Source organism: Ralstonia psammae (genome assembly GCF_958405935.1).
Lineage (GTDB): Bacteria > Pseudomonadota > Gammaproteobacteria > Burkholderiales > Burkholderiaceae > Ralstonia > Ralstonia psammae.
Map to the genome: position 1 here is coordinate 113,231 of NZ_CATZBU010000002.1, position 226,956 is coordinate 340,186.

General features: G+C 63.2%; 210 protein-coding genes, 6 tRNA genes, 1 other RNA gene and 1 pseudogene (2 of these 218 only partly in view). 62 read left to right on the plus strand and 156 right to left on the minus strand.

The genetic code is table 11. The annotated features are described in order from the left end of the window. The 22 genes and pseudogenes from cysW to R2N16_RS04270 all read right to left on the minus strand — a co-directional run. Positions 1-278 carry the start of a sulfate ABC transporter permease subunit CysW gene (gene cysW, locus R2N16_RS04165; protein WP_316664304.1) on the minus strand. It extends 700 nt beyond the left edge of the window, so the window shows 278 of its 978 coding nt (coding positions 1-278); it begins with the start codon at positions 276-278; its stop codon lies off the left edge, out of view. 1 nt (position 279) lies between these two features. Continuing rightward, positions 280-1,194: a sulfate ABC transporter permease subunit CysT gene (cysT, locus tag R2N16_RS04170; protein WP_316664305.1), complete on the minus strand. Its 915-nt coding sequence runs from the start codon at positions 1,192-1,194 to the stop codon at positions 280-282. A 117-nt stretch (positions 1,195-1,311) separates the two neighbouring features. Further along, a complete protein-coding gene (locus R2N16_RS04175) occupies positions 1,312-1,986 on the minus strand; it encodes an RBBP9/YdeN family alpha/beta hydrolase (RefSeq protein ID WP_316664306.1) in 675 nt (224 codons plus the stop codon). 10 nt (positions 1,987-1,996) lie between these two features. Next, positions 1,997-2,884: an EAL domain-containing protein gene (locus R2N16_RS04180; protein ID WP_316664307.1), complete on the minus strand. Its 888-nt coding sequence runs from the start codon at positions 2,882-2,884 to the stop codon at positions 1,997-1,999. A gap of 89 nt (positions 2,885-2,973) precedes the next feature. Then, complete coding sequence (locus tag R2N16_RS04185; protein WP_004626558.1) at positions 2,974-3,189, minus strand: TOBE domain-containing protein; 216 nt, start codon at positions 3,187-3,189, stop codon at positions 2,974-2,976. Between the two features lie 70 nt (positions 3,190-3,259). Next, positions 3,260-4,099 carry an ATP-binding cassette domain-containing protein gene (locus R2N16_RS04190; protein WP_316664308.1) on the minus strand — a complete coding sequence of 280 codons (840 nt, stop codon included), beginning with the start codon at positions 4,097-4,099 and terminating at the stop codon, positions 3,260-3,262. Between the two features lie 19 nt (positions 4,100-4,118). Further along, positions 4,119-4,925 carry an aliphatic sulfonate ABC transporter permease SsuC gene (gene ssuC / locus R2N16_RS04195; protein WP_316664309.1) on the minus strand — a complete coding sequence of 269 codons (807 nt, stop codon included), beginning with the start codon at positions 4,923-4,925 and terminating at the stop codon, positions 4,119-4,121. 18 nt (positions 4,926-4,943) lie between these two features. Further along, a complete protein-coding gene (gene ssuD, locus R2N16_RS04200) occupies positions 4,944-6,107 on the minus strand; it encodes an FMNH2-dependent alkanesulfonate monooxygenase (protein WP_316664310.1) in 1,164 nt (387 codons plus the stop codon). Between the two features lie 34 nt (positions 6,108-6,141). Next, a complete protein-coding gene (locus R2N16_RS04205; RefSeq protein ID WP_316664311.1) occupies positions 6,142-7,164 on the minus strand; it encodes an aliphatic sulfonate ABC transporter substrate-binding protein in 1,023 nt (340 codons plus the stop codon). A gap of 5 nt (positions 7,165-7,169) precedes the next feature. Continuing rightward, positions 7,170-8,174, minus strand: a complete 1,005-nt coding sequence (locus R2N16_RS04210; protein ID WP_316664312.1) for a sulfonate ABC transporter substrate-binding protein — start codon at positions 8,172-8,174, stop codon at positions 7,170-7,172. A 117-nt stretch (positions 8,175-8,291) separates the two neighbouring features. Then, positions 8,292-8,915, minus strand: coding sequence for an NADPH-dependent FMN reductase (gene ssuE / locus R2N16_RS04215; RefSeq protein WP_316664313.1), 624 nt, complete (start codon positions 8,913-8,915; stop codon positions 8,292-8,294). A gap of 30 nt (positions 8,916-8,945) precedes the next feature. After that, positions 8,946-9,956: a sulfate ABC transporter substrate-binding protein gene (locus tag R2N16_RS04220; RefSeq protein WP_316664314.1), complete on the minus strand. Its 1,011-nt coding sequence runs from the start codon at positions 9,954-9,956 to the stop codon at positions 8,946-8,948. 1,184 nt (positions 9,957-11,140) lie between these two features. After that, complete coding sequence (clpB, locus tag R2N16_RS04225) at positions 11,141-13,729, minus strand: ATP-dependent chaperone ClpB (protein WP_316664315.1); 2,589 nt, start codon at positions 13,727-13,729, stop codon at positions 11,141-11,143. 151 nt (positions 13,730-13,880) lie between these two features. Continuing rightward, on the minus strand, positions 13,881-16,058 hold the full coding sequence (locus R2N16_RS04230) for a 3-hydroxybutyrate oligomer hydrolase family protein (protein ID WP_316664316.1): 2,178 nt from the start codon (positions 16,056-16,058) through the stop codon (positions 13,881-13,883). Between the two features lie 143 nt (positions 16,059-16,201). After that, positions 16,202-16,582 carry a fluoride efflux transporter CrcB gene (gene crcB, locus R2N16_RS04235; RefSeq protein WP_316664317.1) on the minus strand — a complete coding sequence of 127 codons (381 nt, stop codon included), beginning with the start codon at positions 16,580-16,582 and terminating at the stop codon, positions 16,202-16,204. Between the two features lie 15 nt (positions 16,583-16,597). Continuing rightward, entirely contained in the window at positions 16,598-17,119 is a 522-nt protein-coding gene (gene moaE, locus R2N16_RS04240; protein ID WP_316664318.1) for a molybdopterin synthase catalytic subunit MoaE, read from the minus strand. 16 nt (positions 17,120-17,135) lie between these two features. Further along, the gene (moaD, locus tag R2N16_RS04245; protein ID WP_232042652.1) at positions 17,136-17,393 is read right to left on the minus strand and encodes a molybdopterin converting factor subunit 1; all 258 of its coding nucleotides are present in this window, start codon (positions 17,391-17,393) and stop codon (positions 17,136-17,138) included. A 12-nt stretch (positions 17,394-17,405) separates the two neighbouring features. Next, positions 17,406-18,665 carry a molybdopterin molybdotransferase MoeA gene (locus tag R2N16_RS04250; protein WP_316664319.1) on the minus strand — a complete coding sequence of 420 codons (1,260 nt, stop codon included), beginning with the start codon at positions 18,663-18,665 and terminating at the stop codon, positions 17,406-17,408. Between the two features lie 81 nt (positions 18,666-18,746). Beyond that, the gene (locus R2N16_RS04255) at positions 18,747-19,364 is read right to left on the minus strand and encodes a uracil-DNA glycosylase family protein (protein WP_316664320.1); all 618 of its coding nucleotides are present in this window, start codon (positions 19,362-19,364) and stop codon (positions 18,747-18,749) included. A gap of 125 nt (positions 19,365-19,489) precedes the next feature. Continuing rightward, positions 19,490-20,935: a threonine synthase gene (gene thrC / locus R2N16_RS04260; RefSeq protein WP_316664321.1), complete on the minus strand. Its 1,446-nt coding sequence runs from the start codon at positions 20,933-20,935 to the stop codon at positions 19,490-19,492. A gap of 15 nt (positions 20,936-20,950) precedes the next feature. Continuing rightward, a complete protein-coding gene (locus R2N16_RS04265; protein ID WP_316664322.1) occupies positions 20,951-22,270 on the minus strand; it encodes a homoserine dehydrogenase in 1,320 nt (439 codons plus the stop codon). A 100-nt stretch (positions 22,271-22,370) separates the two neighbouring features. Beyond that, positions 22,371-23,887 (minus strand): annotated as a pseudogene (locus R2N16_RS04270) (pyridoxal phosphate-dependent aminotransferase). A 22-nt stretch (positions 23,888-23,909) separates the two neighbouring features. Here R2N16_RS04270 and R2N16_RS04280 point away from each other — a divergent pair. The 12 genes from R2N16_RS04280 (at position 23,910) to R2N16_RS04335 (ending at position 35,766) form a co-directional block, all read left to right on the plus strand. Further along, on the plus strand, positions 23,910-24,290 hold the full coding sequence (locus R2N16_RS04280) for an Mth938-like domain-containing protein (protein ID WP_316664325.1): 381 nt from the start codon (positions 23,910-23,912) through the stop codon (positions 24,288-24,290). 4 nt (positions 24,291-24,294) lie between these two features. Then, complete coding sequence (locus R2N16_RS04285) at positions 24,295-25,965, plus strand: glycosyltransferase family 39 protein (RefSeq protein ID WP_316664838.1); 1,671 nt, start codon at positions 24,295-24,297, stop codon at positions 25,963-25,965. A 126-nt stretch (positions 25,966-26,091) separates the two neighbouring features. Then, positions 26,092-26,463: an SMR family transporter gene (locus R2N16_RS04290; RefSeq protein ID WP_124380948.1), complete on the plus strand. Its 372-nt coding sequence runs from the start codon at positions 26,092-26,094 to the stop codon at positions 26,461-26,463. Between the two features lie 39 nt (positions 26,464-26,502). Further along, positions 26,503-27,663: a DegT/DnrJ/EryC1/StrS family aminotransferase gene (locus tag R2N16_RS04295; protein ID WP_316664326.1), complete on the plus strand. Its 1,161-nt coding sequence runs from the start codon at positions 26,503-26,505 to the stop codon at positions 27,661-27,663. 7 nt (positions 27,664-27,670) lie between these two features. Further along, entirely contained in the window at positions 27,671-28,666 is a 996-nt protein-coding gene (locus tag R2N16_RS04300) for a glycosyltransferase (RefSeq protein WP_316664327.1), read from the plus strand. Positions 28,667-28,674: 8 nt separating this feature from the next. Next, entirely contained in the window at positions 28,675-29,604 is a 930-nt protein-coding gene (locus R2N16_RS04305; RefSeq protein ID WP_428984093.1) for a formyltransferase, read from the plus strand. 16 nt (positions 29,605-29,620) lie between these two features. Further along, on the plus strand, positions 29,621-30,685 hold the full coding sequence (locus R2N16_RS04310) for a bifunctional UDP-4-keto-pentose/UDP-xylose synthase (RefSeq protein ID WP_316664329.1): 1,065 nt from the start codon (positions 29,621-29,623) through the stop codon (positions 30,683-30,685). Positions 30,686-30,707: 22 nt separating this feature from the next. Continuing rightward, positions 30,708-31,601, plus strand: a complete 894-nt coding sequence (locus R2N16_RS04315) for a 4-deoxy-4-formamido-L-arabinose-phosphoundecaprenol deformylase (protein ID WP_316664330.1) — start codon at positions 30,708-30,710, stop codon at positions 31,599-31,601. Between the two features lie 94 nt (positions 31,602-31,695). Then, the gene (locus R2N16_RS04320; protein ID WP_316664331.1) at positions 31,696-32,160 is read left to right on the plus strand and encodes a peroxiredoxin; all 465 of its coding nucleotides are present in this window, start codon (positions 31,696-31,698) and stop codon (positions 32,158-32,160) included. A gap of 442 nt (positions 32,161-32,602) precedes the next feature. Continuing rightward, positions 32,603-34,330, plus strand: coding sequence for a PhoH family protein (locus R2N16_RS04325; protein ID WP_316664332.1), 1,728 nt, complete (start codon positions 32,603-32,605; stop codon positions 34,328-34,330). A gap of 119 nt (positions 34,331-34,449) precedes the next feature. Beyond that, on the plus strand, positions 34,450-34,875 hold the full coding sequence (locus tag R2N16_RS04330) for a hypothetical protein (protein ID WP_316664840.1): 426 nt from the start codon (positions 34,450-34,452) through the stop codon (positions 34,873-34,875). A gap of 141 nt (positions 34,876-35,016) precedes the next feature. Beyond that, positions 35,017-35,766, plus strand: coding sequence for a C40 family peptidase (locus R2N16_RS04335; RefSeq protein WP_316664333.1), 750 nt, complete (start codon positions 35,017-35,019; stop codon positions 35,764-35,766). Positions 35,767-35,844: 78 nt separating this feature from the next. Here the strand turns inward: R2N16_RS04335 and R2N16_RS04340 are convergent, their stop codons facing one another. From R2N16_RS04340 to R2N16_RS04380, 9 genes are all read right to left on the minus strand, one after another. After that, a complete protein-coding gene (locus R2N16_RS04340) occupies positions 35,845-36,855 on the minus strand; it encodes an inorganic phosphate transporter (protein WP_316664334.1) in 1,011 nt (336 codons plus the stop codon). A 14-nt stretch (positions 36,856-36,869) separates the two neighbouring features. Further along, positions 36,870-37,496, minus strand: coding sequence for a DUF47 domain-containing protein (locus R2N16_RS04345; protein WP_316664335.1), 627 nt, complete (start codon positions 37,494-37,496; stop codon positions 36,870-36,872). Positions 37,497-37,644: 148 nt separating this feature from the next. Next, a complete protein-coding gene (locus R2N16_RS04350) occupies positions 37,645-39,033 on the minus strand; it encodes a replicative DNA helicase (protein WP_027677550.1) in 1,389 nt (462 codons plus the stop codon). Positions 39,034-39,174: 141 nt separating this feature from the next. Next, entirely contained in the window at positions 39,175-39,627 is a 453-nt protein-coding gene (rplI, locus tag R2N16_RS04355) for a 50S ribosomal protein L9 (RefSeq protein WP_316664336.1), read from the minus strand. Positions 39,628-39,651: 24 nt separating this feature from the next. Further along, positions 39,652-39,930, minus strand: coding sequence for a 30S ribosomal protein S18 (gene rpsR / locus R2N16_RS04360; protein WP_037022304.1), 279 nt, complete (start codon positions 39,928-39,930; stop codon positions 39,652-39,654). Between the two features lie 12 nt (positions 39,931-39,942). Next, positions 39,943-40,269: a primosomal replication protein N gene (gene priB / locus R2N16_RS04365; RefSeq protein WP_316664337.1), complete on the minus strand. Its 327-nt coding sequence runs from the start codon at positions 40,267-40,269 to the stop codon at positions 39,943-39,945. A 41-nt stretch (positions 40,270-40,310) separates the two neighbouring features. Then, positions 40,311-40,679, minus strand: a complete 369-nt coding sequence (rpsF, locus tag R2N16_RS04370; RefSeq protein ID WP_024975889.1) for a 30S ribosomal protein S6 — start codon at positions 40,677-40,679, stop codon at positions 40,311-40,313. Positions 40,680-40,772: 93 nt separating this feature from the next. Continuing rightward, the gene (locus R2N16_RS04375) at positions 40,773-41,765 is read right to left on the minus strand and encodes an asparaginase (RefSeq protein WP_316664338.1); all 993 of its coding nucleotides are present in this window, start codon (positions 41,763-41,765) and stop codon (positions 40,773-40,775) included. 139 nt (positions 41,766-41,904) lie between these two features. Next, positions 41,905-42,681 carry a ferredoxin--NADP reductase gene (locus R2N16_RS04380; protein WP_048932200.1) on the minus strand — a complete coding sequence of 259 codons (777 nt, stop codon included), beginning with the start codon at positions 42,679-42,681 and terminating at the stop codon, positions 41,905-41,907. Positions 42,682-42,934: 253 nt separating this feature from the next. Between R2N16_RS04380 and lexA the strand changes: the two genes are divergently transcribed. Both lexA and R2N16_RS04390 read left to right on the plus strand, forming a co-directional pair. Next, complete coding sequence (lexA, locus tag R2N16_RS04385; RefSeq protein WP_065857764.1) at positions 42,935-43,585, plus strand: transcriptional repressor LexA; 651 nt, start codon at positions 42,935-42,937, stop codon at positions 43,583-43,585. A gap of 120 nt (positions 43,586-43,705) precedes the next feature. Next, on the plus strand, positions 43,706-43,891 hold the full coding sequence (locus tag R2N16_RS04390; protein ID WP_004626476.1) for a hypothetical protein: 186 nt from the start codon (positions 43,706-43,708) through the stop codon (positions 43,889-43,891). Between the two features lie 345 nt (positions 43,892-44,236). On the opposite strand, the gene R2N16_RS04395 is transcribed toward R2N16_RS04390, so the two are convergent. Then, positions 44,237-44,548 (minus strand): cupin domain-containing protein, encoded by a 312-nt coding sequence (locus R2N16_RS04395; RefSeq protein ID WP_004626475.1) that lies wholly within the window; start codon positions 44,546-44,548, stop codon positions 44,237-44,239. Positions 44,549-44,564: 16 nt separating this feature from the next. Next, positions 44,565-46,295 carry a dipeptidase gene (locus R2N16_RS04400; protein WP_316664339.1) on the minus strand — a complete coding sequence of 577 codons (1,731 nt, stop codon included), beginning with the start codon at positions 46,293-46,295 and terminating at the stop codon, positions 44,565-44,567. A gap of 131 nt (positions 46,296-46,426) precedes the next feature. Between R2N16_RS04400 and R2N16_RS04405 the strand changes: the two genes are divergently transcribed. Together R2N16_RS04405 and R2N16_RS04410 are read left to right on the plus strand one after the other, a co-directional pair. Next, on the plus strand, positions 46,427-46,822 hold the full coding sequence (locus tag R2N16_RS04405) for a nuclear transport factor 2 family protein (RefSeq protein ID WP_316664340.1): 396 nt from the start codon (positions 46,427-46,429) through the stop codon (positions 46,820-46,822). A 90-nt stretch (positions 46,823-46,912) separates the two neighbouring features. Next, positions 46,913-46,988 (plus strand) — tRNA-His (locus R2N16_RS04410). A 72-nt stretch (positions 46,989-47,060) separates the two neighbouring features. Here the strand turns inward: R2N16_RS04410 and dusA are convergent. Continuing rightward, entirely contained in the window at positions 47,061-48,095 is a 1,035-nt protein-coding gene (gene dusA / locus R2N16_RS04415) for a tRNA dihydrouridine(20/20a) synthase DusA (RefSeq protein ID WP_316664341.1), read from the minus strand. 44 nt (positions 48,096-48,139) lie between these two features. Next, positions 48,140-49,249 (minus strand): enoyl-CoA hydratase/isomerase family protein, encoded by a 1,110-nt coding sequence (locus tag R2N16_RS04420; protein ID WP_316664343.1) that lies wholly within the window; start codon positions 49,247-49,249, stop codon positions 48,140-48,142. Positions 49,250-49,395: 146 nt separating this feature from the next. Between R2N16_RS04420 and R2N16_RS04425 the strand changes: the two genes are divergently transcribed. Then, complete coding sequence (locus R2N16_RS04425; RefSeq protein ID WP_316664344.1) at positions 49,396-50,301, plus strand: sterol desaturase family protein; 906 nt, start codon at positions 49,396-49,398, stop codon at positions 50,299-50,301. Between the two features lie 203 nt (positions 50,302-50,504). On the opposite strand, the gene typA is transcribed toward R2N16_RS04425, so the two are convergent. Then, positions 50,505-52,325 (minus strand): translational GTPase TypA, encoded by a 1,821-nt coding sequence (gene typA / locus R2N16_RS04430; RefSeq protein WP_316664345.1) that lies wholly within the window; start codon positions 52,323-52,325, stop codon positions 50,505-50,507. 250 nt (positions 52,326-52,575) lie between these two features. On the opposite strand from typA, the gene R2N16_RS04435 reads away from it, so the two are divergent. The 4 genes from R2N16_RS04435 to R2N16_RS04450 all read left to right on the plus strand — a co-directional run bounded on the left by R2N16_RS04435 (position 52,576) and on the right by R2N16_RS04450 (position 57,608). Beyond that, positions 52,576-53,097, plus strand: coding sequence for a MarR family winged helix-turn-helix transcriptional regulator (locus tag R2N16_RS04435; protein WP_316664346.1), 522 nt, complete (start codon positions 52,576-52,578; stop codon positions 53,095-53,097). Between the two features lie 75 nt (positions 53,098-53,172). Then, positions 53,173-54,702 (plus strand): AdeC/AdeK/OprM family multidrug efflux complex outer membrane factor, encoded by a 1,530-nt coding sequence (locus R2N16_RS04440; protein WP_316664347.1) that lies wholly within the window; start codon positions 53,173-53,175, stop codon positions 54,700-54,702. Positions 54,703-54,758: 56 nt separating this feature from the next. After that, positions 54,759-56,048, plus strand: a complete 1,290-nt coding sequence (locus R2N16_RS04445; RefSeq protein WP_316664348.1) for an HlyD family secretion protein — start codon at positions 54,759-54,761, stop codon at positions 56,046-56,048. A gap of 3 nt (positions 56,049-56,051) precedes the next feature. Further along, positions 56,052-57,608, plus strand: a complete 1,557-nt coding sequence (locus tag R2N16_RS04450) for a DHA2 family efflux MFS transporter permease subunit (RefSeq protein ID WP_316664349.1) — start codon at positions 56,052-56,054, stop codon at positions 57,606-57,608. Between the two features lie 66 nt (positions 57,609-57,674). Here the strand turns inward: R2N16_RS04450 and truB are convergent, their stop codons facing one another. From truB to R2N16_RS04490, 8 genes are all read right to left on the minus strand, one after another. Further along, entirely contained in the window at positions 57,675-58,631 is a 957-nt protein-coding gene (gene truB, locus R2N16_RS04455) for a tRNA pseudouridine(55) synthase TruB (protein WP_316664350.1), read from the minus strand. A 1-nt stretch (position 58,632) separates the two neighbouring features. Then, positions 58,633-59,004, minus strand: a complete 372-nt coding sequence (gene rbfA, locus R2N16_RS04460; RefSeq protein WP_252692698.1) for a 30S ribosome-binding factor RbfA — start codon at positions 59,002-59,004, stop codon at positions 58,633-58,635. Between the two features lie 123 nt (positions 59,005-59,127). Next, the gene (gene infB, locus R2N16_RS04465) at positions 59,128-62,022 is read right to left on the minus strand and encodes a translation initiation factor IF-2 (RefSeq protein WP_316664351.1); all 2,895 of its coding nucleotides are present in this window, start codon (positions 62,020-62,022) and stop codon (positions 59,128-59,130) included. Between the two features lie 62 nt (positions 62,023-62,084). Then, positions 62,085-63,560, minus strand: a complete 1,476-nt coding sequence (nusA, locus tag R2N16_RS04470) for a transcription termination factor NusA (protein WP_316664352.1) — start codon at positions 63,558-63,560, stop codon at positions 62,085-62,087. After that, on the minus strand, positions 63,557-64,045 hold the full coding sequence (rimP, locus tag R2N16_RS04475) for a ribosome maturation factor RimP (protein ID WP_316664353.1): 489 nt from the start codon (positions 64,043-64,045) through the stop codon (positions 63,557-63,559). The genes nusA and rimP overlap by 4 nt, the downstream gene beginning before the upstream one ends. A gap of 206 nt (positions 64,046-64,251) precedes the next feature. After that, positions 64,252-66,036, minus strand: coding sequence for a pseudouridine synthase (locus R2N16_RS04480; protein WP_316664841.1), 1,785 nt, complete (start codon positions 66,034-66,036; stop codon positions 64,252-64,254). Between the two features lie 90 nt (positions 66,037-66,126). Further along, positions 66,127-66,978 (minus strand): SMC-Scp complex subunit ScpB, encoded by an 852-nt coding sequence (scpB, locus tag R2N16_RS04485; protein WP_316664354.1) that lies wholly within the window; start codon positions 66,976-66,978, stop codon positions 66,127-66,129. A gap of 487 nt (positions 66,979-67,465) precedes the next feature. After that, entirely contained in the window at positions 67,466-68,209 is a 744-nt protein-coding gene (locus R2N16_RS04490) for a sulfite exporter TauE/SafE family protein (protein ID WP_316664355.1), read from the minus strand. A 182-nt stretch (positions 68,210-68,391) separates the two neighbouring features. Between R2N16_RS04490 and fnr the strand changes: the two genes are divergently transcribed. Further along, the gene (gene fnr, locus R2N16_RS04495) at positions 68,392-69,120 is read left to right on the plus strand and encodes a fumarate/nitrate reduction transcriptional regulator Fnr (RefSeq protein ID WP_316664356.1); all 729 of its coding nucleotides are present in this window, start codon (positions 68,392-68,394) and stop codon (positions 69,118-69,120) included. Positions 69,121-69,141: 21 nt separating this feature from the next. Here the strand turns inward: fnr and R2N16_RS04500 are convergent, their stop codons facing one another. From R2N16_RS04500 to R2N16_RS04540, 9 genes are all read right to left on the minus strand, one after another. Then, positions 69,142-69,396, minus strand: a complete 255-nt coding sequence (locus R2N16_RS04500; RefSeq protein WP_316664357.1) for a hypothetical protein — start codon at positions 69,394-69,396, stop codon at positions 69,142-69,144. After that, positions 69,393-69,620 carry a FixH family protein gene (locus R2N16_RS04505; protein WP_316664358.1) on the minus strand — a complete coding sequence of 76 codons (228 nt, stop codon included), beginning with the start codon at positions 69,618-69,620 and terminating at the stop codon, positions 69,393-69,395. Before R2N16_RS04505 ends, R2N16_RS04500 begins: the two co-directional genes overlap by 4 nt. 26 nt (positions 69,621-69,646) lie before the next feature. Beyond that, on the minus strand, positions 69,647-71,110 hold the full coding sequence (gene ccoG, locus R2N16_RS04510; RefSeq protein ID WP_316664359.1) for a cytochrome c oxidase accessory protein CcoG: 1,464 nt from the start codon (positions 71,108-71,110) through the stop codon (positions 69,647-69,649). Further along, on the minus strand, positions 71,107-72,030 hold the full coding sequence (gene ccoP / locus R2N16_RS04515; RefSeq protein ID WP_316664360.1) for a cytochrome-c oxidase, cbb3-type subunit III: 924 nt from the start codon (positions 72,028-72,030) through the stop codon (positions 71,107-71,109). Before ccoP ends, ccoG begins: the two co-directional genes overlap by 4 nt. Positions 72,031-72,042: 12 nt before the next feature. Beyond that, complete coding sequence (locus tag R2N16_RS04520; protein ID WP_316664361.1) at positions 72,043-72,225, minus strand: cbb3-type cytochrome oxidase subunit 3; 183 nt, start codon at positions 72,223-72,225, stop codon at positions 72,043-72,045. 3 nt (positions 72,226-72,228) lie between these two features. Beyond that, the gene (gene ccoO / locus R2N16_RS04525) at positions 72,229-72,912 is read right to left on the minus strand and encodes a cytochrome-c oxidase, cbb3-type subunit II (RefSeq protein WP_316664362.1); all 684 of its coding nucleotides are present in this window, start codon (positions 72,910-72,912) and stop codon (positions 72,229-72,231) included. Between the two features lie 10 nt (positions 72,913-72,922). Beyond that, on the minus strand, positions 72,923-74,380 hold the full coding sequence (gene ccoN, locus R2N16_RS04530; protein ID WP_316664363.1) for a cytochrome-c oxidase, cbb3-type subunit I: 1,458 nt from the start codon (positions 74,378-74,380) through the stop codon (positions 72,923-72,925). Positions 74,381-74,475: 95 nt separating this feature from the next. Next, positions 74,476-74,655: a cbb3-type cytochrome oxidase assembly protein CcoS gene (ccoS, locus tag R2N16_RS04535; protein WP_316664364.1), complete on the minus strand. Its 180-nt coding sequence runs from the start codon at positions 74,653-74,655 to the stop codon at positions 74,476-74,478. A 9-nt stretch (positions 74,656-74,664) separates the two neighbouring features. Beyond that, on the minus strand, positions 74,665-77,208 hold the full coding sequence (locus R2N16_RS04540) for a heavy metal translocating P-type ATPase (RefSeq protein WP_316664365.1): 2,544 nt from the start codon (positions 77,206-77,208) through the stop codon (positions 74,665-74,667). A 177-nt stretch (positions 77,209-77,385) separates the two neighbouring features. On the opposite strand from R2N16_RS04540, the gene R2N16_RS04545 reads away from it, so the two are divergent. Next, complete coding sequence (locus tag R2N16_RS04545) at positions 77,386-78,228, plus strand: 2-phosphosulfolactate phosphatase (protein WP_316664366.1); 843 nt, start codon at positions 77,386-77,388, stop codon at positions 78,226-78,228. A gap of 34 nt (positions 78,229-78,262) precedes the next feature. On the opposite strand, the gene zapE is transcribed toward R2N16_RS04545, so the two are convergent. From zapE to ugpB, 9 genes are all read right to left on the minus strand, one after another. Next, complete coding sequence (zapE, locus tag R2N16_RS04550; RefSeq protein ID WP_316664367.1) at positions 78,263-79,360, minus strand: cell division protein ZapE; 1,098 nt, start codon at positions 79,358-79,360, stop codon at positions 78,263-78,265. 101 nt (positions 79,361-79,461) lie between these two features. Then, positions 79,462-80,898, minus strand: a complete 1,437-nt coding sequence (lpdA, locus tag R2N16_RS04555) for a dihydrolipoyl dehydrogenase (RefSeq protein ID WP_316664368.1) — start codon at positions 80,896-80,898, stop codon at positions 79,462-79,464. Between the two features lie 67 nt (positions 80,899-80,965). Further along, complete coding sequence (gene odhB / locus R2N16_RS04560) at positions 80,966-82,222, minus strand: 2-oxoglutarate dehydrogenase complex dihydrolipoyllysine-residue succinyltransferase (protein ID WP_316664369.1); 1,257 nt, start codon at positions 82,220-82,222, stop codon at positions 80,966-80,968. 134 nt (positions 82,223-82,356) lie between these two features. After that, positions 82,357-85,221, minus strand: a complete 2,865-nt coding sequence (locus R2N16_RS04565) for a 2-oxoglutarate dehydrogenase E1 component (protein ID WP_316664370.1) — start codon at positions 85,219-85,221, stop codon at positions 82,357-82,359. A 291-nt stretch (positions 85,222-85,512) separates the two neighbouring features. Then, complete coding sequence (ugpQ, locus tag R2N16_RS04570) at positions 85,513-86,265, minus strand: glycerophosphodiester phosphodiesterase (protein WP_316664371.1); 753 nt, start codon at positions 86,263-86,265, stop codon at positions 85,513-85,515. Continuing rightward, complete coding sequence (locus R2N16_RS04575) at positions 86,262-87,359, minus strand: sn-glycerol-3-phosphate import ATP-binding protein UgpC (protein ID WP_316664372.1); 1,098 nt, start codon at positions 87,357-87,359, stop codon at positions 86,262-86,264. Before R2N16_RS04575 ends, ugpQ begins: the two co-directional genes overlap by 4 nt. Before the next feature lie 10 nt (positions 87,360-87,369). Further along, positions 87,370-88,218 (minus strand): sn-glycerol-3-phosphate ABC transporter permease UgpE, encoded by an 849-nt coding sequence (gene ugpE / locus R2N16_RS04580; RefSeq protein ID WP_316664373.1) that lies wholly within the window; start codon positions 88,216-88,218, stop codon positions 87,370-87,372. A 19-nt stretch (positions 88,219-88,237) separates the two neighbouring features. Then, complete coding sequence (gene ugpA, locus R2N16_RS04585; protein WP_316664374.1) at positions 88,238-89,119, minus strand: sn-glycerol-3-phosphate ABC transporter permease UgpA; 882 nt, start codon at positions 89,117-89,119, stop codon at positions 88,238-88,240. Between the two features lie 76 nt (positions 89,120-89,195). After that, the gene (gene ugpB / locus R2N16_RS04590; RefSeq protein ID WP_316664842.1) at positions 89,196-90,512 is read right to left on the minus strand and encodes a sn-glycerol-3-phosphate ABC transporter substrate-binding protein UgpB; all 1,317 of its coding nucleotides are present in this window, start codon (positions 90,510-90,512) and stop codon (positions 89,196-89,198) included. A gap of 197 nt (positions 90,513-90,709) precedes the next feature. Here ugpB and R2N16_RS04595 point away from each other — a divergent pair, with 197 nt between their 5' ends. Next, positions 90,710-91,603: an HAD-IIB family hydrolase gene (locus R2N16_RS04595; protein ID WP_316664375.1), complete on the plus strand. Its 894-nt coding sequence runs from the start codon at positions 90,710-90,712 to the stop codon at positions 91,601-91,603. A 166-nt stretch (positions 91,604-91,769) separates the two neighbouring features. Then, the gene (locus tag R2N16_RS04600) at positions 91,770-92,099 is read left to right on the plus strand and encodes a hypothetical protein (RefSeq protein WP_316664376.1); all 330 of its coding nucleotides are present in this window, start codon (positions 91,770-91,772) and stop codon (positions 92,097-92,099) included. Between the two features lie 115 nt (positions 92,100-92,214). On the opposite strand, the gene ntrC is transcribed toward R2N16_RS04600, so the two are convergent. The 4 genes from ntrC to R2N16_RS04620 all read right to left on the minus strand — a co-directional run bounded on the left by ntrC (position 92,215) and on the right by R2N16_RS04620 (position 97,095). After that, positions 92,215-93,723: a nitrogen regulation protein NR(I) gene (ntrC, locus tag R2N16_RS04605; RefSeq protein ID WP_316664377.1), complete on the minus strand. Its 1,509-nt coding sequence runs from the start codon at positions 93,721-93,723 to the stop codon at positions 92,215-92,217. A 63-nt stretch (positions 93,724-93,786) separates the two neighbouring features. Then, entirely contained in the window at positions 93,787-94,989 is a 1,203-nt protein-coding gene (gene glnL, locus R2N16_RS04610) for a nitrogen regulation protein NR(II) (RefSeq protein ID WP_316664378.1), read from the minus strand. Between the two features lie 7 nt (positions 94,990-94,996). Beyond that, entirely contained in the window at positions 94,997-95,521 is a 525-nt protein-coding gene (locus R2N16_RS04615; protein WP_009238382.1) for a hypothetical protein, read from the minus strand. 158 nt (positions 95,522-95,679) lie between these two features. Continuing rightward, on the minus strand, positions 95,680-97,095 hold the full coding sequence (locus R2N16_RS04620; RefSeq protein ID WP_027677605.1) for a 3-hydroxylaminophenol mutase: 1,416 nt from the start codon (positions 97,093-97,095) through the stop codon (positions 95,680-95,682). 460 nt (positions 97,096-97,555) lie between these two features. On the opposite strand from R2N16_RS04620, the gene R2N16_RS04625 reads away from it, so the two are divergent. Beyond that, positions 97,556-98,032 (plus strand): rhodanese-like domain-containing protein, encoded by a 477-nt coding sequence (locus R2N16_RS04625; RefSeq protein ID WP_316664379.1) that lies wholly within the window; start codon positions 97,556-97,558, stop codon positions 98,030-98,032. A 16-nt stretch (positions 98,033-98,048) separates the two neighbouring features. Here the strand turns inward: R2N16_RS04625 and R2N16_RS04630 are convergent, their stop codons facing one another. The 6 genes from R2N16_RS04630 to hrpA all read right to left on the minus strand — a co-directional run bounded on the left by R2N16_RS04630 (position 98,049) and on the right by hrpA (position 106,755). Further along, positions 98,049-98,867 carry a competence/damage-inducible protein A gene (locus R2N16_RS04630; RefSeq protein WP_316664380.1) on the minus strand — a complete coding sequence of 273 codons (819 nt, stop codon included), beginning with the start codon at positions 98,865-98,867 and terminating at the stop codon, positions 98,049-98,051. Positions 98,868-98,888: 21 nt separating this feature from the next. Beyond that, the gene (locus tag R2N16_RS04635) at positions 98,889-99,746 is read right to left on the minus strand and encodes an EI24 domain-containing protein (protein WP_316664381.1); all 858 of its coding nucleotides are present in this window, start codon (positions 99,744-99,746) and stop codon (positions 98,889-98,891) included. Positions 99,747-99,824: 78 nt separating this feature from the next. After that, the gene (locus R2N16_RS04640) at positions 99,825-100,799 is read right to left on the minus strand and encodes a sterol desaturase family protein (protein ID WP_316664382.1); all 975 of its coding nucleotides are present in this window, start codon (positions 100,797-100,799) and stop codon (positions 99,825-99,827) included. Position 100,800: 1 nt separating this feature from the next. Beyond that, positions 100,801-101,631, minus strand: coding sequence for a polysaccharide deacetylase family protein (locus R2N16_RS04645; protein WP_316664383.1), 831 nt, complete (start codon positions 101,629-101,631; stop codon positions 100,801-100,803). An 11-nt stretch (positions 101,632-101,642) separates the two neighbouring features. Beyond that, positions 101,643-102,638: a YVTN family beta-propeller repeat protein gene (locus tag R2N16_RS04650; protein ID WP_316664384.1), complete on the minus strand. Its 996-nt coding sequence runs from the start codon at positions 102,636-102,638 to the stop codon at positions 101,643-101,645. Positions 102,639-102,753: 115 nt separating this feature from the next. Further along, positions 102,754-106,755 (minus strand): ATP-dependent RNA helicase HrpA, encoded by a 4,002-nt coding sequence (gene hrpA / locus R2N16_RS04655; RefSeq protein ID WP_316664385.1) that lies wholly within the window; start codon positions 106,753-106,755, stop codon positions 102,754-102,756. Positions 106,756-106,826: 71 nt separating this feature from the next. On the opposite strand from hrpA, the gene argA reads away from it, so the two are divergent. Next, positions 106,827-108,224, plus strand: a complete 1,398-nt coding sequence (argA, locus tag R2N16_RS04660) for an amino-acid N-acetyltransferase (RefSeq protein WP_428984086.1) — start codon at positions 106,827-106,829, stop codon at positions 108,222-108,224. A 107-nt stretch (positions 108,225-108,331) separates the two neighbouring features. Continuing rightward, positions 108,332-108,607: an oxidative damage protection protein gene (locus R2N16_RS04665; protein ID WP_004626344.1), complete on the plus strand. Its 276-nt coding sequence runs from the start codon at positions 108,332-108,334 to the stop codon at positions 108,605-108,607. A gap of 138 nt (positions 108,608-108,745) precedes the next feature. Here R2N16_RS04665 and rpiA read toward each other — a convergent pair whose 3' ends face one another. Then, the gene (rpiA, locus tag R2N16_RS04670; protein WP_316664386.1) at positions 108,746-109,432 is read right to left on the minus strand and encodes a ribose-5-phosphate isomerase RpiA; all 687 of its coding nucleotides are present in this window, start codon (positions 109,430-109,432) and stop codon (positions 108,746-108,748) included. Positions 109,433-109,582: 150 nt separating this feature from the next. On the opposite strand from rpiA, the gene tal reads away from it, so the two are divergent. Further along, positions 109,583-110,542: a transaldolase gene (tal, locus tag R2N16_RS04675; protein WP_316664387.1), complete on the plus strand. Its 960-nt coding sequence runs from the start codon at positions 109,583-109,585 to the stop codon at positions 110,540-110,542. Positions 110,543-110,557: 15 nt separating this feature from the next. Here the strand turns inward: tal and R2N16_RS04680 are convergent, their stop codons facing one another. Genes R2N16_RS04680 through rnr form a run of 3 tightly spaced genes read right to left on the minus strand, consistent with a single transcriptional unit; the run spans position 110,558 to position 114,693 of the window. Beyond that, positions 110,558-111,307, minus strand: coding sequence for an SIR2 family NAD-dependent protein deacylase (locus tag R2N16_RS04680; protein ID WP_316664388.1), 750 nt, complete (start codon positions 111,305-111,307; stop codon positions 110,558-110,560). Continuing rightward, complete coding sequence (gene rlmB / locus R2N16_RS04685) at positions 111,307-112,059, minus strand: 23S rRNA (guanosine(2251)-2'-O)-methyltransferase RlmB (protein WP_012761781.1); 753 nt, start codon at positions 112,057-112,059, stop codon at positions 111,307-111,309. The genes R2N16_RS04680 and rlmB overlap by 1 nt, the downstream gene beginning before the upstream one ends. Positions 112,060-112,098: 39 nt before the next feature. Continuing rightward, positions 112,099-114,693 carry a ribonuclease R gene (gene rnr, locus R2N16_RS04690; protein ID WP_316664389.1) on the minus strand — a complete coding sequence of 865 codons (2,595 nt, stop codon included), beginning with the start codon at positions 114,691-114,693 and terminating at the stop codon, positions 112,099-112,101. A gap of 70 nt (positions 114,694-114,763) precedes the next feature. Here rnr and R2N16_RS04695 point away from each other — a divergent pair. After that, positions 114,764-114,848, plus strand: a tRNA-Leu gene (locus R2N16_RS04695). Between the two features lie 370 nt (positions 114,849-115,218). On the opposite strand, the gene R2N16_RS04700 is transcribed toward R2N16_RS04695, so the two are convergent. The 17 genes from R2N16_RS04700 to ndk all read right to left on the minus strand — a co-directional run bounded on the left by R2N16_RS04700 (position 115,219) and on the right by ndk (position 132,788). After that, the gene (locus tag R2N16_RS04700; RefSeq protein WP_316664390.1) at positions 115,219-115,791 is read right to left on the minus strand and encodes a phosphoribosyltransferase; all 573 of its coding nucleotides are present in this window, start codon (positions 115,789-115,791) and stop codon (positions 115,219-115,221) included. Between the two features lie 116 nt (positions 115,792-115,907). Beyond that, a complete protein-coding gene (locus tag R2N16_RS04705) occupies positions 115,908-117,248 on the minus strand; it encodes an adenylosuccinate synthase (RefSeq protein WP_316664391.1) in 1,341 nt (446 codons plus the stop codon). 95 nt (positions 117,249-117,343) lie between these two features. After that, positions 117,344-118,507, minus strand: a complete 1,164-nt coding sequence (locus tag R2N16_RS04710) for an ATP phosphoribosyltransferase regulatory subunit (protein ID WP_316664392.1) — start codon at positions 118,505-118,507, stop codon at positions 117,344-117,346. Between the two features lie 57 nt (positions 118,508-118,564). Then, entirely contained in the window at positions 118,565-118,765 is a 201-nt protein-coding gene (locus tag R2N16_RS04715) for a DUF2065 domain-containing protein (protein ID WP_316664393.1), read from the minus strand. A gap of 76 nt (positions 118,766-118,841) precedes the next feature. After that, a complete protein-coding gene (hflC, locus tag R2N16_RS04720) occupies positions 118,842-119,756 on the minus strand; it encodes a protease modulator HflC (RefSeq protein WP_316664394.1) in 915 nt (304 codons plus the stop codon). Positions 119,757-119,768: 12 nt separating this feature from the next. After that, positions 119,769-121,145 carry an FtsH protease activity modulator HflK gene (hflK, locus tag R2N16_RS04725; RefSeq protein ID WP_316664395.1) on the minus strand — a complete coding sequence of 459 codons (1,377 nt, stop codon included), beginning with the start codon at positions 121,143-121,145 and terminating at the stop codon, positions 119,769-119,771. A gap of 55 nt (positions 121,146-121,200) precedes the next feature. Further along, positions 121,201-122,454 carry a GTPase HflX gene (hflX, locus tag R2N16_RS04730; RefSeq protein ID WP_316664396.1) on the minus strand — a complete coding sequence of 418 codons (1,254 nt, stop codon included), beginning with the start codon at positions 122,452-122,454 and terminating at the stop codon, positions 121,201-121,203. 73 nt (positions 122,455-122,527) lie between these two features. Then, positions 122,528-122,767: an RNA chaperone Hfq gene (hfq, locus tag R2N16_RS04735; RefSeq protein ID WP_004626316.1), complete on the minus strand. Its 240-nt coding sequence runs from the start codon at positions 122,765-122,767 to the stop codon at positions 122,528-122,530. A 300-nt stretch (positions 122,768-123,067) separates the two neighbouring features. Beyond that, a complete protein-coding gene (der, locus tag R2N16_RS04740) occupies positions 123,068-124,411 on the minus strand; it encodes a ribosome biogenesis GTPase Der (RefSeq protein ID WP_316664397.1) in 1,344 nt (447 codons plus the stop codon). 195 nt (positions 124,412-124,606) lie between these two features. Continuing rightward, positions 124,607-125,785 (minus strand): outer membrane protein assembly factor BamB, encoded by a 1,179-nt coding sequence (bamB, locus tag R2N16_RS04745; RefSeq protein WP_316664398.1) that lies wholly within the window; start codon positions 125,783-125,785, stop codon positions 124,607-124,609. Between the two features lie 48 nt (positions 125,786-125,833). Continuing rightward, complete coding sequence (locus tag R2N16_RS04750) at positions 125,834-126,469, minus strand: YfgM family protein (RefSeq protein WP_260802647.1); 636 nt, start codon at positions 126,467-126,469, stop codon at positions 125,834-125,836. A gap of 65 nt (positions 126,470-126,534) precedes the next feature. Next, on the minus strand, positions 126,535-127,857 hold the full coding sequence (gene hisS / locus R2N16_RS04755) for a histidine--tRNA ligase (RefSeq protein WP_316664399.1): 1,323 nt from the start codon (positions 127,855-127,857) through the stop codon (positions 126,535-126,537). A gap of 97 nt (positions 127,858-127,954) precedes the next feature. Beyond that, positions 127,955-129,241: a flavodoxin-dependent (E)-4-hydroxy-3-methylbut-2-enyl-diphosphate synthase gene (gene ispG / locus R2N16_RS04760; protein WP_316664400.1), complete on the minus strand. Its 1,287-nt coding sequence runs from the start codon at positions 129,239-129,241 to the stop codon at positions 127,955-127,957. Positions 129,242-129,292: 51 nt separating this feature from the next. Beyond that, positions 129,293-130,381 (minus strand): RodZ domain-containing protein, encoded by a 1,089-nt coding sequence (locus R2N16_RS04765; protein WP_316664401.1) that lies wholly within the window; start codon positions 130,379-130,381, stop codon positions 129,293-129,295. After that, on the minus strand, positions 130,374-131,171 hold the full coding sequence (gene pilW, locus R2N16_RS04770; protein ID WP_316664402.1) for a type IV pilus biogenesis/stability protein PilW: 798 nt from the start codon (positions 131,169-131,171) through the stop codon (positions 130,374-130,376). The genes R2N16_RS04765 and pilW overlap by 8 nt, the downstream gene beginning before the upstream one ends. After that, entirely contained in the window at positions 131,168-132,319 is a 1,152-nt protein-coding gene (rlmN, locus tag R2N16_RS04775) for a dual-specificity RNA methyltransferase RlmN (RefSeq protein WP_092971462.1), read from the minus strand. The genes pilW and rlmN overlap by 4 nt, the downstream gene beginning before the upstream one ends. Before the next feature lie 43 nt (positions 132,320-132,362). Further along, positions 132,363-132,788, minus strand: a complete 426-nt coding sequence (gene ndk, locus R2N16_RS04780) for a nucleoside-diphosphate kinase (RefSeq protein ID WP_045204261.1) — start codon at positions 132,786-132,788, stop codon at positions 132,363-132,365. A gap of 369 nt (positions 132,789-133,157) precedes the next feature. Between ndk and R2N16_RS04785 the strand changes: the two genes are divergently transcribed. Further along, complete coding sequence (locus R2N16_RS04785; RefSeq protein WP_024975969.1) at positions 133,158-133,859, plus strand: Bax inhibitor-1/YccA family protein; 702 nt, start codon at positions 133,158-133,160, stop codon at positions 133,857-133,859. Positions 133,860-133,956: 97 nt separating this feature from the next. On the opposite strand, the gene rlmD is transcribed toward R2N16_RS04785, so the two are convergent. Next, entirely contained in the window at positions 133,957-135,309 is a 1,353-nt protein-coding gene (rlmD, locus tag R2N16_RS04790; RefSeq protein ID WP_316664844.1) for a 23S rRNA (uracil(1939)-C(5))-methyltransferase RlmD, read from the minus strand. A 160-nt stretch (positions 135,310-135,469) separates the two neighbouring features. Here rlmD and R2N16_RS04795 point away from each other — a divergent pair, with 160 nt between their 5' ends. Continuing rightward, a complete protein-coding gene (locus tag R2N16_RS04795) occupies positions 135,470-136,333 on the plus strand; it encodes an endonuclease/exonuclease/phosphatase family protein (protein WP_316664403.1) in 864 nt (287 codons plus the stop codon). A 35-nt stretch (positions 136,334-136,368) separates the two neighbouring features. Here the strand turns inward: R2N16_RS04795 and rpoS are convergent, their stop codons facing one another. Genes rpoS through surE form a run of 4 tightly spaced genes read right to left on the minus strand, consistent with a single transcriptional unit; the run spans position 136,369 to position 140,058 of the window. Continuing rightward, the gene (gene rpoS / locus R2N16_RS04800) at positions 136,369-137,505 is read right to left on the minus strand and encodes an RNA polymerase sigma factor RpoS (protein ID WP_316664404.1); all 1,137 of its coding nucleotides are present in this window, start codon (positions 137,503-137,505) and stop codon (positions 136,369-136,371) included. Between the two features lie 8 nt (positions 137,506-137,513). After that, entirely contained in the window at positions 137,514-138,341 is an 828-nt protein-coding gene (locus tag R2N16_RS04805; protein ID WP_316664405.1) for a peptidoglycan DD-metalloendopeptidase family protein, read from the minus strand. A gap of 1 nt (position 138,342) precedes the next feature. Next, positions 138,343-139,287: a protein-L-isoaspartate(D-aspartate) O-methyltransferase gene (locus R2N16_RS04810; protein WP_316664406.1), complete on the minus strand. Its 945-nt coding sequence runs from the start codon at positions 139,285-139,287 to the stop codon at positions 138,343-138,345. A gap of 15 nt (positions 139,288-139,302) precedes the next feature. Further along, complete coding sequence (gene surE, locus R2N16_RS04815; RefSeq protein WP_316664407.1) at positions 139,303-140,058, minus strand: 5'/3'-nucleotidase SurE; 756 nt, start codon at positions 140,056-140,058, stop codon at positions 139,303-139,305. 210 nt (positions 140,059-140,268) lie between these two features. On the opposite strand from surE, the gene R2N16_RS04820 reads away from it, so the two are divergent. Further along, positions 140,269-141,243, plus strand: coding sequence for an NADPH:quinone oxidoreductase family protein (locus tag R2N16_RS04820; protein ID WP_316664845.1), 975 nt, complete (start codon positions 140,269-140,271; stop codon positions 141,241-141,243). Between the two features lie 75 nt (positions 141,244-141,318). On the opposite strand, the gene R2N16_RS04825 is transcribed toward R2N16_RS04820, so the two are convergent. The 7 genes from R2N16_RS04825 to R2N16_RS04855 form a co-directional block, all read right to left on the minus strand. Continuing rightward, positions 141,319-142,425 carry an alkene reductase gene (locus R2N16_RS04825; protein ID WP_316664408.1) on the minus strand — a complete coding sequence of 369 codons (1,107 nt, stop codon included), beginning with the start codon at positions 142,423-142,425 and terminating at the stop codon, positions 141,319-141,321. 98 nt (positions 142,426-142,523) lie between these two features. Then, positions 142,524-143,153: a TetR/AcrR family transcriptional regulator gene (locus R2N16_RS04830; protein ID WP_316664409.1), complete on the minus strand. Its 630-nt coding sequence runs from the start codon at positions 143,151-143,153 to the stop codon at positions 142,524-142,526. Positions 143,154-143,244: 91 nt separating this feature from the next. Beyond that, positions 143,245-144,033: an ABC transporter permease gene (locus R2N16_RS04835; protein WP_316664410.1), complete on the minus strand. Its 789-nt coding sequence runs from the start codon at positions 144,031-144,033 to the stop codon at positions 143,245-143,247. Between the two features lie 24 nt (positions 144,034-144,057). Beyond that, positions 144,058-144,870 carry an ABC transporter ATP-binding protein gene (locus R2N16_RS04840; RefSeq protein ID WP_316664411.1) on the minus strand — a complete coding sequence of 271 codons (813 nt, stop codon included), beginning with the start codon at positions 144,868-144,870 and terminating at the stop codon, positions 144,058-144,060. Between the two features lie 64 nt (positions 144,871-144,934). Further along, positions 144,935-145,984 carry an ABC transporter substrate-binding protein gene (locus R2N16_RS04845; protein WP_316664412.1) on the minus strand — a complete coding sequence of 350 codons (1,050 nt, stop codon included), beginning with the start codon at positions 145,982-145,984 and terminating at the stop codon, positions 144,935-144,937. Positions 145,985-146,073: 89 nt separating this feature from the next. After that, the gene (locus tag R2N16_RS04850; RefSeq protein WP_316664413.1) at positions 146,074-147,282 is read right to left on the minus strand and encodes a CaiB/BaiF CoA transferase family protein; all 1,209 of its coding nucleotides are present in this window, start codon (positions 147,280-147,282) and stop codon (positions 146,074-146,076) included. A 22-nt stretch (positions 147,283-147,304) separates the two neighbouring features. Next, positions 147,305-148,219, minus strand: coding sequence for a LysR substrate-binding domain-containing protein (locus R2N16_RS04855; protein ID WP_316664414.1), 915 nt, complete (start codon positions 148,217-148,219; stop codon positions 147,305-147,307). 164 nt (positions 148,220-148,383) lie between these two features. On the opposite strand from R2N16_RS04855, the gene R2N16_RS04860 reads away from it, so the two are divergent. Beyond that, complete coding sequence (locus R2N16_RS04860) at positions 148,384-149,742, plus strand: carbohydrate porin (RefSeq protein WP_316664415.1); 1,359 nt, start codon at positions 148,384-148,386, stop codon at positions 149,740-149,742. 17 nt (positions 149,743-149,759) lie between these two features. On the opposite strand, the gene recR is transcribed toward R2N16_RS04860, so the two are convergent. From recR to R2N16_RS04880, 4 genes are all read right to left on the minus strand, one after another. Next, the gene (gene recR, locus R2N16_RS04865; RefSeq protein ID WP_316664416.1) at positions 149,760-150,380 is read right to left on the minus strand and encodes a recombination mediator RecR; all 621 of its coding nucleotides are present in this window, start codon (positions 150,378-150,380) and stop codon (positions 149,760-149,762) included. Next, on the minus strand, positions 150,380-150,679 hold the full coding sequence (locus tag R2N16_RS04870; protein ID WP_316664417.1) for an antibiotic biosynthesis monooxygenase family protein: 300 nt from the start codon (positions 150,677-150,679) through the stop codon (positions 150,380-150,382). Before R2N16_RS04870 ends, recR begins: the two co-directional genes overlap by 1 nt. Positions 150,680-150,702: 23 nt before the next feature. Next, the gene (locus tag R2N16_RS04875; protein ID WP_004626260.1) at positions 150,703-151,050 is read right to left on the minus strand and encodes a YbaB/EbfC family nucleoid-associated protein; all 348 of its coding nucleotides are present in this window, start codon (positions 151,048-151,050) and stop codon (positions 150,703-150,705) included. 85 nt (positions 151,051-151,135) lie between these two features. Beyond that, positions 151,136-153,322, minus strand: coding sequence for a DNA polymerase III subunit gamma/tau (locus R2N16_RS04880; RefSeq protein WP_316664418.1), 2,187 nt, complete (start codon positions 153,320-153,322; stop codon positions 151,136-151,138). A gap of 126 nt (positions 153,323-153,448) precedes the next feature. Here R2N16_RS04880 and ffs point away from each other — a divergent pair. After that, positions 153,449-153,547, plus strand: an RNA gene (ffs, locus tag R2N16_RS04885) — signal recognition particle sRNA small type. A 53-nt stretch (positions 153,548-153,600) separates the two neighbouring features. Here the strand turns inward: ffs and R2N16_RS04890 are convergent. Then, positions 153,601-157,122, minus strand: coding sequence for a UvrD-helicase domain-containing protein (locus R2N16_RS04890; protein ID WP_316664419.1), 3,522 nt, complete (start codon positions 157,120-157,122; stop codon positions 153,601-153,603). Further along, on the minus strand, positions 157,119-159,962 hold the full coding sequence (locus tag R2N16_RS04895; RefSeq protein ID WP_316664420.1) for a PD-(D/E)XK nuclease family protein: 2,844 nt from the start codon (positions 159,960-159,962) through the stop codon (positions 157,119-157,121). The genes R2N16_RS04890 and R2N16_RS04895 overlap by 4 nt, the downstream gene beginning before the upstream one ends. 217 nt (positions 159,963-160,179) lie before the next feature. On the opposite strand from R2N16_RS04895, the gene trxA reads away from it, so the two are divergent. From trxA to R2N16_RS04940, 9 genes are all read left to right on the plus strand, one after another. Continuing rightward, positions 160,180-160,506 (plus strand): thioredoxin TrxA, encoded by a 327-nt coding sequence (gene trxA / locus R2N16_RS04900; RefSeq protein ID WP_004626253.1) that lies wholly within the window; start codon positions 160,180-160,182, stop codon positions 160,504-160,506. Between the two features lie 189 nt (positions 160,507-160,695). After that, positions 160,696-161,958, plus strand: a complete 1,263-nt coding sequence (rho, locus tag R2N16_RS04905; protein ID WP_316664421.1) for a transcription termination factor Rho — start codon at positions 160,696-160,698, stop codon at positions 161,956-161,958. Positions 161,959-162,226: 268 nt separating this feature from the next. Continuing rightward, a complete protein-coding gene (locus R2N16_RS04910; protein ID WP_316664422.1) occupies positions 162,227-163,600 on the plus strand; it encodes a sigma-54 dependent transcriptional regulator in 1,374 nt (457 codons plus the stop codon). Between the two features lie 1,159 nt (positions 163,601-164,759). Then, positions 164,760-165,428: a LuxR C-terminal-related transcriptional regulator gene (locus R2N16_RS04915; RefSeq protein WP_316664423.1), complete on the plus strand. Its 669-nt coding sequence runs from the start codon at positions 164,760-164,762 to the stop codon at positions 165,426-165,428. 61 nt (positions 165,429-165,489) lie between these two features. Then, positions 165,490-166,356, plus strand: a complete 867-nt coding sequence (locus tag R2N16_RS04920; RefSeq protein ID WP_316664424.1) for a M90 family metallopeptidase — start codon at positions 165,490-165,492, stop codon at positions 166,354-166,356. Next, positions 166,353-166,910: a hypothetical protein gene (locus R2N16_RS04925; protein WP_316664425.1), complete on the plus strand. Its 558-nt coding sequence runs from the start codon at positions 166,353-166,355 to the stop codon at positions 166,908-166,910. The genes R2N16_RS04920 and R2N16_RS04925 overlap by 4 nt, the downstream gene beginning before the upstream one ends. Positions 166,911-167,113: 203 nt before the next feature. Continuing rightward, complete coding sequence (locus R2N16_RS04930; protein WP_124380838.1) at positions 167,114-167,374, plus strand: type B 50S ribosomal protein L31; 261 nt, start codon at positions 167,114-167,116, stop codon at positions 167,372-167,374. A 183-nt stretch (positions 167,375-167,557) separates the two neighbouring features. Then, complete coding sequence (locus R2N16_RS04935; RefSeq protein ID WP_316664426.1) at positions 167,558-169,348, plus strand: ArnT family glycosyltransferase; 1,791 nt, start codon at positions 167,558-167,560, stop codon at positions 169,346-169,348. Between the two features lie 18 nt (positions 169,349-169,366). After that, positions 169,367-170,713: an MATE family efflux transporter gene (locus tag R2N16_RS04940; protein ID WP_316664427.1), complete on the plus strand. Its 1,347-nt coding sequence runs from the start codon at positions 169,367-169,369 to the stop codon at positions 170,711-170,713. Between the two features lie 104 nt (positions 170,714-170,817). Here the strand turns inward: R2N16_RS04940 and R2N16_RS04945 are convergent. The 4 genes from R2N16_RS04945 to gltX form a co-directional block, all read right to left on the minus strand. Then, positions 170,818-170,894, minus strand: a tRNA-Asp gene (locus R2N16_RS04945). 64 nt (positions 170,895-170,958) lie between these two features. Continuing rightward, positions 170,959-171,034, minus strand: a tRNA-Glu gene (locus R2N16_RS04950). Positions 171,035-171,153: 119 nt separating this feature from the next. Then, positions 171,154-171,229: transfer RNA gene (locus R2N16_RS04955), tRNA-Ala, on the minus strand. Between the two features lie 125 nt (positions 171,230-171,354). After that, entirely contained in the window at positions 171,355-172,752 is a 1,398-nt protein-coding gene (gene gltX, locus R2N16_RS04960; RefSeq protein ID WP_316664428.1) for a glutamate--tRNA ligase, read from the minus strand. Between the two features lie 206 nt (positions 172,753-172,958). On the opposite strand from gltX, the gene R2N16_RS04965 reads away from it, so the two are divergent. Next, positions 172,959-173,915: a patatin-like phospholipase family protein gene (locus R2N16_RS04965; protein ID WP_316664429.1), complete on the plus strand. Its 957-nt coding sequence runs from the start codon at positions 172,959-172,961 to the stop codon at positions 173,913-173,915. A gap of 64 nt (positions 173,916-173,979) precedes the next feature. On the opposite strand, the gene R2N16_RS04970 is transcribed toward R2N16_RS04965, so the two are convergent. The 5 genes from R2N16_RS04970 to R2N16_RS04990 all read right to left on the minus strand — a co-directional run bounded on the left by R2N16_RS04970 (position 173,980) and on the right by R2N16_RS04990 (position 180,615). After that, the gene (locus tag R2N16_RS04970; RefSeq protein ID WP_316664430.1) at positions 173,980-174,627 is read right to left on the minus strand and encodes a C40 family peptidase; all 648 of its coding nucleotides are present in this window, start codon (positions 174,625-174,627) and stop codon (positions 173,980-173,982) included. Positions 174,628-174,868: 241 nt separating this feature from the next. Then, the gene (locus tag R2N16_RS04975) at positions 174,869-176,524 is read right to left on the minus strand and encodes an ABC transporter ATP-binding protein (RefSeq protein ID WP_316664431.1); all 1,656 of its coding nucleotides are present in this window, start codon (positions 176,522-176,524) and stop codon (positions 174,869-174,871) included. Then, positions 176,521-177,645, minus strand: a complete 1,125-nt coding sequence (locus R2N16_RS04980; RefSeq protein WP_316664432.1) for an ABC transporter permease — start codon at positions 177,643-177,645, stop codon at positions 176,521-176,523. The genes R2N16_RS04975 and R2N16_RS04980 overlap by 4 nt, the downstream gene beginning before the upstream one ends. A gap of 14 nt (positions 177,646-177,659) precedes the next feature. Continuing rightward, entirely contained in the window at positions 177,660-178,712 is a 1,053-nt protein-coding gene (locus R2N16_RS04985) for a microcin C ABC transporter permease YejB (RefSeq protein WP_316664433.1), read from the minus strand. A 16-nt stretch (positions 178,713-178,728) separates the two neighbouring features. Beyond that, positions 178,729-180,615 (minus strand): extracellular solute-binding protein, encoded by a 1,887-nt coding sequence (locus R2N16_RS04990; RefSeq protein ID WP_316664434.1) that lies wholly within the window; start codon positions 180,613-180,615, stop codon positions 178,729-178,731. Between the two features lie 309 nt (positions 180,616-180,924). Here R2N16_RS04990 and fabI point away from each other — a divergent pair, with 309 nt between their 5' ends. Further along, positions 180,925-181,719: an enoyl-ACP reductase FabI gene (gene fabI, locus R2N16_RS04995; RefSeq protein WP_316664435.1), complete on the plus strand. Its 795-nt coding sequence runs from the start codon at positions 180,925-180,927 to the stop codon at positions 181,717-181,719. Between the two features lie 192 nt (positions 181,720-181,911). Here the strand turns inward: fabI and R2N16_RS05000 are convergent. The 6 genes from R2N16_RS05000 to cysS all read right to left on the minus strand — a co-directional run bounded on the left by R2N16_RS05000 (position 181,912) and on the right by cysS (position 188,204). Then, positions 181,912-182,005: transfer RNA gene (locus R2N16_RS05000), tRNA-Ser, on the minus strand. A 149-nt stretch (positions 182,006-182,154) separates the two neighbouring features. Continuing rightward, positions 182,155-183,405 (minus strand): aspartate kinase, encoded by a 1,251-nt coding sequence (locus R2N16_RS05005; RefSeq protein ID WP_316664436.1) that lies wholly within the window; start codon positions 183,403-183,405, stop codon positions 182,155-182,157. Positions 183,406-183,501: 96 nt separating this feature from the next. Beyond that, complete coding sequence (tilS, locus tag R2N16_RS05010; RefSeq protein WP_316664437.1) at positions 183,502-184,920, minus strand: tRNA lysidine(34) synthetase TilS; 1,419 nt, start codon at positions 184,918-184,920, stop codon at positions 183,502-183,504. After that, positions 184,889-185,857, minus strand: a complete 969-nt coding sequence (locus tag R2N16_RS05015) for an acetyl-CoA carboxylase carboxyltransferase subunit alpha (protein ID WP_316664439.1) — start codon at positions 185,855-185,857, stop codon at positions 184,889-184,891. The genes tilS and R2N16_RS05015 overlap by 32 nt, the downstream gene beginning before the upstream one ends. An 86-nt stretch (positions 185,858-185,943) precedes the next feature. Then, positions 185,944-186,828 carry a DNA-3-methyladenine glycosylase family protein gene (locus R2N16_RS05020; RefSeq protein WP_316664441.1) on the minus strand — a complete coding sequence of 295 codons (885 nt, stop codon included), beginning with the start codon at positions 186,826-186,828 and terminating at the stop codon, positions 185,944-185,946. Beyond that, positions 186,813-188,204, minus strand: coding sequence for a cysteine--tRNA ligase (gene cysS, locus R2N16_RS05025; RefSeq protein WP_316664442.1), 1,392 nt, complete (start codon positions 188,202-188,204; stop codon positions 186,813-186,815). The genes R2N16_RS05020 and cysS overlap by 16 nt, the downstream gene beginning before the upstream one ends. Positions 188,205-188,457: 253 nt before the next feature. Here cysS and R2N16_RS05030 point away from each other — a divergent pair, with 253 nt between their 5' ends. The 4 genes from R2N16_RS05030 to R2N16_RS05045 are packed head-to-tail and all read left to right on the plus strand — an operon-like array spanning position 188,458 to position 191,093. After that, positions 188,458-189,108 (plus strand): tetratricopeptide repeat protein, encoded by a 651-nt coding sequence (locus tag R2N16_RS05030; protein WP_316664443.1) that lies wholly within the window; start codon positions 188,458-188,460, stop codon positions 189,106-189,108. 52 nt (positions 189,109-189,160) lie between these two features. Further along, positions 189,161-189,742 (plus strand): peptidylprolyl isomerase, encoded by a 582-nt coding sequence (locus tag R2N16_RS05035; RefSeq protein ID WP_316664445.1) that lies wholly within the window; start codon positions 189,161-189,163, stop codon positions 189,740-189,742. Positions 189,743-189,771: 29 nt separating this feature from the next. After that, positions 189,772-190,278 (plus strand): peptidylprolyl isomerase, encoded by a 507-nt coding sequence (locus tag R2N16_RS05040; protein WP_316664446.1) that lies wholly within the window; start codon positions 189,772-189,774, stop codon positions 190,276-190,278. Beyond that, positions 190,275-191,093: a UDP-2,3-diacylglucosamine diphosphatase gene (locus R2N16_RS05045; RefSeq protein ID WP_316664448.1), complete on the plus strand. Its 819-nt coding sequence runs from the start codon at positions 190,275-190,277 to the stop codon at positions 191,091-191,093. Before R2N16_RS05040 ends, R2N16_RS05045 begins: the two co-directional genes overlap by 4 nt. Before the next feature lie 19 nt (positions 191,094-191,112). Here R2N16_RS05045 and cysE read toward each other — a convergent pair whose 3' ends face one another. Then, positions 191,113-191,859: a serine O-acetyltransferase gene (gene cysE / locus R2N16_RS05050; RefSeq protein WP_428984087.1), complete on the minus strand. Its 747-nt coding sequence runs from the start codon at positions 191,857-191,859 to the stop codon at positions 191,113-191,115. A gap of 148 nt (positions 191,860-192,007) precedes the next feature. Beyond that, a complete protein-coding gene (locus R2N16_RS05055) occupies positions 192,008-192,892 on the minus strand; it encodes an RNA methyltransferase (protein ID WP_428984088.1) in 885 nt (294 codons plus the stop codon). A gap of 134 nt (positions 192,893-193,026) precedes the next feature. On the opposite strand from R2N16_RS05055, the gene R2N16_RS05060 reads away from it, so the two are divergent. Next, a complete protein-coding gene (locus tag R2N16_RS05060) occupies positions 193,027-193,839 on the plus strand; it encodes an inositol monophosphatase family protein (RefSeq protein ID WP_012435285.1) in 813 nt (270 codons plus the stop codon). Positions 193,840-193,906: 67 nt separating this feature from the next. Here R2N16_RS05060 and R2N16_RS05065 read toward each other — a convergent pair whose 3' ends face one another. Beyond that, on the minus strand, positions 193,907-194,365 hold the full coding sequence (locus R2N16_RS05065) for a DUF2846 domain-containing protein (protein WP_024976013.1): 459 nt from the start codon (positions 194,363-194,365) through the stop codon (positions 193,907-193,909). After that, a complete protein-coding gene (locus tag R2N16_RS05070; protein ID WP_428984089.1) occupies positions 194,362-194,757 on the minus strand; it encodes a hypothetical protein in 396 nt (131 codons plus the stop codon). The genes R2N16_RS05065 and R2N16_RS05070 overlap by 4 nt, the downstream gene beginning before the upstream one ends. Before the next feature lie 333 nt (positions 194,758-195,090). Between R2N16_RS05070 and R2N16_RS05075 the strand changes: the two genes are divergently transcribed. Together R2N16_RS05075 and R2N16_RS05080 are read left to right on the plus strand one after the other, a co-directional pair. Next, the gene (locus R2N16_RS05075) at positions 195,091-195,795 is read left to right on the plus strand and encodes a glutamine amidotransferase (protein WP_316664454.1); all 705 of its coding nucleotides are present in this window, start codon (positions 195,091-195,093) and stop codon (positions 195,793-195,795) included. After that, complete coding sequence (locus R2N16_RS05080) at positions 195,792-196,496, plus strand: MOSC domain-containing protein (RefSeq protein ID WP_316664455.1); 705 nt, start codon at positions 195,792-195,794, stop codon at positions 196,494-196,496. Before R2N16_RS05075 ends, R2N16_RS05080 begins: the two co-directional genes overlap by 4 nt. A 12-nt stretch (positions 196,497-196,508) precedes the next feature. Here R2N16_RS05080 and R2N16_RS05085 read toward each other — a convergent pair whose 3' ends face one another. Further along, the gene (locus tag R2N16_RS05085; RefSeq protein ID WP_316664456.1) at positions 196,509-198,326 is read right to left on the minus strand and encodes a methyl-accepting chemotaxis protein; all 1,818 of its coding nucleotides are present in this window, start codon (positions 198,324-198,326) and stop codon (positions 196,509-196,511) included. Between the two features lie 74 nt (positions 198,327-198,400). After that, positions 198,401-200,254: a methyl-accepting chemotaxis protein gene (locus R2N16_RS05090; protein WP_316664457.1), complete on the minus strand. Its 1,854-nt coding sequence runs from the start codon at positions 200,252-200,254 to the stop codon at positions 198,401-198,403. A 237-nt stretch (positions 200,255-200,491) separates the two neighbouring features. Between R2N16_RS05090 and R2N16_RS05095 the strand changes: the two genes are divergently transcribed. From R2N16_RS05095 to R2N16_RS05115, 5 genes are all read left to right on the plus strand, one after another. Beyond that, positions 200,492-201,388, plus strand: coding sequence for a LysR family transcriptional regulator (locus tag R2N16_RS05095; protein WP_316664458.1), 897 nt, complete (start codon positions 200,492-200,494; stop codon positions 201,386-201,388). Between the two features lie 379 nt (positions 201,389-201,767). Further along, positions 201,768-202,553 carry a phosphoribosyltransferase gene (locus tag R2N16_RS05100; RefSeq protein WP_316664459.1) on the plus strand — a complete coding sequence of 262 codons (786 nt, stop codon included), beginning with the start codon at positions 201,768-201,770 and terminating at the stop codon, positions 202,551-202,553. A gap of 377 nt (positions 202,554-202,930) precedes the next feature. Continuing rightward, on the plus strand, positions 202,931-203,269 hold the full coding sequence (locus R2N16_RS05105) for a hypothetical protein (RefSeq protein ID WP_316664461.1): 339 nt from the start codon (positions 202,931-202,933) through the stop codon (positions 203,267-203,269). Between the two features lie 10 nt (positions 203,270-203,279). Beyond that, on the plus strand, positions 203,280-203,573 hold the full coding sequence (locus R2N16_RS05110; protein ID WP_316664462.1) for a hypothetical protein: 294 nt from the start codon (positions 203,280-203,282) through the stop codon (positions 203,571-203,573). Positions 203,574-203,622: 49 nt separating this feature from the next. Then, entirely contained in the window at positions 203,623-204,561 is a 939-nt protein-coding gene (locus R2N16_RS05115) for an SOS response-associated peptidase family protein (RefSeq protein ID WP_316664463.1), read from the plus strand. Here R2N16_RS05115 and R2N16_RS05120 read toward each other — a convergent pair. Genes R2N16_RS05120 through R2N16_RS05145 form a run of 6 tightly spaced genes read right to left on the minus strand, consistent with a single transcriptional unit; the run spans position 204,556 to position 209,109 of the window. Next, positions 204,556-204,789, minus strand: a complete 234-nt coding sequence (locus tag R2N16_RS05120) for a hypothetical protein (protein WP_316664464.1) — start codon at positions 204,787-204,789, stop codon at positions 204,556-204,558. The two genes, R2N16_RS05115 and R2N16_RS05120, sit on opposite strands and share 6 nt — an antisense overlap. Positions 204,790-204,815: 26 nt before the next feature. Next, a complete protein-coding gene (locus R2N16_RS05125) occupies positions 204,816-205,025 on the minus strand; it encodes a hypothetical protein (RefSeq protein ID WP_316664465.1) in 210 nt (69 codons plus the stop codon). A 51-nt stretch (positions 205,026-205,076) separates the two neighbouring features. Continuing rightward, a complete protein-coding gene (locus tag R2N16_RS05130; RefSeq protein ID WP_316664466.1) occupies positions 205,077-205,499 on the minus strand; it encodes a hypothetical protein in 423 nt (140 codons plus the stop codon). After that, positions 205,496-206,020, minus strand: a complete 525-nt coding sequence (locus R2N16_RS05135; protein ID WP_316664468.1) for a DUF6714 family protein — start codon at positions 206,018-206,020, stop codon at positions 205,496-205,498. The genes R2N16_RS05130 and R2N16_RS05135 overlap by 4 nt, the downstream gene beginning before the upstream one ends. Before the next feature lie 19 nt (positions 206,021-206,039). After that, a complete protein-coding gene (locus tag R2N16_RS05140) occupies positions 206,040-206,531 on the minus strand; it encodes a hypothetical protein (RefSeq protein WP_316664469.1) in 492 nt (163 codons plus the stop codon). Next, entirely contained in the window at positions 206,521-209,109 is a 2,589-nt protein-coding gene (locus R2N16_RS05145; protein ID WP_316664470.1) for an RHS repeat protein, read from the minus strand. Before R2N16_RS05145 ends, R2N16_RS05140 begins: the two co-directional genes overlap by 11 nt. A 170-nt stretch (positions 209,110-209,279) precedes the next feature. Between R2N16_RS05145 and R2N16_RS05150 the strand changes: the two genes are divergently transcribed. After that, positions 209,280-209,681: a type II toxin-antitoxin system HicB family antitoxin gene (locus tag R2N16_RS05150; RefSeq protein ID WP_316664472.1), complete on the plus strand. Its 402-nt coding sequence runs from the start codon at positions 209,280-209,282 to the stop codon at positions 209,679-209,681. A gap of 30 nt (positions 209,682-209,711) precedes the next feature. On the opposite strand, the gene R2N16_RS05155 is transcribed toward R2N16_RS05150, so the two are convergent. The 3 genes from R2N16_RS05155 to R2N16_RS05165 all read right to left on the minus strand — a co-directional run bounded on the left by R2N16_RS05155 (position 209,712) and on the right by R2N16_RS05165 (position 212,582). Then, entirely contained in the window at positions 209,712-210,215 is a 504-nt protein-coding gene (locus R2N16_RS05155) for a hypothetical protein (RefSeq protein WP_316664473.1), read from the minus strand. 1,396 nt (positions 210,216-211,611) lie between these two features. Further along, a complete protein-coding gene (locus R2N16_RS05160) occupies positions 211,612-212,049 on the minus strand; it encodes a T6SS immunity protein Tdi1 domain-containing protein (protein ID WP_316664474.1) in 438 nt (145 codons plus the stop codon). Between the two features lie 83 nt (positions 212,050-212,132). Then, the gene (locus R2N16_RS05165) at positions 212,133-212,582 is read right to left on the minus strand and encodes a pentapeptide repeat-containing protein (protein ID WP_316664476.1); all 450 of its coding nucleotides are present in this window, start codon (positions 212,580-212,582) and stop codon (positions 212,133-212,135) included. A gap of 418 nt (positions 212,583-213,000) precedes the next feature. Between R2N16_RS05165 and R2N16_RS05170 the strand changes: the two genes are divergently transcribed. After that, complete coding sequence (locus tag R2N16_RS05170; RefSeq protein WP_316664477.1) at positions 213,001-213,663, plus strand: BRO-N domain-containing protein; 663 nt, start codon at positions 213,001-213,003, stop codon at positions 213,661-213,663. Between the two features lie 684 nt (positions 213,664-214,347). After that, complete coding sequence (locus R2N16_RS05175; protein ID WP_316664478.1) at positions 214,348-214,995, plus strand: BRO-N domain-containing protein; 648 nt, start codon at positions 214,348-214,350, stop codon at positions 214,993-214,995. 160 nt (positions 214,996-215,155) lie between these two features. Here the strand turns inward: R2N16_RS05175 and R2N16_RS05180 are convergent, their stop codons facing one another. From R2N16_RS05180 to R2N16_RS05190, 3 genes are all read right to left on the minus strand, one after another. Next, entirely contained in the window at positions 215,156-215,488 is a 333-nt protein-coding gene (locus tag R2N16_RS05180; RefSeq protein WP_316664480.1) for a barstar family protein, read from the minus strand. Between the two features lie 624 nt (positions 215,489-216,112). Then, entirely contained in the window at positions 216,113-216,484 is a 372-nt protein-coding gene (locus R2N16_RS05185) for a hypothetical protein (protein ID WP_316664481.1), read from the minus strand. A gap of 183 nt (positions 216,485-216,667) precedes the next feature. Beyond that, complete coding sequence (locus R2N16_RS05190; RefSeq protein WP_316664483.1) at positions 216,668-217,165, minus strand: hypothetical protein; 498 nt, start codon at positions 217,163-217,165, stop codon at positions 216,668-216,670. A gap of 491 nt (positions 217,166-217,656) precedes the next feature. Between R2N16_RS05190 and R2N16_RS05195 the strand changes: the two genes are divergently transcribed. Continuing rightward, complete coding sequence (locus R2N16_RS05195) at positions 217,657-218,295, plus strand: BRO-N domain-containing protein (RefSeq protein ID WP_316664484.1); 639 nt, start codon at positions 217,657-217,659, stop codon at positions 218,293-218,295. A 211-nt stretch (positions 218,296-218,506) separates the two neighbouring features. Here the strand turns inward: R2N16_RS05195 and R2N16_RS05200 are convergent, their stop codons facing one another. The 12 genes from R2N16_RS05200 to R2N16_RS05255 form a co-directional block, all read right to left on the minus strand. Then, on the minus strand, positions 218,507-218,806 hold the full coding sequence (locus R2N16_RS05200) for a hypothetical protein (RefSeq protein WP_316664485.1): 300 nt from the start codon (positions 218,804-218,806) through the stop codon (positions 218,507-218,509). A gap of 54 nt (positions 218,807-218,860) precedes the next feature. Then, complete coding sequence (locus R2N16_RS05205) at positions 218,861-219,565, minus strand: immunity protein Imm33 domain-containing protein (protein WP_316664486.1); 705 nt, start codon at positions 219,563-219,565, stop codon at positions 218,861-218,863. Positions 219,566-219,713: 148 nt separating this feature from the next. Continuing rightward, a complete protein-coding gene (locus R2N16_RS05210; RefSeq protein ID WP_316664487.1) occupies positions 219,714-220,235 on the minus strand; it encodes a lysis system i-spanin subunit Rz in 522 nt (173 codons plus the stop codon). Positions 220,236-220,499: 264 nt separating this feature from the next. Then, positions 220,500-220,844 (minus strand): hypothetical protein, encoded by a 345-nt coding sequence (locus R2N16_RS05215; RefSeq protein WP_104565767.1) that lies wholly within the window; start codon positions 220,842-220,844, stop codon positions 220,500-220,502. Further along, the gene (locus R2N16_RS05220; RefSeq protein WP_316664490.1) at positions 220,845-221,483 is read right to left on the minus strand and encodes a glycoside hydrolase family 19 protein; all 639 of its coding nucleotides are present in this window, start codon (positions 221,481-221,483) and stop codon (positions 220,845-220,847) included. It abuts the gene before it with no gap. Positions 221,484-221,554: 71 nt separating this feature from the next. Beyond that, positions 221,555-222,622 carry a phage late control D family protein gene (locus tag R2N16_RS05225; RefSeq protein ID WP_316664491.1) on the minus strand — a complete coding sequence of 356 codons (1,068 nt, stop codon included), beginning with the start codon at positions 222,620-222,622 and terminating at the stop codon, positions 221,555-221,557. A 3-nt stretch (positions 222,623-222,625) separates the two neighbouring features. Then, a complete protein-coding gene (locus R2N16_RS05230) occupies positions 222,626-222,832 on the minus strand; it encodes a tail protein X (protein ID WP_316664493.1) in 207 nt (68 codons plus the stop codon). After that, the gene (locus R2N16_RS05235) at positions 222,807-223,685 is read right to left on the minus strand and encodes a phage tail protein (RefSeq protein WP_316664495.1); all 879 of its coding nucleotides are present in this window, start codon (positions 223,683-223,685) and stop codon (positions 222,807-222,809) included. Before R2N16_RS05235 ends, R2N16_RS05230 begins: the two co-directional genes overlap by 26 nt. A gap of 11 nt (positions 223,686-223,696) precedes the next feature. Beyond that, on the minus strand, positions 223,697-226,009 hold the full coding sequence (locus tag R2N16_RS05240; protein ID WP_316664496.1) for a phage tail tape measure protein: 2,313 nt from the start codon (positions 226,007-226,009) through the stop codon (positions 223,697-223,699). 83 nt (positions 226,010-226,092) lie between these two features. Further along, a complete protein-coding gene (locus tag R2N16_RS05245) occupies positions 226,093-226,413 on the minus strand; it encodes a phage tail assembly protein (protein WP_316664498.1) in 321 nt (106 codons plus the stop codon). A gap of 23 nt (positions 226,414-226,436) precedes the next feature. Further along, complete coding sequence (locus tag R2N16_RS05250) at positions 226,437-226,940, minus strand: phage major tail tube protein (protein ID WP_260780027.1); 504 nt, start codon at positions 226,938-226,940, stop codon at positions 226,437-226,439. A gap of 12 nt (positions 226,941-226,952) precedes the next feature. Continuing rightward, positions 226,953-226,956, minus strand: partial view of a phage tail sheath subtilisin-like domain-containing protein gene (locus tag R2N16_RS05255; protein ID WP_316664500.1) — the 3' end only. 1,160 nt of this gene lie beyond the right edge of the window; the window shows 4 of its 1,164 coding nt (coding positions 1,161-1,164); its start codon lies beyond the right edge, outside the window — the gene reads right to left on this strand; its stop codon occupies positions 226,953-226,955.

Sequence of the window (226,956 nt, forward strand, 5' to 3'; positions counted from 1 at the left end):
CCAAACACCACGTTCAGCGGCACGGCAATCGCCGCGACGGTCAGCGTCAGATAGATCGCCGAAAGCGCATCGGGCTCGATCAGCGCTTCGAGATACACGTCGATACCCTTCTTGAACGCCTCGTAAAACACGCTGGCCAGCGGCACGAACAGGAACAGCGCCAGGAACAGGAACGATACGAGGATCAGCGTTGCGCGCACCCAGGCGGATTCTGCGGTGGCACCACGACGGCCAGCAGCCGGCGCCTGGCCGAGTTGACGGGAAACGGTACCGGCCATGTCAGGCTCCTGCTGCCGCATTGGCGGTCAAGGGTTCGGGGGCACGTTCGATGGCGTCATTGCGATTGCCCCGGCGGCGCGTCCAGGCCTGCAGCAGGTTGATCACCAGCAGCAGCGTGAACGAGATACCGAGCATGACGACGGCAATGGCCGTGGCGCCCGCGTAATCGAACTGCTCAAGCTTGGAATAGATCATCAGCGGCGTGATCTCGGAGACCATCGGCATGTTGCCGGCGATGAAGATGACCGAGCCGTACTCGCCCGTTGCACGTGCAAAGGCCAGCGCAAAGCCCGTCAGCAGCGCGGGCAGCAAGGTCGGCAGAATCACGCGAACGAACGTCTGCCAGCGCGTGGCACCCAGGCTGGCGGCCGCCTCTTCCAGCTCGGTTTCCAGGTCTTCGAGCACAGGCTGCACTGTGCGCACCACGAACGGCAGGCCAATGAACGTGAGCGCCACCACGATGCCCAGCGGCGTGAACGCGACCTTCAGCCCCAGCGGCTCCAGCCACGAGCCAATCCAGCCGTTGGGCGCATACAAGGCGGTCAACGCAATGCCGGCCACGGCCGTCGGCAACGCAAACGGCAGATCTACCAACGCATCGATCAACCGCTTGCCCGGAAAGCGGTAGCGCACCAGCACCCACGCCACGATCAGCCCGAACACGAGGTTGATGACGGCGGCGATCAGCGAAGCGCCAAAGGTCAGCTTGTACGACGCGACCACGCGCGGTGCGGTAACGGTCGTCCAGAACGCATCCCACGTCATGGTGAACGTCTTGAGGACGGTCGCCGACAGCGGGATCAGGACGATCAGCGCGAGGTACAGGAGCGAAAAGCCCAGCGCCAGCCCGAAGCCGGGAAGCACGTTGGCGGGCTTGGCACCCTTGGAGGAAGAAAACGCAGAAGACAGGCTCATCAGCGCACCGATAAAAATAGCCGCAGAGCAAAATACTGCGGCGGTTATGCAGATGAACCGATTGTGGCGAACTGTTCTTATGACTAAAACGAATATTTGCGCATGTGCATCATCGTTTTAGATATAAGGGGTGCTCGGTAAGACATCCCACTGCGCTTGCCAGTCGGCGCCATCGCGAGTGGTGTCTTGTGCACTTGCGCGGCCGATCAGGCGGTCGAGCAAGGCCAAGCCGGCCTCCCAATCCCCGAGGTTGGAATCGGCGTTGATATGGCCAGCCTCGCCGGCATCAATGAACTCGGTGCCCCAGCGGGCGCCCCAATCGATGGCGTTGCTTTGCGGCATCCACGGGTCGTTGCGGCTGGCGACGAGTGTGGCCGGGAACGGCAAGGCGCGCTGCGGGAGCAGATCGCGCACGCCAAATTTGTCCGGATCGGCCGGCGCGACGAGCAGCACCGCCGCTACCGCCTCCTTTGTCTGCGCCGCCCAGTGCAGCGACGCCAGGCAGCCAAAGCTATGCGCCACCAAAATCACGCGGCGCCTGGCGCGCCCCGGCGCACGCTCGGCCAGTGCCGCATGCACCGCTTCGCCCACACGGGCAGACCAGCGCGGCAGGTCGGGCGTTGACCAATCGGTCTGCTCAACGCGGCGCCATTGCGCAAACCGCTGCTCCCAACGCGTCTGCCAGTGCCCGGGGCCGCTGCCATGCAAACCAGGAACGGTCAGGATGACGGCATCGGCCGGCCACTGCCAGGCCTGTGCTTCCGATGCGGTTGCGAGTGCGCTGCGTGCCATGGTGTTGTGTTCATTGCGTCAGAGAAATGCCGGCGCACTGCTGCTGTTGCGCCAGCGGCGCCTGCGCCATCGGTATCACGAGTGGCGTGGGTACAGCCTCCGGCTCGGGCTCGGGCTCGGCTCCGGGCAGGATGCTGCCCTGCACATACGCGATACCGGCTGCACGGGCCAGTTCCAGATCGCTCGGGCGTTCGCAACGTCGCAACGCCAGCGTCACGCCCAGTTCACGTGCGGAATCGGCCAGCGACACCACATGCCGTGTATGCCAATCGCGCCGGGCATCGAGCTTCAGGTACGCCGGTTTGGCATGCACGAGCAGCGCGCCCGCTTCCGCCGGGTCCGATGCCTGCACCGCCACGGCAAAACCGTTGCGCCGGTAGTTGTCCACCACGAACAGGAGCAACCCCAGATCGTCATTGGCCGTGGACGGCACCTGGATGACGAACTGATCGGGATGCAGCCCCAGCGCCGTCACGGCACGATGGAATGCCTTGCCGTGGTCCGCAGCCACCGCGGCCAGCAAGCGGCCATGCACATTGACGACCAGCCGCCGCGCATCGGTGCGGGCAAAGTAGTTGAGCGTATGCACCAGCCGGCACAGGCGGTCCAGTTCCACCAGCGTGCTGTCATCCGACGCCAGCGAAAACACCTTCCACGGGTTCAGGCCCAGATCGCCGTCGCGCGTCCACGTGCGCATCAGCGCTTCGTGCCCGGCGGGCGCAAGCGAGCCATCGGCAGCAAGCTGCCAGACCGGCTCAAACAGGCTGGTGAGCGCGCAGTGGAAGAACTGACCCTGCACGCGGCCGGCGGCATCACGCCACAACTGGCGATCCGGCGCGGGAGTGCTCGGCAGCGTGCCGAGAAATTGTGCGACTGCAGTGGTGTGCATGAGACTCATGGGATTGGGCTCCTTGTTGGGTCGCCGCCTCTTCCCCGAGAGCCTGTTCGGCCTTTAAACGGAAGTGCGCTTAAGGGCCGAACAGGCTCTTACAGTTTGGCGATCGAAACTTCCGTCGCCTTCACCAGCGCAACCACTTCACTGCCGATCTTCAGGCCGAGGCTGTCGACCGAGCGCGTCGTGATGACCGAGGTGACGATGCCAGCCGGTGTCTCCACGTCGATCTCCGAGAGCACGTCGCCCCGGATGATCTCCTTGATCTGCCCGCGAAACTGGTTGCGTACGTTAATCGCTTGGATACTCATGATGTTCCTTCTTAGATGAGAACGGCACTAGGTGCCAATGAATGTTTTCAGGAGAGCGGGTTTCGCTTGCTTACACCGCCCACCGCACGGCGGTGGCCGACACGTCAAAGGGTGATGCCCACGCCGTGTGCGAACGCACATCGGTCACTTCATTCGGATCAATCTTGCGCTGCATGACGCGGTTGAGGATGGCCTCTTCCAGGCGCGCAAATGCGGGCGAACCACGATGACGCGGACGCGGCAGATCGATGCGTTCATCCAGCGCAATGCGGCCGTCTTCGATCAGCACCACACGGTCAGCCAACGCCACCGCCTCGGCCACGTCGTGCGTGACAAGCACGGCGGTAAAGCCCAGGCGCTGCCACAGGCCTTCGATGAGGTTCTGCATGTCGATGCGGGTGAGCGCGTCAAGCGCACCCAGCGGTTCGTCGAGCAGCAGCAGGCGCGGCCGATGCACCAGCGCACGCGCCAGAGCCACACGCTGGCGCTGGCCGCCCGACAGGCGCGCCGGCCATTCCCCTGCCCGCTCGGCCAGGCCCACTTGCGCGAGCACTTCAGCGGCTTGCGCACGCTGTGTTTTCGGCAAGCCGAGCGCGACGTTGTCGAGCACCTTCTTCCACGGCAACAGACGGGCGTCCTGGAACATCACGCGGGCATCGTCGTGCAGGCCGTCTTCGGCTTCGCCGTCACGACGCAGGTGGCCATCGTCAATGCCTTCCAGCCCCGCAATCAACCGCAGCAGCGTGCTCTTGCCGCAGCCGCTGCGCCCGACGATGACGACGAACTCGCCCGGTGCGATGTCCAGATCGATGCCATGCAGCACTTCACGATCGCCGTAGCGTTTGACGACGTGTTCGATGTGCAAGGCGGTGCCGGCCAGCGCGGCGTGTTCCGTAGCGTTGCTTTGCATGCGTCTCTCCAAATCAGCCTCAGGCGGCCACTTGATAACCGGGGTGCCAGCGCAGCCAGTAACGTTCCAACCCACGCGACAACCAATCCGCCAGCTTGCCCAGCAGCGCGTAGAGCAGGATGCCCAGCAGCACCACGTCAGTCTGCAGGAACTCGCGCGCGTTCATCGTCATGTAACCGATGCCGGCCTGCGCCGAAACCGTCTCTGCAACGATCAGCGTCACCCACATCAACCCCAGCGAGAACCGCACGCCCACCAGGATCTGCGGCAGCGCACCGGGCAGGATCACCTCGCGATACAGCTGCGCACGCGACAGGCCGTAGCTGCGTGCCATCTCCACCAGCGCCGGATCAACCGACCGGATGCCGTGATACGTATTCAGGTAGATCGGGAAGAACACGCCCAGCGACACAAGAAACAATTTGGCCGATTCATCGATGCCGAACCACAGGATCACGAGCGGAATCAACGCCAGCACGGGGATGTTGCGAACCATCTGCAACGTGGTGTCGAGCAATGTCTCAGCCGTGCGGAACGTGCCGGTCAGCAGCCCCAGCGCCAGTCCCAACGAACCCCCGATGGCAAAGCCCAGCAGCGCACGCCACGTGCTGACAGCCACGTGCGTCCACAGCTCGCCCGAGCGTGCCAGCGCAACGGCGGATTTCGCCACGTCCAGCGGCGCCGGCAGGATGCGGTTGGACAGCCAGCCCCATTGGGCAGACGCTTGCCAAAGCACCAGCAGCACGAGCGGCACGATCCAGGGCGCCAAGCGTTGCTGGGCGGTACGCAGGAAGGTGTTTGCTTTCGGCTTCGATTTGGATGCCATTGCCGTGCTCCTCTCGTCTCAGCTTGCGGCCACGCGGGGCACGATGCCCGTGGCAATCACTTCGCCAAACGGCCCGTTGAGCACGTTGCCCGGCAGCTTGTCGCGCACCGAGCGCGGCAGCAGCGGGAACACCAGCTCGGCAAAGCGATACGCCTCTTCCAGATGCGGATAACCGGAGAGCACAAAGGTATCGATGCCCAGCTCGGCGTATTCCTGCATGCGCGCGGCCACGGTTTGCGGGTCCCCCACCAGCGCCGTGCCGGCACCGCCGCGCACCAGGCCCACGCCGGCCCACAAGTTCGGGCTGATCTCCAGATCGGCGCGCGTGCGTTTGACGCCGTTGGCGTGCAACGCGGCCATGCGCTGCTGGCCGGCCGAATCCATCTTGCGGAAGGCCGCTTGTGCGCGGGCAACGGTGTCGTCGTCGAGCTTGCTGATGAGCTTGTCGGCGGCCGCCCACGCTTCATCCTCCGTCTCGCGCACGATCACGTGCAGGCGGATGCCAAAGCGCACGGTGCGGCCATGCTTGGCAGCACGCGCACGCACGTCGGCCAGTTTCTCGGCCACGGCAGCAGGCGGTTCGCCCCAGGTGAGATACGTGTCGACCTGCTCCGCCGCCAGCGCGTGCGCCGCTTCCGACGACCCACCGAAATACACCGGCGGATGCGGCCGCTGCACGGGCGGATACAGCACCTTCGCGCCCTTCACGCTGAGGTGCTTGCCGGTGTAGTCCAGCGCAGCGCCTTCGTGGCTCGCAGCCAGCGTTTCGCGCCAGATGCGGATGAACTCTTCCGATGCCTCATAGCGCTGCGCGTGGTCCAGGAACAGGCCATCGCCGGCCAGCTCCGCCGGATCACCACCCGTGACGAGATTCACCAGCAGACGCCCGTTCGACAAACGGTCGTACGTGGCGGCCATGCGTGCGGCCAGCGTCGGTGCCATCAGCCCGGGGCGCACCGCCACCAGAAAACGCAGGCGCTTCGTCACCGGAATCAGGCTCGCGGCGACGATCCACGGGTCTTCGCACGAGCGGCCCGTGGGAATGAGCACACCCTCGTAGCCCAGCGTATCGGCGGCCACGGCCACCTGCTGCAGATAGGTGTGATCGACCTGGCGTGCGCCCTCGGCGGTGCCGAGATAACGGCTGTCGCCGTGGGTCGGGATGAACCAGAAGACTTGCATGACAGCTCCTTGGACTGTGTTTTTCCTGATCAGCTCAAGCGCGGGCAATTGCCAGTTGCGCCGGGGTCGGGTGCCAGACCAGTTCGATCGGCTTGACGGGGCGCGGAATCAGCCCCAGCCCGTGAAAGGCATCGGCCACGCGCTGCTGCTCCGCAACCGCTTCCGGCGTGACGGGCCGCACGGGCGAAGGCGGCCGCCGCGACAGAAACAGGTGCACCGTCGCCAGCGACAGCCCGGAGAAATCCGCAATGCGCTGCGCGGCCTCTTTGCGGCTCTCCTGCACGAGCCTGTCCGCGCGCGAAAGCTCCGCGAAGATCGCGGCGACGGTGTCGCCGTGCTTCTCGGTAAATGCGGTCGGTGCGAAGTAGAACGAGTTGTTGGACGACAGCGTGCGCCCGGTGGCCAGAACGCGCGGCTTGATCGCCAGTTCGGTGGCGGCGTAGTACGGGTCCCAGATGCCCCAGGCGTCGACGCTGCCGCGCTCGAAGGCTGCGCGCGCATCCGCCGGTGTCAGATACACGGGCTGGATGTCGGCAAAGCGCAAGCCGCCCTTCTGCAGGCCCCGCACGATCAGGAAATGCGCACTGGAGCCTTTCTGCAGCGCCACGCGCTTGCCCTTGAGGTCCGCCAGCGTCCTCAGCGGCGAGTCCTGCTGCACCAGGATGGCCGAGCTGTCCGGCTTGGGCGGCTCCACGCCCACGTAGCGCAAGTCCTTGCCGGCCGCCTGCGCGAACACCGGCGGCGTATCGCCGGTGATGGCCAGATCGAGGCTGCCTGCGGACAGCGCTTCGAGCTGCTGCGGCCCGGCGGGAAACTCCAGCCAACTGATCTTGGTGCCCGGAAAGCGCTGTTCCAGCGCGCGATTCTCTTTGACGATGACGAGGTTGACCGCGCTCTTCTGAAAACCGATGCGCAATTGCGCAGGCGGTGTCACCTGGGGCAGGCCAGCCGGAGCCGTTCCAGCATTGGCGGCATGCGCGACCGGGCCGAGCGTGGCCAGCGATGCGCCCGCCACAGAGGCGCTCAGCAGGCGGCGGCGTTGAATATCGATGGTCATGGCGATCAGCGAGCCGCTTGTTGCGTCGTCGGTTGCGCGTTCGGCTTCCAGACGGAATCTGCCACCTTCACCGGACGCGGAATCAGCTTGAGCGCGTGAAACGTATCGGCAATGCGCTGCTGATCGGCCAGTGCTTCCGGCCCGACCGGCTGGATGCCGTAGGCAATGCGCGAAACCGAGCGCGCCACCACGGCCGGCTCCAGACCGAGCTGCGGGCCGAGGATGGTCGTGACCTCCTTCGGGTTGGCAACGGCCCAGGTGTCCGTCTTCTTCAGTTCATCGAGCACGACGTTCAGCACATCGGGCCGTGCGCCCGCATAGCCCTTGGAGGCCAGGAAATACTGCGAGTTGTTGACCACGCCCGTGCCATCGGCCAGCACGCGGGCGCCGAGCTGCTGTTCGGCGGCGGCAAAGAACGGGTCCCAGATCACCCAGGCGTCGATAGCACCGCGCTCAAAGGCGGCACGCGCATCGGCGGGTGTCAGGTAGACGGGCTGGATGTCGCCGTAGGGCACGTTGGCCTTTTCCAGCAGCTTCACGAGCAGGTAGTGCACGTTCGAGCCCTTGTTGAAGGCCACCCGCTTGCCTTTGAGATCGGCCACGCTATTGAGCGGCGAGTTCTTCGGCACGATGATCGCCTCGCCGGCCGGCGCGGGTGGTTGATTGCCCACGTAGACGAGATGCGCCCCGGCCGCCAGCGCGAAGATCGTCGGCGCTTCACCCGTGGTGCCGAAATCAATGGCGCCCACGTTCAGGCCCTCGAGCAACTGCGGGCCGGCGGGAAACTCCGTCCACTTCACCTCGATGCCCTGCGCGGCAAGGCGCTTTTCCAGCGTGCCGCGTGCCTTGAGCACTGTCAGCGTGCCGTACTTCTGATAACCGATGCGGAGTTGCTTGGCGGCGGTCGGGGGCGGTGCATCGCTGTTGGCAAATGCGGCGGGTGCGCCGAGCGTGGCAAGCAGCGTGGCGGCGATGGTCAAAGTCCTGCGCAGTGGTGAGTGGATGTTCATGGCAAGTTCGGTCGATGCGGGGTGTATGGGCGGCATGCGCCGCGCGCAGAGGCTGCGCGGCATCACGACAAGAGCACATGTGGAAACGCGGAGAGCGGGCGATGCGCGCTCAGCGCATCAGGCCAGACATCGCATGGGTTCCGCGCCAGCAGCCTGCAGGGTGGCACGCACCGCGCTGCGACTGGAAACGATCACCTGCGCTACGGCCGGGTGGCGGGCCAGCGCAAGCGCCTGATGCACACGCTCCACGCCGTCGTCGAGGCGCTGTTGCAGCGAGGGGTCAACCGTCACGCCGTCATCCGCCACAACGATCTGCGAATCGACGGCGAAGATGCCCGGCAGGATCGAGCGCGCCGCCAGCGCCGTCAGCACCGGGCGCAATGCGTAATCGATGGCCAGCGTGTGGGCCAGGCTGCCGCCGGTGGCAATCGGCAGCACGACCTTGTCGCGCAGCCCGCTCTGCGGCAGCAGATCGAGAAACGTCTTGAGCAGCCCGCTGTAGGCCGCCTTGTAGACCGGGGTGGCAAGGATCACCACGCCGGCCGCCTCGACCCGTGCCACCGCATCGGCAATGGCGGGGTCGGACACCTGCGCACCCAGCAGCGCATCAGCCGGCAGGCTGCGCAGGTCCAGGTGATCCGCCCGCTCGCCGGCGCGTTCGAGCTGCGCGCGCACGTGGCCCAGCAGGCGCGCAGACCGCGACTGCGCCGAAGGGCTGCCGGAGATGGTGAGAATTTGCATGATGCGGATCACCCGATGTCGTGGCTCGGCTTACTTGCTGCCGGGTTGATAGAGTTGGTCAAACTGCCCGCCGTCGGCAAAGTGCGTCTTCTGTGCCTTCTGCCAGCCGCCGAACGTGTCGTCGATGGTCACGAGCTTCACCTTCGGGAATTCGGCCTCGTGCTTCTTGGCCACGGCCGGATCGGTCGGGCGATAGAAGTTCTTCGCGCCGATCTCCTGGCCCTGCGGCGTGTACAGGAATTTCAGATAGGCCTCCGCGGCTTTGCGCGTGCCCTTCTTGTCGGCCACCTTGTCGACCACCGCCACGGGCGGCTCGGCCAGGATGGAGATGGACGGCACCACCACGTCGAACTTGTCCTTGCCTTCCACGCGCGAGGCCAGCAGCGCTTCGTCTTCCCACGCGATCAGCACATCGCCGATACCGCGCTCAGTGAAGGTGGTGGTCGCACCGCGTGCGCCCGAATCGAGCACCGGAACGTTCTTGTAGAGTTTCTGCACGAAGTCGCGGGCCGCGCCATCTGAGCCGCCCGGCTGCTTGAGTGCATAGGCCCACGCGGCCAGGTAGTTCCAGCGCGCGCCGCCGGACGTCTTGGGGTTGGGCGTGATGACGGCAATGCCCGGCTTGACCAAGTCGTTCCAGTCCTTGATGCCCTTCGGGTTGCCCTTGCGCACCAGGAACACGATGGTGGAGGTGTACGGCGAGGCGTTGTGCGGCAGGCGTTTCTGCCAGTCCTTGCCGGTCAGGCCCTTCTCGGCGATCGCGTCGATGTCGTAGCCCAGCGCCAGCGTCACCACATCGGCATCCAGCCCGTCGATCACGGACCGCGCCTGCTTGCCCGAACCGCCATGCGAGGCGCGCAGGGTAATGTCCTCACCCGTTTCGGCCTTCCACTTCTTGGCGAATTCAGTGTTGATTTCCTTGTACAGCTCGCGCGTCGGGTCGTACGACACGTTCAGCAGCGTCGTTGCCGCATGCGCACCTACGGTTCCCCCCGCCACGATGGCAGCCGCGATGGTGTTGAAGACAAACTTGCGAATCATCTTGCCCGCTCCGTTCTGATCTTGATGGATTTGGAATAGGAGCAAGACTACCGAGCGGGCCTTCTACGGGGAACGAATGGTTTCAGGGAATGTTCATTGGTTTTTGCATAAAGGCGGGGATTGGGGCTGCGCGGATGCGGGGCAAAGGGCTTTGGGCGGGCGGGCGAGCGTGGTGCTTGAGGGTCAAACCCTGGGCGTTGGGTGTTGGAGAACCGAGCTTGGGCCTTGGACAGCGGGACTCCGTGGGTTTTGGGTGGAGGCCGGGCCTTGGAGAGACGTTGGGTCGACTGTTTTTGGGTGGAGCTTGGGGGTTGGAGGGTGGAGCTTGAGGGTTTTTGGGTGACGCTTGAGTGTTGGAGGGTAGAGATTGAGGGTTTTAGGGTGGAGTTCCAGTCTCGGACGGTGGAGCTCGAGGGTTTTTGGGTGGACTTCCAGTCTTGGATGGTGGGGCTCGAGGGTTTTAGGGTCGAGTTCGGGTGTTGGAGGGCGAATTGCCCCGGCCCCAGGGAGTGTCAGTATTTCCGTGTTCAAGGGGGCTTCCTTGGCCCGGGCGTTTTTTTGTTGGTGGTGCATCTGTTGTTTCACCCCCTGCCGGGGGCGACTCACTTTCTTTGTCTTGCCAAAGAAAGTAAGCAAAGAAAGGCGCGCCCGATGCGGCGACCCCTCCTTGAATTTCTGTCGCAAGGAGGGAGGGGAGGCAAACTCGCTGCGCTCAGACAGCCTCCCCTCTTTTTCCTCCTTGCAACAGAAATTCAAGGCGCCGCATAGGGCAGGGAGAGGCCAAACCGTCGATCACCCGTGCAGCAGGAGCCACCAACACAACGCGAAGCAAAGCGAGCAACGACAGCAAAAAACGAGTGCCAGCCAGGCCAGCACACCGTCGGTTTGGCCTTTGACGTTCCTGCCCTTGATGGCGCCTTGGATTTTTGTTGCGGGGAGGATCAAGAAGGGAGGCCTGTCTGAGCGAAGCGAGTTTGCCTCCCTTCCCTCCCCGCGACAAAAATCCAAGGGGAAGTCGCCATCTCGGGCGCGCCTTTCTTTGCTTACTTTCTTTGGCAAGACAAAGAAAGTGAGTCGCCCCCGGGCAGGGGGTGAAACAACAGATGCACCACCAACAAAAAAAACAGAGCAAAAAAAAACCGCTCTGGAAAACCAGAGCGGTTCTTTGAAGCCCAAAAACAACTTCAGTGCACAACCCGATCAAACGAGAACTGCCCATCCCGATAATCCACCGGCACCACATCCTTCGGCGCAAACTTGCCCTCCAGGATCATCCGTGCCACCGGATTCTCAAGCTGCTGCTGGATCGCCCGCTTCAACGGCCGCGCCCCGAACACCGGGTCGTAACCCGCAGATGCCAGCTTGGCCACGGCCTCGTCGGTGATCTCCAGCGCCAAGTCCATCTGCGCCAGACGCGCAGCCAGTCGCTTGAGCTGGATCCGCGCGATCGATTCGATGTTGCGTTGGTCCAGTGCGTGGAACACCACCACCTCGTCGATCCGGTTCAGAAACTCGGGGCGGAAATGCGTCTTCACTTCCTGCCACACCGCGCCCTTGATCACGTCCGCCGGTTCCGTCGCCATCTGCTGGATGAGCTGCGAACCGAGGTTGGACGTCATCACGATCACCGTGTTCTTGAAGTCCACCGTGCGGCCCTGGCCATCGGTCAGGCGGCCGTCGTCCAGCACCTGCAGCAGCACGTTGAAGACGTCCGGGTGAGCCTTCTCTACTTCATCGAGCAGCACCACGCTGTACGGCTTGCGACGCACGGCTTCGGTCAGGTAACCGCCCTCTTCGTAGCCGACATAGCCCGGAGGCGCACCGATCAGGCGGCTCACGGAATGCTTCTCCATGAACTCGCTCATGTCGATGCGGATCAGGTGGTCTTCGGAGTCGAACAGGAAGCCGGCCAGCGCCTTGCACAGCTCCGTCTTGCCGACGCCCGTCGGGCCCAGAAACAGGAACGAGCCGTACGGCTTGTTCTCGTCCGCAATGCCGGCGCGTGAGCGGCGGATGGCGTCGGACACCAGGCGCACGGCCTCGTCCTGGCCAACCACGCGCTCGTGCAGGCGGTCTTCCATCTTGAGCAGCTTCTCACGCTCGCCGGTCATCATCTTCGACACAGGGATGCCCGTGGAGCGGCTCACGACCTCGGCGATTTCCTCGGCACCCACCTGCGTGCGCAGCAACCTGTTCGGCTGCTTCTGGCCGGCGGTCTCGGCATCGGTCGCGGCCTTGAGCTTGCCCTCCAGCTCGGGCAGCTTGCCGTATTGCAGTTCGGCCACCTTGTCGAGCTTGCCTTCACGCTGCAGTCGGTTGATCTCGAGCTTGATCTTGTCGATCTCTTCCTTGAGCGCGGCCGCACCCTGCGCGGCGCCCTTCTCCGCCTTCCAGATCTCGTCCAGGTCGGCGTATTCCTTCTGCAGCCGCTCGATCTCCTGTTCGATCAGCTCAAGGCGCTTCTGCGAGGCTTCGTCGGTTTCCTTCTTGACGGCTTCGCGTTCGATCTTGAGCTGGATCAGGCGGCGGTCGAGCTTGTCCATCGCCTCGGGCTTCGAGTCGATTTCCATCTTGATGCGCGCAGCCGCTTCGTCGATCAGGTCGATGGCCTTGTCGGGCAGGAAGCGGTCGGTGATGTAGCGGTGGCTGAGTTCAGCCGCGGCCACGATCGCCGGGTCGGTGATCTCCACGCCGTGGTGCAGTTCGTATTTCTCCTGCAGGCCTCGCAGGATGGCGATGGTCGCTTCCACGCTCGGCTCGTCCACCAGCACCTTCTGGAAGCGGCGCTCGAGCGCGGCGTCCTTCTCGATGTACTTGCGGTATTCGTCGAGCGTGGTCGCACCGATGCAATGCAGCTCGCCGCGCGCAAGCGCCGGCTTGAGCATGTTGCCGGCATCCATCGCGCCTTCGGCCTTGCCCGCGCCCACCATGGTGTGGATCTCGTCAATGAAGAGGATGGTCTGGCCCTCTTCCTTCGCGATGTCGTTGAGCACGGCCTTCAGGCGCTCCTCGAACTCGCCGCGATACTTGGCGCCGGCGAGCAGGCCTGCCATGTCGAGCACCAGCACGCGCTTGTTCTTCAGGCTCTCGGGCACCTCACCGTTGACGATGCGCTGCGCCAGGCCCTCCACGATGGCCGTCTTGCCCACGCCCGGCTCACCGATCAGCACCGGGTTGTTCTTGGTGCGGCGCTGCAGGATCTGGATGGCACGGCGGATCTCGTCATCGCGGCCGATGACGGGATCGAGCTTGCCGATGCGCGCACGCTCGGTGAGGTCGATCGTGTACTTCTTAAGCGCCTCGCGCTGGCTCTCGGCCTCGGCGCTGCCGACGGTCTGGCCGCCGCGCACGGCATCGATGGCGGCTTCGAGCGTCTTGCGCGCCAGACCGTGCTCGCGCGCGATGCGGCCGGCCTCGCCCTTGTCGTCGGCCACGGCCAACAGGAACAGCTCGCTCGCGATGAACTCGTCCCCGCGCTTGATGCCCTCTTTTTCGGTCTGCTGCAGCAGGCTGCCCAGGTCACGGCCGACCTGCACCTGTTCGCCGCCCTGCACCTGCGGCAGGCGCTTGATGGCGTTGTCGAGCGCAACCTCGAGCCCCTTGGCGTTGACACCGGCGCGCGACAGCAGGTTCTTGGTGGCCCCATCAGGCTGGCGCAGCATGGCAAGCAACAGGTGGACGGGTTCGATGTACGGATTGTCGTTACCCAGCGCCAGGCTCTGCGCGTCGGCCAGCGCTTCCTGGAAGCGGGTAGTCAGTTTGTCCAAACGCATTAAAAACCCCTTGCGGAAAATGTTTCACTTGTTCCGAAAGATAGGGAGCGTCGGTGGCATTTCAAGCGCGCAAACACAGCTTTCGATGCAGCTTTGTGCCAGATCAAGCGGCCGCGCACCCTCGCGGGCACGTGGCCGCCTGAAATCCGCATCAGTTCGGCACCGAGACGGTCGTCACGCCGCCCGATACGGTTACCGAGATGCGGTCACCCGCCGCCGGGGTGGCCGTGAAGTTCGGCACATTGGCCGCGCTGATGGCGGGCGCGGCACCGGGTGTACCGCCGCGCGGTGTCGTACGCACCACCTGCGACGGCGGCAGCGGCGTGCCGCTCTTCAGGTACGCATACATCGCATCGAGGGCGCGTTGCTCATACAGCACCAACGGCACGAACAGCGTGTCGTAACCCGGAACGAGGTCGATGAAGCCGTCGAAATGCTGCGCGTTCATCACTTCGATATACGACAGCTTGCTGGACCCCCCTTCCACCTTGGCATTCAGCCCCAGGTATGGGCGCGAGCCGTGATTGACGGGCAGCAGCGCATCGTTGCGGCCCTGCACGATCAACGCCGGCTTGCCCTGCAGATTGCCGGTGCGCAGGGTCTGGCCGATGCCCGTCTGCAGCGATTGCGAAGCGGCATCGGCACCGCTCAGCAGGTTGCGCAGGCAGAGCGCGCCATCCAGGTTGGCGGCCTGCGTGCCGGTCGAATCCACCGACTGGTTGCTGCGTGTCGGCCCGCCCTGCGCGTTGTTGTTGACGAGTTGCACGCCGGAGGTGGGCGGAATGCCGTTGCCAAGCGCCGCCATCTGCGCAAGCGCCGTGGCGTTCACCGCCGTCGGATGGAACGAGGCGTCGGTTGCCGCGAAGCTCAGTCCGCACAGGTTGTCGGTCACGCTGGCGCGCGACAGTGCGTTGCCGAAAGTGGTTGCCACCGACGGGTCGATCTCGTAGAACGACATCGACGCGTGCACCAGGTCCGACTCGGGCTCCCAGCCATAGGCGCGCATCTTCTGCAGGGCTTCGTCCGCCTGTGCGGCCGCCGTGGTGGACGTCAGCAGCCCGGCCGCTTTGAGCGCAGCGCAACGGTTGGCCTGTACGCCTGCCGGGAACGTCGTCAGGCTCGTAAAGAACGCCTGCGCCGGTGCGGTGGCAACGCCCGCAGACGACGCCGCGCACAGCCGGAACACATTGGCGTAGCTCACGTAGTCGAACAGCGGCTTGCCGGTGGTCGGCAGCGGCGTACCGCCACGCGCGACCTGCACGCCGGTATTGGCCGGCAGGTTCAGGCCCGGCTCGCCGACTGCAACGCCGTCGATCCATCCGCCTGTGTCCTGCTCGGCCGCCGCGATGGCCGCGCCGCCGCCGTTGGAGATGCTCGACGCGATGACGATGGTGTTGTTCGGCCGCACCGGCAACGCGCTGCCAACGAGCGCACCGTTGACCCCAGCGATCTTGTCGTTGATCGCCCAGAAGGCGAACTGCACGGCCTGCAGCGTGAACAGGCCCCAATCCTTCTCGGGGTTGCGCTGCGAATGCGCGTGCTTGAACGCCAGCCTGTTCGGCGTGGCGGTGTTGAACGCGGCCAGCTGGCTGCTGGTGAGCGGTGCAGCAAAGTGCGCGTTGGAGCCGGCTGCGCTGCGCGTGGTGCGCGTGCCGTCCTGCAGAGCAACGGTGTCGGTGGCCAGATCATGCGGGCCGGCGCCCGTGCCCTTGTCGGTATAGGCGACGGCGCACTTGCGCTTGAGGCCCCACTCGCCGGTGGAAATCGCGCCGTAGACTCCACGCGAGCCTGACGAGGTGGCGGTGATGATGCAGGGGTTGTTGACGTCGAAGCTGTCCGGAATCTGCACGAGCAGCACGACGTTCTGCTGGCCAGTGCCGTCGTCGGAATACGTCACGTATTCGCTCCCGGCGATCATGCCGGAGCCCTGCGTGACGTTGCCGCTGGCATCGACATTCGGGCCGTAAAGCGTGCCGTAGCCGCCTTTGGCTGCCGTGTCGACCAGTGCGCGGTAGTTGGCGTAGATCGCCAGGCGGCGCAACTCGGCTGCCGTGGGCGCTGCTGCGTTGGCAATGGTCGGTGCGGTGGCCGAAGCCAGGCCGCTTGCGCCAAGGCCGGCGGTCAGCAGGTCGTCTGATACGCCGTCGTAACGGTTGATGGTCACCTTGCCGGCAAAGGCCGGCTTGGTATTGCCCGGCACGCTGTTGCCATCATTGCCGCCGCCGCAGGCACTCAGCACGCCGCAGCCAGCCAGGACCACGGCCCCGGCCGCGATGAGGTTGCTTGCCCAGACGTGCCGTCGCGGGCGCGCCGTTCGGGTTGGTTTCATTGCGTCTCCTTCTCGCTATGGATGGAACAACACAAAGCAACCTGGGCGGCCTTCGATACTGCACGTCCTACGCCACCGCAGGCACTACCAGTATGTGAACGCAGCTTCTCATTCGCAACGCATTTGCAAGATCGACCTTGCGATCAACTGAACGTGCGCACCGTCCAGAGACCGAGCATGGTGAGGAACAGCGAGCCACCCAGATGCGCCACGATATGCAGCACGCCCATCAGGTGGTCACCTGCCAGGATGTTGGCGACAACCTCACTGGAAAACGTCGAGAACGTCGTCAGCCCGCCCAGAAAACCGGTAATGACCAGCAAACGCCATTCTGGTGGCAGCCCTGTGTGCGTGTCGAAAAAGCCTACAGCAACGCCGATCAGATAGCCCCCCACCAGATTGGCTGCCAGCGTGCCGTACGGCAAGGCCGGATTGATGGCATTCCACAAGACGGCGAACATCCAGCGCAACCAGGCTCCCAGCGCAGCCCCCACCCCTACTGCCAGAATGCCCATGCCGCTCATGCGGTCGCGTCCTTGTTATTCGTAGTCGTTGGGTTGCGCCGACGCGCCGGGCTGATCGGCCGTGCTTGTCGCGGCGTTGCTCGTGGCAATGCCCCATCGGGCGAGCGCCTTATCGTCCGTGACACGCGCATCGACCCAGCGCGCGCCTTCGGGCGTCTGCTCCTTCTTCCAGAAGGGCGCCTCGCTCTTGAGGTAATCCATGATGAATTCGCACGCGGCAAAGGATTCGCCACGGTGCTTGGAAGCCACCGCCACCAGCACGATCTGGTCTTGCGGCATCAGCTTGCCAACGCGGTGGATGACAAGGGCATCGATCAGTTCCCAGCGTTGCATGGCAGCGCTCACGATGTCGGCGAGCGCTTTTTCTGTCATGCCAGGATAGTGCTCCAGCTCCATCTCCGACACACCCGTGCCGTCGTTGATGTCTCGCACGGTGCCGATGAAGCTGGCCACCGCCCCGATGTTCGGGCGACCGGCACGGAGCGCTGCAATCTCGGCGCCGAGGTCAAAGTCGGCTTCCTGCACGCGGACGGACATGGGCGCTCTCCTGTGCTCAGCCACCGGTAACGGGCGGGAAGAAAGCGACTTCGCAGCCATCGTGCACGGCGGTATCGGCCGGCACGATCTGATGGTCTACCGCCATACGCAGCGCACGGCCTTCGGCCAGCGTTTCGCCCCAGACGGGACCGCGCTGCGCCAGCCAGCGGCGCACATCGCCTACGGTGCGCACCGCATCCGGCACGACCACCTGCTCTTGCGAGGTTCCCAGTTGTTCACGCACGCTGGCAAAAAACCGAAGCTCGATCTGCATGGCCATTGCTCCTTACACCAGACCCGCGAACGGCAGGAAGCTGACAACATCGCCCTGCGCGATCGGCTGGTTGGGCGGGTTGTCGATCAGGCCATCGCCCCACACGGTGGAGGTCAGCACGCCCGAGCTTTGATTCGGAAACAGGTCCAGCCCTCCGTTGGCATTGATGCGAGCACGCAGGAACTCGTTGCGGCGATCGCCCTTGGGCAGCGCAAAGTCGGCGCGCATCGGGATGCGCTTCGGGGCCACGTCCGTCACGCCTTGCAGGCGCAGGATGAACGGCCGCACGAAGAGCAGGAAGGTGACAAAGCTCGACACCGGGTTGCCCGGCAAGCCAATGAAGAAGGCGGTCGGGCCGCCCACCATGCCTTCGGGTCGGCGCACCTCGCCAAAGGCCAGCGGCTTGCCTGGCTTGATGGCGATCTGCCACATGTTCAGACGCCCTTCGGCTTCCACAGCGGGCTTGATGTGGTCTTCCTCGCCCACCGAAACGCCGCCGGAGGTGATGATGAGGTCGTGCTCCTCGGCCGCTTCGCGCAGGGTGTCGCGCGTGGCCTGCAGCGTGTCGGGCACGATGCCGAAATCGGTGATGTCGCAGCCGAGGTTTTCCAGCAGCGCGCGCAGCGTGAAGCGGTTGGAGTTGTAGATGGCACCGGGCTTGAGTGGCTCGCCGGGCATGGCAAGCTCGTCCCCGGTAAAGAACACGGCCACGCGCGGACGACGCACCACGTGCAGATTGGCGCAGCCGACCGATGCGGCCAGGCCCAGTTGCTGTGGACCGAGGCGCGTGCCGCGCGGCAGGATCTCGGCGCCGTCGGCGATGTCCTCGCCGGCGCAGCGGATCCACTCACCGGATTCCGGCACGTGGTCGATGGTGACGGTGCCGCTGTCCGCGTCGGCCTTGCATTGTTCCTGCATGACCACCGCATCGGCGCCCGGCGGGATCAGCGCGCCGGTAAAGATACGCGCGGCCTCGCCCGCATGAAGCGGCTGGCCGACGTAGCCGGCGGGAATGCGCTGCGCCACCTTCAGGCGTGTGCCCGGCGCGGTGATGTCGGCGGCGCGCACGGCGTAACCATCCATCTGCGTGTTGTCGGCCGGCGGCACGTTCAAGCTGCTGCGCACGGCCTGCGCGAGGACGCGCCCGTTGGCGTGCAACGTCGACACGGTTTCTGTCTCGTGCAAAGCGCGCACTGCAGCAAGCAATTGCGACAGCGCCGCATCGAGCGTCAGCAAGGACGGTTTGACGGCGGGAGCATCGTTGGCGGACATGCGGGAATGGGAAAGCGAAATCGAAAGGGAGATTTCGATTGTATCGGTTCCAGGCCGATGCCATGCATCAGCCCCGGCGTATCAAGCGAATGCGCCGGCCAGGGCAACCCGCAGTGCCGGCACGATGTGCGTGTCAAACCACGGGTTGTGTTTGAACCAGGCCAGATTGCGCGGGCTCGGATGCGGCAGCGGAAACAGCACGCGGCCGTCAGCGTCCTGCACGGGCCCATTGCGCACCACGTCGGTCAGCGACCAATTGCGCGGCACGTCGAGGTAGTTGCGCTGGGCATAGGTGCCCACCAGCAGCGCCAGCCTCACATCAGGCATCGCGGTCAGCAGCAGCCGATGCCATTTGGGTGCGCATTCCGGGCGCGGCGGCAAATCGCCGTTCGCGCCGGTGCCGGGAAAGCAGAAACCCATCGGGACCACGGCGATGCGCCTGTCAGCGTAGAAATCGTCGTACGAAATCTGCAGCCACTGGCGTAGGCGGTCGCCGGAGCGGTCGTTCCAGGGGATGCCGGTTTCGTGAACGATGCGGCCCGGCGCCTGCCCGATGATCAGGACACGCGCGCGGCGGTCCGCCACGACAACCGGGCGAGGCTCGTGCGCCAATGCGCCCTTGCACTCGCGGCAGGCGCGGATGTCGTGCAGGCAGCGCGCGAACGCTGCTCCGGCTACGTCATCCGGCGCGGCTTCCATCTTTCAGAACCTGTTCATGATCCGTAGCAGGCGGCCCGAGATTGGCGCGAGAAGCGCAGCCGTACATGGGTACGGCGAGCATCGCAGCGTCAAGATCGGGACGCGCTGTAGGACCATGGATCGGTTCAAAGGCCGGTGTGCTGGGCGATGTAGCCCTTGATACGGTCAACGTCCGCCGGCATGACTTCAAAGCGCTGCGGCAGCGATTCGATATCAGCGTAGCCGGCCGGACGCTCCGGCTCGCGATCCAGCGCTTCGCGAATGGTGTCGCCAAACTTGGCCGGCAGCGCCGTTTCCAGCACCACCATCGGCACGCCCGGCGTCAGGTTCTCGCGCGCCACCTTCACCCCGTCGGCGGTGTGGGTGTCGATCATCGTGCCGTAGGTGGCGAACACGTCGCGAATCGTATCGACGCGGTCTTCGTGCGAGCTGCGGCCCGAGACAAAGCCGAACTCGGCAATGCGGTCGAACTCCGGCTTGCCCGTCATCGAGAAACCGCCCTTCTCGTCCACGTCGCGGAAGAGCTGCGCGAGGCGCGCCGGATCACGATCCAGCAGGTCGAACACGAAGCGCTCGAAGTTCGACGCCTTGCTGATGTCCATGCTCGGGCTCGACGTGTGGTACGTCTGCGCAGCCGAACGCACGCGGTACGTGCCCGTGCGGAAGAACTCGTCGAGCACGTCGTTCTCGTTGGTGGCAACGACCAGCTTGTCGATCGGCAGCCCCATCATCCGCGCGATGTGGCCGGCGCAAACATTGCCGAAGTTGCCGGACGGCACGCAGAACGACACCTTGTCGCCGATCTTCGGGGCGGCCAGCAGGTAGCCCTTGAAGTAGTAGACGACCTGAGCGACGACCCGCGCCCAGTTGATCGAGTTGACCGTGCCGATCTTCTGGCGAGCCTTGTAGTCGAGATCATTCGACACCGCCTTGACAATGTCCTGCGCGTCGTCGAACACGCCTTCGATGGCGATGTTGAAGATGTTCTTGTCTTGCAGGCTGAACATCTGCGCGGTCTGGAACGCGCTCATCTTGCGGTGCGGGCTCAGCATGAACACGCGCACGCCGCGCTTGCCGCGCATGGCGTATTCGGCTGCGCTGCCCGTGTCGCCGGAAGTGGCGCCCAGGATGTTCAGCTCGGCGTGCTCACGGTCGAGCGCGTATTCGAACAGGTTGCCCAGCAACTGCATCGCCATGTCCTTGAAGGCCAGCGTCGGGCCGTTGGACAGGCACAGCAGCGACAGCGACGTGCCGCCTTCCTCGCCCAGCTTGTGCAGCGGCGTGATGTCGGCGGTGTTGTCGCCGGCACGCGCGTTGCAGTACACCTCGGGCGTGTAGGTGCGGCGGGTCAGTGCGCGCAGGTCATCCTCGGGAATATCGGTGGCGAACTTGCGCAGGACTTCAAACGCAAGGTCTGCGTACGGCAGGTCGCGCCAGCGGGTCAGCTCCTCAACGCTGACATGCGGGTACTGCTCAGGCAGGTACAGGCCGCCGTCCGGCGCCAGGCCACCCAGCAGGATGCGGGAGAAGCTCTGCAGCTCTGCGTGGCCGCGGGTCGATCGATATTGCATGCTCATGTCCTGCGCTTAGTTCAGTTCTTCCATGCGGATCCGCGTGACCTTCGACAGCACGGTCGGGAGCGCTTCGATGGCGGCGATGGCGGCGTTCACGCGTTTCTCCACCGTCACGTGCGACAGCATGATGATGTCGGTCTGCGGCTCGCCTTCGCGCGATTCCTTCTGCAGCATGGCATCGATCGAGATGCCACCTTCGGCCAGGATGCGCGTGATGTCGGCGAGCACGCCGGTTTCATCCGCCACGCGCATGCGCAGGTAGTAGCTGGAGCGCACCTCATCGATCGGCAGTACGGGCGTATCGGACAGCGCATCTGGCTGGAACGCCAGGTGCGGCACGCGGTGTTCCGGGTCTGCCGTGTGCAGGCGCGTCACGTCAACCAGATCGGCGACAACGGCCGAAGCAGTCGGCTCGGCGCCGGCGCCCTTGCCGTAATACAGCGTCGGGCCTACGGCATCGCCGTTCACGACCACGGCATTCATCGCGCCCTCGACGTTGGCGATCAGGCGCTTGGCCGGCACCAGCGTGGGATGCACGCGCAGTTCGATGCCTGCCTCGGCACGGCGCGTAATGCCCAGCAGCTTGATGCGGTAGCCGAGTTCTTCTGCGTAGCGAATGTCGACGGCTTCCAGCTTGGTGATGCCTTCCACATACGCGCGCTCGAACTGCACCGGCACGCCAAAGGCGATGGCGCTCATGAGCGTGAGCTTGTGCGCGGCGTCAAAGCCCTCGATGTCGAACGTCGGATCGGCTTCGGCGTAGCCCAGGCGCTGGGCTTCCTTGAGCACCGTATCGAAGTCCAGACCCTTGTCGCGCATCTCGGTCAGGATGAAGTTCGTGGTGCCGTTGATGATGCCGGCGATCCACTCGATGCGGTTGGCCGTCAGGCCCTCGCGCAGTGCCTTGATGATGGGAATGCCGCCGGCCACAGCGGCCTCGAACGCCACCATCACGCCCTTGTCCTGTGCGGCCTTGAAGATCTCGTTGCCATGCACGGCCAGCAGCGCCTTGTTGGCGGTGACAACGTGCTTGCCGTTGGCGATGGCGCGCAGCACCAGCTCACGCGTCAGGTCATAGCCGCCGATCAGCTCCACGACGATGTCGATCTCGGGCGAATCCACAACCGCAAACGGGTCGTTCACCACCGGCACGGTCGCGCCGGCTTCCTGGACGATGGCGCGGGCGCGCTCGAGATTGCGCACGGCAATCATGGCGACTTCAATGCCGCGACCCGCGCGACGGCGGATTTCTTCCTGGTTCCGTTGCAGAACCTTGAGGGTACCGCCACCGACGGTACCGAGCCCGAGCAGGCCGATCTTGATGGGATTCATGAGACGAGTCGTAAAGAAACGAAAAAGCGGAGAGGCAAAAAACACACAGGGCAGACACCTCGGTCTGCCCCGCAGTTACTGATCTGGCGGAAGACCGATTTTATGCGGCCCGGATGCCAGTACCGTGACGCTGACGGTACCGCTCCAGGAAGCGCGAAATTCGGCCAATGGCTTCACGAAGATCATCTTCGTGCGGCAGGAAGACGATGCGGAAGTGGTCCGGCGAGTGCCAGTTGAAGCCCGTGCCCTGCACCAGCAGCACACGCTCTTCTTCCAGCAACTGGCGGATGAAGGTCTGGTCGTCTTCGATGGGATACACCGCCGGGTCCAGGCGGGGGAACATGTACAACGCAGCCTTGGGCTTCACGCAGGTCACGCCGGGAATCGCCGTGATCAACTCGTGCGCTAGGTCACGCTGACGGCGCATGCGGCCGCCCGGTGCCACCAGGTCTTTAATGCTCTGGTAGCCGCCCAGCGCGGTCTGGATCGCCCACTGCCCCGGCACGTTGGCGCACAGACGCATCGACGACAGCATGTTCAGGCCTTCGATGTAGTCCTTGGCCGGGCGCTTGTCGCCAGACACGACCATCCAGCCCGCGCGGTAACCGCACGAGCGATAGCTCTTCGACAGACTGTTGAACGTCACCGTCAGTACGTCTTCCGACAGCGAACCGATCGCGGTGTGCTTGTGGTCGTCGAACAGAACCTTGTCGTACACCTCATCGGCGAAGATCACCAGGCCGTGTTCGCGCGCAATGGCAACGATGCCCAGCAGCAGTTCGTCCGAATACAGCGCGCCGGTCGGGTTGTTCGGGTTGATGACGACGATACCCTTGGTGTTGGGCGTGATCTTGGCGCGAATGTCGTCCAGGTCCGGCATCCAGCCGTTGGCTTCGTCGCAGATGTAGTGCACCGGCGTGCCGCCCGAGAGGCTCGTCACTGCCGTCCACAGCGGGTAATCGGGCGCCGGCAGCAGCAGTTCGTCACCGGCGTCGAGCAGCGCATTGGTGGCCAGCGAAATCAGCTCCGACGCGCCATTGCCCAGATAGATGTCGTCCAGCGTGACGTTCTTGATGCCCTGCTCCTGCGTGTAGTGCATCACCGCCTTGCGCGCCGCGAAGATGCCCTTGGAATCCGAATACGCTGCCGAATTCGGCAGGTTGCGGATCATGTCCTGCTGGATCTCTTCGGGGGCATCGAAACCGAACACGGCCAGGTTGCCGATATTCAGCTTGATGATCTTGTGGCCCTCTTCTTCCATCTGCTTGGCCTTCTCGAGCACGGGGCCGCGAATGTCATAGCAGACGTTGTTGAGCTTGGCGGATTTCTGGATCGTTTTCACGGGCAAGGCGGCGATTGGCGACGTTGAACGGGCTGTGGAACTACGGGCATTCTGTGGCGCAGCAAAGCGGCGACGATAACGCCACACAGCGGCAGGCGCCGCTTCGCTATTCCTTGCCGGGCATCGTTTATGGCGCGGCGGGCGAAGGAGAGAAAAAGATATAATTTAGCCCATTATGACAGACTTAGGCAGGCATTTTTGCAACGCAGCGAAACCTGCCGGAAGTCTGAAACCTAGCGCCCTTGCCAGCGTGCAGCCCTATGCGCCGCAGGCATGGCGCCCGATGGGATTCCCGCCTTGAAGCTCCATTCATCCGATTCGTCGACCGTCCTCAATACCGTTACCGGCTATGGCGACGGCTATATCGAAATCAACAAGGTGCGCTACGCGCACTCCGTGCTGGTGATGCCCGAGGGTGCCGTGGTGCCATGGGATGTGTCGCGCTTTGAAGACCTGGCGCCCGAGCACTTCGCCCGCCTGCTCGAACTGGGCGCCGAAGTGGTGATCTTCGGGACCGGCAACAAGTTGCGCTTCCCGCACCCGCGACTGACGGTGCCGCTCACCGAAAAGCGCATCGGCGTGGACGCCATGGACCTGCAGGCCGCCGGCCGCACGTACAACATCCTGATGCTGGAAGGCCGCAAGGTGGCCGCCGCCCTGCTGATCGAGCGTGCCTGACCGCATGCCGATCGACCGCACGAACCCCGCGCCCAGCTTGCCCTGGCGCAATGCCTCTTTGTGGCTGCTGGCCGCCGCGCTTGTGGCCGTCTGGCTCGGCACACTGGGCTACCGCCACCTGATCCCCACCGACGAAGGCCGCTACGCCGAAATCGCGCGCGAGATGCTCTCCTCCGGCGACTGGGTGACCATCCGCTACAACGCCCTGAAGTATTTCGAGAAACCGCCGCTGCAGATGTGGGGCACCGCACTTGCCTACACGCTGTTCGGCATCGGCGACTGGCAGGCGCGGTTGTTCACCGCGCTTTCCGGCATCGTCGGCATTGTTTTTACGATGCTGGCGGCGGCGCGCTGGTGGGGCAAGCGGACAGCCGTCCTCAGCGGGCTGGTACTGGTGAGCGCGCCTCTGTGGAACGTAGGCTCGCACTTCAATTCGCTCGACATGGGCGTGGCCGGCTGCATGACGATGGCGCTGGGCGCGCTGTTGCTCGCGCAGCATCCGGATGCCACGCGGGCTCAACAACGCGGCTGGATGTGGGCCTGCTGGGCGTCGATGGCGTTGGCGGTACTGAGCAAGGGCCTGATCGGCGTGGTGCTGCCGGGCTTTGTGCTGGTGGTCTACACGCTGGTCGCGCGCGACTGGGCTCTGTGGAAACGCCTGCATCTCGTCAGCGGTCTGGTTGTCTTCTTTGCCGTGGGCGCGCCGTGGTTCGTATTGATCTCGATGCGCAACCCGGAATTCGCGTGGTTCTTCTTCGTGCACGAGCATTTCCAGCGCTTCACGTCGACCGTGCACAATCGCAACGCGCCGCTCTGGTACTTCGTGCCATTGCTGGTGGCTGGTTTCCTGCCGTGGCTGGCGCAATTGCCCGGTGCCGCACGCCTGGCCGTCACCCGTGGCGAAACCGCCAGCAATGGCTTTCGCCCCACGCTGCTGCTCGGCCTGTGGGCCATCCTGATCTTCGCGTTTTTCAGCATTTCCGACTCGAAGCTGCCGGGGTATATCTTCCCGGTCATCCCGGCGCTGGCGGTTCTGGCGGCCCTGGTGCTGGAGCGCACCAGCCAGCACGCATGGCGCTGGCAACTCAGAGCCTTTCTGGCGCTCGCGCTGATCGGCCTCGCGGCCAGCGGTTATGTGGCGACAATGTCGTCGGACATGTACGCGAATGCGGTGTTTTCCCGCTTTGCGATGTTCCTGGCCGTGGCGTTCGTGGCAGGAGCGGGGTTCACGTGGCTCGCGCTTCGCTTGGCGGAAAGGCGCTTCGAGAGCGTGCTTGCATTTGCGTGCGCGTGGTTCCTGACGTTTACCGTCGCGATGCTCGGCCACGAAGCGTTCGGGCGCTCGATGTCGGGTATCGATCTCGTGCCTGCCGTCAAGCCGTGGCTCAAGCCGGACGTGCCGTTCTATGCGGTGGAGCGTCTGGACCATACAATGCCGTTTTACCTCAGCAGACCCACCATCATGGTGCAGGAACCGGATGAACTGGCCTTCGGCGTCGAACAGGAGCCGGCCAAGTGGGTTCCGACCACCGAAGCGTTCGTGGCCCGCTGGAAGGCTGGCGGCCAGGCCGTCGCCATGATGGGGCCGGGCACCTATGACCGGCTGACAGCCCAGGGCGTACCGATGATCGTGATCGCCCGCGATGCCCGCCGCGTGATCGTCCGGCGCAACTAGGTTTCACCGCCACGGATTGTCGAAAGGGGCGTGCAAGCGGAATTGTCGTAACATGCGCCCCGGCGGCGGGATTGAGAACATCCGCACGGGGAAACCGCCGCAGTCTGCCAAACATCAAAAGAACACATGAATCTGGTCACTTTCGGGCTGATCCTGACGGGCGTCATGCTCAATGCCTGCGCTCAACTGCTGCTCAAGGCGGGCGTCAACAACATTGGCCGCTTTGCGTTTTCGGCCGACAACATCCTGCCGATCGGCATCAAGCTTGCAACGCAGTGGCCCATCATCGGCGGCCTGTCGTGCTACGTCATCTCGGTGGTGGTGTGGATTCTCGGGCTGTCGCGCGTGGATGTGACCATCGCGTATCCGATGCTCTCGCTGGGCTACGTGGTCAACGCCTTCCTGGCGTGGTATCTGTTTGGCGAAGTGCTGTCGCTGCAGCGCCTGATCGGCATCGCGATCATCCTCGTCGGCGTGCTTGTGCTGGCTCGTTCGTGAGCCGATGTGTCCACACCAGCACTCAACCTCATTCAAGTCATGACGCAAACCACCGCCACTGCCGAACTTCCGTTCCTGCCCTTCGTGCGCCCGACCATTGACGAAGCGACCATCGCCGCCGTGGCCGATGTGCTGCGCTCGGGCTGGATCACTTCGGGCCCCAAGGTTGCCGCATTCGAAGCCGCGCTGTCGGAATATTTCGGCGGCCGCATCGTTCGCACCTTCGCCAACGGCACGGCGACGATGGAGGTCGCGCTGCGCATCGCTGGCATCGGCCCTGGCGATGAGGTCATTACCACGCCGATCTCGTGGGTCGCCACGTCCAACGTGGTCCTGACGGTCGGTGCCAAACCCGTCTTCGCCGACATCGACCCGGTTACGCGCAATATCGATCTGGACAAGGTCGAGGCCGCCATCACGCCGCGTACCAAGGCCATCATTCCGGTCTATCTGTCGGGGTTGCCCGTCGACATGGATCGTTTGTACGACATCGCCCGCCGCCACAAGCTGCGCGTGGTGGAAGACGCCGCGCAGGCCATTGGTTCGCGCTGGGGCGAAAAGCGCATCGGCCAGATTGGCGACCTGGTCAGCTTCAGCTTCCAGGCCAACAAGAACATCACCACCATCGAGGGCGGCGCCCTGGTGCTGAACACGCCCGAAGAAGCCGTGCTGGCTGAGAAATATCGCTTGCAAGGCGTCGTGCGCACAGGCTTTGATGGCATGGAAGTCGACCTGGTAGGCGGCAAGTTCAACCTGACCGACGTGAATGCGGCGATCGGCCTGGGGCAATTCGCACAGCTTGAAGCCGTGACCGCACGCCGTGCCGCGCTGGCCCGCCGCTACTTTGCCGGCATGCGCGCGGCCGACATCGAGTCGTTCGGCGTCGAGCTGCCGGTGGAAGACTTCACGCACACCAACTGGCACATGTTCCAGATCGTGCTGCCGCTGGATCGACTGAAGGTGGATCGGGCCGGCTTCATGGCTGGCCTGAAGGCGCTGGGCATCGGCGCGGGCGTGCACTATCCGCCCATCCACCTCTTCAAGCTCTATCGCGAACTCGGCTGGAAGCCGGGCATGTTCCCGGTGGCCGAGCGCATTGGCCGTGCCATTGTTACGCTGCCGATGTTTGCCGGCATGGAAGATTCCGATGTGGATCGCGTGGTCAGCGCGGTCCGCCAACTTTGCGCCCAGTACCAATAATCCAATAATGAAGACACCCGCTCTCTCGGTCGTCATTCCTGTTTACAACGAAGAAGAGGGGCTCGCTGCGCTGTTTGCGCGCCTGTATCCCGCACTCGACGCACTCGGCATTTCGTATGAAGTCGTGTTCGTCAACGACGGCAGCCGCGACCGCTCCGCAGCCATGCTGGCCGAGCAATTCCGCGCGCGCCCGGACAGCACGCGCGTCGTGCTATTCAACGGCAACTACGGCCAGCACATGGCCATTCTGGCCGGCTTCGAACATGCGCGCGGCGAGCGCGTCGTCACGCTCGATGCCGACCTGCAGAACCCGCCGGAAGAAATCGGCCGCCTGGTCGAAAAGCTCGACGAAGGCTATGACTACGTCGGTACCATCCGCCGCGTCCGCCAAGACAGCTGGTTCCGCCGCACCGCGTCGCGCGCGATGAATTCGCTGCGCGAGCGCATCACGCACATCAAGATGACCGACCAGGGCTGCATGCTGCGTGCCTACAGCCGGACCATCGTCGACACCATCAACCGCTGCCGCGAAGTCAACACCTTCATCCCGGCACTGGCCTACACGTTCAGCAAGAACCCGACCGAAATCGAAGTCGACCACGAAGAGCGCTTCGCGGGCGAGTCGAAGTACTCGCTGTACAAGCTCGTGCGCCTGAATTTCGACCTGGTGACGGGCTTCTCGGTGGTGCCGCTGCAATGGTTCTCGGCGATCGGGATGCTGCTGTCGCTGGGCTCGGCGGTGCTGTTCATCCTGCTGGTGGTGCGGCGCTTCATCCTGGGCGCGGAAGTCCAGGGTGTGTTCACGCTGTTCGCCATCACGTTTTTCCTGATGGGCGTGCTGCTGTTCGGTATCGGCCTGCTGGGCGAATACATTGGCCGCATCTATCAACAGGTGCGCGAGCGCCCGCGCTATCTGGTGCAGGGTGTGCTGGAGGAGGCGTCGCACCTGCATGAAGCCGGTGCTGCCGATCTGAAGACGGCCTCGCAGCGGGGTATTGCATGAGTTCCGACATCAAGCGGCGCGCCGTCGTTTTCGCGTATCACAACGTCGGCGTGCGTTGCCTGCGCGTGCTGGCCGCGCACGGCATTCAGGTCGAACTCGTTGTCACGCACGAGGACAACGCCGCTGAGAACATCTGGTTCGGCAGCGTGCGCGCCACGGCACAGGAACTGGGCATCCCCTACATCACACCGGACAACGCAAACGGTGACGACCTGCACGCCCGGATCGCCGCCATCGCCCCGGATTTCATCTTCTCTTTCTATTACCGGCACATGATCCCGATGCGCCTGTTGAGCCTCGCCAAATTCGGCGCGTTCAACATGCACGGCTCGCTGCTGCCCAAGTACCGCGGCCGCGTGCCCATCAACTGGGCGGTGCTGCACGGCGAAACCGAAACCGGCGCCACGCTGCACGAAATGGTCGAAAAACCGGATGCCGGCTATATCGTCGACCAGACCATCGTCCCGATCCTGCCCGACGACACGGCGCACGAAGTGTTTGAAAAGGCCACGGTGGCTGCCGAACAGACCCTCTGGCGTGCGCTTCCCGCCATGATTGCCGGGCAGATTCCGCAGCACCCGAACGTGCTCGCCAACGGCAGCTATTTCGGCGGCCGCAAGCCCGAAGACGGCCGGGTCGACTGGTCCAAACCGACCCAGCAGGTCTATAACCTGATCCGGGCAGTCGCCCCGCCCTACCCGGGTGCCTTCACGGACGCCGGCAGCGAGCGCTACATCGTCGCGCGAGCCCGTCTGGCGCACCAAAACTTTACGAATTTGCCGCCGGGCTTGCACGTCGTGGATAATGCGATGTTCGGCGTGTGCGGCGATGGGGGAGCCATCGCCATTCACGAGCTCTGGCGCGTCGAGCCCCAAGCTGCCGGCGGAACGTCTGTCGTGACCGCGCAGCAGCTCGCCAGCCAGCTCGCCCTCTCCTGATCTTGAGTTTGCCTTCATGAAAAAAGTACTGATCCTCGGCGTCAACGGCTTCATCGGCCACCACCTGTCCAAGCGCATCCTGGAGACCACCGATTGGGAGGTCTACGGCATGGACATGCAGACCGAGCGTCTGGGCGACCTGATCAACCACCCCCGCATGCACTTCTTCGAGGGTGACATCACCATCAACAAGGAGTGGGTCGAGTATCACGTGAAGAAGTGCGACGTGATCCTGCCGCTGGTGGCCATCGCCACGCCGTCGACCTACGTCAAAGACCCGCTGCGCGTGTTCGAGCTGGACTTTGAAGCCAACCTGCCGATCGTTCGCTCGGCTGCCAAGTACGGCAAGCACCTGGTCTTCCCGTCGACCTCCGAGGTCTACGGCATGTGCAGCGATTCGGAGTTCGATCCGGAGGCCTCGCCCCTGATCTACGGCCCGATCAACAAGCCGCGCTGGATCTACGCATGCTCGAAGCAGCTGATGGACCGCGTGATCTGGGGCTACGGCATGGAAGGTCTGAACTTCACGCTGTTCCGTCCGTTCAACTGGATCGGCCCGGGCCTGGACTCGATCTACACCCCGAAGGAAGGTTCGTCGCGCGTGGTGACGCAGTTCCTCGGCCACATCGTGCGCGGCGAGAACATCAAGCTCGTCGACGGCGGCAGCCAGAAGCGCGCCTTCACGTATATCGATGACGGCATCGACGCGCTGGTGCGCATCATCGCCAACAAGAACGGCGTGGCCTCGGGCAAGATCTACAACATCGGCAACCCGTCGAACAACTACTCGGTGCGCGAACTGGCCAACATGATGTTGGAACAAGCCGCCAACATCGATGAGTACAAGGACACGGCCAAACAGGTCCAGCTGGTGGAAACGACCTCCGGCGCCTACTACGGCAACGGCTACCAGGACGTGCAGAACCGCGTGCCGAAGATCGCCAACACCATGGAAGACCTCGGCTGGAAGCCGACCACCGTGATGAAGGACGCGCTGGCGAATATCTTCGAAGCGTATCGCACGCACGTGGCCGAAGCCCGCAGCCTGGTCGAAGACGGCAACGGCAACAGCAACAAGTAAAAGCAACACCCCGCGCAGGTTCATGGCCCTCATCGTCCTCAAGATCGACGTCGACACCCTGCGCGGCACCCGCGAAGGCGTGCCCAACCTCGCGCGCATGTTGCGCGAGCACGAGGCGGGCGCGACCTTCCTCTTCAGCCTCGGCCCGGATCACACCGGCTGGGCGCTGCGCCGGGCCTTCCGCCCCGGTTTCCTGAAAAAGGTTTCCCGCACGTCGGTCGTCGAGCATTACGGCTTTCGTACGCTGATGTACGGCGTGCTGCTGCCGGGCCCCGACATCGGCCGCAAAGCCGCTGCCGAAATGCGTGCCATTGCCGAGAGCGGTTTCGAGACCGGCATCCACACGTGGGACCACGTGCTCTGGCAAGACAACGTCCGCCAGCGCGATGCCGGCTGGACCGCTCGCCAGATGACCGCTGCCCACGCGCGTTTCGTCCAGGTGTTCGGCAAGCCGCCCGTTACACACGGCGCCGCCGGCTGGCAGATGAACGACCACGCCTTCCGTCAGATCGACAACTGGGGCATGGCCTACGCCTCCGACGGCCGGGGCACGCATCCGTACATCCCGAGCGTTGACGGCAAAGCGCTGAACCACGTGCAATTGCCGACCACGCTACCCACGCTGGACGAACTGATCGGCGTGGGAGACATCACCCTCGACAACGTGGCCCGTCATATCCTGAAGATGACCGAGTCCGACCGCGATCAGGTATTTACCTTGCATGCAGAACTTGAAGGGCAGAAACTCGCCCCGATCTTCCGCGAGTTGCTGCGAGGCTGGCGCGCGCAGGGCCATCGACTGGGGTCGATGGGCGATTACTACGCGACACTCGATCGCGGTACCCTGCCCGTGCAGCCCGTCACGTGGGGCGAAGTTGCCGGCCGCAGCGGCAGCCTGATCGTTCAGCCGGCCTGATCCTTCGGATCTCCGGTTTGGCGGCGGGCGCGGTACCTCAGCTTTGCCCGTCCACGAGCTTCCCGTCTCTTCCCGCGGTTTTCCGGAACACACCATGCCCGTCACGCTCGACCAGCCTCTTCCCGATTTCTCCGCACCGGCCACCAGCGGCATGACGTTCTCGCCGGCATCGCAGCGCGGCAAGATCGTCGTGCTGTATTTCTATCCGAAGGACAACACGCCCGGCTGCACCACCGAGGCGATGAACTTCCGCGACCAGTACGACGCCTTTGAAGCCGCCGGCGCCGTGGTGTTCGGCATCTCGCGCGACAGCTTGAAATCGCACGAGAACTTCAAGGCGAAACTGGAGATGCCGTTCGAGCTGATCTCCGACGCCGACGAAGCCGTCTGCACCATCTTTGACACGATCAAGATGAAGAAGATGTACGGCAAGGACGTGCGCGGCATCGAACGCAGCACATTCCTGATCGACAGCAAGGGCGTGCTGCGCAAGGAATGGCGCGGCGTGAAAGTGCCCAACCATGTGGACGATGTTCTGACGGCGGTGCGCGCACTGTAACCGTACGTATAGCCAATCGTCCGGAAAGCGCCGTGCAGGACATTTCGCGTCGTCCGTCGTGACCAGTTTGCGCGGCACCACACGTCACATGTGACCGATTGCAAATCACAAAAGCTTCCGATACAGTCGGAACCGATGAGTACGAAATCCGGATGCCATTCCGATAGCCCACGACGGTACCGGCGGCCAAGTTGGCCTGATACCGCTTCTGCGTTTTTCCCGGCAAGCAGGCTGGGCAGAACGTCCGAATCGTGCAGCTTGTCGTGGCGTTCATCCAGGCCGCCCAACCTCTCGCAGGTCATGGCGGCTTTTTTGTGGCCGTCGTCCGTGCATCAAATCCTGCGACGCGCTCATCCGTTTTCCCACGTTTTCCGCCAGCATCGCCTCGCCATGTGCGTGGGCGGTGGTTCGTCGTTGTTCCACCCAGAGAGGTAATCGAAGCATGCCGCTGCCGACCATGCCCACCCAGCCAGCCCAATTGCTTGACCCGGCTGAATTCAAGCCTTTCGGCAAAGCCGGAAAGCCGAAGGCGGGTCAGGAACCTCGGAAACCGGTGCCAGCGCTCGAGCGCGAGGCGTTGTCAGAAACCGGCCGTGCGCAACCCAAACGCAATGCAGCCAGCATGGCCCGCGCCCGCTCTGGCGAGGCGTCCCCCATGGCGAAAGAGAGCGCACGCGAGCACGCCGGCATCCTCGCCAAGGCCGTTGATAACGTGAGCGCGACCGGCAAATCGACAGAAACCGCCGCCCGCCGCCGCCCCCGCCGCGATGAAGGCCCGACCAAGCTGTTCGTGCTCGACACCAACGTGCTGATGCACGATCCGACATCGCTCTTCCGTTTTGAAGAGCACGACGTCTATCTGCCAATGATGACGTTGGAAGAGTTGGACAACCACAAGAAGGGCATGAGCGAAGTCGCGCGCAATGCCCGCACGGTCAGCCGCACGCTCGATCAGCTTGTGGCCGGCACCGATGGCGTCATGGACGACGGCCTGCCGCTCGCCAAGCTCGGCAACCGCGATGCACAAGGGCGCCTGTTCTTCCAGACGCGCCTGAACGACATCAAGCTGCCCGATGGCTTGCCGCAGGGCAAGGCCGACAACCAGATCCTGGGCGTCGTGGCCGCGTTGCAACAGCAGCGCCCAGATCGGTCGGTCGTGCTGGTGTCCAAAGACATCAACATGCGGATCAAGGCGCGCGCCCTCGGCCTGCCGGCGGAGGACTATTTCAACGACCGCGTGCTGGAAGACACCGACCTGCTCTACAGCGGCATCATGGCCCTGCCGGCGGACTTCTGGCAGAAGCACGGCAAGAACATCGAGAGCTGGCAGGACCCCAAGACCGGCACGACGTTCTACCGCTTGTCCGGCCCGCTGGTGCCGTCGTTCCTGGTCAACCAGTTTGTCTTCCTGGAGCCGAATGACGGCAGCCTGCCGCTCTATGCGCAGGTCAAGGAGCTGAACGGCAAGACCGCCGTGCTGCAGACGCTCAAGGACTACACGCACCAGAAGAACAACGTCTGGGGCGTGACCGCGCGCAACCGCGAGCAGAACTTCGCGTTGAACCTGCTGATGCATCCGGAAGTCGACTTCGTTTCGCTGCTCGGTCAGGCCGGCACGGGCAAGACGCTGCTGGCGCTGGCGGCAGGCCTTGAGCAGGTGCTGGATCAGAAGCTCTACAACGAGATCATCATCACGCGCGCCACGGTGCCCGTGGGTGAAGACATCGGCTTCCTGCCCGGCACGGAAGAAGAAAAGATGCAGCCGTGGATGGGCGCCTTCGACGATAACCTCGAGGTACTGCAAAAGTCTGACGACAACGCCGGCGAATGGGGCCGCGCGGCCACGCAGGAGCTGATCCGTTCGCGCATCAAGGTCAAGAGCATGAACTTCATGCGCGGCCGCACCTTCGTCAACAAGTTCCTGATCATCGACGAGGCGCAAAACCTGACGCCCAAGCAGATGAAGACGCTGGTCACGCGGGCGGGCCCGGGCACCAAGATCGTGTGCCTGGGGAACATCGCACAGATCGACACGCCGTATTTGACGGAAGGTTCGTCGGGCCTGACTTACGTGGTGGATCGCTTCAAGGGATGGAGTCACAGCGGGCACATCACGCTGGCGCGCGGTGAGCGCTCGCGACTCGCAGATCACGCGTCCGACGTGCTATAGAAATCACATCGCGGCAAAGTCGTCTGCCGCAAACCGTTGTGCCATCAGGCCGCGCTGTTGCGCGGCCTTTTTCTTGCTGCATATGGGCCATCTCTCCCTTTGACTCATGGAGGCCAATGATGCCCATGCAGAAAAACCTGAAGACCCGATCGTGCGTGACCCTGACGTCGGCCGCGCTGGCGATGGTGCTGTCCGCCGGTGCTTCCATTGCGCTCGCCGACGACCTCACGGCAAAGACCGTCGGCCAGATCAGCTACGTCTGCGGCGGCATTGCCCAGGACGAGCAGCAGGCGCTGAACAGTGAAGCGCGCAACTACAACCTGTCTCTGCTGTTTACGCAAGGCGCGCGTGGCGAGTATCTGGCCGACGTCGACGTGCAACTCACGCGACACGGCAAGGAGGTCGCAAGCTTCCGCGCCGATGGCCCGCGCTGTCTGATCAAGGCTCCGCCGGCCAGCTATAACGTCATCGCCACGTACCAGGGCGTCACCAAGCGCGCAACGGTGCACACTGGCAGCACGCGCAGCGTCCAACTGCGCTGGTAAAACTGCCCGCAAAACGCGACGCCATCGGGGCAAAATCCGCGGAGCGGCGCCCCGCTTGGCGTTGCGCCTCGCCAACACGCGGTTTGGCTTTCTGAGGCGGCACGCATAGCATGCTCGCTATCCGGACTCTCCTGATGGCGCATGCTCACGCGGCACAGCTTTCCTCACGGCAATACGCGACTGGCAGGCGCTGCCCTGCTGGCGTTGGTGTGCCTGCTGTCTGCCTGCTCCTCCACGCCTACCCGCTCCACAGCCTCGCGCGACGCGAGCCTGCGCACACGCGGCACCCCCATTCACGATCCGAGCGCGGGTCTGGAGGAAATCTCCATCGAAGCCATGGCGCTGGTCGGCACGCCCTACCGCTACGGCGGCAATACGCCCGACAGCGGCTTCGATTGCAGCGGCCTCGTGCGCTATGTCGTGCAGCGCGCCGCGTCTGTGAACCTGCCGCGTACCGCCGCTGAAATGGGCCGGCGCGGCACGTCACTGGATCGCCGCGATGTTGCATCGGGCGACCTCGTCTTCTTTAACACGACCGGTCAGCCGAATTCGCACGTGGGCATCTACGTGGGTCAGAACCGGTTTGTCCATGCGCCGGCCACGGGAGGTACGGTGCGCCTGGAAGATATGACCAAATCGTACTGGGCAAGCCGCTACATGGGTGCGCGCCGCGTCGTGGCCGTAGGCAACCTGCCTGACGCACCAGCATCGACCATCGCACCAATTACGCCGGCGCCTGCCAGCCCCGCTCACCCGATCGACGATGATCCGCTGGGTGCCCTCGCCCGCACACGCGATGCTCAGGCCGACAGCCTGATGTCAACGCGCGTACCGCCGGCTGCGATCCCACCTGCGGATGACGACCCCATCGCGCGCTTCGCCACGCAATAGCGCATCGCTTGCTCCAATGCAAAACGCCCACCGGTTTTGGTGGGCGTTTTGTTTTTGTGGAGTCGATCTAGGGTCGGCTTACAGCACGTGTCGGCCGATCCACCAGGCGATGGCTGCCATGAACGCCGACGCGGGAATCGTCAACACCCACGCCCACACGATGTTGCCTGCCACGCCCCAGCGCACTGCCGAAGCCTTCTGCGCCGCACCCACGCCGACGATGGCCCCCGTGATGGTATGCGTTGTCGACACCGGCACGCCCAACGCCGACGCCAAGAACAGCGTCATGGCCCCACCGGTTTCAGCGCAGAAACCGCCTACCGGCTTGAGCTTGGTGATCTTCTGGCCCATCGTGCGCACGATCCGCCAGCCGCCCAGCAGTGTCCCCAGACCGATCGCCACATAGCAGCAGACGATGACCCAGATCGGCGGTTCAGTTGCGGTGGCCGAAGCGTAGCCGCCTGCAATCAGCAGCATCCAGATGATGCCGATGGTTTTCTGCGCATCGTTGCCGCCGTGGCCCAGGCTGTACAGCGAGGCCGAGAGCAGTTGCAAGCGCCGGAACCATCGGTCCACCTTGGATGGCGGCGTTCGGAAGAACAGCCAGGACACGGCCACCATCAAGAGCGAACCCAGGATAAAGCCCAGCAACGGCGAAATCAGGATGAACGCCACGGTCTTGAGCAAGCCACTGGCCACCAGCGAGCCCGTGCCAGACTTGGCCACGGCCGCGCCCACCAAGCCACCGATCAGCGCGTGCGACGAGCTGGACGGAATGCCGTAGTACCACGTGATGATGTTCCACGCGATGGCGCCGAGCAACGCCCCGAAGATGACGTAGTGATCGACGATGGACGGATCGATCGTGTCCCGCCCCACCGTCGTTGCCACCTTGAGGTGGAAGATGAAAATGGCGATCACGTTGCAGGCTGCAGCCATCGCCACTGCCTGTTGCGGCTTGAGCACGCCGGTCGACACCACCGTAGCGATGGAGTTGGCCGCATCGTGGAAGCCATTCATGAAGTCGAACACGATGGCCAGCGCCACCAACAGAACGACCACCCAGAGACTGATCTGAAGCGTATGCATGGGGCGTCGTCTCGTCAGGCGTTTTCGAGCACGATGCCTTCGATGATGTTGGCGACATCCTCGCAACGATCGGTGACGCTCTCCAGTTGCTCGTAGATCGCCTTGAGCTTGATCAGCAGCTTGATGTCATTCTCGGTGCGGAACAGCTTGGCCATGGCGGCGCGCATTACACGGTCTGCCTCCGACTCAAGGCGGTCGATTTCGTGAGCGATGGTCAGGATCTGGCGGCCGTTGTTCATGTCGCTGAGCAGCGCCACGGCCTTGCGGACCTCCTCGCAGCAAGCCACGCAGATGCTTGCGAGCTGGCGAGATTCGTCCGTCACGTTGGTCACGTCGTACAGCGAAATGGTGAGCGACACGTCTTCCATCAGGTCGAGGATGTCGTCCATCGTCGTGATCAGCTTGTGGATCTCGTCGCGATCGAGCGGGGTGATGAAGGTCTTGTGCAGCAACTCGATCGTGTCATGCGTGATGCGATCGGCTTTCTTTTCAAAGTTCTGCACATTGCGTGCATGCATTTCAGCATTGGGCAAGTCATTGACCAGCTCCTTGAGTGCATGGGCCGCCTTGACGGCGCACTCGGCGTGCTGATTGAAGTATTCAAAAAACTTGCCTTCGGTGGGCATGAAGCGACCGAACATGATGATCCTTGGGAACGGGAAAAGCAGGAGTCGTAAAAACAACGCCGGACGGGATCACCGCCGGCGCTGTCATTAAAACGCAATATTTTACCGGAACCGGCCTCGCGACATGCGTGGCACGTTGTGGCGGGCCGACACGTATTGCGTGTTACGTGTCGTTGTCAAAGAAGGCATTGCCCCCGGTGAAGTTATCAAACTTCGTGTATTCACCCAGGAACGTAAGACGAACAGTGCCAATCGGGCCGTTACGCTGCTTACCGATGATGATTTCAGCGGTACCCTTGTCCGGGGAATCGGGGTTGTAGACCTGATCACGATAGATGAACAGGATGACGTCGGCATCCTGTTCGATAGCGCCGGATTCGCGCAAGTCCGACATCACCGGACGCTTGTTCGGCCGCTGTTCAAGGCTTCGGTTCAACTGCGACAGCGCGATCACGGGGCAGTTGAGTTCCTTCGCCAGGCCCTTGAGCGAGCGCGAGATTTCCGAAATTTCGGTCGCGCGGTTCTCACCGCCGCCCGAGCCCGACATCAGCTGCAGGTAATCGATGACGATCAGGCCGAGCTGCCCGCACTGCCGTGCAAGCCGGCGAGAACGCGCACGCAATTCCATCGGATTCAACGCGGGCGTCTCGTCAATGAAGAGCTGCGCGTCGTTCATCTTCTGGATGGCATGCGTCAGACGCGGCCAATCCTCATCGAGCAAGCGACCGGTACGCAGGCGGTGCTGGTCCAATCGACCGACCGAGCCCAACATACGCATGGCGAGCTGCGTGCCTGCCATTTCCATCGAGAACACGGCGACCGGCAGGCCTTGCTCCACCGCAACGTGTTCGCCGATGTTCAGCGAGAACGCCGTCTTACCCATCGAAGGGCGACCCGCCACGATGATCAGATCGCCGCCCTGCATACCGCTGGTCATGCGGTCGAGATCAACGAAGCCCGTTGGCACACCTGTGATGTCGCTCTGGTTATCGCGGTGGTACAGCTCGTCGATGCGCTCGACCACCTGCGTGAGCAGCGGTTGGATTTCCAGGAAGCCCTTCTGCCCGCGCGAACCCTCTTCGGCAATCGCGAACACCTTGGATTCGGCCTCGTCCAGCAACTGACGCACGTCGCGCCCTTGCGGGTTGAAGGCACCGGCCGAAATCTCGTCTGCGATCGTCACGAGTTGGCGCAGCACGCCGCGATCGCGAACGATTTCCGCATAACGCCGGATGTTCGCGGCGCTCGGCGTGTTCTGCGCCAGCGCGTTCAGGTAGGCCAGCCCCCCCACCTCTTCCGCCTTGCCAGCGGCCTGCAACTGCTCGTACACCGTGATCACGTCAGCCGGCTTGGCCTGCGAGATCAGTTTGCCGATATTGTGGAAGATCAGCCGGTGGTCGTAGCGGTAGAAATCGTGCTCGTTGATGAAATCGGCAATGCGATCCCAAGCGGCGTTATCCAGCAGCAACCCGCCGAGCACCGACTGTTCGGCCTCGATGGAATGCGGGGGCACCTTGAGGGAATCGAGCTGGGGATCGGAGGGCGCGTTCATGGCGGGATTATAACGGCGCTGCTCAGTCTTCAATCTGAACCCCTGATACAAAGGACAACAAAAAAGGCAGAGACTTTCGTCCCTGCCTTCTTGACTCGCGCCAGCCGGCTATCCGGGTGTCGCGAGGTGCTGCGTACGGTCTTAGACGGTCTCGCCTTGCACCGACACGTTCACGTCAACTGCCACATCAGTGTGCAGCGACACGACAACCGCGTGGTCGCCCGTGGTCTTCAGCGGGCCGTTCGGCAGACGCACTTGCGCCTTCTCAACCTTGAAGCCTTGTGCAACCAGTGCGTCGGCGATGTCGTGGTTGGTGACGGAGCCGAACAGACGGCCATCCACACCAGCCTTCTGCGACAGTTGCAGCGTCAGGCCGTTCAGCTTCTCGCCTTCGGCTTGTGCCGCAGCCAGCTTTTCAGCGGCCAGCTTTTCCAGCTCAGCGCGGCGGGCTTCGAATTCCTTGATGGCGGAATCCGTAGCGCGGCGGGCTTGCTTGTTCGGGATCAGGAAGTTACGAGCGTAACCGTCCTTCACGCGCACCACGTCGCCCAGGTTGCCCAGGTTGACGACCTTCTCGAGCAGAATAATTTGCATTGTGAGTTCTCCTTATCCCGCTGATTAGTGCTTGTGCTGATCGGTGTACGGCATCAGCGCGAGGAAACGTGCACGCTTGATGGCCGTGTCCAGCTGGCGCTGATAGATCGCGCGCGTGCCGGTCAGGCGGGCCGGGGTGATCTTGCCGTTCTCGCCGATGAAATCCTTGAGCGTGTCCAGATCCTTGTAGTCGATCTGCTCGACGCCAGCCACGGTGAAGCGGCAGAACTTCTTACGCTTGAACAACGGGTTTTGCTGCTGGAAGCGCTTCTTGTTCTTCGCGTCGCGCTGCTTCTTGTTCATGAATGCCATGATTCAATCCTTTACGAATACGTTACATCCGGAGATGTGAAAGACCAGTGCCTTACTACTGCGGTGCTTGCGAGCCAGGAATCCAACGCAATCCAGGACAGTGCCCGGAGCGATGCGATCCAGAACGGAAGCCATCTTGCCGGCTGCCAGTGCTTCCATCGAGAACTCGATTTGTCGCACTGTCTGCGCTTCGACCGCCTGCCCGCTGTATGTCAGCAGACAATTGACGATCGGCACGCCGGCTGGGGTGTATCGCATCACCTCGCGCTCGACCAGAGTGGCGACGAGCTGCAGGCGGTTGATGGCGTTGTTCCCGAGGGTTTCGTTCATGCTGGTGATGCGCGATCAGGCTTGCGCAGCACCGCGCGGCATCAGGCGGCCTGTTCGGTCTGAGCGGCGGCCTTCTTGGCCTCTTCGCGTGCGACTTCCTTCATCATCGGCGACGGCGCCGTTTCAGCCTTCTTGGTCTGAACGATGAGGTGACGCAGCACGGCGTCGTTGAACTTGAACGCGTGCTCGAGCTCAGCCAGGGTGTCCTTGCCGCACTCGATGTTCAGGCACACGTAGTGAGCCTTCGCGAGCTTCTGGATCATGTAGGCCAGTTGACGACGGCCCCAGTCCTCGACGCGGTGCACTTGGCCGCCTTGCGTGGTGACCGTGCTCTTGTAGCGCTCGATCATCGCGGGCACTTGCTCGCTCTGGTCCGGATGGACGATGAATACGATTTCGTAATGACGCATTGACGCTCCTTGTGGATTAAGCCGCCCGGGCGTCACACTCCGGTGCAGCAAGGTTGGTTAGCCTGCCATTATACGCAGGCTCTGACGATTTTTTCAATATCGATCAATGACTTGCTGCAGAGAGGCAACTTCTGCCTGGGCGCGCCCCGAGGCCAGAAGCAACGTCAGCAGCACACGCGCTTTATATGGGTTCAGCGTGCCGCTCGACGCCCAGCCCTCTGCGCCAGCCTGCGCGGGCACCACGCCAGCGCCGGTACGCGTGGAACGCAGTACGAAAACGCCCTGTTGACTCGCCCGGGTCAGTGCCGCTTCCAGATTGGTGTGGATGGAGCCCGCGCCGGTTGCGGCAATCACCAGCCCCTTCACGCCAGCAGCAACCAGCGCATCGACCATGCGCGCGTCAGGCTGCGCATAGCTCGATACGACCTCAACCCATGGCCACGTGCCCGCTGGCGGCATCGGCAGCACATCCGCTGCGGCCAAACGCGGCGCCGCGCGCTGAAACTGCACTTGCGCATCGAGCACGAAACCCAGCGGCCCCATATCCGGGGAGACAAACGCCTCGACCGCGTAAGTGTGGCCCTTCTGCACATCGCGCGCGGCATGCACGCGCTGGTTGAGCGCTACCAGCACACCACGCCCGCGCGCAGAGGGACTGGCCGCCAGCCGTACCGCGTTCAGCAAATTCAGCGGGCCATCCGCCGAGAGCGACGTCGACGGCCGCATCGCCGCCGTCATGACGATCGGCGTATCAGTCTGCTGCGTCAGGTGCAGCAGCATCGCGGTTTCTTCCAGCGTGTCGGTGCCATGCGTGATGACCACCCCGTCCACACGCTCGACGTCGATCCAGTGACGGATGCGCGCTACCAGCTTCTCCCATACGTCGAACGTCAGGTCCTTGCTGTCGATCTGTGCAACCTGCTCGGCGCGCACGTTGGCGAGGCGCTCCAAACCGAGCTTGCTGGCAGCGAGCAGTTGATCGATGGGGACGGCGCCAGCGCGATAGCGCGCGGCGGAGCCCGCGTCGTCAGCGGAGCCGGCGATTGTGCCGCCGGTGGCGAGGATGGCGATGGTAGGCAAAGACATCGTTGCAGACATGCGTGGTGGGCAAGGCGCGCATTGTATCCGCCCGCCCCGCCTTTGCCGACGCGGGATTGCCCTGGGCCGCCCGGCAAAAACAAAACGCCGGCACACAGGCCGGCGTTTGCAGCAGAAACAGTGCAGATTACTTTTCGACGAAGGCGCGCTCGATCACGTAGTCACCGGCTTCGCCCATGCGCGGCGAGATCTTGAAGCCCCGGGCATCGAGCAGCTTGCACGTGTCTTCCAGCATGGCCGGGCTGCCGCAGATCATGGCACGATCAACAGCCGGGTCCATCGGAGGCAGACCGATGTCGGCAGACAGCTTGCCGTTGTCGACGAGGTCAGTCAGGCGACCCATATTGCGGAACGGCTCGCGCGTGACGGTCGGATAGTAGATCAGCTTCTCGCGCACCTGGTCGCCGAAGAACTCGTTATTCGGCAGCTCGCTGGTGATGAAATCGGCATAGGCCAACTCGCTCACCTGGCGCACGCCGTGCAGCAGCACGACTTTCTCGAAGCGCTCGTAGGTATCCGGGTCCTGGATGATGCTCATGAACGGCGCGAGGCCGGTGCCGGTACCAAACAGATAGAGGTTCTTGCCGGGCAGCAGGTCATCCAGCACGAGCGTGCCGACCGGCTTCTTGCTCACCAGCAGCTTGTCGCCCACCTTCAGATGTTGCAGGCGCGACGTCAGCGGACCGTTCTGCACCTTGATGCTGAAGAACTCGAGGTGCTCTTCGTAGTTCGGGCTGGCGATGCTGTAGGCGCGCATCAGCGGCTTGCCCTCGACCTCCAGTCCGATCATGACGAAGTGGCCGTTATGGAAACGCAGCGCCTGGTCGCGTGTGGTCTTGAAGCTGAACAGCGAGTCGTTCCAGTGATGGACGCTCAGAACGGTCTCTTGATTGAAAGCGGACATGGTGACGTTCGGGCCGGCCCAACGAGGCTCCATCGGGCTATGTGGCGATGCAAAAATCGGTCAAGGCCTTGATTTTATGCGATTCCCTGCGGCCGCGCCTGCATGGATTGCGCATAAGCTTCTAACCAGTCGCATGGGTTTTGACGCCGGTCATACGGACCGGGCGCTCGCGCAACAGATCACAACAAAATCACTTGCGCTTCCCGCGTCACTGTATAAAATCACAGCACCTGTTCAAATATACAGTACGCCAATGGCCACCCTCACCCCCCGTCAACAGCAGATTTACGACCTGATCCGCCAGACGATCCAACGCACGGGCTTCCCGCCAACGCGCGCCGAGATTGCCGCTGAGTTCGGGTTCTCGTCGCCCAACGCGGCCGAGGAACACCTGCGCGCGCTGGCACGCAAGGGCGTGATCGAACTGACGCCGGGCGCCTCGCGTGGCATTCGGCTGCGGGCGGCAGGCGACACGGCGCAGCACCAGTTCTCGCTGCCGTCGATGGGGTTGATGCAATTGACGTTGCCGCTGGTGGGCCGCGTGGCTGCCGGTAGTCCGATCCTGGCTGCAGAGCACATCGATCGCCAGTATCAGGTTGATCCGTCGCTATTTTCTGCGCAGCCCGATTTTCTGCTGAAGGTGCGCGGCATGAGCATGCGCGACGCCGGCATTCTGGATGGCGATCTGCTGGCCGTGCAGCGCGCTGCCGAAGCCACCAACGGCAAGATCGTCGTGGCTCGACTGGGCGACGACGTCACGGTCAAGCGCTTCCAGCGCAAGGGCCGCCATATCGAACTGATTGCCGAGAACCCTGATTTTGAACCGATCCACGTGGATCTGGATCGCGATGAGTTTCACCTGGAGGGCTTGGCCGTCGGTCTGATCCGGCCTGCTGCTCCGTAAGTTCTCTGGCGCATTTCAGCGCCAAATCTTTGCTGTTTGATCCAACCTGGAGGTGAGCCATCGGCTCGCCAGGGCGGAGTCTTGCCTCTCGCTTTTCCACCCGAACTCACGAGGTCTGCCATGCGACTCGGATCGATGTCTTCCCGCCGCCGCCCGGTACAGCCGGTGCCCTTCCGCCAAACCCAGGGCGTGCGTATCTATCAGGGGGAGCAGCGCCGCACGATGGTCGGCAGCATGGCCGCCATCTGCCGCATGCTGGATGCGATTCCGGCCGCCTCACGTACCGCTGGCGCCGAAAGCTGCTGAGGGGACGAAAGGCGATGAAGGGCTGTGAATCGCGCTGCCGCGGCCGATCAGGGCATACCCCAATGCTGCCGCCGCAACTGATTTCATACACTTGCCGTGCCCTGAGGACAGGGCTTTCTTCAACTGATTTTCGGCCCGCCGTTTGAGCGGGCTGTTTTTTTGTGCTCGCAAGTTGCTGCAGCGGCACATTCGACGATGTTCCGTCCGCAAAACAGACGTTTACCCGGATTTTGTTTGGCGTAAGTGACAGTAGTATTGCCAGTGCCCTCAGGGGCAATGAGATCGCTGAATTCGAAGCCCGCACATTGCGGGCTTTTTTTTGCGCCGCAACCCACCTGCGAGCCGCTAAACGCTCCCCGCTTTCTCGACGACGAGAATGCGTGCCTCGCCGCGCGGATGCGCGACATGCTCGCAGCCGATACCGGCGAAGAAGATATCGCCTGGCTCCAGCGTCGCGACTTTCTCCTCGCCGGCTTCCCGATAGTGCATGTCGACCGTGCCGTCGAGCACCACGAACACCTCCTCGCCGTCGTTGACATGCCAGCGATAAGGCTGGTCAGTCCAATGCAGGCGCGTGGTAATACCGCTCATGTTGGCAATATCGAGCGCGCCCCAGGCACGCTCAGCGGTAAACGACTTGGCGCGGATGATGTTCATGGCGATCGTGCGGCGGTTACTGCATCGACTGCAGATTGCCAATGCGCACCAGCATCTCGGTGAACATCTGCATATCGAGATCGAGGTCCGGCACTTCCTTGTACTCGTTGGCGTTGTGCGCGGTGTACTTCTTGCCGGGCATGGCGGGGCCGAAGTTGATGGCGTTCGGCATCAGCTTGGCGGTCGTACTGCCGGCTGTCGGCACGGGCTTGGCATCGAGGCCAGTGGTGTCGCCGTAGATGTTAAGCAGCGTCGACAGCCACGCGCCCTTCGGATCGCGCGCCATCCAGTTGCCCTGGTCGTGGTTGATCTCGAGGGCGACATGGTTGGCGTTGGCCCATGCGTTGATCTTGCCGGCGATCTCACCGCGCAGCGCGTCGGGCGTTTTGCCGCGCGGCATGCGCACGTTGGCGGTCACCTCCACGCGGCCATTCTTGTCGCCGATCACGGTGGGCGAAATGGTGAGCGGGCCCATGAAGTCGTCCTTGTAGGCGAGACCCATGGTATTGCCGAGGTAGTCGGTGCCGTAGAGGTCGGTCAGATAGCGCACAGCGTGGGCGTAGGCGTTCTCTGCCAGACCAAGATCGGCCGCGCGCAGGAACAGCGCCAGGCGCGGCAGCGGGTTGACGCCCTCTTCCGGACGCGAGCCGTGCGCCGACGTGCCGGAGACCTTCACAACGATGCTGTCCGCGGTGCGCGTGATATCGATCGAGAATTTGCCCTGAGCCGCCAAGCGATTCACGAACGCATCGCGCTTGGCTTCGAGCGCGGCGGCCGCCACGCCCAGATCTCCGCCCTTGAGCGTGGCGGTGGCTGTCTGCGGGATGGAGCTGGCCGACGCCGCGCCCGTCATCGAAACGATGGCCGTATGCGAAGCGTCGCCAGCCTGCGCAGGGAAAAACACCTTCAGTGCGCCCGTGCCTTTCTCTGCGACGACGGCCGGGTACTTGCTGTCGAGCACGATGTTGTACGCGGGCAATTGCGTGTGCTCGCGGTAGTACTTCATGCCGTCGCCGCCGGTTTCTTCGGTGGTTTCGATCATCAGACGGATCGTGCGCGCGAGCGGCACGCCGCTGTCCTTGACCGTCTTCATAGCGTACATCGCGGCTGCAATCGAGCCCTTGTCGTCAATCGTACCCCGGCCGTAAAGCAGGTTGCCGACGCGCGTGACCTTGAACGGATCGAGCTTGGTACCGTCGCCGAGCACCCACTCCTCCGCTTTTGCGGGTACGACGTCGGCGTGTGTCAGGATGCCGAATTCGTCCGAGCCGCTGCCGGGCAGTGTGACTTCAAATACGCGGTTGTCGACGTTGCGGTATTTCAGGCCGAAGTCGTGGGCCATGCCCTCGATCAGCTTGCCAAACGCAACGATGGCGGGGTTTTCGTACTGCGGAATTTTGTCGTCGCGCACCGTTGGCAGCGCGACCATCTTCTCGATGGAACCGATCACGGCCTGCTGGTTGTGCAAGCGGTTGTACAGACCCAGCAGGCGCCCGATGTTGACGAGGTCATCGCCGGTGAGCACGGCTTTCTTCTGGTACGCGGCGACACTGCCAGCGACTTGCGGATCCGCTTTCGCAGCGGCAGCGAGAAAGCTGTTCAGGTCAGCCGATGCCTTGGATTGTTCGGCGGCGAGCAACGCATCGAGTTGCGGTTTTTGGAGCGTGGCGGCGAAGGCGCCGGTACCACAAGCCAGCGACAGTGCGATCGTCAGCGAAGACAGACCAATACGGGCAGTGCGTTGCATCGAAGTGGTTTCCGGAAAAGGCGAAGGCGCCATCATAGGGGCGAAGCGCAAGCCACGCATTGTGCAGTGCGAAAAACGCTAAGCCACGCCGGCTGCGCTGTATGCTTGAGCTTTCCCAGGAGGCTTGCCGCATGGAACCGTCTCTGGACACCGCCCCCGGTCTGCTCAACGTGCTGGAAGAACTGCGCCGGCGCGAACCCATCTTCCATCGCCCCGAATTCGGCACGCGCCGCGAAGACTTTGAACGCATGACCACGGAAGACTTCTGGGAAACCGGTGCCTCGGGGCAGCGCTATAGCCGCAGCTACGTGCTCGGCGTTCTCGATGCCCGGCACGGCCATATCGGCGAGGATTTCTGGCAAACGCGCGATTTCCGCTGCCAGGAGATTGCGCCGGACAACTACTTGCTGACGTACACGCTGGTGCAATCGAACCGGACGACCCGTCGGGCGACGTTGTGGCGGCGGACGGCGGATGGCTGGAAGGTGGTGTATCACCAGGGGACGATCGTGGCGGAGGCGCGTTGAACTCCGTTGCGAAACCCTCTAGGCAAGGCCAAAGAATGTTTGTATAATCGCTGTTTCCTTGAACGGCAACTCGCCGATCAAGTAACAACGGTGGCTGTAGCTCAGTTGGTAGAGTCCCAGATTGTGATTCTGGTTGTCGTGGGTTCGAATCCCATCAGTCACCCCAAGTTTCAAGAAAAAGCCCGCATTCGCGGGCTTTTTTTCATTCGGCGGTCGGGGCAGCGCCCCTTTACCTCGATCAAACCGCCACAGCCTCCTCGTTCGATTCTTCACCGCGCCGCAGGTGGGTCCGCGCCTCATCGAACAGTGCGTGGGCATCGGCCAGCGTCTTGACGCGGCCCAGCGCCTTGGAATCTGACAGCACGCGCCGCCAGCCGCGCGCGCCCGCCACGCCGCGATACAGCCCCAGCATGTGGCGCACCGCCGCACCAGCGTAACCACCGCGCTCTACCCAGCGGCCGACGTAGCCGATCATCGCGTCTTCCACTTCCGCGCGCGTGGGCGCCTCGGTGCCCGCGCCGTAGTACCGGGCATCGAACGCAGCCATCAGATGCGGATGGTGATACGCCTCGCGGCCGATCATGACGCCATCAATGTGCGCGAGATGCGTGTCGATCTGCTCCAGCGTCTGCACCCCACCGTTGAGCAGGATTTCCAGATGCGGGAAATCGCGCTTGAGCTGGTAGACGACTTCGTAGCGCAGCGGCGGAATCTCGCGATTTTCCTTCGGGCTCAGGCCTTTCAGGATGGCGTTGCGCGCATGGACGATAAAGGTCTCGCAACCCGCCTCGGCGATCGTGCCAACGAAATCGCGCACGAAATCGTAGGTCTCGATGGCGTCGATGCCGATGCGGTGCTTGACCGTGACCGGAATCGACACCGCGTCGCGCATCGCCTTGACGCCTTGGGCAACGAGCTTGGGCTCGGCCATCAGGCAGGCGCCGAACGCTCCTCGTTGCACGCGCTCCGACGGGCATCCGCAATTGAGGTTGATCTCTTTGTAGCCCCATTGCTGGCCGAGGCGCGCGGCCTGGGCCAGATCATCGGGTTCGCTGCCGCCGAGCTGGAGCGCCACCGGGTGCTCGACTTCGTCGAAATCGAGGTGGCGCGGAACGTCGCCGTGCAGCAGCGCGCCGGTGGTCACCATTTCCGTGTAGAGCCAGGTGTGGCGCGATATCTGGCGATGGAAGTACCGGCAGTGGCGGTCCGTCCAGTCCATCATGGGCGCGACGGACAGGCGGCGTGGGTTCGGCGTAGGGTGTTCAGCAGTCACAGCACAATCAACGATTCAAAATCCAGGCGCGCAGTTTACCGGTTCTAGTCCGACAGCCCCAGCAGCGGGTGCTGCTCCCGGCGCCAAGGCGAAACAAAAAACGCGGCCACGTCATCGTCACGTACGGCGTCGATGCTGGCGTGTTTCCACTTGGGTGCGTGGTCCTTGTCGACCGCGAGTGCGCGAATGCCTTCGATACCATCGCCGTCGGCAAACACGTGCGTCATCATGTCCAGCTCGCGGCGTAGCTCATCGGCCAACGTGGTGTAGCGGCCGCGGCGGATCAGTTCCAGCGTCACCGCCATCATCAACGGCGAGCGCTTGGCCATGTGCGCGGCGGTCTGCGCGGCCCATTCGGCATCAGTGCTGCCGGCCAGATCGGCAAAGATGCCTTGCACGGTGCCCTGGCTGAAGCAAGCGTCGATGGCCTCGCGGTGGGGCGCGATGATGGCCTTGGCATCATCGGGCGCAGATGCAGCTTCGGTAAAGGATGCGGTGATCTGCTCCGCGCTGCCCCAGTTGCCGTCGCGAAGGCGCTGGACGATGGCCGCCGCCGCCTCGGTGGTGACATGGCAATCAGCAAGACCGACCGACAACGCATCCGCCGCTTCGATCATCTGCCCCGTCACCCCCAGGTATTCGCCCACATGGCCCGGCACGCGCGCCAGGAACCAGCCACCACCCACGTCCGGAAACAGGCCGATGTTGGTTTCGGGCATGGCCATCTTCGTGCGCTCGGTCACCACGCGCAGCGATGCACCTTGCGAGATCCCCATGCCGCCGCCCATCACCACGCCGTCCATCAGCGCGATGTAGGGCTTGGCATAGCTGAAGATCAGGTGGTTGAGGCGGTATTCCTCGGTGAAGAAGGTGATGAGTTGCGGGTCACCGGCCGTGGCCGCGCGGTGAAAGAAACGGATGTCGCCGCCCGCGCACAGGGCCTTGCCGCCCTCGCCGCGAAGGATGACGGCGTGGACTTCCGGATCGTGCTGCCAGGCCAGCAGCGCATGCGACATCGCGCGGATCATCTCCAGCGACAGCGCATTGAGCGCCTGCGGCCGGTTCAGCGTCAGCCAACCGATGCCGCCGCGTACTTCGGCGATCACGTTGGGTTGAACTTCAGCCTGGGGCGCGATGGAAACGGTGGATTGCATGTCTCGGATAGTGTTGTGGGATGAACGGCTGGCACTGTACACGACAGCGTATTTAAGCGAGGAAGGGCTCTAGCCTGCCCCCTTTCGCGGCGCGGGTGTTGGGCGTATATCTGGCGCTTGGAGACAACACACATCACAACAATTCAATGACCCCTGCCAACGTCGCCCCGGGCGCGTCCAGTTTCGACCCAGGCCTGATCCTGCTGGCCTTTGCGCCGGTCTTCCTGCTGACCATCGGCGCGGAGGCGTGGTACTGGCGCAAGCGCGATCCGTCCGTCTACAGCTTGAAGGACACCGTTTCAAACGCCTGCCTCGCGCTCATGCACCAGGCATCGGATGCGTTCTTCCTGTGGCTGATGATCAAGACGGTGTACGGGTGGACGTACAGCCACGGCCTGCGCGCGGTGCCCGAGACATGGTGGTCGTTCGTTCTGCTCCTGCTGCTGCAGGACTTTCTGTACTACTTCTTCCACCGTGCCAGCCATCGCGTGCGCTGGATGTGGGCCTCGCATGTGACGCACCATTCGTCGGAAGGAATGAATTTTTCGACGGCGTTCCGCCAGAGCCTGACCTATCCGATCTCTGGCATGTGGCTGTTCTGGATTCCGCTTGCGTGGATCGGCTTTACGCCGGATTCGGTGATCCTCGCCGTGGGCCTGAACCTGGCATTCCAGTTCTTCGTGCATACGCGGCTGGGTGCGCTGGATTCGCGCTACGCGGGCCTCTGGCGCTGGCTGGGGCAGTACGTGAATACACCGTCGGTGCATCGCGTGCACCACGCCAAGAATCCGCAGTACATCGACCGCAACTACGCTGGCGTGCTGACCATCTGGGACCGCATGTTCGGCAGCTTCGTACCGGAGGAGGACGCGCCCGTCTTCGGCATCACGCGGCAAATCCACACACACAACCCCATCACCCTCACCTTCCACGAATGGCGCGACATGTGGGCAGACGCGTTCCGCGATCGGGATATCCGCTACCTGTGGAAACCGCCCGAGTGGCGCAGCCCGCGCGCTGCTGTCACGGCCGAGGCGATGCCGCTCACATGAACGGTGGCCCGAAGCGCGTGGCGACGCGTATCGATCATGGCCGCAACCAAGTACCTGAGTATCGGACTGGAAGACCCGCAAGACCTGATCGACGATCTGGCGCAAGCCTTCGCGCGCATTCAGGCATAACGCCCTCGTCATCGCCGGACGAAAAAAAACGCCCCGGAACCTCGGGGCGTTTTTCTTGGCAGATCGACTGGCGATCAGACCGCTTCTTCGCGCGATGCGCGCTTGCGCTCGTGTTCCTTCAGGTGGCGCTTGCGCAGGCGGATGCTCTTCGGCGTGACTTCCACCAGCTCGTCGTCGGCGATGAATTCCACTGCGTATTCCAGCGACATCTGGATCGGCGGCACCAGGCGCACGGCTTCGTCGGTACCCGAGGCGCGCACGTTGGTCAGCTGCTTGCCCTTGATCGGGTTCACGACCAGGTCATTGTCGCGGCTGTGGATGCCGATAATCATGCCTTCGTACAGCGCGTCACCCGGCGACACGAACATGCGGCCGCGATCCTGCAGCTTCCACAGTGCGTAGGCCACGGCAGCGCCGTCGTCCTGCGAGATCAGCACACCGTTGTGGCGCTCGCCCAGGTCGCCTTCCTTGACCGGGGAGTAGTCGTCGAAGATGTGGCTGATCAGGCCCGTACCGCGCGTCAGCGTGAGGAATTCCCCCTGGAAGCCAATCAGGCCACGGGCCGGAATACGGTATTCCAGACGCGTGCGGCCCTTGCCGTCCGACGCCATGTCGAGCAGTTCGCCCTTGCGGCGACCCAGTTCTTCCATCACGCCGCCCTGGTGGCCGTCTTCCACGTCCACGGTCAAGCGCTCGAACGGCTCGCACTTCACGCCGTCAATTTCCTTGAACACCACGCGCGGGCGCGACACGGCCAGCTCGTAGCCTTCACGACGCATGTTTTCCACCAGAATCGTCAGGTGCAGTTCGCCACGGCCCGACACTTCGAAGATCGTGTCGTCGCCGGTCTCCTTCACGCGCAGGGCCACGTTGGACTTCAGTTCACGGTCCAGACGGTCGCGCAGCTGACGGCTCGTCACAAACTTGCCTTCACGGCCGGCCAGCGGCGAGGTGTTGACGCAGAAGTTCATCGTCAGCGTCGGCTCGTCCACCTTCAGCATCGGCAGCGCTTCCTGGGCGTCCGGCGCACACACGGTGCAGCCGATGCCCAGTTCTTCAATACCGTTGATCAGCACGATGTCGCCGGCTTCGGCTTCCTGCACCAATTCGCGCTCCAGGCCGCGGAATTTCAGCACCTGGTTGATACGGCCCTTGATCGGGTTGCCTTCCGGGCCGAACTTGACCACCACGTCCTGCAGGGGACGCACGCGGCCACGCGTGATGCGGCCCACACCGATCTTGCCGACGTAGCTGGAGTAGTCCAGCGAGATGATCTGCAGTTGGAACGGACCGTTCGGGTCGTCGTTACGCTGCGGCACCTTGTCGAGAATCGTCTCGAACAGCGGCTTCATGTCGCCTTCGCGAACGTCGTCGGTCAGGCCGGCGTAGCCGTTCAGGCCCGAGGCGTACACCACCGGGAAGTCGAGCTGGTCGTCGTTGGCGCCCAGCTTGTCGAACAGGTCGAAGGTCTGGTTGATCACCCACTCCGGACGCGCGCCCGGGCGGTCCACCTTGTTGATCACGACGATCGGCTTCAGGCCCAGAGCCAGCGCCTTGCGCGTCACAAAACGCGTTTGCGGCATCGGGCCTTCCACGGCGTCCACCAGCAGCAGCACGCCGTCGACCATCGACAGCACACGCTCCACTTCACCGCCGAAGTCCGCGTGTCCCGGCGTGTCGACGATGTTGATGTGCGTGCCGTTGTATTCGACCGCGCAGTTCTTGGCCAGGATCGTGATGCCGCGCTCTTTTTCGATGTCGTTCGAATCCATCACGCGCTCGGCGATCTGCTCGTTCTCGCGGAACGTGCCGGCTTGACGAAGGAGCTGGTCGACCAGGGTGGTTTTGCCGTGGTCAACGTGGGCAATGATGGCGATGTTGCGAAGCGCGCGCATGGGATGTGAACTCGAAAAGGCGTGACACGAGCCCGGGACAGCACCCAAATTCAGCTCGCGGAATAACCTGACATTCTAGCATGCTGCGATGCGCAAGAGATGACACTGCTTGACGAATCGATAAAGGAATGCCGCACGAGCAATCTATAGATCACCCATTATTTCTAAAACTGGAATCACACATTCAGTACCTTGCCGTTTGCTGCGCCAATTCGTATATTTGTCCGGACAATGATTGTGCATACATAAGATGTCCGAACAGACAAGACCCGCCACCGATGTCGCTGCTGCCGGAACGCTCTTCCGGGTGGAGGACTACCGCATGTGCGAAAGCGTTGGCTACCTCGTCGGCCGCGCCAAAACAGCGCTATCGATGGCCATCGAGCAGGAAGTTGCCGCGATGGATGTGACGCATTCCCAGGCCAGTTGCCTGGTGCTGCTCGCCAACGGCCGCTGCCAGACCGCCACCGATCTCGGCCGCGAACTGAACACCGACATCGGTTCCCTCACCCGCATGCTCAGCCGCATGGAAAAACGCGGCCTGATCGAGCGCGTACGCAGCGAGTCCGACCGCCGCGTCGTGCATCTGGAGGTGACCGAAGCCGGCCGTGACTTGGCCGACCGCATGCCGGCCATCTATACGCATGTGCTGAACCGGTTCTTTGCTGGCTTCACGCCGGGCGATGTCGATACGCTGCGCGGGCTGCTCAAGCGCATTCTCGACAACGGCGCCGCCACGGAAGGCAACCGCATGCGCCCCGCCGATCACTGACGCCACTCTGTCCGAACTGCATCCGCAGCAACGAACGCCTCTCGCTCTCCCCGATCGCTTGATACATCAAACAACATGAACGCCTTGAACTCCGCCCCCCCGGCACTTTCGCCCCTAAGCCGCGCCGGCAGCGCGCACGCGCGATGGCCGGCGCGCCTAGGCGTGGCGCTTTCTGCCGTGACGCTGGCTGTGCTGGCCGGTTGCGCCAACCTCGGCAATTCACACAGCACGCAGACGCTGACAACGCCGGGGCAACTGGCGAGCGCGCAATCGTTGCCGTCGCAAGGCGGTCAGTGGCCGTCGCAGAACTGGGTCGACCAGTTCAACGATCCCCAACTGCGCGCGCTGGTGGATGAGGCCATCAAAGACAACCCGAACCTGCAAGTCGCCTTTGCCCGCGTGCGCGCTTCGCGTGCGATGGCCGATGTGGTACGCGGCAATCTGTATCCAAGCGTCGGGCTCGATGCCGACATGACGCGCCAGCGCCTGTCGGAGTACGACATGTTTGAAGGCACGCCGCTGGCCGGCCACTGGTTCACCGAATCGAAGATCCAGCTTGGCGTGAGCTACGACCTGGATTTCTGGGGCAAGAATCGCTCCGCATTGGAAGCTGCGTTGTCAGACGACAAATCGATGGAAGCGGAAAGCCAGGCTTCGCGGCTGATGCTGTCGACCACGGTGGCACGCACCTACGCCAAGCTGGCTGCGCTCTATGCGCAGCGCGACGTGGCCGAACGTTCCATCGCGCAGCGCAAGGATTTGACCAACCTTGCAGGCCAGCGCCTGCGTGCCGGTCTGGATACGCAAGTCGAAACCACGCAGGCCCGCGCCAACGTGGCCGCCGCGCAAACGGAACTTGAGCAAGCTGACGAGCAGATCACGCTGGCACGCAACCAGTTGGCCGCGCTGCTGGGCAAGGGCCCGGACCGCGGCTTGACAATTGCACGCCCGACGCTCCTTGCACAGGCCGCGCCCAAGCTGCCGAACAACCTGACCATCGACCTGATCGGCCGCCGCCCGGATCTCGTGGCTGCACGCTGGCGCGTGGAAGCCGCGTCGAAGGATATTGACGTGGCCAAGGCCCAGTTCCTGCCGGACCTCAGTCTGACTGCATTCCTGGGGCTGGCTTCGATTGCGCCGGAGAACCTTCTACTTGGCGCATCACGCCAGCTCGGTATCGGCCCGGCACTCAAACTGCCGATCTTCCAGGGTGGCAAGCTGCGCGCCAACCTCCGTGGCAAGTACGCCAACTATGACGCCGCGGTCGCCAGCTACAACCAGACGCTGACCGAAGCCCTGCACGACACCGCTGACCAGATCACCACGCTGCACAGCATCGATTCGCAGATCACGATCCAGCGCACTGCCCTGACCGAAGCTGAGCGTGCCTACAGCCTGGCCCGCACGCGCTACAGCGCCGGCCTTGGCACACAACTGGTCGTGCTGAATGCCGAGACGACCGTGCTGCAGCAACGCAAGCTCGCGACCGACCTGCAGGCACGCCGACTCGACGCGCAGATGGCCCTGATCAAGGCCCTCGGCGGCGGCTATACGGCAGAAGACCTGCCCGGCGCCAAGCCCGAGGCCGCTGCATCGCACAGCTGACCTCTAATGAATTGAACTGAACCGACCGTTCCAACGCATTCTTTCGAGCCAACATCATGAGTGACAACAAGCCCCAAGCCGCACCGTCCGCTGCCCCCGCCCCCGCAGCCCCCGCGGCAACGCCCACCGGCAACGGCAATGCCAACGGAAAGCGCAAACGCATGCTGACCACGCTGGCCGCGGCGCTGGTGGTTGCGGGCGTCGGCTACGGCCTCTACTGGGGCCTGTACGGCCGCTGGTTCGAGTCGACCGACGATGCATACGTGCAAGGCAACGTGGTCCAGGTGACGCCGCAGGTAGCGGGCACCGTGGTCGCCATTCGCGCCGATGACACGCAGCTCGTCACCTCCGGCCAGCCCGTGATCGAGCTGGACCGTGCGGACGCACGCGTCGCGCTGGAGCAGGCCGAAGCCGCGCTCGCGCAGACGGTGCGCCAGGTGCGCACGCTGTACTCGAACACCGGCGCGTTCACCGCCACACTGGCCATGCGCGAGAGTGATCTCGCGAAGGCCAAGGACGACCTGGCCCGCCGCAAGCAGATCGCCGGTACGGGCGCCGTGTCGCAGGAAGAAATCTCGCACGCACAAACCGCTGTGCAGGCTGCGCAGTCTGCTCTGGAAGCCGCCAAGGAACAGCTGCAGGGCAACCGCGTGCTGACCGAACAGACCACGTTGGAGCGTCACCCGAACGTGCTGCAGGCTGCCGCCAAGGTCCGAGAGGCTTACCTCGCCTATGCGCGTACCAGCCTGCCAGCATCGGTCACGGGCTATGTGGCCAAGCGCTCTGTGCAGGTCGGCCAGCGCGTCGCCCCGGGCACGCCGCTGATGGCGATCGTGCCGCTGGATCAGCTCTGGGTGGACGCCAACTTCAAGGAAGTCCAGGTGCGCCACATGCGCGTGGGCCAGCCGGTTGAACTGGTGGCCGACGTATATGGCAGCAGCGTGACGTACCACGGCAAGGTGGCCGGTTTCTCGGCGGGTACGGGCTCGGCGTTCTCGTTGCTGCCGGCACAGAACGCCACGGGCAACTGGATCAAGGTGGTGCAACGCCTGCCAGTGCGCGTTGCGCTCGACCCGAAGGAACTGAAGGACCACCCGCTGCGCGTCGGTCTGTCGATGGAAGCCAAGGTCGACATCCATGACGAAGGCGGCCAGAGCCTGGCTACCGCGCCGGCTGCTTCGCCGCTACAAACGACGGTATACGACCAGGCCGGCAAGGACGCCGATCAGGTCATCGCCAGCATCATCACCGCCAACGCCGGTCGCGGCGGTGCCACGGCACCGGCCGTTACCAACGTGCCGGCCGCATCGGCCCCGCGCGCTTCGCAACCCGCACCCAAGGTCTGACGCATGGCAACTGCCGCGCCCAAGCCGCTACAGCCACTGACCGGCGCCAAACTGGCGATCGGTACGGTGGCCCTGTCGCTGGCCACCTTCATGAACGTGCTGGACTCGTCCATCGCCAACGTGTCGATCCCGGCAATTTCGGGCGACCTGGGCGTGGCCCCCAACCAGGGCACGTGGGTCATCACCTCGTTTGCGGTGGCCAACGCCATCTCGGTGCCGCTCACGGGGTGGCTGACGCAGCGTTTCGGGCAAGTACGCCTGTTCGTCACGTCCATCATGCTGTTCGTGCTGTCGTCGTGGGCGTGCGGGCTGGCGCCGAACATGGGCATGCTGATCGCCGCCCGGATCATCCAGGGCGCCGTGGCAGGCCCGATGATTCCGCTGTCGCAATCATTGCTGCTGTCGACATATCCGCCCGCCAAAAGCTCAATGGCATTGGCGCTATGGGGGATGACCACGCTGGTCGCGCCCATCATGGGGCCGATCTTCGGTGGCTGGATTTCAGACAACATGAGTTGGCCGTGGATCTTCTACATCAACATCCCGGTGGGTATCCTGGCCGCCTACGCGACGTGGGTTATCTATAAGGACCGTGAATCGCCCACCCGCGTGCTGCCGATCGACAAGATCGGCCTGGCGCTACTGATCCTGTGGGTAGGCTCGCTTCAGTTGATGCTTGATCGCGGCAAGGAACTCGACTGGTTCAATTCGACCGAGGTGGTGGTGCTGACGGTCGTCGCCATCGTGAGCTTCGCGTTCTTCCTGGTGTGGGAGCTGACCGAAGATCACCCCGTGGTGGACCTGACGCTGTTCAAGGGCCGCAACTTCAGCGCGGGTGTCGTCGCCATCTCGGTAGCGTACGGGCTGTTCTTCGGCAACCTGGTGATCCTGCCGCTGTGGCTGCAGACCATCGTCGGCTACACCGCCACGGATGCGGGCCTGATCATGGCGCCGGTGGGCATCTTCGCCATCATCCTTTCGCCCATCATCGGCAAGAACCTGCCGAAGATGGACGCGCGCTGGGTGGCGACCGCGGCATTCATTACCTTCGCGCTGGTGTTCTGGATGCGCTCGCACTTTACCGTGCAAGTGGATACGTGGACGCTGATGATCCCGACGCTGATCCAGGGCGCGGCCATGGCGATGTTCTTCATCCCGCTCACGTCGATCATCCTGTCGGGCCTGCCGCCCGAGCGGATTCCGGCGGCATCGGGTCTGTCGAACTTCGTGCGGATCATGTTCGGCGGCATTGGTGCATCGATCTCGACCACGGTGTGGGACAACCGCTCTGCCCTGCACCACGCACAACTGGTCGAGCACGTGAATCCATACAACCCGGCCTATGCGGCGTCGATCAACCAGTACACACAACTGGGCATGCCCAACCTGCAGGCCAACGGCGTGATCGAACGCGGGATCTCACAGCAAGCCGCAATGTTGGGCGCCAACGATATCTTTTGGATTTCGGCAGTGCTGTTTATCGTGCTGATCGTCTTCATTTGGTTGACCAAGCCGGCGAAGTCGGCGGCCGGTGCGGAAGCGGCAGCGGGTGCGCACTGATCCAACATCGCGCAAACAAAAAAGCCACGCAGCTACGCGTGGCTTTTTTGTTGTCGGTCGATCAGCTCAAAGATGCACGAGCCGTTCCGGCCGCAGTACACCGTCTTGCCAAGCGGCCACACCGAGCAGCGATGCGGTGGCATCCGCCACAATCGCGTCACTCACGCCGTACACGCGCACCTGATCTGCGTTCGGTAACGCCAACCGCAACGGCAAGCGCTGACCATGCAGGAAGCGGCGGCTCTCTTCTGCATCCAGCTCCACGCGCGGCAGCGTCTGCAACAGCGCGTCGACTGGCGCCAGCAATGCGGCGCGTGCATCGTCGGCGGCTGCGTCCAACGACTCCAGTGTCACGGCGCCATTCAGCGTCAGGTTTCCCACCTGCGTACGACGCAGCGCAACCAGATGGCCGCCGCAGCCCAGCGCCTCGCCGATGTCTTCACCCAACGTCCGGATGTAGGTGCCCTTGCTGCATGACACGCGCAACGTGATCGTCGGCTCGGCCGATTCCAGATCCGTCGCCAGCACGTCAATCGCGTGGATCGTTACCCGACGCGCAGCGCGTTCCACCGTTTGTCCCGCGCGCGCGTACTCGTACAGGGGTTTGCCGTCTTTCTTCAGCGCAGAGTGCATCGGCGGCACCTGGTCGATCTCGCCGACAAAGCGCGCGATGGCTGCCTGCAGTTGGTCCTGCGTGACCGAGACCGGGCGCTCGCTCAGCACCTCGCCTTCTGCGTCTGCGGTACGCGTCTTGATACCAAGACGCACGACGGTTTCGTACGTCTTGTCCGCATCGAGCAAATCCTGCGAAAACTTGGTCGCCTCGCCAAAGCACAGCGGCAGCAAGCCCGTAGCGAGCGGGTCGAGCGTGCCGGTATGCCCCGCCTTCTTGGCCCACAGCAGGCGCTTGGCGCGGATCAGCGCATCGTTGCTCGACCAGCCGATCGGCTTGTCCAGCAGCAGCACGCCGTGCACATCTCGGCGTGGCGGCTTCTGTGGCTTGGGCACATGTTGCTCGGCCATTTCAATCGTCTTTGGCACGCGTGGCGTTGGCCTCATCGATCAGGCGCGACATCTCGATACCGCGCTCGACCGAACCGTCAAAGTGGAAATGCAGTGTCGGCACCGTGTGGATATGCAGGCGCTTGAACAACAGTGAATGCAGGTAGCCCGCCTTCTCGTTCAGGATGGCACCGGCGACTTCCGGCTCGGCGCCCAGCACCGTGAAATAGATCTTGGCGTGTGCGTAGTCCGGCGTGAGCGCAACGGATTGCAGTGTCACCAGGCCCATCGCCGGGTTCTTGATTTCGCGCTGGATCAATTCGGCCAGGTCACGCTGGATCTGATCGGCGATGCGCACGTTGCGGCCAGCGGCCGATCCCGATTTCTTCGGCATAGTGTGTTCCTCACATGGGCGCCGCCAGCGCACGCCGGCCAGCCCAAAAAGACAAAACGGTGGCGCGGGACGCGCCCGGGCCACCGTCGCAAAGTCGAGCCGGACACCGGTCCGGCCAACGTATTACAGCGTACGCGCCACCTCGGTGATCTCGTAGATCTCGAGCTGATCGCCTTCCTGAACGTCGTTGAAGTTCTTGATCGACAGGCCGCACTCGAAGCCTTGCTTCACTTCCTTCACATCGTCCTTGAAGCGCTTAAGCGAATCGAGTTCGCCCGAGAAGATGACCACGTTCGCACGCAGCACCCGCACCAGCGAATTGCGCTTGACGAAACCGTCCAGCACCATACAGCCGGCCACTGCGCCAACCTTCGGCACGTGGAAGACCTGGCGCACCTCGACAAGGCCCGTCGTCTCTTCGCGCTTTTCGGGCGACAGCATGCCCGACATCGCTGCCTTCACCTCATCCACAGCGTCATAGATGATGTTGTAGTAACGGATGTCGATGCCCTGATGCTCGGCCAGCTTGCGTGCGCCCGCATCGGCCCGCGTGTTGAAGCCGATGATGACGGCCTTCGACGCGGTTGCCAGGTTGACGTCCGACTCGGTGATACCACCCACGGCGGCGTGCACGACCTGTACACGCACTTCGTCCGTCGACAGCTTCTGCAGCGAGTGCACCAATGCTTCCTGCGAACCCTGAACGTCGGCCTTGATGATCAGCGGCAGCGACTTCACGTCGCCTTCGCTCATCTGTTCCAGCATGTTTTCCAGCTTGGCAGCCTGTTGGCGCGCCAGCTTCACATCGCGGAACTTGCCTTGGCGGAAGAGCGCGATTTCGCGCGCCTTGCGCTCGTCCGGCAGCACCAGCACTTCTTCGCCGGCACCCGGCACTTCCGACAGACCCTGGATTTCCACCGGGATCGACGGACCCGCTTCCTTGGCCGGCTTGCCGTTTTCGTCCAGCATGGCGCGCACGCGGCCATAGGCCGTGCCCGCGAGCACCACGTCGCCGCGCTTGAGGGTACCGCTCTGTACCAGCACCGTAGCGATCGGACCCTTGCCCTTGTCCAACTGCGCTTCCACCACCAGACCCTTGGCCGGCGCGTTGACCGGCGCCTTCAGTTCCAGCACCTCGGCTTGCAGCAGCACGTTTTCCAGCAGGCTGTCGATACCTTCGCCAGTCTTGGCAGACACCGGCACGAACGGCACATCACCGCCGTACTCTTCCGGAATCACGCTCTCAGCCACCAGCTCCTGCTTGACGCGGTCGGGGTTGGCTTCGGGCTTGTCGACCTTCGTGATCGCCACCACGATGGGCACCTCGGCCGCCTTCGCGTGGGCGATGGCTTCCTTCGTCTGCGGCATGACGCCGTCGTCGGCAGCCACCACCAGAATCACGATGTCGGTTGCCTTGGCACCACGTGCACGCATGGCCGTGAAGGCCTCGTGGCCTGGGGTATCCAGGAAGGTGATGACGCCGCGATCGGTCTCGACGTGATACGCGCCGATGTGCTGCGTGATGCCGCCGGCTTCGCCCGCCGCAACCTTGGCACGACGGATGTAGTCCAGCAGCGAGGTCTTGCCGTGGTCGACGTGACCCATGACGGTCACGACCGGCGGACGGGTTTCGGCCTCGGCATTCGTCGGCTCTTCCACACCGCCAATCAGCAGCGCTTCCGGATCGTCCAGCTTGGCTGCGACCGCCTGGTGGCCCATTTCTTCGACCACGATCATCGCGGTCTCCTGGTCCAGCACCTGGTTGATCGTGACCATCTGGCCGAGCTTCATCATCTGCTTGATGACTTCGGCGGCCTTGACCGACATCTTGTGAGCCAGATCGGCCACAGAGATGGTTTCCGGCACGTGCACTTCACGCACGACCGGCTCGGTCGGTGCCTGGAAGGCATTGCGGTTGTCGTCGCCATGGCGATTGCGGCCGCCCTTGGAGCCGGAGCGCCAGCCGTCGGCGCCGCCGCCGGTGTCGCCGCGCGTCTTCAGACCGCCACGCTTGCCGGACCGGTTGTCGTCTTGCCAGCCGGACTTGCCACGGCCGCCCTTCTTGTCGCCCGACGGTGAACTCGGTGCCGCAGCGGCAGGCGCCGGAGCAGCCGGCTTCTTGGCAGCCGCAGCCGGGCGTGCTTCGCCAGCCGGCTTGACCGGCTTGTGCAGCGTGCCCAATTGCTCAGCCTTCTTGACCTCTTCAGCCTTGCGCTCTGCGGGCGTCTTCAACACGCGAGCCGGGGCGCTCATCATCTCGCGGATGGCGCGGGCTTCCGCTTCGGCAGCTTCGCGGCGCTTGCGCGCGGCGTCTTCCTCGGCCTTGATCTTGTCAGCAGCAACGCGCGCTTCGTCAGCAGCCTTCTGCGCGGCCTCGCGCTCGCTTGCCAGACGTGCGGCGTCTTCCTCGGCCTTGCGGCGCGGGACTTCATCCGACGCTTCTGCGGCAGCGCGGGCTGCAACGGCTTCCTCTTCCGCCTTCTTGGCGGCGAGTTCAGCTTGGCGCTTCTGCTCGGCTTCGGCGGCTTCCTGGCGGGCGCGGCGCTCAGCTTCTTCGCGCTCCATCGCTTCCTGGCGCGCCTTCAGTTCGGCTTCCTGACGAGCCAGCAACTCCGCCTGGTGGCGTTGTTCTTCCTCGCGACGCGCAGCTTCCTCGGCATCGACCACCGGAGCAGCCTCTGCAGCTTCCGATTCAGCCTGTGCCGCGTTCGGCTCATCACGCTTGACCAGCACGCGCTTCTTCTTGACTTCCACTTGCACGGTACGCGTCTTGCCGGTGGCATCCGCTTGGCGGATTTCGCTGGTTTCGCGTTTGGTGATCGTGATCTTCTTGCGCGCGCCATCCTCGGCGCTGCCGTGTGCTCGCTTGAGATAGTCGAGCAGACGAGTCTTGTCCGATTCGGTGATGACGTCTTCCGGCGTCGCCTTTTGCACGCCCGCGGCCTGCAATTGTTCCAGCAGCGCGGATGCGCTACGGTTCAATTCGCCAGCGAGTTGGGCAACTGTTGTGCTTGCCATTCAAACCCTTTCGATGCTCGGTTTCAGTGAGGATTGCGATAAACGATCAACGCTTATACGACTCACGAAAACCAGTGTTCACGCGCCTTCATGATCAGCGCCTTGGCTTGTTCTTCGTCGACGCCGGTCATCTCGACCAATTCGTCCACGGCCAGCTCGGCCAAGTCGTCACGCGTCTGGATGTTCCCCTCGGCCAGCTTGCCGATCAGCTCCGGGGTCAGCCCCTCGAGGTCGCGCAGGTCCTGCGACACCTTCTCGACCTTTTCTTCCTTCGCCAGCTCCATCGTCAGCAGCACGTCGCGAGCGCGGTTGCGCAGCTCGTTGACGGTGTCTTCGTCGAACGCTTCGATTTCCAGCATTTCCTGCAGCGGCACGTACGCCACTTCCTCGAGCGAGCTGAAGCCCTCTTCGATCAGGATGTCAGCAACCTCTTCGTCCACGTCAAGCTTCGCCATAAACAACTGGCGAACGACGGAGCTTTCTTCAGCCTGCTTCTGCGCAGACTCTGTCGGCGTCATGATGTTGATCTGCCAGCCGGTCAACTCCGACGCCAAGCGAACGTTCTGGCCGCTACGGCCGATCGCCACGGCGAGGTTTTCCTCGTCGACCACCACGTCCATGCTGTGCTTTTCCTCGTCCACGACGATGGACTGCACCTGCGCGGGCGCCAGCGCACCGATCACAAACTGCGCTGGGTCTTCCGACCACAGCACGATGTCTACAGCTTCGCCGCCAACTTCGTTACGCACGGCGGTCACACGGGTGCCACGCACGCCGACGCAGGTACCAATTGGGTCGATGCGCTTGTCGTGTGCAACGACCGCAATTTTCGCACGCACGCCCGGGTCGCGCGCGGCGGCCTTGATTTCCAGCAGGCCTTGTTCCATTTCCGGCACTTCGTTTTCGAAGAGCTTGATCAGGAACTCGGGGCAGGTGCGGGAAAGCTCGATCTGCGGGCCGCGTGCAGTGCGGTCGACATTCAGGATATACGCGCGGACACGGTCGCCCGTGCGCAGGTTTTCCTTCGGGATCATCTGATCGCGGGCCAGCAGCGCCTCGACGCGGCCCGTTTCAACGATCAGGCCCTTCTTGTCGGCGCGCTTGATCGTGCCGGTCATGACCTTTTCGCCACGATCCAGGTAGTCGTTCAGGATCTGCTCGCGCTCGGCATCGCGGATGCGCTGCAGGATCACCTGCTTGGCAGCCTGCGCGCCGATGCGGCCGAACTCGACCGATTCGATCTGCTCTTCAACGAAATCGTCGACCTCGATGTCAGCGTCCTGCTCTTTGGCTTCGAACAGCAGAATCTGCTTGTCCGGCTCCTGCAGGCCTGCATCGTCGGGAACGACGAGCCAGCGACGGAAGGTTTCGTGTTCGCCCGACTCACGGTCGATCGCCACGCGCACATCCACGTCTTCTTCAAAGCGCTTCTTGGTCGCCGAAGCCAATGCGGCCTCCAGCGCCCCGAACACCACATCCTTGTCGACGTTTTTTTCGCGCGCAAGCGCATCGACGAGCAACAGAACTTCGCGGCTCATTGCTTGTTCCCTTTGTTTCGATTTCCTTTGAAGTCCAGCACGGGCACCAGCCGGGCGCGGTCGAGTTCCGACAGCGTGAATTCCAGCAGCGCGGGGCCTTCCTTGCCCTCAAACTCGAGGCCGATTCGTTCCTGGCCTGGCTCGCCCGTCGGAGCCTGAATGATTCCCGTGAAATTCTTTTGCCCACCCACTGGCAAGCGCAGCGTCACCTTGACCTCGAGGCCGGCGAAGCGCGCGAAGTCGGCCAGCGTGCGCAGCGGGCGGTCCAGCCCCGGCGACGACACTTCCAGCCGTTCGTAGTTGACGTTTTCAACCTCGAACACGCGCGTGAGCTGATGACTCACTTTTTCGCAATCTTCAATGACGATGCCGTTCTCTGCCTGATCGATATACACGCGCAGCAGCCCGGCGGGTGCGCGCTCCACTTCCACCAGCTCGTAACCCATGGCGGTGAGGGTTTTCTCAATCAGATCAGTCAGATGCACGTTTTTCCTGAAGAATTTCCCGGTATGGCCAACCTGCCGAAGCAAAAAAAAATGGGCGCAACGCCCATATCATTCGCCCATCTTCTGCAGGATGACTTTTGATCAGACTCACATTGTAATACGCATCGACGCAAAACGCAAAAATTGCCCCGAAGCCGCCACAAAACGGGGCGTTGCGACGAATGCCGCACGCAACGCCCGCATTTTTAGCGCTTACCGCCGCGCTTGCCACCACCGCGCGGCGCCTTGTTGCCATTCGGCATGCCACCACCACTCTTTCCAGGGCGCTTGTTGCCGGGTGTGCGATTGCCATCACGCATCCCACCGCCTGCCCCCGCACCACCCCGGCCATTCGCACGGTCGCCCATACGGCTGCGCGCTGTCAGCGTGGTCGGGCCGCCCACATTGATGTAGCCCATGGACGTTTGCATCGGATCCGGCTGACGCGGGTTGGGCTGACGGCGTTGCACGGGTTGCGCGCGATTGCCGTTCTCAACACCCATACCACGTGACTGGAAGTTTGCTTCTCCGGCAAAACCGGACGACATCGGCCCCATCAGCACCGGCGCAGGCCCACGGCGACGATTGCCCTGACGGTCTTGCCCACCGCCAGAACTGGCCGTCGGCACCTTCATGCCCAGTGTGCCCATCAGCGTACGCACATCCTCGGCCGAAACTTCCTGCCAGCGGCCGCGCTTAAGACCGCGCGGCAGCACGAAGCTGCCATAGCGCGTACGGATCAGGCGCGACACGGTCAAGTTGACTGCCTCGAACATGCGGCGGACTTCGCGGTTCCGCCCCTCGGTCAGCGCGACGTGGTACCAGTGGTTGACACCTTCGCCGCCGCCATCGACGCAGCGCAGGAAGTTGGCTTCGCCGTCCTGCAGCGAGATACCGTGCAGCAGCTTCTGACGGTCGGTTTCGGCCAGCTCACCCAGCGTGCGCACTGCGTATTCACGCTCCACGCCATAGCGCGGGTGCATGAAACGGTTGGCGATATCGCCTGAGGTCGTGAAGATCAGCAGGCCTTCGGTATTGAAATCGAGGCGGCCGACCGCGACCCACTTGCCGGTCTTCATGCGCGGCAATGCATCGAATACGGTCGGACGGCCTTCCGGATCGGACTGGCTGACGATTTCACCGGACGGCTTGTGATACAGCAGCACGCGCGGTGGCTTGTTCGGCAGCTTGCGCTGGATCAGCTTGCCGTTCACGCGTACCTGGTCGGTAGCGAGAATGCGTTGGCCAATGTGGGCCGGCAGACCATTCACGGAGACGCGACCCTGCAAGATCAGGTCTTCCATGTCACGGCGCGAGCCAAGGCCGGCATCAGCCAATATCTTGTGCAGCTTGGGCGCATCGTCGTCGGAGGTCAGCTCACGCACCTTGGGGGGCTGCGACGCGCCGCCGGCGTCGGCCTCTGTGTCGTACGCGCCGGAAATCACGTACTGGAAGACGTCTTCGGAGCCCTTGCCACCCTTCAGCGCCTTGCCCCCGCGACTCGGGTTCTGGCCGCCGGCCTTGCCTTGCGGTTTTCCGTTGCGGTTCTGCTGCTTGCCCCGACCGCCGGCACTCTTGCCGCCAGCGCCTTCCGTACGTTCGGTGCGCTCGGTGCGTTCCGCCGGCTGGCCCTCGCCTTGGCGACGACGGTTCTTGCCGAAACGGCCACGCGGGCCACGTCGCTCACCCTGGCCTTCTGCTGGCGCCTGTTCTGTCGGCGCAGCACCTTCTGCTGCAACTACCGCCGGCTCGGCCGCCGCCTCTTTGGGCTTGCGTGCCCGTGGTGCGCGGCTCTTGCGCGGTTGCGCAGGCTGGCCGGCGTCTGCACCACCTGCATCAGCGGCTTCGCCTTCAGGGCGACCGTCCTGCTGCTGGCGGCGCGAAGCCACGAGGTTGCGCAAGCCGCGGCGCAATCCCTTGCGACGAGGCGCGGCCTCAGTCCCATCACCGCCGTCTTGTCGCGGCGGCTGAGCTTCGGCATCGGCCGGCATACGTGTATCCATGGAATCTGGCTGGGTGTTCACAACGTCTTTCAAATCTAGGGGTTCAGACCATGCGCCAACTGCGCGGCCGGCATAGCGTTACGAATGCTCATTGGCGGGAGCCGCAGGCGGCTCGACCGGTGTTTTGTACTCATCTTCGGACGCAACGTGAGCCACACTCACCGCTTGCGACTCGGTTTCCAGGGCCGGCTCGTCTCCCGCCGCCACCTCAGGCTGCGCTTGCGTTTCAGCGACCACGTCAACGGAAGCTTCAGCAACGGGCGATTCCGCCGTTTCCGTCGTTTCCGCCACTGAAACCTCTGCGCTCTCGGCACCTTCCGGCGCGTCGTTGACCAGCGCAGTCAACTCTTCCATCGCAATTGCACCGCCCTCGAATTCGATGGCGCCCTGCTCCAGCAGGCTTGCCTGCACCTGGGCGCGAGCATCTTCGAGCGGTGGCAGCTCGTCCAGCGAGCGCAAGCCAAGGTCGTCGAGAAACTGCTTGGTCGTCGCATACAGCGCCGGGCGGCCCGGCACGTCACGATGCCCAATGACTTCGATCCAGCCACGGTCTTCAATCTGCTTGATGACCTGCGTGTTGACCGTAACGCCGCGAATGTCTTCGATATCGCCGCGGGTGACCGGCTGGCGATAAGCGATGATCGCCAGCGTTTCCATCACGGCGCGCGAGTACTTGGGCGGCTTTTCCGGATGCAGGCGGTCGAGATACATGCGCATCTCGGGGCGGCTCTGCAGGCGCCAGCCGGACGCCAGCGCAACCAGTTCGACACCGCGATTCAGCCAGTCCTGGCGCAGCTCTTCGAGCAGCACTCGGATGGTGTCCGCGGAAACATCTTCGTCGAACAGCTTGCGCAAGTCATTGACTCGCAACGGGTCCTGCGCGCAGATCAGCGCGGTTTCGAGGACGATTTTCGCCTCTTGGGTATTCATCGGGTTGAGCGGCTCGTCATTGCTCGCGCGCGGCCAGTCGCCATCACGCTTGAGGTTTGTCGTCCCGCCGCGAAGCACGCGGCATTTCTGAATGCTGTTGCCCGCCCGGGCCCGGCGCGTAAAGGCCAATGGATTCAATTGAACCCTGCACCGAAACGCAATGGCTATGCCCGCAAAGTAGGGCCGGAGGAGCGAGTTGATCCGGTGCCGGTCAGGCACCACAAGGGCAATTTCTTCCGCCGCCATGGGGACGGATACTGCGCCGGACGACTACCAACGAAGAATGGCAGCCCGCCCGAATCGACTGTCCAGGGTGACTTTACCGCTGGATGGCATCGCTTGGCGCCGCGCTTGGGATTGTTGATTTGCGCGGGTGGCGAATCGAATTGTTGTCGATTGTAGGGCAATTTCCCGCGGGGCCGCAACCGGGAAGATGTCCTAGCCTCTCGTCCCAGGCCGGATGGCAATTTGCGCGTGCTTTAAACGCCTACAGCACCAGACAGAAGCCATGTGCGTTGAGCATCTCTGGAAGCCAGATTGCGTGCGCCAGCCCCCAGACCCCGAACATGGCGATGACAACGCCCGCCGCACCTCGCACCCACCGCTGGCGCGACAGTCTGCGCAGCCACCCGGCCAGGCCAGACATCATCAGCAGGTTGGGCAGCGTACCCGCACCAAAGGCGAGCATGACCACGGCCCCCGAGGCAGCGTTGCCTGCCAACAACGCCACAGCCAATGCGCCGTAGACCATGCCGCACGGCACCAGCCCCCACGCCATACCCGTGATATACCGGCGCAGCAACGGCGGCTGACGTTGCAGCCTGCCGCCCAGCGTGGCGGCCACTCGAGACAGGCCACCCGCGACGCGGCCGAGCCAGCGCTCAAGCCACACACTGCGCCACGCATCTCCGGCAGACCGCACAAGCAGCAAAACCCCGTAGGCGAGCAGCAACGCACTGGCGAAGGCAAACAAGCCGCGTTGAATCGGCAGCCATTGCTGGCGCCAGACGGTCGCGCCCATCGCACCCATGATTGCGCCAAGCAGCGCGTAGGTGGTCAGCCGCCCCGCATGCATGACGACCTGCTCAAACCAGAGCCTGCGACGCGACACGATCCGTACCGCCACGCCCCCACGTTCGGCCGCGAGTGCAATACCACCGCACATCGCCAGACAATGCACACCGCCTAGCAATGCAATCAGAAAAACGCTGAGCAGCGCCGCGGCACTCATCTTTCTGACGCTCCTTTGATATGGGCCAAAGTTTTCGTTTTACTGTTGCGAACTAAGCGTAATCGGCGCGATTTGCCGCATCGGAAATGTCCGATGACAAGAAGGTCGCCGTTATAATAAGCGTGAGTTGCACCACAAGAATTACTCATTTCACTTTCACGAAATTCAGCCGCCCCCGCCCCGTGCTCACTCGAATCGCACTTACCGATCAAGCCTCGCGTTGCTCCACCTGTGTACTCGGGCAAATCTGCCTGCCGGTGGGAATGAACTCGGACGACGTGCGCAAAATGGACGATTTGGTCGGCGAGCGCATCCGCATTAAGAAGGGGCAATCGCTCTACTCCCTGGGTGAGCCGCTGGAAGCGGTTTACGGCATTCGTTTCGGCACGCTCAAAACCCACCTGACGCTTGAAGACGGTCGCCACCAGATCACGGGGTTCCACCTGCCGGGTGAAATCGTCGGGCTCGATGGCATTGGCGATATGCGCCACGTGTCGGACGCTACCGCGCTGGAAGATACGGAAGTCTGCGTGGTGCGCTACGACGAGTTGCAACACCTTTCGCGCCGGCTGCCTTCGCTGCAGCATCAGTTCCTGCGCATCATGAGCAAGGAAATCTCGCAGGATCATCTGATGTTGCTCACGCTGGGTTCCATGCGTGCGGAGGAGCGCCTCGCTGCGTTCCTGCTCAACCTCTCGAAGCGTTCGGCCCAGCGCGGATATTCCTCCACCGAATTTGTGCTGCGCATGAGCCGCGAAGAACTTGGCAGCTATCTGGGTCTCAAGCTCGAAACCGTCAGCCGCCTGTTCTCGCGCTTTGCCGAAGCGGGCCTCATTCAGATCCGCCAACGGCACGTCAAGCTGATCGACCTGGCCGGCCTGCGCCAGGTCATGAGCGGTCAGGCCACCTAAGCTGCTTTCCATGGCGCCCGCTCACACGAGCGGGTGTTCATGCGCTTCGAGTTTGCCGATGCCCGGCGACACATAGAGCGTCAGCGCGCTCGACAATCCGCACAGCAACCAGAACAAAAAGAACGACATGGTGTAGACCGCCTGGGCCGACACCGTGATCTGTTCGCCGAAGAAGCGCAGGTCGGCGGGGTCCACCACCGCAAAGACCACCAGCTCAGCCAGCGCGGCCGACAGAAATGCCGGCCACAGAATCCACATCAGCAGTCGACGCTTCATCGGGCCTCCGCGTGGATGGCATGCGCCGGTGCGACGGCCGTCTTTTCGACGACTAAACCGCGCCGCACGACGTTGTCGTGAATAACGGCATCGGGATGTGACATGGCCAGCCAGATGGTGACGCCACAGCCGATCATGGCGACGAACGGCCCGGCCATCAGCAGCCACGGCCAGGGCTCGCGCCACCAGGGACGGACCGGTGCGGAAGATTGCGTTGCGTGCATCGTTGCCTCCTGTTGGGGATGCCGCGTCAGCGCGGCACGATGAAGCTCGACGGTTCGCGCAGTACGAGGCTGTCGCTACCGCTGTCTGCATGGATGACGAAGCGGATCTTGTGCGAGCCTGGGGCGGCGTCGTCGGCCGGCCGGCGTACACGCACGGGCAGCAGCCGGTTGGCCGCCGGCGGCAGTTCCAGTGTGGTCGACTCACCGCGACCGCCCTGCACGTCCAGTTCCGGCATGCCCTCTGCGGTGATGGTCACGCGCACGGGGTGCTCGGACGCGTTCATCAGCTGCAGGCGATAAACGTTCTCGATCTTGCCGCCTTCCACTTCACGCGCCAGTGCACCGCGATCGCGAATCACGTCAACCTTGAGAGGCTGACGCATCGCCAATGCCACGATGAAGCCGGCGATGAGGACCAGCATGATCCCGGTATAGATCAGCACGCGCGGGCGCAGCAGATGCCGAAGGGCTTCCTTCGGACTGAGCCGATCACGCATCGCCCGCTCCGACGTATAGCGGATCAGACCGCGCGGGTAGCGCATCTTGTCCATGACCTGATCGCAGGCGTCAATGCAGGCGCCGCAACCAATGCATTCGTATTGCAGCCCTTGGCGGATGTCGATGCCGGTCGGGCACACCTGTACACAGATGCTGCAATCGACACAGGAACCGAGACCCTGTGCTTCGAAATCGGCGTTGCGCGAACGGCTGCCGCGCGGCTCGCCGCGCTGGGTGTCATAAGTGACGACGTAGGTATCGGGATCGACCATCACGCTCTGGAAACGAGCGTAGGGACACATGTAGCGGCACACTTGCTCGCGCATGAAACCGGCGTTGCCCCATGTCGCGAATGCGTAGAAGAGCATCCAGAACGTCTGCCAAGGGCCGAGCGACAGCGTCCAGGTCTCCATGCCCAGGTCGCGGATCGGCGTGAAGAAGCCGACGAAAGTGAAGCCCGTCCACAGCGCGATCAGCACCCAGGCTGAATGCTTGGTGGCCTTGAGACGCAGCTTGCGCAGGCTCCAACGCTCACCGTCGAGCCGGATGCGGGCAAAGCGGTCGCCTTCGACATGCCGCTCGATCCACATGAAGATTTCGGTGTAGACCGTCTGAGGGCAGGCATAGCCGCAAAAGAGCCGCCCCGCCACCGCCGTAAACAGGAACAGCGCCAGCGCCGAAAGCACCAGCAGCACCGTCAGATAAATGACATCCTGTGGCCACAACACGAGGCCAAAGAGGTAGAACTTGCGCGCACCCAGGTCGAACAGCACGGCTTGGCGACCGTTCCACTGGAACCACGGCAAGCCATAGAAGATGGCTTGCGTGGCCAGCACCAGCCAGACGCGCCAACGCGCAAAGGCGCCGGTCACGGCGCGCGGATAGATCTTGCGCCGGACCTCATAGAGCATCTGCTCGGTCGGTGCGTCCTCGGCGCCCGCCGCCGCAGTAGCGGGCGTCATCGGGCGCCAGGCTGGCTCGTTGTTGCTCATTGCGCGTGACTCGTGTTGCTGTTCGACAGACCCCAGACATAAGCTGCCAGCATCCGGATCTTCTCCGGCGAGAGCAGGTTCTCGTGTGCCGGCATCGTGTTGTCCCGGCCCTTGAGGATGGTCTCGACGATGGTCGCTTCCGAGCTGCCATACAGCCAGACGCGGTCCGTCAGGTTAGGTGCGCCGAGCGCCTGGTTGCCCTTGCCGGTTGCCATGTGGCAGGCCGCGCAGACCGACTTGAAGGTCGGTTCGCCGCGTGCTGCCTTGATCGGGTCGTAAGACAGGCCCGACAGCGAGCGCACGTAGTTGGCCACGTTGACAGCCTGATTGCCGTCCACCACCGCCGCCAGCGACGGCATGACGCCGTGACGCCCCTTGGTGATGGTGGTCAGGATCGTCTCGGGCTCTCCGCCGTACAACCAGTCGTTGTCGGTCAGATTCGGAAAGCCCTTCGAGCCGCCGGCGTCCGAGCCATGGCACTGCGCACAGTTGTTCATGAACAGGCGCTGGCCGATCTCATGGGCCTGCGGGTCCGCGGCGATCTGCTTGATGTCCGTGCCGGCATAGCGCTCATAGAGCGGGCGGACCTGCGCGTCGGCCGCCGCACGCTGCGAGGCCAGCTCGCCGCGCGTGGAGAAACCAAGCACCCCGCCGTATGCGCCCAAGCCCGGGTAGAGGATCAGGTACCCCAAAGCAAAGATGCACGACAGCAGGAACATCCACATCCACCAGCGCGGCAGCGGATTGTTCAGTTCGCGCAAATCGCCATCCCAGACGTGACCGGTATCTTCACCGGCGCTGTGCCCGGGAGCCACTTGAATACGCCGCTGGGAGAACAGCAGCCAGATGCACCACACGATGCCGACCAAGGCGATCGCTGCGATGTAATACCCCCAGAAATCCGAAATGAAGTCGCTCATGATTCTGTGTCCTTATTGATGCGGGCGCGACGCATCTGCGCGCATACCAGCGACCTCGGTCTCATCGGGCAGCAGGAACGGCAGCATGGCCGACTCCGCATTGGCAGCGCGACGATGCGCGGAGAATGCCCACCAGGTGATGCCGACGAACAGCACGAGAAAAACGGCAGTCGCGATTGCACTCAGCATGGCCATGGCTTACTCCTTGGCGGCAACGGTGGCAGGCGCAGCAGCAGGGCCGACAGCCATGTCCCGGACGTTGCGCAGTTCCACACCGAGGCCTTGCAGATAGGCGACCACAGCGTCTTCTTCCGTCTTACCGGCGAGCTGCTCGCGCGCACCGGCGATCTGTGCATCCGTGTACGGCACACCGAGCTGGCGCAGCACGTGCATCTTCTTTTCGATGTCGCTGTTGTCCAGCGGCGTCTTCGACAGCCATGCATATGACGGCATATTCGATTCGGGCACCACTTCACGCGGGTCGCGCAAGTGAATGCGGTGCCAGTCATCCGAGTAGCGTTGCCCCACGCGCGCCAGGTCCGGACCCGTGCGCTTGGAACCCCACAGGAACGGATGATCGAAGACCGACTCACCTGCCAGCGAATAGTGGCCGTAGCGTTCGGTTTCGGCGCGAAGCGTACGCACCTGTTGCGAGTGGCAGCCGACACAGCCTTCGCGGATGTAGATGTCGCGGCCCGCGAGACGCAGCGGCGAATACGGCGCAATGCCGTTGACGGGCTCAGTGGTCGAATGCTGGAAGAACAGCGGCAGGATCTGCACCAGCCCTGCAATGCTGACCACCACGAGCGTCAGCACGATCAGGAACCCGATGTTCTTTTCCAGCGTCTCGTGCGAGAAAAAGCGATTGGATTGGTTGCTCATGTTCGTCTCCTCACTGTGCCGCGACCATCGGGGCCTGGGCTGGTTGAGGAATGGGCGCGTCAATGGCCTTGCTGCCCTGGACAGTTTTGAACACGTTGAATGCCATCAGCAGCATGCCGCCCAGGAAGCACAGGCCACCCAGCAAGCGAATCACATAGAACGGATACGTTGCCTTGACGGCCTCGACAAAGCTGTAGGTCAGCGTGCCGTCGGCCTCGGTGGCGCGCCACATCAGGCCTTGCATCACACCGGCAACCCACATGGCGGCGATGTAGAGCACCACGCCGATAGTCGCCACCCAGAAGTGCACCTCGATCAGGCGCGTGCTGTACATCTTCTGCTGGCCGAACAGGCGCGGGATCATGTAGTACATCGAACCGATGGTGATCATCGCCACCCAGCCCAGGGCGCCGGAGTGCACGTGGCCGATCGTCCAGTCCGAGTAGTGCGACAGCGCATTCACGGTCTTGATGGACATCATCGAGCCCTCGAACGTTGCCATGCCGTAGAACGACAGCGCCACCACGAGGAACTTCAGGATCGGGTCGGTGCGCAGTTTGTGCCAGGCACCCGAGAGGGTCATGATCCCGTTGATCATGCCGCCCCACGACGGCGCAAGCAGGATCAGCGAAAACACCATGCCGAGCGACTGGGCCCAGTCGGGCAGCGCGGTGTATTGCAGGTGGTGCGGACCCGCCCACATGTAGGTGAAGTTCAGCGCCCAGAAGTGCACGATCGACAGGCGATACGAATAGATCGGGCGTTCGGCCTGCTTGGGCACGAAGTAATACATCATGCCCAGGAAGCTGGTGGTCAGGAAGAAGCCCACTGCGTTGTGGCCATACCACCATTGCACCATTGCGTCCTGCACGCCGGCATAAGCCGAGTACGACTTCCACATCGACACCGGCAACTCAGCGTTGTTGACGATATGCAGCAGCGCGATCGTGATGATGTAGGCGCCGAAGAACCAGTTGGCCACGTAGATGTGCCGGGTCTTGCGCTTGACGATGGTGCCGAAGAAGACGATCGCGTAGGCCACCCACACCACGGTGATCAGGATGTCGATCGGCCATTCGAGTTCGGCGTATTCCTTCGAGCTTGTGTAGCCCAGCGGCAGGGTGATCGCGGCCGCCACGATCACGGCCTGCCAGCCCCAGAACGTGAAGGCGGCAAGCTTGTCGGACAGCAGGCGCACCTGGCAGGTACGCTGCACGATGTAGTAAGACGTCGCAAACAGCGCGCTGCCGCCAAACGCAAAGATGACGGCATTCGTGTGCAGCGGACGCAGCCGGCCGTAGGTCAGCCAAGGCACCCCGAAATTCAGTTGCGGCCAGATCAACTGGGCCGCGATCAGCGCACCGACCGCCATACCGACGATGCCCCAGACGATCGTCATGATCGAGAACTGGCGAACAACGCGGTAGTTGAAGGTCTGGATGGGCTGCAATGCGCTGGACGATTGCATGCTTGCTCCCCGAGAGTGTTGGTTTGATAGGGTCATGTTAAGAATCGGGCGACATTCGAGCCTTGACGTGCATCAAGGCACCCTAGGCAACGTGGTCAAGTAGTTCCGTCCCGCGACATTGCGTCGCGCACAGGGGTATCAGGGTCGAGCAGAATCGATTCAGCAGGCGCCTTGAGATCGTCGTACTGACCCGAGCCGACAGCCCACCACAGCACCCCGACAATCGCCATCACCAACATCAGCGACAGCGGAATCAGCAGGAACAGCGTTTCCATTTCGGCTCCTCAGGCGGCGCGTGACAAACGCCACGCATTGAGCGCCACCAGCAACGACGACACCGACATGCCGATGCCTGCCTCCAGCGGCGACAGCCACCCCAGCGTGGCGAGCGGAATGCTGATCGCGTTGTAGGCGAAAGCCCAGCCGAGGTTCTGGCGCACCACGCGCAATGTGCGGCGGCCAATCGACACGGCCTCGCTGATGGCAAGCAGGCGCGGCTCGGTGAGGATGGCGTCGGCGCCCGCCTGGGCCAGCGGCGCACCCGACCCAATGGCGATGGAAACCTGCGCCTGTGCAAGCAACGGCGCATCGTTGATGCCGTCGCCGACGGCCAGCACGCGAGCGCCGTCCGCCTGCAGCTTGCGTACATAGGCGCGCTTTTCTTCGGGGCTGACGCCGCCCACGGCGCGGTCGATGCCAAGGCGGTTGGCCCACCAGTGCACGGTCTCAGACGCATCGCCGGAAACGAGATGCAAGCGCAAACCCTGCGCACGCAACGCACTCAGGCACGCAGGCGCATCGGCACGCGGCGTATCGGCCAGGGTAAAGCGCGCGAGCGGTTGGCCATCGCGGCCAAGCCAGACCGATGTGCATGCGGCCGCCGGCGGCACCTCCTCCATCGGCGTTTCCGTGCCGTACCGAATGGAAGCGACAGACTGATTTGCGTAGTGCATGGCCGCGAACGACTGCGTGCCCAACCGCATCAACTGGTGGTCGGTCATGGCATACACGCCCTGCCCCGGCACGTTGGTCACGCGCCCCAACGCGGGCAACGGCAACGCATTTGTGGTGGCGGCGCGTAACGACTGAGCGATCGGATGATTCTCGGCTTGCTCCATCGCGCATGCCAATGCGAGACAGTGCTCAGCATCCACATCGGCGAAGGTCTCGATGCTCAGCAGGCGCAAACGCCCCTCGGTGAGCGTACCGGTCTTGTCGAGCAGCACATCTGTAACGGCCGCCAGGCTTTCGATGGCATGCCCCCGCGTGACCAGCACGCCGCGCCGTGCCAGCGCACCGCTGGCTGCGGCCAGCGCAGACGGCGTGGCCAACGACAGCGCGCATGGGCAACTCACCACCAGCACCGCCACGGTGACGGCAAACACGCGTGTCGGATCGACCCACCACCACGCGATGGCCGTCAGCAGGGCCCAACCGAGCAGCACAGCCACAAAGCGTCCAGCCACACGATCGGCGAGTTCAGCCATGCGAGGCTTGTCAGTCAAGGCGCGTTCAAGCAGATCGACGATGGCGGCAAGGCGCGTCTGTGTGCCCACGCGGTTCACACGCACGCGAATGGCGCTGACCACGTTGTAGCTGCCTGCCAGCACGGTCGCACCCACGTCGCGCGGGCGCGGCACACTCTCACCGGAGAGAAGCGATTCGTCGATCTCAGTAATGCCGTGTTCAATGGTGCCGTCTGCGGGCAGGACTTCACCGGCGCGCACTTCCACGCAATCGCCTTGCTGCAGGGTGGCAACAGGGATGGTTTCGAGCGCGCCGCTTTCGACATTGATACGCCGGCAGATGGCCGGCAACTGACGCACCAACGCTTCGGCGCCGGAAGCTGCGCTCTGCCGCGCACGCAGTTCGAGATAACGCGCTGCAAGCAGGAACGCGACGAACATCGTTACTGAATCGAAATACGTTTCGCCATGGCCGCGCAGGGTGGCGAATACGCTGGCAATGAACGCTGCGCCGATCCCCAGCGCCACGGGCACGTCCATGCCAACGTGCGCATGCCGGACTTGCCGCCACGCGTTGACGAAAATCGGTCGCGCAGAAATCAACACCACCGGCACGGTCAACACCAGGCTGGCCCACTGCATCAGGCGGGTCTGGCTCGCGGGGATGTCGCTGCCGTGCAGGTACACCGGCCACGCGTACATCATCACTTGCATCATCCCGAGCATCGCCAGGCCTAAGCGGATCAGCAGGCTGCGGCGTTCACGCGCCTCGGCTGTGCGGCGGGCAGACGGCTGGTCCGGCCAGGCTTCATATCCGACGTCGGCAATGGCGGCAAACACCGTGGACAGCCGCATCGCCCCAGCATCTCCCACGATGCGCACACGTTCCGTGGCGTAATTGACGGTGGCCTCGCGCACGCCCGGCACGCGTGATAGCGCGCGCTCGATCAGCCAGACGCACGCGGCGCAACGCATGCCGCTGATGGCGAGGGAGAGTTCTTCCGCGCCATCAGCACGTGTACGCATGAAGCGCTCACGCATGACGGGCAGATCGTAGGTGGCCCAAACGGCTTCGGCTTCGTTGCGGCGGTCACCTTCGATGGGCTTGGCGAAGGCGATTGGACCGTCATAGACGTGGCCCATGCCAGAGGCGTGCAGCGTTTGAGCAACGGCTTGGCAGCCGGCGCAGCAAAATGCCCGAGACCGACCACCGATGTCAGCACGGAGCGCGGTGGTGCCGTCCAGGGGCGATGCGCAGTGATAGCAGGTGACGTGCGACGCGCCTGCCCCGCTCGGGCCAATAGGCGAGCCTGTGCCGGCAACCGGCGCGGTTGGATGGGTGGGGGCGAATGTCGTCGTCATTATGAGGACGATGCTAGCCAGCATCTCCGGGCTCGCCCTTGATACGCATCAAGCACGGCGCAATCAGAATCACCGGAAGATGCGGTCCTCAGCGCACTCCAGGGGTCCCCTGCCCTCCCATAAAAAATTTGGCCGCCTATAGTGGATAGCTGAACCAGGCAAACAGGAGGGCGCGACATGGCAACCGAATTCAGCCTGTACAACATCCACTGTGAATGGGGCGAGCACGGAGCATCCGCGCTGGCGCCACATTGCGACGCCGTCATCGTGGTGGACGTGCTGTCCTTCTGCACCTGTGTGGATGTGGCCGTGGCGCGCGGGGCACGCATCTATCCGTACCCGTGGCGCGACGCGAGCGCTGAAACCTTCGCGCGCCGGGCCGGTGCCATGCTGGCAGGCTACAACCGCAGCCAAGCGGGATATACGCTCTCGCCGACATCGCTGCGTGAATTGCCCCTCGGCAGTAGCCTGGTCCTGCCCTCGCCCAATGGCGCAACGCTGGCACTCGCCACCGGATCGACGCCGACGTTTGCAGGTTGCCTGCGCAACGCGCGCGCGGTGGCAGAAGCCGCATCGCGGCTGGGCCGCCGCGTGGCCGTAGTGGCGTCAGGAGAACGCTGGGCCGACGGCAGTCTGCGCCCCGCACTGGAAGACTGGCTAGCCGCCGGCGCCATCGTGCACCACCTGTCGGAAACGGTGGCGGGCTTCCTGCCGCAAGCGTTGTCGCCCGAAGCACTGGCCGCCCGCGCGATCTATCGCGAGGCGTCGCAGACCGGCATGATGAAAGCGTGGCTGCTCGATTCCGTGTCGGGCCGCGAGCTGTGCGAACGCGGCTTTACCGAAGACGTGACCATGGCCTCGCAAACCGATGTGAGCAACGTCGCGCCGATGTTGGTGGAAGGCGCGTTCCGCAACGTCAACCGCAAGACCGAGCGCCTGCCGCAGGACTTCTTTGGCGCAAACCTGCGGCCCTCACAGGCACCGCCATCACACCGCAACCCGCCCCCGACGTCGCACTAGGCACTGGGCACGGGGCACTAGGCAATAGGCGAAATCACGTCAGTGACGTGTCCACTTCGCGGCGAGGTGCCTCGAGGTACTCGCGCGACTGCATCTCGACGATGCGCGATACGGTGCGCTGGAATTCGTTGGCCATCTGGCCTTCGGTGTACAGCTCGTCCGCCGGCACCTCCGCCGACATCAGCAGCTTCACCTTGTGGTCATAAAACACGTCGATCAGCCAGGTGAAGCGGCGCGCCTCGGACGCCATGCGCGGCGTCATCTTCGGCACATCAGCCAGGACAACAGTGTGAAAGCGCGAGGCGATTTCCAGGTAATCGTTCTGTGAGCGCGGGCCACCGCACAGCGTGGCGAAATCGAACCACACCGCGCCTCCAGCCTTGCGGGCTGCGCGAATCTCACGATGCTCGATGCGCAGCACCGGCGATTCGTCCGGCACTTCCGCCACTGCCGCAAACGCATCGCGCAACGCCGAGTTGGCCTTGGCGCCCAACGGCGTGTAGTACGCCTGCACCTGCTCCATCGCACGCTTGCGGTAATCGACGCCTGCGTCGACGTTCAGGACGTCAAGCTTCTCCTGCAGCAGCGCAATGGCCGGCAGCACGCGGTCGCGGTGCAGACCGTCCGGATACAGCAAGTCGGGCCGGTAGTTGGACGTCATCACAAACTGCACACCGTTGGCAAACAGCTGATCGAGCAAGCGGTGCAGGATCATCGCGTCGGCAACATCGCTGACGTGGAATTCGTCAAAGCAGATCAAGCGGTAGCGCTTGGCGATGCGGCGGGCCAGCTCGTCCAGCGGATCAGCGCGACCGCGCAGCTCTTCCAGCTGGCGATGCACTTCGCGCATGAACTCGTGAAAGTGCAGACGCGTCTTGCGCACCAGTGGCACGCAGCTATAGAACGCATCCATCAGGAATGACTTGCCGCGCCCCACTCCGCCCCACATGTAGACGCCACGGGGCAAATCGGGGCGCACGAGCATCTTGCGCAGCGCATTCGAACGGCGGCCCTTGTAGACAACCCATTCGTCGTAGCACCGCTGCAGGCGATCGACGGCACGTTGTTGCGCTTCGTCGGGCCGGTAGCCACGCGCCTTCAATTCCTGTAGGTAGGTTTCCTGGACGTTCATCTGCTTGATGTGCTTGGGGCACTGTTTGCGGGCCCAAATGGACTGATGCCCGGCAATCTTGTGGATTCACCGGGCATCATGCTCGCCTTGCGGCTTGCGATTTACATATTGAGCTGACGCTTGTCGACGGCCAGCGCGGCTTCGCGCATCACTTCCGACATCGACGGGTGCGGGTGGCAGATGCGGCCGATGTCTTCAGCTGCAGCCTTAAACTCCATCGCCACCACGGCTTCGGCAACCAGGTCCGATGCGTTGGCAGCGACGATGTGCACGCCCAGGATTTCATCGGTCTTCGCATCGGCGATGACCTTCACGAAACCGTCAGATGCGCCCATGCCCAGCGCACGGCCGTTAGCCATGAACGGGAACTGGCCAGCCTTGGTCTCGCGGCCTTCGGCCTTGAGCTGCTGTTCCGTCTTGCCTACCCATGCGATTTCCGGGTACGTGTAGATGACCCACGGAATGCAGTTGTAGTCGATGTGCGGCTTCTGGCCGACGATGCGCTCGGCCACGGCCACGCCTTCATCTTCTGCCTTGTGCGCCAGCATCGGCCCACGCACCACGTCGCCGATCGCCCACAGGTTCGGCAGCTTGGTCGCGCAGTGCTCGTCGACCTCGATAAAGCCACGCTGATCCGCCGCCAGGCCGATCGCTTCCAGGCCCAGGTTGTCGGTGTTCGGCACGCGGCCGATCGACACGATGAGCTTGTCGCACTCCAGAACTTGTGCGGCGCCGGCAGCGTCGGTGTAGTTCACCTTCACGCCCTTGGCCGACGACTCGATCTCACCGACCTTCACGCCGACGTTGATCTTCAGGCCCTGCTTGGTCAGCAGCTTGTTGGCTTCCTTGGCAACGGATTCGTCAGCCGCACCGAGGAAGCTCGGCAGCGCTTCCAGAATCGTCACTTCGGCACCCAGACGGCGCCACACCGAGCCCAGCTCCAGGCCGATCACGCCGGCGCCGATCACGCCCAGCTTCTTCGGCACTTCGCCAAACTTCAGTGCGCCTTCGTTGTCGGCAATGGTCACATTGTCGACTTTCACGCCCGGCAGATGGCGAGCCTTCGAGCCCGTGGCAATGATCACGTGCTTGGCGGTCACGACTTCCGTGCCGGCCTTGCCCGCGATCTCGACCTGATAGCCCGCGTCGGTCTTGCCGACGAACTTGCCGTGACCCTTGAGCAACGTCACCTTGTTCTTGCGGAACAGGAACTCGATGCCCTTCGTCATCTTGCCGACGATGTCGTCCTTGCGCTTGAGCATCTTGGCCACGTCGACCTTGACGCCGTCCACCGTGATGCCGTGGTCGGCCAGATGGTGGTTCACGTTCTCGAACTCTTCCGACGAGGCCAGCAGGGCCTTCGAAGGAATGCAGCCCACGTTCAGGCAGGTGCCGCCCAGGCGCGGCTCGCCCTTCGGATCGTCGTAGGCGTTGTCTTCGCAGCAGGCCACGTTCAGGCCCAACTGGCCAGCGCGGATGGCGGCGATGTAGCCACCGGGGCCGGCGCCGATCACCAGCACGTCAAATTCTTTGCTCATGGAGAAATCCTCGATTCGGACGCTGCCGCGCACAGCGGGCAGCGTCTCGTGTCATCAACGCAGTCGATTACAGGTCCAGCAGCAGGCGGGCCGGATCTTCCAGCGCTTCCTTCATGGCGACCAGGCCCAGCACGGCTTCGCGGCCGTCAATGATGCGGTGGTCGTAGGACATGGCCAGGTAGTTCATCGGGCGAACGACAACTTGGCCGTTTTCCACCACGGCGCGGTCCTTCGTGGCGTGCACGCCCAGGATGGCCGATTGCGGCGGGTTGATGATCGGGGTCGACAGCATCGAGCCGAACGTGCCGCCGTTCGAGATCGAGAACGTGCCGCCGGTCAGGTCGTCCAGCGTCAGCTTGCCGTCCTTGGCTTTCTGGCCGAACTCGGCAATCTTCTTCTCGATATCTGCCAGGCTCATCTGGTCGGCATTGCGCAGGATAGGCACCACCAGGCCGCGCGGCGAGCCGACAGCGATACCGATGTCGAAGTAGCCGTGGTAGACGATGTCGTTGCCGTCAACCGACGCGTTGATCACGGGGTACTTCTTCAGCGCATGAACAGCCGCCTTCACGAAGAACGACATGAAGCCCAGCTTGACGCCGTGGGTCTTCTCGAACTGGTCCTTGAACTTGGCGCGCAAGTCCATCACCGGCTTCATGTTGACTTCGTTGAAGGTGGTGAGGATGGCGTTGGTCGATTGCGACTGCACCAGGCGCTCGGCGATACGGGCACGCAGGCGGCTCATCGGCACGCGCTCTTCGGGGCGATCGCCCAGGGCGGCGAAGTCCACCGGTGCGGCGACTTGCTGCAGCGCCGGACGTGCGGCTTGCGGAGCAGCAGCGGCTGCAGGCTTGGCGCCACCAGCCACGGCACCCAGCACGTCACCCTTGGTGATGCGGCCATCGCGGCCCGTGCCGGCCACTTGGCCAGCCGACAGGTTGTTCTCAGCCATGAGCTTGGCAGCCGACGGCATGGCCACGCCACCCGCAGCAGCTGCGGCGGCCGGAGCGGCAGCGGCAGGCGCCGGAGCAGCGGCTGCGGGAGCCGGAGCAGCAGCCACCGGTGCAGCGGCGCCTGCCTTGCCTTCGGTGTCGATCTTGGCCAGCAGCTGTTCCGACGTGACGGTTGCGCCGTCCGCCACCAGCACTTCAGCAAGCACGCCAGCCGACGGGGCCGGCACTTCCAGCACGACCTTGTCGGTCTCGACTTCGATCAGGATTTCGTCCTGGGCCACGGCTTCGCCGGGCTTTTTCTTCCAGGAGATCAGCGTGCCTTCTTCAACGGACTCGGAGAACTGCGGGACCTTGACTTCAACGATAGCCATTTCGGTGGTTCCTTGGATTCATGTGCGCGTGCTCCGCTTGTTCGGGAGCCGCGCTAATTCGATATAGGGTGGAATTCGGGAGCGAGGATGCGTCAAGGCGACAGCCGAAGCTGCCGCCTTGGTGCAGATGTCGCTTACTTGTTCAGCACAAAGCCCTTGAGCTTGCCAAACGCAGCATCGATCAGCGCCTTCTGCTGCTCGTTGTGCTTTGCGTAGTAGCCCACGGCCGGCGATGCCGATGCCGGGCGGCCTGCGTAGCCCAGCTTCTGACCCTCGGTCATGTTCTCGAGGATGTAGTGCTGCACGAAGAACCAGGCGCCCTGGTTCTGCGGCTCGTCCTGGCACCACACCACTTCGGCAAGGTTCGGATACTTCTTCAGCTCGGCTGCGAACGCCTTGTGCGGGAACGGATAGAGCTGTTCCACACGGATGATGGCCGTGTCAGTCAGGCCACGTTCCTTACGGGCGTTGACCAGGTCGTAGTAGACCTTGCCCGAGCAGGCCACGACGCGCTTGACCTTGGCGGCGTTCAGATCTTCGGCCGTATCGGCGATCACCGTCTCGAAATGGCCCTTGGCCAGATCCGACAATGGCGACACAGCGTCCTTGCTGCGCAGCAGCGACTTCGGCGTCAGGATAATCAGCGGCTTGCGGAACATCCGGATCATCTGGCGGCGCAGCAGGTGGAAGATCTGCGCCGGCGTGGTCGGTTGCACCACTTGCATGTTGTGGTCTGCGCAGAGCTGCAGGTAACGCTCCAGGCGTGCCGAGCTGTGCTCCGGACCTTGGCCCTCGTAGCCGTGCGGCAGCATCAGCGTCAGACCGGAGGCGCGGCCCCACTTCACTTCGCCCGACGAGATGAACTGGTCGATCACCACCTGTGCACCGTTGGCGAAGTCACCGAACTGGGCTTCCCAGATCACCAGGGTGTTCGGCTCAGCCGACGAGTAGCCGTACTCGAAGCCCATCACGGCCTCTTCCGACAGCACCGAGTCGATCACGGTAAAGGGAGCCTGGCTCTCCGACACGTTCTGCAGCGGGATGTAGCTGCCAGCGTCCCAGCGCTCGCGGTTCTGATCGTGCAGCACGGCGTGGCGGTGCGTGAACGTACCGCGGCCAGCATCCTGACCGGTGATACGCACCGGGTAGCCCGAGGCCACCAGCGAGGCGAAGGCCAGGTGCTCGCCCATGCCCCAGTCCAGCGACAGCTCGCCCTTGCCCATCTTGGCGCGGTTGTTGACGACGTTCTCAACCAGCGGGTGCAGCTTGAAGTGATCGGGGATGGCGGTAATACGCTCGGCCAGACGCTTGAGTTCGGCCATTGGCACAGCGGTATCGGCAGCATCCGTCCACTTGCGGTTCAGGAACGGCAGCCAATCCACTGCGAACTTGTTCTTGAAGTTCGACAGAACCGGATCAACCGTGTGCTTGCCCGCATCCATGGCAGCGCGGAATTCCTGCACCAGAGCGTCCGGCTCTTCGGCCTGCAGCGTCTTCTGCGTGACGAGCTTGTCTGCGTAGAGCTTGCGCGTGCCCGGGTGCGTGCCGATCTTCTTGTACATCAGCGGCTGCGTCATCGCCGGCGTGTCTTGCTCGTTGTGACCGAGCTTGCGGAAGCAGATGATGTCGACCGCGATGTCCTTCTGGAACTCCGTACGGAAGTCCACGGCCAGTTGCATGGCCAGCACGACAGCTTCCGGATCGTCGCCATTCACGTGCAGCACCGGCGCTTCGATCATCTTGACCACGTCGGTACAGTACAGCGTCGAGCGCGAGTCGCGCGGGTCCGACGTCGTGAAGCCGATCTGGTTGTTGATGACGATGTGGATCGTGCCGCCCGTGCCGTAACCACGCGTTTGCGCGAGGTTCAGCGTTTCCATCACAACGCCTTGGCCTGCGAAGGCTGCGTCACCGTGCACTTGCACAGCCAGCACTTGCGCGCCGTGCTTGTCGTCGCGGCGCTCCTGGCGCGCCTTGACCGAACCTTCCACGACCGGGTTGACGATTTCCAGGTGCGACGGGTTGAACGCCAGCGACAGGTGGACGGGGCCGCCCGGCGTGGTCACGTCGCTCGAGAAGCCCTTGTGGTACTTCACGTCGCCGGCCGGCAGGTCGTCCACGTGCTTGCCTTCGAATTCGGCAAACAGGTCGGCGGGCATCTTGCCCAGCGTGTTGACCAGCACGTTCAGACGGCCGCGGTGGGCCATGCCGATCACGATTTCCTGCACGCCCTTGGCGCCGGAATGCTGGATCAGTTCGTCCATGGCCGCGATGAAGCTCTCGCCGCCTTCGAGCGAGAAACGCTTCTGACCGACGTACTTGGTATGCAGGAAGCGCTCGAGGCCTTCAGCGGCCGTCAGGCGTTCCAGGATGTGCTTTTTCTTTTCAGCCGAGAACGTCGGCTTGGAGCGGATGGTTTCCAGACGCTCCTGCCACCAGCGCTTTTGCGCCTGGTCGCTGATGTACATGAATTCGGCGCCGATCGAGCCGCAGTACGTTTCGCGCAGGTTGTTGACCAGCTCGCGCAGGCTCATCGATTCCTTGCCGAAGTACGTGTTGCTGGCATTGAAGATGATGTCCTGATCGGCTTCGGTGAAACCGTAGAAAGCCGGGTCCAGATCCGGCACCGGCGGGCGCTCCTGACGCTTGAGCGGGTCAAGATCAGCCCAACGTAGGCCCACATTGCGATACGCGGCAATCAGCTGCGTGGCGGACACGCGCTTGCGACCCATGTCGGAGTCGGCAGACGCGACAATCGTCTTGATCGGGCCGGACTTGGCGCGCTCAGCGAACGACGTGACGATGGGGGCGTGGGGGATATCCCGGGCGTTGGAACCGTCGACGGCGGGGACGTTCTGCAGCGCATCGAAATACGCGCGCAGTGCCTCGCTAACGGACGTGGGATCTTGAAGGTAGGCTTCGTACTGATCTTCGACGTAGGCGGCGTTACCGCCGGACAGGTACGAAGTGTCCAGGTACTGCTTATACAGCTCTGTCATGGGGCGCTCACTTTTCTCCGGGTCTGCCGGAGTTCAGCGGGTTCATCAACCTTCCGCGACACGGCTTGACCGGTTAGCGGATCGCAAACTAAATCGCCTGAAATCACCTGGTCGGACCGGATCGCGCATGGCAGAAAGGAGGTACCGAGACAGCTTTTACAGACAAGTTGTGCGGGAAGGACCTAAGTCTTCACGGAGCGGAAGCATAGCATGTTTATAACGAATATTCCGATTCTTTGACGTGACAAACGACCGTTGTTATGCCACGTCAAAGCCATGCTTTCATCACATTCAAGCGGGCGAAATACGATCCACCCAATCGGTAATCAAGCCGTCCAGTCCCGCGCTCCAGAGCAACTGCGCGCGATCCAGGTCGTTGACCGTATAGCAGCAGACACGAAAGCCTGCGGCGTGTGCCTCGTCAATGATCTCGGGCGTCAGTTCGCGATGGTTGGCATCGAGCGCCACGCAATCCAATGCGCGCAGGCGGTCGAGCCAATCGGCGGGCAGCTTGTCGAGCAGCAAGGCGCGTGGCAATTCCGGCGCCGCCTCGCGTGCGGCAGCCAGCGCATCTTCGGAAAACGACGACAGCAGCGGCGGCACGTCGGCGCCGGCCCACAGCGTGCGGGCGTCCAGTGCGACAGCCGCGCCCGTGCGCCACTCCGCGCCCGGCACCGGTTTGATCTCGATATTGGCGAGGAAGTTGTTGGCGCGCAGGTAGCGCGCGATGCCTGCCAGCGTCGGCACCGGCTCTCCAGCGTAGGCTGGGCTGTGCCAACTGCCTGCGTCCAGTTGCGCGATCTGGCCGAGCGTGAGTGCATCGAGGCGGCCGGCGCCATTGGTAGTGCGATCCAGCGTGGCATCGTGCAACAGGACCGGCGCGCCGTCGCCGGAGAGCTTCACGTCGAATTCGAACATGCGGTAGCCGAACGACGCGCCATGGCGAAAGGCCGCCAGCGTGTTCTCTGGCGCCAGCTTGCCCGCGCCACGGTGGGCAATGGCACGCGGATACGGCCAGGCCGGCAAGGCGCGTGCGCCGATCATGCCAGGACCTCGATGCGGCGCGTGGTCTGCGGGTCGAACCAGTGCAGGTGCTCGGCCGAGGCGGTGATGGGCAGCTTGTCGCCTGCCTTGACGCCGGCGTGAGGCTCAAGGCGCACCACGACCGGATGGCCGGCCAGCGCACCGTACGCGAAGGCATCCGCACCGAGGGCCTCGACAACGCGCACGTCGATAAAGGCGATGGCCTGGTCAGCCGAACATGGCTCGATGTGTTCGGGGCGCAAACCCATCAGCGCGCGTTCGGGCAGGTGAAGGCCCATCGGCAGGTGGCCGAGCGTAGCGGCAGCATCGCCCTCCTTCGCGCCGTCCACTCGGATCTGCGTGCCGCCACCGGCATTGCGTGACACTGGCACGAGGTTCATCGGCGGCGAGCCGATGAAGCCCGCCACGAACGTGCTGGCCGGACGCGAGTACACCTCCAGCGGCGTACCAATCTGTTCGACCCGACCGCCGTTGAGCACCATCATGCGATCGGCCAATGTCATCGCTTCGACCTGATCATGCGTGACGTACAGGCTGGTCGTGCGCAGACGGCGGTGCAGATCCTTCAGCTCCAGGCGCATCTGCACGCGCAGCTTGGCATCCAGGTTGGAGAGCGGCTCGTCGAACAGGAACACCGCCGGCTCACGTACGATCGCGCGGCCCATGGCCACACGCTGGCGTTGCCCGCCCGAGAGCTGGCGCGGCTTGCGATCCAGCAGCTTGCCGAGTTCAAGAATGCCAGCAGCCTGTTGCACACGCGCTTGAATATCGCTCTTGGGCAAGCCGCGAATCTTCAGGCCGTAGGCCATGTTGTCGAACACGCTCATGTGCGGATACAGCGCGTAGTTCTGGAACACCATCGCGATATCGCGCTCGGCCGGTTCCAGCTCGTTGACGACGCGGTCGCCAATCCAGACTTCGCCGCCGGTGATGGGCTCCAGGCCCGCCACCATGCGCAGCAGCGTGGACTTGCCGCAACCCGAGGGGCCGACGATCACGATGAATTCCCCGTCGCCGATTTCCATGTCGATGCCGTGCACGACCTGGAGGTTGGCGTAGTGCTTCTGGACGTTGCGTAGCGAAAGTTTTGCCATCTTGCTTCTTTTACTTTTCGGTTTCGACGAGGCCCTTCACGAACCACCGCTGCATGCCGATCACGATTGCCGCGGGCGGCAACATGGCCAGCATCACGGTGGCCATCAGCAGGTTCCAGTCGGTGGCGGAATCGCCGGAGCGGGAGATCATCTGCGTCACGCCCAGCACAATGGGGGTCATGTTCTTTTCGGTCGTGATCAAGAGCGGCCAGAGGTACTGGTTCCAGCCGTAGATGAACTGGATCACGAACAGTGCAGCGATGCTGGTGCGCGAGAGCGGCAGGACCACGTCCCAAAAGAACTTGAGCGGGCCAGCGCCATCGATGCGCGCGGCTTCGGCCAACTCATCTGGAATGGTCAGGAAGAACTGCCGGAACAGGAACGTAGCCGTGGCCGACGCGATGATCGGAATCGTCAGGCCTGCGTAGGTGTTCAGCATGCCAAGATCTGACACGACCTTGTACGTGGGCAGAATCCGCACTTCCACCGGCAGCATCAACGTGACGAAGATGAGCCAGAAGAACGTCTTGCGCAGCGGAAAGCGGAAATAGACGATCGCGAAGGCCGAAATGATGGAGATCGAGATCTTCCCGAGCGAGATGCCCAGCGCCATGATCAGGCTGTTCATGAGCATGGTGCCGACCGGCGTAGCCGAGTTGCCCATGCCCGACGTGAGCACCGTGCGGTAGTTCTCGATGAGGTGCGGTCCGGGGATCAGCGTCATCGGTGCCTGCAGCACGTCTTCGGCCGTCAATGACGACGCGACAAACACGACGTACACCGGAAACGCCACGACGATCACACCGAGAATCAGCACGACGTGGGTGAGGAAGTCCAGGAATGGACGGCGTTCAATCATGGTGCGTATGCCCTCCCTTTCAGTATTGGACTTTGCGTTCAACGTAACGGAACTGGACGATCGTCAGCACGATCACCAAGCCCATGAGGATCACCGACTGAGCAGCCGATCCACCGATATCGAGCCCGCGCACGCCGTCCTGGTAGACCTTGAACACCAGCGTCTCCGTCGCCTTGAACGGCCCACCCTGCGTGACCGAATCGATAATGGCGAAGGTGTCGAAGAACGCGTACACGACGTTCACTACCATCAGGAAGAACGTGGTGGGCGACAGCAGCGGAAAAACGATCGACCAGAAACGCCTCCACGGCCCGGCGCCGTCAATGGCCGCCGCTTCAATCAGCGACTTCGGAATGCTTTGCAGCCCCGCCAGGAAGAAGAGGAAGTTGTAGCTGATCTGCTTCCACGCCGCGATGATCACGACCAGCGTCAGCGCCTGCCCGCCGTTGAGCACGAAGTTCCAGTCCACGCCCATCTTGCGGATCACGAACGACACGATGCCCAGCGACGGGTTGAAGAGGAAGCTCCACAGCACGCCCGCTACGGCCGGCGCAACGGCATACGGCCAGATCAGCAGGGTCTTGTAGAACGTGGCACCACGCAGCGCGCGATCGGCAAAGTACGCCAGCGCCAGCGAGGTACCCAGACCCACCAGCGCGACGCCAATGGCGAATACGGCCGTGGTCTGGAACGACCCGAGGTAGGTCGGATCGTTGAAGAGATCACGAAAGTTCTCCAGCCCCACGAATTCGAGGTTGATACCGAAGGCATCCTGGCGCAGCAGCGACTGATACAGCGCCTGCCCCGCGGGCCAGAAGAAGAACACCAGAGTGATGACGATCTGCGGGGCGACCAGCAAATACGGCAGCCAGCGCGATCGAAAAACGACGCGTTTTTCCATGCGACATTCCAAAAACGCACCGCCGGCCGGTGCGAGTGCACGAGGCCGGCGGTTTAGACGAGCGCCGACTCGGCGCTTATTCCTTGACGGTCTTCTCGAAGCGGACGAGCAGCTCGTTGCCGCGTGACACTGCCGTGTCCAGCGCATCCTTCGGCGTCTTCTTGCCGGCCCAGACGGCCTCCAGCTCTTCGTCGATCACCTGACGGATCTGCGGGAAGTTGCCCAGACGAATGCCGCGCGACTTGTCAGTCGTCTTGACGATCATCTGCTTGACGGCCACGTCGGCACCCGGGTTCTTCTCATAGAAGCCCGACTTCTTGGTCAGCTCATACGCTTCCAGCGTAACGGGCAGATAGCCCGTCGACTGGTGCCAGTCCGCCTGTACTTCCGGACGCGACAGGAACGTGAAGAACCTCGCCACGCCCTTGTACTCCTCAGCCTTGTGGCCGCCCATCACCCACAGCGAAGCACCACCGATGATCGTATTCTGCGGGGCACCCGGCACGCCAGCTTCGTACGGCAGCGGAGCCGGGCTGAAGTTGAACTTGGCGTTCTTGCGGATGTTCGCCAGCGCCGCCGACGAACCCGTGTGCATGGCGCACTCACCCGCGATGAACTTCGCCTTCGGCTCGTCCTTGCGGCCGGCGTAGGTGAAGTAGCCCTTCTTCTCCATGTCGAGCAGGTTCTCGATGTGCTTGATCTGCACCGGGCCGTTGAAGTTCAAGCGAGCCTTTGCACCGCCAAAGCCGTTGTTCTCTGTGGCGAACGACACGTTGTGCCAAGCCGAGAAGCTCTCCAGATGCACCCACGACTGCCAGTCGGTCGTGTAGCCGCACGACACACCGGCAGCCTTCAGCTTGGCCGCATCGACAGCCACTTCCTGCCACGTTGCGGGCGGCTTGTTCGGGTCAAGGCCGGCCTTCTTGAAGGCGTCCTTGTTGTAATACATGATCGTCGTCGAGCTGTTGAACGGGAACGACAGCATCTCGCCCTTGTTCGACGTGTAGTAACCCGCAACGGCTGGCACATAGGCCTTCGGGTCGAACTTCTCGCCGGCGTCCTTCATGATCTTGGCCACCGGCACGATGGCGCCCTTGGCGTTCATCATCGTCGCGGTACCGACTTCGAACACCTGCAGGATGGCCGGAGCATTGCCGGCACGGAAGGCTGCGATGCCCGCGGCCAGCGATTCATCGTACTGGCCCTTGTAGACCGGCACGATTTTGTAGTCGGACTGGCTGGCGTTGAACTTGGTGGCGATCTCGTTCACCTTGTCGTTCAAGGCGCCTTCCATCGAATGCCACCATTGGATTTCCGTCACTGCGTACGCGCCTTGCGCAAACGTACACGCGGCCAGTACTGCTGCCGCCCCCGCAATCTTCTTGATCGACATCATTTCTCCTTGTTTCGACCCGGCGGGCTCCCTCGCTCCGCCCACGGTGCGCCGACTGTATATGCACGGTCGGTCATTTTTATGACAGCGGGATGTTACTTGGCTTTCTGTCACAAAGAAATCGGGAAATCCCTCCAAGGTTTGGCTTGCAACGGCCGTTAGAATGGATTGAAGACACTCTCTATTGCACCCGCAGCATGCTCGCCCCGCCCACCACTCCTGCCGCTCCGGACTCGCCTGAAACCACGCCCGCCATCGCCGAGCGACGTGTTCCGATGGCGCTGCATCAGCTCTCGGATGATGCACTGCGCAATATCACAGGCGTCTTCACCGACGTGGACGGTACCCTCACCACGCGCGGCAAGCTGCCCGCCCAGACCTATTCGGCTCTGGAGCGCTTGCATCGTGCCGGCATCAAAGTCGTGCCGGTCACAGGCCGTTCGATTGCCTGGTGCGAAGTCATTGCGCGACTGTGGCCCGTTGATGCCGTGATCGGCGAAAACGGCGCGTTTGCCATGCGCGTCGATTCGCGCGGGCATCTGGCTACCGATTTTGTCGACGACGCGCAAACGCGCGCTCGCAACCTGGAGCGCATCCGTGAAGTGGGGGCGGAGATTCGACGTGCGGTGCCGGGTTCGGCGTTGGCCACGGATCAGGCCTGGCACGCGGCGGATCTTGCGGTCGACCACGCCGAGCAAGTCCCGCCGCTGCCGCAGCACGCCGTGCAGCACATCGTCGACATCATGCGCACGCACGGCATGCATGCCACTGTCAGTTCGATCCACGTCAACGGCTGGTTCGGCAAGCACGACAAGCTGAGCGCCAGCGTGTCGCTCGCGCGCCGCGCATTCGGCATCGACTTGCATGCCGAGCGCGAACGCTGGGTGTTCGTGGGCGACTCCGCCAACGATGCGGCAATGTTCGAGTTCTTCCCCCTCTCGGTGGGCGTGGCCAATGTGCTGGACGTGATCGATACGCTGCCCGTGCCGCCCGCTTACATCACGGAGGCCGAAGGCGGCGGCGGCTTCGCCGAAGCAGCCGCACGCATTCTCGAAGCGCGCTCCCCGGCCCTGCCTGCCCCGCGCGCCTGACGCGGCATCCTCGCAGCGCACACGAGCCGAAGTTCCAGCGTCGTTTGCCGCACACGGCACGCCGCTTGCGCCGAAATTGGGCGTTGCACTGCTTTGCACCATGTGACGGCCTCATAACGGTGCATGCGGCGCCAACGCCTTTTCACGCAACCGACAGGAGCCCTCCATGCAAACAGAGAAACTGCGCCAGCGTTTTGAACATGCGGAAAGCACCATCGCCGAACTGGCCCGGACCTGCGCCGCGCACAAGGACGTGCCTGATTTGCTGAAGCAATCGATCCAGCAACTGGACGACCAAGCCCGTCAATGTCACTCGCGCCTGGAAGGCGCCGAAGACCAGCAAACCTTCGTCGAGGCCATCGACAAGCTCGAAGCCTGCTCCGACCGCGCGAAGATGGCCTGCCAGAACGCTACCGGCAAGGTAGACCAGTCCGTGGAATCTGCCGTGATGCGCGCGCACGAAGAGCTGTCACAGCTCAAGCACCAGCTGCACTAAGCGCGACGCGCATTCGCGGGACAAAAAAAAGGGCGGACTCCCTTATCGGAAATCCGCCCAATCCCAATCGCCAAGCTCGACGATATTCGGTTGTGCTGGCCTTGCTGACGGCGCGTCAGTCGAAGCCAAGCTCCTGCAATTTGCGTGTGATGGTGTTGCGGCCAATGCCCAGACGCGTTGCCGCCTCGACACGGCGCCCGCGCGTGACACCAAGCGCAGCCTCCAGAATCGCCTTTTCGAAGCGACGCGTGAGCGCGTCCATGACGTCAGGCTGGCCCGCCTCGAGCATCGCCTTGGCCTCGCCCGCGAGCGCGCGCTCCCAGCCTGCGGCGATCGATGCGCCCACCGAAGTCGTCGACAGCAACGTATCGACCGACGGCGCAACACCATACGGCTCGCCACCATGCGAAGGCTCGCCGATGAAGGCCGGCCGTGCAGCGGCGTCGCCCATGGCCGGCAGCATCTGCGCGCTACCACGCACCAGGTCGGCGGGCAGATCCTTGCTTTCGATGGTCTGCGCCGGCGCCATCACGGTGAGCCAGTTGCAGAGGTTTTCCAATTGCCGCACGTTGCCCGGGAACGGCAGCGTGGCAATGTGCGCCAGCGCATCGTCCGACATGCGCTTGGGCTCCACGCCCAGCTCCTTGGCGCTCTTCTGCAGGAAATGGCGCGCCAGCAGCGTGATGTCTTCCGGGCGTTCGCGCAGCGCCGGCAAGCGCAGACGGATTACGTTCAGGCGGTGGAACAAGTCCTCGCGGAACAGACCGTCCTTGACGCGCGTTTCAAGATTCTGGTGCGTGGCCGCAATGACGCGCACGTTGGCCTTGAGCGGGTTATGACCGCCCACGCGATAGAAGTGCCCGTCCGACAGCACGCGCAGCAACCGCGTCTGCAGATCAAACGGCATGTCGCCGATTTCATCGAGGAACAGCGTGCCGCCCTCGGCTTGCTCAAAGCGGCCGCGGCGCATGGTCTGTGCGCCCGTGAAGGCGCCACGCTCATGGCCGAACAGCTCGGATTCCAGCAAATCTTTCGGAATCGCCGCCGTATTCAGCGCGATGAACGGGCCGCTCGCACGGGGGCTGTGCTTATGCAGCGCCCGGGCCACCAGCTCTTTACCCGAGCCGGATTCACCGGTGATCAGGACGGTCACGTTCGACTGCGACAGCCGCCCAATCGCGCGGAACACGTCCTGCATGGCCGGCGCCTGCCCGAGAATCTCAGGCGCGTCGCTCAGGCGATCGTCGATTTCCTCCTCGCGCAGGCTCTCTTCCAGCGCGCGGCGGATCAGCTCGACGGCGCGATCCACGTCGAATGGCTTGGCGAGGTATTCAAATGCGCCGCCCTGGAACGCCGCCACGGCGCTGTCCAAGTCCGAATACGCGGTCATGATGATGACCGGCAGTCCCGGATGTTTGGCCTTGATGGCCTGCAGCAAATCCAGCCCCGAGCCGCCCGGCATGCGCACGTCGGAAATCAGGACTTGCGGCGTCTCGTCATCCAGCGCATTGAGCGCATCGCGCGCGTTGGTGAAGCTGCGCGACAGCAAGCTCTCGCGTGCCAGCGCTTTTTCAAGGACCCAGCGGATGGATTGATCGTCGTCGACTATCCAGATTGGCTTCATGTGTTGGTTCGTCTGCTTGACTTCGTATCTCGACACTGTGGCCTGGTACCTCGAGCGCTGCACTCAATGCAGCGGCACGAGGATGCGGAAATCCGTCTGGCCCGGCCTGCTCTCGCATTCAATCAGGCCATCGTGCTGCTGCACGAAGGTCTGCGCGAGTGTCAGGCCCAGCCCACTGCCCCCCTCCCTTCCTGACACCAGCGGGAAGAAGATGCGTTCGCGGATGTCTTCGGGGATACCAGGACCGTTGTCCACTACATGCAAGTCCAATGCCAGCTTGTAAAGACGTTTTGCAATCGTAACTTTGCGTGCGACGCGCGTGCGCAGAATGATTTCGCCGTTGCCCTGCGCAATGCGAGGACCCAGCGCATGTGCCGCGTTGTGAACGATGTTGAGCACCGCCTGGATGAGCTGTTCCTTGTCGCCGCGAAACTCCGGCAGGCTCGCGTCGTAGTCGCGCACGATCTGCAGGCCCTGCGGAAACTCCGCCAGCACCACGGAGCGCACGCGCTCCAGCACCTCGTGGATGTTCACATCGCCAACGATATGTGGATGCCGGTGCGGCTCCAGCAGGCGGTCGACCAGTGTCTGCAGCCGGTCGGATTCCTTGATGATGACCTGCGTGTACTCGCGCAGCGAGCGCTCTGGCAGTTCGAACTCCAGCAACTGCGCCGCGCCGCGGATGCCGCCCAACGGGTTCTTGATCTCGTGAGCGAGGTTGCGGATCAGCTCCTTGTTGGCGGAGGTCAGGTCGAGCAGACGCTCTTCGCGCTCGCTGCGGATTTTCTGCTCGTTGGGCAGCAGCTCAAGCAGCACCGAGCCGGGTGCAAAGTCGAGAGCGCCCACCACGGCGTGCGCGTGCAGCGGCTCATGACTCACACGGTCGAGCGACACGTCGCGCCGCTTGGCATCGAACTGGCGTGTGGCCACGGTGGCGATCATCTCGCCCAGCTCAGACGGATCGGCAAACAGCTCGTAAAGCGACATCTCCACCAACTGGCGGCGGGACACGGCCAGTGCTGCTTCAGCGGCGGGATTGGCGTAGAAGATCGTCAACGCCGGATGGCGGACGAAGAGGATGGGATTGGGCACCGCGTCGAGCCCAGGGAACGATGGCGGTGCACCATGTGAAAACGGAATCAGCGGTGGACCGTCGATGGGCTCGCCTACGGATACCCCCAGCGCGGCGGCGGAGGCTGACGGCGCAGATGGCGTCGTCTGTTCCTGTTCATCGCGGCGTGCCGCTTTGCGGATCAGTCGACGCATGGTTCATCTACTCCTTGAGATTGCCCAGCTCCCGGCGGATGGAATCGACATTGGCCTGGCTGCGTTCGATGTCGCCCTTCAACTGCGCGGTGCGGTCCAGATACTTCTGATAGTTACGTTCGTTGCCCTGGCGCTCGGGCTGACCGTTGTTGTATTCGGCCTTCAACGCCTGGAGCTTGCGCTCCTCGTCTGCAAGCTCGGCCTCCAGCACCTGGCGGCGTTCGCCGTCACGCGCCTTCTGCGTGGCGTTGTCCACGCGAGGGAAGCCACCGCCCGCATTGTTTTGTGCCGGAGCGGGAGCGGCCCCTGCACTGCGCGGGCTGCGCGTGCCGGGCACAGTCACCACATCGGGCAGCGTCAGCTTCTTGCAGCCTTTCACGTTGCCACTGTTGCGGTACTCCGGCACGCCGTTCGGGCCGGTGCACAGATAGACGTCATCGGCGTACGCGGGTGCCTGCACGGACAGCGTGGCAAACACCGCCGCAGCCGCGGCAAGCAGTCCGGATGCGATGCGTGGGGAAGGACGGAACATGAATGGAACCTGGCGGATACGTCGATCGGGCGCCGGAGTCCGGCGGACGCTCATTCTAGCCACAAAACTCCGCTTCATAAAAAGGAAGGGCGACCTGCGCCGCCCCTCCTCTCACAACCGTCTCTTCGCCCCGACACATCGCCCGGGGCGCTCGCAAATTACAGCGAGTAGTACATCTCGAACTCGAGCGGGTGCGTCGTCATGCGGAAGCGCGTGACTTCTTCCATCTTCAGCTCGATGTAGGCGTCGAGCATGGCGTTGGAGAACACACCGCCACGGGTCAGGAACTCACGATCCTTGTCCAGGTACTCGAGTGCCTGATCCAGGCTCGAGCACACGGTCGGGATCTTTGCATCTTCTTCCGGCGGCAGGTCGTACAGGTTCTTGTCGGCAGCTTCGCCCGGGTGGATCTTGTTCTGCACGCCATCCAGACCAGCCATCAGCAGCGCCGAGAAGCCCAGGTACGGGTTCATCAGCGGATCCGGGAAGCGCGTTTCGATGCGACGGCCCTTCGGGTTCGCCACGTACGGAATACGGATCGAAGCCGAACGGTTACGCGCCGAGTAAGCCAGCTTGACCGGAGCTTCGAAGCCCGGCACCAGACGCTTGTACGAGTTCGTACCCGGGTTGGTCAGGGCGTTCAGTGCGCGAGCGTGCTTGATGATGCCGCCGATGTAGTACAGCGCGAATTCCGACAGACCAGCGTAGCCGTTGCCTGCGAACAGGTTCTGGCCATCCTTCCACACGGATTGGTGGACGTGCATGCCCGAACCGTTGTCGCCCACGACCGGCTTCGGCATGAACGTGGCCGTCTTGCCGTAGGTGTGTGCGACGTTCTGGATCACGTACTTTTGCAGTTGGGTCCAGTCGGCGCGTTGCACCAGCGTGCTGAACTTCGTGCCGATTTCGTTCTGGCCTTGGCCTGCCACTTCGTGGTGATGCACTTCAACCGGAATGCCCAGCGATTCCAGGATCAAGCACATTTCCGAGCGCATGTCTTGGAACGTGTCGATCGGGGCAACCGGGAAGTAGCCGCCCTTCTTGCCCGGACGGTGGCCCGAGTTGCCGTGTTCGAAGTCCTTGCCCGACGACCACGGAGCTTCTTCGGAATGGATCTTCACGAAGCAACCCTGCATGTCGATGTTCCAGGTCACGCCGTCGAAGATGAAGAATTCGGGTTCCGGACCAAAGTACGCGGTATCGCCCAGGCCGGTGCTCTTCAGGTAGGCTTCAGCGCGCTTGGCGATCGAGCGCGGGTCGCGGTCGTAGCCCTTGCCGTCCGAGGGCTCGACCACGTCGCAGGTCAGCACCAGGGTCGGCTCTTCGTAGAACGGGTCGATGTGTGCGGTGTTTGCATCCGGCACCAGCAGCATGTCCGACGCTTCGATGCCCTTCCAGCCGGCGATCGACGAGCCGTCGAATGCGTGGCCGCTTTCGAACTTGTCTTCGTCGAAATGCGAAACGGGGACCGAGACGTGCTGCTCCTTACCCTTGGTATCGGTGAAGCGGAAATCGACGAACTTGACGTCGTTTTCCTTCACGAGCTTCATCACGTCTGCAATGCTTTGGGACATGCCATTCTCCTGGTAGCGCAATAACGCAAATCATTGTGAGCCGGTTGTGTGACGGATCGCTGCGACCGCCCTCACTCCGTAACATCTTCTTTCCAGCAAGGTCGTCCGACACGAACGGACGCCCCCGAAAAAGACCGCGGGAATCTTAGCAGAAACTATGCCAATTCCGGGCCGACAACGGGCAGGCACTCCCGCAAACAGTGCAGCACCGCGCCAGCCCATGTCTGACACGGTGCGCGCGCCTGGCAGATCGGCCTGCCCGCATCCCGCCGAAGCCCCCGCTGATGGGGTTGACGCTGTTCGACCAGCATAGCCAACGCACGACAAAGGTGCATAAAAATCCATCGAGCACCGTTTTCGTGCGCCAAAGCCAAAAACGCACCATTGCGGGGATTTTCGCCCGCGCCATGTAACGGCGGCGCTAGAATGATTCTTTACCTTTTCGACCGCTCCGATCGCCATGACTGCCACCACGCTCACCCGCGAGTCTCTGCTCGAGGCTGCCGCCGCCCGTCGCGAGGCTGACCAACTGCCGTACTTCGGCGCGCTGTCGCCGCAAGAGGCTGCCGCACTGTTGGCCGCCGACCCGCAGGCGCGACTGGTGGACGTGCGCACGCGCGCTGAACTCGACTGGGTTGGCACACCGGACATTCCGCCGGGCCAGTTCGTGCATGTGGAGTGGAATCAGTATCCGGGCGGCGTGCGCAACGCCAACTTCCTGAGCGCGCTGGAAGCCGCCGTGCCGAAGGACGTGCCAGTGCTGTTCCTGTGCCGCAGCGCCGCGCGCTCCAAGCATGCCGCCGCAGCAGCCGCGCAGGCGGGCTACGCAGCAGCAATGGATGTGCTGGAAGGTTTTGAGGGTGCCAAAGACACCGAAGGTCATCGCAAGACCATGGAGGGCTGGTGCTTCCGTGGCCTGCCCTGGCACGGTGCCTGAGGCCCGCTGCTGACCGTTAGGACGCCGCGGCGGCGTCCGCCTCGAAAATCTCACCGCCCAGCGCCAACGCGCCCTCTCGCAGCACCACGTAGGCGCCCGCCACAGCTTCCGGTGAGCCCTTGACGCCCAGGTCGATGTGCGAGCGGGCATAGCGCTCGCCGCGCGCTGCATCGCCCACACTTGGCAAACTGAAGACTTTCACGCCATCGAACTCGGCTTCGATGCGCTCCATCAGCGGTGTGAGCCGCGACTCCGGCAGGCCGAACACCAGGAACGAGCGCTCCTCGCGCGGCGCGCAGTGGAATTGATCGGCGTAATAGGTGTCGAGCACCCATTCCATCATCGGCCACGCCATCACCGGAAAACCCGGCATGAAATGGTGATGCGCCACCGAAAAACCGGGGATGCGGTTGTAGCTGTTCGGGATGATGCGCGCGCCCTGCGGAAACTCGCCCATCTTGAAGCGGTGCTGGTTTTCGGGCGTGGACACATCGGCCTTGATCGGATCACCATTGGCCGACTCGGCAATGCGCAACGTGATCTGCTCGCGCGCTTCCGGATGCAGCTCCAATGGCACGCCCAGCGCAGCCGCGGCACATTGGCGCGTATGGTCATCGGGCGTGGCGCCGATGCCGCCAGTACAGAACACCACGTCATCACTGGCGAACGTACGCTTGAGTAGGCTGGTGATGCGCGTGGGCTGGTCACCGACGTACTCGGCCCACTCCAACGCCAGACCGCGCTCGCCGAGCACTTCGATCAGCTTGCGCAGGTGCTTGTCTTCGCGGCGGCCGGAGAGAATCTCGTCGCCGATGATGATCATGCCGAAAGCCATGTCAGTCCTGATGGTTCATGATTATTCGCGAGGCAGCTCGATGGTGGTGACCTCGATCACGCTGGCCTCAACCATGCGCGCAGGCGGTGCTTCTGCGCGCAGGCGCGTGAGCGCGCGCAAGCAGAAATGGCCGAACCACAGCGCCGAGAAAATGAAGATCAGCACATACAGCCAGATGACGGCAATGGCGATGATCGGGAACAGCACAATTGTCACCACCGATGACACCCACAGCAGTGTCGGCGCCGAGCCCAGCATGCCAACGGCCACGCCGATGCCCAGGAGCGGCAGCCGGTAGCGCTGCATGATCGCGCGGCGCTCTTCGGCTGTGGCGTGGTCAGCCAGTGCGTCGTACGTCATCAACCGGTACGTGAGCCACCCCCACAGCAGCGGCGGAATCAGTGCGAAGAACGGAGGAATCAGCCACAACGGCAGCGTGACGATGGCCACCAGGATGACCACCAGCGTGCATAGCAGCGCATGCGTCAGGCTGCCCAGCACCGAGCCGCCCTTGCGACGCTCAAGCTGCGGATAGCTGCGGTCAAGAAAGCGCATGACCACCGGCACCGATGCCACGCTCACCAGCACCAGAATCGACACGACAATCACCGGCACCAGCAAGGTGATCACCAGCAACGGCGCAATGGCTGACCACAACCCCGCCATGCCGATGGCGTTGAGGCCGCTCTTGATCCAGCCCATGAAGGCCCAGCCTTCCACGGCGTTGCGGGCCATGCCGTTCATGGCATCCCAGCCGAAATACAGTACCCCTCCCCAGACCACCACAGCCACGACGAAAGGCAGCACCGTCAGGAACAGCATGCGCGGATGCAGTTGCGAAAGCAGCGCGCGGCCGAATGAGCGAATCAGGTCGTTCATGCAGAAATCGAGAAATCAGGGAGCGGACAGCCTAGCACAGCGTGCGGACATGACGCGGGCGCCGCCACCGTCCGGGCTTTACGCGCGGCCGAACAGGCGCTTGAGGCCAAGCCACTGCTGATGCAGCACGCCGCGCCCGTAGTCGCGCGAGCGCCCTTGCGGCGCGGGAAGTTGATCGCGGATACCGGTGGCGTGGTACTCGGGCGAGAAGACGGCGGTGCCGAACAGCATGTCCCACCACGGGAACAGCACGCCAAAATTGCATCCACCCAGCACACCAGGCTTGCCCGGCACCTCATGCCCCAGCCCAATGGCGTGATGCAGCCGATGGAAGCGCGGCGAGATCAGCAGCCGGTCGCCCAGCCAGCCGAAATGCAGCCGCACGTTGGCATGCTGCAGGCTTTGCAGCAATTGCGAAATGGCGACCAACAGCACGTACTGCGAGGGTTCCACCCCGATGACCAGCGCCGCAATGGCAAACACCGCACCGCGCAGCACATCGTCGAGGATGTGGTTGCGATCATCGGACCACAGCGTCATCTGCTGCTGGCTGTGGTGCAGCGAATGCAGATTCCACCACCAGTGGAACCTGTGTGACAGACGGTGATACCAGTAATCGAGCAAATCGAACAACACCAGATAGATCAGAAAGCTGACGATGGCAACGGACGTCACACCCGGCCACCAGTCCTCCACGTTCAGATGCGCCCAGCCCCAGAAACGCAGCTTGCCGTCGAGGTTGTCAATCAGCGGCTGCAGCGTGAAGAACAGCAGCAACGGGAAGAAACCCAGGCGATGGAACAGCGTGTAGAAGATGTCGGCACGCACAGCCTTGCGATCCTGCATCGGCTCCACCGGCCGCCAGCGCTCCAGCGGGCGGAAGATCAGCAGCAGCACCGCGATCTGCACCAGCCCCATCAGCAGCCATTCGGTGCCGGGGTACGCATCTTCGACGTAACCACCCAAGCCGATGGCATAGGTGACCGGCATCACGAGGTGCTGAAACAGCACATCCTGCGCTTGCGTGAAAGTGTCGGCGATCCAGTCGAACATGTCAGCGGGCTGCCGTGTGTGCTGGGTGGGCAGCAAACCAGGCCTGGTACTGCGGATGGTCGCGCAGCGTGGCGAAACAGAAACCCTTGCGCTCCAGGCCGGTGATCAGCGGTTCCAGGTCAGCCGGCGCCCACGGATCCTTGCGCGACCAGATGCCCAGATGCGCCATGGTGATATCGCCATCACGCAAGCTGGACAGCGCCTTCTGCAACAACGCGTCGTTCGGATAACGCTCGGACGGCAACTCATCACCCAGGAAACCGGCGGGCGCCCAGGCCACGTGGGCAAACCCGCATTGCTTCGCCCAGGCCTCGGTCGTCGCCGAAAGGTGACCACCCGGCGCGCGCCACAGTGGGTCCATCGGCTGACCGGTCATGGACTTGAAACGCTCGGCGCTGTGTTTCAGTTCCGCACAAAATTCGGGCTCGCCCCAGACAACATTGCGGCCACCCTGCTCGCCAAACTGCGGGCGGAAGCGGACCTTGCCCGCACCCGCCTCGCCCTTGTAGTAGACGTGATCGAAGGTGTGCGTACCGAAGGCGTGGCCGTCGGCAGCGAGCGATTTCCAATACGGCGCCCAGCCCTCATCCAGCGTGCTGTCGCCGTGGATGGTCTTCTCGTTGGCGAGGAAGAAGGTGGCGTGGATGCGATGGCGGCGCAGTGTATCGGCAATCAACTGCGCCTGGCTCATACTGCCGGTGTCGAATGTGAGGTAGACAGTGCCTTTGCACGCACCGGCATTTACGCCACCGGGCGCCGCCGTGGCCAACGCGCATAGCCCCAGCGCCGCCGTGGCAGCCGCAAAGCGCAACATCGACAGGCCGGATTTCATCGTGGTGACGCTCAAATCAGCGGAGCGCGGGTGCGGAAGTAAATGCCGTGCGGCGAGCGCCCGACCTTGATCTCTTCCACCACCTTGCGGCTTGCAACGTCGACGATCGCCACGCGCTTGGCCCAGCGGCAAGTCACCCACAGCTGCTTGCCGTCAGCGGTCAATTCCATGTCATCGGGGCCGGGCGGCAGGCCGGTGATCTCGCCCACCTTGGCCAGCGTTTGCTGATCGATGATGCTGATCGTGCCCGACACACGGTTCGACAGGAACAGGTGGCGCTTGTCGCCCAGGGCGCGGAAATTGTGCGCGCCCTTGCCGGTCTGGATGCGCTTGACGCTGGTGCGGTTGTGCCAGTCGATCACCTCAACGTAATCCGCACCGGTCATGCCCACCAACAGGTATTTCTGATCGGTCGTGACCCACACACCGGCCGGGGCGGAGCCAATGGTCATGCGCCACATCACGGTCTGCGTGGGCAGGTCGATGGCCATCACCTCGTTGGAATCCTGCAGGGTGATGAACGCAATCTTGCTGTCGGCGGTAAAGGCAATGTGGCTCGGCGTCTTGGCCGCCGGCACTTGCTTCGCAATGGTCAGCGCATGGCCATCCCACCGGTAAATATCAACGCGGTCCAGACGGTTCCCGGTGGTCAGGAACCACTTCTGGTCGGGCGAGAAGCCGATCTGGTACGGATCGTCGATGCGCGGCACGCGCTGCTGAATCTTGCCGGTCACTGGGTCGAGGAACACCAGATCGTTGCCCACCGCGTTGGCAACGATCAACGATTTTTCGTCCGGCGTGGCGATCAGATGGTGCGGCTCCTTGCCGATCGGGAAAGTCTCCAGCACCTTGCGGCTGTCTTTGTCGATCAATGAGACGCTTGCGTCGCCCGAGTTGAGCACGGTGACGACTTCAGCACGCGCCGCATGCGCAGCCATCAGAGCAGTGGCCGACAGGACAAGCGTGGAAAACCAACGGGAGGCAAACGAGGCGCGCAAGGCAGACATAACGAGAAGATTCAGCAACTTAGCCAACCATTTTAACGCTCGCATTTACACCATCGCTGACACAAATCAAAAAAAGAAAGCGGGAACTTTCCCCGCCCTCAACAAGGCACGGCAACTAACGCTGCATCGATTCCCACACCTTCTGCAGCCGCTTGACCGACATCGGCACCGGCGTGCGCAATTCCTGTGCAAAGAGGGCGATGCGCAACTCCTCCAGCATCCAGCGGAATTCCTCCATGCGCGGGTCATTGCCGCCTTGCCCTTGCACGCGCAGCGCCTTTTCCGCACGTTGGTATTGCTGGATGAGCGGCGCCATCTCCTGCATGCGCTGCGTATCGCGCGTCAGGTCAGCCTTGAGTTTGTCGATGCGCAGCGCGATGCCCTTCAGGTAACGCGGGAAGTGCGCCAACTGCGCATACGGCGTCGCCTCGATAAAGCGTTTGTGCATCAGCGTCTTGAGCTGCGCGTCGATATCGGCGGTGGCGGCGGCAAACGGCTTGGCGATCTGCAGCTTGCGCGGCAGTTGCGCATATTCGGCCAGGATCGCGCCGACCAGCCGCGCAATTTCCTGCGCCAGCAACGTCAGGCGCGCGCGGCTTTCGTCCTTGCGGGCGCCGAAGCTGGCGTCATCGGTGGGCAGCGGGTCTTGCAGGCAGGCGCGCTCCAGCGTGGCATCCAGAATCTGGTCGCGCAGATCGTCCTGCGTGCCCAGGTTCATGAACTGGATCGCCATCTGCGACAGGCCCGGGATGTTCTTTTCCAGGTACTTCAACGGTTCGCGCAGCTGGATCGCAAACAACCGCCGCAAGCCCAGGCGATGGATGCGGGTGGCTTCCGCCGGGTCGTCAAAGACTTCCACATCGCAGTGGTCACCGGCATCGACGAGTGCCGGATAGCCGAACAGCGTCTGGCTGCCTTTGCGGACTTCCAGCAGCTCTGGCAACTCGCCGAAATTCCAGGTGGTCAGGCCCGAGTACAGCGCGGCGTTGGCCGGAGCTTCCGACTTGCCGCCCTTTCCAGCCTTGCCGGGCTTGCCGACCTCGTTCTGCGCGCCAGCCACCGCAGCATCCTGCGCGGCGATCGACTGGAAGGTCTGCTGCGCGCGACCGCCGAGTTCGGCGCGCAACTGGGCAAGATTGCGACCCATGTCGAGCTGACGGCCGTGCTCGTCGATCACCTTGAAATTCATGAAGTGATGCGCGGGCAGCGTTTCAAGCTTGAAGTCGGCACGCTTAAGCGCGATACCGGTCTGCTCGCGCACGTCGGCAATCAAGCGGTCGAGCAGGTCCCCTTCCCCAAGCCGCACGCGCGCAACGAATCCGGCGGCGTAGTCAGGCAGCGGCACGCAGTGGCGGCGCAGCTTCTGCGGCAGGCTCTTCAGAAGCAGATGCACCTTTTCCTTGAGCATGCCGGGCACCAGCCATTCGGCGCGCTGCGCGGGCACCTGGTTGAGCGCATACAGCGGCACTGTGAGCGTCACACCGTCGCGCGGGCTGCCGGGCTCGAAGTGGTACGTCAGGCCCATGTCGATGCCCGCAATCGGCAGCATCTTCGGGAACAGGTCGGTCGTGATGCCGGCCGCCTCGTGCCGCATCAGGTCGTCGCGATTCAGGTACAGCAGCTTCTGGCCGCTTTTGCCGCTTGCGTTGGCGGCTTCGGCATACCAGCGCTCGAACGACACGGTGTTGTAGATGTCAGCCGGGATCTGGCTGTCGTAAAACGCGTAGATCAGCTCGTCGTCCACCAGCACATCTTGCCGGCGTGACTTGTGTTCGAGGTTTTCGATCTCCCGCACCAGGCGCTGGTTATGTGCGAAGAACGGCAGGCGCGTTTCGAATTCGCCATCGACCAGTGCGCGGCGGATGAACATCTCGCGCGCTTCCTTCGGCTGCATCGGCCCGAAGTGCACGCGGCGTTGCTGATAGACCGGCAGGCCGTACAGCGTGCCGCGCTCGAAGGCCATCACCTGCCCGGCCTTCTTTTCCCAGTGGGGATCGCTCCACGACACCTTCAACAGATGCGCGCCCACCTTCTCCACCCATTCCGGCTCAATGCGTGCCAGCGTGCGGCCGAACAGGCGGCTGGTTTCGATCAGTTCGCCACCCACGACCCATTTGCCCGCCTTGCGCGCAATGACCGACCCCGGCCACAGGAAGAACTTGATCCCGCGCGCGCCGAGGTATTCGCGGCCTTTCCCGTCCGCCTCCTCGATGCGCACACCGATGTTGCCGAGCAAGCCCGTCAGCAACGCCAGATGCAGCTGCTCATACGTCGGATCGGATTCGTTGAGCTTCCAGCCCTGCTCAGCCACCGTGGTGTGCAGTTGCGAATGCACATCGCGCCACTCTCGCAGCCGCACATGCGACAGGAAGTGCGAGCGGCACTGCTCCTGCAACTGCTTGTTCGATTTTTTGTGCGCGACAGCCTCTTCAAACCACTTCCACAGCTTCACCCAGCCAAGGAATTCCGATTTCTCATCGGCAAACTGGCGATGCGCCTGGTCAGCCTGCTGCTGCAACTCCTGCGGGCGCTCGCGCGGGTCTTGCACGGACAAGGCACTCGCGATGATGAGCATCTCGCGCAGGCACTGGTGATCGCGGCCGGCCAGGATCATCCGCGCCACGCGTGGGTCCAACGGCAAGCGGGCCACCTGCTTGCCCAGCGGGGTCAGCGCGTTCTCGTCATCGACAGCCCCGAGTTCTTGCAGGAGCTGGTAGCCGTCGGCAATCGCACGGCCCAGCGGCGGTTCGATGAAGGGGAACTGCTCAACGTCCGTCAGCCGCAGCGCCTTCATGCGCAGGATGACCGCCGCCAGCGACGAGCGCAGGATTTCCGGGTCGGTAAAACGCGGTCGCGCAATGAAATCCGCCTCTTCATACAGGCGAATGCACACGCCATCAGCCACCCGCCCGCAACGACCGGCACGTTGGTTGGCCGCGGCCTGTGACACCGGCTCGATCTGCAGTTGCTCGACCTTGTTGCGATACGAATAGCGCTTGACGCGCGCCAGCCCCGTATCGACCACGTAGCGAATGCCGGGCACCGTCAGCGAGGTCTCAGCCACGTTGGTCGCCAGCACAATGCGCCGCGCGTTGGACGGCCGAAACACACGTTCCTGCTCCTGCACCGACAGACGTGCAAACAGCGGCAGGATCTCGGTATGCGCCGGGTGGTGCTTGCGCAGCGCCTCGGCCGCCTCGCGAATCTCCCGCTCGCCCGGCAGGAAGATCAGCACGTCGCCCGAGCCTTCGCGGGCGAGTTCATCCACCGCCTCGACGAGCGCTTCGTAAAGATCACGCTCCTTGTCCTTCTCATCGCGCTGAATCGGGCGGTAACGCACCTCGACCGGATACAACCGGCCGCTGACCTCAATGACGGGCGCCGGCCCCTTTGGGCCAGCGAAGTGCTCGGCAAACCGCTGCGCGTCGATGGTCGCCGAGGTAATGATCACCTTCAGGTCTGGCCGGCGCGGCAGAAGCTGCTTGAGATAGCCGATCAGGAAATCGATGTTGAGGCTGCGTTCGTGCGCCTCGTCGATGATGATCGTGTCGTAGGCGCGCAGCAGCGGATCGTTCTGCGTCTCGGCCAGCAGGATGCCATCGGTCATCAGCTTGACCGACGCACCGGCCGACAACGTGTCGTTGAAGCGCACCTGGAAACCCACGTGCTCGCCCACCGGCGTCCCGATTTCCTGCGCGATGCGCTTGGCCGTCGACGTCGCGGCAATCCGGCGCGGCTGCGTATGGCCGATCAGCCCGGTACCGCCCGCGCCGATGCCTCGCCCGATCGACAGGCAGATCTTCGGCAACTGTGTGGTCTTGCCCGAGCCAGTCTCGCCCGAGACGATCACCACCTGGTTTGCGGCGATGGCCTGGGCGATCTCGTCGCGCCTGGCCGACACGGGCAGCGCTTCAGGAAACGTGATCTGGGGGACGCGATTGGCACGTGCACGGCGGGCCTCCAGCGCTGCGGCGAGCTCTTCCGGCGTAGGCTTCTGGCGGCGCAGCGGACGACCATTGCCGCCGGGCTTGCGCTCGGGCGGCGGCGTGTCTTGCGGCGATTTTGGGTTGGGGGCCGCCGGGCGTGGCCGGGGCGGCTGGGCGTGGGAATCTGACATCGGGCGGGATTATAATCCGCGCATCTTTCCCACGCCGGCCCGCGCCCCGTGCCGTTTCTCCTCCTCCGCCCGTGACCGCTCGCTCCCCTGCCCCCGCCTCCGGTGTTTCGCTGGTGGCGCACACGCCCGCCCCTGTGGACGTCGCCCCGATTCCGCCCACGCCCGAACAGCAGCAGTTCGTGGACTGGCTGCGCGAGGTGGCGCCTTACATTCACGCCTTCCGCGACAAGACCTTCGTGATCGGCTTTGGCGGTGAACTGGTCAAGGCCGACATGCTAGGCGCGCTGGTCAACGACGTCGCCCTGTTGCACGCGATGGGCATGCGCATCGTGCTGGTGCATGGCTCGCGCCCGCAGGTGGAAGAACAGCTCGCCCTGCGCAACGTGAAAACCCAGTTCGTGGAGGGCGTACGCGTGACGGACGGCGCCGCGCTGGAATCGGCCAAGGAAGCCTCTGGCGAACTGCGCCTGGATATCGAAGCCGCCTTCAGCCAGGGCCTGCCCAATACACCGATGGCCGGCGCGCGCATGTCGGTCGTATCCGGCAACTTCGTGACGGCGCGCCCGGTGGGCATCGTCAACGGCGTGGACTTCCAGCACACGGGGCTGGTGCGCAAGATCGATGCGGAGTCGATCCAGCACTCGCTGTCCAACCGCAAGATCGTGCTGCTCTCGCCGCTGGGCTTCTCGCCCACGGGCCAGGCGTTCAACCTCTCGATGGAAGACGTGGCCACCAACACCGCCACGGCGCTTAAAGCCGACAAGCTCATCTTCATCACGGAGCTGCCAGGCATCATGGACCGCGTGGGCAAGCTGCAGCAGGATCTATCGATGGAAATGGCCATCGAGCGCCTGCGCGACGGCAGCCTGTCGCACGACACAGCCTATTACCTGCAGCACATCGTCAAGGCGATGCGCGGAGGTGTACGCCGGGCGCACGTGATCCCGTTCGCGCTGGACGGCAGCATCCTGCTGGAGCTGTTTCTGCATGATGGCGTGGGCACCATGGTGTCGCACACTGATCTGGAGTACCTGCGCGAGGCCACGCTGGACGACGTGGGCGGTATCGTCTCGCTCATCGAACCGCTGGAAGCCGACGGCACGCTAGTGCCGCGCGAGCGCCGGCTGCTGGAGCGCGACATCGCCAACTTCTCGGTCATCGAGCACGACGGCATCATCTTTGGCTGCGTGGCGCTGTATCCGTATCCAAAGGACGGCATGGCCGAAATGGCGTGCCTGATCGTCTCTCCCGACAGCCAGGGCACGGGCGACGGCGAACGCCTGCTCAAGCACACCGAAGTGCGCGCCCGTGCACTGGGCCTCAAACGCCTATTCGTGCTCACCACGCGTACGGAGCACTGGTTCCTCAAGCGCGGCTTCGTGCGGGCCAGCGTGGACGATCTGCCGGAAGACCGCCGCAAGCTGTACAACTGGCAGCGGCGCTCGATGGTGCTGATGAAGAAGCTCTAAACCCTTGGCGCGCGTCGTGGAATCCGAGCCCGGCGGCGCGCGGCCTTTACAATAGCGGCACCTGCGTCGCGCTAGAGCGGCGCTCCCGCCACACAAGAGGAATCCCCATGGCCCGCATGGTCCACTGCGTCAAGCTCAACAAGGAAGCCGAAGGTCTCGACTTCCCGCCCCTGCCCGGCGAGCTGGGCAAGAAACTCTGGCAAAGCGTCTCGAAGGAAGCGTGGGCCGGCTGGCTCAAGCACCAGACCATGCTGATCAACGAAAACCGGCTGAACATGGCCGATTCGCGCGCACGCCAGTACCTGCTCAAGCAGACCGAGAAGTACTTCTTTGGTGATGGTGCAGACGAAGCCGCCGGCTATGTGCCGCCGCCCTCGGCCTGATCTGCCGCTATCAACAAAAAGCCGTTCAGCGCAAACTGAACGGCTTTTTGTTTGGGCAACGCCAATGCACCGTGCGCAACCGGCGCAAAAAAACTGCCCATTTGCATGGGCAGCTTTTTGACGGTGCGCGTACAGCAATCAGAAATCGCGACGCTGCACACCCGCCTCGGTACCCAGCAGCAGCACGTTGGCGCCGCGCTTGGCAAACAGGCCGACCGTCACCACGCCCGGAATATCGTTGACCAACGATTCCAAGCCCTTCGGATCGGCAATGCGCAGGCCCACCACGTCGAGAATCACGTTGCCGTTATCGGTCTTGTAGATCTGGCCTTCCTTGGTCATGCGCAAGCGCGGCTGACCGCCCAGCGCAGCAAGTTGGCGCGCCACGGCCGCACGTGCCATGGGCACCACTTCCACTGGCAACGGGAAGGCCCCCATCGTCTCAACGAGCTTGCTGCCATCGGCGATGCAGACAAACACGCTGGCGACCGAGGCAACGATTTTCTCGCGCGTAAGCGCACCGCCGCCGCCCTTGATCATGGCGCCCGAAGCGTCGATCTCGTCAGCGCCGTCCACGTACACGGGAATGGCATCAACTTCGTTCAGATCAAGCACATTGAAACCATGGCCCTGCAGGCGGCGCGTTGAAGCCTCGGAGCTGGACACCGCGCCGGCAAAGCGTGCCTTGTGCGGCGCCATCGCGTCGATGAACAGGTTGGCCGTGGAGCCGGTGCCGACACCCAGCACGGCGCCCTCGGGCACGTTGGCCAATACGTAATCTGCTGCGGCCTGCGCCACCAGCGCCTTCAGTTCATCCTGCGTCATCGCAAAAACTCGGTCGGGATCGGAAAACCCGGTAGTGTACCGGATCAATACGACGGCCCTCGGCCGGCTGGCGGAGCCAAACCTGCGGAGTACAATCGATTCATCCTTCCACCTCCAGCGCAACGCTGGAACGTACTTCGGACGCGCTTCATGACTCAGCTCGATCAACTCAAGCAGTTCACCACCGTCGTCGCCGACACGGGCGATTTCCAGGCCATGCGCGCCTACGCACCGCACGATGCAACGACCAACCCGTCGCTGATCCTCAAGGCCGTCCAGAAAGCCGAATACCGCCCGCTGCTGGAACAAGCCGTGCGCGATGCACGCAGCACCAGTGTGGAAGACATCATCGATGCCGTGCTCGTGGCGTTCGGCTGCGAGATCCTGTCGATCATCCCGGGCCGCGTGTCGACCGAAGTCGATGCACGCCTGTCGTTCGACACCGAGGCGACGGTCGCCAAGGCCAAGCATTTGATTGCGCTGTACGAAGCGCGGGGCGTAGCGCGCGAGCGCGTGCTGATCAAGATCGCGTCGACGTGGGAAGGCATCCGCGCGGCAGACCAGCTTCGCGCCGAGGGCATCCGCTGCAATATGACGCTGCTGTTCTCGCTGGCCCAGGCCGTGGCGTGCGCGGAAGCGGGCGTGCAACTCATCTCGCCCTTCGTCGGTCGCATCTACGACTGGTACAAGAAGGATGCCGGCGCCAACTGGGACCCGGTCGCCCAAGGCGGCGCGAACGACCCCGGCGTGCAGTCCGTCCTGCGCATCTACAACTACTACAAAAAGTTCGACTATCCGACCGAGGTGATGGGCGCGAGCTTCCGCAACATCTCGCAGATCGTCGAACTGGCTGGCTGCGACCTCCTTACCATCAGCCCGGATCTGCTCGCCCAACTGCAGCAATCCGACGCGCCGGTCGAGCGCAAGCTCTCTCCGGACAACGCCAACGCCGCCAACATCGTTCGCCTGCCCGCCGACGAGAGATCGTTCCGCTGGCACATGAACGCGGACGCAATGGCCACCGAAAAGCTGGCCGAAGGCATTCGCCTGTTTGCGGCGGATGCGATCAAGTTGGAAGCGTTGATTGAGCCGCTGCGCGCAGCGGCGTAAGAAGAACGCCGCGCCTTAACCCAGCATGGCGGGTAGGCACACGCCCGCCGGCTGGTGGATCACCAGGTCGGCCGTTGCATCCAGCGCGCTCGGCTCCGGGTTCACCACGATCACCTTGGCGCGGTGGTCCTTTGCCAACCCCGGCAGACCGGCCGCCGGATACACCATGCCGGACGTGCCCACCACCAAGCATAGGTCACACGTGTTGGCCGCCTCTTCTGCGCGGTAGTTCGCCACTAGCGGCAGTGGCTCGCCAAACCACACCACGCCTGGACGCAGCATCGCGCCACACGTTGCACAACGCGGCGGCCTGCCCGGCTCGGCCGTGGCGATATCGCATTTACCGCAGCCACCCAACCACTTGTTGGCAAACAGGTTGCCGTGCAGCTCGATTACGCCTTCGCTGCCGGCGCGCTGATGCAAGCCGTCGACGTTCTGCGTGACGAGCGTCACTGTCTTGCGCTTGGCCAACGCAGCAATCGCCAGATGCGCAGGATTCGGCTGCGCCTGCAACACGCGCTCGCGGCGCTCCTGATACCAATCCCACACCATGCGCGGGTGCTTGCGGTACGCGGCCTCGGTGGCCATGTCTTCAGGGTTGAAGCGCGACCACAAGCCGGTCAGCGCATCACGGAACGTAGGCACACCGGATTCGGCCGAGACGCCCGCACCCGTGAGCACCATGATGTGCTGGGCGGCTTGGACCCAGGCACGGGCCTGGACCAATGCAGCCGCATCGGATGCGGCCGTGGGTTCGGTGCTCATTACTTCTTGGCGGGTGCCGCCGCGCGTTGGCGCACAGCTTCAAACAGGCACACGCCGCTGGCGACCGACACGTTCAGGCTTTCCACGCTGCCGGCCATCGGGATGCTCACCAGCGCATCGCACGTTTCACGCGTGAGGCGGCGCATGCCTTCGCCTTCTGCGCCCATCACGATGGCGATGGGGCCCTTAAAGTCTGCCTGGTAGAGATCCTGCTCGGCTTCGTCAGCCGTGCCGATCACCCACACGCCGCGCTCCTGCAACTCACGCAGCGTGCGCGCCAGGTTGGTCACGGTGATGTACGGGACGGTCTCGGCCGCGCCGCTGGCCACCTTGGCGACCGTTGTGTTGATCCCAACGCTGCGGTCCTTCGGCGCAATCACGGCGTGCGCGCCGGCGGCATCCGCCACGCGCAGGCAAGCGCCGAGGTTGTGCGGATCGGTCACACCGTCGAGCACCAGCAGCAACGGCGTACCTTCGATGCCGTCGAGCAGTTCATCAAGATTGAGCGCCAGCGACAGCGATTCCGCCTTGGCAACCACGCCCTGGTGGCGGTCGGTGCCGGCAATGCCGCGCAGACGGTCGGCGTCAGCGGGAATAAGGCGCACGCCCGCTGCTTCCGCCGCTTTCAGAAAATCCTGCATGCGGCGGTCGCGGCGGTTGGCCTCGAAGTAGATTTCGTCGATCGACTTTGCGCCGTGGCGCAGTCGGGCGGTGACGGCATGAAAGCCGATGAGGAGCTTGGATTTAGACATGGCGCGATTGTACCCGTCTGCCCTCGCTCCTCGGCCGCTTTAACGCCCCTTGGTCTTGCGCGGGGCCTTGCCGGCTGCCTTGCGCGGCGCAGTGGTCTTGGCGCCACCCTTGGGCTTCACGCCACGCGCCGCCTGCTTCTTGCGCGCCGGCTTGGCGTGCGCATGGCCCGGGGGCAGTGCGCGGTTGCCCGGCTCGAACACCGGCTGTTCTTCGATGACGCGATCGAGCGTCTCGTCAAACGACTCCTCCGGCTTGGCCGTACCGCCCAGCAATGCTGCCAACTGGCGCGGCTTCTTGCGACCAACCGCCGGCGCTGGCGACGCCCCGGCAGGCTGACGCGTGGCGGGGGCTTCGGGCGTGCCCGTCACCTTGGCCGGGCGCAGTGCCTTGGTCGAGGGCTCCTGGATCAGGCGGAAATCCATCTTCCGCGCATCCAGATCCACGCGCAGCAACTGCACGCGCACGCGGTCGGTCAGGCGATAACGGATGCCCGTGCGCTCGCCGCGCAGCTCGTTGCGCGCTTCGTCGTATTGGAAGTAATCGCTGCCCAGCTCAGTCACGTGTACCAGGCCTTCCACATACAGCTCGTCGAGCTGCACGAAGATGCCGAAAGAGGTGACCGCGCTGACGGTACCCGAGAACTCGTTGCCGAGCTTGTCGCGCATGAAGTAGCACTTGAGCCAGGCTTCGACGTCGCGCGAGGCTTCGTCGGCGCGGCGCTCGTTGGCCGAGCAGTGCACGCCCAGCTCATGCCAGATCGCCTCGGCCTTGGCCTTGTTAACGACGGCTGCAGGCACGCCTTTCTCGGCTTCCGCTTGCAGACGACGCGCCTTAGGCGACAGCGCACTGTTCAACTGCACGCCCGGTGCCAGCGCCGGCACATAGCGCGTGCGATGCAGGATCGCCTTGATGGAGCGATGCACCAGCAAGTCCGGGTAGCGGCGGATCGGGCTCGTGAAGTGCGCATACGCCGGATACGCCAGGCCAAAGTGGCCGATGTTGTCCGGACTGTAGACCGCTTGCTGCATCGAGCGCAGCAGCATGGTCTGCAGCATTGGTGCGTCTGGGCGCGCGGCCACCTTTTCCATCAGTTCGGCGTAATCGGCCGCCTGCGGCTTGTCACCGCCGCCAAGCGTCAGGCCGCTGGTTTTCAGGAAGGCCCGCAGGGCCTGCAGCTTTTCTTCGGTCGGGCCCGCATGGACGCGGTACAGCGCCGAGTGCTTGTACTTCTCCAGCATCTCGGCCGCGCAGACGTTGGCCGTCAGCATGCACTCCTCGATCAACCGGTGCGCGTCGTTGCGGGTGCGCGGCAGAATCTGCTCGATCTTGCCCTGCGCGTTGCAAACGATGTACGTCTCGGTGGTGTCGAAGTCGATCGCACCACGCTCGCGGCGTGCCTTGAGCAGCGTCTGATACAGCTCGTACAGGTCTTGCAGATGCGGCACCAGCGGCGCCCGCTTGGCAGCTTCCGGGCCCTTCACATTCGACAGGATCGCCCAGACCTCGTTGTAGGTGAGACGCGCCTTCGAGTGCATCACCGCCGGATAGAACTGATAAGCCTTGATCTCGCCCTTGGCCGTGATCACCGCATCGCAGACCATGCACAGACGATCCACCTCCGGGTTCAGTGAGCACAAGCCGTTGGAAAGCTTCTCCGGCAGCATCGGGATCACGCGGCGCGGGAAATAGACCGAAGTCGCGCGATCAATGGCGTCCGCATCCAACGGATGCCCCGGCCGCACGTAATGCGACACGTCGGCAATGGCTACGATCAGGCGCCAGCCCTTGCTGCGACCGATCTTGACGGGCTCTGCGTAGACAGCGTCATCGAAGTCGCGCGCATCTTCACCGTCGATGGTGACGAGCGACACATCGCGCAAGTCGATGCGGCCTGCCAGATCGGCATCGCGGACCACGTCGGGCAGCGCTTCCGCCTCGCGTTGCGTCGGCTCAGAAAACTCGTGCGGCACACCGTACTTGCGCACCGCGATTTCGATCTCCATGCCGGGGTCGTCAATCTCACCCAGCACTTCGACCACGCGGCCAATCGGTTGCACGTAGCGGTCCGGATATTCCAGGATCTCAACGCTCACCACTTGGCCGACCTTGGCCTTGCCCTGCCCCTTCGGCGCGATCAGGATGTCGCGGCCGAGGCGCTTATCTTCAGGCGCCACGACCAGCGTGCCGCTTTCCGAAAGCAACCGGCCGATGACGCGCTTGTTGGCCCGCTGCAGAATCTCGACGATCTGCCCTTCCGAGCGCCCGCGGCGGTCGTAGCCGACGGCGCGCACCAGAGCGCGGTCGCCGTGCATGGCCTTCTGCATCTCGCGCTCGGGCAGGAAGATATCGGGCTCGCCGTCATCACGCACGAAAAAGCCGAAGCCGTCGCGATGGCCGATCACGCGGCCCTCGATGAAATTGGGCTGGTGCGCCAGTTCGTAGTGCCCTTTGCGGTTGAGTTCGATCTGACCATCCCGCTCCATGGCGGTCAGACGCTTGATAAAGCCGTCATGCTCCTTGCGCGTGACCGACAGCGCCTTGGCAATGTCGGTGGCAGGCAGCGGAGACCCCGACGTGCGTAGCACACCGAGGATTTCCTCGCGGCTCGGGATCGGATAAGTCGGTTGATTCAATTTTTTCTTCTAGAGTGTTGACAGGATCGCTGGACCCCGTAATAATTACAGCTTAGGTACACGCACACCTGCCCAGGTGGCGGAATTGGTAGACGCACTAGTTTCAGGTACTAGCGGGTAACTCCGTGGAGGTTCGAGTCCTCTCCTGGGCACCAGAGTTTAGGAACGGCGCAACGCAAGTTGCGCCGTTTTTCTTTTCCGCGGACGGATTGTTGTTGTTCAGTAGCTGACGCGACATTCCGCGAAGGGCGACGTGCATTGTGTCTTGGCTATCGCGCCAGGGCCGAGCCAGGATCACCGGCCTCACCTGCCCCAACGCTGGGTGGGCTCGAAGCCAGTGCATCCAGACAGACACACCTCGCTTCGATCAACCGCGCAGCTCGCATTGGGCAACTTCTGCAAAGCCAATCCGTACGCGGGTTTCGGGCCAATGTTGCACCCGTGGCATCAGGTTACCGAAGTGGCACGCACGACGCAAGCCGCACACGCCACTCCATTCGCGCCTCGACGCAATCGACCAACGCCTTAAACGCCTGGCGCTTCACCGTTGCCGGCCGAGCGCGACTTGCCGCGCTTGATCCACGCCGCCAGGTTATGCGGGCGCAGCGTATCGTATTCCTCGAATGGCTGATGGATCCAGGGGTTGGTCGGCAGAAACTGAACGGCATAGTCAGGCTTGATCTTCGAGCAACCCTTATGCCAGAGCACCGCGGTACGCACGTCGGTGACGGCAGGATAGCGCTCCTTCAGGTGACGCCCAACACGCTCCAGCGTGATGCCCGAATCCACCAGATCATCCACCAGCAGCACGCGGCCCGACAGCTCGCCACGGGTCATCGTGATGTATTGCGCGATATCGAGATCGCCTTGCTGCGTGCCCGCGGCTTCGCGATAGCTGCTGGTTGCCAGGATGGCCAACGGCAGGTCGTAGATACGCGAAAGCTGATCGCCAACACGCAAGCCGCCGCGCGCCAGGCACAGAATCTTGTCAAACTTCCAGCCCGACTCGTGCACGATGAGCGCCAAGCGCGCGATCAGGCCGTGGTAGTCATCCCAAGACACCCACAGGTGCGAGTCGTCGTTGATCGGCTGGTTCATGGTGTTCCTCTTCGTATCGGAAATGCGGCGTAAGTTGCCGCTAGCATGTTCTAGGAAAAACGGCGCTCCATGCAAATTCGCCCGGCGAATCACCGGGCGAATCCGAGAGCGGAACGTCAGTCCTTGTATGGATGACGCAGCAGGATGGTCTCGTCGCGGTCAGGGCCCGTGGAGATCATGGCGATCGGAATACCCGCCACTTCTTCGACGCGCTTCAGGTAAGCCTGAGCGGTCTCGGGCAGCGCATCCCACTCCTTCAGGCCGAAGGTCGAGGTATTCCAGCCCGGGAATTCTTCGTAGATCGGCTGGCAACGCGACACAGCATCGGAGCCGCGCGGCAGAATGTCGATTTTCTTGCCGTCGAGCATGTAGCCAACGCACAGCTTGAGGGTTTCCAGGCCATCCAGCACATCGAGCTTGGTCATGCACAGGCCCGACACGCCGTTGATCTGGATCGCACGACGCAGCGCCGCGGCATCCAGCCAGCCCGTACGGCGCGGCCGGCCCGTGACGGAGCCGAATTCCTTGCCGACATTGGCCAGGCGCACGCCGATCGGGTCTTGGCGAGCGGGGTTGTCTGCGTCATACAGCTCGCTCGGGAACGGGCCGGAACCCACGCGCGTGCAATACGCCTTGGTGATGCCAAGGATGTAATGCAGTTGGCCCGGGCCGACGCCCGCACCCGCGGAGGCATTGCCCGCCACGCAGTTGCTCGACGTGACGAACGGATAGGTGCCGTGATCAATATCGAGCAGCGTGCCTTGCGCGCCCTCGAACATCAGGTTCTTGCCGGCGGCGTTGGCGGCAAACAGTTCGGCCGACACGTCCGTCACCATCGGGGCGAGGCGGTCTGCGTACGACAGCATCTCGTCCAGCGTTTGCTGGAAGTCCAGCGCCGGGTGATTCAGGTACTGCGTCAGAACAAAGTTGTGGAAGTCCAGGTTCTCGCGCAGACGCTCGGCAAAGTAAGCCGGGTCGAACAGGTCCTGCACGCGCAGCGCGCGGCGGGCCACCTTGTCTTCGTACGCGGGGCCGATACCGCGGCCAGTGGTGCCGATCTTGGCGGCGCCGCGCTTGGCTTCGCGCGCCTTGTCGATGGCCACGTGGTACGGCAGGATCAGGTTGGTCGCTTCCGAAATGCGCAGGCGGTTCTGCACCTGCACGCCGGCCGATTCCAACTCGTCGATTTCCTTGAACAGGGCCTCAGGCGACAGCACAACGCCGTTGCCGATGTAGCACGCGACGCCGTCGCGCATGATGCCCGACGGAATCAGACGCAGAATCGTCTTCTTGCCGCCGATGATGAGGGTATGGCCTGCGTTATGTCCGCCCTGGAAACGAACCACGCCTTGCGCATGATCGGTCAGCCAATCGACGATTTTCCCTTTACCTTCGTCACCCCATTGGGTGCCGATGACGACGACGTTGCGTCCTTGGCTCACTGCTGGTGCGGACATGTTGAATCTGCAGATGGGTTAAAAACGTATTCTACCCTTGTTGCCAGGGTCTTCCCTGAAATTACCGGGTATTCACACAACGTTATGCAACGGCTTCAGATGGAAGCGTTACGGGGCTTGACGATCCAGCGACCGCTCTCTTCCACGAGCTGGCGGTCGTAGGCGAACTCCTCCAGATCTTCCGGGTGGCCCGGCAGCGACTGGATGACGATTTCGCCTGCGGCGCGCAGCGCGGCAATCGCCTCGCGCAGCTTGGCATCACCAGACCACGGTGCATGGATGGCCGCGGCGCGCGCCTCCACCGGCGAGATGCCCGCAACTTCGCGCAGGTCCAGCGAAAAGCCGGTCGCCGGGCGGGCACGGCCGAAAGCCTCGCCGACCTTGTCATATCGGCCGCCACGCGCCACAGCATTCGGCACGCCGGCCACATAGGCAGTGAACATCACACCGCTGTGGTAGTGGTAGCCGCGCAGATCAGCCAAGTCGATGTTGACGGTCGCGCCGCCGGCACGCTCGGCCAGCGTAGCCAAATCGTCCAGCGCCCGGCCGATGGCGGGCAACGCTGGCAACTGCTTACGCGCACGGCTCAGCACATCGACACCGCCGTACAGTGCCGGCAGCAGATTGATGGCGTCGCGCTGCGCTGCCGGCAGATCGGCCGTGATCGCACGCAGAGCGGGCACATCCTTGGCGGCGAGCGCCGTGAAGAGGTCATCCTGAATGCGTGCGGCAACCGGCGACTGCTCCAGCAGCGCCGCCACCACGCCGACGTGGCAGAGGTCCAGGCGCACATCCGCCAGGCCAGCGGCCGACAGCGCGGCGAGCATCAACTCCTGGATCTCCAGATCGGCTTCCAGACCGGCATGGCCATAGATTTCGGCACCGATCTGCAGCGGCTCGCGCGTGACGTGGAATCCACTCGGACGCGTATGCAACACCGAACCCGCATAGCAGAGGCGCGTCACGCCGGCGCGATTGAGCAAATGGGCGTCGATACGAGCGACTTGCGGCGTGATGTCAGCGCGCAGGCCGATGGTGCGGCCCGAGAGTTGATCGACCAGCTTGAACGTCTTCAGGTCCAGATCGTGGCCGGTGCCCGAGAGCAGCGACTCGATGTACTCCAGCATCGGCGGCATGACCAGTTCGTAGCCGTAGGTGCGGAACAGGTCGAGCATGCGGCGGCGCAACTCTTCAATCTTGCGCGCCTCGGAAGGCAGCACATCAGCAATGGATTCAGGCAGCAGCCAATTGGTCGGCATGGCGGTCTCGCTCGGAGTCTTGGTACGGCAGAAATTCGTAAAAACGCAGGCAGTGCGCTAGCGATGCAGCAGCCGCAGGAGGATCAGCCCAATCGCCATCGACACCAGCCCGATCACGCGAAGCTTTTCGTCGGGCAGCTCGGTCAGCGTCTGGAAGGCTCGTCGCCAGGCCTGCGGCGCCACGAACGGCAGGATGCCCTCGAATACGAGCACCAGCGCGCACGCTGCCAGCAAAACGTTAGGGAGTGACTCTTCCATGGGACGCGGTTGGCGAACGAACAAAACCCCGGCAAGCCGGGGTCTGTCCGCCTCAAATGATCAGCGACGCATTGTACTAGCGATGGCGCCCCGTCTGGGCAGCCGGTGCTGCCGCGGAGCTACCGCCATTCGGGCTGCGCATGTATTTGAAGAAATCGCTGTTCGGCTGCAACACCATCACGTCCTTCCGATCGCGGAACGATGCGCGATAGGCCTCCATGGAGCGCCAGAATGCAGCGAACTGTGGATCACGGCCGAACGCTTCGGCGTAAATGTCGGCGGCGCGGGCGTCGCCTTCGCCCTTGATCTTCTGCGCATCGCGGTAGGCGTCGGCCAAGACGACTTCGCGCTGACGATCGGCATCGGCACGGATTTTTTCGCCCTCTGCAGCCCCCGTCGAACGCAGCTCGTTGGCCACGCGTTTGCGCTCGGCCTCCATGCGGCGATAGACCGATTCCGTCACGCTGGCCAGCAGATCCACACGCTTGAGGCGCACGTCGATGATGTCTACGCCGACCGACTTGCCATACTCCTGCACGCCCTTGAGGATGCTCTGCATCACGGCTTCACGATCCGTCGATACCACGTCGGAAACCGTGCGGCGAGCAAACTCGTCGCGTGCGATGGAGTTGATCTTCTGCGTCATGCTGTCCTGCGCGAGGCGGCTATCGCCCTTGAAGCTCACGTAGAACAGACGCGGATCAGACACCCGCCACTTCACAAACCAGTCGACCAGCAGGTTTTTCTTCTCTGCCGTGATGAAACGATCGGCGCCGGCCACATCGATGGTCTGCAGGCGCTTATCCATGAACACTACGTTCTGCAGCGGCGGGGGAAGCTTGAAATGCAGCCCCGGCTCCTTGATCACCTGCTTGATCTCACCAAAGGCGAACACCACGGCGTACTGCCGCTGGTCCACCACGAACACCACCGACGAGAACACCGCCAGGGCAATGACAAGCGCCACAAAGGCAGAAATCAGACGATTCATAGTGCCCTCCTGTTAGCGCGAATCGCGGTCACGGTTGCGCAGTGCTTCGCGCGAGCGCGAGTCCGCGTCATTGGCCGGTGACGGATTGGAGGGAGTCGGCACACCCTGCGCAGAACCACTGTCCTGCGGAGAGGCGCCAGGTGCGACGGCCGGACGCGACGTGTCGCCTTGGGTTTGCGCGATCAGCTTGTCCAGCGGCAAATACAACAGGCTGCCATTACTCTGGTCGACCATCACCTTGGTCGAGTTGGCGTAAATGTCCTGCATGGTTTCCAGATAGATGCGGTCGCGGGTGACCTGCGGCGCCTTCGCGTATTCGCGTTGCACCGAGGCAAAGCGAGCCGCATCGCCTTCCGCGCGCGCAGTGACGCGCGCCTTGTAGCCTTGCGCCTCTTCGCCCAGGCGGGCGGCCGTGCCCTTGGCGCGCGGCACCACGTCGTTGGCGTAAGCCTGACCTTCGGAAATGGCACGCTCGCGGTCCTGCCCAGCCTTGGTCACGTCATCGAACGCAGCCTGCACCTGCTCGGGCGGCTGCACGCTCTGCACGTTGACGCTAAGGATTCGGATGCCAGTCTTGTACGCCGACAAGATGCGTTGAATCGATTCGGCCAGGTTGCGCCCCACGGCATCGCGACCTTCATACAGCACCGCATCCATCTTGTTGCGGCCGACGATCTCGCGCACCGAGGTCTCAGCCGCCTGCGTCACAAGCTCTTCATCGCCGCCGCGGTCCGTCCGGTTGTAGAACAGGTAGTCGACCGGATTGGCAATGTTGTATTGAACCGAGAAGCGCACGTCGACGATGTTCTCGTCCTGCGTGAGCATCGACGAGTCTTTCAGGTTCGTGTCCTTGATCTGGGTCGTACGACCAATTTCAAGCGTGCGCACACCCGACAGGTTCACGATCTCGTGTGATTCGATCGGATACGGCAGGCGCCAGTTGATACCCGGCGTTGCCAGATACTTGAAGCGGCCGAACTGCAGGATCACGCCAGTCTGGCCTTCCTGCACGATGAAGAAACCGCTGGCCAGCCACAGGCCAACGAGCACCCCCAGCAGTACGCCGACACCCAGGCCAGAACCACCACGGCCGTTACCCGGACGCAGCGGCGTAGGGCCGTCATTACCGTTACCACTGTCCTTGCGGCCGAACAGGCTGTTCAGGCGGCGATTGAAGTCGCGCCACAACTCGTCAAGGTCGGGGGGGCCGTCCTGAGGCGGTTTGCTTTGACGCTTCGGCTCGTCTTTGTCTTCGCGCTCGGCGTTGTTGTCATCGCCGCGACCCCAGCGCGGATCGTTCAGCGAAAGCAGCACACGCAAGCGGTGCCACAAACCTCCCGCCGGACGCGGCGAGGCCATGGAAGAAGACTGGGTCGAAATCTCGGGCATGAGCGATCGGGCTTGTCCTGATTGTCTGACTGTGAAGGAGTGACGGGGCATTCTATCAGCCCTCTTCGTCACCTTTGGCGGAAGAACCGCTGCTCGGCAAGCTTTGCGACAGTTCGTCACGGTGTGCCGGTAGCGAATCCCGGCGGGTATCGAAGCGCGGATCGAAATCGCCGCCATGCGACGCGGGGTGCTCACGCAAGCGGATCGCGGTCTCAACCAGCGCCTCGCGCAGCAGATCGAGCCCGGTACCTTCGATCGCGGAAACAAACACGCGCCGCACGGCGCCGGTTTCGTCTCGCTCGATGCGCGGGCCAGCCGCACGCAGCTCTTGCGCCGCGTCGATCTTGTTCATCACCAGAATCTGCGGGATGCCGCTGGCGTTGATTTCGTCCAGCACGCGATCGACCTGTTCCATCTGCTCGTGCTTGACGGTGCTGGCGGCGTCCACGACATGCAGCAGCACGTCGGCGTGCACGGTCTCTTCCAGCGTGGCGCGGAAAGCGGCCACCAGCTGCGTCGGCAAATCGCGGATGAAGCCGACCGTATCCGACAGCACCACATTGCCCAGCCCTTCCAGGTACAACCGGCGTGAGGTCGTATCCAGTGTGGCGAACAACTGGTTGGCAGCGTAGGCGCGTGCCTTGGTCAGCGCATTGAACAACGTCGATTTGCCGGCGTTGGTATAGCCGACCAGGGAGACGGAAAACGCGTCGTTGCGGCTGCGCGAACGGCGTTGCGTGTCATGCTGGCGCTGCAGTTTGTCCAACTCGGACGATAGACGCTTGGCGCGCTCATCCAGCATCCGGCGGTCCAGTTCGAGCTGACGCTCGCCGGGGCCGCCGCGCAGGCCCACCCCGCCCTTCTGCCGCTCCAAGTGGCTCCACGCCCGCACCAGGCGTGCCGCCTGGTACCGCACGCGCGCAAGTTCCACCTGCACCTTGCCGACATGGCTTTGTGCGCGCTGGCTGAAGATATCGAGGATGAGGCCAGTCCGATCTACCACGTGGCGCCCAAAAAAGCGCTCGAGGTTACGCTGCTGAGCGGGGCTCAGCGCGTGGTTGAAGATGACGATTTCCGCGTCCTCCTCGTCTGCGGCAATCTTTACCTCTTCCGCCTTGCCCGCGCCGATGAACAGCGCTGCATCAGGCCTTGAACGCTTGCCTGTGACCGCGCGCACCGGTTCAGAACCGGCCGTCGAGGCCAGCAGCGCCAGTTCACTCAGACTTTCCTGGAAATCATGTTTGCCGAAATCGACGGCGACCAAAATGGCGCGCGTGGACTCCGAGCTGGAGGTGGGATGGGATGCCAAACGGGGAAATAGGAAGGGGAAAAACGGGATGGGTGCGTCCCGCCGCGCGGACGGCGGCGGGAGCGAGGCAGAATCAGGCGTCAGGCGCTTCGTCCACGCGGAAATTCACGGCACGGGCCGGCACCACGGTGGAGATCGCATGCTTGTACACCATCTGCGTCACGGTGTTACGCAGGAGCACGACGTATTGGTCGAACGACTCGATGTTGCCTTGCAGCTTGATACCGTTGACGAGGTAGATCGACACCGGCACATGCTCCTTACGCAGCGCATTCAGAAACGGGTCTTGTAGCAATTGCCCTTTGTTGCTCATGGCACACTCCAGATTTATAGGTTTAGTGATGGGTTATGGGGCTAGGAAGCCCGGGTTCAAGCAGGCGACGCAAAAAAAGTTCGTCAAAAGAGTCGGCCAGACGCGTCCAAATGACGCCGATGGCGCCTGGATTTGCAGACACCAAGCGCCATGTCTCGAGAATTTAGCCTTAGAAATCAGGGAAAGCAAACGGAAAACCGATGACCCCGCCATATGAAATAGCTCGGCCTTTTTGGTGATCCCCCGTTCGAATGCCCCCGCGTCACACGTTCCCGCCGTCGAGCACCGCCCGTGCGACGCTCAATCGTTCGATTGGGCGTACGGGTTTTTGTTCGTGCGAAATTCGATCCGCAGCGGTGTGCCCTTCAGTTGGAAGGCTTCTCGGAAACGCCCTTCCAGGAAGCGGCGATAGGTCTCGGGAATATTCGATAGCGCATTGCCGTGAATCACCACGATCGGCGGGTTGGAACCGCCCTGGTGCGCGTAGCGCAGCTTCGGACGCGAGACGCCTGCGCGACGCGGCTGCTGATACTCGACCGCCTCCATCAGCACGCGCGTGAGCTTGGGCGTCGGCAGCTTGACCATCGCGGCGGCATAAGCGGCGTCGACGGACTTCATCAGCGCGCCAATGCCCGTGCGCTCCTTGGCGGAGATGTAATGCACATTGGCAAACGACAGGAACTGCAGCTTGCGCTCCATATCGTGCTTGATTCGATCGCGAGCGTGCCCCGTAAGGCCATCCCACTTGTTCACGCCGATCACCAGTGCGCGGCCTGACTCGACGATGAAGCCGGCGATATGCGCGTCCTGGTCAGAAATATCTTGCTGCGCATCGAGAATCAGCACAACCACGTTGGCGTCGGCAATCGACTGCAGGGTCTTCACCACCGAGAACTTCTCGATTGCTTCGAACACCTTGCCACGCTTGCGCAAGCCGGCCGTATCGATGAGCGTGTACGGCTTGCCGTTGCGTTCGAAATCCACGTAGATGGCATCGCGCGTGGTGCCCGGCATATCGAATGCGATCACGCGCTCCTCGCCGATCAGAGCGTTCACCAGCGTCGACTTGCCGACGTTCGGACGGCCAACGATGGCGATGCGGGTGCCGTGATCGTGCCCGTCGGCTGCCTCGGCAAGCTCTGGGCGCTCGGCAAATGCCAGATCCAGCGCCTCTGCCACCAAGTCGTTGACCCCATCGCCATGGGCGGCTGAGATGGCAGCCGGGTCGCCCAAACCAAGCTCATAAAAGTCGCTGGCGACGGCGGTGTAGCGCATGCCTTCCGCCTTGTTGACGGCCAGGAGGATGCGGCGCCCGGTCTTGCGCAGGTAGTCGGCGATCACGCGATCCTGTGGCGCGAGCCCCAGACGACCATCGACGATGAAGATCACGACATCAGCTTCGACCACGGCTTGGCGCGTCTGCTTGGCCATCTCTGCAACGATGCCTTCCTTGGCAACGGGTTCGAAGCCGCCGGTATCGATGGCGATGAACGGACGGTCGCCCACGCGGCCTTCGCCGTAGTGGCGATCGCGCGTCAGGCCGGGAATATCCGCAACCAACGCGTCACGCGAGCGCGTCAGACGGTTGAAGAGGGTCGATTTGCCGACATTCGGCCGCCCTACGAGGGCAATGACTGGTTTCATGCTTGTGTGCCGCACGCGAATGGCGTCACGGCAAATTCTGGTTGTTGCAACTGCGGTTGGCATCTGCATGGCTGAATGCCTGATGACACAGATGCAAGACGCCCGCGGAGTACGCGGGCGCAAGTTCAAGACGGCGATGCCGCCCCGATGTGATGCGTGTGCCGCCGCAGACCACTCGGGCCACGGCGGCGAATGTTACTTCGGCAGATAGCCGTAGACACCGCCACCGCGGGTCTGCACGACCAGCGTCTGGCCGACCACCACCGGTGCTGCTCCAATGGCGCTGCTGTCGGTCTTCACGCGGGCAACGAACTTGCCATCATCGCGCGACAGGAAATGCAGCCAACCTTCGGAATCACCCACGATGACCGCGCGGCCAAACGCCAGCGGTGTGCCGAGGTCGCGCCACAGCAGCGCGTCGTTCTTCCAGAGGTCGGCGCCGTTTTGTGCGTTAAAGCCGTAGACCACCGACTTTTCGTCAGCGGCGAACAGCCCGTCGTCATCCTGCGTCACACCGGTCGGCGACGAGAAATCACGTCCCCAGCGCGGTGCGCCGGTGCTCATATCAAAACACGCCACGCGACCCTGGAAGCTGGCTGCACAGACTTGCGAACCGTTGATCGACGGTGCACCGGTCACGTCGTTCAGGCGCTCGATTTCCGATACACCGCGCGGATAGGACACGGCAGCTTCCCAGCGCAGCGCGCCATTGCTGGCCGACAGCGCACCCAGCTTGCCACCGGCGAAACCGAGGACGATGTTATCGCCGGCAAAAATCATCGGCAGACTGCTGCGAAGGTTCAGCGCAGACGGAGACCGCTGGTAGATCCACTTACGTTCGCCATTGCTGGGGTCCAGACCCAGGACACGGCCATCCGTCGTGCGGACGATCACGAATCCCTGACCCACCAGCGGCGCCGTCAGGACTTCACCGTTGACGGCGACCTTCCACTTCTGTGCGCCCTTTTCGTCGAACGCGATGACCGCGCCCTTCTCACCCGCCACTGCCGTCAGCGTGCCATCACTGCCGGGGCCGGAGGTCAGGTCCACATCCGCCTTGCCTTGCCAGACCGTGCGACCCGTGGCGCCATCCAGCGCGGTCACGGTCCCGCCGGCGGCCGACACGTAGACGTTGTTGCCTGCCACTGCCGGCTGCATCACGTAGCGGCCGCTCTTGCCGACGCTCACGCTCCACACCTGGCGCACGGCCAGCACTTGCTGAACCTCCTTCAGCTTGGCCGGCTCATGCTTGTTCTTGCTGCTGAACAGCGAGCAACCGCCAAGGACAGCCGTCGCCGCCAGTGCCAGCACTGCCACGCGTGCTACCTGTGCAACGCCGCGCGCGACACCACCCTGCTCAAGTGCGTGAATCATGAAATCGGAATCCTCTTGTTATGCGTTGATTTGCACGGGGTACGCCAATCAGGCGCCGCCCAGGGCATCCAGCTTGAACTGCACGATCTGGCGCGCCGAAGCGTCAGCCGGACCAAACTTTTCCAACGCCAGCTTGTAGGCAGCGCGGGCGTCTTCGTTCTTGTTCTGCGCGGCCAGCAGATCACCGCGACGATCGGCGTACAGACCCGCGAACGCCGGCGCAACGTCGCCGGAGACTAGCGCGATGCCCTGATCGTAGGCTTTCTCGTCGAGCAGAAGGCCCGCCAGGCGCAGCTTGGCGAGCGCCTTGTACTCATCGTCGCGCGCATGGTCAACGGTCCATTGCAGCTGCGCCTTGGCGCCAGCCGCATCGTTGGCTTCGTACAGCGCCTTGGCCGCAGCCAGTGCGGTCATCTGCGCGTAGGCCGTGCCGCCGAACTTGTCTTCCATGTCCGTGGCGGCGCGCTTGATCTTCTCAGCGTCCTTGCCATCCACGGCCTTCTGTACCTGCTCGTACAGCACGGACGCTTCACCCGCCTGCTTGCGCTGCCAGTTCTTCCAGCCGAACCAACCCGCCACAGCCAGCAGCACCACGATGGCGATCCACGTGATCACGTTGCCGTTATCACGCCACCAGTGCTTGAGGCTCTCTATTTGTTCCTGTTCTTCGAGATCGTAGGCCATGCTTTGCAGAGCTTGAATATTGGAAGTGAATCGCGGTCGTTCGCTGCCGAAATCAACAGCCGCGGTTAATCGTTATTGGCCACCATGGCATCGATCAGGCGGTCGACCAATTGGTCCGACGGCACGGTCTGCTGGGCGTCCGCAGTCGGATCGCCACGCAGCGGCTTGATCTGCGCAACACCTTGGGTGACTTCATCGTCGCCAATGATAACCGCATAGGATGCGCCACTTGCGTCAGCGCGCTTGAACTGCGACTTGAAACTACCGTTGCGCCCTTCCGGCGAGGCGTGGAGGATGACGTCGAGACCGGCGTCGCGCAGTCGTTCTGCTGCGACCAGCGCCTGCACCTGCGCCTCATCGCCCTGATGGACGATGTAGACGTCGCAGCCTTGCGCTTCGGGCTCGAGCTTTTCTTCACGCAACAGTTCGATGATGCGCTCCACGCCCATCGCCCAGCCGCATGCCGGGGCCGGCTTGCCGCCGATCTGCTCGATCAGCGGGTCGTAGCGGCCGCCGCCGGCCACGGTGCCTTGCGCGCCCAGCTTGTCGGTCGTCCACTCGAAGACGGTGAGATTGTAGTAATCCAGCCCGCGCACCAGACGCGGGTTGATGGTGAACGGAATGTTGTTCGCCTTGAGCAGCTTCTGCACGCCTTCAAAGTGCGCGCGCGATTCGTCGCCCAGATAGTCGATCAGTTTCGGCGCGCCGGCAGCCATTTCCTGCAGCGCTGGGTTTTTGGTGTCGAGCACGCGTAGCGGGTTGGTGTACAGGCGGCGCTTGCCATCCTCATCCAGAATGTCCTGGAAACCTTCCAGATATTTGATGAGATCGGCGCGGTGCGCAGCGCGCTCCTCCGCCTGACCAAGCGAGTTCAACTCCAGCTTCAGGCCAACCAGGCCGAGGTCGTCCCACAGGCGCTGGCACATCAGGATGACTTCGGCGTCAATGTCCGGGCCAGCAAAGCCCAGCGCTTCCACGCCCACTTGATGGAACTGGCGATAACGACCACGCTGCGGACGCTCGTGGCGGAACATCGGACCGGTGTACCACAGGCGCTTCGGGCCGTCGTACAGCAGGTTGTGCTCGATCACGGCGCGCACGGCGGCAGCGGTGCCTTCGGGGCGCATGGTCAGCTGTTCGCCGTTCAACGCATCGGTGAAGGTGTACATCTCCTTCTCGACGATGTCAGTCACCTCGCCGATGCCACGCACAAACAATTGCGTCTGTTCAACGATCGGTGTGCGGATCTGCTGGTAACCATAGGCGCGCAACATGCTGCGCACGGCATTATCAAAATGCTCCCACAGCGGGGCGTCAGTTGGCAGCAGGTCGTTCATGCCTTTGACGCCGGCGATCTTCTGCACGCGTTGTTTTTGTGTATCGCTCATGATGTCACGTTGAAAGCCGACCTCTCGCATCTACCTCCATGCGGGGCCGGCCGGTCGTTTCGTGCTTCAGCTTCGGGTGCCGAAGCCTGATGCCGTTTTAGACCGCCGCCAGGGCCTGTGCGCCGTAATGCGTGCGCACGTACTCGTCGACGATCGTCTGGAATTCTTCTGTGATGCGCTCGCCGCGCAGCGTTTTCACCTTCACGCCGTCAACGAACACCGGCGCCGCCGGCGATTCGCCCGTGCCTGGCAGCGAAATGCCGATGTTGGCGTGCTTGCTTTCCCCAGGGCCGTTAACGATACAGCCCATCACGGCCACATTCATCTCTTCGACGCCGGGGTACTGCGCCTTCCACACCGGCATCTGCTCGCGCAGGTACGACTGGATGCGCGCGGCCAGTTCCTGGAACACCGTGCTGGTCGTGCGTCCGCAACCCGGGCACGCGATGACCATTGGCGTGAAATTGCGCAGGCCCATGGTCTGCAGAATCTCTTGCGCGACGATGACTTCCTTTTCGCGCGGCGCACCCGGCTCCGGCGTGAGCGAAATGCGGATCGTGTCGCCAATGCCTTCCTGCAGCAGCACCGACAGCGCCGCCGTGGAAGCGACAATGCCCTTGCTGCCCATGCCGGCCTCGGTCAGGCCCAGGTGCAGCGCGTAATTGCAACGACGCGCCAGTTCGCGGTAAACAGCAATCAAATCCTGCACCGCCGAGACCTTGCACGACAGGATGATCTGGCTGCCCGGCAAACCCAGCTCTTCAGCCTTCTGTGCGGACTGGATCGCCGAGGTGATCAGCGCCTCGACCATCACCGCGCGGGCATCCCACGGTGTTGCACGTTGCGCGTTCTCGTCCATGATGCGCGCAAGCAGATCCTGATCGAGGCTGCCCCAGTTAACACCGATACGCACCGGCTTGTCGTAGCGGCAGGCGATCTCGATCATCTGCGCGAACTGCGTGTCGCGCTTGGCGCCCTGCCCGACGTTGCCCGGGTTGATCCGGTACTTGGACAGCGCCTGCGCGCACTCCGGATAGTCCTGCAGCAGCTTGTGGCCGTTGTAGTGGAAATCGCCGACCAGCGGCACATCCACGCCCATGCGGTCGAGCTGCTCGCGAATGGCCGGCACCGCAGCGGCGGCGGCTGGGGTGTCCACCGTGATGCGCACCAACTCGGAGCCGGCGCGCGCCAGCTCCTTCACCTGGATTGCGGTACCGATGGCGTCCGACGTGTCGGTATTCGTCATCGATTGCACGCAGACCGGCGCGTCGCCGCCGACGTGGACTACGCGATCACCCCAGCGGATTTCCGCGGCGCGCGAGTTCCGGCGCGGCAGCGGGCCGACCAAGGCTGGAGCGCAATCAAGAGGCGTGGTGATTTCCATGATCAGACAAGGCGCGCCGCCTATCAGGCACCGCGCCATTTACAAAACGGTTCAGGGCAACGTGGCCCGTGCCACGCGATTGCGGGCGTACTTCTGAAGATCGACAGACGCGCCACCCACGGCCAGCGATTCAACCGCTTCTGCATTACCGAAGACGACTTTGAACGGCGGCGTGCCGGTCAGATCGCGCGCGTCACCTTCCTTGGAAATGCCGCTGGCAAGCGTCTTGCCGGTTTTGTCCTTGATCTCGTACCAGGACGAACCGGAGAAGCGCACCGAGACCGTGCCGCCGCCAACCGCCGATTCAGCCGGCTTGGCGGCTTCCGTCGGCTGAGCGGCAACCGGAGCATCGACGTTGATGAGCGCCGGCTTGGCGCCTGTAGCGGCTACCGCGGGCGCCGGAACAGCACCGTTGTCCGAGCGCGGCAACGTAGACGGCGGCGCCAACGGCGCAGTCACCACGCCCGAGGCCGGAGCTGCCGGCGTAACAGGCGTCAACGGTGTCGGCATCGAAGCGGCCGGCGTTTCTGCCGGAGCCTGCTCAGGTGCTGGAGCCGCTTTTGCAGGCGCGGTTTGCTCGGCAGCCGGTGCTTCCTTCGCGGTGGATTCGGTGTTCTGCGTGGCTGCCGTTTGTGTGGCAAACCACTGCTTCAGACGATCCATACCGGCCAGCACTCCGGCCGCCACGATCACCGCAACCAGCACGCCGATCAGCCAGCGGCCACTGCCACCCCGACGCTTGGCAAAGCTCGGCTTGTCGGAGAACGATTCACCCAATCCGCCCTCGGGACGCAAGCCGATGTTGGTGACCGGCGCACGCGCGTTCAACCGCGCAAGCTGGTCATCGACATCGACCTGCAGGACACGCGCATAGGCGCGGATGAGGCCCTTGGTGAACGTCATGTCGGGCAATGCACTGACATCTGCCGATTCCACCGCCGACAACTTGCCCGGCGCCACTTTCAGGCGCGTGGCCAGATCGTCGACCGTCAGACGCTGACGCTCACGGCCGGCACGCAGGCGTTCGGCAATCTCGCGCAGCGCATCGTCGCGCTCCGGCGATGTGGCGGCAGGCGGATTCGAGGCAGGCGCGGCGCCGTGAGAGAGGTCGGCAGCGCTTGCCACGTCGCGGTCAGTCATCCCAGGCTCCTCGTTCTAGTGCCGCCTCTTCGGGCGCATTGGGGAAGCGACGCTGCAATTGCGCGCTCCATGCGTTCTGCTGCGAAGTGTCGCCGAGGCGGCGCGCGATGCGAGCGCCCAGCCACAGGCTTTCTGCCGTCGGATTGCCGCGGCCATTCACACGTTCGACAAACGGCATGGCACGCGAATATTCGCGGCGTTTGTAGTACAGCTGCGCCAACGTAAGGTTGGTCAGCGAATTGTTTGCGTCAATGTAGGTGGCGCGCGTCAGGCTCTTCTCCGCGCCATCCAGATCACCCTGGCGCATCTGGCAGACGCCGAGGTTCGTCCACGGTTTGGCGGGGCTGCCGGCGGCCGGCGCCTCGATAGCCTGGCGCAACATCGCCATACCTTGATCTGGCTTGCCGCCTTGCGAGCACAGGAACCAGCCGTAATTGTTCAGCAGGTCACCATCTTGCGGGGTCGCGGCCAGAGCGCTGCGGAAACTCTCGTCGGCCTGTTCGCGTTGGCCGAGGTTCATGTAAGCCAGCGCGCGGATGTGATACGCATTCGGCACGTTCGGATCGATTGCGATGGCGTTCTTGATTTCCTCAAGCGCTGTCGCATTCTGGCCGGCTTCCAAATATTGCGTCGCGAGTTGCAATCGGATCGCAGCCCGACGACCGGCGTCGGCCTTCTGATCGGGGGCGGTCGTGACTTCTCGTGTCTGTGTCTGGACCGGCGGCGACAATGCGCACCCGGCGGCTGCCAGCGTAAAGACCAGACTGACAGCAGTCGACCAACGCTTCATGCGGTACCCATGCGGTGAGTGGAGTCGGCCCCGACCACCGGGATCTCGACGATCTTGCCAAACTTGCCGCGCTCGGCGAGGCGCGTGCGATCTTTGACCTCGCCGGCGAGCTGACCGCAGGCCGCATCGATGTCGTCGCCCCGCGTCTTGCGGATGGTCGTGACAATGCCGGCATCCAGCAGCACTTGCGAGAAGCGGCGGATCTGCTCATTGTTCGAGCGCTTCAACCCCGATTCCGGGAACGGGTTGAACGGGATCAGGTTGAACTTGCACGGCACGTCGGCCACGACGCGCAGCAGTTCACGGGCATGTTCGACGGTGTCGTTGACACCATCCAGCATGCAGTATTCAAAGGTGATGAAATCGCGCGGCGCGAACTCAAGATAGCGGCGGCAGGCAGCCATCAGTTCGGCCAGCGGGTACTTCTTGTTGAGCGGCACGAGCACGTCGCGCAGCGCATCGTTGGACGCATGCAGCGACACAGCGAGTGCCACGGGCACATCGCGTGCAAGGCGGTCCATCATCGGCACCACGCCGGAGGTGGATACCGTGACGCGACGGCGCGAAAGGCCATATGCGTTGTCATCAAGCATCAGGGCCAGAGCCGGCACCACGGCGTCGTAGTTTAGCAGCGGCTCGCCCATGCCCATCATCACCACGTTCGTGATGACGCGGTCGTCCTTCGGGCCGCGGCCGAGCTGCTTGCGCATGGCGAATTCGGCCATCCACAGCTGACCGATGATCTCGCCGGTGCTGAGATTGCGCGAGAAACCCTGCTTGCCGGTCGAACAGAACCGGCAGTTGACGGCACACCCCGCCTGAGACGATACGCACAACGTGCCACGCGTCTCTTCGGGGATGTAGACCGTCTCGACGGCATTGCCTTGCCCCACGTCGACCAGCCACTTGCGCGTGCCGTCCGACGAAAGGTGATCGGTAATAACCGCCGGTGCCTGGATGTTGGCGCGGGTCGCGAGCTTTTCGCGCAGCGACTTGGCGAGATCGGTCATCTCGCCAAAATCGGACGCCCCCGACTGGTGAATCCAGCGCTGCAACTGCTTGGCGCGAAACGACTTCTCACCCAGGCTCTCGCAGTACGCGAGAAGGCCCTGTGCGTCGAAATCGAGGAGATTCACCACATCGCTCATGACTTGCAACCCAAAACCACCAATTCCAGTCTAGTGTTGACGCTTAGCGGCTGTAAATGTTCAGGCCGGGGAAGAAGAAAGCCACTTCCACAGCAGCCGTTTCAGCAGCGTCCGAACCGTGCACGGCGTTGGCATCGATGCTGTCAGCGAAGTCGGCGCGGATCGTGCCCTTCTCAGCCTTTTTCGGGTCGGTTGCACCCATCAGGTCACGGTTCTTGGCGATAGCGTTTTCGCCTTCCAGCGCCTGCACCATCACCGGGCCCGAGATCATGAAATCCACCAGATCTTTGAAGAACGGGCGCTCTTTGTGCACAGCGTAGAACTGCTCGGCTTCTGCGCGCGACAGGTGGATCATCTTGGCTGCGACGACCTTCAGGCCTGCACCTTCGAAGCGGGCGTAGATCTGGCCGATGACATTCTTGGCCACGGCATCCGGTTTGATAATCGACAAAGTGCGTTCGAGCGCCATCAAAAACTCCAAAAAATGAAGGTGTTACGTGAAAGATAAACGTTAGATTCTAACACGGGAGGCGGACGGATTGGATGTCAAGCGGTGCAACCCTCAACCGCGCATACCGGCAGAGCCAGATGACGCAGCGAGCACTTCATACTGAACACCCTCGCATGTCGATGAACACGCCTTAGCATCCCCTTATTGAGGGCACGAAAAGCCACCTGCGAAGGGCATTTTCCGTCGCGATTGCCCACCAGCGACCGGAACCGCGTGGCATGCTGCCCCTCCAAGTAAGGACGATGCGGCTTGCAAAAGCCGGCTTCGGATGCCACATTCGCAGTGTCGTCGCATTGTCTGCAATGTCATTCACCCCAAGGAGTTCGCATGGACAACCAACTCAACACGTACGGTTTTGGCGCTTCCGGCACCGCCGGCGCGTTGGCCGTCCGCAACCGCGTGCTGCGCAATACCTATTGGCTGCTCGCGCTTTCCATGATCCCCACCATCCTCGGTGCCTGGATCGGTGTCGCCACCGGTTTCAATCTGATGGGGCGCAACCCGCTGATGGGTTTCGTCATCTTCATGGCAGTGGCCTTTGGCTTCTTCTACGCCATTGAGCGCTTCAAGAACAGCGGCTTGGGCGTAGCGCTGCTGCTCGGCTTCACGTTCTTCATGGGGCTGATGCTGTCGCGGCTGATCGGCATGATCCTGGGCTTCTCGAACGGCGCGTCGCTCATCATGACGGCGTTCGGCGGGACGGCGATCATCTTCGGTGTGATGGCGACGGTGGCCACGGTCAGCAAGCGTGATTTCTCGGGCCTGGGCAAATGGCTGTTCATGGGCGTGCTGGTGCTGATCGTTGGCTCGGTGGCCAACATCTGGCTGCAACTGCCGGCGATGATGCTGACGATCTCGGTGCTGGCCATCGCGATCTTCTCGGCCTATATCCTGTTCGACGTGCAGCGGATCGTGAACGGCGGCGAGACCAACTACGTAACTGCCACCCTGGCGATCTACCTGGACGTCTACAACATCTTCACGAACCTGCTGGCGATCCTGGGGATCTTCGGCGGGAATCGTAACTGAGCGAAACTCGACCCGCTAAGCGCTAGCAATAGCGCGAAAATAAAACCGGCGCATATGGCGCCGGTTTTTCTTTGTGTGCGAGATACGCGATGAACAATCAGTCGCGCTCGAATACCGCCATCGATTCGACGTGGGACGTGTGCGGGAACATGTTCACCACGCCCGCACCGGCCAGCCGGTAACCCGCTTCATGAACAAGCAAACCCGCATCGCGCGCCAGCGTCGCCGGATTGCATGACACGTAGACGATACGCTTGGGCAGCAAATCGGCCGCCTCACCGCCACGCTGCGACAACTCGGCCAGCGCCTTGGACACGGCCAGCGCACCTTCGCGCGGCGGATCGATCAGCCAACGGTCAAACTTGCCCAGCGCGGCAATATCATCAGCCGACACTTCGAACAGATTGCGGCAAGCGAATGTCGTCTTCGCGTCCAGGCCGTTGTGCTGGGCGTTGGCAAGCGCACGTGTCGTCAGCGCCTCACTGCCTTCGATCCCCATGACCTCGCGGGCGCGCGTTGCCATCGGCAGCGTAAAGTTGCCGATACCGCAGAACAGGTCTAGCAAGCGATCGCCCGGTTGCGCGTCGAGCAGCTTCAGCGCGCGTGACATCAGCGCCCGGTTGATCTGGTGATTGACCTGCGTGAAGTCCGTCGGCTTGAACGGCATCGTGATGCCGAACTCGGGCAGTGTGTACGTCAACGTGCGATCGAGCGGATGGAACGGATAGACCGTATCCGGCCCCTTGGGCTGCAACCAGAACTGGACGTTGTGATGATCGGCGAAAGCGCGCAGCTCAGCCTCGTCCTCGGCAGTGATTGGCTCTAGGTTGCGCAATACCAGCGCGGTCACGTCGTGGCCGACAGCCAGCTCGATCTGCGGCATACGCTGCACGATCGACAGGCGCCCCACCAACTCGCGCAGTGGCACCAGCAGCGCCGACACGTGCGGCGGCAACACCTCGCACGACGTCATGTCCGCCACATAGCTGCTCTTGCGCTCGTGAAAGCCCACCAGCACGCCACCTTTGGCTGCAACATGGCGCACGGTCAAACGCGCGCGATAGCGGTAGCCCCAATCCGGGCCGGCTATCGGCCGGAACACCACGTCTGGACGCAACTTGGCCAGATGCCACAGATCGTCTTCCAGCACGCGCTGCTTGATCGCAACCTGCGCGCGTGAATCCAGATGCTGCATCGAGCAGCCACCGCACACCCCAAAGAACTTGCATTGCGGCGTCACGCGTGAAGCGGACTGGCGCAGAATGCCCGCAACACTCGCTTGCTCGTACGATGGCTTCACGCGGTGACTGCGGTACATCACCCGCTCACCCGGCAATGCACCTTCCACGAAGACGACCTTCCCAGGCGTGCCATCCTCGTTGGTCAAACGGCCGATGCCGCGCGCTTCGCCGTCGAGCGAGACGATGTCCAACGGGCCGGCCACGGACATCTCGGGCTTACGGCGCCCACGGGGCTTGGCCGGCGGCGTGTCCGGCGCAACCGTTGCTGGAGTAGGAGAGGAAGGCGTGACGTTGGGTGCAGCTTGAGACACGGGCGAGCCTGGGCAAATTGGGGACAAGGGCGGCATTGTAAGACACCGGAGGACCAGCATGGGCACCGTCATCCTGACGTGGAATATCCAGTGGGGCCGTGGCGCCGACGGGCACGTCAGCCTCGCGCGCCAACTCGCGCAAGCACGTGAGATGGCCGAATTCGATGTGCTGTGCCTGCAGGAAGTCACCTCCGGCTTCGGCGATCTGCCGGGCCAACCGGGCACCGACCAATGGAGCGAACTCGCCGACACGCTCGGCAGCGAGTACGCGGTGATCGGCGGATTCGCATTGGAGCGCCACAACGGCACGCATGTGCAGCGCTTCGGCAACGCGATTGCGACTCGCCTGCCCGTGCATTACATCCTGCGCCACGCATTGCCCTGTCCGCCCGATACCACACCGCACATGCCGCGCATGGCCATTGAGGCGATCGTGCAGGCGCCGTTTGGCGCGTTACGCGTCGTCACCACACATCTGGAGTACTACTCCGAGCTTCAACGTGTGGCGCAAATCGATGCACTGCGCGCAATCCACGCAGAAGGTTGCGCGCGTGCGAATCAACCATCCCTGCTTGGTACAGAGCCCGAAGCCGGCCCTTTCCGTCCGCTTGCGCAGACCGCAGCAACCATTGTCTGCGGGGATTTCAATTGCAAGCCGGATTCCACGCCCAAGCGCTTGGCCACCGCGCCCTTCACTCGGGAACCCTCTTTGCATGATGCGTGGGAGATTGCACACGGCGCGACGCCGCAGCCGTCGACTTTCGGTGTGCACGACCGCACGGGCTGGACAGAGCCGGCCTACGCGTGCGATTTCATGCTGATCAGCGAACCGCTGAAACCGCGCGTGCTGCGCCTAGAAGTCAACAACGCCACACAGGCATCGGATCATCAACCGATGCTGCTGGAGCTGCGGAACGACTGAAAAAGGAGAAAGACAGACAAAATGGCAGCGAGGCCTTACAGCACTGCGTCTTTGCGTACACCCTGCGAGGCGAAATGGCGCTTGAGCTTGACCAGTGCTTCCTGCTGAATCTGGCGCACGCGTTCGCGTGTCAAACCCATCTCGGCGGCCAGCTCTTCCAGGGTCGCGGGCTCGATGTAGTTAAGGCCAAAGCGGCGCTCCACCACATAGCGATGCTTGTCAGACAATCGCGCGAGCCACGACTTCATCAGCAGCGACAACTCGCGATGTGCCACTTCCTGATCTGGCGAGGCGCCATGCTCGTCCGACAGGAAATCGAGCAGGCTCGTGCCCGGATCAAGATCGAACGGTGTATCCAGTGAAGTCGTGTGCTCGTTGAGTGAGAGCACATCCTGCACTTCCTCTGTGGTCTTGCCGAGCAGGTGGGCGATGTCTTCGAGGCTTGCGTCGCGGCCGTCCACGCCGCTCTTTTCCAGATGACGCTTGGCGCGCAGCACCTGGTTGAGTTCGCGAATCACGTGCACCGGCAAACGCACCGTGCGCGCCTGATTCATGATCGCGCGCTCGATGCTCTGACGGATCCACCACGTTGCATACGTGGAGAAGCGGAACCCGCGTTCCGGATCGAACTTTTCGATCGCATGCATCAGACCAAGGTTGCCCTCTTCGATCAGATCGAGCAGCGGCACCCCTCGGTTCAGATAGCCCTTGGCAATGCTCACGACCAAGCGGAGGTTGCGCTCGATCATGACCTGGCGCGCGGCAAACTCACCCGCCTTGGCCAGCGTCGAGAAATGCAGTTCCTCGGCTGGCGTCAGAAGCGGCTTGATGCTGATGCGATTGAGATAGTGCTGAACGGTGTCGGCGGCCAGTTCGGCCTGCAGCACCTTGCGGAAGTCTTCCTCAGGTGCGGCCTCCTCGGCCTCTTCAGCCTCTTCCTCTTCCTCATCGGGCTCGTCGGCACTGTCGGACGTGTCGTTGAGATCGGCGGAATCGGAGGCAGGAATGTCATCAACCAATGCGTCGACGACTTCGATCTCTTCGGCAGGAGGCTGTGCCGCGCCGCGCGCACGCCGCCCGGCGCGCCCATTCGGGGTGCGCTGGCCCTCTACAGCAGCGTCGATGTTGTCATCGGCGGGGGTGACGGGCGTGGCGGCTTTCTGGCGCGGCATGCATTCCTCTATTGAGGCGGCAAGTAGCGCATCGGATCGACCGGCTTACCGTTGCGGCGCACTTCAAAATGAAGCTTCACGCGATCCGCATCGGTACTGCCCATTTCGGCGATCTTTTGCCCTTTCTTGACCGTGGATTGCTCGGTGACCAGAACCTTGTCGTTGTTGCCGTAGGCGGTCAGGAACGTGTCGTTGTGTTTGATGATGACAAGATTCCCGTACCCACGCAAGGGTCCAACGTGGATCACTTTTCCGTCGTCGGCAGCGACCACCGCGTCACCACGTTTGCCACCGATGTCGATGCCCTTGTTGCTCTTGTCATCGAAACGGTTGATGAGCGAGCCGCGTGCCGGCCAGGCCAGCGAAATTGCGCTGTCAGTTGCCCCGGCAGGAGCGCTGGACGACACTGCGGGCGCCGGCGTTGCCGGGGTGGAATCGACCGGCTGCGTAGTCGTGTTAGCCGGGCGAACCGGCGTGACGACGGCCCCAGTGCTGCTGACCTCCGCATTCGGCGGAACAACACGCAATAGTTGATCGACTTCGATCTGGTTAGGGTTGGCGATGTTGTTCCAGGCAACCAAGTCTCGCGGTGCCTGGCCATTACGCAAGGCGATGCTGTACAAGGTATCACCCCGCTTGACCCGATAGTAGCCGGGAGGTGGCGGCTCTTGCGACACGGTGCCCGCGCTGCCGGCACGCGAGGTGCGGTCGAGAACGGGGGCCTGATTGCCGGAGGATGCGCAAGCCGCCAGTAGTGCGGCCGACACCATCGCCACGGCGAGCCGGCCTGCGCGTGCGGGGCTTGGACGGTTCATGGAGCTCCGGGAAATGAACATGCTAAACAGTTCCTGATTTTAACGGGACAAAGAAAACGCCTTCAAGCGCGGTACTGTGAAACTGGAAGCGGCTACGGCGCTCGATGAGAACGAGCTGCTGCGCCGGGCCGCTGTTGCGGTCGGTGGACACGGGAGCGATCAGGCGGCCGCCGACGGTAAGCTGGTCGAGCAGCGCCTGCGGCACCTCCAGCCCCGCCGCCGCCAGAATGATGGCGTCGAACGGCGCGGCCTTCGGCAGCCCCAGCATGCCGTCGCCGTAGTGCAGACGGATGTTTGGCACGCGGAGTGGCCGCAAGTTCGCTTTGGCTTTTTCATGCAGCGGGCGGACGCGCTCGATCGAGTACACCTCGTCGGCGAGTTGCGCCAGAACAGCGGCTTGGTAGCCGCAGCCGGTACCTATTTCCAGCACGCGAGCGAGCGGCATGCCGGTGCGGCCGGACCGTCCGCTCAACAACAACTCGATCATCCGCCCGACCACTGACGGCTTCGAGATCGTTTGCTGATGTCCGATCGGCAATGCGGAATCTTCATACGCCTGCGAGGCCAGGCCGGCATCGACAAACAGATGGCGCGGTACCGTGCCGATTGCAGCGAGCACACGCTTATCACTCACGCCGCCGGCTTGCACACGGCCAACCAACGCCTGACGCGCACGGTCCGACGCCATGCCGCCGGCCGCCGCATGCGCCGCCGCTGTGCGTGCCTGTACCGCGCTCGCAGCAACGGCGCCGACTGCAGCGTCGACACCCGCCACGCGCTGCGGCGCAGCTGCGGGAGCGGATGCGGGCGACGCGCGTTCGACGGATGCCGCACGCACCGGCGTGGGGCGTGACACGGCACTCACCCCAGACGAGATGCGCGTTTCACGCTGGCGTTCCACGGGCTTGCGCTCGACCACTGCATCGAGCGTCAACGGAAAGCGCCGGTCGCGCGGGCGTTCAGACATGAGCCACCGTGGCGATCATGGCGTTTGCCAGCGGCGCACGGTGCGCAGTTGAGCCGTATCGGTCAGATCGAGCTGCAGCGGTGTCAGCGAGACGAAGCCATGCGCGACGGCATGGAAATCGGTGCCCTCGCTGGCATCTTTCGCATCGCCGGCGGCACCGACCCAGAAGATCGGCTCGCCGCGCGGATTGGCCTGGCGGATCACCGGCTGCGATTGGTGCCGCTTGCCCAGACGCGTCGCGCGCCAACCGGCCAGCTCTGCGTATGGCAGATTCGGGATATTGACGTTGAGCAGGACCGGGCCGTCCAGCGGATCGGACAGATAGCGCTCGACCACCTCGCGGGCCACACGCTCTGCGGCATCGAGATGCGTCCAGCCTTTGTCGGCCTGCGAGAACGCAATCGACGGAATACCGAACAGATAGCCCTCGATGGCAGCGGCGACGGTGCCGGAATACAGCACGTCTTCGCCCATGTTCTGGCCCTGGTTGATACCGGAGACGACCAGATCGGGCTTCTCTTCGATCATGCCGGTGAGCGCAATGTGCACGCAATCCGTTGGCGTGCCGTTGACGAAGCGAAAGCCCTTCTGGGCACCATCGCTCGCTTCGAACACCGAAAGCGGACGCTGCAGCGTGAGCGAGTTCGACGCGCCGCTATGGTTCTGCTCCGGTGCGACCACCGTCACGCGCCCCAGGGGGCTCAGCGCACGATGCAGCGCCGCGAGCCCGGGCGCGAGGTATCCGTCGTCGTTGGCAATGAGAATATGCATGGCGCGGATTGTAACCGAGCAACGTTCGCGAATCGTGCTCGCGCATACGTTCTGCACCCTTACAAAAATGCATCGACAAGCTGTGCGATTCATCGCATCGGGTTAAATCGAACGACCGTGCTTTTATTCGGTTACACTGCCAGACGAGATCGCGTGTAATACACGCGAGATGGCGAACAATCCAACGCAAGACTGTTGAGGAGACACATGATGAAAGCCGTCGTCTGCAAGACCTGGGGCCCGCCCGAATCGCTGGTGATCGAAACGCTGCCGGACCTTTTGCCCGGTGCCGGCGAAGTCGTGATCGACGTGAAGGCTGCGGGGGTGAATTTTCCGGACGTGCTGATCATCCAGAACAAGTACCAGTTCAAGCCGGAGCTGCCGTTTACGCCCGGCTCGGAAGTCGCGGGCGTAGTCAACGCGGTAGGCGAAGGCGTGTCGCACCTGAAGGCCGGCGACCATGTGATCGCCTTCCTTGGCCAGGGCGCGTTTGCTTCACAGGTCAAAGCGTCGGCCAAGGTGGTCATGCCGATGCCGCCGGGCATGGCGTTCGACACCGCCGCTGCATTCACCCTCACGTACGGCACATCGCACCACGCGGTGGTCGATCGCGGGCAACTGAAGGCCGGCGAGACCATGCTGGTGCTTGGCGCGGCCGGCGGCGTCGGGCTGGCAGCCATCGAGATCGGCAAGGCGATTGGCGCACGCGTGATCGCTGCAGCCTCGAGCGATGAGAAGCTGGCGGTCTGTAAAGACCACGGTGCCGATGCGCTCATCAACTATTCGACCGAAGACCTGCGCGAGCGCATCAAGGAACTGACCGACGGCAAGGGCCCGGACGTGATCTATGACCCGGTCGGCGGCATCTATGCGGAACCGGCGTTCCGCTCAATTGCCTGGCGTGGCCGTTACCTCGTGGTCGGATTTGCCAACGGCGAGATCCCCAAGATGCCGCTGAACCTGGCGCTGCTGAAAGGCGCGTCGCTGGTCGGCGTGTTCTGGGGTGAATTCGCACGCCGCGAGCCGAAGGCGAACCTGGCGAACATGATGCAGATGCTCGGCTGGATGCAGGAAGGCAAGATCCGCCCGCATATCTCGGCGCGCTATCCGTTGGAGCAGACGACGCAAGCGCTGCTGGACATGGCGGCGCGCAAGGTCACGGGCAAGGTGGTGATCCAGCCTTAAGAAACTTAAGCACTGGACAAAAAAAGCCGCGCAGGTTGATCGCCTACGCGGCTTTTCTCTTTGGTGCAGCCGCTATCAGGCCGCTTCTTCCAGCGTCGGATAGTCGGTGTAGCCCTTCTCCTGGCCGCCGTAGAACGTTGCGCGATCAGGCTTGTTGAGCGATGCGCCGGCACGGAAGCGTGCGACCAGATCCGGGTTGGCGATGAACGGCCGACCGAAAGCAACGGCATCCGCCAAACCGGAGGCGATCATCTGTTCGCCCTCTTCCGCTGTGTATTGGCCGCACACGATGAGCGTGCCCTTGAAAGCGTCGCGCAGTTGGCGGCGGAAGTCGTTGGTCAGCTCAGGGCCACCCGCCCAATCCGGCTCAGCGATGTGCAGGTAGGCGATGCCACGCTTGGTCAGCTCGCGGGCCAGGTACAACGCGCTTTCTTCGGCTTGTGCATCGGCAATGTCATGCGCGACGAAGTGCGGCGACAGGCGGATGCCGACGCGGTCTGCGCCGATCTCGGCGATGGCAGTGTCGACCACCTCCAGAATCAGCCGGGCACGATTCTCCAGGGAACCGCCGTATTGGTCGGTGCGCTGGTTGCTGTTGGTCGACAGGAATTGGTGCAGCAGATAGCCGTTGGCGGCGTGGATTTCAACGAAGTCGAAACCAGCGCGGCGTGCACGCAGCACAGCCTGGCGATATTGCGCGATCACACCCGGGATTTCTTCCGTGGCGAGGGCGCGCGGCTCGCTGGTCGGCACATTGCCGGGCGTACCATCCGGCTGCACGACAAAGCTCTGTGCGCCCTTGGCGACGATGGCCGACGGCGCGACAGGTGCCTGGCCATTTTCCTGCAGCAGCGTGTTCGAAATGCGGCCCACATGCCAGAGCTGTTGCGAGATGCGGCCGCCCTTGGCGTGCACGGCATCCACCACGGTCTTCCAGCCGGCTTCCTGGGCGTCGGTGTACATGCCGGGCGTCCAGGCGTAGCCCTGGCCCTGGCGGGAAATTTGCGTCGCCTCGGTCACGATCAGGCCGGCGGTTGCACGCTGCGCGTAATAGGTCACGTTCAGCTCAGTCGGCACGTCGCCCGGCTGGCCGGCACGCGAACGCGTAAGCGGCGCCATCACGACACGATTGGCGAGGGTCGTACGGCCGGTCTGAAGCGGGGACAGCAGTTGTTGGGTCATATCAGCTCCTTGAAGGGAGACTATTCGACCGGTCATCTAGAACCGGAGTCAAAGAAAAAGCGAGGAACGTGCCTCGCCGGCAATGGGTTGGATTGCAATCAGTGTTTGGGCTTGGCCAGCAGGATTTCCGTTTGCGCCACGCAGCTCTTGAACGCGGCGACCGTGCGGTGCGCTTTAGCCAACAGTGCGCCGCCCATCCACATGGCGTACAGGCCTTCGGCCAGATGGTGTGCGTCCTCCACGGGCGCCAACGAACCGTCGGCGACACCCGCCTCAATGGCGGTGGCAATACGCTCGACCATGCGCGTCATCCCCGTCGACAGCACCTTGCGCATCGGCTCCGAAAGATCCGACACCTCCCCTGACAGCTTGACCGCCAGACAGGTGACTTCGCACGCGCTGCGCTCATGCAGATCGATCCAGGCCATGAAATAGCGCAACAGCCGCTCGCGGGCGCTGATGCGCGTGTCGTTGAACAGGCTGACAACACCCGCGTCGTAATCCTGGAAATAGCGCTCCAGCATGGCGACGCCAAAGTCTTCCTTAGACCCGAAGTAGTAATAAAACGAGCCCTTGGGCACCTGCGCGCGACCGAGGATTTCTGCCAAGCCGACGGCCGAAAAGCCGCGCCCGAGGATCAGCTCGGCACCGGCGTCCAGAATGCGGTCGCGGGTGTCGTACCGGGCTTCGGCGCCTTCAGCGGTGACGGGTTCGGGGTGCTTGCTCATGGTGGGTTGCATTGTAGTAGACCGACCGTCTAGTTGCATAACCCTGCTCTTGGCAGGGTCGATGTGACGTTCGCGTCGTTAGCGCTTTCGCTCAGAGCTTCTCGGTCTCGCCGCTCTTCGGCTGCCAGCGCATCAGGCGTTTTTCCATCAAGCCGACGAGCCAGTCGAGCACCAGCGCGAATACCGTCAGCACGACGATGCCCGCAAACACGGTGTTGATGTCAAACGTACCTTCGGCCTGGAGGATCAAATAACCGACACCGCGCGCCGAGCCAAGGTATTCCCCCACCACCGCCCCAACGAAGGCCAGACCTACCGACGTATGCAGCGACGAGAAAACCCAGCTCGTGGCGCTCGGCAGATAGACGAAGCGCAGCAGTTGCCGCTGCGATGCACCCAGCATGCGCGCATTGGCCAGCACGACCGGGCTCACTTCCTTCACGCCCTGGTAGACATTGAAGAAGACGATGAAGAACACCAGCGTCACCGCCAGCGCGACCTTTGACCAGATACCCAGCCCGAACCACACGCCAAAAATCGGCGCCAGGATCACGCGCGGCATCGAGTTGGCGGCCTTGATATACGGATCAAGCACCGCCGATGCGGCCGGGCTCAGCGCCAGCCACAAGCCCGCCCCCAGGCCGGAGGCCGTGCCGATGGCAAATGCCAGGACTGTCTCGGCCAACGTCACGCCAAGGTGCTGATAGATATCTCCTTCAGTGACGAACCACGCCCAGATGCGTTGGGCAACGATGAGTGGTTCCCCGAAGAAGAACGCGACTTCCTGCGAGCGCGTGGCGAAGTGCCACACGCCCAGCGTGACGACCAGCAGGCCAAGCTGCCAGGTGCGCAGCGCGAATGGGGAGAGACGATTTGCCATGAGAGAGTTCGGTCCGGATTTGTTTCAGGCCGCGCGGCGATGCTGCGCGTAGCCCTTGAGCACTTCTTCACGCAGCACATCCCAGATGCGCGAGTGCAGGTCGACAAAGCCGGCCTGGTCGCGAATCTCGGCCACGTCGCGCGGGCGCGGCAGGTCGATCGTGAACTCGCCGATCGGATGCGTGCCGGGGCCGGCGGCCAGCACGACCACGCGGTCGCTCATGGCGATGGCTTCGTCCAGATCGTGCGTGATGAACAGAACCGCCTTGCGCTTGGCAGCCCAGAGATCGAGCACCTCGTTTTCCATCAACTGGCGCGTCTGAATGTCTAGCGCGGAAAACGGCTCGTCCATGAGGATGATGTCGGGGTCGAGCACCAGCGTTTGCGCCAGGCTCACGCGCTTGCGCATGCCGCCCGAAAGCTGATGCGGATAGCGGTCTTCAAACCCCGCCAAACCCACGCGCGCAAGCCACGACATCGCGAGGTCACGTGCCTCCTTGTCGGGCATGCCTCGAAACTCCAGCCCGGCCATCACGTTGTCGAGCGCACTGCGCCACGGCATGAGCGCCTCTGCCTGGAACATATAGCCGGCGCGACGGTTGATACCGACCAGCGGCTCGCCAAACACGCGCACCTGCCCAGCAGACGGCTGCAACAAGCCCGCCGCCAGATTCAGCAACGTGGATTTGCCGCAGCCCGTCGGGCCCACTACCGAGACGAACTCGCCGGCGTGGACCTCCAGCGAGGTGTCTTGCACGGCGGTGTAACGCTGGCCCGGCGTGTCGGGTGAGATGAACGTGCAGGTGATCTGATCGAACGAAAGCGCGGGATGGGGCATGGTGTGCGGTCCAAAAACAATGCGCCCGGGCGGAACCGGGCGCGTTGCTGAAAGCCTGTGGAAATTACTTGTACTTGGCGTTGGCCTTCTGCACGAAGGTATTGGTGAAGGTCTGGTCGAGCTTGATCTGCTTGCCCTTCACTTCCGCATCAAATTCCGACAGCGTGCGCAGTGCCGTGGCCGGACCGTCGGCGGGCATTGTGCCATCCGGCGAGATGGCCTCGCGCACCTTCTCCCACGCGGCCAGATACAGCGCACGGTCGCCCAGCAGATAGGCTTCCGGCACAGTCTTGACGATATCCGACGGGCCCGCCTTCTGCAGCCACTTGAGCGCGCGCACCATGGCGTTGGTCATCGCCTGCGTCGTGTTCGGATTCTTCTGGATGAACGCGGTGGACGCGTACAGGCAGCCGGCCGGCATGTTGCCGCCGAACACCGCCTTGGTATCGGCCAGCGTGCGGGTATCCGAGACCACGCGCACTTCGTTCTTCTGCGTGAGCATCGACATCACCGGGTCCAGGTTGGCCAGGGCGTCGATCTGGCCGGCACGCACGGCCGCAATCGCCCCGCTGCTCGGACCCACGCCGATGATCGACACTTCGTTCGGCTTGATGCCAGCGCGCGCCAGCACGTAGTTGACCATGATGTTGGTCGACGAACCCGGTGCCGTCACGCCGATCTTCTTGCCCTTCAGATCGGCAATCGACTTGTAGTTCGGCATCGTCTTGTTGTTGACCGCCAGCACGATCTGCGGGGCGCGCCCTTGCAGCACGAACTCCTGGTACATCTGGCCCTTGGCCTGCAGCACCAGAGTGTGCTCGTACGCGCCGCTCACCACATCGGCGCTGCCGCCCACCACGGCCTGCAACGCTTTCGCACCGCCGGCAAAGTCGACGATTTCAACGTCCAGGCCTTCGTCCTTGAAGTAGCCCAGGCGCTCGGCAATCGTCAGCGGCAGGTAGTAGAACAACGCCTTGCCGCCCACCGCGATGGTGACCTTGCTCTTTTCAGGTTTGCCCTGCGCCAGAACGGCGGGGCTGGCAGCCAGCAGGGTCGTCGCGCACAGCGCCGCGCCCATCCATTTTGCCCAGCGCCCAATGACTCGTGTCCCCATGCTCGTCTCCTGTTCTGTAGCGTTCACTGCCTCGGCGGCGATATTACCGCAACGATTTGCAACACAACATGCGGGATCGTCCTAGCTGTTTAGCTTTTGGCTTCGGCAATGATGCCTTGCGAAACCAGCGCGTCGATCTGCGTATCGTCCAGGCCGTGGCCGCGAAGTACGTCACGTGTGTGCTGGCCCAAGCGCGGCGCGCTCGCCTGCACGGCGCCGGGGGTGGCGGAGAGCTTGGGCACCACGCCCGGCATCTCCACATTGATGCCCGACTGCGCGCGCACCGTTTCGATCACGCCGCGCGCGCGGTAGTGCGGGTCGGCGGCAATGTCGGCGACGGTGTAAATCGGGCCGCTTGGCACCTCGGCCGCATGCAGCGCGGCCAGAACATCGGCGATGGGCAGCGTGCCGGTCCAAGCGTTGATGGCGGCATCGATTTCCTCCGCACGCGCGGCGCGGCCGTCGTTGCGGGCCAGGCCGGGATCGTCGGCTAGATCGTGCCGGCCCATGTGTTGCATCAGGCGGCGGAAGATGTTGTCGCCATTGGCAGCGATCAGAACGTATTCGCCTCCGGCGCAGCGGTAGGCGTTCGACGGCGCGATGCCCGGCAGCGCCCCGCCCGCCGGCTGGCGGATTGCGCCGAACACCGAATACTCGGGCAGCAGGCTCTCCGTCAGGTTGAACACGGATTCATACAGCGCCACGTCGATCACCTGCCCCTTGCCACCGCGCGCATCGCGTTCGTACAAAGCCAGCAAGACGCCCAGCGCGCCATGCAAGCCGGCGATCGTGTCACCCAGCGATAGCCCCGCGCGGGCAGGCGGTCGACCTGGCTCACCGGTCAAATAGCGCAGGCCCGCCATGGCTTCGGCAATGGCCGCAAAGCCCGGTTCGTCTCGTTTGGGGCCCGTCTGGCCGTAGCCTGACACGCGCAGCATGATGAGCTTCGGGTTGACGGCGGAAAGCGCCTCATACGACAGCCCCCATTTTTCCATCGTGCCGGGGCGGAAGTTCTCGATCAGCACATCGGCTTCGGCAGCCAGCTTGCGTACGACTTCCTGCCCTTGCGGCACACGCAGGTCGACACACACCGACCGCTTGTTGCGCGACTGTGCCTCCCACCAGACTGACGTGCCCTCATGCAGCATCCGCCATTTGCGCAGCGGATCGCCCTGCCCCGGCGGCTCGATCTTGATGACCTGCGCCCCAAAGTCGGCGAGCGTCTTGGCGGCAAACGGTCCGGCAATCAGTTGCCCGAGTTCGAGCACGCGGATGTCCTGCAAAACCTGTGTCGGCATGGTCGTATAGAGAGCGTTCAATTCAGAGTGCGGCGGGGTTACCCAGCAGATGCGTCATCAACAGGCGGGCAGAGCTGGTCAGCGCATCGGGGTCGCGCACGCCCACCAACAGGCGGCGATGCGCCCATTCGTCTTGCAGCGGCACCAGTGCGAGCCCCGCGCCCGGCAGGCTCGATACGTGCCCTTGCGCCGCGATGCGCGGCAACACGCCCACGCCCAGGCCAGAGGCCACCATCCGGCACACGGCTTCAAAGCTGCGCACCTGGATGCGCAGGCGCAGCGGCTTGCCCAGGCGTTGGCTTTCTTCGAGAAGTTGCGCGGCCAGCGAGGTGCCCGGCGGCAGGCTGACGAAATCGAAATCCACGGCATCAGCGAAGTGCACCTGCTTGCGTCCGGCCAATGGATGCCCGCGCGGCGTGACCAAGGCGAGGTCGTCCTCGCGGTAGTCGAACGATTGCAGCCCGTCGCACGGCGTACCGGCCGCGAAGATGCCAAGGTCGGCCCGGTTCTCGCGCAGCGCGGCAACGATATCGCCGCTGTCCTGCTCTTCCAGCGCGATGCGGATGGCCGGGTTGGCCAGCATGAAGGCGGCCAGGTCATCGGCCAGGAATTGCGTAATCGACGAGGTATTGGCCCACACGCGCACCAGCCCGCGCGTGCCGGCGGCAAAGTCCGACAGCGCCCCGGCCATACGCTCGACGTCCTGCAGGATGCCCACCGCGTGGCGGAAACACGCCTGGCCGGCCTCGGTCAGTTCAACGCCCGCGGCATGGCGATACAGCAACGGCGCGCCCACGGCCGCCTCCAGATCGGAAATCCGCTTGCTTGCCGCGGCCACGGCCAGGTGTGATTGGCGCGCCCCGGCCGAGATGCTGCCCAGCCGGGCCACCGCCACAAACAGGCCGAGGGTGACAAGATCGAAGCGGGCGAGATTCATCGTAGAAAGCCGAAGGTGGGAAATTCACAACATCGGATGCGATATCGGGGCACGTTCCGTGCGTGTTTCATCCGGCCGTCACCCGCACACGGTTAACATGGCGGACTTTTGGCCGTTCCCGGATCCGAAGGGGGATTCTAACGGCGTTCTCCCTGCTTGCTGCCATGTTGCTTCCGTTCCGTCTTGCCCGCCTGACCGCCCTGTGCGCCCTCTCCCTGAGCGTCGGCCACGCCTTGGCAGCCGAAAGCGGCGCAGGGGACACCACCAGTTGGGCGATCAACGATCCAGACCGCTTTGCCGTGCATGGCCAGGCCACCTACGTGTGGCAGCACGACCTGTCGTTCCACTCGCCGTACAGCGGGCCGAACAGCCTGTCAGGCAAATCCACCACCAGCTATTCGGTCACGACCACACTCGATCTGGGCATGCGCCTGTGGCAAGGCGCTGAAGTGCACATCAACCCGGAAATGGCGCTCGGCCAGCCCTTCTCGGGCCTGCATGGCCTGGCCGGATTCACCAACGGCGAGTTGGCCAAGACCGCCGGCCCAAACCCCACGCTCTACCGTGCACGCGCCTTCTTCCGCCAGACAGTCGGCCTGGGCGCCGGCACCGAAGACCGGGAAGCCGCGATGAACCAGTTCGCCGGCCCGGTCGACAAGCGTCGCCTGGTCTTCACGGCCGGCAACTTTTCGGTGCTGGACGTGTTTGACGGCGTGACCTACGCGCATGACCCGCGGACGCAATTCCTGAACTGGTCGTTCCTCACGCACGGTGCCTTCGACTACGCCGCCGATGCGCGTGGCTACACGTGGGGCGCCGCCCTGGAGTACTACGACGGCGATTGGGCCTACCGCATTGGCCGCTTCATCCAGCCCGAAGAATCCAACGGCCTGCCGCTGGACACCCGCATCGGCCGCTACTACGGCGACGTGTTCGAAGTGGAGCGCAGCCACACGCTTGCCGGCCAGCCCGGCAAGCTGCGCGTCATGCTCTTCCGCAACAGGACCAACATGTCGCGCTACAACGATGCCCTCGCCCTTGGCCAGTCGACGGGCAGCGCGCCGGACATCAGCCTCACGCGACGCGACAACACCAAGGTGGGGATCGGTATTGGCGGCGAACAGCAGATCAACGATGACATTGGCGTGTTTGCGCGCGCGTCGTGGGCGGACGGCAAGACGGAAACTTACGCCTTTACGGAAATCGACCGCTCCGTGTCGTTCGGCACACTGATCAAGGGCAGCAGATGGGGGCGCTCCGACGACACAGTCGGGCTCGCGGCGGCTATCAACATGTTGTCGCCGGACCACCGCCGCTATCTGCAGCAAGGCGGTGTGGGTGTATTCCTGGGAGACGGCAAGCTGAACTATGCACCCGAGCAGATCGTCGAGGCGTTCTATAGCTTCCAGGCGGCCAAGCACCTGTGGATCAGCGCCGACGCACAATGGATCCGCAACCCAGGCTACAACGCGGATCGCGGGCCGGCGGTGTTTTTCGGCACGCGCCTGCATACCGAATTCTGACGCTCAGGGGTGCTGACTCAGAGCTGGCGCCGATCCAGCACCGCGCGCGCGATGGTGCCTGCGTCCACGTATTCCAGCTCGCCGCCGACCGGCACGCCACGCGCCAAGCGCGTCGCTTTGATGCCGCGCGCCTTCAGCATCTCGCCGATGTAGTGGGCAGTCGCCTCGCCTTCGCTGGTGAAGTTGGTCGCGAGGATGACCTCGGCGCACGGCCCGCCCAGTGCCGGGTCGGTCGCGCGAGCCAGCAAGCGTTCGAGGTGGATCTCTTTCGGGCCGATGTTGTCCAGCGGCGAGAGCCGCCCCATCAGCACAAAATATTGGCCGCGATAAGTGAGCGTCTGCTCAATCATCATCTGGTCGGCCGGTGTTTCCACCACGCACAGGACCGACGCGTCACGGCGGTCATCCAGGCAGGTTTCGCAAATTTCCTGCTCGGTAAAGGTGTTGCAGCGGCTGCAGTGCTGGATCGATTCCGTCGCCTCGGACAGCGCTTGCGCCAGCTGCGCCGCACCCTCGCGGTCATGCTGCATCAGGTGGTACGCCATCCGCTGGGCAGACTTGGGGCCGACGCCCGGCAGCACACGCAGCGCTTCAACCAGCATCTGCAGCGCCGACGGCGTGCCTGGAGCGTTACGCATCACGCGTGCTCCAGAACCGTCGTGTGGTGCAGCACTTCCGGCATCGGATCATAGAAGTGATGCAGCAGCGCGCGCCAGCGCTGGTACTCGGGCGACTGCCGAAAGCCGATGGTGTGGTCTTCCAGCGTCTGCCACTGCACCAGCAGCAGATAGTCGCTCGCCTTCTCCAAGCAGCGCGACAACGACAGCGAAACGAAGCCCTGCATCGCACCGATGATGTGGCGAGCCTCGCCAAAGGCCGCCTCGAAGGCAGCTTCCTGGCCGGGCCTGACGTGCAGCAGCGCAGATTCCAGCACCATGGCGCGATCCTGATGAACTTCGCTTAGAACGGCAGCTTGAAGCCGGGCGGCAGCATGCCGGCCATGCCGCCCAGGCCTGAGGTGAGCGAGCCCATCTTCTCTTGCGTGGTGGCCTCGGCCTTGCGCACGGCGTCGTTGAACGCCGCGGCGATCAGGTCTTCCAGCAGATCCTTGTCTTCGCCTTCAGCCAGCAGGCTCGGGTCGATCGACACACGCTTCACGTCGTTCTTGCAGGTCATCACCACCTTCACGAGACCAGCGCCGGACACGCCTTCCACCTCGATCAGGGCGAGTTGCTCCTGCGCTTTCTTCATGTTTTCCTGCATCTGCTGGGCCTGCTTCATCAGCCCGGCGATCTGGCCTTTCATCATGGTCGTTGCTCCTTGAAATGGGTCATGCAAGGCGCGCCACTCAACTGGGCGCGCCGGTGTTCAATGTTCAGTGTTGGAATGCGGTTCAGTGCGTGTGCGGTTGGATCGAACCAGGGACGACCTGCGCGGCAAAGTCCCGCACCAGCGCCTGCACAAACGGGTTGGCGGCGATGGCGTGTTCGGCATTGCGCTGGCGCTCGGCGCGCTGCTCGGCATCCACTGCCGCCGCGGTAGCGCGTGCAGGGCCGATATCGCACGCCACGCGAACGGGCGTGCCAAAGTGCTCCGCCAATGCCGCCTCCAGGCGCTCGACGACGTTGGCATCGGTCAGTGGGGGTAGCGGTACGCGCAGGCGCATCGTGACGCCTTCCACGGCCACCAACTCGCTCTGGTAAGCCAGCTGCTGTGCCAGACCGCGTATCGGCAGGCTGGCGGCCAGCGCCGGCCAATTGCCGTCAAACGTGGTGAGGCTGCTGGCGCTCAGGTCAGGCGGCGTCGCAGCGGCAACGGGCTCCGGAGCGATCGGCTTGGCTGGCGCGGGCACAACTGCCGGCGCCTCAAGCTGGGCCGGATGTGTTGCCGGATCAGGCGCGCCAGGGCGCACGCTCGGAGCCGAATCCCAGCCGGCAAACGCCGCGTCCATCTCTTCAAGCGACGGCGAAGCCAATTCGCCCGGCATTTCATCCCAGGGCGGCGGGCCCTCATCGGAGGACGCGGCAGCCGCAACCGGCCGCTCACGGCGCTGCGGCAAGGATGCCGGCGCAGCAGCAGGATTCGGACGTGGCCCCGCAACAGCAGAAGCAGCGGGAGCAGCAGGGCGAGCGACAGGCGCAGGCGCGGCTACCGGTGCGGCGGCAGGTGCGGAAGCCCCACCGCGGCCACGGCTCGACGCCTGACGCGCAGCGGCCAATGCTTCCATCGCCGGCGAGCGACGCGCCGGTGCCGCGGTCGGCGTCAGCGCAGCCGCAGCAACGGGCGCCGGGGCCGGAGGAGTTGCCTGATAAGTCGCACGCGGCGCCTCGGCCACCGGCGCGGGACGCACCGCCACCGGCGCCGCCACGGGCGCAGTCGCTGTGACCGCCGGACGCGTCGATGCGGCCGGCGTTGCAGCCAACGGCATCGCCCGCTTCCCGCCACCACCGCCCGAAGGCGGCGCCGCGTCCCCACCCGACTGTCCGGGCTGGAACGCCAGCATGCGCAGCAGTGTCATCGTGAAGCCGGCGTACTCATCCGGCGCAAGCGCCAGTTCGTTGCGCCCCAGGTTGGCAAACTGGTAGAACAGCTGCACCGACTGCGCATCGAACCGCTCGGCAAGGCGCCGTACATCGTCCGCCTCGGGCCAGTCGTCCTGCACAGCGGCGGGCACGACCTGCGCCAGCGCAATCTTCTGCAGCAGGGATGCAAGATCTTGCAGCGCGCCCGAGAAGCTCAGACTGCGCCCGGCCATCTCATCGGCAATCTCGACAAGCGCGGCGCCGTTCTCATCGGCCAGCGCGTCGAGCAGGCGCACGAGGTAGCTCTGATCAATCGCGCCGAGCATGCCGCGCACGGCAGCTTCGCTGACTTCGCCGGCGCTGTATGCGATGGCCTGGTCGGTGAGCGACAGCGCATCGCGCATCGAACCCTGAGCCGCCGCCGCCAGCAGACGCAGCGCGTTCGCCTCGTGGGCGATGCCCTCTTCACCAAGGATGCGATCGAGGTGGGACACGATGTGCCCCGGCGGCATCTGCTTGAGGTTGAACTGCAGGCAGCGCGACAGCACCGTCACCGGAATTTTCTGCGGATCGGTGGTCGCGAGGATGAACTTGACGTGCTCGGGCGGCTCTTCCAGCGTCTTCAGCATTGCGTTGAAGGCGTGGTTGGTCAGCATGTGCACTTCGTCGATCATGTAGACCTTGAAGCGGCCGCTGGTTGGCGCGTAGACCGCGCGGTCCAGCAACTGCGCCATCTCGTCGACGCCGCGGTTGGAGGCGGCATCCATCTCGATGTAATCGACAAAGCGCCCGGCATCGATCTCGGTACAGGCGCGGCACACGCCGCACGGCTGCGCGGTGATGCCGCCCTGCCCATCCGCACCAACACAATTGAGCGATTTGGCAAGGATGCGCGACAGCGTCGTCTTGCCAACACCGCGCGTGCCCGTGAACAGGTATGCGTGGTGCAGGCGCTGCTGTTCGAGCGCATGCGTGAGCGCTTTCACCACGTGTTCCTGACCGACCAACGTGGTGAAATCGCGAGGGCGCCACTTGCGGGCGAGCACTTGATAACTCATGCGGCGGATTGTAGCAAAGCGAGGTGGATTTCCGACGCGGTTTCGGAGGGGTCAACCGCCATGCGCGCCGAGCAAATTGCAAGGATATTCAAGTGAGGACGTGCGAGTCGGTTACAATGCCGCTCGGACGGGCCTCCTCGCATGGTGGCGCGGTCAACCTGGTCAGGTCGGGAACGAAGCAGCCACAGCCGTTTTCCGCCAGTGCCGAGGGTCAGGCTCGTCCCCCTTCACTTTTCCCCTCCGCATCACCCTTCCCTCTTTTGTTTGTGCCGCCCGCGTCAGAACAACGCGCCTTGGCTGTCGTCGTGTGACGCCTGCACCGGCTTGGGCAGCGCGTCCAGGTCGATCCATTCCCCCTGCGCGGTAGCCACGCCTGCGCGCACCCTGCGCCCCGGATACATCGGCGTGATGGCCGCCACATAGCCGCGCAGCTGATCCGCATAGGCAGCGCGTTCGACAGGCAGCAAGCGCAGCTTGTAGTCGACCACGAGGATGTCGTTGCCACGTTCGATCAGGCGATCGATGCGCAATAGCGCGCCGTCCGGGCCGAAGAGTTCGATCTCGTTATGAGCGGCGTCGAAGCGCGCGGGGTCGAAGACATGCGCCAGCGCATCGGCGGAAAGCATCCGGCGCACGGCATCGGCGGTGCGCGTGGCGTCGGCCTGCGTGACGCCGGTCGCGCTGAACCAGCGCGCGATGGTCTCGGCGTCAGGCGTGTGTTCGGGCAAGCCGCGGCGCGTCAGGCGCTCGAGTACCGCATGCAGCAGTTCGCCTTGTGCGACGGCGCCTTGGTCGAAGACAACGTCGGCGGGGCCGTCGGCAGATGCGCCAGCAGCGCCGACACGCACCGTCACGGTAAGCGGCGCGCGGAAGTCGTGGTACGAGACAAGCTCCGCCCCTGCCGCACGCACAGCCGAATCGGCAGCGCCATCCAGCATGGGCGCAGGTGACGCAACGCCCGCCGCGGCGAGTAGCGTGTACCAGCTGGCCGTGCCGTCCACTTCGGGCGCGTCACCCTCATCGACCGATTGGGCCGCCGTGGCATCACGCTTGTTTGCGACGCCGGAAACGATCAGCGCCTGCCGCGCACGCGTCATCGCCACATAAAGCAGGTTCCAGTTCTCGCGCTCGGCGAGATCATTTTCTTGCTTGAACAGAGGCTCGCGCGCGAGGCCACGCTCGGACGTCTTGCCGAACGCGGAGAAATGCGCGGGCGCGGGCGCCCCAGGCGGCCAGTCGATCAGGATGCCGGCGGTATCGACCCGCGCATCGCTGTGGTGGCTGTCGAGCAGCACGACGAACGGCGCTTCCAGCCCTTTCGAGGCATGCACGGTCAGGATCTGTGCGGCGTCGAGGCCTTCGCTGGCGACTTCGGCGTCGATGGCATCCGGTGCTTCTGTGTCGCCCTGCATGCCTTCGTCGGGGCTTTCATCTTCGTCGCCCTGGCGGATGGCGCGCAGCTCGGCCATGAATTTCGGCAGGCTCGGATAACGGCCACCGTCCAGATCGAGCGCGAGCTTCAAAAACGCATCCAGGTTGGCGAGCACTTGGTCGCGATTGGCTGCAGGCGCGCGTTCGGCATAGCGGCGCTTGAGTTCACCGGTGTAGACGATGTGGTCCAGCAGATCGTGCACCGGCAGCGTGGGCGCCACCGCCAGCCAGCGCGACAGCATGCGATGCGCGTAGCGCAACGTGGGCGCCACATCAGTCCGCCCGGCCAACGCGGTCAGCCGTTCCCACCATGTCAATGCGACCGCGCCTTCGCCAAACTGGGCCAGTGCGATGAGGTTCTCGTCCGTGGCCGCGAAGACGGGGCTGCGCAACACATGCGCAAGCGACAAATCGGCCTGCGGCGTCATCAGGAAATCGAGCAGCGCACACAGATCCAAGGCTTCAAGCGTAGCCAGCAGACCGCCACGGCGCGGGCTCAGGTAGGGCACGCCGGTGTCGCGCAAAGCACGCTCGTAATCGGCAAGATAGCGCTTGCGGCGGACGAGCAGCTGGAAATCGCTCCAGCGCACAGGGCGCTCGACGCCACCTTCGCGAATGCGCTCACTCGCGTGCAATGCGCGCAGGCAAGCAGCCACTTGGTGGCCCTCTGCATATCGTTGTGAATCGCTGGCCTCTTCGCGCGGCTCGGTAAGCGTATCGCGTGGCGTGGCTTCGTCGGCCTGCTCGGCTTCGGGCACCGGCACCAGCGGCAAGAGCAGCGCCTGCCCAATGGGCGCGTCCACGGCGGTGCTTTGCTCTGCGTAGATGGGATAGTCGCCGCGCGCCCGCGCCTGCAGGAACACGGCGTTGACCCATTCCAGTACAGCCGGCGCGTTGCGACGCGTGCGGTTGGTACGCAGTACGGTCGCGTTGAATTCAGCGACCAGCATGTCACGTGCAGCGTCGAACAGCCGTGCATCCGCGCGGCGGAAACGGTAGATCGATTGCTTCGGATCGCCTACCAGAAACACGCTCGGCTGCGTGCCGGTGCCGGCATAACCGGCCAGCCAGCCTTGCAGGATGCGCCACTGCATCGGGTTCGTATCTTGAAACTCGTCCAGCAGCAGATGCTTGTAGCGCGCGTCGAGCCGCACCTGCAGGTAAGCGGCCGTGTCGTCTTGCTGCATCAGGCGAGCCGCTTCCCATTCGAGATCGGTGAAGTCCATCGCGCGTGCCTGGCGCTTGTAGTCCTGATAGCGATCGATGAGTGCGTCGCCCAGCGCGAACAATGCGGCATTGACGGCGCGCACGTGGGCCTCCTGGCGGCGGGCCTGAATCGTGGTCAGCGCTTCGCACAACGTGGCGTGCAAGGTCACCAGCGTTTGCGCGTGCGCATCGCCGACGGCTTTGATGAGCGCCTTGGTCGGCTTGCAGGCGCGCGCCTTGCCTGCCTGCGTGTGAAAGGCTGCGAAGAGCGCATCAAATGCTTGTACGCGAGCGGCCTCATCCGAGATATCCAATCCGCGCGCATCGGTGACCGCCGATTCGATGATCACCGCGCGCTTGCCCTCGGCCGCACCACCCTGCCCCAGCCAGCCGGACACGCGCAGCATGTCGGCCAACAACGCCCTATCTTGCAGTGCGTCGATCAACGGATCGACTGTCGCATCGTCGCCAAGCAGTTCGTCCAACGCATCCAGCGGACGCTCGCCCGCCTGCGTCTTGTACGCCCACCAATCGCTGCGCTGATGGAACATCGCATCGAGCAGACGACCGGCCTGGAAATCGCCCACCAGATCGGCAAGCGTTTCATACGCGGCGCGCAACTCAGCGTGATCCTCGGCCAGCAAACCGCGCCAGAACGGCGCCCACGCTTCGCGCCGCAACCGCCCGGCGTCTTCACGCAACGACGCGCCCTGCTGCACACCCGATGACAGGGGCGCGCCGCGCAGCAGCGACCCAAACCAGCCGTGGAACGTGTCGATCGCCATGCGCGATGGCGATTCCAGCACGCGCGCATACAGCCCGCGCGCGGTTTCAACCAGTGCCGGCGCATCGCGCTCATCCACCGTGCGCGCGATCAGTTCGCGCATGACGCCTTCATCGTCGGCACCGGCCAACTGGGCGAGGATGTCGAGCAAACGCTGGCGCATCTCTTCGGCCGCCTTGCGCGTGAACGTGATGGCGAGAATGTCCGACGGCGCTGCGCCTGCCAGCAGCAAGCGCAACATGCGCGTGACCAGCAGCCACGTCTTGCCGCTGCCCGCGCACGCTTCCACCACGACCGAGCGCAGCGGATCGCACGCGGCGCGCGAGAAAGCTTCGGGCGAGACCGCCGCGCCGTCGCGTTCGTAAGCGTGATCGCTCATGCCGCGCCCTCCGGCTCGCGGGGGGCGCCCTCGGTCCAATACCCCTTGCGGCACAGACCGCGCGCCGCGCAGTAGCGGCACGCCGATTCATCACCGAACGCCGGCAGCGATGCACCGGCTGCGAGAGCCGTCATGTCCTTTTGCATCTGTTCGATCAACCAGTCGACGACTTGCGTGAAGTCGGGCAACGCGACGTCGCGCTTGTCCCCGCGCGCCTCACCATCGAGCGAAATCCAGCTGCCCGAATCTGCGCGCGCATCGAGCAAACCGTAAAACGGGAGTTGGCAATCCTCAAACGGCGTCTTGGCGCGACGCACCAGCACCATCTGCGATTGCGTCTTGTAATCGAGCACCGCCACACCGTGTTCGTCGTGCACGTCGATGCGGTCGATACGGCCGCGCAAGCGCAGCGGGCGCTCGTCCGGCAGCGTGATCGACGTATCGACATCGACTTCGCCTGCCTCGAAGCGCCAGCCGTCAGCCTCGCGTGCAGCCTGCCACGCCAGGTACGACGCCATCACGCCCAGCCAGCGCCGATAGAAGCGCAGCGCATTGCCGTCCTCGGCCAACAGCGGCCCGAACTGTTCGTCGGTGATGGTCTGCAGGAGTGCCTGACGATCGGCCGGATCGTGCGTCGGCACCTCCAGCAACTGCCGGTGAAAGCGATGCAGGATCGCGTGCAGGATCTCGCCGATGTCGCGTTTCTCCAGCTCGTCGGACACCTCTTCCAGCTCGCCCAGCCGCAGCATGCGGCCGACGAAGAACTGGTATGGACAGCGGCGCAGGCTGTTGTAAGCGGCGGCACTCAGTGTGGACGGCACCAGCATAGGCGCCGCAGGCGCGGGCATGTCGGTTGGCTGGCTCGTTGTCTGCAGGCTTGGCAACATGACCGACGTATCGATACGCACGCCGCTCACCGCCAACCGGCGTTGCAGGCGTTCGAGCCAGCCGGAAAGGCGATGCGGCTCACCGCGCCCGCCGTGGCGTTGCCAGGTCAACACCACCTCGGGCTGATTGAGCAACACTTCGGCCAAGTCGCGTGCCTGCTGCGCAAAACGCTGCGCGCGGTCGGGCAAACCCAGTTCACGACGCACGTCGTTCGAGAAGAACAGCCACTCCGGTTGCGCCGACGGCAACTGCGCATCGTCGCAACCCACCACCACCACGCCATCGAAGCGCCGCATGCGCGCGCCATTCAGCGGCAGGATGACAACGCGCCGATCCGCCGGTGGTGAAGGCTCGCTGAAGACCGCAGATTCGAGCAGCATCGACAGTAATGCACGCCACTCCGTGAGCGAGAAACGCGCGCCTGCATCGGTGCTGCCATGTATAGAGGTCCGCAGGCGATCTATCCATTCCAGCAATTGGCGACCTGCATCGTCGTTCTGCAAACCCGTGCGCATATGCAGGCGATCGAGCGTGCCTGCCAGCAGCGTTACCCAAGCGTCGAGCGTGGCGCTGCCGGCACGGCGCCACAGCGCTGCCTCGTCAGCCAGCACGCCCAGGCGATCGGCCAGGCGGCTGACCTTCGCTTCATCATCGGCGCCACTGGCGGGGCGATCGGCAACCAGCCGGCGCAACCGTCCCCAGCCGCCCGAAACGTTATGCCGGCGCACGCGTCGCTCCAGCTCAGCGACCCATGCGGGCGGAGCCGTGCCGGCGTCGGCATCGCGCAAACAGAAAGGGCTTTTGATGAGATCGAGCAGCGCCGCGGTATCACCGTCTCCCTGTACCACGTCGACCCAGCGCATGAGTGCAGCTGCGGCGCGCGTCGTGGAGAGCTTCCAGCCGGTCTCGTCGCGCACCGGCACGTTCACTCGCGCCAGCAACGCGCGAACACGCCGCGCCACGATGCGGTCTTGCGCCACCAACGCCAACGATCGGCGCCCGGCGTTGAGCCAATCGACCAGCGTATGCGCGGCGAAGGCGGCTTCGTCCTCAAAGCGGGCCGCCCCGGCAATGCGCAGGGTTGGGGCGGGAATCTGCGCATCGGCACCGTCGTCCGCTGCCTGTGCAGTCGTGGCGCACTCGGGCCAGGCGTGCAGCAGCAGGTCGCGAAAATCCGCGTGCGTGGCAGGCGCCGCAGACGCGCCGGTTTCGGGCGCATTCCAGTCATAGCCGATGCTCAGCACCGGCACGCGCTCGGCAGCGCGTTGCAGGAAATCCAGATCGACCGCCTCGGGGTCCGTCGGGCTCATCCACACGATCGGCCCGTGCAGTTCGTCAAGCAGACGCCGCATGGCACGCAACCGCATGGGAATCGGGTCCGTAGCGCCTGAAAGCAACCGCCAGAACGTCAGCACAATGCGCGATTCGGTACCGAGAAAGCGTTCGGACAACTGAGCGTAGGTTCGTTCCAACGCGTCGGCCAACGCCGATTCCAGTTCGTCGGGCTGCTCATCTGCGCCACTGTGTGCAGCATCCAGCGTCAGCCAACGTTGCGACAGCTCATCGGACACCGTCACGAGCACCTGCGCCACGCCCCACAGTGCCGCATCGTCCTGCGCGCCCAGCGCTTCACGCAGCCATGCCTGCGTCTTGAGCGCCTGCTGCACCGCGAGCAAGCGCGACAGCGGCGTGCGCGCGGCGGGCACACCCGCTTCCGGTGGCAAATCGAGCAGCCAATGCCCCAGCGTCAGAATGCGCGGCAGCAAACGCGGCGTGCCGGCCCCTAGCGCACTGGCATGCAGAGCACCGCGCACACCCGGAATCTGCGCGGCTGTCGGCACGACAATCGTGGCGGTACCCGAGGATTGCGCATGCGCGTCCAGAAAGCGCCATGCAGCGTCGGCGGCACGGTAAAGGAATGCTGGGCCGGGCGCGAAGGCAAGCGTCTGCATGCGTGGGATGAGGGCGATATACCGGGAAGCGAAGACCAATGGCTATCGGCGTGATAGCCACAATCAACGGTTGAATCGGTTGAAAACGGGGGCGTCGGTACTATATCAGCAGCATCCGCGCCGACAGTGGTCCCAATACACGCCGGTTCGTGTAATCGTGTAATGTATGGGTTCGGCGCACGTCGCCAGCTTTTACGAAATAACAGAGGTTCCCGCCATGAGCGAACAGATCAAATATGTGAGCGACGCGTCCTTCGAGGCAGACGTGCTCAAGTCCGACAAACCCGTGCTGGTCGATTTCTGGGCCGAATGGTGCGGCCCCTGCAAGATGATCGCCCCGATCCTGGACGAAGTTTCCAAGGACTACGGCGAGAAGGTGCAGATCGCCAAGATCAATGTCGATGAGAACCAGGGCGTACCGGCCAAGTTCGGCATTCGCGGCATCCCGACGCTGATTTTGTTCAAGAACGGCGCTGTGGCTGCACAGAAGGTGGGCGCGCTGTCCAAGTCGCAACTGACCGCATTCCTGGACAGCCACCTGTAAGCTGTTTTTGCGGCAGCGCGCAACCCTTCGCGTTGCCCCAACACACGCTGACGCACTTCCGCCTGGAAGCTCGTCAGCGTTGTGCTAAGATTGCAGCCAATCTGTTTCCCCGAGCGTTCGCTCGACCTTTTCCCCCTCCCCCCGTTTCTCGTTTCGCTGCCCGTCCGGGCCCTTCCCATTCTTTCGTCTATGCATCTGACAGAACTGAAATCCTTGCACGTGTCCCAATTGCTGGAAATGGCGGGGCAGCTGGAGATCGATAACGCGCAGCGCATGCGCAAACAAGAATTGATGTTTGCCATCCTGAAAAAGAAGGCGAAACAGGGGGAAACGATTTTCGGCGACGGCACGCTTGAAGTGCTGCCCGACGGCTTCGGTTTTCTGCGCTCGCCGGAAACTTCGTATCTGGCCAGCACCGACGACATCTATATCAGCCCGTCGCAGATCCGCCGATTCAATCTGCACACCGGTGACACCATCGAAGGTGAAGTCCGCACGCCCAAGGATGGCGAGCGCTACTTCGCGCTGGTGAAGGTCGACAAGGTCAACACGCAGCCTCCTGAGGCGGTCAAGAACCGCATCATGTTCGAGAACCTGACGCCGCTGCACCCGAACAAGCCGCTCATCCTCGAACGGGACATCAAGGCCGAAGAGAACATCACCGGCCGCATCATCGACATGATTGCCCCGATCGGCCGCGGCCAGCGCGCGCTGCTGGTGGCAAGCCCGAAGTCGGGCAAGACCGTGATGCTGCAGCACATTGCGCACGCCATCGCGACCAACCATCCGGAAGCCGAGTTGTTCGTGCTGCTGATCGACGAGCGCCCGGAAGAAGTGACCGAAATGCAGCGCACCGTGCGCGGCGAAGTGGTGGCATCGACGTTCGATGAGCCTGCTGTGCGTCACGTGCAAGTGGCCGAAATGGTCATCGAAAAGGCCAAGCGCCTGGTCGAACTGAAGAAGGACGTGGTGATCGTGCTGGACTCGATCACGCGCCTGGCCCGCGCCTACAACACCGTGGTGCCAACCTCGGGCAAGGTGCTGACCGGTGGTGTCGACGCCAACGCGCTGCAGCGTCCGAAGCGTTTCTTCGGTGCGGCACGTAACCTGGAAGAAGGTGGTTCGCTCACCATCATCGGCACGGCGCTGATCGAAACCGGCAGCCGCATGGACGACGTGATCTACGAAGAATTCAAGGGCACCGGCAACATGGAAGTGCACCTGGAACGCCGTCTGGCCGAAAAGCGCGTCTACCCCGCCATCAACCTGAACAAGTCGGGCACGCGCCGCGAAGAACTGCTGATCAAGCCGGACATCCTGCAGAAGGTGTGGATTCTGCGTAAGTTCATCCACGACATGGATGAAGTCGAGGCGATGGAATTTCTGCTCGACAAACTCAAGACGACAAAGAACAACGCCGAGTTCTTCGACATGATGCGACGCGGCGGCTAAGTCTCCTGTCTGCATAGCGAAAAGCGCACCCACTGTGGTGCGCTTTTTTATTGCTGCGTCAACTGCCTGTTTTTCCAGCGGATTCTCTCGTCAGAGTTGTGAAATTCGCTAGTTCATTTGCATTACAGGTAGGGCGCGCAAGCGTTTGCCACCATCGTCCTTAAACGTCATCGCAAAAGAGAAACTCGGCAACCATACTGCAAGCCTGCCCTGGCCGAGCCGCCGCGGCAAAGAACGAAACCACACCAAAAATCGAACGGGGGAAACCATGCGCGAAGAGTCGCTGGAATGTACTGCTGCGTGCCGAACCGTCGTAGTGGCGTCGCGCGCGGGGATGGGGGAGATCGACGAAACGATTCTGGGTGCAGATTGGCACGTGCGACGCGTGACGTCGATGCGTGAACTGGGCTGCGCCATCCGCGACGGCGTTCCCAAGGCCGGGTTGGTCGATTTCGGCAGCGCGTTCTCGGCTGCGGAGTTGGATGTGCTCGAGCGCTGCATGCAGGTGTCGCATGTGGGCTGGGTGGCCGCGCTGCCGCCAGCCATGCTGAACCATGAACGCGTGCGCCAGCTCGTGCGCGATTACTGTGTGGACTACGTGCAGACGCCGTTGCGCACAGACGAAGCTGCGTACTCGTTGCGTCACGCGTGGGGCATGGCCTCGCTCGCGCAGGAAGCCACGCCGGCGCCCAAGACGAATCATGCACGCATGCTGGGCGAGTGCCCCGCTATGCACGGCCTGTTCCGCGCGATCCGCAAGGTCGCGCAGAACAGCGCGCCGGCCTTCATCGCGGGCGAGTCCGGTACCGGCAAAGAGCTGACCGCACAGGCCATCCACGAGGCCTCCTCGCGCGCAGGCGGACCTTTCATCGCCATCAATTGCGGAGCGATTCCGCCGCACCTGATCCAGTCCGAATTGTTCGGCTACGAAAAAGGCGCGTTTACCGGCGCGCATCAGCGTCATATCGGCTGGGTTGAACATGCCAACGGCGGCACGCTGTTCCTCGATGAAATCGGCGACCTGCCATTGGAAAGCCAAGTCAGCCTGCTGCGCTTCCTGCAGCAAGGCACGATCACGCGGCTCGGCGGGCACCAGGCGATTCCGCTGGATCTCCGCATCATCTCCGCAACGCACGTGGATCTGGAAGCGGCCCAACACCACGGCGGATTCCGCACCGACCTGTTCCATCGCCTGTGCGTGCTGACCTTGTCGGTGCCGCCGCTGCGCGAGCGCGGCAGCGACATCGTGCTGCTGGCCGAACACATTCTCGCCCAGCACGCCAGCGAAGCATCGCACCGCATCCGCGGCTTCACGCCCTGCGCGTTGCACGCGATGATGCATTACCCGTGGCCGGGCAACGTGCGCGAACTCATCAACCGCGTACGCCGCGCGCTGGTGATGACCGACAACCGCAAGATCTCCGCCGCCGACCTGCACCTCGAAGGCTACGCATCCGTGTCGGGCCAGACACTGGAAGAAGCACGCGAAGGCGCCGAGTCGGATGCCATTCGCACGGCCATTGCGCGCAACGGCTTCCATATGGGCATGACGGCACGCGAATTGGCGGTGTCTCGAGTAACACTGTATCGGCTGATGCAGAAGCACGGCATTCGGGCAGAGCATCCGCTGCATCCGGCCTAAGTCTGGTCGCATCGGTTTCATTCCAATCCGCAGGGCGCAGCTTTGTTGCTGCGCCCTCTCTATGTGCCATTGGGGCAAGAGGAGGAAGAATGGCCTTCTCAGACCTCCCTCCTCTTTCCTGTCCGATCCTTTCAAGACCTGGTTCAATGCGCTGAATTTATCTGTGCCCCTCCGAAGGGGCCGGTGGTGCTAGCACTGCAAACGCGGTCAGATTGGTTTGCATTGGAATCCCATTCGAGGATGGCCATTAAGAAAAGAGTGCCCGCCGGGGGACGGAGCACAAAACCGTTGAACAGCCGCTGTACCGATCGAAGCGGAGCACGTTGCGAAAACGCCACATTTTGGTGCACAGCGCTCGCGCAGTGAACGACGACATCCGCCAAGAGACTGCCGCGCCGCTTGGAATCCAGCATGAGAACAGGCACATCGGGACGCACCCCACTTCCGGGGGGGTTGCGCCAGCCCCGTCGCCGTTGGATTGTTAAGCCACGCATGCGACGTACTCAGTTCGCCGTTCGCGAGAACGGACACGATAGAACCGGTGGATGGATCGAATGCGCGGGTGGGAACAAGACTGAGAGCGAGTCGCGCCGGCAACGTATCGGCGAGAACGCTTCGAAGGGCGACCAGCAGCGTGATTGCACGCCGCACGATGAGGTCGCCATCCACTGCGAGCGTCGGCACCATGACGATCATGGCGGCGCGGTTCGCGACCACTCCGGCCTTCTCGACCATCCGCCCGAACGGCAAACGTCGAGCACAGCGCTGCGCGATTGTCGGCATGGCTCGCTCCTCCCCGACGGGTATAGAGCGACTTCCATGCCATGACGGCTAACGCTTTGTTTTAACGGGATATTTTCCACGCGGAGAACCAACCAACCCGGCATGACACGCGATTTTTGTGTCGCGACTGAAACAGCTGTCGCGATAAAAGCCGCGGTTATCGGGCGCAGGCTCTCCGGTGGTCGAATTGCGCGCCCTGGCAAACGCTGGGCTAGAGTACCCAGGACGCAGCAACGAGGGTCCCGAGGCATAGCCGTGGCGGCTGTTATTTTTGACTTCCGCCACTAAAATGATTCGGAACGGGGGTCTGCTCCGGCCTGTATCTCGCCTGGGCGACAAGGATGTTCGCAAGATCGGTAACAGGTCGAGAACAACGATGAACACTGTTTTGATCGAAGGCCATCCGTTGGTGCGCACAGGCATTGCGCACCTGCTACGGACGCTCAAGGGCGTCACTGGTGTCACTGTCGTCGAACCAGACGAAGGGATGTTCGACGCCATCGAAGCCAATGCCGACGCCGGTCTTCTTGTGATCGGCCTGCCGTTGCCACATCTTGATGAGCTGTCCGCCATCGGCGAGATCATGCATCGGCCGCACGCGCGCCACGTGGTCGTGCTGGCCGAATCCGAATCGGCCGACATCATCCGCACGCTCATGCAGATGGGCTTGTCGGGCTACACGCTCAAGCATTCGCCGGGTGAAGTCATCGCGGCTTCGCTCGAGCTGGTGCTGGTGGGGGGGCAATACATTCCGGCCAGCGCACTGCTGCCGGAATCGCGCCTGGACGGCGCGCCCAACCCGGCGCTCGCAGGCGACCCGCAGACCGATCCGAAGCTGCTCGGCATTACGCCGCGGCAGTACGAGATTCTGGTGCTGCTCTCGCGTGGGCATCCGGTCAAGACCATCAGCCGCATGCTGAACATCTCCGAGGCAACAGCCAAGGCGCATATCAGCACGCTGTATCGGCGCCTGAAAGTCCGCAGCCGCACCGAGGCCGTCTACGTCGCCAATCAGCGCGGCGCGCGGCTCCTCTCGGTCGCCTGACCCCTCGCAAGGCGAAAGCGCGCCTCGCAAAGCCGCAGGCGGCGGCCGATATACTGGACGCATGCTTTCGTCCGTCCTCCGGTGGTTCTCCGCCCGCGCACGCACGCGGCGCCTGACGCGTTACGCCATCTCCGACGCGCTGTGGTCACGCGCGCTCAATGGTCTGCCCTTCCTGCTCGACTGGCCCGCCGCGGACCTCGCACGCCTGCGTGAAACGGCCACGCTCTTCATTGCCGAAAAGGAATTCACCACCGCGCACGATTTGCCACTCACCGACGACATGGTGATCAGCATTGCCGTGCAAGCCAGTGTGCCGATCCTGGAGTTGGGCATCGCGTGGTACAGCGGATGGCACGGCGTGGTCATCTACCCCGGCGAGTTCGTCATCCGCAAGGAGGTCATGGATGAAGACGGCGTCGTACACAACGTGCGCGAAGAAGCCGCCGGCGAGGCATGGGAGCACGGTCCCGTCATCCTCTCGTGGCAGGACATCGAACTCGGGGGCGCGCTAGCCGAGCCAGGCGCGCAGCCTTACAACGTGGTCGTGCACGAGTTCGCGCATAAGCTCGACATGCTCAACGGCGAATCGGACGGCATCCCGGCGTTTTCATCGCGCCTGCATGCCAACGTCGACCGCGAGCAATGGGCTGACGATCTCTACGCCGAGTACGACGCCTTCGCCAATCGTTGCGAGCAGATTTCAGAGCGCCGCTGGGGCGACGATCCGATCCTTTCGTTGCTCGACCCCTATGGCGCGCAGCATCCGGCCGAGTTCTTTGCGGTGGCGTCCGAAGTGTTCTTTGTCGAGCCAGTGGCCCTGTTTGAGACGCTGCCATCGCTGTACGCGCTCCTGCAAGCCTTCTATCTGCAAGACCCGGCACGGCGCATGCTGGATGCTGAGCAACGCCAGGAGGGATTCGTGCCATGACGATTCGCCAAGCGCTTCGTGCAACGCTGCTCGGTTGTTGCCTCGCTGCCGGCACAGCGATGGCGCAACCAACCGTGCCCGTGGTCCTCAGCATTACCGCGCAATTCGATGGGCAATCAGAAACCAAACGCATCACGCTTTCGGCCGACACGTCCACCCCCGGCCAGCACGTCGCATTGCTCGAGCAGACCCATACGTATGACGTGGGCGGCTCGATGCCACGCAAAGAGTGGGAGGCGCGCTTCGCTGCCGGCCTGCCCGACGATACGATCCCGCTCGGCTGCGACACCACCACGTGCCAATTCATGCGCCACCGCTGGGCCAAGACCGGCGTGGACGTTTCCCTGCGGCCGATGGTTGTGTCGGGCGAGTTCCAGACGCTGTCCATCGGCGTCACGCTACATCGGTTCCAGCCTTCGCCCGACGCCGAAGCCCCTGCCCGCGTCGACACCTGGGCGCGCAACCTCGACACCTCGTTGCGCGTCGGCGACAGCAAAACCATCGATCTGGACGGCCGTGGAGTGCTTACGATTGAGCGCCTCGCCAAACCGTGATCGAAAAGGGCTCCTCAAGTCACTTTTCGATGCGTCGGCGCGACGGATTCTGCGGCAAAGCGCGTTGCCCAAGCCCTTGTTTCTCTGGCATAATCTTTGTTTCTCCACCCGGCAAGTGATTCGAGGGCTGGTCGCACGGTGCTCATACCATGTGAGCACCTGAAGCGCACCGCGAATTGGCTACCTCTACCCCAGGGCCCATCATGAAAGAAGGCATTCACCCGAATTACCGCGAAGTCGTGTTCCAGGACATGTCCAGCGACTTCAAGTTCATCACCCGCTCGACCATCCAGACCAAGGAAATGATCACGCTGGACGGCAAGGAATACCCGCTGGCGAAGATCGAAGTCTCGTCCGAATCGCACCCGTTCTACACGGGCCAGCAAAAGGTTCTGGACACGGCCGGCCGCGTCGAAAAGTTCCGCCAAAAGTTCGGCAGCAAGGTCGGCAAGGCTGCCAAGTAATATCGGCGCCGGAGACGGCTCAGCGCATGACCCGCTCAGTGCAGACCGTCTTAGTGGTCAGAAAAAGGCAGCTCCGGCTGCCTTTTTTGTTTCTCGGCACATGGTAGGCCGTTGGTTCGGCCCCTCTTTACGATCCGCACGTCGCTGTGCAACCCCGACCAGGCTCGCCTGGTCCGACACTCGATGAACACCACCCGCGTCTCGCGCATCCGCCTGACTGCTGCCGCCACCCGCGAGCTGCCGCGTTGGCTGCTGCTCGCCATCTGCGTGATCTACGGCCTGTCGGGCTTGTTCTCGCGCGACCCATGGAAGAACGAAGACGCCGCCGGCTTTGGCACGATGTGGACGCTGGCCACCGGCAACGCGCAGGACTGGCTGATGCCCAACATCGTCGGGCGCCCGGTCGTGCAATCGGGGCCGCTGGTGTTCTGGATCGGCGGCGCATTCATTCGCCTCTTCGGACAATGGCTCGGCCCGGCGGACGCGTCGCGCCTGGCTACCGCCCTCTTCTTCTTCGTCACCAGCGCGTGCATCTGGTACGGCGCCTATCTGCTGGGTCGCCGCGCGGAAGTTCAACCGTTTGAATTCGTCTTCGGCGGCCAGCCCAACACGCGTGACTATGGCCGTACGCTGGCAGATGGTGCGCTGCTGATCTTCCTGGCCTGCGTAGGCCTGGCGCAGCGCGGTCACGAAACGACGCCGCTGGTCGGGGCGCTGTGCTTCGTGGCGGTCGCGGTGTATGGCTTGATCCGCGCGCTCGACAAGCCGGTGCACGGCAGTCTCATCTACGGCATCGGCATCGGTTGCCTGTCGCTGGCGGGCGGCCCAATCCTGCCATTGGCAATTACGGTGGCCGTCTTGATCGCCGCGCATGCCACGCGCGTGCTACCGCTGCGTCCGCTGCTGACCGTGGCGCTGCCCGTGTCGCTCGTACTGGGCTGCTCATGGCCCGCGATGGCGTATTTGCTGGCAAATAATCCGACGGACGCCGTGACCTACGTCCGCGAATGGGCACGCTTCGACCGCCACCAATATGCCGGCCCGACAGCCCATTCGCTCGGCTTTGTCGCACGCAACCTACCGCTGTTCGCCTGGCCGGTCTGGCCGCTGGCCGCGTGGGCGTGGAAGAGCTGGGGCGGCATGCGCACCGCGCCCCATATCACATTGCCGTTGGCCGTCCTGCTGCCGCAGTTGGTGTTGCTGCTCATGCAGCCGCACCCGGGCGACGACGGCTTCCTGCTGCTGATTCCGCCGATGGCCGTGATGGCCACGTTCGCGCTGCCGACGCTCAAACGCGGCGCCATCAGCGCGATCGACTGGTTTGCGCTGCTGGCCTTTACCATCCTGGGCGGCACGCTATGGCTGCTGTGGATCGCCAAGATGACGGGTTTCCCGCCCCAGCTTGCGCGCAACGTGTACCGCATCGTGCCGGGCTATCGACCCGAGTTCAGCTGGACTGCACTGGTCTGCGCCCTACTCGTGACTGCAGCGTGGGTGCTCATCGTCGTCTGGCGCACATCGCGCGCACCCAAGGCCATCTGGCGCGCAGTGGTGATCTCTGCCGCCGGCACCACACTGATGTGGGTGCTGATGATGACGCTGTGGCTGCCTACGATCAACTACGCCAAGACGTACCGCGATGTTGCGCAATCGGCTGCGCTAGCGCTGCCGCGCACCTACACGTGCGTGCAGCCGATTCGCATGGGCGACGCGCAGCTCGCCTCGTTCGCGTACTTCGGCCACATCCGCTTTGGCAGTGCCGAAGACAACTGCGACATCCTGCTGCGCCACGATCCGTACGACTACGGCGCACCGACGAGCGTATCCAACTACGAGTGGCGCCTGATCTGGGAAGGCCGCCGCCCCGCCGACCGCGACGAGCACTTCCGCATGTACCGCCTGACCGAGGCCGCCGCCGCCACACATCCTCCGCCCACACCGGCAGCCACACGCCGACGCAAGCTGCGCCAGTAGCTCTCGGGTAGTACCCAGATGTTTGTCGCCGACATCCGCCGCATTGCCGCACTGGCTTGGCCAGTCCTGATCGGCCAGCTAGCCGTGATCGCCTTCGGCGTGTTGGATACGGCGATGGCTGGCCGCGCCTCTGCGGCAGACCTCGCGGCCATCGGGCTCGGCGGGTCGATCTACGTGACGGTGTACATCAGCCTGATGGGCGTCCTGCAAGCACTCTCGCCCATCGCCGGACAACTTTACGGCGCGCAAAAGCACGATCAGATTGGCGAAGAAGTGCGCCAGGCTGTCTGGCTCGGGCTGGTGCTCGCGGCGATCGGCATGCTGATCCTGTGGTTCCCCGCCCCACTGCTGCAACTGGCAGACGCCACGCCGGAACTCACCGAGAAAGCCACCGCTTATTTACGCTATGAAGCACTCGCGTTGCCAGCGGCGCTCGGCTTCCGGATCTACTCTGCGCTGAACAACGCGCTGTCGCGCCCGGTGATGGTGACGGTGCTGCAGCTCGCCGGCCTCGTCATCAAGTTTCCGCTCAACGCACTGTTTCTGTATGGCGGCATGGGCATCCCGGCGATGGGCGGCCCGGGCTGTGCACTCGCGTCGATGATCATCAGTTGGCTATGGTTTGCCGCAGCGGCCGCCATCCTGATGCGCAATCCGGCTTACAAGCCGTTCGCGATTTTCACGCACTACTCGCCCCCCAACCGTGCGCGGCTGTGGGCGCTGGTACGCCTGGGGGTGCCCATGGGCTTCACCTACCTGATCGAGATCACGTCGTTCACGTTGATGGCGATCTTCATCGCACGCCTTGGCACAGTGGTGCTGGCCGGGCATCAGATTGCCGCCAACCTTGGTGCGGTGGCGTATATGGTGCCGCTGTCCCTATCGATCGCGACGTCGACGCTGGCTGCGCAATCAATCGGCGCGCGTGATCGCGTAGCAGCTCGGCGCATCTCGCTGAACGGCATCCAGTTGGCGGTGATGTGTGCGTTCATCGTTGGCGCGGCTGTGCTGTTCTTGCGGCGAGAGCTGGTCGGCCTCTACACGCACGATGCCGCAGTCCTGGCGATTGCGGTGCCGCTGCTGCCTTTCATCGCGTTCTATCAGATGTTCGATGCGCTGCAGGTCATGACAGCGTTCATCCTGCGCGCATACAAGATCGCGCTCATCCCGACCGTCATCTATGCGCTAGCGCTGTGGGGCGTGGGTCTTGGCGGTGGCTACGTGCTCGGATTCGGACTATTGGGGGATGTTGCCGCGCCACTACGGGGTGCAGCCGGCTTCTGGGCCGCCAATGGGCTCAGTTTGATGGTGGCTGGTGCACTTCTGGTCAGCTATTTCAATCGCGTGAGCCGCACTGCCGATTAAAGCGGGCCATTTGCCCTCGCTTTAAAGCAGCATCAATCTTGATCGGCTTGAATTGAATTGAAAGCGCAAAAGAAAAAACCCGCTGCAAGCAGCGGGTTTTGATTTGGCGGAGCGGACGGGACTCGAACCCGCGACCCCCGGCGTGACAGGCCGGTATTCTAACCGACTGAACTACCGCTCCGTGTCGGTTGCGAAATCAGCTAGAGACTGACTTCGCTAATGAGCTTCTGGTTAAGCTCTTGTTTTGGCGTCCCCTAGGGGATTCGAACCCCTGTACTCACCGTGAAAGGGTGATGTCCTAGGCCTCTAGACGAAGGGGACAGAAACTGTTTTGCAACGTTTTCTATCTTACGCTGCGAAGTCCGCTACTATAACGAACTTCTTTGCGTTTTGGAAGCCTCTTTTCAAATTTATTTTTTGAATCGAATCTTCCGGCATTTTGGTGGAGCTAAGCGGGATCGAACCGCTGACCTCTTGCATGCCATGCAAGCGCTCTCCCAGCTGAGCTATAGCCCCGAGTACTGCCTTTTACTGCTTGCTTCTTACTGCATTTCGCTTCGTGTTGCAGCGAAAACAAGAGTATAGGGGAAGTGTTTAGCGCTTGGCAATACCCTTTCGCAAAATTTTTTGCGCCTCACACATCACGCCATCAGACGACGCAAAACAACGTCGCGACCGAACAGTTCCAGCACTGCGTCAATCGATGGGGTCTGCAATTGCCCCGCCACCAGCAGGCGCACCGGCATCGCCAGCTTGGGCATCTTCCAGCCATGTGCTGCGAGCACTTCCTTGAAGGCGGCACCGATGGCCTCGCGCTTCCACTCAGGCAGCGCGCCGAGCTTCTCAGCCAGCGCAGCAATGCCCGGACGCACATCATCGGTGAGGTGCTGCGCAGCCAGCTCCGGCTCGACAGTCAGATCCGTGCGATAGAACAGCAGCGCCGTCTGGGCGACTTCACGCAGCGTGTTGGCGCGATCCTTCACCAGGGCGATCACGTCGGCCAGCACGGGGCCGCCATCCACCTTGCCGCCCAGCTCTTCGATGAACGGCTTCACCAGACCAGCCAGGCGCACGTTGTCGGCCTGCTTGATGTAATGGTTGTTCAGCCAGGCGAGCTTCTCAGGGTTGTATTGCGCGGGCGACTTGCCCAGATGCTCGAGGTCGAACCACTCGATGAACTGCTCGCGCGAGAATATCTCAGCGTCGCCGTGCGCCCAGCCCAGGCGGGCCAGGTAGTTGACGATGGCTTCGGGCAGATAGCCCGCATCACGGTAGCCTGTGACGGCCATGGCACCGTGGCGCTTGCTCATCTTCTCGCCCTGCTCGTTGAGCACGGTCGGCAAGTGAGCGTAGACCGGCGGCGTACCGCCCAGCGCGCGCAGGATGTTGATCTGGCGGGGCGTGTTGTTGACGTGGTCATCGCCGCGGATCACATGGGTGATCTGCATATCCATGTCGTCGACCACCACGCAGAAGTTGTACGTCGGCGTGCCGTCCGGGCGCGCGATCACGAGGTCGTCGAGTTCGTCGTTGGAGATTTCGATGCGGCCCTTCACTGCGTCGTCCCACACGACACTCCCCCCGATGGGGTTCTTGAAGCGGATCACAGGCTGCACGCCGGCCGGCGGCGTTGGCAGAACCTTGCCAGGCGCAGGGCGCCAAGTGCCGTCGTAGCGGGGCTTCTCGCCGCGCTCGCGTTGCGCTTCGCGCAGGGCGTCGAGTTCTTCGGTGCTCATGTAGCACGGGTAAGCCAGTTCCTGCTGAACCATCTGCGCAACCACGGCGCGATAACGGTCCATGCGCTGCATTTGATAGAACGGGCCTTCGTCGATATCCATGTCCAGCCAGTCCATCGCTTCCAGGATTACGTCGACGGCTTCCTGGCTGGAGCGCTCCACGTCGGTGTCTTCGATGCGCAGGATGAAGTCTCCCTTCATCTTGCGTGCGAAAGCCCACGGATAGAGTGCCGAGCGGATGTTGCCGAGGTGGATGAAGCCAGTAGGGCTGGGAGCGAAACGAGTGCGGACGCGCTGTGTCATAGGAATGGCTGAACGAATAAGGCCGCGTGGTCGGACCCTGAGCGCGGATCCTGAGCGGCCTCTATCAAAACCGAAATTATAGCAACCGTGCTGCGCATATCCGGCCGACCCGTCGCTGAACTTTGGCACAATGGCGGCCGGCGCGCAGTGCGCTCCGTTACGACTGAACACAACTGCGCGGCATACCAACCCGCCCCAACCTCCTCATGCAACGCCGCCTCTTCCTGGGTGCCGCCGGCGCCTCCGTGCTCTCCGCCTGCACCGTGACGGGTTTCTCGTCCGGCAAAACCGAAACATCTGCCATCCCCGCCACGGCCGTGCTGCCGCCCACGGCCCAGCTCGCCACACAGCCCGTGCGGATCGGGTTGGCACTGGGCGGTGGCGCCGCGCGCGGTTTTGCGCACATCGGCGTCATCAAGATGCTGGAAGCCCAGGGCATTCAGATCGACTTCATCACCGGCACCAGCGCGGGTAGCGTGGTGGCGGCGATCTACGCGTCGGGCATGTCGGGACTGGAGATGAACCGGATGGCGCTCAAGATGGACGAGGCCATGATCGCCGACTGGGCACTACCCTTCGGCACCCGCTTTGGCGGCTGGCTCAAGGGCGAGGCGCTGGAGAAGTACATCAACCGGCTGGTCAAGCAGAAGACCATCGAGCAGATGCACATTCCGCTGGGCATCGTCGCGACGGACTTGGCGAGCGGCAAGCCGATCCTGTTTCGGCGCGGCAATACCGGTCAGGCGGTGCGTGCGTCGTGCAGCATCCCGGGCGTGTTCCAGCCGGTAACGATCAGCGGCCGCCAATACGTGGACGGCGGCCTGGTAGCGCCAGTGCCCGTTACGTACGTCAAGCAGATGGGCGCAACGTTCGTGATTGCTGTGAACATCTCGGCAGACCCATCCAACCAAGCGGTGTCGGGGCAGGCGAGCATGCTGCTGCAGACGACGGCCATCATGGGCCAAAGCATCAACAAGACCGAACTGGCCCAGGCGGATGCGGTGATCACGCCGTCGCTGCCGTTTGTTAAGGGCAGCGACTTTACCGCGCGCAACGAGGCGATTCTCGCAGGGGAGCAGGCTGCCCAGGCCGCCATGCCGCTGCTGCGGGAGAAACTGCATCTGACGCAGACCATCGTAGGCACCCCGCTGCCCCCGCACTGACTCCCTGTCAGCAGGCAACAAAAAAGACCGCCGCGGCGGTCTTTTTCTATTGGGTGCCAGCGAATCAACCGCCGTACATTGCCAGCGGCTTGCCAGCGGCGTTCGGGTCGACACGCTTGAGTTGCTCGACAAAGCTGTCGGCGCCGTCCTTGATTGCGGCACCGGAGTTACCTTCGATGCGGCGGGCGCCGTTGTAGCGGGTCACCCAGTACGAGGCGGTCATGTCATCCACGCGAATCTTGCTGCCCGTGGACGGTGCGTGCACAAACTTGTTGTCACCGATGTAGATGCCAACGTGCGAGAAGGTGTGGCGCATGGTGTTGAAGAACACCAGGTCGCCGGGACGCAGTTCAGCCGTGTCTACGCTGGTGCCGACACGGCTCATTTCCACAGCGCGGCGCGGCAGCAGGAAACCGAAGGTGTCGTTGAAGACGTAGCGGACGAAGCCGCTGCAGTCGAGACCCGATTCGGGCGTGTTGCCGCCAAAGCGGTAGCGCAGGCCGATCATGCCCAGGGCATTCATGACCACGTCGCCGGTCTTGCTCATCACGTTGGAGATGAGGCCCGGCTTGGCTTCGGGCTTGACGTCGGCGCGGACTTCCGTGTCCTTGAAGACCGTATCAGCATGCACTGCATTCGACACGATCACGCCGCAGCCGATCACAACCCCTACCGCCAGGCGCGCCATGGAATGAAGTACGAAATGCTGCATTGGTTCTCCCTCGGAAACTCGTAATAATGCGGCGAACATGCGCCGCCGCAAATGAGACCAGTCCGAATCTTGTTAAAACAATCTCGCAGGATGATAAAAGTGACACTTTGACTTGTCAAAGGTCGTTACAAATTCCTCGGAATCCACATGCAAATCAGGTACTTAGACATGACTTTAGATGCGCATTCTTACAAAAACGGTGCATCAAAACCGCACTGTTTCGGGGCAAAGGCAGTGGATTTTACGGGTTATCCCGCGCAGGGATGAGTGAGGCAGCCGCCATCAGCTTGCACGTGTAGGGGTGCGAGGGGGACGCCAACACCGCTTCAGTGTCGCCCTCTTCCACCACTTTTCCATCCTTCATCACCACCACGCGATGTGACATCGCGCGGATGACAGCAAGGTCGTGGCTGATGAATAGATACGACAGGTTGTACTTTTTCTGAAGGGCAGACAGCAGCGACAGCACCTGCTGCTGGATCGACACATCAAGTGCCGAAGTCGGCTCATCAAGCACCAGCAACTGCGGCTTGAGGATCAGCACACGGGCAATGGCGACGCGCTGGCGCTGTCCGCCCGAGAATTCATGCGGATAGCGGCCCAGGGCCGTGCGGTCAAGGCCGACTTCGCGCAGGGCTTCGATCACGCGGTGACGGCGCTCGGCGGCATTGACGTGGGGTTGGTGCAGCGCCAGCCCTTCACCGACGATCTCTTCGATCGTCATGCGCGGCGAAAGCGAGCCGTACGGGTCTTGAAACACCACCTGCATGCGCGCGCGCACGGCGCGGCGCTCGTCGCGCGAAATACGCAGCAGCGAGTTGCCAAGGAAACGCAAGTCGCCGCTCTTTGCGGCCTGCAGACCAAGCAGCGTCTGCGCGAGCGTGGTCTTGCCAGAGCCGGATTCGCCCACGATGCCCAGCGTCTCGCCTTCGCGCAGTTGCAGCGACACGGCATCGACCGCGGTGAACGGATCGCTTCGGAACCAGCCCGCAAACCCGGGACGATGGCGCTCGTAGGTGACCGTCAGCTTATCGGCTTCAAGCAGCACGGGCGCAAGCGGCACCAGCGGCAGCACGTCGCGCTGCGGGCGGCTCTCCAGCAAGCGCACGGTGTACGGATGCTGAGGCGCGGCAAACACGTCGGCCGTGTTGCCAGTTTCGACCAGGACGCCCCGCTCCATCACACCAACGCGCTCGGCAAAGGCGCGCACCATATTCAGGTCGTGCGTGATCAGCATGATGGCCATGCCGAACTCGGCCTGCAGCTCGCGCAACAATTGCAGGATCTGCATGCGCACTGTCACGTCGAGCGCGGTGGTCGGCTCGTCGGCCAGCAACAACTTCGGCGAGCACGCCAGCGCCATGGCAATCATCGCGCGCTGGCGCTGACCGCCCGACAGTTGGTGCGGGAAGGCGTCAAACCGGCGCGGCGCCTCCGCAATGCCGGTGCGTTCCAGCAGCGCAATCGCACGTGCCTTGGCGGCGCGCTTGTCGAGGCCCTCGTGCAGCTCCAGCGTTTCGACGATCTGGTTGCCGATCGTGTACAGCGGGTTGAGCGCCGTCATCGGCTCCTGGAACACCATGGCGACATCGGCGCCACGCAAGCCGCGCATCTCGCGCTCGCTGGCGGCCAGCAGGTCGCGACCCTCGAGCAGGATGCGGCCGCTGTATTGCGCGTCGGCCAGCAACCGCATGATCGATAGCGCTGTCACGGACTTGCCCGAGCCGGATTCGCCTACCAATGCGAAGCGCTCGCCGGCGCGCAAATCGAACGAGACATGCTTGACGGCCTCGGTCACCTCGCCGTGCTCGGATTCGAAATGCACGCACAGGTCATCCAACCGCAGCAGCGGGCCGTCGAACTTGGGTGCGGAGGAACGCAAATCAACGCGGGTCACTTCACCCCCGCCGGTTTTTGGCGCGTGCGCAGCTGGGCAAACGACAAGCGCGTATCGAAGGCATCGCGCAGCGCGTCGCCCATAAAGGTCAGCAGCACGAGGGTCAGCACGAGCACCACGAAAGTCGACAACGAGATCCACCACGCATCCAGGTTGGCCTTGCCCTGGGCAAGCAGTTCACCGAGGCTCGGCGTGGATGGCGGTACGCCGAGCCCAAGGAAATCCAGGCTCGTGAGCGCAAGAATGGCCGCGCTCATACGGAACGGTAGGAAGGTAATCACAGGCGTCAGGCTATTGGGCAGGATATGGCGCCACATGATCTGCCAACTGGACAAACCCATCGCCCGCGCAGCCTTCACATAGTCGAGCGAGCGGTTGCGATAGAACTCGGCGCGCACGTAATCCGACAGGCTCATCCAGCCGAACAGCGACAGCAGGATGATCAGCAACCCGAGGCTGGGCGTGAAGATCGACGCGAAGATGATCAACAGGTACAGCTCCGGCATCGAACTCCAGATTTCAATCAGCCGCTGCGACACCATGTCGAAGCGCCCGCCGAAAAAGCCCATCAGAGCGCCGGTCAGCGTGCCGACCAGCACGCCGAGCACCGTGAGCGCCAACCCGAACAGCACCGATACACGGAAGCCATACAGCAGCCGCGCAAACACATCGCGGCCACGATCATCGGTGCCGAGCCAGTTCTCAGCGGAGGGCGGCGCCGGATTGGGCTCCTTCGAAAAGTAGTTCAGCGTCTCGTACGAATACGTATTGGGTGGGTAAATCGCAAAGCTCCCCGGCTCCTTGAATTTGTCGCGGATGAACGGATCGAGGTAGTCCGTCGGTGTCGGGAAATCCCCGCCAAAGGTCGTCTCGGGGTACGCCTTCACGATCGGGAAATACCAGTTGCCGTGGTACCTGACCACCAGCGGCCGGTCATTGGAGATGCACTCGGCGCCCAGACTGAGAACGAATAGCACGACGAAGAGGAGCAGGCTCCAATAGCCCAGCCGATGCTGCTTGAAGCGGCGCCACGCACGCTTGAGCGGCGACGGCGAGTGGCGCACCGGAACTGGCGCTGCCGTGTTGGATGAATGCGTGGAAGTGCGCGAATACTGGGTCATGGTTGCCGGCCCGCCTATCGCCCGACCGAGCCGAAATGGATGCGCGGATCGACCAGCACGTAGCACACGTCGGAAATCAACCGCGCAGCCAGGCCAATCAGCGTGAACAGGTACAGCGTGCCGAGCACGACGGGATAATCGCGCCGCATCACCGCCTCATACGACAGCAGGCCCATGCCATCGAGCGAGAACAGTTGCTCGATCAGCAGCGAGCCCGTGAAGAATGCACCAATGAAGGCCGACGGGAAGCCCGTCACCAGCGGCAGCAGCGCATTGCGGAAGATGTGCTTCCACAGTACGCGCCGCTCCGACAGGCCCTTGCTACGCGCCGTCAGCACGTACTGCTTGCGGATTTCCTCCAGGAAGGCGTTCTTCGTCAGCATGGTGATGACGGCAAAGCTGCCCACCACCGACGCCATGACGGGCAGCGTGATGTGCCAAAGGTAATCCGTGATTTTGCCAAGCAGGCTGAGTTGATCCCAGTTGTCGGACGTGATGCCCCGGATCGGAAACCACTGGAAGAACGTGCCGCCGCCAAAGAGCACCAGCAGCAGGACCCCCAGCACGAAGCCCGGGATGGCATAACCGACCAGCACGATGATGCTGGTCACCAGATCAAACCGGCTGCCCGCCCGTACCGCCTTCGCAATGCCGAGCGGCACCGCTATCAGGTACGTGAGAAAGAACGTCCATAGCCCGATGGAGATCGATACCGGCAGTTTCGACTTGATCAGGTCCCACACGCTGCGGTGCTGGAAATAGCTCTCGCCCAGGTCGAAGCGCGCAAAGCGGCCGAGCATCAGGAAGTAGCGCTCGACGGGGCTCTTGTCGAAGCCGTACAGCGCGCGGATTTCCTTGATTTTCTCGGCGTCGACGCCGCGACGGCCGCGATAGTCAAAGGCGCCGCCACCGCTGGCCTCGCCGCCGGCGCCGCGCCCTTTCATCTCCATCATCATCTGCTCGACCGGGCCACCAGGCACGAACTGGATCACGAGAAACGTCAGCGTGATCACGCCGATCAGCGTCGGGATCAGAAGCAGCAACCGTTTGATCAGATACGCGAACATGGTGTCACCGATGCATTCATTTGGCAGCTGATTGGGCGGATTCCGGCATCCGCCACCAGGCCGTCAGGACCCAGGCCTCGGCCGAGTAGTAATACGGCAACCGGTCCGGATACATCAGGTTCTTGTTGTAAGCCACGCGGTGCGATGCCGAATACCAGTGCGGAATCACATAGCAGCCTTGCATCAGCACGCGGTCGAGCGCGCGCGAAGCGGTGACCAGCTCGTCGCGATTATCGGCGCGCAGCACATCGTCGATCAGCGCGTCCACGGCCGACGATTTCAGGCCGATCACATTGTCCGAACCGGCCTCATCAGCCGCAGCGGAGCCGAAGCGGTCCTTCAGCTCGTTGCCGGGGCTTTGCGAATCGGGAAAGCGCAGCGAGATCATGTCGAAATCAAACTCTTCCAACCGTTTCTGGTAGAGCGCGAAATCGGTCATGCGCTGGTTGACCTGGATGCCGAGCTTCTCAAGGTTGCGCGCATACGCCGCCATGACGCGGCTCATGGCGCCGCCGTCGTCGAGCATCTCGAAGACAAACGGCTCGCCCTTGCTGTTGCGCAACGCGCCGTCTGCGTACGTCCAACCGGCCTGGGCCAGCAGGCGACGCGCCTGCCGAAGGTTGTCCCGCAGTGAGTTGGGTGCGTCAGTCGAAGGCGGTGCGGGCAGCACGTCAAACACTTCCGGGGCGAGCTTGCTGCGCAGCGGCTCCAGCAACGCCAGCTCGCCTTTGCTGGGCATGCCCGTGAGCGAATCCGACGCGGCCAGCTCGCTATTGGCGAAATAGCTGTCGAGCCGTCGATACGCACCATAGAAAAGCTGGCGATTGAGCCATTCGAAATCGAGCGCCAGCGCCAGCGCCTTGCGCACCCGAAGATCCTGGAACAGCGGTCGCCGCAGGTTCATCACAAAACCCTGCATGCCCGCGCCGTTGCGATGCGGGAATTCACTCTTGATCAGCTCGCCGTTGCGGAACTTCACGCCGACGTAGCTCTTGGCCCAGTTCTTGGCACGGTATTCGACCATGGCGTCGTATTCGCCGGCCTTGAAGGCTTCCAGGCGGGCGGTTTCGTCCTTGTAGAGCTTGTACTGGATGCGCTCGAAGTTGAACGAGCCACGGCGCACGTTCAGATCACGCCCCCAATAGTCAGGATTGCGCCGAAAAGTAATGCCGCGCGAAGGATCAAAGCGCTCGATCACATAGGGACCGCTGGCAATCGGGCCCTGGAAGGTCAGCTTGTCGAACGCGACATCCTTGCCGCCGTCTTGGTCATCGGGCTTGCCGCTGCCCTTGCCCCACTTTGGCGAGAACACCGGCAGCCCACCGACAATGAGCGGCAGCTCCTTGTTCTTGCGCTTGAAGTCGTAGCGGATGGTGCTCGCGTCCACCACCGTCACCTTGGCCACATCCGCGGTCATGCTGCGGTAGGCGGGGCTCGCGCCCTTGCCCATCAGCATGTCGTAGGAGTATTTGACATCCGACGCGCGCACGCGATCCCCATTGGAGAATCGCGCGCGCGGGTTGATGTGGAACGTGACCGAAAGTTCGTCGGAGGCAACAGCCACATCGTCCGCAAGCAAGCCATAGCCGCTGGCGGTTTCGTCCCAGCTCGTAATGAGCAGGCTCTCGAAGACAAGCTGATTCAGCCCCGGCGCCGACGTCCCTTTGATCGTGAACGGATTGAACTTGTCGAAGCTCGTGCGGCGGTCAGGATTGCCGAGCAGCAGCATGCCGCCGATGGGCGCCTTCGGGTTCAGATAGCCGAAGTTGGAGAAGCCGGCCGGATATTTGAGGTCGCCATATTCGGCGTAGCCGTGGGCCGCCCGGGCGGGTGTCGCGCAGATCGCCGCCAACAGGCAGACCAGCGCCATGAATCGCTTGTGTGTCGCAACGCGCACGCTCATTGCGCCCCTTGCCCCCATTGTCCTTGCATGCGTTGATCCGATTGATCGCTGTCTGAAAACCTGTTTCGGACGATTCTAACGCCCTCACACGGCAATCCCGCTAATTCCGGCCCGGGGATCGTCCCGCATTGACAAGGCTGGCAGGGGTTGTGCGGCACTGCGCAAATGCGGAGCCGCCCCGCGCTTTCCGGTATGATCGCGCCCACCTAATTGCCTCGTGCCCCGGATACCGCCGCCGCGTAACTGCAGTGACGAGTGACCACAGCAACATACGGGCGCGACGTTGCCCCACATTTGTACGGAGAAACCATGGGATTCCTCGCTGGCAAGCGCATTCTGATTACCGGCCTTCTGTCCAACCGCTCGATCGCTTACGGCATCGCCAACGCCTGCAAGCGCGAAGGCGCGGAACTGGCCTTCACCTACGTCGGCGAACGCTTTAAGGACCGCATTACTGAATTCGCCAACGAGTTCGACAGCAAGCTGGTGTTCGACTGCGACGTCGGCAGCGATGAACAGATCGCCAAGGTGTTCGAAGACCTCGGCCAACACTGGGGCCACTTCGACGGCCTCGTGCATTCGATCGGCTTTGCGCCGCGCGAAGCGATTGCCGGCAACTTCATCGAGGGCCTGTCGCGCGAGTCGTTCCGCATCGCGCACGACATCTCGGCGTATAGCTTCCCGGCGCTGGCCAAGGCTGCGCTGCCGATGCTCTCGCCCAATGCATCGCTGCTCGCCCTGACCTACCTGGGTGCTGAGCGCATCGTCCCGAACTACAACACGATGGGCCTGGCCAAGGCTTCGCTGGAAGCCGGCGTGCGCTATCTGGCCGGCGCACTGGGGCCCAAAGGCATTCGTGCCAACGGTATCTCGGCCGGTCCGATCAAGACGCTGGCTGCCTCGGGCATCAAGGATTTCGGCAAGCTGCTGAAGTACATGGAAGACGTTGCCCCGCTGCGTCGCAACGTCACGATCGAGGAAGTCGGCAACGTGGCTGCGTTCCTGCTGTCGGACCTGGCCAGCGGCGTGACCGGCGAGATCACCTACGTCGATTGCGGCTTCAACGTGACCGCAGGCGTGCCGGAGAGCGTCGGCCAAGGCTGATGCATTGATGGGGGCGCGCCACCTTCGGATGGTGCGCCCTTGGCTAGGCCCACAAGGCAAGGCAGCAGACAAAGAAAAAGCCCGCATGGCGCAAACCATGCGGGCTTTTTGACGTGCATTGCAATGCGAGCCGTCACGTCAGCTCGACTCGCATCCGCCTGTTGTGTGCGCTTCCCGCGAGAAGCGCCAAACTGGCGGAGACGGAGGGATTCGAACCCTCGATCCAGGTTTTGGCCCGGATGCTCCCTTAGCAGGGGAGTGCCTTCGACCTCTCGGCCACGTCTCCCAAACTTGCGTCGCACGAAGGAGCCCGTGCAACGAAGCGCGTATTCTAGCCACTTCACCCCACCCGGTCAACGACAACTGCATGACACGCGGTGAGAATCTGTCGCCCCCGGGGGTCGCCACCCGGCCATCCGGCGCCAGTTCAGCCGATTACGCCTGATCCAGCTCGAACGCCTTGTGGAGCGCGCGCACGGCCAGCTCCATGTACTTCTCATCGATCAGCACCGAGATCTTGATCTCAGAGGTGGAGATCATCTGGATGTTGATGCCCTCTTCCGACAGCGTGCGGAACATCTTGCTGGCAATGCCCACGTGCGAGCGCATGCCCACACCCACCACCGACACCTTCGACACCTTCGGGTCGCCCGACACGCTGGCTGCGCCGATATGCGCCTTCACGCTGTCGTTCAGGATCGCCAGGGCGCGCTGGTATTCGCCACGCGGCACGGTGAAGGTGAAGTCCGTCTTACCTTCCACCGACTGGTTCTGGATGATCATGTCGACGTCGATATTGGCGTCGGCGACCGGACCCAGGATCTGATACGCGATGCCGGGCTTGTCCGGCACACCGATCACGGTGATCTTGGCTTCGTCGCGGGCAAAGGCGATGCCGGAAATGGCGGCGGCTTCCATGTTCGAATCTTCCTCAAAAGTAATCAGCGTGCCCGAGTTCATCTCAACGTCGAGCGGCATCAGCGGGTCGGTCAGCGACGACAGCACGCGGGTCTTCACGCGATACTTGCCGGCAAACTCCACCGAGCGAATCTGCAGCACCTTCGAGCCAAGGCTGGCCATTTCCAGCATCTCTTCGAAGGTGATCTTGTCCAGGCGACGGGCGTCGTCCACCACGCGCGGATCGGTTGTGTAGACGCCGTCCACGTCGGTGTAGATCAGGCACTCTTCGGCTTCGAGCGCGGCGGCAACCGCCACGGCCGAGGTATCGGAACCACCACGGCCCAGCGTGGTGATATGGCCTTCGCCATCGATACCCTGGAAGCCCGTGATGACGACCACGCGACCGGCGTCCAGATCAGCGCGCACGCGTTCGTCGTCGATCGACTGGATGCGCGCCTTGGTGTAGGCCGAATCGGTCTTCACCGGCACTTGCCAGCCGGTGTAGCTGCGGGCATCGATGCCTTCGGCATGCAGCGCAATGGCCAGCAGCCCCACACTCACCTGCTCGCCGGTCGAGGCAATCATGTCGAGTTCACGCGGGTCGGGTTGGGCCGAAATCTCTTTGGCCATACCCAGCAGGCGGTTGGTTTCGCCAGACATGGCCGACGGAACGACCACGATCTGGTGACCTGCACGGTGCCACTTGGCAACGCGCTTGGCGACATTCTTGATGCGTTCAACCGAACCCATCGAGGTGCCGCCGTATTTGTGAACGATGAGAGCCATCTTGGAAAGATCAGGAGGAGGCGAAGCGGTGCAAAAGCTTTTGAAAATACAGCAATTTGCATCGATCGGCAAGCAATTCGCCCGTGACAATGTGTATCAGGGCGCACCTTCAACAGCCGGAGACCACGTGATCTGCCAGCCGGCACCGCTCTGCGTGGCCGCGTGGTTCATCCCCAACCCTGCGGCAAACACCAGCATTTCGCCCGCATAGAGCAGTGGCAGACCCTGGCGTTCCCAGGCCGGGATGCCGGCTTCCTGGTACGCCTGCTTGAGCGCCCGCGACGGCCCACCCCGGCGCAGCACGATGCGCTCGCCGCCCCGACGGGGCGCCAGTACCAGCGGCGCTCGCAAGGTCTGCGCTGCAACACCATCACTCGTCACGGGCACAAACAAGAGCGTCCCGCCCCAAGCGTCCACAGCCACATGCTGCTCGGCCGGATGCGTCGGCTCGAACTGCATCGCCCCGATGGTCACAGCGACCTGCTGGGGGGCATCGCTGGCACCCGCGTCGATCCGTGCAACGCCGCGGTAGCGCCTGATCTGCCCTGTCGGCAATTCAATGCGCAGCGCACCATCATCTCGCGCGTCAATCAGTTGCGTACGCAGATCATCGAGACGGCGGCTCGGCAGCGCGCGCATGCCCGCTTCGGCCAACCACGCGCGCAGCACCGCGCGCTGACGCGGCACGGACAGCGCACTCAGCGCCAGCACATCCAGCCCATCCGCCGAGGCGATGCGCGTCAAATCCTCCTGAGCGACCTCGTTGATCAATGCGACCGCATCCGCCAGATGCGCCGCGCTGCGAGACAGCGCTTCGCGATACGCCGGGAAATGATCCGCCATGCCCACGAGCAGCGGCCGCAATGCATTTCGTGCGTAGCGTGCATCGCTGTTGGATGGATCTTCAACCCAACTCAGCGCGTGAGCATGTGCGTACAACTCGATCTCGCTACGCGGTGCATCGACCCATGGACGCAGCAACGTGACAGCGCCCGCCCGAGCCATCGGCATGGCGGCGAGGCCATCGAGGCCCGCGCCGCGCATCAATTGCAGCAGCACCGTTTCAGCTTGGTCATCTTGATGATGCGCCGTCAGCAGAATGGAGGCGCCCGTCTGCCCGCAAAGCGCTTCAAGTGCGGCGTACCGGGCTTCGCGCGCCGCTTCCTCAATGCCCTGGCCGGCATCGACCGCTACATGGACGCGACGCGCATGAAACGCAACGCCGGCGGCCTCTGCCATGCGTTCGCACGCGCATTCCCACGCATCGGCATCGGCCTGCAAGCCGTGGTGAATATGCAGGGCAACGAGCCGCACGCGGGCGCCCGCATCACGCCACGCGGCACACGCGCGCAGCAGCGCGGCGGAATCCCGCCCGCCCGACAGGGCGATCGCCACGATCGGGGGCTCGGCCTCGCCAGAAACAACAAAGGCCGCACACGCGGCAACGCGTTGTGCGACCTTGTTGACCAGATCCGCCGACGAATCAGCGAACTTCGGTTTCCTTGAACTTGCCATAAGCCATCAGGCGTTCGTGACGGCGCGCCTGGAGTTCCGACGTCTTCATGCCCTGGAACTGGCGCAGCGATTCAGCGAGCGCGCGCTTGAGCATCGTCGCCATACCCTTCGGATCGCGGTGTGCGCCGCCCAGCGGCTCGTTGACGATCTTGTCGATCAGGCCGAGCGCCTTCAGGCGATGCGCAGTCAGGCCGAGTGCCTCAGCAGCTTCCGGTGCCTTCTCCGCGGTCTTCCACAGGATCGACGCGCAGCCTTCCGGCGAGATCACGGCATACGTGGCGAACTGCAGCATGATCACAGAATCACCCATGGCGATGGCCAGTGCGCCGCCCGAACCGCCTTCGCCGATGATGGTGGCGATCAAGGGCACCTTCAGGCCTGCCATCACAAACAAGTTGTGACCGATGGCCTCGGATTGACCGCGCTCTTCCGCATCAATTCCCGGGAATGCACCCGGCGTATCGACAAACGTGAAGATCGGCAGGCCGAACTTGTCCGCCAGCTCCATCAGGCGCTTGGCCTTGCGGTAGCCCTCGGGCTTGGACATGCCGAAGTTGCGCAGCGCGCGCTCCTTCGTGTCACGCCCCTTCTGGTGACCGATCACCATGCAAGGTTGACCGTTGAAGCGTGCCAGACCGCCCACGATCGACAAGTCGTCGGCGAAGGTGCGGTCGCCGTGCAGTTCATGGAAGTCGGTGAAGATCTCGCGGACGTAATCGAGCGTGTATGGACGCTGCGGGTGCCGCGCGATCTGCGCGACCTGCCATGGCGTCAGGTTGGCGTACAGATCTTTGGTGAGCTGCTGGCTCTTGGAAGCCAGGCGGGAGATTTCTTCAGAAATGTCGACAGCGGAATCGTCTTGTACGAAGCGAAGTTCTTCGATCTTCGCCTCAAGTTCTGCGATCGGCTGCTCGAACTCCAGGAAGGTTGTTTTCATGGATCTTCTGAAAGGCTCTTGAAGGCGCGCATTCTACCGGATTTTGACCGCCCGGCGACGCGCTCCGTTTCATCGAAATGAACAGATCAATAGGTGGTCGCCGTATCGAGGCTGCGCCACATATACCAAGTCGCCACGGTGCGCCAAGGTTCCCAGTTGGCAGCGACCTCGCGCGCCTCACTTCGAGTGACGGGTTCGCCACTGAAATAATTTTGCGAAATCGCGTTGATGAGCCCGATATCGTCCAGCGGCAGCACGTTCGGGCGCATCAGGTTAAACATCAGGAACATCTCTGCGGTCCATCTGCCGATGCCGCGGATCTGCGTGAGTTCGGCGATCACGTCCTCGTCTTCCATCTCGGCCCACTTGGCGACGTGCACGGTGCCGTTGCGAAAGTGATCAGCTAGATCAAGGATGTACTCGGCCTTGCGCTTGGACAAGCCGCAACCCGCCAGCTTCTCCTGGCCGGCGCGCAAAAACTGGGCGGGCACGAGCTTGGGGCACACCGCCACGACACGTTCCCACACCGACTGTGCGGCCTTGACTGAAATCTGCTGACCAACAACCGACCGCGCCAGCGTGACGAACGGGTCGCCGCGCGAAGCCAAGTGCGCCGGGCCGTACGCCGGGATAATCTTGCGCAGGATACGGTCGCGCTTCATGAGGTCTGCACAAGCTTCCTGCCAGTACTCGGGTGGGCCCGAAAGCACCACTTCCGTCGGCACAGGCAGCGTCTCGTTCGTCGCGAGCGTTTCGGGCAGCGGCACCTTGCTCGCAGGCGCCCGTTTGGCCGGAGCCTTGGCCGCCTGGATCGTCGCGTTCCTGGCGATGACCGCCTTGCTTGCCACACCGTCGACTTTCTTGGCGGCCGCTTTCTTGGCAGCCGGCACCTTCACCGCGGGTGCTTTCTTGGCAGCGGTGCTGCGCGCTACGTTGGCTTTCTTGGCCACCGCGTTCATGCGCGTCTCCATTCGGTCACACCACCCGGCTTGTCTTCCAGGACGATGCCTGCGGCAAGCAGATCGGCACGGATGGCATCAGCGCGGGCGAAATCGCGGGCGGCCTTGGCCGAGCGGCGCTCTTCGATACGTGCTTCCACTTCTGCGGCGTCCAGACCATCGGCCGACACGCCGCCCTGCAGGAACGCGTGCGGATCGCGGCCCAACAGGCCCATCACGCCGGCCAGCGCAGCCAACTGGTTGGCCAGTTCGGGCGAGCGCGTCTTGTTCACTTCGCTCGCCAGCTCAAATAGCACCGACACGGCGACGGGCGTGTTGAAGTCATCGTTCATCGCTTCTAGGAAGCGCTTGCCGTGCGACTCGCTCCAGTCGGGCTGGGCGCCGGCCGCGGCGGGCACGTCCTTGATCGCGGTGTACAGACGCGTGAGCGCATGGCGGGCGTCGTCGAGGTGGGCGTCGCTGTAGTTCAGGTCGCTGCGATAGTGCGAGCGCAGGATGAAGAAACGCACGACCTCAGCGTCGTACACCTTCAGCACGTCACGGATGGTGAAGAAGTTGCCGAGCGATTTCGACATCTTTTCGTCATTCACACGCACGAAGCCGTTGTGCATCCACATGTTGACGAACGTCTTGCCGGTCGCGCCTTCAGACTGGGCGATCTCGTTTTCGTGGTGCGGGAACTGCAAATCAGCGCCGCCACCATGCAGGTCGAAATGCTCGCCCAGCAGCTCGCAGCTCATCGCCGAGCATTCGATATGCCAGCCCGGGCGGCCCTCGCCCCACTGCGACGCCCAGCGCGACTCAGCCGGTTCGTCAGCCTTGGCGGACTTCCACAGCACGAAGTCGAGCGGATCCTGCTTGGCATCGTTGGCCGCCACGCGCTCCCCGGCGCGCAGGTCTTCGAGCGACTTGCCCGAGAGCTTGCCGTAGCCTGGAAACTTGCGCACGGCGTAGTTCACGTCGCCATCGGCAGCCTGATAGGCGAGGCCGTTCGTCTGCAGCTTGCCGATCATGTTCAGCATCTGCGGCACGTACTCGGTAGCGCGGGGCTCATGGTCGGGGCGCTGCACGCCAAGCGCATCGGCGTCTTCGTGCATGGCTGCGATGAAGCGGCCGGTGAGCGCACTCATCGTCTCGCCGTTCTCGACCGCACGCTTGATGATCTTGTCGTCGATGTCGGTGATGTTGCGCACGTAGGTCACGTCGTAACCTGCCGCGCGCAGCCAACGCTGCACCATGTCGAACACCACCATGACCCGCGCATGCCCTACGTGACAGTAGTCGTACACCGTCATCCCGCACACGTACATGCGCACGCGGCCGGGCTCGATGGGGACGAACGTCTGTTTCTCACGCGCGAGCGTGTTGTAGATCTTGAGTGATTCCATGAAGCGGTGTCGGGAGACTCAGCGCGCCGCGCACGGGAGGTACAACGTTGCGGGCGGACTAAATTGGAGGCAATCGGCGCCGGCGCGGCGCCTGCAAAACTAGCGGCATATCTTACCGGAACTGCGCTGACGGGGCGGCCTGCCCGTGCGTCTGGCATGCTCCCCGTCAAGAACCTTTCCCGGCGCGCACGGCCGCTGCTGCGCACAAAGACGGTTTGTTAGAATGCGGCGGAGTATAACGGAACCGATTCTCATGAACAGACCGCTGCGTCAGACCGCTGCAACCCTGGCTTGCCTGCTTGCCATGTCGGCAGCACCGGCCTTCGCCCAGACCGCCGGCTTTGCCTTGCCGGCCGATTTGACGCCCAGCACACAGCAGGCGCCGCAGGTGGCGCGCCAGAAGCGCATCGACGACGCGTTGGCCAAGAAGCAATACACCGAGGCACTGGCCGAGCTGGACAAGGATGTCGCCTCCCAGCCGCGCAACGCTCAGGCACGCTTCCAGCGCGGCGTGGCACTTGCCGGCCTGGGCCGCGCCGACGATGCAATCGTCACCTTCAGCCAGATGACACAGGATTTCCCGGAACTGCCCGAGCCGTACATCAACTTGGCTGCGCTGTATGCCGAACGGGGTGAACTGCTCCGTGCCCGCGACAGCCTGATCATGGCGAACCGCGTGGCGCCGGAGAATGCGCTGGCGCAATCCAACCTGGGCGACGTCTACGTCCGCCTGGCCGCGCAGTCATATCAGAGCGCGATCAAGCTGAACCCGAAGAACGCCACCGCGCGTGCGCGTCTGGATGCCCTGCCCGATCTGCCGGGCGTGCACCCTGCCTCCAAACCCGCCACGACCACGCTGCCTGCAGCCAGCGGCGTGAGTGCCAAGCCGACGAAGCGTCAATAAGAAGACGCGACCCGATCCTGTCTTTCCCACCCCAAGCTCTCTCTTCCTGACCATGCTCCGTATTCGCTCCCTCTTTGCCGGGCTCGTGTGTGCACTGGCCGTGACTGCCACCGCCGCCACGGCAGCCACCGCGGCCGCGCCGCGCGTCCAGTTCAAGACGTCGATGGGTAATTTCACCGTTGAGGTCTATCCGGACAAGGCACCCAAGACGGTCGCCAACTTCCTGCAGTATGTGAAGGACGGCTTCTACAAGGGCACGATCTTCCACCGCGTGATGGATGGCTTCATGATCCAGGGCGGCGGCTTCACGACCGACATGAAGCAGAAGGACACGCGCCCGCCGGTCGAGATCGAATCGAAGAACGGCCTGAAGAACGACAAGTACACGATCGCCATGGCCCGCACCATGGACCCGAACTCCGCCACGGCGCAGTTCTATGTGAACGTGGTCGACAACAACATGCTGAACTACCCTGGTCAGGACGGCTACGGCTATACCGTCTTCGGCAAGGTGGTCGATGGCACCGACACCATCGACAAGATCAAGGCGGTGGAAACCACCACCAAGTTCCCGCACCAGAACGTGCCCGTGAAGCCGATCGTGATTGAATCGGCCACCGTCGTCTCCAAGTAACGCTTTTTGCCCCACCCAAGGAATTCACCATGACCCAAGTCAAGCTGCACACCAACCACGGCGACATCACCCTGGCCCTGGACGCTGAGAAGGCACCCAAATCGGTTGCCAACTTCGTCGCCTATGTGAAGGATGGCCACTACAACGGCACGGTGTTCCACCGCGTCATCAAGGGCTTCATGATCCAGGGCGGCGGCTTCGAGCCGGGCGAGAAGATGAACCAGAAGCCCACCAAGGCGCCGATCGACAACGAAGCCAACAACGGCCTGAAGAACGAACGCGGCGCCATTGCCATGGCACGCACCAACGACCCGCACTCGGCCACGGCCCAGTTCTTCATCAACACGGTCGACAACGACTTCCTGAACCACACCTCGCCGACGCCGCAAGGCTGGGGCTACGCCGTGTTCGGCAAAGTGACCGAAGGCATGGATGTGGTCGACAAGATCCGCTCTGTGCGCACGGGCAACCGCGGCTTCCACCAGGACGTGCCGATGGAAGACGTGGTCATCGAAAGCGCTGAAGTGATCGAATGATCGACGCAGCGCACGCCTCACAGGCATCCGCGCTGAAGACACCGGTCCGGGTTTCCGGGCCGGTGTTTTTTATTTCGGATCTGCACCTGACGGCCAGCATGCCGGCCACCGCCGCTGCGTTCGAGCGCTTCCTGCGCACGCGCGCTCGCGAGGCACGCACGCTCGTCATCCTGGGTGACTTCTTTGAATACTGGGTCGGCGACGAGGAACTGGCGGATCCGTTCCACCAGTACATCGCCAACCTGCTCGCTGAACTTGCCGCGGCCGGCACACGGGTGCTGTTCATGCACGGCAATCGTGACTTCCTTCTCGGCGGGCGTTTCCTGGCGGCCGCGCACGCCACGCTGCTGCCCGATCCCACCGTGCTGCAGGCGGATGATGGCCAGCGCATCGTGCTTGCCCACGGCGACGCCCTCTGCACGCGCGACACGGCCTACATGCGCTTTCGCCACTGGACGCGCAAGCGCTGGGTGCAGCGGATATTCCTGGCAATGCCGCTGCGCTGGCGGCTGAAGATCGCGCAGAAGATGCGCGCAGAGAGCGAAGCCGGCCGCGCCATGTCCGCCAACGTCGCGGGCGAACCGCGCGCCGCCGCGATGATGGGTGACGTCGCCCCCGAAGCGGTGGATGCGCTGCTCAAGGCATCAGGCACATCCACGCTGATCCACGGGCACACGCACCGCCCGCAGCGGCATCAGGAGCCGAGCGGTGAGCGCTGGGTTCTTTCCGACTGGGATTTCGATCACGCGCAGCCGCGCGGCAGCTTCCTCAAACTGCAACACGGCGCACTGGCGGTCGAGCAAGTGACGGCATAAGCCCATCACCTGCCCTTTCTTACTTCAGCATCCGCTTCAGTTCGCTCGCATCGAACGGATCGTTCGGCGAGTTCTCCAGGTGCGCGCCCAAACGATCGAGCGCAGAAAGAATCGACTCGATGCGCTCCTGCTGAAGCTCGCTGTGGTCGATCAACCGCTTGAGCGCCAGCGATACCGGATCGTCCGCATCCGGCGTGATGCCATAAGCGGAGAACTCCTGCTTGAGCGCAGACCGGGCCTCGGTCGCCGCATCGCGTTCGATGATGCGCGCCGGAATACCCACCGCCGTTGCACCCGGCGGCACCGGTTTGAGCACCACCGCATTGGAGCCAACGCGCGCCCCATCCCCGATCACAAAACCGCCGAGCACCTTGGCGCCGGCGCTCACCACCACGCCCTTGCCGAGCGTCGGGTGCCGCTTGGCGCCCTTGTAGAGCGAGGTACCGCCCAGCGTGACGCCCTGATAGATCGTGCAGTCGTCACCGATTTCGGCTGTCTCGCCAATCACGACACCCATGCCGTGGTCGATGAACACGCGCCGGCCGACAGTCGCGCCGGGGTGGATCTCGATACCGGTGAGGAAGCGGCCAAGGTGCGAGAACCAGCGCCCCAGCAACCGGAAGCCTCCGTGCCAACACGCATGCGCGACCCGATGGACGATGATGGCGTGCAGACCTGGGTAGCAGGTCAGCACTTCCCAGCGGCTGCGCGCGGCCGGGTCTCGCTCCATGATGGCGCCGATATCTTCGCGAATGCGTGTGAACATCTTGAGGTGTGTGTGGATCGTTATATCTATATGCGCGAAGCGCTGAGGGCAGTGTAAGGCATTGCCTTACCGCGCTGAGGCAAGGGTTTTAGCCGGACATGCAGGGGATGCCGCCCTGTCTGCTCGACACGGGCGGCTTGCGCGGCGGTCAGCGACAGTCGTCGGCCGCGCCGGTGGGCGGCGTGGCTGCGGCGGCACGGCGGCCCAGCATGCGCTTGGCGATCCCGCGCAGGATGTTGACCTCTTCGGCCTCCAGCTGCGTGCGGGCAAACAGACGCCGCAGGCGCGGCATCAGCTTTTTCGGCTGCGCGGGGTCGAGAAAACCGATCTCGATCAGGCCCTGCTCCAGATGCTCGAACATCCCGTCGATCTGCTCGGCGGTGGCCGGCTCGCCGACGAAGCCGACGCCTTCCATGCGGGTGTCACCCGTGCCGGTGCCGGCCAGCAGCGCCATCCGCACCTCGTACGCAATCAACTGGACCGCCTGCGACAGGTTCAGCGACGCATACGCCGGGTTGGCGGGAATATGCGTGACGACGTGGCAGCGCTCTACCACCTCGTTGGGCAAACCGAAGCGCTCGTTGCCGAAGACGAAGGCGACGGTGGTGTCCGGCGCGGCCAGCAACGTGGCCACTTCTTCTGCTGCGGCCCGGGGGCCGATGCGGCGCGGCCCGAATTCGCGCGGGCGGGCCGTCAGTGCAATGGTGAGCGAGGCACCGGCCAGTGCCTCACCAATGTCGTCGACCACGCGGGCAGCTGCCAGTACGTCATCGGCGCCGCTTGCCATGGCAACGGCATCGGCGTGGCACTGGGCGTCGGCCTCGCGGGGGCGTACGAGCACGAAGCTGCCGGGCTCGCCAAACCCCATCGTCTTGAGTGCACGTGCCGTAGAGCCGACATTGCCGGGGTGGCTGGTCTCGACCAGCACGAAACGGCACCGCGCGGCGTGCTGGCGCAGCACTTCCGGATCGGCGGGGGGGGTGTTCGATATGCTCATTGGCGCAATTCGCGGGGCGCCGGAGGCGGGGTTCATATACAATACGGCCACTCTTTTGACAGCGGGCAGGATCGTGAGATTGGCCCGCCGCTCGTTCTTCTACAATTCGTTGTGTTGTTTCGCCTGCGGCCGCTTCCGAAAAATCGGCGCGCCAGGCGCGGAGATCCCACATGCATCCGATGCTCAATATCGCCGTCCGGGCTGCTCGCAAGGCCGGTACCGTCATCAACCGCGCGTCCTTCGACGTTGATAGCCTGCGTACCGAGCGCAAACAACACAACGATTTCGTCACCGAAGTCGATCGCGCAGCTGAAGCGGCGATCATCGAAGTCATCAAGACTGCCTACCCCGATCACGCGATTCTAGCGGAAGAGTCCGGTCAATCCTGGGCCGACGGCGAAACCGCCAGCGAAAACGTCTGGGTGATCGACCCGCTGGACGGCACCACCAACTTCATCCACGGCTTCCCGCAATACGGCGTGTCGATCGCGCTGATGCAGCGTGGCGTCGTCACCCAGGCCGTGGTGTACGACCCGACGCGCGACGAACTCTTCACCGCCTCCAAGGGCGCCGGCGCGTTCCTCAATAACCGCCGCATCCGCGTTACGCGCCGCGACAAGCTGGCCGATTGCCTGATTGGCACCGGCTTCCCCTACCGCGACCTGGAAGGCCTGTACGACTACACACGCCTGTTTGCGACCATGACGGAAAACTGCGCCGGCCTGCGCCGCCCCGGCGCCGCCGCGCTTGACCTCGCCTACGTCGCCTGCGGCCGCCTCGATGGCTTCTTCGAGCAAGGCCTGAGCAAGTGGGACATGGCCGCCGGCTCGCTGCTCGTGACAGAATCGGGCGGCCTGGTGGGCAACTACACCGGCGAATCGGGCTACCTGGACCAGGGTGAAATCCTGGCCGGCAACCCGAAGGCCTTCGTGCAAATGATCAAGATCACCTCGCCGTTCTCGCGGTCGAAGGCTGAGGCTTGAGTGCCGCCCACCGGTAGCGGCCAATAAAAAAGCCCGCTTCGTGCGGGCTTTTTATTCCCCTTCTGGCTTACTTCTTGGCAACCGGCGGCTGGTTGGGGGCGAAGCTCAACGACGGCAGCTCGGCTTGCGCCTTCTCCGGTGTTTCAAGCTCCGGCACCACGCGGCCGACGATCAGACCCAGCGACGGCGACGTGCGCACGTACTTGGTCTCACCAGCGTCCAATGCGAAGCTCAGCGTCTTCTCGGTCTCGGTGGCCGTTGACACAACGTACTTGCCGGCCGGACGGTCAACGAAGAAGAAGCCGCCCGGTTTGGATTGACCCACCACTTCGTTGTTCAACTTGATGTCCGGCTGCAGTGCCGCCCCCATCAGCGACGACGAGCGGAAGAAGTACACGCGCCCCTGATCCTGCTTGATCGTCGGAATCGACGAAGCCATCTCGGAATACTTCACGCCCGACGCGCAACCCGCCATCAGAACGGTGATACCGATGGCCGAAGCCAATGCGCGCAAAACTCCCTTCATTGTGATTCTCCTGTTGTGATGGATACAGCGGTGGAAAGCGGGGCGTACGCCTGCTCGCCGGGCAAGTAAAACCCGACCAGACGTTGACCGGCAATCACGAGGTAGGCTTCGTGAACTTGGCGGCCTTCAATCGTAAAAATCGTGCCGACCGGACGATAGACAGCGCCTTGCGCCAGCGTACCCACGCGCTGCCAATTGGAGCCAGCCGCAAGCGTGCGCGTATAACCGGTCTCCAGGCGAACCTCTGTTGACGATTTCAGTTGAATCCGCGACGGGCCCGTCGCGTTGTCGGTGGACAGCGAGGCTGGTGCGGTAGACACCATCGGCGCACAAGCGCCCAGGCAAGCCACGGCAACGCACGCCACAGCCCAATGCAGTATTGGCTTTCGCACAACTCCCTCCCGAATCTTTTTATCGGTGCCGATGCGACACTCTGTGGGCTGCGATCTTAAAGAGATGACGCGAGACTGACATCCCCTCGAATCGGGTTTTTCGTGGGGGTTGCAATGCACGTTGCTAACAACCGATATAAGCGACGCTTACTTGGCATATTGAAGCCGGCGCAGTCGACGCCTTTTGCCTTGCGCGCAGAGGAAAACGCATTGCGGCCCGCCGCGGTATTGCCGCGTTATTGCAGTGAAACAAACCCTCGCCAGCCGCACGGTTTTTTGCCAACCCTGCCCCTCATTCACAATGTGCGTCGCATCCAACCGTCATCGCCGACCATGAAAACCGCCCTCGCCCTGCGCCACGTTCCGTTCGAGCACCTTGGCATCCTGCAGCCGCTGCTGGAAGCGCGGGGCTACACCGTGCGCACCGTGGACGTGGGCGTGCAGCCGGTGCCGGGCGACGACACGGCGGCTGCCGATCTGCTGATCGTGCTGGGCGGGCCCATTGGTGCGTATGACGATGCAACGTATCCGTTCGTGCGCGATGAAGCGGCCGCCATTGCGCAGCGACTGGCCGCACGCAAGCCGCTGCTGGGCATCTGCCTGGGCGCGCAACTGATGGCGCGGGCGCTCGGTGCGGCGGTCAAGCCGATGGGTGTGAAGGAGATCGGCTTTGCGCCCATCACGCTCACGGCCGAAGGCGCAGACTCCCCCCTCGCACCGCTGGCCGACGGCACGCCGGTGCTGCACTGGCATGGCGACCGGTACGACTTGCCGCCCGGCGCGCAACGGCTGGCATTCACGGCAGTCTGCGCAGAGCAGGCGTTCGCCATTGGCAACCACGCACTGGGGCTGCAATTCCATCTGGAAGCAAATCTGGAGGAGCTGGAAGCGTGGCTGATCGGGCATGCGGCGGAACTCGGCGCGGCGGGCGTCGACCCACGTGCGTTGCGCGCGCAGGCGCCAGCGGTTGCGGAACGTCTATCGCAACGCGCACGCCAGGTCTTCACAGCCTGGCTGGATCGCGCGGAGGCCGCATGACGCTGCCGGGCCCCATCCGCATCGATACCGTCCTCACCGGGCACGCGGTCGACTACACGCGCCCAGGCTCACGCAGCGCCATCGACAAGCGCCCCGTGCGCGATGCGGTGGAGGTGGGCATCAACGGCATTGTCGGTGATGAACAAGGCGATCTGCGTGTGCACGGCGGCCCCGACAAGGCGATCCACCACTACCCGTTCGACCACTACGCGGCTTGGCAAGCGGACATCGGCACGCAACCTGTGCTCGCGCAGCCCGGCGCTTTCGGCGAGAACCTGAGCACGACGGGCATCACCGAAGCGGACATCTGCGTGGGTGACCGCTTGCGGTCGGGGACCGTGGTGCTGGAGGTGTCGCAACTGCGCCAGCCATGCTGGAAGCTCAACGATCGCTTCAGCACGCGCGACATGGCGCGCCGCGTGCAACACACGGGCCGCACGGGCTGGTACTACCGGGTCCTGGAAGGTGGCACGCTGCGCGCGGGCGATACGCTCGAATGGATCGAGCGTCCATGGCCCCAATGGCCGCTGGCGCGTGTGCTCGATGTGCTCTACCGCAACATGCTCGACCGCGCGGCGCTGGCCGACATGCTGGCGCTGCCGCTCACGCCGTCATGGCGCAAGCTGGTGGAAGGCCGCCTCGCACGCGGCGAGGTGGAAAGCTGGGCCAAGCGCATCGATGGCCCAGCGCTCGATGCCTGAGTTCTCAACCGATCAGAACGTTTCCCAATCGGCGTCGGAACCGCCACCGGCCACGGCCAGCGGTTGCTTCCGGGCAGACGCGGCAGCAGGAACGGCAGCGACAGGTGCGACCGGCGCGGAAGCCACCGGCTGAGCTGCGATCTTCGGTTCCCGCTTGCGCAGAGCCGCGGACACAGGCTTGGCCGCGCTAACAGGCTTTGCAGCGGCCCTGGCCGCAGGCTTGGCAACCTTCTCGGGTTTCGGCGCGGCCTTGGCGACGGTCTCTGCCCCATCCAGCCGGAACTGCGACACCACCTGCGTCAGGTTCTGCGCCTGTTCTTCCAGTGATTGCGCGGCGGCGGCAGCCTGTTCGACCAGCGCGGCGTTCTGCTGCGTCACCTGCTCCATTTCCGTCACGGCCTGCCCGATCTGCAGGATGCCCTGCGTCTGCTCGGCCGATGCGGAAGCAATGTCTTCAACGATATTGGCGACACGGCGCACGGCTTCCACCGTCTCGGTGATGGTCTCGCCTGCCTGCGCCACCTGCGTGTGACCCGCTTGCACGCGCGACACCGAATCGTCGATCAGCGTCTTGATTTCCTTGGCAGCGGCAGCACTGCGCTGGGCCAGCGCGCGCACTTCGCCAGCCACCACGGCAAAGCCGCGGCCTTGTTCGCCAGCGCGGGCAGCCTCCACGGCAGCGTTGAGGGCGAGGATGTTGGTCTGGAAAGCAATGCCGTCAATCACGCCGATGATGTCGGCCATCTTGCGCGAGCCCGCGCTGATGTCGTCCATGGTGGCCACCACGCCGCGCACCACATCGCCGCCGCGCGAAGCCAGGTCTGCGGCGTTCGACGCCAGCGCACTGGCCTGACGGGCGTTCTCGGAGTTGTTGGTCACGGTGGAGGTCATCTGCTCCATGCTCGCGGCCGTCTTCTCCAGCGACGCCGACTGTTGCTCGGTACGCGTGGACAGATCGAGGTTGCCGCTGGCGATTTCGTGCGCACCGGTGTTGACCGAATCCGAACTGTTGCGCACCTGGCGCACGGTGTTCACCAGGCTCTCGCGCATGCGCCCCACGGCGGCCAGCAGCCGGCCCAGTTCATTGCGACCACCCGTCTGGACATGGATGGCCAAGTCGCCTTCAGCCACGCGGCTCAGCACGAGCACGGCCTCGTTGAGCGGCGTAATCACGAAGGCCTTGAGCCCGTAGAACACCGCCACGATCAATGCGAGCGCCATGGCAATGCCGAGCGCCACGAACTTGAGGATCGTTTCATAGCGCGCGCGCCCATTGTCGGCCTGGTCCTTGGCCAGTTGCTTGACGATCTGCTGGAAATTCTCGATCTGCACCGACCACGCTGCACCGGTATCGGTCACGTCCTTGTAGTTGAGCGACGCATAAGCCGCGGCATCGCCGGCGCGCAAGGCGGCCAGTGCACGCTGCACGGCCTCGATGTGCGTCTGCGCGGCCTGGACGATCGCCTGGCGCAGCGACTCGTCAACACCTTCGATGGGCGGCGCACTCTTGAATGCTTCCACCTGTGCGATGGCCTTGTTCAGGCCCTTCTCCGAGCTGGCAAGCGCTGTTGTCTTGGCAGCGTCGTCCATGTTCTCGCGCAGGACGCTGTACAGGCGCGACATGCCGGTGCGCGCGCGCTGCATATCCTTGTACGCGTCGTTCAACAGCATGCTGCGGTCGGAAATCGCATGCACGCGCTCGGTTGCGGCGTTGGTGGTGCGCAGGGCCAGCACACCCACGGCTGCCCCGATCACGATCATGAGTGCAAAGGTGATCAGAATCGCCAGCAGGCCAGCGCGCACGCTGGTGTTCTTCAAAATGCGGTCCATCTTGTCTCCGGGATCCGGGCAGGCAAGCACGCAATTGCGTGCGCGAGGTCAACGAGGTGAAAGTCAATCGGGGGTCAGAACGTTTCCCAGTCAGAGTCGTCTCCGGCAGCCACCAGCGGCTTCGCTTTGACTAGGCTCTCGGGTACGGCGGCCGGTGCAGGCCTCTTCTCGGTTCGGTCAACCGACTTGGCAGCCGCCTTGCGCAGGACAGGCGGCTTGCGCGACGTCAGCCTGGCCTTGGCGGCGTCGGTGCTCGGCTTGGCGGTCTCACGGCGCGGCGCTTCGCCCTTGGGTGCTGCCGGAATTGCGGTTGCGACGGGCTTGACCGGCGCAACAGCCGGTTCAACCTTGGTCACCATGGCCGGAGCACGCAGCGCATGCGCATCGAGGCGGAATTGCGCCACCACCTGCGTCAAGCTCACAGCCTGCTCTTCCAGCGATTGCGCGGCTGCGGCGGCTTCCTCCACCAGCGCGGCGTTCTGCTGCGTGGCGTCGTCAAGCTGCGTGACAGCGTGGCTCACTTCTTCGATGCCCGAGCGCTGTTCCTGGCTGGCGGACGAAATCTCGCCAACGATGTCGGTCACGCGCTTCACGCTCGCAACGATCTCACGCATGGTCGTGCCGGCCTCTTCCACCAGCGCGCTGCCCGCATCCACGTTGACGACGGAATCGTCGATGAGCGCCTTGATCTCCTTGGCCGCGGCGGCACTGCGCTGCGCGAGGCTGCGCACTTCACCGGCCACCACGGCAAAGCCGCGGCCCTGTTCACCGGCGCGCGCAGCTTCCACTGCGGCATTCAGCGCAAGGATGTTGGTCTGGAAGGCAATACCGTCAATCACGCCGATGATGTCGACGATCTTGCGTGACGACGCGTTGATCGAGCCCATGGTCTCCACCACGCGTGTCACCACGTCGCCGCCGCGCACGGCCACATCCGAGGCGGACGCAGCCAGTTGGTTGGCCTGCTGGGCGTTGTCGGCGTTCTGCTGCACCGTCGACATCAACTCCTCCATGGCCGAAGCGGTTTCTTCCAGCGAGCTGGCCTGCTGTTCGGTGCGCGACGACAGGTCGAGGTTGCCGCTGGCAATCTCGCGCGTGGCGGTGCCGATGGTTTCCGAAGCGCCCTTGATGCGGCTGATGGTCTGCACCAGCGCACCGCGCATGCGGCTCATGGCGTAGAGCAGGCTGTGGTTGTCATCGGCACGGGTGGCAATCTCGACGGTCAGGTCGCCGCCGGCGATACGGTTTGCCACATCGGCTGCGTAGGCGGGGTCGCCGCCCAGCGTGCGCTGCAGGCTGCGGTTCGCGACGCCGCCCAGCAGCACCAGCAAACCGCCCACCAGCACCAGCAGGCCGCCGGTCTGGTACAGCGAAGTCATGAACGCGGCGTTGATGTCGTCCATGTAGACGCCGGTCGAGAACACCCAATCCCACGGCTCATAGCGCATCGCGAACGCCGTCTTGGGCACCGGATCCGTACCGCCGACTTTCGGCCACACATAGCTGGTGAATCCGCCCTTCGGGTCTTTGGCGGCGTTGGTCAAGCCCACGTAGACGGCATTGCCCTGCGCATCCTTGAAGCCCGATTGATCTTTGCCTATGAACTCAGGCTTGATCGGGTGCATCACCACCACGTTGTTGGAGCTGGTGATGGTGAAGTAGCCGTCCTTGTCGTAGCGCAACGCCTTGAAGCGGTCGAGCGCCTGCTTCTGTGCGGCGTCTTTGCTCAGCGTGCCGTTCTTGGTCAGATCGTCGTACTGCTTGACGAGGTTCATGGCCATGGTAGTCACGCTGACCAGGTTGTTCTTGCGCTCCTCCACGCGGATCTCGCGCGCCTGATACGCGTTGAATACCGAGATCAAGGTCAGCGCGACAAGGCTGATGACCAGCGGCAGCCAAAGCTTTTGGCGAAAGCTGAGCTTGCTCATTCCAGAGTCTCCGGATGCGGAGCCACGATGCGTCGTTTGCGCAAACGCGTTCCACTATGGTTTTAGGGGTCCGGATGGTCTATCGGCACGCGGACCGCCAATCTTGAGTGGGCGGACACGCGCAAATGGCGCCCGCGGTGCATTTGAACCCGCGCCGCGTGACGGGTGCAGCCGGCGATCTTTGCAAATAGCGGCACATTGGGCAGAATTCTTTTGATCTGAAATTGATAATCAACGATGAAAACCACGCTCGAAGAACTGCTCGCCTTCCGCACCGTGGTCGATACGGGCTCCGTCACGGCCGCCGCCGAGCAGCTCGGCCAGACCGTGTCGGGCGTGAGCCGTGCGCTGCGCCGCCTGGAAGAGAAGCTGGAAACCACCCTGCTCTCGCGCACCACGCGCCGGCTGTCCCTCACCGACGAGGGCGCAACGTTTCTGGCGCAAGCGCGCAGCATCCTCGCCGCCGTCGACGAGGCTGAAGAACAGATCGCCCTGCGCCGCCAGCAGCCCGCCGGCCGCCTGCGTGTCAACGCCGCCATGCCGTTCATGCTGCATGTGGTGGCGCCGCTCGTGCCGGACTTCCGCGCACGGTATCCGCAGATCGACCTGGAGCTGAATACCAACGACCTGATCATCGATCTGCTGGAAGAAGACACCGACGTGGCGATCCGCATCGGCACGCTGCGCGATTCCACCCTGCGGGCGCGTCTGCTCGGCACGCGGCGACTGCGTGTGCTGGCAAGCCCCGCCTACCTGAAAGCGCACGGCCGGCCCCGCAAGGTAGATGACTTGCAGCAGCACGCCCTGCTTGGTTTCGTGCAGCCGGAATCGCTGAACCAGTGGCCCCTGCGCGGCCCGCACGGCGACCGTTTGCGTATCGAACCCACACTCAAGGCCTCCAGCGGTGAAACCTTGCGCCAGCTCGCACTGCAAGGCGCCGGCATCGTCTGCCTGGCCGATTTCATGACCGCCGAAGACCGGCGCACAGGCGATCTTGTGCAGGTGCTGCCCGATGCCACGGTCGAGGTACTGCAGCCGATTCACGCGGTGTACTACCGCAACACGCAGTTGGCTTCGCGGATTGCGTGCTTTCTCGACTTTCTCGAAGCCCGGCTCGCCGGCGATGTGCGGTGATGCTGCATCGCGGGTGTGCAACAATTGCGCGACTCAACACCTTCTGCGCGCGGCCTGATCGGATCACATCGGGTCGCGCGCTGCGCCTTAGTACTCATGGCTGAACACTCCGCTCCGGTTCTGGAGATCGACCCGAAATACGGCCCCTTCGACAAGCACACGCCGATGATGCAGAAGTCTGTGTTGCGCTCCAGGTAAGGGCTTAATGCAGAACCTACGCCAAAACCTACGCTCCAACCGGATACCGATAAGCCGGCGGCGGCACATACAATTTCGGTTGCGCCAGCTGAACATCGCGCGCCTTCGCATACGGTACGGAGAATTTTCGTACCATCTGCCCGCCACAAGACGACTGGGGTTCCCTGCAGGGATTGGGATTTTGTTCGCGTTCAAAGACGACAGCGCGCTAAAGGCCCACCCCGATTATCGCGAAGCAAAGGGCGGCGATGGCGATGCCGCCACCCGTCTGGTCGTTCAACTAGGACTGCCCCTGCTTGGACAGGTAAGAGACACATTCGAGTCTGGGCTAGTTTATGTTGCCCCTCATGCCCACGAAGCACTTGGTGATAACGCCATACCGCAAGTGCTCGCCACTGCCCTCAGCCTCTTCGCAGATGGCGTCGTCGACTACGATATTGTCCAAGCAACCAAGGTCTATCACACTGGCGCAGACCCAATGGAACGCCTGAATGCGCGACCCCAATTCAAGGGGCGCGTAGACACAGGTAAAAAATATGTGTTGGTCGATGACGTCACAACAATGGGTGGAACACTTGCGGAACTCGCACATTTCATCCAGGCCCGAGGCGGGATTGTTGAGGGCGTGGTAGTCTTAGTGAACGCAAGTCGGTCCGGAATGCTGCAGCCGCAGAAGAAGGTTGTACGGCTGTTGACTGAGAGGTTTGGACATGAAATTACAGAAATTTGCGGGATCGAGCCTAGCGCACTCACGGCGGACGAAGCCAATTACCTTGTCGGGTTCCGCACAGCTGACGAAATCCGAAATCGAAAAGCTGCGGCAGCAAAAGAAACAACTCGCCGGCTCCGCTCGAAAGGCATTTTCGGCTTTGGTCAACCAGAAAGGCTAGCCGCCTTCGACATCGCCCTCGCCGCGCACTTTAGGCGCGCATTCTGGCGTCAATATCGTAGGAAGCGCCTGACGTAGAGAGGGCCATCCCACCACCCCTACCTTGCGTGTGAACGACACACGCGCACGTGTCCGCGCACTTGTCCTGGACGGCAAGCGCCCATTTCGCTTTACCGGGCGTCTCAGAGACTAGGGAGCATTACCGCAGGCAGCGAGCTTCGCCATATGCGGAGCGATGACCTGATACTGTGCCGCTTGATTGTTCTGTTTGGAGAGCAAGACAAGCTTGGTCCAGGTGCCGCAGCTGGACGCGCTAAGCGCCGCCCTAAGGTTGAGCAGACGCCCATAGCCGCTACAGCACCCTCCCCAGGTGCGCCCCGCTCCACGTCTGCATTGTCTACATTGACGCCTAGCACCCGCCCTACGATACTGTATATCCATCCAGTACTCGTGCCATGCCCTACCCCCTCCGCATCGAATACCCCGCGCTCAGCACCGAGCAACTTAAGGCCATTGGCGACCGCTACGGCCACGACCCCGTGGTGCGGCGGCTGGTGATGGAAGTACAGGCGCTGCGCAACCTCGTCTTTCGCGTGCACCAGGTCGCCGAGGCAGCCGGGCCGGGTGGCCGAACAGACGCGTTCGGCATTGCCGTCGAGGCGCTGCACAAAGAGCTCGCGGCGGAGACGTGGTTCCACGAGGACATTGCCCGGGACGAGGCATACCGCGCGTCCCTCGCCGCCGAACCCGCCCCGCATGAGCGGCGGGCGATGCGCAACGCTCGCAAATGGTGACGGTGCGCCCATGTCGAAATACATCCGCGAGCGCTTTCCCGCGCTCACGCTTGCCGAACTCCACAAGCTGGCCGAAGAGCACCGCGACAACGAAACCGTCATGCGGCTCCTGTGGGAGATCCGCGCCCTCCACAACGTCGGTTACCACGCCTGGCGCTTAGAGACGGAACAGTATTTCGTCTACCCGGACAACCCGCTTGGCGCTGCGGTTTTGGCCCTGCGCCGCGTGCTGCAAGAAGAGCGCTGGCTGTCAGAGATGATCGTCAAGATCAGAGGCAAGCGCGACCCTAACGACGGCTGGTAAGCCCCCACGCGGCGTATCATCAGACAGCCCACTCGGGAGCCCCGCGCCCATGTGCTACTCCGCCCAAATCGAAGCCGACTACCGACGGTTCGTACACGAGTACGGCGCCATCATGTCGCTCGACGATTTCACGCGGATGGTGATGGAGTACTTCGCCAACCCGAAGATGCGCGTGCCGAGGGCGATGACCGTGCACTTCCTCGAATCGCCCGAGACTGACGAAGAAAAGAAAATCGCCGAGGTCATCCGCGCGCGCATGGCCGCAGACGAGATCGCGTTGCTGCAGGAGCTGGCCAAGCAGACCGAACGGCTGGAGAAAGCCCAGCAATCCCTCGCCGCCAAAGCCACCAAGAAGGCCGCTGAAGACGTCCGCATCGCCACCAACAAAATCGCGGCAGCCAAAGGCAAACTCGAAGAGCTCAACAGCACGGAGCTCAAGCCGCGCGACTCGCGCATCTACCCCGGCTGGTACGCGCCCGTGATGGTGATGGAGAACGGCCGGCGCGTCGTCAAACCGATGCGCTACCAGTGCCGCCCCGCCGGCAAGCCGGCCTTCTACGATGAGCAGTACCCCGGCACCTACAACGCACGCCGCGACAACCTGCGCGGCTTCTGGAAAGGCCAATATGGCCACACACACGGCCTCGTCCTGGTCGACGCGTTCTATGAGAACGTGACCGGCCCAGACGGCAAAAACGTCATCCTCGAATTCCGCCCCGACCCACCGCAGACGCTGCTCGTCGCCTGCGTATGGTCACACTGGCGCGCGACCAAGCCCGGCGAAAAGGATCTGCTCTCGTTCGCCATCATCACCGATGATCCGCCGCCGGAGATTGCGGAAGTCGGGCATGACCGCTGCCCGGTACCGATTAAACCGGAGAACATTGATGCGTGGTTGAACCCGGAGCCGCGCAGCCTCGATGCGGTAGACGGGATTCTTGAGGACAAGCTGCGGCCGTACTACGCGCACCGCAAAGCTGGCTTATGACCCCGCGCGAGACATCAAGCGCAGATCTTCCTCGGCGACTTCGTAATGGATCAGGCCAAGCGTGGGAAATTCGACCATGAAGCCTTTTCGCAGGTAGGCCCATTGCTCTGCCGTGTATCCGTCGCTGAACACACCGTCCTCGATCGAACACACGACCACGCCACCGGCGTCCTCACCAAGGCCGACGCGATCGCCGACTTGCACTTGCTGTCCGTCTGCGTATTTCATGCCGGCAACCCTACCCCGTTTCCAAGCTAGTCCATTGGCTGATATTTGCCCCAGCCAAAGTAGTCGTTACGTTTCTGGGCTGCCTCATCGAAGGTTTCGGCCTCGAACGAGGTCAGCAACTCTGGCTTGCCGTCGTACAGATGCCGCTGCGCTTCGAACTGCCCTTTTTCGACGAGCGCTATCTGTGAGCCGCCAGCAGGGTCAACTACTTCCCAAACTTCATAGATCGTCGTCATCCCGTTGCTTCCTTACGATACGAATGCAAAGTCCTTTCGTAGACAGCGCAACTAGCCGGGCGCTGAAGTCGCAGCAAACGCCTTCACGTAATCATCAACCGTTGCAATGGCGGAGATATCGACCTCCTTTCCATGTCGGGCAGCACGCCGTGCTGCCAACTCGCCCAGCGTATCCAGTTCTTCACTCGTGATTGACCAGACGCCAATGTCGGCACCGAACTTATCGGTCGGACGTAGCTTGTCGGCGGGCATCCGCAGCGTCTCTGCAATCTCGTTCCAGACTGCACGAACGGCAGCTTCGTCAAAATTGCTGCCAGCGTAGAACTGCTTGTAGATCTCGGCGTCGCTGAGCGATTCCCGCTCGGAGAGAGCCTGCAGGCTGGCCTGACAGCGTTTTCGACGGAGCAATGCTGCTCCGCCGCCGACAGCAATTACAAAAGCAGCGATTAGGTATAGGTTCATGGACTGGCTCACGCCGCAGGCAACTCCGCTCGTGCAAGCCAGTAGTTGTCGAGCGCCTGCCGAATCGCCGGCGCATCAAATCCATCCGGCTCCTCAGCCGCCAGCTTGGACTTCAGATATTCAACGATCGCACCAGCTTGCGCCGGCGAGAACATCGAGTTCCGATAAACGGCCACATCCCGAAGGGTGCGGCTTCCGTATCGGCGAGGATTCAACGGCTCCGCCGCGCTCTGGTCCTGAAGACCAAATGTCAGGTGGAAGACGACGTTGTTGTAGTGGATCTCGCCCTTAAGGTCGTAGATCATGAAGGCCTGTATGTAGTACCTGAACGCTTCATCGGACAGGAAGGACAAGACCGCATCCTGATCCATCTTGAACACGTGCAGGTTTCTCCAATCCTTCACGCCGCGAAAGATCGCTTCGACTTCTGCGGGCTCGGAGCCCTCGCGACTGCGCACGAGGGCCCAATCAGGAGGGGCCTCCACATCCGCGAAGGCGGCGACGATTGCTTCTTCCAGCTTTTGCTTTTCCATCTCGCCGTAGCAAAAGATATTACGACCACAAGCCATTCAGGGCCGCGTCAGCAGCATGCCATTCTGCTGACGCAGGATCGCTCGCATCTTTGAGCCATTCGAGGAAGGCCACGATCTGCGTCACCTGCGCAGGTGAGAAAGAGCTTCTGAAGGTTTGCCACTCGTCGCGAGGCTCAAACTTTGGGTTGTCGGGCAGTAGCGCAGACGTGGCCAACGGATCTGCCCATTCGAGGTTCCCCAAAACCCCGCAGAGAATCGAAGGCACGTAGTACTTGAAGAAGGAAGTATCGGTGCCGTTCCGGATCGCGGATGGACGGATCATGTGTGTCCAGTCTTCAAGCTTCACTTCAGTCCACACCTTACCGATGACCCGTTGAAGGTCTTCCTCGACTTCCCAGTCAATGCACCCGTCCGCACGGCGATGATTCGTCGGAACAGGAACCGTCGGGAAAGCGTTTCGCAGTCCGTCGGCGATCGCTGCTGCTCGATTTGCTAAGGTTTTAGAGTCCATTGCAGATTGCTACTTGTTGAATGATCTTTACCCATTCCTTCTGATGGCGAGCATCTCCGCCACGGAAGCATCTGTCCATAAGGTCTCTACGGGCGTTGCCGCAAGACTGGAGCGACGTCTTCTTGGCTAGCAAAGTAGCCGTATCATCTCCCGCCTTGCAGTATGTCTGGCCGGTCTTGCAAGCGTCAGTCACAGCCTTATTGCGCCGCTTGAACTCGTCCCAATCGCAATCGCCTGGCGGCGTGCTATGGCTAAATGCTTGTACGACAAAATTCACGGCTGCGCTGCAGGCCTGTTGGACCTGCAAGAGAACGTTCAACCCCGCCATATCCGGAGGCATCCGGCGCGATCCTACATTGGTGTCCAGTTCGTTCTCTGGCCGGGGCACCACATTGATCGCTTGGCTTCCCGTTGGCGTGGGAACAGGTGGCCGATATCCAATAAGTGACCCTGGGGCGGCCTGCGCATGTGCAGAGCTAATGAACTTCGAAACTACACCCCTCAACCAACTCAACGCCGTATTCCAAACATTGACTAGCATCGACTTCACGCGCGTCATGGTGGACGAAGTTGTACCGCCGTTTCCCTGCGTCTGCTCGGTAGCAAAGGGGCTGGCGAGAGTGGTCGCATTGCTTGATTGTTCTTGGATCGCCAAGTTGTCGATGATCTCGATCAATCGGTGCGCAGCATCATAAACATACCGTGCCGACATATCTTGCGGCCCGGAAACAGCGACCACCTGCCCGATGGAATCATAGTCGTAATGGATATTCAACCCTTCGATCTGCCGGTCGGTGAGCCGCCCTCGTACGTTGTAAGTCAACTTATGAACCTGCCCTTCAGTGTCCACAGCTTCAAGGACACGGCCTGCAGCATCGTATCGAACAATCGTTCCGGTTTGGCCTGAAGGGTTCGTAAGCGTGAGCAGGTTACCGTTGCCATCGTACGTGAATGTCCAAGCACCAACGACGATGCCTCCTTTCTTGTCTGTTGCCGTGAGAACTTGCCCGTTCGCGTCATACGTCCATTCGGTGCCTTCAGCATCCCCAGACGGCACCGCGGCGAACCCCTGACTACCATTCGTATCGATGGTCGGCGTCACGGTATGCGACAGCAGATTCCCGTTCGCATCGTAAGAAAACGCCTCAATCTTGTTTGGCGCGGCAACGCGTGTCACGAGCCATTGCTGCGGGTCCCACTCGGTTGTGGTGGTCTTCGCGTAGGCAGTCCCAGCGCCCTCGATGCGCTGAGTTTCTCGGCCGAGGGTGTCGTAGGTGTATGACGTAGTGGACCCGTCGTAGCCCGTTTTGCTGGTCGCGTTGTTATTGCTGTCGTAGCTGGTGCTCAGCGCGGTATTGCCGCACGTCGGACACGGCGCACTCACCCCAGTCGGCAACAACACACCGTTCTGCTTCAGGAAGCTGTACACGCTGCTGCCGCCATCCGGCGTCAGGACGGTCGTCTGCCCGTTCGCCTGATACTGGAACTGATACCGATCCGCGCCGGCGGTCAATTCACTGGTGATCGCCCGCCCCTGATCGTCATAGGCATAGGTGGCATACCGCACGCCAGCTTCGTCGATGACGCCCGTGAGCGCCGTGGGGAATCGGGTGTCTTCATATACGTACTGCCGCGTGGTGTTGTCTGGCCACGCAACGGTGGTCAGCATGCCGTTCGTGTTGTAGGCGTACTGGGTGATAGCGCCATCGGGCGCGGTGATACTGGAGATGCGGCCTTGGCCGTTGTACCCAAAGGTCAGGCTTCGGCCGCTGGGGGCTGTCACTGCCGTAAGCTGACTCTGCGGGTTGTAGGTCAGAGTCGTTGTCTTGCCGGTCCGGTCGCGGACGGAGATCAGATTACCTTTAGCGTCGTACGTTTCCCGCGCTCCGCTTGCCGCAACCGTATAAACCCACGTAGTACCTGACTGCGAGATAGTGTCGGACGTGCCTGCCGCCGTCCACACGCCAGCGCTTTTCCGGAACACGCGCACTGTGCCATCTTCCCCGAGCACCGTGATCGGGTTCGATGTGAAAGTTGTTGTGAGGCTTACATCGAGGCCCCGCTTCCAATTGAACATCCATCCGCCTACCGAATCAATTGATCGGAAGCTGAGGTCGGACCGATACGTGCGTGAAATCGGCAACTCTAGGCTGCCGGCATCGTCGCGCTCAGTGAGCGTTTTTACGCCCGAGCCGGGAAAAACGGGATGCGATACAGGACACGCCTTGACCTCTGGTGCCGACGGGCGACACGACCCGTCCGGTTGCAGCACATAGCCAGGAGCGCACGGACCCAATAGAGAAACGAAACCGTAGTAGTTGTAATCACCCACCGGTCGTTTCAATTTGCAATTTCCGGCCGTTCCGTCGGCGGACATATCAACGGTGTAAAACACTACGCCGGGCATGTGGTTGCCGTTCGAAATCTGTATCGCCAACAGCGTTTGACATACTTCGACGGCGGAGCCGCCAGTAACGCCACCGTCAGACGAAACCCACGCGCGGCCCGTTGTATCGATAGCCCAGCCAGAACCGCACGCGGCCATCAACCACAGCGCCATAACGAACAAGCGAAGCACCTTCCGAGTGTCCGCTGGATATAAGTCGCAACGCATTGCTCCCCCACAGAGCCGTCATAGTTATTTCAGCCGCGAAACTCTATGCGAAGGGAGGTGACGCTCGATTTCAAATTATTTCTATCAGATCTAAGTTTTCTTGCGGCATGCCTGCCAACCTAGGAAGAAAAGCCATGCAATTCCCCATCGCGATTCGCAAAGACGAGGGGAGCGTCCATGGCGTCACGGTGCCGGATATTCCCGGCGTGCACTCGTGGGGCGATACCGTCGATGAAGCCATCCGCAACACGCGGGAGGCCATCGCAGGTCATCTGCAGACACTGGCAGAACTCGGCGAAGACGTAGACGTAACCTGCTCGACCATTGAAGACCTGACCAAGCAAGACGAGTACGCAGGTGCCATCTGGGCGATCGTTGAAATCGACGACGAGGAGCTTGACCGCACCCCGGAGCGCATCAACGTGTCACTCCCCCGCTTCGTGCTCAGAAAGCTGGATCGGTTTGCCGAGAAACGGCATGAAACACGCAGCGGGCTTCTGGCTCGCGCGGCCATGGAGTTGATGGCGCATGGGTAGGATGGGCGGCCGGTTGGTCGCGTCGGCAGCCTACTGCCCTTCAAACTGCCGCCTAGTGGCCTTAATTCCCTCGCGGCAGGCTGCCGCCATTTTTCGCCGCTCTCCGGTCGACGCTTGAGCGAGGGCGCGATCGAGGCGATCGAGGTATGCACCGATCCCGCCCTCAGGTAGCTTGGACTCGAAAGTGAAGGTGCAAAGCTGCCTTGGCGTTCTACCAGTGCTTTCCGCTAGCAGAGGCAAAACATTGAAGGGCCGTTTGGGAACTGCCTCGTAGATCGCGTCCCCAAGGTCCTCACCTGCTCCCGCATCTGCTGCCTGCCGCAATGCCGTGTACACCTGCAGCCAATCGCGATCACCCGAGGCGATACCTCGAAAAACGTAGTCCCGCTGCGGGGTCTCGTAGTAATCCAGCACCGCCCGTTTGGCACCCACCTCGGCCACGTGCGAAAGCACAGCAGTTGGTGTCAGGGCGTGCGCGCTGGTGGAGGCCCCACTCCAAAGGGCGCAGACGAAGAGCCAATGCAAGCGTTTCATTGATCCTCCAACAAAGGCAGTCTCGTCAGCGGGCGGCAGACATCAATACGTGCGTGGGAGTTAACGGGAGCGCTTACGGTTTAGCAAAGAGCGCAAGGAGCGCCGCCTCGAGAGGACCATAGAGTTGCCAATTGCGCAGCAGTCCACCCTCAGGGACATGTGCGATTGCATATTCCTCTTCTACGTCGTCATACACCAAGGCCCTCTCGCCTACGCGAACGATCACGAGTAGGCGTTCGGTGTTTCCGTTCGTTCTCTCGCAATACAAAGTGGCCAGAGGGCGTGACAGCGTCGGGACCAGCGATCGCGTAGTTGGTGACACCCCCTGAATGTCAGCCTGAAGCCGATTCCACAGTTCCGCTTCTTCGATTGGTTGCCACATGATGTCTTGCCAAGGTAACGCCATCGCTTAACCATCCGCACGGTGGGAGCACTATCTCTTCGGACTGCACAGCGGGAACCCCGAAATAAGGCTGAAGGGAAGAGCCACCAGGAATCCAAACAGCGCGCCGGGCGCCCAGTCCATCAATGTTGGAACAAAATATTTCTGCGACCCGAGAATGGTAGCGATAGCAAATCCGGCGCCGTAGTACACCAACACTCCAAAGAGCATCCCACATAGCGTCACTGTTATCACAGTCAGAGATTTCCTCCTTCCCAAATACCGTGTCAGCGGAATTCCCAGCAGAAGACAAGGAAGGTAGCTGAACGGAATTGATAAAAGTAGAATCAATGCTGCCAGTCTTATATCCGTCAAGCGGAATACAAACAACAAAAGAAGCGAAGGAAATAGTGGAGCTATTAGAAAAGCCAACCTATCTCTGGAAAGCATGTTAGGTCCCTTAACGGCGGTCTACTCTCGCAGCAGTGCATCGATCGAGCGGAGAATCCTGACCCGGTTTCGTTTCAGAGTAGCGAACTTTGGAATACGCCCGACGACTCTCGCCAAGCGCCAGTCAGATAGCAGCAGCCTTCGCAACGAAACCTTGTCGCCGGCGACAAGCGCACGGATCGCCAATAGCTGCTCTGTGTTCCACGACCATAAGATGCCTTCCGGCACCCTGATCTTGATTCGCGCCGCCTCCGGCCATTGAGTCGAACTGGAGACTCTTCCACAATTTCCGCAGGCCCCGCGGCCCGCGATGACACCGCCTATCTCCCTTGGTAGCACCTCGTAGCCACCGCTTTCGAAATCATGACGATGGGTGGGAATCGGGTCGGGACGAAACACGAGCGGATGACCACATCGGTCGCACAGGACCTCAATGGTGGGTGGACGTTCGTAGATCCGATATCTGCTCTCGATCGGATTCCAGTATCGTCGGATACTGCGATGCCGCTGCGCTATTGGCGTGTCTGACATGGTGGCGGTTTGCAATGAGGCCTACGAGCGCAATCAGTCAGCAACCGAAAGCTTGACCGGCATCCCTTCCGGGAGGTCCGCGATCTGCCGAGCTATGTCGCCAGAGAAGCGTATCAACTCCTCCATCGAGATTGTTCCAAGGTTATCGCCGCCATACTCGCCGCCGAGCACTGCGGGGATTTTGAGACAGAACTTCCGCCCTGCTGAAAGCGGGCCAAGCCGTTGCGTCGCCTGATCCACCAAGGCACCCATCTGCCAGTCCACCAGAAACTCACTATCGGCGGCCAGCGCCTCAAACGCTGGTTGATCTGCCGCGACGACCTCGCAATAGCAGTCTTCCGGGCAGAGTCGCCAGTACTGCCCGTGCACGTCCTTGATGATGAGATTGCCGAAGTCGTTCTCGTCTATCAGGTCCACCGGCTCGATGCCGGTCCAACCCCAGGCGCTTCGGACAGTTTCAAGAATTTGCATCGGCCGGCCTCCTGCCGCAAAGAATCCGATCAATTTCAGCAGTTCGGCTTCCCGCCCCCCCGCGACCATAAGGTTCCCCGCCATTAGCTTGCAACGACCCGGATGCAGCCCGAGCTATGTGGGTCGAAGCCTAGAGGGAATTTGGTCTTATCGTCATACTTAGCGCCGTTCAGGTCTGCCCCATGCAATTGGGCCCCGGTCAAGTCAGCCCCTTGGAGGTCTGTAGAGCCGCCCAAGTTGTCCCGACCAAGCTTGGCATCGCGTAGATTCGCACCCACGAGCCGTGCGTCCCGCAGGGCGGCGCCGGAGAGATCGGCTCCTTCAAAGTTGCAGTCTGACAGGTCTGCACCGCAGAGGTTTGCCCAATACAGAATGGCGCGTCGAAAGCTAACGCCGCTCAAGTTTTGAATATAGGGCGCGCACAGGCCGGAAAGATCGGCTCCCTCGAAACCATGTGCATCTGGTTCAACATAGACCGCCTTAATGTGTCGGCCGTCGTCGTCCGTGATAGCCAATCTGCGTTTAAGTGTCATCTTGAAAGAGGACTTGTGCTAGGAAGCCCAGAACATCCAGTACATTTCGCGTCGAGCATTCGTCGATACGGGCACCATCGTGACGTCGCTACGGCCAACGCCAGAGTCAAGATAGCATTTTGTGCCGGGTAAGCCGCTGGTTTGCACGTAACCCCAACCAGCCGTATACTCGGCCGGTCGCCGGAAACACCGGCACACGGGATTGGCGTCCCGAATACCACAGGCGCACATAGCCGCGCCTAGCATCTTCACGCGCGGCTTTTTGTTTGCGCACGTCTGGCACTCCTATGGTGGCGCCGGGCGGGAGCCCCTCACGGGGCGCCGGTTCCTGTGGTCCGGTACGCCAATCCCGTTCGGTCGCCACCACCTCGATTGGCGTCGGGGAGTGGCGGTATCAACCGCACCACAGGAATCTGCTATGACTGGAAATCTCAGCAGCGCGTCCGCGCTCGCCCCTACCCCGAACACCTTCAATTTCGAATCGCACGCCGTGCGCGTCGTCATGCGCGACGACGAGCCGTGGTTTGTTGCCACAGACGTCTGCATGGCGTTGGGATTGTCGAATCCGAGCGAAGCAATGCGGTCGCTCGATAGTGACGAACGAATGACCCTCAGCTTAACTGAGGGTCATTCCGGCCGACGTGGTGGAGCACGTCTTCAGACGATCATCAGCGAATCCGGCATGTACACCCTCGTCCTGCGCTGCCGTGACGCCGTGAAGCCCGGCACCGTACCGCACCGCTTCCGCAAGTGGGTCACGTCCATCGTCCTGCCGGCCATCCGCAAGACCGGCCAGTTCACGGCACAACCGTGCATCGACGACGCGCCCACCGCCGCCCGCACACCCGCCGACCTCGCCAGCCTCTACCCCGCCGACGTCGAGCGTGCGCTGCAACTGCTCAACAAACACATCTACCAGGCAGACCGCTACACCGGCATGCTTATCGTCCTGCAGGACGACGAAGCCAAAGAACCCGTCGTCATCTCCGCCGGCAGCTATCGGCACAAGCGCGCCCGCGCGCTGACCGACTTTGCGCGCGCGTCGGTGCAGATTTCGGATTTGATTGAGGCGGGGGTGTAGGGCGGGTGGGATGGGGCTCGCGTCGCTGGGCGGGTTGGCGGCGGTGCGGGCCATTTGCTTTGATCGGTTGAATCCGCAGTCGGAAGCAGACACCAGCTATGAGAACCAAGATCCTACTCAGTTCCGATTCAGCGCTACCAAGTAATCAATGCGAGCGCGTATTTGAATTGCGTTCTGCTGTGGGTCGCCGAAGATAAGCCTACGCAGGCTATCCACCCACCCCGCGATAGTGCTCCTCTAGGCCTGCGTCTTTCGACGTCCGTTTCGAAGGCAAAAACGTCTGCGCCCTTGTACAGGGCGCATTTTTTTGCTCGAAATGCAGGTCATCAGCCAAGTGGTGTGCCAACTTCTTCCAGTTGCTTGGCCCTACGGTCGAGCGCGTCGAGCTGTCGGTAGGCCTCTGGTTTGCACGTAACTGCAGCCCGCCGTATACTCGGCCGGTCGCCGGAAACACCGGCACACGGGCTTGGCCGCCCGACCTCTCAAGGCGCAGAAGAGCCGCGCCGCATTCCTATGCACGCGGCTTTTTGCTTGCGCACGTCTGGCAGCTTCTATGGTGGGCCGGGCGGGGACTCCTTCGGGGGTGCCGGTTCCTTGAGTCCGGTCGGCCAACCCCGCTTTGGTCCACCCCCCACGCTTGGCCGCGTGGTGGTGGATCTCAAACCGCACTCAAGGAGTCATGCCATGACTGGTACGTCTGTTGGCGCGTCCGCGCTCGCCCCTACCCCGAATACCTTCAATTTCGAATCCCACACCGTGCGCGTCGTCATGCGCGACGACGAGCCGTGGTTCGTCGCAACCGACGTGTGTGCCGCGCTTGAAATCGCCAACAGCCGGGATGCACTCCTGAAGTTGGATGCCGACGAAAAGGGTGTCGGTTTAACCGACACTCATGGTGGCCGGCAACAAGTCGGCATCGTTTCGGAGTCCGGCATGTACACCCTAGTCCTGCGCTGCCGAGACGCCGTGAAGCCCGGCACCGTCCCGCACCGCTTCCGCAAGTGGATCACGTCCATCGTCCTGCCTGCCATCCGCAAGACCGGCCAGTTCACCGCACAACCGTGCATCGACGAGGCGCCCGCCACCGCCCGCACACCCGCCGACCTCGCCAGCCTCTACCCCGCCGACGTCGAGCGCGCGCTGCAACTGCTCAACAAACACATCTACCAAGCAGACCGCTACACCGGCATGCTCATCGTCCTGCAAGACGACGAAGCGAAAGAGCCCGTCGTCATCTCCGCCGGCAGCTATCGGCACAAGCGCGCCCGCGCGCTGACTGACTTTGCGCGGGCGTCGGTGCAGATTTCGGATTTGATTGAGGCGGGGGTGTAGGGGGTGGGATGGGGCTGGCATCGCTGGGCGGGTTGGCGGCGATGCGGGCTATTTGCAATGATCGGTATTGGCCGGTAAGTGACAGCAATCGATCATTTTTCACCGTCCCTCTCGACTCGCTCCCCTAGACTGCGCCGAGATTCATATATGCGATGCCAACTCAGTCGTAGTACGACAGCGCGATCAAAGGAGGGCCCTGCTCGCTGGTACGACGCCAGTTCACAAATGCGCAAGCGTCTTGCAACGCCGCAAACTGTTCAGGACAGCGTGCCCTGAAATTTTCAACACCGCCGAGTTGTATCGCTAACGTGCGCCCTGGCACAACGTGAATACGTGTCATTTCAGCGTCCGGATCATCGAGATAAGTCAAACAGTCGATTAACGCGTTCATGTTGTTGCCATAGAACGAGGGAAAGCCAAAGAGCTGTGACAGGACCTGATGAAATGAGAGCCAATCAGTGATTTCATTCGTGTCTACAAAAACTGTCGTCATTGCGTTTCCTGTAGCCAGCCAGGGGCGTCGGGGGGCGCTTCAGGACCTAGTGTCAATCGACCGCTTTTGGCCGAAAGCGGGCGGCGGTTACGGTGTCGAAGTGATGCCAGTCCCAATGGCATCTCTCAGCTTCCTAAGGTCGGGAATCTCGGATTCTACGAAGCACAGGTCTTCCACTAGTCCCGTCACGTTGTCGCAAATTCCAATGACAAAGTCTCGGCGGAAACGAGCATGTAGGCGACCCAGGTGGCGAGCAATCATTTCCACATCCCGGAACCAATCGGGACCCTCCGCTCCACGGTCAGGCAAAGCTAGGTTCAGCCCCAAGTCCCAGTCCGGGAAGTCGCCAGCGTGCGTGGTGGACTCGGGCGCGCGTTGGTTGATGACAGTTGGCGGCAAGACAGACCACTGTGCACCATCAACAAATAGCTGAAGCTGCTGCTCAATAGGTTCAGCTACGTCGCTCAGGTCTGCGCCATCAACGTACGCGTACAAGGTGTGTCGAGACATTGGATTCCATCCTCGAATGCATTGCAGAAGCATACCGAACGGCCGCTTCTGGCCGCGAGCAGACGTCTATCGAACAGCGCACGCCCCCGTTATACCAAACCATACCGAGGCGGCCTAAATGCCGCGATAGAACTCCCGATTTTCCCAACGGTCACTGTACGCGTTGAGCACTTTTTCCAACGACGCACCATTTGCGAGCGGGTTCGGCATGGCACGAAGTTGTTCTTCCGCCCAGGCATGTACCTTTGGCCAACGCAACCTATGCATCAAGTAGGCTAGTGGCTCGGCGCTCACCCTCCCGTTTGAAAACAGCGCAATGAGCGTGTCTTCGAATTGAGCTTGAAGCTCTGGCGCGCCATTGATGAGCTCTAAGCAACGCAGGTAGTCAGGCTCTGCTAGGTCGAACGAGTATTCGGTGTTTAGCACATGTTCTGCGTGAAGCAACTGGTCTTCGAACTGCCTCAACGCTTCGTCTTTGCTCACCATTCACGTCACCGTTGATAGCCCACGTGTAGTTAGTATGAACGTCCGCAGTTGGCCGGTATCGGACATTGGTTCCTTCCAGGTACAGAGCCACAGAGCTTGCCATTCCACAACTGTGGCGGAAGACCTGACTCCGCGACAGACCACTCCAGCGTATTGCCAACCTCAGCCAGCAATTCAAGCTGCCTACATTTCAAAAAAACTCCGAAGAAGCTCTCTCAACCGAGACGTTGAAATTGCTTCAAGTTTAAGCGAGAACGACGGGCGGACACATGTGTAGGTCAACCTGTTTTCGTTGGCAACAAGAGAAATCAGTGGCGTAACCACCTGATTCATCTCGCCTCTTTCAAACATCAAGGCCGTTGATTTTTCGAGCGAGAAATCGCAAAAATCTTCACAGTCGTAAATCTCAATCTTCCCCTCGTCAGCGAGCCTGCCGCGCAGGAGGACATTCCCGTCTCTGGCATATCGCTCCGAAAAATCTGCGCGTGCCATCGACTCACGCATATCAGAGAGTTGCTTGCCAATCGACAGCCTCTCATTTTCGCGTCTCAAACATTCAACATGCGCAATACCGGCGAAGGCCGACAGTGAGTGTCCCTCCGCAAGAGTCGGAAAGTAGTACCGTGCTTCGCCGTCAAGCAGCGGTTGACCACACACTGAACAGAGGATTTGTTTGGTCATTGCTATCACTGAACAAAGACAGGTGCCTTGCTGGAACGGGCGTCGGGTTGCCGGTGGGCGCGCACCATCGACACGTTTTGGTTCCATATTGCTTGATTCCCCGCAGTTGTCAGCGGCCGCGCTGTCGGTAACGGATGGCCTCGCTCAAGAATACCCAAACGTCTGCTATTGGCCGAAAGCAGCCGGTTTCTCTGCCGGCCTGCATCGGCCCGCCAGTTTGCACGTAACCGCCGCCCGCCGTATACTCAGCCGGTCGCCGGAAACACCGGCACACGGGCTTGGCGGCCCGGGATACTCGGGCGCACATTAGCCGCGCTTGCTTTCACGCGCGGCTTTTTGTTTGCGCACGTCTGGCACTCCCATGGGCGGGCCGGATAGGAGGGCTTCGGCCCTGCCGGTTCCTGAGTTCCGGTCCGCCAACCTGTTCGGTTCCGCCCCACCTCGCTTGGCGGCGAGGCGGCGGTCTACTCACCGCAACTCAGGGATCTGCTATGACTGGAAATCTCAGCAGCGCGTCCGCGCTCGCCCTCACCCCAAACACCTTCAATTTCGAATCGCACGCGGTGCGCGTTGTCATGCGCGACGATGAGCCGTGGTTTGTCGCGACCGACATCTGCGACGCGCTCAACATTCAAAACGCCTCGCAAGTCATTGCCCGGCTGGATCAAGATGAACGGTCTATGTTCAACATAGGTCGTCAGGGTGCAGCCCATATCGTGAGCGAATCCGGCATGTACACCCTCGTCCTGCGATGCCGCGATGCCGTAAAGCCCGGCACCGTACCGCACCGCTTCCGCAAGTGGGTCACGTCCATCGTCCTGCCGGCCATCCGCAAGACCGGCCAGTTCACGGCACAACCGTGCATCGACGACGCGCCCGCCGCAGCCCGCACGCCCGCAGACCTCGCCAGCCTCTACCCCGCCGACGTCGAGCGCGCGCTGCAACTGCTCAACAAACACATCTACCAGGCAGACCGCTACACCGGCATGCTCATCGTCCTGCAGGACGACGAAGCCAAAGAACCCGTCGTCATCTCCGCCGGCAGCTATCGGCACAAGCGCGCCCGCGCGCTGACTGACTTTGCGCGCGCGTCGGTCCAGATTTCGGATTTGATTGAGGCGGGGGTGTAGGGGGCTAGCCGCGAGGGTCTTTCTACACCCTCGCGGCCGCATCAGGACGCCGAACGCTCACTGCCCCTCTGATCCAGCTTGCGTCGGTAAATGAGCCGGATCGCGAGAACAGCCTCCAGAGCTAGCCAGAACACCCCGAACCATCTGAAGATAACAACGGTGCCGTGAGCCGATCAATAAGAGGCCTGCTGAATCAGTATCAGTGAACAGCTTACTGCCCTATTTGGCGCATACAACCGAACACGCTCAAGAGTGCCAGGCCAACAAACATCACACCGACAAGGCAATACGCAAAGAAGAACTTCACGGGCGATTCTGCCTTGAATATAGCGCCACCACGAGTATCCGCCCTCTCTTCCGTCTGGTAGCTGGATATTGTTGCCAACAATCCGGCGATCGACCCGAACAAGGTGCCGATCCAGCCAAGCGGGATAGAGCTGGTGGGATATGCCGCGCATATCGCCCAGAAAATCGCAGCAATTGAAAGCAACGAGTACACAGTCTTCTTCATCGTCGTCTACCTGCATGTCCGCTTCTGGCCGAAAGCGATCGGCTCGGACTGGACCTACGTTACCGTGTCGCGTCGGATTCGATTCAATTCGCTCAGGTAAGTCCCAGGGGCTTGCTTCAATTCACCCTCTGCCCCGATGACCCCGATATAGGTATCGTCGATTGCGACTTGGAGTCCGGCTGGCACCGCGAAGAACTTGATCAAGTCCGGGCGGTCGACGCCCAGTTGATAGAGCGATGTTCTGGAAAATCGTGTTGGGTCCTGCGCTCCCTCCGTATCATCAAGGTCTGTCAGCCACCATCCGGAATCTGCACCTTCAACGGCCCCTCTTGTCAAAAGAACTCGGCGTGCGGCTTTGTAGTTGGCATGCACGACGACACTGTGAACGAGTGAAGGAAAGTCGGGGTCTACCGGCGGCACAAGGCTTTCGACCACGTCTTTCTGGGTGCGCAGATGCAACAGCGTGTGCGTTACCGAATCGATAAACTGCACGGGAACGACTTTCATGTCTGGCTCCTTTACTCGGAGCTTCCCCTCGGTACTGTCCTCAAGCATCGCGACCATCCAGCCAACCTGGATGGTTTCGCCGTGTTGAAACTTACTGCCTCCAGAGACCCGGTTTTCCAGATAACGTAGCAGCCAGTCCACGTCCTGCGAAACTGTGCGGCTGGAGAAGCGAACCTCAAATTCAGGATGGCCGAAGCGCCGACATCCGGTGGTGGACCTCAGTACTGTGTCGGCATCAAGTTCAGTTTTCATTGGGACGGGAAATGACAATCGCCAAGTGCCCAATTCTAGTTGGTTTCAACCACGAGCTTGTCTTCGGGGCGGAGCCACGTGTCTGCAACAAATGGCCGCACATGCGCCGACGGCGAACGTTCGCGCTCAGCCGATTTGCTGGCTCGCGTCAGCGCTGCACACAAACACCCGCCACTTCAAGCGCTCGTTCGCGCGCCTGCAAGTATCTCAGTTTCTCCCCATCCCGCTCTGCCCCGGCGAAGAGATCGACAAGATCCGCCGCATCCTCTCCAGATAGCTCACATCGGCCGGCGGCTCCATCGCCCAGGCCGGTGCCGGGCTGATCTTCACCTGCGCCGGCACCGGCGTCGGGCTGACAACGGGCGCGCACTGACATCCGTACAGTGCCAGCAGCAAGAGCGCGCTGCAGACGCGTGTTTTCAGCGGTGGCACGTTGCATCTCCGAGAAATGGGTACGGTCGAGCGCGTCGAGCTGGTCGGTAAGCTGCCGGTATTTGTCGATGGCAGCCTGCAGGGCCGTCACGACGGTATCGACGGCGGTCTGGCGCTCGATGGCGTGGTCGCGCTGGATCTGCGCGATGGCGGTTTCGTAACGGTTGGCCTGCCAGCCCCACGCGGCTGCTGCAGCCACCGCTGCCACTGCCAGGAGCCGGACGATTGCGAAGTTCATGGGCTTTGCCTTGTCGGATGATGTAAGTGACCCACAGCCCCGCCACGGCCAGCACGCAATGCAGTTGCACGGTGGCGATATCCCGATGGGCGTGGAGCGAGGCGGCGGCGCTGCCGAGCGCGCACAGGGCGACGGCGCACAGCAGCAGCGCGCCGCGCAACCCGTGCGGTATGGCCTGCGTGAGCGCAGACCACGCGGCGCCCCCGCAGATGGCCACGAGCGCCACGATGTCGATGGCGGTGAGCACGTCGTTTTGGGTGAGCGTCATTCTTTGCGGCCTCCTGTCCAGCGTTGCGCTGCTTGCTGCAGCCAGTCGTGCACCAGGCGCCGCAGCGCCGGAAGCTCGCCGTATGCGTAGCCGACGATGGTCAGCCCGAACACGCCGGCGATGAACTTGACGGCATCCGACACCAGCCCCGCCGGCACCTGCCACCAGCCAATCACGCCGTTGCCGAGGTAATGCGCGCACACAACGCCCAGCAGCAGCGAGGCCACGCGCTGCACGGGCGTGCCCGGGATGAACCGCAGGGACACCAGCGCACCGGCTGCGCTCGGCAGAATCGTGTCCAACACGCGCAGCAGCGCGCCCCAACCTGTTGGCTGTGCCATCTATGCTCCCAATGCTTGTTTGGCGACTGCCCAGCGGGCGCGGCGTGCCTCTGCGCCTTCCATGGCCGGGCCATTGATGCGGCGCGTGATCTCGTCGAACTTGCCGGCGTCGGCCAGCTTGCCGAGCCCGAAGGCCCACCAGTACCAGCCGGCGGAGAGCGCGGCGGTGTCGTCCCGCTCGAGCAGCTCGGGGCACGCAACGAGATCGAGATCCAGTGCATGGCCGCACTCGCGGTAGTTGGCGCGGAAGGTGATTTGCTTGAGCCCGCGGCCCCGGTACCGCCAGCCGTCTCCGCTGGCGGCGTCGCCATTGCCGTAGCGGTTGGCGTAGGCGATGTTGGCAATGCGCTGCTGCCGCTCGAGCGGCACCGCGCGTTCGCCCGGCTGGCGGCCCAGCGTCGCAGCCAGCGCGGGCGTCACGCGCGAGAACATGACGGGCAACGCCGCTACGGCGTAGTTGAAGGATTCCGTTACGCGCGTGAACCCGCCGGACTCATGCCCGATCTGCGCGATGAAGGCTGCCTGCTGTGCGGGCGAGGAGATGCCGAAGCGCTTGCACGCGGCCTCGATGTGCGGCCACCACCGGCTGGCGAGCGCAGGCGGCAAGGCTGCAGCCTTGCTGAAGGATTGTTTGTTCATGGCTTGGAAATGAAAAAGCCCGCCGGGTGGCGGGCCGATTGGATGCGGTCGCGGTTGCGAACGCGTGTTTCTTATTGCTTGGGCGGCGCCGGAATGACCAGGTTGGTCACCTTGGCCGCCTCCTTGGCCTTGCCCTGCCCCGCCTTGGCCTTGCCGCTGTTGCCGCCGTTCAGGCTCACGTTCACTAGCCAGCTTTTGTTGGCGTAGATGTGCGTGACGGTCTCGGCCAGGTAGTCGCCGTCGGCTTGGGCTTTGAAGCCTTCCAGGCGCAGCGTCTTCTCGGCGCTGATATCGCCGCGGCCCATCATCTCCAGCTCGCCTTCAGCGGTGCTGCGGTTCATGTCTTGCAGCTTGGCCCTGGCGGCGGCTTTTGCTGCCTGCGGGCTGGCGTGCACGTGCCGGTCGGTGTGCGTGGCCTGCGCCGGTGGGCCGTTGGGCGCTTCCGGGTTGGGGATGTACAGATCGATCTTGCGGCCGGTCTTGGCATCGTGCGCGCGGGTTCTGACGCCGCCGACGCTGCTGCGGTCTGGGAACGTCAGGCGGTACCGCATGAGGTCGGTCGGCCGCAACACGATGGGCGCCAGCGGTTTGCCATCTGCGGACTTGCCGGCGCCGCGCGGGGCGACGATGAGCCTGCCGCCCTTGACGGTCGCGGTGCCGCCGTACTGGCGAGCGAGGCGGGTGATGAAATGCAGATCGCTCTCGCCAAACTGGTCGGCGCGGTCGATGTGCGCCTCGATCGTGCAAGCGGCTTTCCAGCCGTGCCGCGCGGCCACGCTCGCGACGATGGCGGCCAGTGTGGTGCCGGTGTAGCTGGCGTTGCGCTGCGCCTTGGCGGTGGCGCGCATGTCGGCCGGCTTGCCGCGTATCACGATGGTGGCAGGTGGGCCGCTCAGCTCGATCTCGTCAACGGCGTAGGTGCCGCGCGTGGATAGGCCCTTGCCGGCCCAGCCGAACGAGATACGCAGCGTGGCGCCCTTGGGCGGGAAGGCGATTTTGCCGTCGCGGTCGTCCAGGCGGATCTCGCAGCGGTCCGCTTCCATGCCGGGCTTGTCGGTCAGGCGGATCTCCAACACGCGATCGCGCAGCAGCGCGGTGATGTCTTGCCCGTCTGCAAGGACTTCAAATTGGGCTTCCATGCGTTACGTCCAAAGCTGGATGGGTTCGTCACGCGCGGGCGTGAGGTCGGGCAGGAAGATCTCCACGCCGACGGCGTACGGCTGGCGCCGCGCGGCGAGGCCGGGGTTGGCATCGAGCACGGCTTCCACCGTGCCGGCCAGCGTGCCGTATGCGCGGTAGCAGAGCACGTCCAGCACGTCGCCGTCAGATGTTCTGATAGTCATCGCCATAGCGTCGGAACTCCAAATCGAAACCCTGTTTGCGCGGTGTGCCGTCGGCCAGCAGGCCGTCTTGCTCTTCGCCCACGCGGTCGAGGAAGTAGCGGCCGAGCACGTCGCCCGAGCCGGTGGTGAGCTGCACGGGCTTGAGCGCCGCACCAATCGCGCGCAGGCGGTCAAGCTGCCCTGCCCCCGCGCCGCCGGCGGTAAAGATGGCGCCCGATACGGTGATGGTGTCGCCGCCCGCGCCCACGGCCTGCAAGGCCTCTTGGCGCTGAATGCGTTCTTGCGTGGCGATGTTGTAGCGGGTCTCTCGGCGCAGGCGGTCGTATGCGGCGGTGGATAGGCCGAACTGGAATTGCTCGCCGTCATCCGTTGACAGGACGAGCAGGCGTTCGGTGGCGCCTGCGGCTTGGCCGGCGCCGAGGATCTTGTCCGGGCCGAGGGCGTAGCTCGGCACTAGGCTGCGCACGTTGGGCGTGACGGCGGGCAGCACGGCATCGAGGCGGCGGCGTACGGTTGCCAGTGCGTCGCCCGTGGTTTGCGCGGCGCGCAGGACGGAGGCGAAGCGCTCGCCAGTGGCGGTGCGTTGGATGGCCGCCAGCGCCGCGTCTGTCAGGCCGAGTGCGCGTTGTGCTGCGCCACGGGCTGCCGTCACGCGGCCAGTGCCGCCGATGGCCTCGCCGGCGGCGGCAAGCGCGCTGCCGGCGCTCGAAAGGTCGCCCAACGCCTGCGCCTCACGGCGGCGCGCGTTTGCATCGCCGGTGCCGTCAGGCTTGTCGAGCAACCGCTCCATCTGCCGGACATGCTCGGCCGCGCGCGCCGCATGCGTTGCCGCTGCGGATGCGAACTTCTGAAAATCCATGATCTGTTCCGTTACACGTGCGAGCCGTCCGACATGGCGGCCCGGCGTTGCTGTGCGGCGTAGTCATCGAACTGGCGGCGCAGGTGCGGCATCAATGCCTCCGCAAGCTGGCGCGGGTCTTTGACGTCGCCGTTGACCGTCAGGTCGATCTTTGGTGCGAACTCGAACCGCTGGTCGACTTGCAGTTGTGGCCGCGGTGGCGCATTGGCGGCTGCTTGGGCGGTGCCGAGCGCTTCCTGTGCGCCGGCGGGCAGGACTGGCGCACCCGCTGTTGGCGCGGCGGCGGGCTTCTTGTCGTTGAGGGCACGGTCGGCCAGCGCAGTGCTGGCCTTGCCGCCCAGGTACGACCCCAGCATGCCGCCGAGCAGCCCGCCAACAACGGTGCCGATGGGCCCCGCGATGGCGGTGCCGGCCACGGCACCAATGGCGCGGCCTGCTGCGCCGCCAGCAAGCTCGCCCGCCAGCCCTGCGCCAATGCCGGCGATGGCTTTGGCTTTGTCGGCCTTGGTGCCTGGGCCTTCGGCCGCTTCTGCGCTTGCCATGCCGGCCGTGCCCACCAGCGCCAAAACCCCCGCGACAGAGCCGACCTTGCCCAGCATGGGTGCCGCCCCCTTCAGGAACTTGCCCGATGCGCCCAGCACGCCGGGCGCTTTTGCAGCGGCCGGCGCCAGCTTGGCGGCGGTGGCCGCCACCTCGGCCGACCGGCCAACGCCTGCGGCCACGGCGGTGCCCCGCGCGATGTTGGTCACCCCCTTGCCAATCGTCCACGCGGCACGCCCGGTCCTGAACGCCAGAATCGACGCCAGCACGCCGCCGATGGCGACCGTGGCCTTAGGCGATTCCGCCGCGAGCTTGCCGACGGACGTGCCGGCGCCGGCGGCGAGGTCCGCTACCGAGTCGGTGACGGGCTTGAGTGCGTCGCCGATGCGGCGCATGGCTTCGTCCCACGCCTGCCCGACTTCGGCCCATTTCTGTTTGGAACTATCGCGGCGGTCGGCCAGGTCTTTTTCGATCTCGCCGGCCGCCTTTGCGCCATCGGTTTTCAGACGCTGGTACAGATCGGCGTTCTGCATGTAGGCCGTCAGCGCGGCCTTGACCTGCATGTCGTTGAAGAGGTCGCCCGTTTTCATGGTCTCTTCAAACGCACGCATCTGGGCGTCGCGCTTGGCCGGGTCGGATTCGCTGTTGAATTGCTTTGCCGCCGCTGCAAGCTGCTTGGCCTTCTCTGGGTCTGCCTGCTCGATGTAGGCACGCGCCAGCACGAAGGACGCTTCCATCGTGCTCCAGCCCTTGCCGATGGCCTCGCGCATCTTGGCTTGGTAGTCGATGCCGGCCTTGGCGTAGTTGCCTGCCGTGTCTGCGCTGCCGATCTTGGAGAACCAGTTCTTCGTATTGTTGGCAGCTTCATCGGCGCTGCCGGCGGTTTTCATCTGCACTTGCAGCAGCGCGCCGAGCTGCTCGACAGAGGAGTTGCCGACAATGCCGAGCTTCTGCATATCCGCCAGCAACACTGGGAACCAGCGCGCCATGTCGCTCGATTCGAACGAGCCTTCCTTACCCTGAAACGCGATGGTTTCGAGCGCCTGCGCCATCTTGGCGGGGTCGGAGATTTTGGCGTTCTGCTCGAGCGCCTGGATCATCCGCGCGGTTTCTTTCGGGTCTGCGCCCTGGCTGACCGAGAACTTGCCCACCAGCGGCGCGAACGAGAGCGCGCGGTCGAGATCCATGCCGCCAGCCACCATCTGGTTGACGGCATCTGCCAGCACGTTGCGACCGATGCCGCTTTGCTGTGCGGACGCGGCAATACCGCTGCTCATCTCGCGCTCTTTGTCGGTGCGGGCGGCGCCGGCCTTGATGGCGATGTCGCGGATGATGGCCTCGTAGCCGGCGGAGATGGCCGTGGGCACCGCTGCCGCTGCGACAAACTTGCCGGTGTCGCCGATGGTGTTGCGCAGGCGGTCTCGGCCGTCGGCGATGAGCCCAGCGCCCCGCGCGCGAAGCTCCAAGCCGCGTGCGGTGCGGCCGAGCCGTTGGTAGGAACGGTCCAGTCGGTCGACCTCGAACCCGGCATCGCGCAACGCGCGGGTGTTCTTCTCGATCTTGATGCGCACCTTGTCAGCGGCGCGGTCCCCTGCGGCGTGCAGGTCACGAAACTCGCGCTGCAGGCGCTGGGTTTCACCAATCGTGTTCTGCCAGACACGCGCCTCACCTGCCCGCTTCTTGAGTGCATCCAGCTTGGTACCGACCTCATTGACGGCACGGCCCAGGGTTGAGCTGACCGCGCCACCGATGAGGATGCCAAGCGCTATGTCTTTTGTTGCCATCCGTGCTCCTGCTGAGTGGCGCCGCGTTGCCGCGTCAGTCGGTCAACCACCAGACCATGTCGTCGACCGTCATGGCGTCAATGTCACGCGGGCTGACGCCCATCGACAGCAGGCGCTTGGTCAGCCGCTTGATGTCCGGCATCGGGAGCCTCGCAGTCGGCCAGCAGCCGAAAGTAGCCGCGCTGCACGCGCTGATAGTCGACATAGGTCAGGCCCTCGATGTCGTTCTGCCCGGCGGTGGCGAGCGAGGCGAAGAGCAGGATCTCGCGCAGTTCTTCATCGCCGCCCGCCTGCTGGCCGGCGACGCGCATGTCGCGCACGGTGGGCTGGCGCAGCGTGAGCGCGTCGACCTTGACGCCGTTGACGACGGCGGGAAACTTCAGCTTGATGGTGGTGGTTTGCATCGTGGTGTGTATGTTGTGGGGTCTTACAGGCCGATGGCGGCGCGCACTTCGGCGAGCTGATCGACGCCGTCAATGACGCGCTTGCAGCCGAGCACGTCGATCTCGTGCCAGACGCGGCCGTCGATTTCGAGCTTGTAGTAATCGGCGCTGACGGAGTATTTGGATTCGGATTTCTCGCCGGGCTTCCACGAGCCCGGATCGACCTCGTAGAGCATGCCGCGCAGCACGAGCACGACGCTGCGGGTCTTGCCGTCCTTGGTGCGCAAGGCGCCACGGAAGGTGCCGTTAAAGGCGTTCTGGTCGGCCAGGCCGAACAGCTTGAGCACGGCCGTCGACAGCGTGACGAGCGAGAACGACGCTTCCATCGCCTCCATGCCCATATCCAGCTTGACGGGCGCATCCATGCCGCCGGCGCGGTAGTCCTCGGTCTTGATCTTGAGCTTGGGCGGCGTCAGTTCCGACGCTTGACCGGCGAGGTTCGTGCCATCGACGAACAGGTTGAAGTTGTAGAGTGTCTCGGGTACCAACATGCACCTCCGTTAT

Bases quoted from the DNA above. Each gene is read 5' to 3' on its own strand.
- cysT (WP_316664305.1), bottom strand. From the start codon at position 1,194: ATGAGCCTGTCTTCTGCGTTTTCTTCCTCCAAGGGTGCCAAGCCCGCC.
- R2N16_RS04175 (WP_316664306.1), bottom strand. From the start codon at position 1,986: ATGGCACGCAGCGCACTCGCAACCGCATCGGAAGCACAGGCCTGGCAG.
- R2N16_RS04180 (WP_316664307.1), bottom strand. From the start codon at position 2,884: ATGAGTCTCATGCACACCACTGCAGTCGCACAATTTCTCGGCACGCTG.
- R2N16_RS04185 (WP_004626558.1), bottom strand. From the start codon at position 3,189: ATGAGTATCCAAGCGATTAACGTACGCAACCAGTTTCGCGGGCAGATC.
- R2N16_RS04190 (WP_316664308.1), bottom strand. From the start codon at position 4,099: ATGCAAAGCAACGCTACGGAACACGCCGCGCTGGCCGGCACCGCCTTG.
- ssuC (WP_316664309.1), bottom strand. From the start codon at position 4,925: ATGGCATCCAAATCGAAGCCGAAAGCAAACACCTTCCTGCGTACCGCC.
- ssuD (WP_316664310.1), bottom strand. From the start codon at position 6,107: ATGCAAGTCTTCTGGTTCATCCCGACCCACGGCGACAGCCGTTATCTC.
- R2N16_RS04205 (WP_316664311.1), bottom strand. From the start codon at position 7,164: ATGACCATCGATATTCAACGCCGCCGCCTGCTGAGCGCCTCTGTGGCG.
- R2N16_RS04210 (WP_316664312.1), bottom strand. From the start codon at position 8,174: ATGAACATCCACTCACCACTGCGCAGGACTTTGACCATCGCCGCCACG.
- ssuE (WP_316664313.1), bottom strand. From the start codon at position 8,915: ATGCAAATTCTCACCATCTCCGGCAGCCCTTCGGCGCAGTCGCGGTCT.
- R2N16_RS04220 (WP_316664314.1), bottom strand. From the start codon at position 9,956: ATGATTCGCAAGTTTGTCTTCAACACCATCGCGGCTGCCATCGTGGCG.
- clpB (WP_316664315.1), bottom strand. From the start codon at position 13,729: ATGCGTTTGGACAAACTGACTACCCGCTTCCAGGAAGCGCTGGCCGAC.
- R2N16_RS04230 (WP_316664316.1), bottom strand. From the start codon at position 16,058: ATGAAACCAACCCGAACGGCGCGCCCGCGACGGCACGTCTGGGCAAGC.
- crcB (WP_316664317.1), bottom strand. From the start codon at position 16,582: ATGAGCGGCATGGGCATTCTGGCAGTAGGGGTGGGGGCTGCGCTGGGA.
- moaE (WP_316664318.1), bottom strand. From the start codon at position 17,119: ATGTCCGTCCGCGTGCAGGAAGCCGACTTTGACCTCGGCGCCGAGATT.
- moaD (WP_232042652.1), bottom strand. From the start codon at position 17,393: ATGCAGATCGAGCTTCGGTTTTTTGCCAGCGTGCGTGAACAACTGGGA.
- R2N16_RS04250 (WP_316664319.1), bottom strand. From the start codon at position 18,665: ATGTCCGCCAACGATGCTCCCGCCGTCAAACCGTCCTTGCTGACGCTC.
- R2N16_RS04255 (WP_316664320.1), bottom strand. From the start codon at position 19,364: ATGGAAGCCGCGCCGGATGACGTAGCCGGAGCAGCGTTCGCGCGCTGC.
- thrC (WP_316664321.1), bottom strand. From the start codon at position 20,935: ATGCAATATCGATCGACCCGCGGCCACGCAGAGCTGCAGAGCTTCTCC.
- R2N16_RS04265 (WP_316664322.1), bottom strand. From the start codon at position 22,270: ATGAATCCCATCAAGATCGGCCTGCTCGGGCTCGGTACCGTCGGTGGC.
- R2N16_RS04285 (WP_316664838.1), top strand. From the start codon at position 24,295: ATGCCGATCGACCGCACGAACCCCGCGCCCAGCTTGCCCTGGCGCAAT.
- R2N16_RS04290 (WP_124380948.1), top strand. From the start codon at position 26,092: ATGAATCTGGTCACTTTCGGGCTGATCCTGACGGGCGTCATGCTCAAT.
- R2N16_RS04295 (WP_316664326.1), top strand. From the start codon at position 26,503: ATGACGCAAACCACCGCCACTGCCGAACTTCCGTTCCTGCCCTTCGTG.
- R2N16_RS04300 (WP_316664327.1), top strand. From the start codon at position 27,671: ATGAAGACACCCGCTCTCTCGGTCGTCATTCCTGTTTACAACGAAGAA.
- R2N16_RS04310 (WP_316664329.1), top strand. From the start codon at position 29,621: ATGAAAAAAGTACTGATCCTCGGCGTCAACGGCTTCATCGGCCACCAC.
- R2N16_RS04315 (WP_316664330.1), top strand. From the start codon at position 30,708: ATGGCCCTCATCGTCCTCAAGATCGACGTCGACACCCTGCGCGGCACC.
- R2N16_RS04320 (WP_316664331.1), top strand. From the start codon at position 31,696: ATGCCCGTCACGCTCGACCAGCCTCTTCCCGATTTCTCCGCACCGGCC.
- R2N16_RS04325 (WP_316664332.1), top strand. From the start codon at position 32,603: ATGCCGCTGCCGACCATGCCCACCCAGCCAGCCCAATTGCTTGACCCG.
- R2N16_RS04330 (WP_316664840.1), top strand. From the start codon at position 34,450: ATGCCCATGCAGAAAAACCTGAAGACCCGATCGTGCGTGACCCTGACG.
- R2N16_RS04335 (WP_316664333.1), top strand. From the start codon at position 35,017: ATGCTCACGCGGCACAGCTTTCCTCACGGCAATACGCGACTGGCAGGC.
- R2N16_RS04340 (WP_316664334.1), bottom strand. From the start codon at position 36,855: ATGCATACGCTTCAGATCAGTCTCTGGGTGGTCGTTCTGTTGGTGGCG.
- R2N16_RS04345 (WP_316664335.1), bottom strand. From the start codon at position 37,496: ATGTTCGGTCGCTTCATGCCCACCGAAGGCAAGTTTTTTGAATACTTC.
- R2N16_RS04350 (WP_027677550.1), bottom strand. From the start codon at position 39,033: ATGAACGCGCCCTCCGATCCCCAGCTCGATTCCCTCAAGGTGCCCCCG.
- rplI (WP_316664336.1), bottom strand. From the start codon at position 39,627: ATGCAAATTATTCTGCTCGAGAAGGTCGTCAACCTGGGCAACCTGGGC.
- rpsR (WP_037022304.1), bottom strand. From the start codon at position 39,930: ATGAACAAGAAGCAGCGCGACGCGAAGAACAAGAAGCGCTTCCAGCAG.
- priB (WP_316664337.1), bottom strand. From the start codon at position 40,269: ATGAACGAAACCCTCGGGAACAACGCCATCAACCGCCTGCAGCTCGTC.
- rpsF (WP_024975889.1), bottom strand. From the start codon at position 40,679: ATGCGTCATTACGAAATCGTATTCATCGTCCATCCGGACCAGAGCGAG.
- R2N16_RS04375 (WP_316664338.1), bottom strand. From the start codon at position 41,765: ATGTCTTTGCCTACCATCGCCATCCTCGCCACCGGCGGCACAATCGCC.
- R2N16_RS04380 (WP_048932200.1), bottom strand. From the start codon at position 42,681: ATGTCCGCTTTCAATCAAGAGACCGTTCTGAGCGTCCATCACTGGAAC.
- lexA (WP_065857764.1), top strand. From the start codon at position 42,935: ATGGCCACCCTCACCCCCCGTCAACAGCAGATTTACGACCTGATCCGC.
- R2N16_RS04390 (WP_004626476.1), top strand. From the start codon at position 43,706: ATGCGACTCGGATCGATGTCTTCCCGCCGCCGCCCGGTACAGCCGGTG.
- R2N16_RS04395 (WP_004626475.1), bottom strand. From the start codon at position 44,548: ATGAACATCATCCGCGCCAAGTCGTTTACCGCTGAGCGTGCCTGGGGC.
- R2N16_RS04400 (WP_316664339.1), bottom strand. From the start codon at position 46,295: ATGCAACGCACTGCCCGTATTGGTCTGTCTTCGCTGACGATCGCACTG.
- R2N16_RS04405 (WP_316664340.1), top strand. From the start codon at position 46,427: ATGGAACCGTCTCTGGACACCGCCCCCGGTCTGCTCAACGTGCTGGAA.
- R2N16_RS04420 (WP_316664343.1), bottom strand. From the start codon at position 49,249: ATGCAATCCACCGTTTCCATCGCGCCCCAGGCTGAAGTTCAACCCAAC.
- R2N16_RS04425 (WP_316664344.1), top strand. From the start codon at position 49,396: ATGACCCCTGCCAACGTCGCCCCGGGCGCGTCCAGTTTCGACCCAGGC.
- typA (WP_316664345.1), bottom strand. From the start codon at position 52,325: ATGCGCGCGCTTCGCAACATCGCCATCATTGCCCACGTTGACCACGGC.
- R2N16_RS04435 (WP_316664346.1), top strand. From the start codon at position 52,576: ATGTCCGAACAGACAAGACCCGCCACCGATGTCGCTGCTGCCGGAACG.
- R2N16_RS04440 (WP_316664347.1), top strand. From the start codon at position 53,173: ATGAACGCCTTGAACTCCGCCCCCCCGGCACTTTCGCCCCTAAGCCGC.
- R2N16_RS04445 (WP_316664348.1), top strand. From the start codon at position 54,759: ATGAGTGACAACAAGCCCCAAGCCGCACCGTCCGCTGCCCCCGCCCCC.
- R2N16_RS04450 (WP_316664349.1), top strand. From the start codon at position 56,052: ATGGCAACTGCCGCGCCCAAGCCGCTACAGCCACTGACCGGCGCCAAA.
- truB (WP_316664350.1), bottom strand. From the start codon at position 58,631: ATGGCCGAGCAACATGTGCCCAAGCCACAGAAGCCGCCACGCCGAGAT.
- rbfA (WP_252692698.1), bottom strand. From the start codon at position 59,004: ATGCCGAAGAAATCGGGATCGGCCGCTGGCCGCAACGTGCGCATCGCC.
- infB (WP_316664351.1), bottom strand. From the start codon at position 62,022: ATGGCAAGCACAACAGTTGCCCAACTCGCTGGCGAATTGAACCGTAGC.
- nusA (WP_316664352.1), bottom strand. From the start codon at position 63,560: ATGAGCCGCGAAGTTCTGTTGCTCGTCGATGCGCTTGCGCGCGAAAAA.
- R2N16_RS04480 (WP_316664841.1), bottom strand. From the start codon at position 66,036: ATGCCGGCCGATGCCGAAGCTCAGCCGCCGCGACAAGACGGCGGTGAT.
- scpB (WP_316664354.1), bottom strand. From the start codon at position 66,978: ATGAATACCCAAGAGGCGAAAATCGTCCTCGAAACCGCGCTGATCTGC.
- R2N16_RS04490 (WP_316664355.1), bottom strand. From the start codon at position 68,209: ATGAGTGCCGCGGCGCTGCTCAGCGTTTTTCTGATTGCATTGCTAGGC.
- R2N16_RS04500 (WP_316664357.1), bottom strand. From the start codon at position 69,396: ATGAAGCGTCGACTGCTGATGTGGATTCTGTGGCCGGCATTTCTGTCG.
- R2N16_RS04505 (WP_316664358.1), bottom strand. From the start codon at position 69,620: ATGCACGCAACGCAATCTTCCGCACCGGTCCGTCCCTGGTGGCGCGAG.
- ccoG (WP_316664359.1), bottom strand. From the start codon at position 71,110: ATGAGCAACAACGAGCCAGCCTGGCGCCCGATGACGCCCGCTACTGCG.
- ccoP (WP_316664360.1), bottom strand. From the start codon at position 72,030: ATGAGCGACTTCATTTCGGATTTCTGGGGGTATTACATCGCAGCGATC.
- R2N16_RS04520 (WP_316664361.1), bottom strand. From the start codon at position 72,225: ATGGCCATGCTGAGTGCAATCGCGACTGCCGTTTTTCTCGTGCTGTTC.
- ccoO (WP_316664362.1), bottom strand. From the start codon at position 72,912: ATGAGCAACCAATCCAATCGCTTTTTCTCGCACGAGACGCTGGAAAAG.
- ccoN (WP_316664363.1), bottom strand. From the start codon at position 74,380: ATGCAATCGTCCAGCGCATTGCAGCCCATCCAGACCTTCAACTACCGC.
- ccoS (WP_316664364.1), bottom strand. From the start codon at position 74,655: ATGGAAACGCTGTTCCTGCTGATTCCGCTGTCGCTGATGTTGGTGATG.
- R2N16_RS04540 (WP_316664365.1), bottom strand. From the start codon at position 77,208: ATGACGACGACATTCGCCCCCACCCATCCAACCGCGCCGGTTGCCGGC.
- R2N16_RS04545 (WP_316664366.1), top strand. From the start codon at position 77,386: ATGGCAACCGAATTCAGCCTGTACAACATCCACTGTGAATGGGGCGAG.
- zapE (WP_316664367.1), bottom strand. From the start codon at position 79,360: ATGAACGTCCAGGAAACCTACCTACAGGAATTGAAGGCGCGTGGCTAC.
- lpdA (WP_316664368.1), bottom strand. From the start codon at position 80,898: ATGAGCAAAGAATTTGACGTGCTGGTGATCGGCGCCGGCCCCGGTGGC.
- odhB (WP_316664369.1), bottom strand. From the start codon at position 82,222: ATGGCTATCGTTGAAGTCAAGGTCCCGCAGTTCTCCGAGTCCGTTGAA.
- R2N16_RS04565 (WP_316664370.1), bottom strand. From the start codon at position 85,221: ATGACAGAGCTGTATAAGCAGTACCTGGACACTTCGTACCTGTCCGGC.
- ugpQ (WP_316664371.1), bottom strand. From the start codon at position 86,265: ATGATCGGCGCACGCGCCTTGCCGGCCTGGCCGTATCCGCGTGCCATT.
- R2N16_RS04575 (WP_316664372.1), bottom strand. From the start codon at position 87,359: ATGGCAAAACTTTCGCTACGCAACGTCCAGAAGCACTACGCCAACCTC.
- ugpE (WP_316664373.1), bottom strand. From the start codon at position 88,218: ATGATTGAACGCCGTCCATTCCTGGACTTCCTCACCCACGTCGTGCTG.
- ugpA (WP_316664374.1), bottom strand. From the start codon at position 89,119: ATGGAAAAACGCGTCGTTTTTCGATCGCGCTGGCTGCCGTATTTGCTG.
- ugpB (WP_316664842.1), bottom strand. From the start codon at position 90,512: ATGTCGATCAAGAAGATTGCGGGGGCGGCAGCAGTACTGGCCGCGTGT.
- R2N16_RS04595 (WP_316664375.1), top strand. From the start codon at position 90,710: ATGCTCGCCCCGCCCACCACTCCTGCCGCTCCGGACTCGCCTGAAACC.
- R2N16_RS04600 (WP_316664376.1), top strand. From the start codon at position 91,770: ATGCAAACAGAGAAACTGCGCCAGCGTTTTGAACATGCGGAAAGCACC.
- ntrC (WP_316664377.1), bottom strand. From the start codon at position 93,723: ATGAAGCCAATCTGGATAGTCGACGACGATCAATCCATCCGCTGGGTC.
- glnL (WP_316664378.1), bottom strand. From the start codon at position 94,989: ATGCGTCGACTGATCCGCAAAGCGGCACGCCGCGATGAACAGGAACAG.
- R2N16_RS04615 (WP_009238382.1), bottom strand. From the start codon at position 95,521: ATGTTCCGTCCTTCCCCACGCATCGCATCCGGACTGCTTGCCGCGGCT.
- R2N16_RS04620 (WP_027677605.1), bottom strand. From the start codon at position 97,095: ATGTCCCAAAGCATTGCAGACGTGATGAAGCTCGTGAAGGAAAACGAC.
- R2N16_RS04625 (WP_316664379.1), top strand. From the start codon at position 97,556: ATGACTGCCACCACGCTCACCCGCGAGTCTCTGCTCGAGGCTGCCGCC.
- R2N16_RS04630 (WP_316664380.1), bottom strand. From the start codon at position 98,867: ATGGCTTTCGGCATGATCATCATCGGCGACGAGATTCTCTCCGGCCGC.
- R2N16_RS04635 (WP_316664381.1), bottom strand. From the start codon at position 99,746: ATGAACGACCTGATTCGCTCATTCGGCCGCGCGCTGCTTTCGCAACTG.
- R2N16_RS04640 (WP_316664382.1), bottom strand. From the start codon at position 100,799: ATGTTCGACTGGATCGCCGACACTTTCACGCAAGCGCAGGATGTGCTG.
- R2N16_RS04645 (WP_316664383.1), bottom strand. From the start codon at position 101,631: ATGAAATCCGGCCTGTCGATGTTGCGCTTTGCGGCTGCCACGGCGGCG.
- R2N16_RS04650 (WP_316664384.1), bottom strand. From the start codon at position 102,638: ATGTCTGCCTTGCGCGCCTCGTTTGCCTCCCGTTGGTTTTCCACGCTT.
- hrpA (WP_316664385.1), bottom strand. From the start codon at position 106,755: ATGTCAGATTCCCACGCCCAGCCGCCCCGGCCACGCCCGGCGGCCCCC.
- R2N16_RS04665 (WP_004626344.1), top strand. From the start codon at position 108,332: ATGGCCCGCATGGTCCACTGCGTCAAGCTCAACAAGGAAGCCGAAGGT.
- rpiA (WP_316664386.1), bottom strand. From the start codon at position 109,432: ATGACGCAGGATGAACTGAAGGCGCTGGTGGCGCAGGCCGCAGCAGAT.
- tal (WP_316664387.1), top strand. From the start codon at position 109,583: ATGACTCAGCTCGATCAACTCAAGCAGTTCACCACCGTCGTCGCCGAC.
- R2N16_RS04680 (WP_316664388.1), bottom strand. From the start codon at position 111,307: ATGAGCACCGAACCCACGGCCGCATCCGATGCGGCTGCATTGGTCCAG.
- rlmB (WP_012761781.1), bottom strand. From the start codon at position 112,059: ATGTCTAAATCCAAGCTCCTCATCGGCTTTCATGCCGTCACCGCCCGA.
- R2N16_RS04700 (WP_316664390.1), bottom strand. From the start codon at position 115,791: ATGAACCAGCCGATCAACGACGACTCGCACCTGTGGGTGTCTTGGGAT.
- R2N16_RS04705 (WP_316664391.1), bottom strand. From the start codon at position 117,248: ATGTCCGCACCAGCAGTGAGCCAAGGACGCAACGTCGTCGTCATCGGC.
- R2N16_RS04710 (WP_316664392.1), bottom strand. From the start codon at position 118,507: ATGCCGACCAATTGGCTGCTGCCTGAATCCATTGCTGATGTGCTGCCT.
- R2N16_RS04715 (WP_316664393.1), bottom strand. From the start codon at position 118,765: ATGGAAGAGTCACTCCCTAACGTTTTGCTGGCAGCGTGCGCGCTGGTG.
- hflC (WP_316664394.1), bottom strand. From the start codon at position 119,756: ATGAATCGTCTGATTTCTGCCTTTGTGGCGCTTGTCATTGCCCTGGCG.
- hflK (WP_316664395.1), bottom strand. From the start codon at position 121,145: ATGCCCGAGATTTCGACCCAGTCTTCTTCCATGGCCTCGCCGCGTCCG.
- hfq (WP_004626316.1), bottom strand. From the start codon at position 122,767: ATGAGCAACAAAGGGCAATTGCTACAAGACCCGTTTCTGAATGCGCTG.
- der (WP_316664397.1), bottom strand. From the start codon at position 124,411: ATGAAACCAGTCATTGCCCTCGTAGGGCGGCCGAATGTCGGCAAATCG.
- bamB (WP_316664398.1), bottom strand. From the start codon at position 125,785: ATGATTCACGCACTTGAGCAGGGTGGTGTCGCGCGCGGCGTTGCACAG.
- R2N16_RS04750 (WP_260802647.1), bottom strand. From the start codon at position 126,469: ATGGCCTACGATCTCGAAGAACAGGAACAAATAGAGAGCCTCAAGCAC.
- hisS (WP_316664399.1), bottom strand. From the start codon at position 127,857: ATGAGCGATACACAAAAACAACGCGTGCAGAAGATCGCCGGCGTCAAA.
- ispG (WP_316664400.1), bottom strand. From the start codon at position 129,241: ATGGAAATCACCACGCCTCTTGATTGCGCTCCAGCCTTGGTCGGCCCG.
- R2N16_RS04765 (WP_316664401.1), bottom strand. From the start codon at position 130,381: ATGACTGACCGCGACGTGGCAAGCGCTGCCGACCTCTCTCACGGCGCC.
- pilW (WP_316664402.1), bottom strand. From the start codon at position 131,171: ATGAAGCGTTGGTCGACTGCTGTCAGTCTGGTCTTTACGCTGGCAGCC.
- rlmN (WP_092971462.1), bottom strand. From the start codon at position 132,319: ATGAGCGATGTGGTGAATCTCCTCGATTTCGACGCACAGGGCCTTCTC.
- ndk (WP_045204261.1), bottom strand. From the start codon at position 132,788: ATGGCGCTCGAACGCACTTTGTCGATTATCAAACCGGATGCCGTGGCC.
- R2N16_RS04785 (WP_024975969.1), top strand. From the start codon at position 133,158: ATGGACAACCAACTCAACACGTACGGTTTTGGCGCTTCCGGCACCGCC.
- rlmD (WP_316664844.1), bottom strand. From the start codon at position 135,309: ATGTCCGTGGCCGGCCCGTTGGACATCGTCTCGCTCGACGGCGAAGCG.
- R2N16_RS04795 (WP_316664403.1), top strand. From the start codon at position 135,470: ATGGGCACCGTCATCCTGACGTGGAATATCCAGTGGGGCCGTGGCGCC.
- rpoS (WP_316664404.1), bottom strand. From the start codon at position 137,505: ATGCCGCGCCAGAAAGCCGCCACGCCCGTCACCCCCGCCGATGACAAC.
- R2N16_RS04805 (WP_316664405.1), bottom strand. From the start codon at position 138,341: ATGTTCATTTCCCGGAGCTCCATGAACCGTCCAAGCCCCGCACGCGCA.
- R2N16_RS04810 (WP_316664406.1), bottom strand. From the start codon at position 139,287: ATGTCTGAACGCCCGCGCGACCGGCGCTTTCCGTTGACGCTCGATGCA.
- surE (WP_316664407.1), bottom strand. From the start codon at position 140,058: ATGCATATTCTCATTGCCAACGACGACGGATACCTCGCGCCCGGGCTC.
- R2N16_RS04820 (WP_316664845.1), top strand. From the start codon at position 140,269: ATGAAAGCCGTCGTCTGCAAGACCTGGGGCCCGCCCGAATCGCTGGTG.
- R2N16_RS04825 (WP_316664408.1), bottom strand. From the start codon at position 142,425: ATGACCCAACAACTGCTGTCCCCGCTTCAGACCGGCCGTACGACCCTC.
- R2N16_RS04830 (WP_316664409.1), bottom strand. From the start codon at position 143,153: ATGAGCAAGCACCCCGAACCCGTCACCGCTGAAGGCGCCGAAGCCCGG.
- R2N16_RS04835 (WP_316664410.1), bottom strand. From the start codon at position 144,033: ATGGCAAATCGTCTCTCCCCATTCGCGCTGCGCACCTGGCAGCTTGGC.
- R2N16_RS04840 (WP_316664411.1), bottom strand. From the start codon at position 144,870: ATGCCCCATCCCGCGCTTTCGTTCGATCAGATCACCTGCACGTTCATC.
- R2N16_RS04845 (WP_316664412.1), bottom strand. From the start codon at position 145,984: ATGGGGACACGAGTCATTGGGCGCTGGGCAAAATGGATGGGCGCGGCG.
- R2N16_RS04850 (WP_316664413.1), bottom strand. From the start codon at position 147,282: ATGCCGACACAGGTTTTGCAGGACATCCGCGTGCTCGAACTCGGGCAA.
- R2N16_RS04855 (WP_316664414.1), bottom strand. From the start codon at position 148,219: ATGAATCTCGCCCGCTTCGATCTTGTCACCCTCGGCCTGTTTGTGGCG.
- R2N16_RS04860 (WP_316664415.1), top strand. From the start codon at position 148,384: ATGTTGCTTCCGTTCCGTCTTGCCCGCCTGACCGCCCTGTGCGCCCTC.
- recR (WP_316664416.1), bottom strand. From the start codon at position 150,380: ATGCGTAACGCTCCAGGCACGCCGTCGGCGCTGCAGATGCTGGTTGAA.
- R2N16_RS04870 (WP_316664417.1), bottom strand. From the start codon at position 150,679: ATGGTGCTGGAATCTGCGCTGCTGCACGTCAGGCCCGGCCAGGAAGCT.
- R2N16_RS04875 (WP_004626260.1), bottom strand. From the start codon at position 151,050: ATGATGAAAGGCCAGATCGCCGGGCTGATGAAGCAGGCCCAGCAGATG.
- R2N16_RS04880 (WP_316664418.1), bottom strand. From the start codon at position 153,322: ATGAGTTATCAAGTGCTCGCCCGCAAGTGGCGCCCTCGCGATTTCACC.
- R2N16_RS04890 (WP_316664419.1), bottom strand. From the start codon at position 157,122: ATGAGCGATCACGCTTACGAACGCGACGGCGCGGCGGTCTCGCCCGAA.
- R2N16_RS04895 (WP_316664420.1), bottom strand. From the start codon at position 159,962: ATGCAGACGCTTGCCTTCGCGCCCGGCCCAGCATTCCTTTACCGTGCC.
- trxA (WP_004626253.1), top strand. From the start codon at position 160,180: ATGAGCGAACAGATCAAATATGTGAGCGACGCGTCCTTCGAGGCAGAC.
- rho (WP_316664421.1), top strand. From the start codon at position 160,696: ATGCATCTGACAGAACTGAAATCCTTGCACGTGTCCCAATTGCTGGAA.
- R2N16_RS04910 (WP_316664422.1), top strand. From the start codon at position 162,227: ATGCGCGAAGAGTCGCTGGAATGTACTGCTGCGTGCCGAACCGTCGTA.
- R2N16_RS04915 (WP_316664423.1), top strand. From the start codon at position 164,760: ATGAACACTGTTTTGATCGAAGGCCATCCGTTGGTGCGCACAGGCATT.
- R2N16_RS04920 (WP_316664424.1), top strand. From the start codon at position 165,490: ATGCTTTCGTCCGTCCTCCGGTGGTTCTCCGCCCGCGCACGCACGCGG.
- R2N16_RS04925 (WP_316664425.1), top strand. From the start codon at position 166,353: ATGACGATTCGCCAAGCGCTTCGTGCAACGCTGCTCGGTTGTTGCCTC.
- R2N16_RS04930 (WP_124380838.1), top strand. From the start codon at position 167,114: ATGAAAGAAGGCATTCACCCGAATTACCGCGAAGTCGTGTTCCAGGAC.
- R2N16_RS04935 (WP_316664426.1), top strand. From the start codon at position 167,558: ATGAACACCACCCGCGTCTCGCGCATCCGCCTGACTGCTGCCGCCACC.
- R2N16_RS04940 (WP_316664427.1), top strand. From the start codon at position 169,367: ATGTTTGTCGCCGACATCCGCCGCATTGCCGCACTGGCTTGGCCAGTC.
- gltX (WP_316664428.1), bottom strand. From the start codon at position 172,752: ATGACACAGCGCGTCCGCACTCGTTTCGCTCCCAGCCCTACTGGCTTC.
- R2N16_RS04965 (WP_316664429.1), top strand. From the start codon at position 172,959: ATGCAACGCCGCCTCTTCCTGGGTGCCGCCGGCGCCTCCGTGCTCTCC.
- R2N16_RS04970 (WP_316664430.1), bottom strand. From the start codon at position 174,627: ATGCAGCATTTCGTACTTCATTCCATGGCGCGCCTGGCGGTAGGGGTT.
- R2N16_RS04980 (WP_316664432.1), bottom strand. From the start codon at position 177,645: ATGACCCAGTATTCGCGCACTTCCACGCATTCATCCAACACGGCAGCG.
- R2N16_RS04985 (WP_316664433.1), bottom strand. From the start codon at position 178,712: ATGTTCGCGTATCTGATCAAACGGTTGCTGCTTCTGATCCCGACGCTG.
- R2N16_RS04990 (WP_316664434.1), bottom strand. From the start codon at position 180,615: ATGAGCGTGCGCGTTGCGACACACAAGCGATTCATGGCGCTGGTCTGC.
- fabI (WP_316664435.1), top strand. From the start codon at position 180,925: ATGGGATTCCTCGCTGGCAAGCGCATTCTGATTACCGGCCTTCTGTCC.
- R2N16_RS05005 (WP_316664436.1), bottom strand. From the start codon at position 183,405: ATGGCTCTCATCGTTCACAAATACGGCGGCACCTCGATGGGTTCGGTT.
- tilS (WP_316664437.1), bottom strand. From the start codon at position 184,920: ATGGCAAGTTCAAGGAAACCGAAGTTCGCTGATTCGTCGGCGGATCTG.
- R2N16_RS05015 (WP_316664439.1), bottom strand. From the start codon at position 185,857: ATGAAAACAACCTTCCTGGAGTTCGAGCAGCCGATCGCAGAACTTGAG.
- R2N16_RS05020 (WP_316664441.1), bottom strand. From the start codon at position 186,828: ATGGAGACGCGCATGAACGCGGTGGCCAAGAAAGCCAACGTAGCGCGC.
- cysS (WP_316664442.1), bottom strand. From the start codon at position 188,204: ATGGAATCACTCAAGATCTACAACACGCTCGCGCGTGAGAAACAGACG.
- R2N16_RS05030 (WP_316664443.1), top strand. From the start codon at position 188,458: ATGAACAGACCGCTGCGTCAGACCGCTGCAACCCTGGCTTGCCTGCTT.
- R2N16_RS05035 (WP_316664445.1), top strand. From the start codon at position 189,161: ATGCTCCGTATTCGCTCCCTCTTTGCCGGGCTCGTGTGTGCACTGGCC.
- R2N16_RS05040 (WP_316664446.1), top strand. From the start codon at position 189,772: ATGACCCAAGTCAAGCTGCACACCAACCACGGCGACATCACCCTGGCC.
- R2N16_RS05045 (WP_316664448.1), top strand. From the start codon at position 190,275: ATGATCGACGCAGCGCACGCCTCACAGGCATCCGCGCTGAAGACACCG.
- cysE (WP_428984087.1), bottom strand. From the start codon at position 191,859: ATGTTCACACGCATTCGCGAAGATATCGGCGCCATCATGGAGCGAGAC.
- R2N16_RS05055 (WP_428984088.1), bottom strand. From the start codon at position 192,892: ATGAACCCCGCCTCCGGCGCCCCGCGAATTGCGCCAATGAGCATATCG.
- R2N16_RS05060 (WP_012435285.1), top strand. From the start codon at position 193,027: ATGCATCCGATGCTCAATATCGCCGTCCGGGCTGCTCGCAAGGCCGGT.
- R2N16_RS05065 (WP_024976013.1), bottom strand. From the start codon at position 194,365: ATGAAGGGAGTTTTGCGCGCATTGGCTTCGGCCATCGGTATCACCGTT.
- R2N16_RS05075 (WP_316664454.1), top strand. From the start codon at position 195,091: ATGAAAACCGCCCTCGCCCTGCGCCACGTTCCGTTCGAGCACCTTGGC.
- R2N16_RS05080 (WP_316664455.1), top strand. From the start codon at position 195,792: ATGACGCTGCCGGGCCCCATCCGCATCGATACCGTCCTCACCGGGCAC.
- R2N16_RS05085 (WP_316664456.1), bottom strand. From the start codon at position 198,326: ATGGACCGCATTTTGAAGAACACCAGCGTGCGCGCTGGCCTGCTGGCG.
- R2N16_RS05090 (WP_316664457.1), bottom strand. From the start codon at position 200,254: ATGAGCAAGCTCAGCTTTCGCCAAAAGCTTTGGCTGCCGCTGGTCATC.
- R2N16_RS05095 (WP_316664458.1), top strand. From the start codon at position 200,492: ATGAAAACCACGCTCGAAGAACTGCTCGCCTTCCGCACCGTGGTCGAT.
- R2N16_RS05105 (WP_316664461.1), top strand. From the start codon at position 202,931: ATGCCCTACCCCCTCCGCATCGAATACCCCGCGCTCAGCACCGAGCAA.
- R2N16_RS05110 (WP_316664462.1), top strand. From the start codon at position 203,280: ATGTCGAAATACATCCGCGAGCGCTTTCCCGCGCTCACGCTTGCCGAA.
- R2N16_RS05115 (WP_316664463.1), top strand. From the start codon at position 203,623: ATGTGCTACTCCGCCCAAATCGAAGCCGACTACCGACGGTTCGTACAC.
- R2N16_RS05120 (WP_316664464.1), bottom strand. From the start codon at position 204,789: ATGAAATACGCAGACGGACAGCAAGTGCAAGTCGGCGATCGCGTCGGC.
- R2N16_RS05125 (WP_316664465.1), bottom strand. From the start codon at position 205,025: ATGACGACGATCTATGAAGTTTGGGAAGTAGTTGACCCTGCTGGCGGC.
- R2N16_RS05135 (WP_316664468.1), bottom strand. From the start codon at position 206,020: ATGGAAAAGCAAAAGCTGGAAGAAGCAATCGTCGCCGCCTTCGCGGAT.
- R2N16_RS05140 (WP_316664469.1), bottom strand. From the start codon at position 206,531: ATGGACTCTAAAACCTTAGCAAATCGAGCAGCAGCGATCGCCGACGGA.
- R2N16_RS05150 (WP_316664472.1), top strand. From the start codon at position 209,280: ATGCAATTCCCCATCGCGATTCGCAAAGACGAGGGGAGCGTCCATGGC.
- R2N16_RS05155 (WP_316664473.1), bottom strand. From the start codon at position 210,215: ATGAAACGCTTGCATTGGCTCTTCGTCTGCGCCCTTTGGAGTGGGGCC.
- R2N16_RS05160 (WP_316664474.1), bottom strand. From the start codon at position 212,049: ATGCAAATTCTTGAAACTGTCCGAAGCGCCTGGGGTTGGACCGGCATC.
- R2N16_RS05165 (WP_316664476.1), bottom strand. From the start codon at position 212,582: ATGACACTTAAACGCAGATTGGCTATCACGGACGACGACGGCCGACAC.
- R2N16_RS05170 (WP_316664477.1), top strand. From the start codon at position 213,001: ATGACTGGAAATCTCAGCAGCGCGTCCGCGCTCGCCCCTACCCCGAAC.
- R2N16_RS05175 (WP_316664478.1), top strand. From the start codon at position 214,348: ATGACTGGTACGTCTGTTGGCGCGTCCGCGCTCGCCCCTACCCCGAAT.
- R2N16_RS05180 (WP_316664480.1), bottom strand. From the start codon at position 215,488: ATGACGACAGTTTTTGTAGACACGAATGAAATCACTGATTGGCTCTCA.
- R2N16_RS05185 (WP_316664481.1), bottom strand. From the start codon at position 216,484: ATGGTGAGCAAAGACGAAGCGTTGAGGCAGTTCGAAGACCAGTTGCTT.
- R2N16_RS05190 (WP_316664483.1), bottom strand. From the start codon at position 217,165: ATGACCAAACAAATCCTCTGTTCAGTGTGTGGTCAACCGCTGCTTGAC.
- R2N16_RS05195 (WP_316664484.1), top strand. From the start codon at position 217,657: ATGACTGGAAATCTCAGCAGCGCGTCCGCGCTCGCCCTCACCCCAAAC.
- R2N16_RS05200 (WP_316664485.1), bottom strand. From the start codon at position 218,806: ATGAAGAAGACTGTGTACTCGTTGCTTTCAATTGCTGCGATTTTCTGG.
- R2N16_RS05205 (WP_316664486.1), bottom strand. From the start codon at position 219,565: ATGAAAACTGAACTTGATGCCGACACAGTACTGAGGTCCACCACCGGA.
- R2N16_RS05210 (WP_316664487.1), bottom strand. From the start codon at position 220,235: ATGAACTTCGCAATCGTCCGGCTCCTGGCAGTGGCAGCGGTGGCTGCA.
- R2N16_RS05215 (WP_104565767.1), bottom strand. From the start codon at position 220,844: ATGGCACAGCCAACAGGTTGGGGCGCGCTGCTGCGCGTGTTGGACACG.
- R2N16_RS05220 (WP_316664490.1), bottom strand. From the start codon at position 221,483: ATGAACAAACAATCCTTCAGCAAGGCTGCAGCCTTGCCGCCTGCGCTC.
- R2N16_RS05225 (WP_316664491.1), bottom strand. From the start codon at position 222,622: ATGGAAGCCCAATTTGAAGTCCTTGCAGACGGGCAAGACATCACCGCG.
- R2N16_RS05230 (WP_316664493.1), bottom strand. From the start codon at position 222,832: ATGGCGATGACTATCAGAACATCTGACGGCGACGTGCTGGACGTGCTC.
- R2N16_RS05235 (WP_316664495.1), bottom strand. From the start codon at position 223,685: ATGGATTTTCAGAAGTTCGCATCCGCAGCGGCAACGCATGCGGCGCGC.
- R2N16_RS05240 (WP_316664496.1), bottom strand. From the start codon at position 226,009: ATGGCAACAAAAGACATAGCGCTTGGCATCCTCATCGGTGGCGCGGTC.
- R2N16_RS05245 (WP_316664498.1), bottom strand. From the start codon at position 226,413: ATGCAAACCACCACCATCAAGCTGAAGTTTCCCGCCGTCGTCAACGGC.